This window comes from Paenibacillus campi (genome assembly GCF_034659835.1).
GTDB lineage: Bacteria > Bacillota > Bacilli > Paenibacillales > Paenibacillaceae > Saccharibacillus > Saccharibacillus campi.
Genome location: NZ_JAXSQZ010000001.1, coordinates 1,153,429 through 1,352,249 on the forward strand (window position 1 = coordinate 1,153,429; position 198,821 = coordinate 1,352,249).

Sequence of the window (198,821 nt, forward strand, 5' to 3'; positions counted from 1 at the left end):
GTGTCGAATGACTGGAAACATTACTATTACAATAATTGGTATGTGATGGCAATGATGCTCGGTGACAGTGTGGACAATCTAACCTTGTTAAGCCGCACTACAGCTGCAATCGATGAACAACGCGCTAATGCTGTGCTCGGCTTGCTTGTGCGTTATGCCGGTCATGATGTGATCGAAAAAGCATTGCAATTTTTACTATCCAGTAGCCATTTGCAAGCGCCATCCACCAAACCGAAGCATCAAGGCGATGTGGTAGCACGGCTGGATCATTCCATTCAACTGCTGCTGTTAATACGTTATTACAGCAATCAAGACGAGGCATACATAACTACATTAATCGATAAGCTGCCCCCATTGCTGCAAGCGGTGCTGACAGAGGATCATGACCGGGTAGAACAGCAATTAGACCAAACGTTACGACTGCTTTTATTGACGACGACGCAAAACAAGGACAATGCTAGCGAGCTTGATCTGCAAGACGAATGGTTGCAAGCAAGACGTGTAGCGATTTGGCAGCAGACGTTTCCCGGCGAATCGTTCGACAGTGCTATTGGAAGCATGAGTCGTGAGGAGCGGTACAGTGAGCTTGCTTATGTAAATACAGCATTTTTCTATTTGCTTAAAGTGTACGGTGGCAAGTCACAGCTACTTGCACAATCGAATCGTACGGTCACCGCGATTTTACATGCGATTCGCGCCTTGCATGAATCGTTGCCGCTTGAACTTCGCGAGCTGTTAACCCAGCTCGAAGCACGCAATACGAGCGCTGATGTTGCGCTGGAAGGAATTGTGCCGCTTGATGAACCTTATGAGCTGTTGGAGCTGATTCGATCGCAATTCAGCCGATATGTAGTGTGGGGAGCGATTCGAACGGCAATTACAACTCAGCCAGAGCGTGCACGACGCGCGTATGACATTAGCAGCAGTTCATTTGCAAAAGTATTGATCGTCAAAGTACTCATGGAAGCAGGAGAGATGGAGTCGGATCAAGCGCTGCTGGAACAGTTTGTGTTAGATGCGCTGGAAGACAAATACGAAAGCAATGGCGGTGCGCGCAAGCTGGCTAAATATTTACGCGGCGAATTTAGACTTGACAGCATGCATAGAGATGAACAAGTACGGCTAATGTGGTCGGGTAAAAACAATGATCCAAAGCTATTCAAAATGATGTACGTGCTCTCATATTTGCCGGTTCAATCCGAGCTGATGCGTCGCCTGCTTATGCTAGTAACACAGTCGGATTTATTTACGATCAATGCGCTGTCGAATTTGTATCGGTCACCGTTTTTTAAAGGTAGCCAAGTGCTGGAGCATTATACAAATGACGATGAGATCAATCTGGACAACTTGCTAAGCGCAATGCTGCAACTGCAAGGTCATCTCGAATACCAATACATTTCCATTCCAGAGCCGGAATATAGCGAGATCGTACGTAGTAATATCGATAAAACGTTAGCACAGTACACCAAGTTGCCACTTGATGGACGTACAGTCGTCATGGAAACATTATTATACGAACCGTTGCCATATGAACGATTAGCTCACGTGCTCCGGCTCGGTCTGAGTGACAGCTCTAAACGGATTAGCAATTTTGCACGTGCACAATTTGTCCGTCTGGCAAATGCGGAGCTATACAAACACGTATATTTACACGAAAAGAAAGCAGGCATCAAAGAATTGGTGCTTAATGCTATCCGCAGTTTGCCGGATGCAAGTGCAATTTTTAACGATTTACTGCAACAGGAGAAGTCTGACACCTTCTATGCATTGCTGGAAGTGTTAAGCGAAACGGCGAATCAACGCCCGGAAATTGCACATGCCGCACTAGCGGAGCGGGCGGATAGCAAAAAGCTGAACAGCATCGACTGGCTGCCGGTCGACAAGCTGCCTGAATTGACAAATATGGATGGCGAAAAGCTGGCGAACAATGCGAATCTTAAACGTTATTTGCTGCTGCAATCATTGGATCATAACAGCGCACCAAATGAACATTTGCGTGAGGTGGAGCAGTACGCTTCCCATGCATCGCTGGCTGATCTGTCGGCAGCACTCGTTGAGCTATGGCTACAACACGGCGCACCAGCCAAACAAAAATGGGTGCTGTACTTGGCAGTTATGTTTGGCGATCGCCGTTTGATCGATCTGCTTGGCGGTCAGATGAAGGAGTGGGCGGAAAACAGTCGTGGTGCGATTGCTGCCGAAGCGGTGCGTGTGCTTGCCTATTTATCTGATCCAGCCGCACTTATGGTCATTGACAAACTGTCTCGTACGATCAAAAATCGGCAGGTCAAAACTGCTGCGCTCGACTCGCTACAGCTTGCAGCCGAAAATATGAATTTGACGCCAGAGCAATTGGCAGATCGACTCGTTACTACGCTCGGACTGGATGAACAAGGAGAAATGACGCTTAGCTATGGGGAGCGTACATTTACCGTCAAAGTCGGTATGGACTTACAATTGCGTGTAATTAGTGCGGATACAGGCAAAACGGTGAAAAGTTTACCTGCTCCGACTGCAAAAGATGATGCCGAACTGGCGAAAGCGGCAAAGGCTACATTTAACCGGCTGAAAAAAGACTTGAAAACGATGGTCACTTTGCAATCCCAGCGGCTGGAAGAATCGTTATCGAAGCGCAGACTATGGACGGGTGAACAATGGAAAGCGCTGTTTGTGGGCAATATGATTATGCGTCAGTTTGCGATCGGTCTTATATGGGGAGTGTATGCGGCTGGACAGCTTACCGACACATTCCGTTACATGGAAGATGGAACGTTTAATACGGTAGATGAAGATGAGTATGAATGGACAGATGAGGTGGAGATCGGTCTTGTGCATCCGCTAGAGCTATCGTCAGCACAAATTGCGGCATGGAAACAACAGTTTGCCGATTATGAAGTAGTACAGCCGTTCAAGCAATTGGAACGCCAAACGTACGAGTTACAGGAAGAACAAACTAGCAGGCATGAATGGGAAGCAGTACCGCAAGGTGAATATTCGCCAACCGGTTTTCCGAATGCATTGGAACGCTATGGCTGGTATAAAGGACGCGCTGAAGATGGCGGCTTTTATCGTGAACTGTTCAAGCAATATGATGGCATCGTTGCCGAACTGCAATTTAGCGGTACGAGTATTACGTATTATAGTGAAATGGACGATATTACACTGGAAACGCTGCGGTTTATTCGTACATCTGGCAAAGGGGCATGGCATAAAGGGTATTCCAGCGATACAAGTATAGTTTTAAAAGATGTACCTGCACGTATGTTTAGTGAAACCGTATATGATATTTTGCGTGCAGCCGGGCAGGCGGATTGACGGACGCAGGGGGTGAACGAACCGATGGAGTCGTTTGCGAAGCGGCTGAATATTTTTATCAATAGCTGTACAGAAGATTATTTGATCCGTTATGCCAACAAAGGGCTGTATAATCGTGCCAACAAAGATATTGATAAAGGCACCATTGTACATTATGAATGGAGCGAACAGGCGTCGGTCATATGCACGCTCAGCGATGACCATATCGTTCAACTGTCCGACCGGATCGAACAATGTCATTGCAGCTGCCCTGCCGAGCAATTGTGCAAACATATTTTGATTGCTATTTTGTATGAACAGCGTCACCATTTGCTCGGTTCTGGTTCTGGTTCTGGTTCTGGTTCTGGTTCTGGTTCTGGTTCTGGTTCTGGTTCTGGTTCTGGTTCTGGTTCTGGTTCTGGTTCTGGTTCTGGTTCTGGTTCTGGTTCTGGTTCTCTTTGCGACCGTTTTGTCTGGATGACAGAGATGGAGCTGTCAGAGCTATTGCGCGGCTTTACCCAGTCACAGATTGCCGAAGCGGATTTTCGGCTCGGCTTGTCTGAACGAGTGGAAATTGTGTATGATACACTGTTGACCGTACGTTTATGTGATGCTGGTATCGACGTTTCCTTTCAAAGCGAATCTGCTGATGCTACAACTGCTCTTTGTTCGCTAAAAACAAAAGATGCGCCGCTATACCGACTTGAAGCACTGCTTCGTTATCGGAAACAGCAAGGGATTGATGATCAATTCGTATTGGAACAGCATATGTATACGTTGCCAGATTGTCCGCCAGTGCTGAATGAAGCAAAACAACTGTTTGGTGAATTGCTATTAATCGGGCTGGCAAGAGTGCCGCAGACGATTACCGCACGTCTTGAAACGCTGGCAATTGCAGCTCGCAGTGAAGGCATGCCTAATTTGGAGTTATTGCTGCGTAGTATTCAAGGCGAATTGGAGCTGTTTTTTGCCAGACATGTGCGTTTTCAAATTGCAGTGCTGCGAACGAGGCTGACCGAAGCCTATTTGACATTGGCAGCATGGCAGCAGCCGCTTGGTGCTGCCCAGCGCGCTCGTCTTGCAGGCAACTTTCGCACCAAATATTATCCTGTCTCCCGGCTCGAGCTATACGGGATCGGTGCGGAACCGTGGGAAACAAGCTCTGGCTATCGCGGCATTACGTGTTATTTATATTGCCCGTCAGATAGGCGTATTTACACATATAACGCTACCCGTCCTGTATATTATGAATCGACTAGCTTTAACTATAACGAGCAATATGAGCAGTCTGTGCCCTGGCGTCATGCGCTGACTTTGCAAACATTTAGCCGTGGACAATGGTCGTTTCGGATGGTCAAAATCAATCGTGATTATCGATTATCAACAGCCGAAGTGGGCGCTTTGGAACAGCAGCAGCGTCAGCCTGTAGAAATGCTTGATTTTGGCGAGTATGCGCCGGATACGGAACTGGCTGCTGCTTTATCGCTGAGCGTGCAGCCTTCTTTATTTGGCGAAAATGGCAGGCGGTTGCTAATGCTGTCGATCGCTCAAGTGCAGTCGGTGCAGTTTGATCGTTTATCGCAAACGACACGTATGACCGTGCAGACCGAAGCTGGGGAAGTGGTGGAATTGACATTGCTGGATCATCCGCAATGGCGCCAGCAACTGAAAAGATTAGAGCGGAGCGAGATCATGCGCCAACTCGTTCATTTTCGCGCACTAGTGCAAACGGATGGACGTTTATTATATCCGATTAGTTTTTTGCAGGCGGATCGACTGCTGAATTTGCTGCTAGATCAGTTGTAGGTTAGTTGCAGTTGCATAAACGTCTCCATGCAATGAGTCGTCAATGTACTGGCGACATCGTATCACAATATGTATAAGGTGGAAGGAGAGACGAGCGATGAATCCAGCCGCGCAATTGATGACAGAGCTTGCGACATGGATCGATAGTGTGCTGCTGCGCGGGCTGCGCCAGCTTCATTTGGACGATGTGCCAGCGCTGGAACGAATGGTTCAGTCTGCCGATGCGCTCGGTATGGATACACTAGTTGAACTGCTAACTAGGCAAATGGAACATATTCGCCAGTATGCACTACATCCAGCCGAGCCGGAACAATGGAGCGACAGCTTTTTCCGGTTAGCAGCTTATATCAAAATGGCTAGATTTTAAATGCACAGTTATGTTATACATTCATTCCTACTTCTGTTTCCAGGTAGACGCTTAGACAATGAACAGCAATAAACTCCTACTAAAAGAAAGCGTACCGTTTATAAAATACAGACAGCCGCGCGATAGGGCATACTAATATGCAACACAATAGAGCGGTAGCGTATAGTAACACTGTACAACCAAATGGTAGAAGCTACGACGATAAATCCGTAGCTTCTATATTGTTATAGTGTGATTGTTGGCAATACTAAACTGCATTTTGCACTAGTGTGATTATTGCCAATACTAAACTGCATTTTGCACAATATTTCCTTTGATCGTCAGTCGTAATAAGTCGGATAAATTGTTCCGCTGCATTTACATTAAGCAGCTTACATACTATGTCGAATTGGCTTCATCTTATGAAAAATATACTTGCAGTACCGCATGTTTTCTTGTTTTTATCGACGATCAACGTTTAGATTAAGCTGTCTTTTTATTCATCGTCATTATCAGCATGATTTGCTGCCTGATTGTGTCGATCTTGCTGCACGCTCGCGACGGTCTGCGCGCTCGCTGCCGCCGCATCGACTCCGTACCGGGCAAGCGCACGCACTGCGGTATCTTTCATCCGTTGCTTAAACTTATCCCCTTCGGTAATTTGCACACGTTTACCGAGAAAGCGCAGCCGATTAAGCACATATTCTCGTTCCCGATTAGTAAAGCGCACATGAATACAATATGTTTGTTGCTGTTCGTCAAAGCGTACACGTTTGTCAAAGCAGGAAAAGGCATGCAAAATACGGGTCAGCTCTTTATTGTAAATCGGCAGCACTTGTACGGTAATTTCATGGCGATCAGCCTGTATATACAGTTCCAGACGCTGGCAAATGGCATTATATGACTCCGCTGCAATCGCTTGCTCAGTCGCCGTATGAATATGAGCTAGACGCGTCGTCATAGGTGCCGAGCGATCCAAATTGAACCAGTGCACATACCATTCCTGCCTTGCCGCCGAATATTCCAGTCGCCACGGCACACCACATTCGGGAGCGACCAATTGCCCGTGTTTATTTTGCCGTTGCAGTACTACGGCTTGTTTGTTGCGTATGATCCGGCGCAGCGGATGCAGCATTGCCGGGAACTCGGTATGCTGGCTGGAAGCTGCTTTTTCCACGACCATTTCACGTACAGCTGGCAGATGATCCGGTTCCAGTTGCTGATGGAGCCACATTAATGTCGCTTTGTCAAATGCTAGCGCAGCCGCATCGGTAGCGAGCATCAGCTTTAGCCAGGAGCGTTCCTGCGTCGTTAACGTAAAAATTTGCCGTTCTTCTAGCCTTGCAGCGAGCTGATAACTGAATATTTTCTCAAATGGATTCATAATAATCGGTCAGCTCCTTCCATTCCTCAATCAACGATTGACGTAGCTCGGCAGGTTCCAACACTTCGCAAGACGAGCCAAAACTACGTAGCCACGGACGAATTTCGATCCAGCCGTTCACATCAATCTCAAATCGAAAGCTATGCTCATCCTCGTCTGTAATGATGCCCCATTGCCCTTGTAAACGAACCCGTTCACGAATAAAATCATGTTGTGTCACAGGTGGCTTGAAAAAGCGCGCTTTAACCTTCACCGTATCTCCGGTATCGATCAACCAGCTATGCCGAATCCGTCTGTCCACCTTAGCAAGCCGACTTGTAAATGTATCATCATCCACTGCCTGTTCTCCGGCAATATCGACGATTCCATCCATTCGAAACTTGGCAATTTTGCCGCTTGCCAGCGTGCCGATCAAATACCAGCGTCCATATTGATGATCGTAAATGATACGTGCTGGTAACATATGCTGACGTACCGGCGCCTGACCATTGCTAAATAGCGGATTCGTACTGCGCGCAGCATACGCCCGTTTACGGCTAGGCGAGTAATATTGAAACGATACATAACGTTGCTGCTCGATCATACTCAGCAATGCTGCCAAATGCGCTTCATCCAAAATGCGTGCTTCATAATGATAACGATAACTAAACGGCTCCAATAGCGCCTCATCCCATTGCTGCTCTGGCACGGCAGAGCGAAGCGCAATTTTCAAATTGTCGCGCAGCAAATAACCTTGTACCGAAGGAAGCCGTGTATGTGCCATCACATCGACAAATTCGTATAGATCAAGCAGTTCATTAGCGGACAATGGCTCGATCAGATCATGATTGAGCCGATAGCGATAAGGACGTCCGCCCGCTTCACGCCGTACAACGCCCATTTCTTCCAAATAACGAAGATCAGAGCGAATCGTTTTCTCATCCGGTGGTGCTGTCGTACAATCGGCAAGCTGCTCATCACATACATGCAGTAGTTCAGCAGCGGTATGCGCTTGCTGCTGCAATGCGGTCAGCAAAAGCGGCAGCCGCCGCGTCTCCGATTCTTTCATCGATTTGGCACGGAACAGAAACAGCAATATCGGCTCGGCAGAGTCTGCATACCGATAACCGAACAATTCGGTCAGATCATGTTCGCCATTCAGCTCTTTAAGCCGCCGAATCGTTTTATCAAATGTATGTACGGAAATGCCAAGTCGCCCGGCAAACTGCTGCCGATCAAACGCATCGCCAGTAAGCGCCAACAGACGCAAAAACTGGATTTCTTTATCAAAACTTTCTTTTGCCATCGGGAAATGCCTCCAATCATGCTGTAATGAGGGTGCCAACTTTTTGGTGGGGAGCATCTATGTGGGCACGGAATAAGGGAAAGCACTTCTGTCTCGCACAGAAAGCTACGCAGTAGGAGAGAATGTAAGTACCTATGCTTGAAATTCGCAAATATTAGAAATCCGTTCTTCCCTTTATTGTCTTACTTTTATTCCGAGCTGTTCACACGCTACGGTAGATTATTCTATTGTAGCATCAATCGATGCTGTCGCTAGCGTGTACGTCATTTCATTGGCACTAAGCTTTTTATCCATCAATCACCATTCGCCATACTTTTGCCCTGTTGCTGATCCGTCGGCTGTGAGAAGATAAGGTCAACCAAGCAGCAGTGCAGCAACGTACCACTTCACATATCCGAGGCGTCTGGGAGGGTTACTTCGAATCCTAATCGACAGGTCGCCGGTTCGAATCCGGTTTCCGCCGTTTATGGCGGAATAGCTCAGCGGTAGAGCGGTAAAAAACCTTCTCACCCTTTTCCTCGGATATGTGCTTTTATGAATAAATGGCGTATACAACAACTAGTACATTGACCGAGATGAATTGGAGTGTTGAAGCTGGCTCAAGCTATTATGGATGAGGATATTAGCACACAATCAAAGTTGAAATTTAACTTGGTCTGCATACTAACCGATCCCTAGCAACTGCTATAACTTTTTCTAAGACTGACAAAATATTAAGTTTATATCACGCTTTTAAAAATAATGTTTCCATATCCGAGGCGCCTGGGAGGGTTACTTCGACTGTTAATCGACCGGTCGCCGGTTCGAATCCGGCTTCTGCCGTTTATGGCAGAATAGCTCAGTGGTAGAGCGGTAAAAAACCTTCTCACCTTTTTCCTCGGATATGCTTTTAAGTACGATCAAGGAAATTGCATAGTTGTATGGTAGATAAGCAGAGTGCTGCATAGATTATAGCATCACAAGAGCATCACGATAGCTTTGGCTAGATGGACAATTAGCAATCTAACATAAGCAGGAATGCCCAATAGTATAGAGGAGTACAATACAGCTCTATTTTATATAATTAGTTCTTTTAACAATAGTTAAAAGCGTCAATAATTCTGCTTATCTGCCATACCACCATGCGTACTATGCGCAAATGATTCAACAGATAGTACAAATTTTAGGATAGAAAATTGCTTTTACCATAACACGATCTATTGATAGTCCATTAATGTATACCCCATCACTCGCCAAAAGGAGGAACAATGATGAGCCAAGCCAAAAAATTATTCGATTCCGCAGCAGCCACGACCTACAATCGTGAAGGGTTTCAAGCATACAATCGCAGTGTGGAGGAGGAGTATGTGCAGCTGCTGCTAACGAATACATTTGCTAATACATTTTATGCTGATCAGCAGCAGTTGATTGCCGAAGCGCGCAGCATGCATGAGCTAATGCTAGAGTTGGATGCGGAGTTTATGGCGCGTGCGTTAGTGTTTGCACGCAATAAAGGTTTTATGCGTTTGCAACCATTATATGGGCTGGCACTGCTATCCAAAGCGCGTCCCGATTTGTTTGCGGCTGTGTTTACACGGGTCGTGCGGATTCCGTCCGATTTGGCTGATTTTCTAACTATTTTGCGCGGGCTGGGACGTGGGCAGGGAGGACGTGCGGTTAAGCGGCAAGTGACGCGTTTTCTCGGCGGTGTGAGCGAATATTGGGCACTCAAATATAATGGTCGTGGACGTGGCTTTAGTTTGGGCGATGCGATCGCGACGGCACATCCAAAGCCGCACAATGAACAGCAGCGCGCATTGTATCGTTATTTATGCGGACAGGAAGCGGATTTGTCACAGCTACCGCAGCTTCACGCCTTGGAATGTTTTAAACGCGCAACAACCGATGATGAGCGCATCCGCTATATTCGCGCCGGCAAATTACCGTATGAAACAGTAACGAGTACCGTACAGCCAAGCAAACGACTATGGATCGAACTGATGCAGCAAATGCCTGCTTTTGCGCTGTTGCGACATCTGAACACACTCCATCGTCAAGGCGTATTTACAAGTTCAGGCACACATAAAGCACGTAAACTGAAAACAGAGCAACTGGACTATGTACGCCGTCGTCTGCATGATACCGAAGCGCTGCGTAAAGCGAAAATTTTGCCGTTTCGTTTTGCCCATGCTTATTACGAAGTTGAACTGCCAGAACTGCGCACTATTCTCGCGGAAGCGGTTGATCTGACCTTTCATAATGTGCCAAGTTTGCCTGGCAGAACGGCGATTTTTCTCGATATTTCCGGTTCGATGACCGGCGAATATTTGCAGACCGGTTCGATCTTTGCGCTGGCACTTTACAAAAAGACGAGTGGCAACTCATTGTTTTGGACATTTGATACACTCGTCCAAGATGTGCATCCATCGCGCGACGAAAGCATTATGAAGCAGGCGGAACGTATTCGGGCGCGCGGCGGCACCGATACAGGCGCTCCGGTACGTGAATTGATCCGTCAAAAATACAAAGTGGATCAGATCATTATGATTACCGATGAGCAGCAAAATACAGGCAGCCCTTTTTACCGGGAATTGCAAACGTATCGCCAGAGCGTAAACCGTGATGCAAAAGCATTTATTATCGATATCGCGCCTTATCGCAGCACGATGACACCGCCGGATGATTTGCGTACGTTTTACATTTATGGTTGGAGTGATACGGTGTTATCGTTTATTGCGCACACATCGAGAGGATTTGGCGGGATGGTGAACGCAGTGCAGCAGGTTGAATTGGAGTCGCAAGAGGAGCAGAATGATCATTAGATTGAGACAATGATCCGAGCAGACGAGGCATTTGTTGTTACCAAATCAGACCGATTGCAAGTTTTTGAGATGATTCAACAGAGCAGCGATGTTCTCCTGCTACGATTCCAGTATATTTTTCATAAAATATAGTCCATCAGACGCTGAATTTAAGCTGGTAAGCCTACTAGCAGCTTGTCTCAAATACATTTACAGTTTGTCGATCTAACCATTGCTTGGTACTGAATCGATTGAAGTACGTTTAAACACAATTTTCATTTGAGACAGCCTACTAGTAAAATCTGATTTTCAGCTCGTGTGCAGACCTATATGCAAAAAGATTGCACCCATGTTCATTCATGGGTGCGATCTTTGAGCTGTCATTAGCGAATTAAGAAGCTGTACCGGTTACATTGCTGCCGTTTTTCGTAATTTTGTACGTGACTGTCTCACCGCTCCAGAAGTAAAATTTCAGATTCACTACGCCATCTTGCGTATCATTAAATAGAGCAGGCTGTAGCTTGATCGAATTGCCGCTGTAGTTTGGACTGAATGTAGTTTCGAATTCTTTGTATGACGTCCAGTTTTGCGGCCCGGCATTACCACCGGTTGCATACGTAGCTTCCATTGTGGCAAGCTGATCGCCATTAAATACAGTTGGGATGTTAAACGAACTAGTCGTACCTTGTGTGTTGGATAGCTTTGGTGTTGTATACAGTACGATTTTAAATTTCCAGTCTGTACCTTGATTGAATTTGGCGGTGAGCGTAGCGGTTGTTCCGAGCTGTCCGGAAGCGATAAGTTTGGACAACTGGCTCGCTTTGATCGTCAGCATATTGCCATTGATCGTATAATCCGCTCCTTGTTGCAGCACTGTATTGCCGGCACGGAGGGAGACAAATTGAGTGCCATTCAGATTCAAATTGATCGTTTTATCTTGTACAGCAGCCCCCTTTTTCAAATAGATCAAATCGCTGTCAGCTGTAGCTGAACGTATGTTCCAGCTCGTTTTGATCAGGTTAAACAGTTCGGGATCAGACCATTGGAAGCTAGTGCGACCAAAGTGTTGTCCATTATCCCATAGCATAGTAGCGATTTTCTTTTGTTTTGTATAATAGCCGAGATATTCGAAAAATTTAAGTTTTTCGCCTTGTTCGATGACACCGGTACTTTTATCAAAGCCGAGCAGACCGTATTCACCGAGAATGACCGGAATACCGCGTGCTGTGAACGTGTTGTACGCATTATCAAATGTAGTCGTTATATCTTGCTGCACTTCGCTGTTAAATTTAGTGTAGCCAGCGATGTTCACGCTAAATGGCCAGAAACCATAATAATGTACCGTTGCAATCAAATTGCTGTCATTTAGCTTAGTGATCGTATTGTATAGCGCTGTCATCCGTGTCTGGGTAGGCGATCCTTCCAGTGTCGATAGCACGAGCGGACGAGTCGCATTTTGACCGCCAGAACTGCGCAGTATGTTATGGAATGACATATTCAATTCATCGAGCAGTTGTTGCTGTTTACCTTCATCGGTTGTACCACCTTCTGTAAAACGTGGCTCATTCACACTTTCAAACATCAATTTGTTCGATGTGTTTTTGAAACGGTTGGCGATTTGCGTCCAGACGGCATTGTAGCGTGCCAGTGTACGATCATGTTGTGGCTCCATTTTGCTAATCCAGACCCATGAATCATGGTGCACATTAATCATTACGTACAGATTTTCGTTAAGCGCCCAATTCACCACTTCTTCCACACGATTTAAATACGTAGCATCAATCGTATAGTTAGGAGCGGCGCCGATATGTGAGTCCCAGGTGACCGGAATGCGGATACTTTTATACCCTTGAGCTGCGATTTGTTTGATTAGCGATTCAGTAACACGCGGATTGCCCCAAGCGGTTTCATCGGCACCTACCGCATCAAGCGAGTTGCCAAGATTCCAACCCGGCTGCATCGCATCGACATAAGCTTGCATATTGGTAGTAGCAACAGCGGATGGCTGTGCTTCATCAGATGGTTCCAAACTTGCAGCTGAAACAAAAGCGGCAGGCAATAGCGATATGAACAAAGCGGTAGCCAGCGTCAAAGAAACCCAAGTACGATACGTGCGTTTAATCATCATATTCTCCTTTGGCAACTTTATTTTTTTGAAAGCGCTTTCTAATTTATAAAATATCATACTAATTTTTTAAATAAAACCCAAAAAATTACATATAAAATCATATGAAAATTAGTGATTTTCCATATAACGTACAAATGTATAATATATCGGAAATTGGAAAGTAGTAACTATACTCTGTGCGCAGATGATGCCAAGATGAAAAGTGTGAAATGGTCATATCGATAAAGCGGGAAGTGGATCACAGTTGCTATAAGAAAATAAAGTTTACAAAGAGGGACGATAGCGAATAGAGAAGGCGAGCGCCAAAGGAGAGCCAAACAAGCAAACCGCACCACAACTGAGCAGCATGCACAAAAGACGAGTTAAACAGAGTGGAACGATCAACTATGCGCATAACTGACGAAAAGCGATATCGTTTGCACAGTTTAGATGAAGATTGCGAAGTAATACGACTATGCATTACAAGCTTGCTTCCACATTACGGTGTCGCGCCCATGTGAAGCTGTATCACTGCATACGGGGCGCAGCAATATAACTTGTCACATGGGGCGATTCCATGAAGGTTGTAGATGCAATTGTATTCGTTTACAGCCTATTGCCCATAGAAGACTATAGAAACAGCACCATCAGTTCTTCATCATGATAAGCATCACCGATTTTGAGGGCGCGCCAGTCTTTACCGTACGTTTCAAAGCCGAGTGCCATATATAGACGCTTGGCTGGCTCATTATGCGCCATCACCGACAAGTACAGCTGTTCAATCCCGCCTAGCTCGCGCGCCAACCCGATCGCATGCTGCATCAGTTGGCGGCCTGTACCGGAGCCGCGATGTTCTGGACGCACATACATCGCCACAATGTTAGCACGATGCTTGAGCTTAGTTCTTCGTTCAGGGCTTAACGTCACCGCCCCGATCAATTGTTGATCCAGCCATGCCCCGATCGTAAATTTGTCGTCAGTGCTTAAACGATCGTTAAAACGCTCGATCGGCCATGCCAATTCTTCTTCATAACTGGAAGCAAACGCTTCCGGGTATTGCTCCAGTGCTTCTAACCGTAGCTGACGATATGCCTCGGCATGACTGGCATCCAATCGATGGATATTCATCATGAGCCTCCTTTAGGGCGCAAAAAAATAGAATTCGTAAACCAATCCCTCTTATTATAGCCTGAAAGATAGTGTGCTGTCTGCGTCAATTCTGCTCCATCATAACGAATTTTTGCGTCACACACAAAGAGCCACCGCCGATATAAAGCGGTGACTGTCAAACGAGTTCAGCAGAGGAATCTGTGTCTGCAATGCTGTATACGCAGCTAGTTTAGGCGCGCATGCAGCGAGCAGCACGATCGGTATAGGTTGACCTTGCCTAACGCTTAGCATACGTTTTACAGTTACGGATCGTGATCCGGTGTGATCGTTTATTGTGCACCCATCTACCGAGCAACAGCGTCTGCATCATTATTGAAAAATACCCGCTTTGTTCGAAGTTGCTTGAATGCCATTCGGATCGTTAACGACCGTCTTGCCAAATGAGGTCAAGCTGCCGTTTGGACCTGTCGCCAGATCGAGATAGCTTAGATCGTTATTGTTGCCGTACCACGACCAAGCGAGCCAGCCTACCCCTTTTTGCTGACCATAACGCATAATCGCCAATTCATCAACATCACCATTCGTATGCTGTCCGCCAAATTCACCGATAATAAGCGGCAATCCTTTGTTCAGCACGCCTTCCATATTGGCTTTGACGATCGCATCGGTGCCGCCCGCATATTCATACATATGGATGGAAAAGACGGTGTTTTTGAGCGAATCTGCCGCAAATACGTGTTGACCGTAATCGACGATCGATTGCGGATATTGCCCCCAGCCTGCCGCGTCAACGATCAATGTATTTTTAATACCGGCGTTGCGCAGTTTGGGGATCGCTTGTTTGTAACCGTCTGCCCATGCGCTGCCATTCCACGTGCCGTACCATTCATTAGCAATATTGACGATGACACGATCTTCTTTGCCGATTAATGCGTCCTTGATACTAATCCAGTAATTTACCGCAGCATCAAGTGCAGCCACATCATCTTTGCCTGTTGCATCATGCACTTCCAGTACAGCGATCATTTTGTTCTGATTCACGAGCGAAATGATATTTTTGACCGAATGGAGATCATCTTTTGTGTATTGTGTGCCATTGGACAGTACAATGCGTACCGTATTGGCACCTGTTTTGGCGATGGCAGGGATCGCAGCGGTCAGATCATTTTTGAACCAGGTGTGTGCATGATTTATACCGCGCATGACAAATGGTTTGCCAGTGGAATCGTACAATTTGGTGCCGCTTACGTAAAAGCCGGTCGCAGCCGCAGTTTCGCCTGCCAATCCAGTCAAACCGTACATAGCCAGCAGTGAGACGAGCGTGAACAGTATTGCTTTGCTCAGTAGCTTTTTCATACATTAGCCTCCGATTCGTCATTTATTTATTTTAACTTGTGCGAGTGTTGTATAGGCATGCAATAAACGTTTACCTTCGCAAAGCTAAATTATAGGGAAGAAGCGGGCATACTCGTTATCGTTATCGCTTGTACCGGATTGCTTTGCATATCACTTCTGCTCGGTGTTTTAGTGAATTTCAAACAGATAGTAGCCGTTTAGCGATTGCCATCTTATACGTTATTTAATAAAGCACAGAATATACATATCATGGCAGCGTAGACAATAGTAAAACGCAATAGCCAAAACTAGTTCATATTCATTCATAGCAACCTCAGTGACATAGGTTGAATGATTAATTTTTCTAAATAATTAAAATAAAAGAAAAATTATACAGTAAAATGCAAAAAAATATATTGCCATACTTTTAAATCAAACACTTTATACTCCATCTATAGGCTAATTCCTCCTGCCACGATCCGGCTGAACGTAGAGACAGCCGGATGGGCACAGAACAGATGGGCACACCATTTCAAATTAACATAGTAACTGACAATGCGTATTTTATAATGAGTCAAATGTTCACACATCGATTTGTTGACCGAGATCATCTGGCAGCTATTTTCGACTAAGGTAGCCAGCTGAATTTTGCTTGTAGCTCGGTGCTGCCAGCGTTTTGAGCGTTGCGTATTTTGGATACAGTGACACTACGACACTCATTTTCCGGGCACTATCGTACAGGCTAATCTATTTATTCAGCAGTCATTTCATCGATCCTCGTCATCATTTCAATGCAAAAGCGGCTATTATGATACGGGCATTTCCACAGTCCGGCAATTTCGCGTGTGCCAGGCTGTCCATCGTCTCCGACCGACCAAAACCACTCGCTACCTGGACGGGAATCGATCATATGTGTACGGGTATAGTTCCATAGCCCGGCAACCCGTTCCAGAAAACGATCATCACCGGTACGCTGATACGCATTGTAAAAGCCAACCATCGCTTCCGCCTGCACCCACCAAATGCGTGTCCGATCGATATGATCATGCTCCTGCTCATTGATGAGCGAACCATCCGGCTGTATCGCATATTCAGCTACACGATCGGCAAGTCCTTGTACCATATCGACATATTCGGACTGCTGACAAGCGAGCGCTTGCATCGCCTCATCGATCAGCCAACTTGCTTCGATATCATGACCAAATGACGTCAGATCAAGGAGCGACTGCCAGTTACGATCAAAAAATACATGCAAACGGCGTTGCTCCGTGTCATACATATGGTGCCTTAAAATGATAAGCAACCGTTCCAGCGCCGTCTTTACACGTTCGTTCTGCCATACACGATACAATGTTGTATACGCTTCCAAAACATGGATATGCGTATTCATCGTAATGTCTGCGATTACACCATTTTCGCTTAACATTTCATTCGGTTGCTGCTGCCACCAGCGATCAAATTCTTCACGATATGCGCCGATATCGGCATCATAACCGACGCTTTCGATCAGTTCGAACAATGCAATCGCCTGCTCTAGCGCCGCCGGTGTAGCGGTTGCGCGATAATATTCGCTCAATGCATAGACGGCAAACGCCTGATTGTACACATGTTTACGTGTATCGAGCGGCTTCCCCTTATGATCGACCGACCAGTAGATGCCTTGATGCTCAGCATCGGTCAGCGCACCGCTTAGAAAACGATAGGCATGATGTGCATGCTCGGCAAGCTGCGGATCACCGGTCATCCGGTAAGCAGCGGCAAACGACCATAACAATCGTGCCGTAGCGATCCCGCCTTTCGGCTCGTTATGTTTTCGTTCCAGTTCGTATGTTACTTCACCATAATAGCCTCCATATTGCTCATCTTTCAAATTCATCCAAAATGGAACGATATGCTGTAGCCATTCCGCTTTGATTTCGGCGCGTAATCGTGCGGTTGATATCGTTGTCACAGGCACACCCTCCTTCATCACTTTATCGATTACTTTATAAAGCAATATAATGACATCCTAACTACAATGTCAATTGCAAAATAGCGAATACATCATTTAACGCGCAAACACAAACGATGTAAACTGGAAATGAATGCGGATGAACGTAGCTATGCGATCTATACAAACTCTATTTTAACTTAATCGATTACGTTAAATTGAACAATCGCATTCAGGCTGGCGCGTTATAGGTAACCGCATGCGACCATGAGCTTTGCTTGTCATCGATTCAACTTGCCGTTCAACATACAATTAAATCACGTATATAACTGCTTATTTACTATAAAATACACATATAAATGCTTACTATAATGCTTACTATGACGAGATGATCAGGCATGGAGCAAGCTAATAAATTACAAATAAACCGTCTGCTTGCATACATAAACGTGGTAGAGACGCTAAATGGAGCGCTTCAATTTAAAAGTAGCTGTATTTTTATCGATGTCAGTATACGTAACAATACAGTCATATACGATTTGTATAGTTGAAGCGAAAAGGGTAGCTTTTACGCGATTTTCAATAAAATCATTGTTTGTTGCAATGAATGCAAAAGTCGCACAACGTGCATAATCGATATGAAAGCGCTGCTTCCTTGTTGCACAATTCTAGTAGACTGGCGGCTTAGCTCATTTGACATATTAGCTGTTTGACTGACACTGACGAAAGGAAGGGGATAAAGGTTTGAAGACGCTGTCTAGCCTGGATTTTAGGGCACTATTTTATAAGCGTACCGGTTCCATTTGTACATTTCAATTTATTCGTACTTGTCTTGTTTACACTATATCGATTCCATATTCACCCATATGATAAAACAAAAAAGAACAGGTTTCCCCTAATCGAAATGGCAATAAATTGGAATACAAACTACACTATCAAAGTTACCGCAATAAATTGTTAACATTGATGTAAACAAATATCACAAAATGGACATGGATTATTTGGTAGAAGCTGGTGTACACTATGCTCATACTTTTATTTATGAGGAGGAAAGAATATGGAAAACGCCAAGTTTGGTTCGCTGTTTTTAGAAATTTCCGTCCAGCGGATGTGTGAGCTGTATCGTCATAAATTTAGTGCAGCACTGGAACATTTGACCGCAGAGCAGTTATGGATACAACCGTATGACAATGCCAATACGACAGGCGGAATTGTGATGCATGTGATCGAGCATATTCACCGTAATGTGCTTCGTCTGAATGAACGCGAAAGCTTACTACCTTCTGGCTTTTCCAACTATTTCCCTGATACGTACGAATCTCCACAAGCGGTCATGGCGCAACTGGACGCTGAACTTGCTGCCTGGCGTGACACGATCACTCGATTGCTGGACAATCCGTCTACGATTCAGCCGGATCATCTGCACGATATTTATCATCTAGTTGAGCATACGAGCTATCATTTAGGTCAAATTCTCGATCGCACACGCGCTGCGACCGGAACGGAATTTAATTTTGCACAAAATGGTCTGAACGAACGTAATTTGCGCAGTCAAATCGAACACAATCGCCGGCGGCAGGAGTTTATCGCACGCAAACATACGCCACTTGCTTTGTCCACAGACGCATTATAAACGGAAGTGGCAATAGGGAAATGGACGATCCTTTGTTGATGCTTCCACAACGAAACGTATACTATCCAATGAATACGGAAGGAATGACGATGGATATAGCTGACGAGTATGATACAGACGAATATAATGAAAACGCTCTATAAAGCCTCAGCGCGCTCTGTGGAATGACAGCAGCAAACTGAGGCTTTGATTTGGATTGCAATCAAGTCGTACATACCGGATAATATATAAGGACAGTTTGTTATGTGTATTGGCGCTCTGACGCCAGTCTGATCATGATCGATTAGTTTACGATCACAACGCTGAAAGATGGAGAATATAATGTCTAAATTTAATGAACACAAACGCCATCTGTATACCCGACTAGCAATACGCGTCGTGTTAACGCTTGTCATTGCTTATACGGTGTTATTTGCCTTTTCCGCTTATTCGATCTGGACGTTTGGACAGAACAATCAGGTCGCTACAACCGATGCAGCGATTGTACTCGGCGCTGCTGTTACCGATAATCAGCCGTCACCGGTATTGCGCGAACGTATCCAGTATGCGGTCTGGTTGTATAAGCAAGGGCTGGTCGGCAAGCTTATTTGTACCGGAGGTGCGGATGAGGCGGGCAAGCTAAGCGAAGCCGAGGTGGCGCGTCAATATGCGATCGAGCAAGGTGTAAAACCAAGCGATATTTTCACCGATACGACTTCACGCTGGACGACGGAAAATATACAGCATACTGCCGAAATTGCCAGCCGTTATCATCTCAAAACATTCACTATCGTCAGCGATCCGCTTCATATGAAGCGAGCGATGTTAATTGCCGAGGTGAACGGGCTAAAGGCATATTCTTCACCAACAACGACTTCGGCATATACAAGTTTCCGTAGCCAAATTCCAATGTTGCTGCGCGAGACGCTTCTGTATACCGGTTATCTGATCACGATACCGTTTCGCTAATGATCGATACCGAACGATGCAGCTATACCGATCGATTAGGATATGTATTCGGCAATAGCGCTGATGTGTAGATGTACGAGTAGAGCATGTTGTATGGTATCGTAGGATAGCAGTAATCGATTTCATTTTGTGTAGAACCACCGAGTTAGAGCATAGACGCGACCTGTGTTGCTATTTTAATGCTGAGCTCTGTTAATGCTAAAATGGATGAGCGCGCGGCAATCAACCATCATATGAAAAGCACCTGCTGCTTATCGGAAACGCAACGTCAAACCGATCGGCAAGCGGTGCTTTTTGCTGTGGTACGGAATATGGGACGCAATAGCTGTTGTTTAGTTTGCTCATGCTTGTCTGAATCGTTGCTGTATGATTGATAATAGACGCAGACCGGGTAATAAATGCAGTCAGCTATCATTGTTTTGTATCCACAATGATACGATAAGATAAGAAACGAATGTACAAACAGGCACAGATGGAAAATGTACAATTGGCAATTTTTTGAGCTGATAGGGGAGAAAAATGACAAAGGAGGAGCACCAATATGCGATATGTACTGCTATTGATCTGGCTTGCTTTTATCGGCTATGCCGTATTTTTGACGCCGGGTACAGGGGAAGCTGATCCTTATTTGCGTTCGCTGTTAACTTTGCAAGCGGATGAGCCTTCGTTAATGGCGATGTTTACGCTGCTCGGTCTGTTTCCGTTAGCATATGCTTGTTTGTTGTTGCGTGGAGATAATCGGGGCATTCCGGCATGGCCGTTTGTGATCGGCTCGTTTGCGCTAGGAGCGTTTGCGTTGCTGCCGTATTTTATATTGACCGCTTCAGGTCGCTGGGCAGAGCATCATCATGATGTGCGTACAGCACCATCGATTCGCCGTAGTGCAGAGGGAGCGGCAACACATTGGATTTTACTGTTATTGACGGTCGGCGTGATCGCGTATGGCTGGATTGGTGGTGATCAGGCGGCGTATGCGCAAGCATTTAACAGTTCGTCATTTGTACATACGATGACGATTGATTTCGTCGTGCTAACGCTGTTGTCTGTTTATGCTATTAGCCGTGATGAACGAGCAATACGGCAGCCGGCAGGCATAATGTGGATCGGTCTGATTCCAGTCATCGGGCTGCTGCTGTATGTATGGCGTACACGGGAGTCGGTACGAATCTAAACGGTACGGTACAGCACTAGAGTTTGCGCATCATAGCAGCTCACTTTCATTCACAATTTATGTAGTTCATTTATGCTAAGCCGAACAGTAAGGGAGTCGATAAAGTGAATATTGTGCATCGTCAGCAAAGTCAATACGAGCACATTATCGTATATGAAACCGATCGCTTATACGCAGAAAAAGGGCATTTTCGCGTATTGCAGTTTGCTAATGCCGATGTGCAAGGGGCGCTCGATTTGAATGATCCGACGCGCATCGTATTTGAGTATCCACGGGCGATTATTCATTTGCTGGAGCAAAATGTGCCGCAGTTGCAGCATTTATTTATAATCGGTCAAGGGATCGGTACGTTGGGACGGTATTTTGCGGATCGCCAGGTGCAGATTGCGGAGCTGGATATAGCGGTAGCACAAGTTAGTGTGAGCTATTTTGGTTGTGATCCTGCATCGATTTTGATCGGTGATGGACGAGCGATCTTGGCGCAACAACCGGATGGCACCTATGATGGTATTGTGCTCGATGCCTTTAACGAAGCGGGTACACCTCCCCATCTTGTGTCATGGGAATGTTTGCATATGATGTCCGGCAAGCTACATCCACAAGGCTATCTCGTCATGAATCTGATCGGTCGCGGTTTGCACGACATTCGAACCCAGACGATTTATACGACATTGTGCGAAGTGTTCACACAAGTGCAATGTTTCCAATTGCCGGTGGAAAAAAATAGCGATGTGCGCAATCTAATTATGATTGCCGGGCAGCAGCCGATACGTTATCAATTGCGGCAGCTGGCACGGTTTACAGAGATTCAGCCGGATAGAGCGTATGTGCTGTATGATGAGTAGTGGGGAATCGATTTGGAAATGTTTGATCGTCATTTTGCTAATATAAAGCAGACTTATTCTCTCGATGAAGTAAAAAAGAATTGGGTCTTTAACTAACGATGTATACTGTTCGATTTTCAAATATAGTATTAAAAAAGTCAAAAAAATGGATCGCCATCAAGCTGCGCTCTTGATTGGTTGGATCGAAAAGAATGTAATGAATTGCCATAATCTGCGCGCTTACGGAAAGGCGTTGCCTGCCAATCATAAAGGCAAATGGTGCTATCGTATAGGTGCTTACCGCCTATTGGCGTTAATCGAAGATGGAGAAACTTTGATTACTATTATTGATGTTGGACACCGTCAAGATGGGTATGAATAAATATAGACCTATTCGAGTGATCGAATAGGTCTATTTTACGTATCGATAAGCAGAGCTAGATGATGTATAGTACATCTATTCATCACCAAACCGGAGTAGCATGTGGCAAGTCGCTACTCCGGTTTTGGTAATTGCCATTCTGTTTGTTCATTTTATGCCGAGTGTACACATAAATGCAGCAATAGTAATGCCATTCATCTGACCGCTGAGAACGTTAACGTTTCCTCGTTCTCACCGCAGCTTTATCCATACAACTTAAGCGTTCACTTCAACTTCTTGTCCAAGCTGACGACGGATATCGTGAGCGGCTTCGACCATCAGTTTCAGGGCAGCGACCGTCTCTGGATGTTGCCGTGTTTTCAAACCGCAATCCGGATTGATCCAGAACAATTTCGGATCAAGCACACGCAGTGCGCGCTCGATTAGCTGTACGATTTCTTCTTTGGCTGGTACGCGTGGACTATGGATATCGTACACGCCTAGACCGATTCCTTTATCATAACCATGCACTTCGAACGAAGAAATTAGCTCGCCGTGGCTGCGGGATGTTTCGATCGAGATGACGTCCGCATCCATCGCTTTGATCGCATCGATAATATCATGAAATTCCGAATAGCACATATGCGTATGAATTTGCGTCGTTTCTTTCACCGCAGCGGTGGAAAGACGGAACGAACCGACTGCCCATTCCAAATATTCCTGCCATTTGGAGCGTTTCAGTGGCAAGCCTTCACGCAGTGCTGGCTCATCGACTTGAATCATTTCGATACCGGCAGCTTCCAGTGCCAAAATTTCGTCGGAAATGGCGCGGGCAATTTGGTATGACACTTGACTGCGGGCAATGTCGTCACGTACGAACGACCAGTTTAAAATCGTTACCGGGCCTGTCAGCATGCCTTTAACCGGTTTGGACGTTAACGATTGCGCGTATTTCGTTTCTTTGACGGTCATTGGCTCTACAAAGCTTACGTTACCGTAAATAACCGGTGGTTTGACGCAACGGGAACCGTACGATTGTACCCAGCCATTTTTCGTAAAGGCAAAGCCATCCAGTTGTTCACCGAAAAATTCAACCATATCAGTACGCTCAAATTCACCGTGTACGAGCACATCAATGCCGAGTTCTTCTTGAATATTGATCCATTCGCGGATTTCATTTTCGATAAATTGCTCATATTGTTGACTTGTCCATTCGCCAGTACGCCACAGACGGCGAGCGCGACGTACTTCCACCGTTTGCGGGAAACTACCGATCGTTGTCGTTGGCAATACAGGTAGCTGCCATTTTTGTTCATGGATGCGGCGACGCTCCTCGAACGGTACATTACGGGTTGCCGAATGATCGGTATGTGGCTCCTGTGCTGTACGCCAGTCGGAGGAAGCGAGACTGGATACCGCTTTCCGGCTTTGTTCCAGCTCTTGTTGTACAGCCGCTCCACCTGCGTTGGCAGCACGTGCCAGCAATGCCAGCTCGTCCAGTTTTTCATCGGCAAATGCGAGTGCATCGCGCAATACTGGCTCTAGCGCGGTTTCATGTTTCGTTGTTACCGGAACGAGTTGCAGGCTGCAAGACGGTTGAAGCAGGATGCGGTCACGTGATACCGTTTGGGCAATCACATTGATTAGACCGAGCTTTTCTTCCAGATTGGAGCGCCAGATGTTACGTCCGTCGATCAGACCGACACCGATTACTTTATCTTCTGGAAAACCCCAATCGTCTAGCGAGTTCAAGTTTTGCTCCAAACCGTATACGAAGTCCAAACCGATACCTTGTACAGGCAAATCGATCAGCTTGCCAAAACCGTCCACACCTTCAAAATACGTTTGCACAAGCAGATTGCTTGAACCGGAAGCTTCATTCAGCTTCGTATACGCTTGTTGTACAAGTTCCCATTCTGCTGCCGATACGTCCAGTGCAAGTGAAGGCTCATCGATCTGAATCCAGTTTGCGCCTGCTTCGTTCAGTTCGCTTAGCACTTGTGCATACAATGGAACGAGTTTGTCGAGCCATGCTGCCAGCTCATTGCTTTCATAACCTCTGGACAGTTTCAGAAATGTAAATGGACCTACAATGACCGGTTTACCTTCGATACCAAGCTCTTGTTTAGCTTCCAGATACAATTTCAGGACACGGTTTTCGGTCAATTGCGGTGTCAAACCGTTCAGCTCAGGCACGATGTAATGGTAGTTGGTGTTAAACCATTTCACCATCGCACCTGCTGCCGCTTCTTTTGTACCGCGAGCGATGCCAAAATATTGCTCCAGTGTAACCTCTCCACCAGTGTAACCGAAACGGGAAGGTACAAGTCCGAATGTAACGGCAGTATCGAGTACATGGTCATAATACGAGAAGTCGCCAACCGGGATCAGGTCGATGCCTGCTTGTTGCTGCTTGCGCAGATGATCGAGGCGAAGTTGCTTCATCGTGGACAGGAATGTTTCTTTATCTGTTTTACCGCTCCAGTAGCTTTCCAGTGTTTTTTTCCATTCACGTTGTTCACCGAGGCGAGGGTATCCGAGGTTACTGCTAAGAACTGTTGGCATATTCATTTCCTCCTAAGTTTTGGACTGCGATGCAATCGCTTGAGTTGTTTATCATATTACATGATCTGGCGGAAATGTGGTTATACGTTTTGGCTATACCATTTAATGGTATTGAACAATACAGAGCGGAGCACTTGGAGAAAAGTCGATCGTAGCAGGCTTTTATCGATAGAGAGAAGCATACAAAACATATTTTCCAGCCTATACAGCCCGCAAGCAGCATCAATACTGTATTTTGGAAAAAGGTTCAAGGATGGTAAAATAGTAGCGTTCATGCCCTTTGTCCAGACGCGCATGCACTGCATGTTATAGCGATAGCATATAACAAACCGCCAATAACGCCATAAAATAACAACAGATCATACGGCAATCATTGGTCAAAGTATGTTCATACCGTCGCTACGTTGGGCAAAGGATGCATAGTCAAAAGGGGGATCATGATGGGGTTTATGTATTTTTTCTGGGGATTTTTGTGTCAATGGGCGCTCGGTTTTGTTACATCCGCGTTCAGCACGTCCGGCTTGGCTGGAAACTGGATTGATCAAGTGCCATTGCTTGTCGGTTATATGCTGCATTGGCTTGGCTTTATGAAGTTAAAGCCGTTAAATGCCGCTTTTGGCAAAGGAGCGCTCGGCGCGTTAGTGCTAATGTTGTTGTCGATTGTACAAATGTTGCTGCCGGCAAGCAGTGCGCTTACGAGTCAGCCGTGGTGGGGGAGTCTGCTGACCGTGATCGTTATTTTGCCGGAAATGTATATGATCTATTATTTATGCAAAGGCATTGGCGAGCTAGCTGAAACTCGGCATCTGTTCAAATTAAAACAAATAGCGACACGTCGCTGGCAGCTATTTATCTATTGTCAGGTGACGATTGCGCTTGCACTGTTGACTGGTCTGTTTGCTAACCCTGCCGAGCCCAATGCTTGGGGGATCGTATCGGGCATATTTAGTATCGTCTATATCGTTTTAAATCTGATCGTATACGTGTTATTGCTCACCTTTACATGGCGGACGCATAAAGAGATGGAGCTTGCACAAGCGAAAGTATGATGATGAGAATGGATGTAGATGGCAGGTACGTTGTATAGGGAAAGCGGTCGTCATGCTAGGAAGACAGATTAGCTTGTCTTACTTTCATATGTAGTGTGATCGTATGATTGCCTGTTTTGTATATATGGGTATCTTATGGTAGCTGTTGTTCGTTAACAGATTAAAGGCAATGCAAATCCAATTAGGAGGTTGATCTGTAATGACGAATGTACTTGTAATCGGCGGAACACGCTTTTTTGGCAAAAATTTGGTGGAACTGCTATTAGAGCGTGGCAATAAGGTCACATTGCTCACACGCGGACAGACGAGCGATCCGTTTGGCGATGGCATTCAGCGTCTAGTCGCTGATCGTACGGACGAAGCGGCGCTACGTCAAGCTGTAGGTGATAAGCATTATGATGTGGTGTTCGACAATATTTGTTATACACCGCAGGAGGCGCAAGCGGCATGCCGTATTTTTGGCGGTAAAACGGAGCGTTATATCGTTACGTCTTCACTGTCGGTCTATCCGTTTCAAAGTGAGCCATTGCATGAGCATGATGTGGATACACTGCATATGGCGATCAATGACGACCCGGAAGCGAGCTTTGATTATGCTGAGGGCAAACGTCAGGTTGAAGCGGTCTTTTTGCAGCAAACGCGTTTTGCGGCGGCAGCCGTGCGTTTTCCGATCGTACTTGGTCCGAATGATTATACAAAAAGACTGCATTTTCATGTAGGACGTGTACTGCGCGGTGAACCGATCATTATTCCGAATCCGGATGTGTGTATGAATTTTATTCATGAGGAAGAAGCGGCACGTTTTCTGTACTGGCTTGGTCTAGATCGTGAGTTGACCGGTGCGATTAATGCGCGTTCAGAGGAAGAAATTACACTGGTGGCGCTCATTAACGAGATCGAGCGTCAAACGGGCTGTCGTGCGATTGTGCAAAGCAAAGGGGAGGAAAGCAACCAATCTCCATTTGGCGTACCGGATTCATGGGTGATGGACACCTCGCTTGCATTTCGCGAAGGCTTTCGCTTTTACCGTCTGTCCGAGTGGCTGCCAGAATTGATCAGTTATGTGGCAGCAGAGGAAAAAGGAGAACAGTAGTCTGAAAACATGTGCAGTGCATGGTTTCCATTAAATGTATGTTATTCCTATTTTACAATCACTTTATGATAAGCCTATTTAAGTACATTCCAACTTGATTTTTAGCCGTTTATGAGCGATCTAGCTGTTATAAGCGATCTGATCGGCGGAAGATTGGATGATGATAGGATAGCCTGTTATAACGTTGTTTGCTGCCATTTCATAAAAGAGATTAACGAAAATACAGCTCTGTATTTATCGGTCAGTATGATGGCAATACAGTTGTGGAACCTATCACAAACGTACAATGCAACAAACAACAGATGTAAATGGAAAGAGGTAGGAATATAGGGCAGCAAGACGTAGAAAGAACTAAAGTAGAAAGCAGAAAAAAGAAGAAAGGACGGGATCGCTATGAATAAACCGGTTGTACGCAATGATCTATTTGCAGCGGATGTGCCATTGGTCGACGGTGTGATCGAGCATATCGTATCGCTGCCCAATGAGACAAAAGTATATTTTCGCACCGAACAAGGCGCTAAAGCGGTGTTCACATTTGAACAAACGATCGGTGTATGGGATCGCCGTGCAGCAGGGCAGGAGATCGGTGGGCTGTCTACATTGCCGGTAGCGATGGCGAATTTGTATTTGAGTGAATTGTTGCTAAATGATGTAGAATTTGGCGAATTGGACCAGCAAACACTGGACAGTATATCTGTATATTCATTCAACAATAGTTGGAGCGAAATGCCGATTTTGGAAATCGCTGCTGCCGAAATGTTAGTCGAACGAAGCGGATCATAAGCGCTATGTGAACGGTATTAGACAACGAATTCTATCATTTGGTTGAGACAGCCTACTATTATGACTTTATTTGCATCAAAAAGAAAATTCGAACTTTGTTAAACAAGTTTATAATTAAGCCTGGACTGATGTTCACATACCCCAAATTTAATTAAAATAGCGTACTATTCAGATTATAAACATGCGCAGACTCTATTACAGAGTCTGCTTTTTATTTTCATTTTGCTGCTTGATCAGTTCGGCACATATATAGCTATTGCAAGTTATACTACGAAGTTTAGTATAGCTCGGCAATGTTATGTATACTTAACCTGTTTTTCCTGCTGCTCTAGTGTAGAAATATACCACGTCTAACATGCCTTTTTATTACTCAATCACACCGACTCAGTTGCCAACATATGAAAAAAAGCGAGATATTGCGACCGTCTACATGTGCAATGCTATCGACCTAGTTGCCAATGTATAGGTGCCCATAAAACCGTTTGCCGAACGATGACCTGTTTGTTTTGGCTGTAATCCGGTTAAAGGATACCCAGACCCCTTGTTAGTTGTAAGCTTTTTGCCAGTTACAAGCATACAACCGACGATAATGAATCCAGTTTAATGCTAAGGGATACGCTAAGAGCATAGTTGGGATCATTAGTTTTAGATAGAAGTTCGTTAGCTACAGCAGATGGGTATGTATAGAAGCCTATTATACGTGGCAGTAGAGATGAAGGGTAGGTCGTGCATCAATATGTGCTTATTTTAAATACTGTTTATGTCAATCTTCCATCAACCTACGGCACATGCTGTTACAATTCATTGCAGCATGTACACCTCACTGCGATCTGATTCAAACGCGCACGATAACGCTAACAACCTATACGAGCGTATCCCGGCGCAAATTAAAGGAGGAATACGATATGACACTCGTACAATCGAAATTTGCCAAGTGGAGCAAACAATATATTGCAGGCGAATGGATCGAAGGTACTTCCGACAAAACGGTGAAAAACATAAATCCTTACAACGGCGAATTGCTCGTTGAGATGAAAGCTTCCAGTGAAGACGATCTCGACCGTGCTTATCGTAGCGCCGAAAAGGCAGGCAAAGAGTGGGCGAAAACACCGCTCGCTACGCGCGCGCAAGTGATGTACAAAGCAGTCGCCGGGCTGGATGAACGCAAAGCAGAAATCGTTGAGTTGCTCATCGCCGAATCCGGTAGCACCCGTATTAAAGCTGAACGTGAATGGGCGGCGGCACGGCGTGTCGTTGAAGAATCCGCCTCATTTCCGTATCGAATGAAAGGCGAGCTGATCGGCTCCGATATTCCTGGTAAAGAAAATCGCGTCGTACGTGAGCCCAAAGGTGTAATCGGCATGATCGGCCCGTGGAATTTTCCACTACATCTTTGTTTACGTTCGGTAGCGCCAGCGCTTGCACTCGGTAACGGGGTCGTCATCAAGCCTGCTTCTGATACGCCGATTACCGCTGGTTTGCTAATCGCTGATCTGTTTGAAAAGGCAGGTCTGCCGAAAGGGGTACTTAGCGTCGTGAGCGGCAGTGGCAGCGAGATTGGCGATGCGTTTGTCAAACATCCGATCCCAAAACTTGTTTCATTTACCGGGTCTACCGAAGTCGGACGCGGTATCGGCAAGCTGGCAGGCGAACATTTGAAAGATGTGGCGCTAGAGCTGGGCGGAGACAATGCGCTGATCGTGCTGGACGATGCCGATCTCGATCGTGCGGTAGAGGCGGCGGTATTCGGCAAGTTTTTCCATCAAGGACAAATTTGTATGGCGCTTAATCGCATCATTATCGATCAATCTATCTATGATGAATTTACCGCAAAATTTGTAGCCCGCGTGCAAAAGCTGCCTTATGGTGATCCGTCCCGTCAAGAAACATTCGTCGGCCCACTTATTCACGCCAAAGAAGTGGAGCGTCTGCTGGATGTGATCAAACAAGCACAAGAAGCTGGCGCAAAGCTGGAATATGGCGGCAAAGCGGAAGGTACGGTGCTGCAACCGACCGTACTAAGCGAAGTGAAGCCAGACAATGCTGCGGCACAAAATGAGTTATTCGGCCCAGTCGCATTGTTAATCCGAGCGCAAAATGAACAAGATGCATTACGCATTATGAACAGCAGTTGTTACGGGCTAAGCGGTTCAGTGTTCACTACGAATCTGGAACGCGGTTATCGTGTGGCACAGCAGATGGAAACAGGAATGATTCATGTGAACGATCAGTCGGTCAATGATGAAGCACATGTGATGTTTGGCGGCGAAAAGGCGTCCGGCGTCGGCAGATTTGGTGGCGAGTGGGCAATCGACAAATTTACGCGGACTCGCTGGATTAGCATCCAGCAACCGTATCGTGAATTTTTCTAACATTTCATTTATGTTATCTATATCACCTGTATCATCGATTTGATTTGCGTAATTGCCCTCTTGTACAAGCATAAATTAGGTCTGAAGTCAGCCATCATCGCGGCAAAAACAGGACTGAACTATCCGGCTGGAATATCCAAAAAATGGTTTAATCAATTGTTAAAAAGGTTATTAATGAATACCGGAAAGTACACAGTTTAATAACTGTCTATGCTACCGGAATCAAGCGTTTGGCGAAAGACAAAGGAGTGAACGGGCATGTCCATAGATCGTTTTATTTTGGAAAAATTAAGTCAACATGCTGACAAGCATACCCGCACCAATTTACTGCGTTTGTTTATTATTCGGATTCGCAGAGCGGAAAAGCTGGAAGCTGGCAGATCGCGACAACCCGTAAGCCAATAATCGCCCTTTTTATAAACGTACTACTAGATGATGTTTCCATCGAATATCGGAATTGCTGCCGTCTCGCTTTGTACGATGTCATCAGCAGCTTGAACGCATACAGTTCATACAATGATTGTATAAACAGTCCAGTCATAATAAATAACCGGCTTCCTCATGGAAACCGGTTATTTATTGTACTTGGACGTATAATAGTTCATCACTTGGCAAGCTCGCTATATGCCTCATCTTTGCAAGTAGAAGCAGGTTCTACCCAATCCTGAGACCAATCCTGAATGCCACGGATGACACTTTCAAGCGCAAGACCTTTTGAAGTCAATTCATATTCAATACGCACGGGAGTTTCCGGGTAAACATGACGAACAACCATGCCTTCATGTTCAAGGTCTTTAAGACGCTCTGACAGCAAGCGACCGCTTACAGGCAACGAGGACTGAATAGAGCAAAAGCGTTGCGGACCATTAAGCAATTGATAAATGATCAGACCGTTCCAGCGTTTGCTTAAAATTTGCATCCCTTTTTCAAATCGGGGACAAAGCATTGAAGTATCCATCTATATCACCTCTTTTGTAGGTCTATTATAACACACAATATACATTTGATACAGACTAACCTTTTAGATACGAGATAACTTTATATATATTTCTTTTAAAAAGCTATCCGATTACTTAAAGTAAAATTGCGTTCAATTCGTTTTGTTGAACTGATTTAACATCGAGTTTACGTCCACTTTAATAATTTGACATAAAAATACCGAACTCCTGCAATAATTAAAAAATTGCAGACGTTCGGCGGTATGATACTATGTAATGTTTGCTCCTGTAATTGGCTAGTGTCAGCAATAGCGAAGTTCAAAAACAGAAAGGGCCGTACGGAATCCAATTCCGTGTTCCAGGCCCGTCTATGCAACCATATATTTTGCTGTATATTCTCTCTGTGGTAGCTCAATAGAGCGAAAGTGCAAGCGTGTCACTCTCACGATACGTATGCAAAATAGCTTCAGAGCCGATCACTTCAATACTAATAACCGTGTCCAAGCAGTTTTTGATCATTTTTTTGCCATGTGTTATTTTATTCTCAAGGGTTCTGCGCAGTAATCTTAGCAACTTGGATACAGGCTGTGTATTGTCGGCGTTAAAGTAAACAGGAACCATTTTGTCCTCTAACAGAATTGTGGTCTTCACTATTAATCACCTCATTGATTATAATTGATTATTTAAAGTTAGAAGTTTAGCGGTTGAAAGCTTGTAAGTAGTGTGCAGTAAGTCGTTCCGCTCCGCTAACTTGACTTTATTGTAATCACCTTTCCTTAAAAAAAACTTAAAAGAACCTGATATTCACCTAAAACCTCAGACAATTCATAACATCGAGGCAGCAAATATTTAAACTGATGGTAGGCTTTATAACTTCAAATTAAGGGTAATAAGTAGATAAGTTTAAACGCAATGAGTAAAAAGTTGTTTATTGCACTGCTGCGTTAACATTTCACTACAGAAATATTTGAAAATAATTGACAAATTTAAGGCTATGGTGCTACATTTAAATAGGAAATAAGAACCATATAGGTATTAAAAATGAACATGAATACCCTTTTATATAGATATAAAAGCTCACATGTCAATATTGAAGGGAGAAGACCCGCGATATGTTTGCTCCAAACGCTTTTAACAGTAAAAAGCTGACTTTGAATGAAAAAGAGCTTTTTTTTCTGGCTGGTATGATGGGCTTTAATCGGGTAGCAGGCATCCGCGATCCTTTTCCGAATGATCGTATGGAAGAATGGATTCATGGTTGGAAGCAAGTTGGCGTATCGTTACTACAAAAAGGCTTTATTAGTGGGGACGCACTGGAACAACTGCTTGCGCATCCGCCGTTTGGACAAGAAAGCCCTGACGTGAATGTAGCTTATAAACGAGGTTGTTGCCTACGGTATAGTCATATTCCAGAAACAGGCGCGCTTGCTGTCAATGTGCATTATTATTTGAATGATGATGGAATTTTTGAAATTCGTCTCGCAGACGACATGTCAACCAAATATGAACTGACTCGGCTTGGCACATTGCAGCAGTCTTGTGATCATGTGCTAAGGCAGCTTCATTTGAATAGTTATGGGGCGGCAGATATGCCAGCATTAACGTTCCCACGACAATGGTTTGATGAACATGTGCATTTGCGGGATATGTTTTATTTGCCACAACTGGCGCACGAGCTTTTTGCGATGACTGGAGATGAAGAAGGGGCGCATCTGTTTGCTGGAGTAATTGCAGATAACCGGCTGTATGCGGAGCTGCAATTTTCGCATTTGGAGCCTTCTGGCTGGCAACGGCAAGGTGCTGTATTGCTTGCGGATCGCACAACAAACTGGATTGTGCGGCAGATGAGTCATCAGGAAGCGGATTGGGTTGTGGCGGTGCCGCTAGATAAAGACCATTTTCATACTATTTTGCTGGACTGGATTGAACAATCAAATGTCGCAACGTGAGTTGTTTATTGCGGCTAACGCGCACTCAAAGTGAATAGGTTATCATTGGAGCCAGATTGCTATATGCAGTCCGGCTTTTTTCGTCCAACAGCAGGCGTTTCAATAGAGCGTAATATACATTAATATGATTTCATAACAGGAGCATTTGGGTAATTCCTGTAGCAAGCTACCAGCTGTTTGGGCTACACTAATTATTCTAAAGGAGTGAATGAAGATGGAATCGACCACACAGGCAGAGCGTTTTGACGGTCAGGTTGCTCTCGTCACCGGAGCCGGTTCAGGCATCGGTCGTGCTACAGCACTTAAATTTGCCGAGCAGGGGGCGCGCGTCATTATTTGTGATCTGTCTCCTGAACGCGTTCACGAGACGGAAGCTGAAATTAACGAACAATATCCGGAGGCTGCCAAAGCATTTGTGACGAATATTACGGATGAAGAACAGGTAAAGCAGGCGGTACAGCAAGGAGCAGCCCATTTTGGCGGTTTGCATATCGTCTTTGCGAATGCCGGTATTAACGGAGCGGTAGCGCCGATCGATGAGATCAGTTACGAAGATTGGCAGCGCACGATCAATACGAATTTAGGCGGTACCTTTTTGACGGTTAAATATGCATTGCCGTTTTTGAAACAAAATGGTGGCAGCATCGTCATTACGAGCTCAATTAACGGCAATACGACATTTGCCAGCTTTGGCATGTCCGCTTATAGCACTTCCAAAGCAGGTCAAGTCGCTTTTGCGAAAATGGCGGCGCTCGAGCTGGCGCGCTCGCAAATACGCGTTAATGTCATTTGTCCGGGCGCAATTTCAACCAATATCGATCAAAGTACAGAACGCAATGAATCGGTAGAAAAAATTGCGATTCCGGTGGAATTTCCGCTCGGTAGACATCCACTGGCAGGTCAGTCTGGCACTGTAGAAAATGTCGCTAATCTGGTGACATTTTTATCTTCTAGTGAAGCATCTCATATTACCGGTGCGCAGATCGTAATTGATGGTGCGGAATCGCTGCTCTGTTAAGCGATTGTTTAAGGATAGCGGTGAACGGCATGATGTAGGGAGATGTGGGCGCGAAGCTGATTATTGTTCATACTTATGTAAAAGCTGCATCAAGCGCAGCAGTAATAGCTCGCTAAATGTACGTATCACGAGTACATTGTGTCCATTAAATTCATGGTGTGCCTATTTTATGATCGCTTCATCATCAATACGGTCAAATAGGTTCCAACGTGAGTTTTAAGTGAGACAATTTGCTAGAGGGCAGATGCAGTTGATTTTGTTACACATATTAAGCGCAACGTTTGTATGTCCCGAATTCGTATACGTTTGATGTACAGTTGTATGTTTGAGTATAGTTGTATGTGTAATACAGCCAACCAATGTATCACCAGGGTCGTATAGCTTTCATGCGACCCATAAGTGCTTGAGAAAGTTGCAGCTAGACGAGAGCGCTTAAGTCATGTATTGTTCAGGATAAATTTGAATACGCTTACAAATTATACAAGACGCTACTAGCCGCCTGTCTGATGATCGGTACAATTGATCATCAGGACAGGCGGTTATTTTATGGTATATTAAAAGGAATCATACTGGAATTATTGCTAACTTGAAGACGTGAAATAGTAACATGCTAAAGAGGTGAATGCGGATGCTGTCATGGCTTGCTGATCAGATGATTGAAGAAGCGATGAAACGCGGTGAATTTGATAATTTGCCGGGCAAAGGGAAGCCGCTCGATTTGGAAGACTTGTCCCATGTACCGGAGGAACTGCGTGCTGCTTATAAAATAATGAAAAATGCTAATATTATACCGGAGGAGTTGGCGCTCAGGCAGGAAATGCTCACACTTAGCGATCTTATTGCTGTTTGTCAGCATGATGATGAGCGGCTTCGTTTGCGCAAACAACTGGATGCAAAAACGCTGCGCCTCCATATGCTGACTGCGCAAGCGGATTGGAGCAACAATGCCGCTTACAGTCGATACGAAAGTAAAATTCGGCAGCGGCTTACTGGCTTGTAAAACGGCGCTGGCACGCTTTCAATTTAACGAGAAAGGAACTTTTTTTTGACTGATTATAAACAAGAGTTTATGGATGATGCTGAAGCCGAGCAAAATCAAGCTAAGCAGCATAAAACCGAGCAATATCAAGTTAAACAGCATAAAGCTGAACAACATCAAGCTAAACAACATCAAGTCGAACAATGTAAAGCTAAACAAGGCGATATCACACAGGCGCTGTCCTCGCTGCCACTGCCTGTGGATGAATTGATTCCGGCGTTAAAGCAGCATTTGCAGCAACAAGGGGTGGCAGTGCTGATCGCTGAACCTGGAGCCGGTAAAACGACGCGTATTCCGCTCGCTTTGCTGGAGCAGCCGTGGCTGGCTGGACGGCGTATCATTATGCTGGAACCGCGCCGCTTGGCGGCGATGTCGGCAGCACGGTATATGGCAGCAACGCTCGGTGAGCGGGTTGGGCAGACGGTCGGCTATCGGGTTGCACTTGATACACGGGTGAGTGCAGCGACACGAATTGAAGTGGTCACCGAAGGCATATTGACGCGTATGTTGCAGCATGATCCATCGTTGGAACAAGTGGGACTAGTTATTTTTGATGAATTTCATGAGCGTAATTTGCATGCTGATCTGGGGCTTGCTTGCGCATTGGATAGCAGGTCTCTTTTGCGTGCTGATTTGCGTTTGTTGGTCATGTCGGCAACGATGAAGCCGGAACCGGTGGCGCATTTGCTTGGCGAGGCACCTGTGCTACGTAGCGGGGGGCGGAGCTATCCGGTAGAAACGTATTATGAGCGCGGTGAATCGGCATTTACGCTATATCGCAAACGAGGAGCGCGGATGGAGCCAAAGCTAGTCAATGTCATTCATAGAGCATTGCGGGAGCATGATGGGGAGATGCTCGTATTTTTGCCGGGAATGCGTGAAATTCGGCGTCTAGAGCAAGAGCTAATAAATGGTAGTCAGCAGCTGCCGAGCGGCACGGATGTCGTTATATTGCACGGCGGTTTAAAAGCGGAGCAGCAAGATGCGGCAGTGCGACCGCGTACAGATGGGACGCGCCGGGTCATTCTATCCACTTCACTGGCAGAGTCTAGTGTGACGATTGACGGTGTATCGATTGTGGTCGATAGCGGGCTCATGCGTACGCGTGTGTTTGCGCCTGGAACCGGGATGGAGCGGATGGAGACGCGGCAGGTGAGTGTTGATGCGGCAGATCAGCGGCGCGGACGTGCGGGCAGGCAGCGTGCTGGCGTCTGTTATCGACTGTGGAGTGCGGAGGAGCATCGTATGTTGCCAAGCGAGCGCAAGCCGGAGATGCTACAAACCGATCTGGCGCCGCTTGTATTGGAGGTCGCCGCCTGGGGCAGTAATGTGCATCATATGGCATGGCTTACGCCGCCGCCTGAAGCAGCTTACAGTAGCGGTCAACGTTTGCTGCAACAGCTTGAAGCATTGGATGAGCAGCAGCGCATTACGGCACATGGACGGCGGATGAGCACACTCGGTGCACATCCGCGCCTTGCCCATATGATGATTAAAGCGGCAGCGCTCGGGTTACATACGGTAGCATGCGAGCTGGCTGCGTTATTACAGGAGCGGGATATTTTGCCGCCTACTGCCGGAATTGAGTTGTTGGAACGGGTACGTGCGCTGCACGGTCAGAGCAAACACCACGCCGATTTGGCAGCAGTAGAGCGGATTAGGCAGTGGACGAACCGGTTTGCACGTCAGTTAAGCGAGTTGGAGCGAACGGAAGATGCTACGCGAATGACTCAAGTTGCGGTTCAGCAGCAGGCGCCATCGATGGCAGCATCGTCTGTGAAGGCAGATTGGCATTCGGCAGAGCGCTCGCTTGGCGCTTTGCTATCGCTCGCTTATCCCGATCGGATCGCGCAAAATCGAGGGGATGGTCGCTTTCTGCTCCGGACTGGTCGTGGCGCGTTATTACCTGCCACTAGTAGCGATGGGCATCTACTTGCGACCGCACCGTATATCGTTGCGGCAGAGCTGGATGATAGCGGCAGCGATAGCCGTATTTTGCTGGCGGCAGCGCTCGCGGAAGATGTACTAAAGCAGCTGCATGCGGCGCAACTATCGGACGGCACCGAAGTGACGTATGATGAGGAACGCGAAGCGATTCGTGCGCAACAGGTGCAGCGACTTGGGGCGATCATCTTGCAGGCGGTCAATGATGCTGCACCGCCTGCCACAGCGATTCGGAGCGCATTGATTCATGCATTGCAACATCACGCGCGTGGACTCGACTGGCTGAACTGGAGCAAATCTGCTGTGCAGCTACGTGAACGAATGGCACTTATGCATAAGCTACAGCCAGAGCGCTATCCGGCGATGGATGATGCGGCATTGCTAGCGCAAGCAAATGAGTGGTTACTGCCATATATGGGCGATATTCGCCGCCTGTCAGAATTGCGGCGGCTGGCGGTATCCGAGTTGCTGCTTGGTATGCTCGATTGGCAGCAACGGCAGGAGATGGAGCAAACAGCGCCTACGCACATAACGGTACCAAGCGGCTCGCGGATTCCGATTAATTACAGCGATCCGGAGCAGCCATTTATCGCGGTACGATTGCAGGAGATGTTTGGTTGTACGTCCACACCATTGCTTGGCGGAAGGATGCCGCTAACTATTCAATTGTTGTCGCCGGCAAGCCGTCCGGTACAGGTGACCCGCGATTTGGCAAGCTTTTGGGCACATACTTATTTTGAAGTTAAAAAAGACCTGAAAGGACGTTATCCTAAACATCATTGGCCGGATAATCCGCTGCAAGCGCAAGCGACGAATCGTGCCAAACCACGGCAGAACTGACGGACAGATTGCCAATTGAGCTGAATCGATTGCTCGTAAGCAGACCAAGTTAAATTTAAATTTTATTTGTGTACTTACATCCTGATAAATAAAAGCTTGAGCCAGTTTCAAAATCAAAATTAATCTTGGTTAATTGGCGGGCTTGCCATTAGGAGTGTGATAGTATCAAAAAAAGATTTGGTGTGGGATCGTAAGCCGGTACGTTAACTTTATGCTATCTATAATGGTCAGCCAAATGATAACGATCGTTGATCTGTCCGCTCAAGTTTTGTTGATCGTTTAACGATGTGCGGATACGGGTAATATAGAAGAAGCCGGATAATCACGGCAGACAGATGAGTGAAAATGCGACAGGAGGCGATCAACATGACGGATAAAGACGAACAACACGTAAACAAAGACAATCAGCCGCATAATCATCGAACCGAGGATGATCCGAAACATTCGGAAACACGCAAAGATGTCAAGCCAAAGGACACCAATGAGGACAGTCAAGGCTCCGACAATAAAATCACTTCTTATTCGAATGGTGGGTACGGTGTATAAGCCTTCCTTCCAGCTACGATTATATACAATCATATATGGATGAGCGTACTCTTATTGGTGACATCAAGATGCATGATATCCCGCCATACTTGGGCAATTTGATAATAGTCCTTATGTGTGGCATTTGCAGACCCATTCTCGGTCGAATTATTTCCGAGAATGGGTTTTTCGTCATTATTAAACAAAATTCGACTTCGATTTAGCCGAATAATTAGCGATTCGGTCATAAATGCTCTATCCGTTTTATAGAATTGACGTTATACTGACAGTGAAAGGCTGAGTATCTTTCAAACTATAAATGGGAGGTAATTCTGATGCAAACGATGATGTCAACTGGCATGATGGACAATTATCAGCAACCTGGTCAAACGTCAGGCTCGCTCAAAGAAAAAAAGAAATCGCGCCGCAAATGGATGAAAAAGCTGCGTAATGAGCTGCGTATGCCAGGTGCTGCACCACAAACACCAGGTTCGATTCCCGCTCCCAAAATGCCTATTCCACAATCGGCTTCTGAGCCGGAATGGAGCAATCAGAGCGCACTTATTAGTAAATAATGCCGGAGCACAGCAGCATTGCGATTGCAAACGGAAGGATGACAGAACAGAAAGATGAGTTTAAAACAAAGACTTGGCGAGATCGAAATTTTGCGTGGCATGGCCTTTGCCGCCGTTGTGCTACAGCATTCGATCGCTCATTATTCTGTTGCCCCGCAACTGGCGATGGGCGATGGAGCAAGGCTTACACTTTTGCTAATAGCGGCCAAATTTGCGGTACCGGCCTTTATTTTCATTACGGGGCTGGTGCTTTTTTATAATTATGACGGTGAGCTAGCGTACGGCTCGTTTGTCCGCAAACGGTTTAACGATATCGTAGTGCCCTATTTGCTATGGACGCTGTTTTATACCGTACTGGCGGGCACATTTGCGCTGAAACCGATACAGGAATGGATACCGACGTTGCTGCGTTACGTATTTACCGGCAAGTCCAGCTATCATCTATGGTATATCGTGATGATTATTCCGATGTATTTGCTGTTTCCGTGGCTGCGCCAGTTTGTGCGCAAATTGTCGGCAATGATCCAGGGAAGCGGACGCCGGGCGTTATGGCTGATCATCGCGTTGACGGCGGTGTATGAAGTATTGTTGCTGCTGCTTCCGTCGCTGATGGGTGCGTTCGCTGCATGGCATATTCCAGTGCTGACGCCGTATTTTACGACGTATGCGGATCGCAATATCGTCTATTATTTGTATTATTTTGTGCTTGGCGCATTGGCGGGCTTACATATTAAGTTTTTCCTGGATGTGTTGCAGCGGATCAAATGGCTGGTGTTGCTTGTATGCGGGGTTTTTGCCGTGTATTATAGCGGGTTGGTGCTAGGCGGGTTTCCAGCGGAGACAGGTTTTGGACGTCGATTTATGACTGTAGTGTTGTTGCAGCCGTGGATGGCATTGTTTCTGGTGGCACTTGTGCTGCTGATGTACCAGCTTGCGCTCAGTATCGATCGTACGGCAACGGATCGCACTAAACGGTTTTGGTTAACGATTAGTCGTTATTCGTATGGCGGTTATTTGGCGCATGCGTATATGCTGCGGCTGACGTATATGCTGGACGACCGGTTGTTGGGCGGCTGGAATATGACGCTACGTACGGTGATCGTTTGGCTCATTGCGCTGGCGCTGTCGATTGCGCTGACGTATATGCTGTCCAAGTTACGGTTTGGCGTCTGGTTAACCGGTATTCCGGAGCGAAAAGCCCGCTAGGGCTTTTTTTGTTGTTAAAAACGGTGAAAATTTCATATAATAGAGAAGGGTTTCATTTGCCACAATGCAAAAAGGAGTGAGCAGGATGGCATTTATGATCGCACAGCGAGCGTTTATTAAGCTGTATTTGATTACGATGGTGGAAGAACACCGTGGTTATGGCTATGAGATGCTCGAAAATATGAAAGAGCGTTTTAAAGATTTTGGTTACTCACCACCGCAAAGTGAGATTTATCGTGCATTGCATGAATTGGTGCATGATGGTATTTTTTATCGCACGAAACAGTTAAAAGGCAATGATCCGAAAGTTGATTTTCAGGAGATTGTTATTTATCATTTTACAGATGATGGGCGCGACAAGGCGAAGCTATACAAAAAGCAGGTGAAAACCGATTTGGATCGCTGTATCGGCATGCTAACACGAGCGGAAACGGACAATTACAGGTAGGTCGTGTCATTTATTTGTACAAGCGAGGCTGTGCGGACGGCAGTACAGTAGCTTTACGCTAGGGTGTAGCTATTGTATGCTGTACGTTTGTCGGCGGGTGGTTTGTCGTCAGGTAGGCGAAGCGTATGTAGGCGCAAGTGCTGCTGGATAATGGGTTTAACAAGCGAAAAGTTCTGACTGACCTGCTCTCAATAGTGAAGACGAAGGGAGAGTGCCGCCATGACGGAGCGTAAATTGCAATGGGGAATTATTAGTACCGCTGAAATTGCTGTAAGCGTCATCATTCCGTCGATTCAGGAATCGGCGCGTAATGAAGTATTGGCAATTTCGAGTCGTAATGTGGAGCAGGCTGCCGAGGTGGCAAAACGCTGCGGTATTGCTCGTTTTTACGGCAGTTATGAGGAAATGCTGGCTGATCCGGATATCGATGCAGTTTATATTCCGCTGCCCAATCATCTGCACAAACAATGGACGATCAAGTCGGCACAAGCGGGCAAGCATGTGTTATGTGAAAAGCCAGCAGCACTTGAAGCGGCAGATGCTGCCGAAATGGTCGATATGTGCCGCAAGCAAGGTGTAATGTTCGCAGAAGGATTTATGTATCGGTATCATCCAAAACATGATCGGGTACGAGAAATTATTCACTCCGGCGAAATTGGCAGGCTGCGCAGTATGCACGGTCGTTTTACGTCCAACAATGCGGATGATTTGGACAATGTGCGTTATCGGCGTGAGATGGGCGGCGGCTCGTTGTATGATCTGGGCGTGTATCCGGTATCGGCGGCACGGATGTATTTTGGCGCAGAGCCGACGGCGGTAACGGTGCATGCGATGTTTTCCGCTAAGCATGATCATGTCGATATGATGGCATCGGGTTTACTGGAATTTTCAGATGGGCGCTCCGCTACTTTTGAATGTGGTATGTGGGCGTATCCGAGCTGTGCGCTAGAAATTATCGGCACTAAAGGACGCATTAAATTGCCGTATGCGTTTCGGCGCGACGATAGTGAAGATGAGCCACAAGTGACGGTATATACGGATGAAGGCAAGCGTGAGGAACATATTGAGCTTGCCAATCATTTTGCTTTGCAGGTGGATGCGTTTGCCGCTGCTGTGCTGGACGGAACGCCGTTGCCGTATAGTCCGGAGGATGCTATTCGCAATACGCGTGTCATTGCCGCATGTTTGGAATCGGCGCGCAAAGGTGAGAAAATTCGGATTGTGTGATGCCTGGGAGCGTTGTATGACACATATAGGGCTTCGTTATACTATATTTGATGTGGAGAAAAGGGGAATTGTGATGACTAATCATGCCAGTGCTTTTGAACAATCTTATCAGGGTGAGCCAGCGGTATGGCTGCGCTATCAAGAGCTTGAAGCTATCGTATTGCCTGGCGTCGGCGCCAATCTGATCGCTTATCGTGATCATGGAAACGGCTACCGTTTCTTGCGCGAGCCGCAGGAGGGAGAGATGGATGATTTCCGCGCCAGCCCAGGTACGCATGGCATACCGGTGCTGTTTCCACCAAACCGGTATGAAGACGGTACGTTTACATGGAACGGACGGACGTATACTTTTCCGATCAATGAACTAGCTACGAACAATCATTTACACGGATTTTTGCATACGATTGTGTGGGATGTGGACGGGTATGAAGCCAATACCAATGAAAGCCGTGTGGCGCTGAGCGTGACGATTGATGAATCGCATCCTGTGTATACCTATTGGCCGCATTCGTTTACGGTGCGCCTTGTGTACACATTGTCAGAGCGTGGTTTGCAGCAGCAAGTGAGCGTGCAAAATTTGGGCAATGATCCGATGCCGATGATGTTGGCATTCCATACGGCGCTTAATGCTCCATTTGCGCCGGACAGCACGGCAGACGATATGAGTTTTAAAGCGACATTTGGTCAGCGGCGGGCGATGAGTGAGCGGATGTTGCCAACCGGACAATTTCAGCCATTGTCGGACTGGGAAGAACAGTTGAAAACGACCGGTGCCAATCCATATACGGAAGCGATGGACAATCACTATACAGCAGTGCCGCAAAATGGGCGCAATATTGCTGAACTTGCCGATCAACGTCTTGGAATTAAGCTCGTTTATGATGCAGGTACTGGCTACAAGCACTGGATGATCTGGAACTGTGAATCGTCAGGCACATTCCTCTGTCCAGAGCCGCAAACGAATTTGGTGAATGCGCCTAATGTGGATTTGCCGGATGAGGAAAAAGGGTTTATTAGTTTGCAGCAGGGGGAAATTTGGGAAGAAACTTCCCGTCTGTATGTGGTGAATCATCTGTAAAAGTCTGTAAAAGAAAGTAGGCTGCATATCGATATTGTTGCTGCCTATGCAGGTGGAAAGAGCGCATATCCAACGTCTAAGCTGAAAAAGGGGAATCTCCGCTGAGAGGTTCCTCTTTTTCGGCTGTATTGTGTAGACTTAATGTGTGATCAAGCAGATCGACGTAACATACAAGCGGTGTGTATGTATTCATATGATCATTATTGTTCTTCTATAGAAGGAAAACGATTGGACAGAACCGTGATTGCAGTAATAGCGAAAAATTTTTTGTCATTATCCATAAAAAGCAGCTGGTGTCTATCAAATTAAGGGTACAATCAGATGAAGCGAGTCCAGTGTTTTTTTGTCGCTATCAATGCGCTGTTGTATATTCATATTGTCACAATTGGTGCTAGGGACGGTATTTGTGGCTAAATCGTAATTATTTTGGATAGACGCTTGACAATGCTGAGCGGGCAGGAGTAAAGTAAGTCAGGTGATATTCGTAATATTTACGAAGAAAAGAAAATGATCCGGAATGGACTGCAAAATGGGTGTTTTCCAACATACAACAAGAAGAACGCAGCAACAGGAAAGGAGTGCTTTACGTGTTACTGGCTTCCATGCAGGATGTCGTGTTTGGATATGATCGTGAACCGGTCGTGAATCGGTTATCGATGGACATATACAGCAATGAATTTATGGCATTAAGCGGGCCGAACGGTGCCGCCAAAACAACATCGCTCAAGCTGCTGCTCGGTATTTTAAAACCGTGGAGCGGGCATGTGCAAATTAATCGTAATGAAAATGGAGGCAAACCGGTGATCGGTTATGTGCCTCAGCAGGTTGCCTCTTTTAATAGTGGCTTCCCGAGCACCGTGTATGAGCTGGTGCGTTCCGGTTGCTCGATGCGGCTTGGCTTGTTCAAGCGCTTTGGCAGCAAGCAGGCGGCACTTGTGCAAAGTTCACTTGAAGCGGTAGGGATGTGGGAACTGCGCGATCGCAAAATTGGCGAGCTGTCCGGTGGGCAGAAGCAGCGTGTATGTATTGCGCGCGCACTCGCGCAGGAGCCGGATGTACTCATTTTGGATGAGCCGACAACCGGGATGGACTTGGAAAGTCGTAAAGGATTTTATGAATTGATGCGTCATCATGTGACGGCGCACGGACGAACCGTTGTGATGGTAACACACGGACTGGAAGAAGCGGAGCCTTATCTGGATCGCACAATTCGTCTGGAACGAGAGGAGGGTGGAGGATGGGCATGTTTGACTACGAGTTCATGCAGCGTGCATTTTGGGCCGGAGGCATGATCGCGGTTATCGCTCCATTGCTTGGTGTGTATCTCGTTTTGCGCAGACAAGTGCTGATGGCGGATACGCTATCGCACGTATCGTTGGCAGGTGTGGCGATCGGTGCGATTGCTGGCATTAACCCGTCTGTAGGCGGATTTATGGTGGCGGTGCTGGGAGCGCTCATCATTGAGCATATGCGCAAAAACTTTCGCGGTTATGGCGAGGTGTCGATTGCGGTCATTATGACCGGTGGTTTGGCGCTGGCGCTCGTGCTAATGAGTATGGATTCCGGTTTGACACGTAGTTTCAGCTCGTATCTGTTTGGCTCGATCGTTGCTGTCAGTACGGAGCAGCTATGGATTATTGGCGCTGTATTTGTGCTTGTAATTGGATACTGGGTCGTGATGCGGCGTCCATTGTACAATATTACGTTTGATGAGGAAACTGCACAAATTGGTGGCACACATGTGCGCTGGTTATCGCAAACATTCTCGGTATTGACCGGGATGACGGTAGCCGCAGCGATGCCGATTGTCGGCGTGCTGCTCGTTTCTGCTTTGATGGCATTGCCGGCAGCGCTGGCACTGCGTTTTGCACGCGGTTTTGCTTCAGCGCTAATTATGGCAGTGTTGATCGGTCTGATCGGTATGTTTGGCGGTCTGACCACTTCCTATTATGTGAACACACCTCCAGGGGCGACTGTTGCTCTGTTGTTGCTATCATTTCTGTTGATTGGATTAGGCATTCAGCGTGTTCTGAACCGTATGCGCCGGGGCAGTGATAAGTTGGCAGGGCCTGATCTCGATAGCCGCCGTTTCTGGCAGCGGCAAAGCGGTAATGCACAGCAGAGCAAAGTACAAACTGAGGTGCTTCATAAAAATTAAATACATGGGCAGGTCGCCAAGCGGCTTGTCCTCACTATTCTGATGGAGTGGGAAGGAGAATACATCATTATGAACAACAAACGCAATTGGTTAATGGTGCCTGCTGCAATGCTGCTAAGTTTGGGGGTTGTACTGGCTGGCTGTGGCAATAGCGGCAACAATCAGGCGGCAAGCCCATCGTCGGAAAGCACATCAGGTGCTGAAACGACCGGTACGGCAAAGCTGCACATTATGACGAGTTTTTATCCAATGGAAGAATTTACATCCAAAGTTGCCGGTAATTTGGCTGATGTTGAAGTGCTGATTCCACCGGGTACAGAGCCGCATGATTGGGAACCAACTCCACAGGATATCGCCAAAATGACACAAGCGAATATGATCGTCTATAACGGCGCTGGTATGGAAAGTTGGATCGATCAAGTGAAAGACTCGATCGGCAGCAATGGCCCTGTGTTCGTGGAAGCAAGTAAAGGTGTAAAAGTTTTGCCGGGAATTGAAGAAGAAGGCGAAGCGGCTGAACATAGTGATAGTGAAGAAGCAGCAGGTCATAGCGAAGAAGGGCATGATCATGGAGCGTACGATCCGCACGTATGGTTGTCGCCAGTACAGGCACAAACTGAAGTGAAAAATATCGAAGCCGCATTGATCCAGTTGGACCCGACTCATGCTGACCAATATAAACAAAACGCCGATGCATATATCAAGCAGTTGGAGCAACTCGCTGCCGATTACAAAGCGGGTCTGTCTAACACTAAACGCAAAGACTTTATTACCCAGCACGCTGCTTTTGCTTATATGGCGCGCGACTATGGCTTAACTCAGGTGCCGATTACCGGTCTGTCGCCAGAGCAAGAGCCAACTGCGGCACAGATGGCAAAAGTCGTTGATTTTGCTAAACAGCATCATGTAAAAACAATCTTTTTCGAAACGCTCGTATCGCCACAAATTGCGCAAACGATCGCTAATGAAGTAGGCGCCAAAACAGCGGTACTTAATCCGCTCGAAGGTTTGACCGATGCACAGGTGAAAGCGGGCGAAGATTATATTTCCGTCATGCGCGAAAATCTGGCTGCACTGGAAAAAGCGCTGAACGAGTAAACATTTTGTTAGTTCGTTAGATCGATGCGACAATCCGAAGCGTTGGATATGGCAAAGACTGTAAAACTAATCAAGCCGGATGGAGATGGACTGTATAACGGCTTGCGCTGACGGTGCGCGATATGAATCGAGACGAAGATTATACAACCGGCAAGTTTTCTCGAGGGAGAACTTGCCGGTTTTTTATTTATTAGGGTATATCTGCTACAGCCTACTCAATTGGCGTACACGCCCTCCTACGCTCCCAGTCATATTTCAAAAAAACGCAGAAAATAATGAAAAATTTACATAACGCATGTTTGACTTTGCAAAAAACGAGGTATAAAATAATGAAAAGAACTGATCGGTTCTGCTAGTACCGTTAAGTTTTTAGATAGAGATAACATACACATAACTATTACTTCATTTTGTAGGAGATGCCTCGGTATGGGAGATGATCGTAAAAAAGCGGTGTTAAAAGCGGGCGGGCAATTGTTTGCAGAGAAAGGATACTTCGCCACAACCGTGCAGGACATTGCCGAGCAGTGCAATATGTCCAAAGCATCCATTTATAAAATGTTCCAGTCCAAAGAGGACATTTTGCTGCAAATTATTCGTACGCTGCATGAAGAAATTGTAGGCTCGACCCGCTCGCTTCATTTTGATGATGAGGTGATACCGCGTGATCAGCTCGTGCAGAAATTATCCGTACAGTTGCAGTCGTTTGTCATGAAGTACGATTTTTTTGTGAATTTGAATCAAAATATGCCGTTGGAGCTTGGTTCGCAAATTCGCCAGGTGATGCTTGATTTCAAGCGTATGATGTTAAACTGGCAAAAGGAAGAACTGCTGCTTGCTTACGGCAGCCGAATTGAACCGATTATATGGGATTTGTCAGTGTGCATGCAGTCGATATCGAGAGAACTGCTTGTTCTGACTCGTCTGGATCAGAAGCTTACGCTGACAGAGCAGCATATTCAGTATATCGCTGAATTCATTGTCGATACAATTGAAGGGATCATCGACAAGCGGCTTGGACGCCCACCGGTCATTGATGAGGAAGCGGCAGAACGGATGAAGCTGTATGAACCCGATGCGAATCGGCGTTATTTTGGCGAAAGTGAATGGCGCAAAAGTGTGCGCGAACTGTTGCAGGCAGTCCATAAGCATAGCCCGGAGTCGGTTCGATCCGATCTGCTTGCAGCGGTAGAACGTCTGGATGCAGAGCGCCGTAAAAAAGCGCCGCAAACGTTTATGATGGATGCGTTAATTTCTTATTTAAAGCAGCGTGAAGAACTTCAGGCTGAGGTTGCCTACTTGCAACAGGTTTATTTTGCAAATTGGGAGGACGAGAAACATGGCTAATACAGTGGCAGAACCACAGCCTAAATTAAATGTTAAAGTGATTGTAGCGATTATGCTGGCAGGTGCCTTTGTCGCTTTTCTTAACCAGACATTGTTAGTTACTGCACTGCCGCATATTATGCGAGATTTAAACATTGGTGCAACGTCTGCACAATGGCTCACGACGATTTATATGCTCGTTAACGGGATTATGATTCCGATCACCGCTTATTTGATCGATAAATTTAATACACGCGCCTTATTTTTAACATCGATCGGTTTGTTTGCGCTCGGTACGCTCATTGCTGCTATTTCGCCGAGTTTTGGCATATTGCTCGTCGGGCGTGTCATTCAGGCGGCAGGTGCCGGTATCGTGATGCCGCTCATTCAAACGGTATTTCTGTTGATTTTCCCGAAAGAAAGCAGGGGAGCAGCAATGGGCATGATCGGTCTGGTCATTTCATTTGCTCCGGCGATCGGGCCGACATTATCCGGCTTTATTGTCGATACATTTTCGTGGCGTGATCTGTTTTATATCATTTTGCCGATTGCGGTTATCGACCTTGTGATTGCGTTTTTTGCATTAAAAAATGTCGGCAAACTGCGCGATCCGAAACTTGATATGGTATCAGTCGTATTATCGACCATCGGTTTTGGCGGTTTGCTGTACGGCTTTAGTACTGCCTCCAAAGGTTGGAATGATCCGACCGTGCTAATTACGGTTGCGGTCGGTGCGGTCAGCTTGCTGCTGTTTGTGCGCAGACAGTTTAAGTTGGAACAGCCGTTGCTTGAATTCCGTGTGTTTAAAAATCGGTTGTTTACGATTTCGATGATCATTACAGTCATTGTGTTTACAGCGATGATCGGCGCGTCGACATTGCTGCCGTTGTACATTCAAAATGCACGCCATCTATCCGCCGTGCAGTCCGGTTTAATCGTATTGCCAGGGGCGATTTTAATGGGCGTTATGTCGCCAATTACCGGTCGTATTTTCGATAAAATCGGTGCCAAAAAGCTTGGGGTAACCGGTCTGACATTGCTGCTACTTGGCACCGTTCCGTTCACATTGTTAAGCGATCAAACACCGATTTGGCAGATCGTCGCCATGTTTGCGCTGCGCATGCTCGGCTTGTCGATGGTAATGATGCCGGTCACGACAGCCGGTCTCAATCAGTTGCCCAACCATCTGTTATCACACGCAACGGCGATGAACAATACGCTGCGTCAAGTCGGCGGCTCGATCGGTACGGCGGTGCTAATTACCGTATTTACGAATGCCTCGGCAAGTGCGGCGATGTCCGGCAAAACAGCTGATCTATCGATGATCCACGGTACGAATATGGCGTTTACGGTCGCTTCGATTTTGTCGGTGGTCGCACTGTTTATGATGTTCTTCCTTAAGGAGCCACCACTTCGGAATCGCCAAGCTGCTACAGCAGATGTGAAGGCAGATGAAGGCAAACGAAATCAGTCGTCGCAACAAAACAAACCGGTATCGCAATCGTGATACCGGTTTTACTTTGCAGTGGTAGAGAATAGTAGCGACGATAAACGGCTAACCGTGACGAGATAAAAAAGTGAGCATAGACGCTGTATAGAGCGAATTGAGAACATATTGTTCATTTGCTAACAGAAAAACTTGCGCAAAATTAATTTGTTTACTATACTATACTTTGTTACTTATAATAATATCCTAGTAATAATATGCTGACAGCCGGTCAGATCATACATTACACACTATTATAGAGACAGGAGAGATTGACCATGAATCCGAAATATCAAGCTTTGTTCCAACCTTTTACGCTAAACGATGGCATCGAACTTAAAAACCGCCTCGTACTGGCGCCGATGACCCATTCTTCCTCCAATCCGGATGAAACAGTATCTGATGCGGAGCTGGAATATTATGCAAGTCGCAGCGCTGGTGTCGGTTTGTCGATTACAGCCGTTGCGCATGTAACGCCAAATGGTAAAGGTTTTGCCAATCAGTTCCGCGCTGTTGGTGAACAGTTCACACCAGGTCTAACCCGTCTGGCAAACACGCTCAAACAGAACGGTTCCAAAGCGGTCTTGCAAATTTTCCATGCCGGTCGTCTCGCACCAGCCGAGCTAGTTGATGGTGATGTCGTAGCACCGAGCGCTGTGCCAAGCGAGCGCGGTGATGGCGGTCAAGGCACAACTCCACGCGAATTAAGCGTACAAGAAATTGAAAGTATTATTAAAGATTTCGGTACGGCAACCGCCAATGCGATTGCGGCTGGTTTTGACGGCGTGGAAATTCACGGCGCAAACGGCTACTTGATTCAGCAATTTTTCTCCCCACATTCCAATCGTCGTACAGACGAATGGGGTGGCGATGTGCACGCACGTCTTGCGTTCCCACTCGCCGTCGTCGATGAAGTGCAACGCGTTGTGAAAGAGCAGGCAAAAGGGCCGTTTATCGTCGGCTATCGCTTCTCGCCGGAAGAACCGGAAACACCAGGCATTACGATGGCAGATACACTCGTATTGATCGATGCACTAGCTGACCAAAAATTGAGCTATTTGCACGTATCGCTCATGGAATACAATTCGGTACCGCGCCGTGGTGTGGAAGATACACGTTCCCGTCTCGAAATTATTCAAGAACGTGTTGGCAACAAAGTGCCTGTTATCGGTGTTGGTTCGGTCAAAACACCGGATGATGCAGCCGCTGTACTGGACACCGGTGCACCGCTCGTAGCGCTCGGTCGCCAATTGATCGTCGATCCACAATGGGTTGAAAAAGTAGCATCCGGTCGCGAGAGCGACATTTTATACACGATTAACAAAAATGATCAGCAAACGCTCGTTTTGCCTGATCCGCTATGGAATATGGTCATTAATATTCCGGGCTGGTTCCCTGTTGTTGAAACGGAACAAGTAACGAAATAATTCGCACTTTACCAAAATAACTCAATTTCTACCGAAATAACTCAATCTCAAACTAAATCAAGTGCATGAGCAGCGGAATACACGAGCCGATATGTTCTATCACTTAGGATCGTTCTGCAATCATGTTAATGCACTGTCTTGATTGCAAATTAAGTATGAACGCAATTCAATATGCTCATACTCAATTGATCATACAGTAGTCATCATAGATTAAGCTAAGACGAGGCAGTAAAGGCAATCAGAATTGCTGAAGTAAAAAATAGCCGCACAGTTGTCCAACACTGTACGGCTATTTTTATTACAGGTTGATTTTGCCAAGACGTGTCGACAGACTGCTCGATACGCTTAGTTGACATGAGATTACGCTATACAAGCGGTTCACTTTATTTTAAACAACTGTTTTACATAACAAAATGACGAGATAGTTCGTTTGAACACACTACGTAATAGATCGACCGCGCTAACTAAAATATAATGTCGCCTACATAGCAGCTTGTCTGAAGTACATTTACAGCATGTCGATCTAACCATCAACCATCGCTTGAGTATGAATAGGTTAAGGACATGTTCGAACACAACTTTCACTTGAGACAGCCTAATAACAGGCGTACGTTCAGGTGATAAACAATTTTTGGCAAATGAACGTATGGCAATCCAGCTCGATTGTATTCATAATCCAGTTTCGATCGTATCGCCCAATATTTCGCTTGATCAGCGATCATACGTATAGTATCTATACAACGTTGCCAAACATCACGCAAGCTTATTCTGATTCCGAATACGTCTGCCCGTTGGCATCCACATACACAGACTTAATCAGTGTGCGTTTGTACGGCTTGCCTGCTGCGGTCATACCGTTAATATCGGTCGTAATCACATAGTTGGAAGGAGTGCCTGCTGTTGGTGTCGGAACACTTGCTTCCATTTGTCCGGCGATGAGCGAGCGCTGCGCGGTAGACGGTGGCGCGATCTTTTTGCCATCGGCATCATAATAATCGACCGTATAGTTGGCAGTTGTGCGTTCAGAACGCAGCCCTTCGGTTTGCAGTTTCATATCCAGTGTGCCGTTGCCGGAAATGGAGGCGTGCAAGCTCGCATTGCTGGCGCTTGATCCGTACACAGCTGTCATCAAATAAGCACCGGAATGATTACCGACAGCACGCACTTGCCAATTGCCAACGGCTGGCTGTTCCAAACGAGCGATATGGTGATAGGCACCTTTAAACATATTATCATCCTGAGCGCTTTGCACCGTAATATGCTGACGTTTGCCATCCGGTGCGATCAATTGCAGTTCTCGCAGTGGCTTATTGCTAATCCAGTCCAGTGTGATCGATTGTACTCCATCTTCCACCGTCAACGCTTCGCTGGCTGTGCCGTTGGATTGACCGCCACGTACGTACAGATGACCGTTAGGCAGTGGAGCATCGGCAGTTGCATCGCTGCTGGAACTGCCGGAAGCAAGCGCTGTGGCGGTTGAATCGGTCGCGGTCGTCGGTTGATCTGTTGGTGTTTCATACACATTTCCGGCGACGGTCGAATCGCCGTACACATTGGTGCTAACTGAGTTTACAGTTGTACGGGATGCAGACAGCGATGAGGCTGCCGGTGCAGCGCTTGCCGCCGCTCCGCTCACCGTGCCGATATACGGTTGGAACAGATTGAACGTATACGAGCCAGTGCGCACGGTCGCATGATTCCACGGCCCGCTGCGAATGAGTGTAGCGCCAGGCAGGAGCGCACTTGCGGTCGTTACAACACCATCATTGCTGCCAAATACCGATAAATACGCGCCGCCAAATGTATAGGATGCTTTGTTAGAGCCAGACCATTTATTACCGCTTAGCGTATAAAATGGAACTTTGTTCACATCGGGGTCTTTGTCCATTTCGGAGCGAAAATATTGCATATACGCGGTTTGCAATGAGCTTGTACCTGGGTTTTGTGAACCGACCAGCTCGGCAAGCCAGCCTGCCCAACTGCTGTAGGCGAGGTCAGCCAACTCGGAACCGTGATGTGGTGTACTGAGCGTAATTACCCGGCTTACATAAGGATAGGCATTGTAGCGTACGAGTGCAGCCTGTGTATCGACGCCGCCTTTGCTGTGGGCGATAATGACGATTTTTTTGCCGCCATAGTGCTGGCTGATTTCTTTGATTTTGGCGGCAAGTAGTTCGCCATCTTTCCACATATCTTCCGGTGTGCCGGTAACATCGTACATGTTAATAAAGGCGGTCTGGTAGCCATTGTTGTAGGCATATTGATACATATCATTGTCTTCATACCAAATTTTTGCCTGACTGGTCAGTCCGTGTACGAATAAAAGCACCGGTTTATCAGGTGACAAATTTAGCGGTGTTTGCCCAGCCGCCCAACCGCCAGGTACCGCAGCAACAGTCGGATTAACCGGTGCCATATACGCGTGTTGTGGCAGTAGCGGTAGCGCGATACTAAGCGCGAGTACACCTGCTAGCCATTTGTGTCGTAACATCATCATGATCCTCCTCGATTATGTAATATATGGGAAACGATATTCTCCCTCACTGTATAGCAGCTGTATTAAATCTGTTACCTAAATTTGTGATCTCTATGTTTAACTGTACAAAATGAACGATAAAAATTTTAATGATGGCACTGTACACGATTTACGTACAGATGTGAGGTATTTTCGTGGCAATTGGGTATAATAAAAGTCGTGACTACATACATTACGGCATGCTCGTTATGTACCGCTCGGATTAAAGCTGGAAAGGTATGTAACAAAAAGTACAAGCATGCCGAGAAAAAGGGGTTAGACGATGAAAAATATGGAACTGTTGCGCAATCCAAAACAGCGTAAGTTGCTGTTTAGCGCAGGGTTTAGCTGGATGTTTGATGCGATGGAGGTCGGGATGATCTCCTTTATTGCGGCGGCACTGGCGAAAAGCTGGCAGCTTAGCCCACAGCAGATCGGTTATTTGACCAGCATCAATTCGGTCGGTATGGCGGTTGGGGCGATTGCTGCCGGTTATTTGGCAGATCGGTATGGACGCAAATCGATTTTGCTATGGACATTGCTTATTTTCTCGATTGCGAGCGGCTTGTCAGCGCTTGCGACCGGATTTGGCGTGCTGTTGTTGCTGCGTTTTATCGCTGGTTTCGGTCTGGGCGGCGAGTTGCCGGTCGCTTCGACGCTTGTATCGGAATCGGTCGCCGTAAAAGAACGCGGACGTGCGGTCGTGCTGTTGGAAAGCTTTTGGGCGTTTGGCTGGATTATTTCGGCGGTGGTGGCGTACTTTGTGATCGCGCGTTATGGCTGGCAATGGGGCTTTATAATCGGGGCGGTGCCAGCGCTGTATGCACTGTATTTACGCCGTGCAATCGACGATTCACCGCGTTATTTGAACCGAACAGCGGCAGAACGACCTTCATTTAGGCAAGGGTTGCAAGACATTTGGAGCAGTCAGCATCGGCGGGCGACGCTGATGGCATGGATTTTATGGTTTACAGTCGTGTTTTCATATTATGGTATGTTTTTGTGGTTGCCATCGGTGATGGGTTTAAAAGGGTTTACATTAATCAAAAGTTTTGAATATGTGCTCATTATGACGCTGGCGCAATTGCCGGGTTATTTTACAGCAGCGTATTTTATTGAAAAATTTGGACGTAAATTTGTGCTCGTTGTGTATTTGCTGCTAACGGCGGTAAGTGCAATTTGGTTTGGCTTTGCGACGAGTGAATTGTCGCTCATTTTGGCGGGCATGTGTTTGTCGTTTTTCAATCTCGGTGCATGGGGTGGATTGTATGCGTACACACCGGAATTGTATCCGACACGGGTACGTTCGACCGGAACGGGAATGGCGGCAGGTTTTGGACGAATCGGCGGTGTGATCGCGCCGTTTCTAGTCGGCATGCTCGTCGGTAACGGGGTGGCGGTAAGCAGCATTTTTATTCTGTTTTTCATCGCGATTGTGATCGGGGCGATGGTGGTATTATTCCTCGGTAAAGAAACAAAAGGGATCGAGCTGGAATAGTCAAGTTTCCTCGATCCATAAGCTGTTCGTTAGCGCGCTGAAACAAGCTGCGCTGGCGAGCAGTTTGTTTTATATAGCCTGTTTCATATGATCTTCATTCACAAATTGGACAAAAATAAGAAATCGTTCACTTTTTCGCCTGAAATTGTTTTATAATGAATCCATGCAGGTAAAAAAAGGTAATGTAACCGTTTGAATCGTCACTGTAGGCACAAACCTGTATCGTTATGATACAAAATGATGACGCTGGCTGACGAAGCGGTTGCAGACGCTGAACGATGCAGCGTGAAGCAGAGATTACCTTTGATCTGTACAAGTTAGACAGCATGGAGCCGACAAATTGGCGGCAACTATGTTGCCTTGTTTTTCCGCGTCACCCGGTGTGCACTGTTTCAGCAAATTTATACTTTCTTGAAGGGCGGAAGATTTTATGGCAGATGAGAACAAAAAGCAACCGCAATCGAATGATCAAGAAGAAAATGTAACGCTGACAAACCGACAGGGGCATCCTGTCACCGATAATCAGAATGTGAGAACGGTCGGCAATCGTGGACCGATTACGATGGAAAATTACAATTTCCTCGAAAAAATTACTCATTTTGACCGTGAACGTGTGCCTGAGCGTGTCGTGCATGCGCGTGGAGCAGGTGCACATGGCGTATTTGAAGCTTATGGCACGGTTGGTGATGAACCGGTCTCCAAATATACACGCGCCAAGCTGTTTCAGGAAAAGGGTAAACAGACACCGGTGTTTGTACGTTTTTCGACCGTTGTGCACGGTGGACATTCGCCGGAAACATTGCGCGATCCGCGCGGCTTTGCAACTAAATTTTATACCGAAGATGGAAACTGGGATTTGGTCGGCAACAACTTAAAAATTTTCTTTATTCGCGATCCGCTTAAATTCCCGGATATGGTACATGCGTTTAAGCCCGATCCGATTACGAATGTGCAGGATATGGAGCGTTTCTTTGATTTCATCGGCAACAGCCCGGAATCGACCCATATGATTACATTTCTGTTTTCACCGTGGGGCATTCCAGCCAATTACCGTGAAATGCAAGGCTCTGGCGTCAACACATACAAATGGGTGAATGAAGCCGGTGAAGCGGTATTGATCAAATACCACTGGGAACCGCTGCAAGGTATCCGCAATCTGTTGCAGGATGAAGCGAACCAAATTCAGGCGCTTGATTTCAACCATGCAACGATCGATCTGTACGATGCAATTCAGAACGGCGATTACCCGGAATGGGAATTGTGCGTGCAAATTATGGAAGACAGTTACCACCCTGAACTCGATTTCGATCCGCTCGATCCGACTAAACTGTGGCCAGAAGATAAATTTCCGTTCCTTAAAGTCGGCAAAATGACGCTGAATCGCAATCCAGAGGATTATTTTAACGAGGTAGAGCAGGTTGCTTTTGGTACTGGCGTACTCGTAGACGGATTGGACTTCTCGGACGATAAATTGCTGCAAGGACGTACATTCTCCTATTCCGACACCCAGCGTCACCGCGTTGGCTCGAATTATCAGCAGTTGCCGATCAATGCGCCGCATAGCCGTGTGGCGACAAACCATTCCGGCGGACAAATGCGCTATCATAGCGACCGTGCACCAGGTCAAAACCCGCATGTGAATTATGAGCCGTCTTCGCTCGGCGGTTTGAAAGAAGCGCCAAAGCCGGGTAAAGACCATGAGCCGGAATATTATGATGCACGTCTGATGCGTGAAAAGATCGACCGTCCGAACGATTTCGTACAGGCGGGCGAGACGTATCGTAATTTCGAAGATTGGGAACGCGACGAGCTGGTGAAAAATCTCGGTGGCAATCTCGCGCAGTGCAATGAAGACATTCGCGGGCTTGTGCTGGCAAATATCCAGCAGGCAGATGAGGAATACGGCCGTCGTGTACAAGAAGAAATCGACAAAGCGCTCGCTGATCCAACTATGGGCAAGCCGACACATCGCGCTCATGCTGCCGCGAAAAAGGCGGAACATACAGGGCATGATGCCAAGCCGTATTAAGTGTAAGTGAAGTAGTTGAGCTGGACGGATGCGCCGAGCCGGAGCAAGGCATTGGACGAGTAACCGTTCAGGCTGCTGTGTAGAATGATGTTATAAACGAACAAAAGATCAATCGACATCGTGTCGGTTGGTCTTTTTGTACGGTTTTGATGAGGCTGTTATGTGATCCTATTGCTGTTTAACTGAATCGACAATTCGTTTAAATATAAATTGAAGTGGATGCAAGTGTATAGGCAAGCTTATACGGCTAAGTCATTTTTATAAAGGCGGCGATCATGATGAAAATTATTATTACACAAGAAGAAGCGGTACAAAAAGGCGTTTGGAATGAAGTGATGCAAATGTTTGGCGTGCAAAATGAAGATGAGACGTATGCACAAGAGCAGTTTATTTTGACCGAGGAGCAGGCGAAGCAGTTGAAGTTGATCGCTTGAATAGGTTTGTGTAGTATGGGCATGTGATGAATTAAATTGACACAACCGAGTCGTATTATTCAGTTGCGAATCAGTTATCGCATCCCAATGCCATTTGAGATTGGTACGAGCTTGTAGCATTACTATATGCCAAGCTAACCGATAAAAAGGCAGTACCGATCATGATGATCGATACTGCCTGCTCTATGCGTGTATACTCATTTCGACAAGTTTGATCATTCAGCAATCGTGCAGCAGATGCCCAATTTTACTTGTCGGAATCTTGATGTTTATTATCTTTATCTTCATCACCAGCAGCAACCGGAGATGGCTTTGCTACCCAATCGTCTGCTTGTGTTTCAGGATTGGCGCCTTGTTCCTTTTTGCGTTTCTCCATCAGTGTATCCTCGGAATTCGGGTTTTCCATTTTGTTGTCTTCTGCCATGTTATTCTCCTCCTTATGATGTCTTAAGCTAATGGTGTATGGACTCTCCTTTACATTACCCGTTTGCTGGGAATGAAAACACGATGCTAGTATTACGCTATTTGTCCTAACCGAAATACAATTGCGCATCATATGGGAGCTATGCGTATTGTCGTATGATGGGGCTGAGCCGTAGGGGCACCTCCATGCAAACGAAACGTGCCCGAAAATTAATATCAAACAGATCGTGCAAAAGGGGTTGACATTTATCTCAAGGCTAAGTAATATTATCTCATAACCAAATATCTTTAAATTAAGATTTATTAAATAAGGCGAAGATGGACTTGAAATAGTTTACAGCTTCATAAACGACTGCATCATGTACGATCTACGATTTCAATCAAAGGGGAGCATAGTCATGAACAAACAAACGATGGGCATTCACCATATTACAGCCATTGTAGGGCATCCACAGGAAAATGTAGATTTTTACGCCGGTGTGCTAGGCTTACGGCTGGTGAAACAAACAGTTAACTTTGATGATCCTGGTACATACCATCTGTATTTTGGCGATGAGGGTGGCAAACCGGGAACGATCATTACCTTTTTTCCGTGGGCGGGAGCAACGCAAGGGGTGATCGGAGATGGACAGGTTGGGGTTACGTCTTATGTCGTACCGCAAGGAACTCTCGATTTCTGGGCAAAACGGTTAGAGCAGTTTGGCATTGCGTATCATACTCATGTACGGTTCGATGAAACGTATTTGGCATTTGACGATCCGCACGGTCTGCATCTGGAACTTGTTGCTCGTGGTGTGGCAGACCCGAATGGTTGGAGTTTTGGCGGTATAAATGCGGATGTGGCGATCAAAGGGTTTGGTGGTGCGACATTGTATTCCACGCAACCCGCACAGACGGCGCATTTGCTGGAACATGTGATGGGACTGGAACAAGTCGGTCAGGAAGGCGATTATATGCGCTACCATGCGTCCGCAACTATCGGCAATGTGATCGAGCTGAAAATGACGACCGGTGTGCATGGCGAAATGGGCGTCGGTACGGTGCATCATATCGCTTGGCGTGCTAGCGACGATCAAGATCAATTGGAATGGCAAGCGTACGTAGGCAATCACGGTTATGGCGTAACCGCTGTGCGTGATCGCAATTATTTTAACGCGATCTATTTTAGAGAGCATGGCGAAATATTGTTCGAAATTGCTACCGATCCTCCGGGCTTTGCCCATGATGAATCGTATGCAACGATGGGGCAGCAACTGATGCTGCCGGAGCAATATGAAGCACATCGCGCCAAATTGGAACAATTGTTATTGCCATTTGAAGTGCGTGAGCTGGATGAAGTGAAAGGATGAGCACGATGTGGACGAAGCTGGACAGCAAACGATAGCGTGGGAATAGGTAGCAATTGCTGTGCATGCATAAATAAAATATATAAATAACAATATAAGGAGTGTTTTAACATGGAAGATTTAGGGTTGTTTTTAATTCGGTTGATGATTGGTGTTGTGTTTGTATTTTATGGTACACAGAAATTGTTTGGTTGGTTTGGTGGTTATGGCATTAAAGGTACAGGTGGCTGGTTTGAATCGATCGGTATTAAGCCAGGTCATGTAGCGGCAACCATTAGTGGTATCGCCGAACTGTTAAGCGGTATTTTGTTCCTGCTCGGTCTGTGGTTGCCGCTGGCAGCCCTACTCGTTACGATCGTGATGCTTGGTGCGATTGCCAAAGTGCATGGTGCAAAAGGTTTTGCCAACGGTGGCGGCGGGTTTGAGTACAATCTGTTTCTGATCGTCGTAGCAATCGGTTTGGCGCTCATCGGTTCAGGTGCATGGGCAGTGCATTTTTAAGCAGTCCATGCGGAAATATGGCTAACCTATTGAGCAGAATCAAAAAGAAGCAAACATTTATTTTTGAAAAGATGTAGTTTGACAAGAAGTATAAAGTGAGACTTATATGTATAATTGGGAACATAGCTGGATCGCATCAGCCGCTATAAGGAAGTGATCGTCAAGCGCATCTGAACGATCGATGAGAAATCGCGCTGTCGTTAGTGTGTTGTCGTGGTGTGACGCGTCATGTATGTAAATTTTCATTCCAATTCCCCTGTTTGCGTAAAGCTCCACCTGTTGCTAACGATACATTGTGCAGCAGGTGGAGTTTTTGGCGTATTCTTTTACTTTAGTCCGTTTAAGCGTTATCAATATTGAATATATTTTTGTTTATTTCCGAATTATATATTTTCAAAATAAAACAGAAATGATATACTCCAGAAAAGCAAGCTGAATAGGCAATGAATGACAACTGGAAACTAGCAAGCGGTGAAACGCATCGTAACGATGTAACAGGCTGAACTGCTACTGGTAGACCAAACCAAGCGATGGAGGATGAAGGATGATACCAAATCAATGGAATGCGAGTCAGGCAGCAGCTTATGCGGAAGGTGTAGACCAGCTTGTATATCGCTCTAATCTGATCGGTTCAGATCGCCGGGTATGTAACTGGGGCGGTGGCAATACGTCAAGCAAGACGGTCGTGCAGGATTTTCGTGGACGTGATGTAGATGTGATGTTTGTTAAAGGTAGCGGTTCTGATCTGGCTTCGATGAAGGCACAGCACTTTACCGGGCTGCGGATGGATGATATTCGTCCATTGTTTCAGCGGGAGCAAATGTCGGATGAGGAGATGGTCGCTTATTTGGCTAATTGTATGATTGATCCAAAGGCACCTCGTCCGTCGATTGAAACGTTGCTGCATGCGTTTTTGCCGTTTCGTCATGTGGATCATACCCATCCGGATGCGATTATTAGTCTATGCTGCGCGGACAATGGCAAAGAGATCGCACAGCGGATTTTTGGTGATCGTTTTGTATGGGTACCGTATATTCGCCCTGGTTTTACATTATCCAAAATGATCGCTCAAGGCGTGCTTGATCATCCGAACGCTGAGCTCGTATTAATGGAAAAACATGGTCTGGTCACATGGGGCGATACGCCAGAGCAATGTTACGATAAAACGATTGAAATGATCAATTTGGCAGCACAGTATATTGCCGAGCATGCCAGCCAACAATTAACATTTGGTGGCGAAAAATTGCAAGCGCTACCATCGGAGCAACGACAACAGCTAGTGGCAGCGCTCATGCCCGCACTGCGTGGAGCGGTAAGCGATAGCAAGCGCATGATCTTAACGTTTGATGATGCCGATGATGTGCTCACATTTGTCAATGGACACGATTCGGCGGCATTATCGCAAGTGGGCGCAGCTTGCCCGGATCATCTTGTGCATACGAAGATGACACCATTATTTATCGATTGGACGCCAGCAGCGGATGATGTAGAAGGATTGAAACAGGCGGTACTGACCGGTGTGGAGCGGTATAAGGAGCAATATAAAGATTATTTTGAACGCAATCATAGCGAGGGCGATGTCATGTTTGAGCCGGCGCCACGTGTCATTCTAATTCCAGGTATCGGCATGATCAATACCGGCAAAAGTCATGCGATGTCGCTCGTAAGCGGAGCGCTGTATCACCGGGCGATTGCGGTTATGGGCGGTGCGACAGCTTTAGGACAATTCGTATCATTAAGTGAGGCGGAATCGTATCATGTGGAATATTGGCGGCTGGAGCTGTACAAGCTAACACTGGCACCGCCAGAGGCGGAATTTTCCCGTCAAATCGCCGTTATTACCGGCGGTGCAGGTGGCATCGGCAGTGCGACCGCACGTCGCCTTGTGAGTGAAGGTGCACATGTCGTGCTGGCTGATCTGAATGTGGAAGGTGCGCAGAAGGTAGCGGATGAACTGAATGCCAGCTTTGGTGCCGGACGCGCATTAGCAGTGCACATGGACGTCACGAATGAAGCGCTTGTCGAAGCCGCATTAGCGCATGTCTCGCTAGCATACGGTGGTGTCGATATTTTGATTAACAATGCCGGACTAGCAACTTCAAGTCCATTTGACGAAACATCGCTAAAAGAATGGGAGCTAAATATGAATGTACTGGGTACCGGCTATTTTCTGGTCGCCCGCGAAGCATTCAAACTGATGAAGCAACAGCAACTCGGCGGCAGCATGGTATTTATCGGCTCCAAAAACTCGATCTATGCCGGCAAAAATGTAACCGCCTACAGCTCTGCCAAAGCATTAGAAGCCCATCTGGCACGCTGCATTGCAGCCGAGGGCGGCGAACTGGGCATTCGGGTCAATACGATTTTGCCAGACGCCATCTTGCAAGGCTCAGCAATTTGGAACTCCAACTGGCGCAACGAACGCGCCGCCGCTTATGGCATCGAGCCCGATCAATTGGAAGATCATTATCGCAAACGGACAACATTGCTAGTGAACATTTACCCGGACGATATCGCCGAAGGCGTCGCTTACTTCGCCTCCTCCAAAGCGGCAAAAACGACCGGCTGTATGTTAACGATCGACGGCGGCGTTCCAGCAGCATTTACGCGCTAAAAAATAAATAAAAAGCATTGCACTAACAACATATACACTACGTACGTTAATTGCATGATGTTGACTACATGATCAAGAAACGGTGCACTTCCTTTTGCTAGCAAGCACAGCGATCTAATCTACAACTGAATTGTAATACATTTTCCATGTTGTAGATGTGTATATGAACAATCCATCGGTTGAAACGGTCACATTTCAAGTCAATTGAGCCGTTTGTACAGCAGTAGTCTAATGAACAAATGCATTGAACTACTTGCAAAGTAATTTGAAGACATGCCCTAATAAAAATTACGAAGCAACACACCATATTGCTTCCGTGTTTACGAGCTTCAAGCACTTGAATTTGCATTAAATGACTTGTCCTAATACGCCACAACCCCAAACGATCTGCTTAAGGAGGCATTATTATGACCGATAAAGCGTACGCCCTGTTTGAGGAACAGCAGCAAGCACGCGGCATAGACTTGAACAAAATTAAAGCACGGCTCAAAGCGCTGCAAATCGAGACCCCTTCATGGGGATATGGCGATTCCGGCACTCGTTTCAAAGTGTTTCAAAAGGAAGGTGTGCCGCGTAATCCATTCGAAAAGTTGGAAGATGCCGCACAGGTACACCGTGTGACCGGATTATGTCCATCGGTGGCGATTCATATTCCGTGGGATCAAGTGGACGATTATAGCAAGCTGCGTACGGCTGCGGAAAATCTGAATTTGAACATCGGCGCGATCAATCCGAATCTGTTTCAGGACGAGGATTACATGCTTGGTAGTGTGACGCATACGGATGCGGCTGTCCGGCGTAAAGCGACCGCGCATTTGCTGGAATGCGTCGATATTGCACGGGCGACCGGATCGCGCGACATCAGCCTCTGGTTTGCCGATGGTACTAATTATCCGGGACAAGGCAGCATTCGTCAGCGCAAACATTGGATGCTGGAAGCGCTGGCAGAGATGTATAGTGCATTATCGCCGGATATGCGCATGCTAATTGAATACAAGGCGTTTGAGCCGGCTTTTTATCATACCGATATTGCCGATTGGGGTATGGCGTACAATTTGGCGCTAAAGTTGGGTGAACAAGCGCAGGTGTTAGTCGATACCGGACACCATCTGCCTGGGGCAAATGTGGAGCATATCGTATCGTATTTGATCGATGAAGGACGGCTGGGCGGGTTTCATTTTAACAGCTATAAATATGCCGATGATGATCTGATTGTTGGTGCGATTAATCCGTATGAACTGTTTTTGATTTTTTATCAAATTTTGGAGGCGGCGGACAGTGGGGAACAGCGGCTGCTCGATGCGGTAAACGGGATTGCGTATATGATCGATCAGTCGCACAATATCGAGCAGAAAATTCCGGCGATGATCCGTTCGGTGCTTAATGTGCAAACCCAGTATGCCAAGGCGCTGCTTGTCGATCATCGTGAGGTAGCCGAGGCGCAGCAGCGCGGCGATGTGCTCGGTGCCGAGGATGCGGTCAGACGTGCGTTTGAATTTGATGTAACTCCATTATTGCAGGCGGTACGGGAAGAACAAGGTTTGCCGGTTGATCCGATGCGTGCGTATGTAGGTGATGCGTATGGACAACGCATTTTGGCGCGTGGCAAAGGTGGTGCAAGCTGGTGACGATTCTTGCGTATGATCTGGGCGCAGGCAGCGGCAGGGCGATTGTAGGCAGACTGACAGACAACCGGATCGTGACGCAGGAAATTCACCGTTTTGCGAATGAGCCGGTGAAAGTCGGTGCGCATCTGTACTGGGATATTTTACGGCTGTATCATGAGTTGCAGCATGGTCTGATCGTAGCCAAACAAGAACGGATGGTGCCGGACAGCATCGGCATCGACTCTTGGGCAGTTGATTTTGGCTTGATCGGACGTACTGGTGAATTGCTTGGCAATCCGTATCATTACCGTGATCCGCATACGGCTGGTATGATGGAGCAGCTGGTGGCGGAGCTGACGGCAGAGCGGATTTTTGCGGCGACCGGGATTCAATTTTTAAGTTTTAATACGCTGTATCAGCTTGCCGCGCTGCGGCGCGATGATTCGCCGCTGTTGAAAGAGGCGCAGCGTTTGCTCATGATTCCGGATTTGCTGCGTTATTTTATGACCGGCGAGATGATTAGCGAATTTACGAATGCGACGACGACACAGTTGTACAATGCGCGCCAGCAGGAATGGGAACGCAAGTTGTTGTCCCATATCGGCATCCCGTCATCATGGTTTGGCAAGCCGGTGCAGCCAGGTACACCAGCCGGACGGCTGCGTCCCGCACTTACAGATGCGCTTGGACTGCCTGCGATTGCGGTGACAGCGGTTGCTGAGCATGATACCGCTTCGGCTGTCGTGGCGGTGCCGGCATGGTCGGATTCGTTTGCTTATCTAAGCTGTGGCACATGGTCGCTAATGGGCACCGAGGTACCGGAACCGATCATTAATGAACAGGCGCTAGCGCTTAATTTTACCAATGAAGGCGGTGCATACGGCACGTATCGGCTGCTCAAAAATATTATGGGTTTGTGGATTTTCCAAGAATACAAACGGGAATGCGAGCGGGACGGGCATTATGCGTCTTATGCCGATTGGCTGTCAGGAACGGAGGCAGCATCGGCGTTTCAATGTTTTATCGATCCAGATGATCCGGTATTTCTGCATGCCGGTGATATGGCAGTACGGGTAGCAGACTATTGTCATCGCACGAATCAACCGCTGCCACAATCGCGTGGTGCGGTCGCACGCTGCATTTTTGAAAGTCTTGTATTCAAATATCGCTATGTGTTGGAGTTGACCGAACAATTGTCTGGCAAAACGTTTGATGGGCTGCATATGGTAGGCGGGGGGATTCAAAATCGACTGCTTTGCCAATGGACGGCAAACGCGATTGCCCGTCCGGTATGGGCAGGCCCAGCCGAAGCAAGCGCGATTGGTAATCTGGCGGTACAATGGATAGCACAAGGTACATTTAAAAACATGGCAGAAGCGCGTACGGTCATTCGCGACTCCTTCCCGGTGGAACTGTATGAGCCACAGGAGCGAGACATGTGGGAGCAGGCGTATGCACGGTTTTGCCAGTATGTGAACGTACCTGTACAATAACGAGTCGGAGTTGAGGATATGATGCTGGTGGCACAGCGATATGACAAAATTGTGAAGCTGGTCAATGAACACGGCAGTATGCGCGTCACCGAGCTGAGTGAACGTTGTCAAGTGACTGAAGAAACAATTCGCCGTGATCTGGATCGGCTGGAGCGGCAAGGTCTGCTCCGGCGTTCGCATGGCGGTGCGGTCAGCGTCCAAGGCGAGCAGCCGGAGACGCCATTTTCAGAACGCGAAATTATGCATGCCGAAGAAAAGCGTCGTATTGCGGAACAGGCGGTCAAACTGATCGAGCCGCATGATCGCATTTTGCTCGATGCAAGCACGACGGCATGGTATATGGCGGCATCGCTGCCGGATATTCCGCTGACCGTGTTGACCAATTCGATTCGCGTCGCAACCCAGCTTAGCAATCGGGAAAAGATCGAAGTCATCTCTACCGGTGGACAGCTTGTATCGCGCTCGCTCTCATTTGTCGGGCCGCTGGCGGAGCGTTCGCTGGAAACGTATTATGTGAACAAACTGTTTCTGTCCTGTCAGGGTGTACATCTAGAGCGCGGAGTGAGTGAATCAAGCGAGCTGCAAGGACGAGTGAAGCAGAAAATGGTCGGCATGGCAGATCAGATCATTTTACTCGCGGATGCAAGCAAATTTGGGGTACAGGCATTTGCACATGTAATGAATTTGAGCGAGGTCGATCAATTGATTACGGACAGCCGGATTGCAAGCGAAATGGTGGCACAGCTCAAAGAGCACAGTATAGATGTAACGATCGTCTAACGGAAATAACGCGAGTTGCAGCTGTGGATGATCGTATGCAAGCAGAGGCCTGTAATTGGAGACGAATGAGCGTGCACGAACTTGATATGGCGCTTAGCCTAAGCTTGAATGCCATTTGCCGAGTAAGCTGAAAGTACACATATCACATAGTTGCTCCACACAACTACTGGCTTAATAAACGATCCAACCATTTACTTGATGAGCAACAATGTGTAAATACAAACGACAATGACTAACGCGCTTAGAGTACGTTATAACATGCATCAGCAAAAAGCTGGTCGTCATCCGGCGGCAACGATGCGGACCACCGTCCATTCGATCAGGCAGTGCATCTTTGTCGCAGTCGATAGCCATCTTTTAACGATCCGGTAAAGGAGAGATGCAGCAATGAAAGTATCGCTATTTATTACTTGTCTAAGTGATGCGATCTATCCACAGGTCGGTGAGGCGATGGTGCGGCTGTTAGCGGCGCACGGGGTCAAGCTGGATTTTCCGACCGTACAAACCTGTTGCGGGCAGCCATCCTACAACAGTGGCTATTGGGAGGAAACACGTACCGCTGCCAAAACGATTTTGCAAGCGTTCCAACACAGTGACTTTGTCGTCTCGCCCTCCGGTTCATGCACGTATATGATTCATCATTATGCCGAGCTGTTTAAAGATGATCCCGTATGGTTGGAGCAGGCGCAGTCACTGGAAGCGAAAACGTATGAATTTACCCAATTTGTAGTGCAAGTGCTGGGCATTACTGATGTTGGCGCTCATTTTCCGCACCGGGTGACGTATCATCCATCTTGTCATGGCAGCCGTCTGCTCGGTGTGCGCGAGGAACCGATTGCATTGTTGTCGCATGTGCGTGGATTGGAGCTGGTGCCATTGCCATTTGCCGACGATTGTTGTGGATTTGGCGGTACTTTTGCCGTCAAAATGGCGGACATTTCCGGTTCAATGGTGACGGAAAAAGTCGATCATATTAAAGAAACCGAGGCGGAAGTGCTTGTCGGTTTGGATATGGCATGTTTGATGAATATCGCTGGTAATTTGCGCCATCGCGGCGAGCAGGTGCGGGTGATGCATTTGGCAGAGTTGTTGTATGAGGGGGTGGCGGTACGATGAATACGAGCGGGAACGTGTCCGACAGTGTGAAACAGCGTGCTGATATCGCCTTAAACAATGACTTTTTACGCAAAGCGGTTCGTTTTACGACCGAACGGCTGCGCAATGGCAAGCAAAACGCTGCCACTGAACACGGTAACTGGGAGGAATGGCGCGAGCGTGGCAGACAGATTCGTCTGCATACGATCGCACATCTTGATTATTATTTGAATCTGTTTGTGGACAATGCGCGCGCGAACGGTGTACATGTTCATTTTGCTCAAAATACAGCGGCTGCGACCGAGATCGTGATGACGATCGCCCGTCATAAAGCGGCAAAGTCGGTCGTCAAATCGAAGTCGATGGTGTCGGAGGAATTGCATATTAATCATGCGCTGGAACAAGCAGGCATCGAAGCGGTTGAAAGCGATCTCGGTGAATACATTATTCAGCTTGCCGGTGAAGGGCCATCCCATATCGTCATTCCTGCGATTCACAAAAACCGTTACCAGATTGCCGAGTTATTATCCGAGGATGCCGGAGAGGAACTGCCGCCGGATACGACCGTGCTGGCTGGTTATGTGCGGCGCAAGCTGCGTCAAAAGTTTCTCGATGCCGATATCGGTATGACCGGCTGCAATTTTGCGATTGCTGAAACCGGCTCAATGGTACTGTTTGAAAATGAAGGCAATGCCCGTATGGTCACGACCGTACCAAAAACGCAAATTACACTGATGGGCATGGAGCGCATTATTCCGTCATGGGCGGATTTGGAAGTGATGGCGACGCTATTGCCGCGTTCGGCAACCGGTCAGCGGCTGACGATGTACATGTCCGGTATTACCGGGCCTAAACGTCAACAAGATGGTGATGGGCCGGAAGAAATGCATATCGTTATCGTCGATAACGGTCGTTCTGAGCAGCTTGGTGATCCGGAATTTCAGGAGTTGCTCAATTGTATTCGCTGTGGTGCATGTCTGAATGTGTGCCCGGTATACAGGCAGATTGGTGGACATTCGTACGGAGGGACATATAGTGGCCCGATCGGCGCGGTATTAACACCAGCGCTCAACCGTAATGTGGCGGAATGGGATGATATCGCCAATGCATCCAGTTTGTGCGGAGCATGTTATGAAGCATGCCCAGTGAAAATTCCGCTGCATGATATGCTCGTCTATCTACGCCGCCGCAAGGTGGAGCGTGGACACGGAAACCGCTGGGAATCGCTTGGCATGAAAAGTTTTGCGGTCGTGATGGGCAATTCCAAACGTCTCGGTGCAGCGCTGAAAATAGGACGGTTGTTCCAGAAGCCGGTCGTTCATAATGGCACCATTTCATTAAAGATTGGCCCGCTCAAAGGCTGGAATACGTATCGGAATATGCCCCAGCTGGCAGAGCAACCATTTCGTGAGCGCTGGTCTGAATTAGAACAGCAGCTAGCGCAGGAACGGGTGACGATGGATGCAGCGCTGACAGAGCGGATGGAACAACTCGTTCAAGCGAGACAACGAAGCCAAAGAGGTGACTCCGATGAATCGTAATCCCCATTCATCTACCAACATATCGAACACATCAAAATGTAGCGATATCGAACCGCCAGTATCGTCTATTGTTACACATGCTACGCAAGGTGAAGACGTTCAGCTACCGTGGCTTGCGGAACTGGAACAACGTTCGCGGCGAGATCAGCAGACATTTATCGATCATATTTCATCCCGACTTGGACGTCCAGCAGCTAGCGAGCCACCGGCTCATCCATTTCGCGGTGCACCAACCCTATGGAATGAATGGAGCTGGAATGAGCGGGAACGTGTAGAGCGGTTTACGATTCATTTTCAAGAAGTTGGCGGTTATGTCGTAGCGGTTGACAGTCTGGAAGCAGCAGGTGAGTGGATCGTCCGTTATGCACAGGAATTGAAAGCACGTGAGATTGTACGCCAGCAGCAACCTGAGCTAGAACAGCTTCGTTTAGAGCAGCAACTGCCTGATGTGCATATCGCAGCCTGGAATGAAAATGAGCAGCTCGACTGGCGCGCGATAGCGGCAGGGGCGGATATCGGCATTGTAATGGCAGAAGGCGCAGCCGCTTATACCGGAACGGTAATGGTCACTTCATCTGCTGTACAGGGGCGAGCGGTCAGTCTGCTGCCGACGGTATGTATCGTATTATTGCCTAGAGAACGTCTATATACACGACTGGGCGAGCTGCTAATTCCACTAGATCAGCGCGGACGTGAACAATTGCCTGCTGGTATACATTTTATATCAGGGCCAAGCCGTTCATCAGATATCGAAAATGATCTGACGATCGGTGTGCATGGGCCTGGGATTATTTATACATTGTTGATCGGTTGAATAGGATAGTACAGTAATAGCTTGGTTAAGCAGTCGAAGTGAATATGGAATCAAATAAAAAGGTCATCCTGTGGAGGATGACCTTATGTATATGGGATTGTTTAAAAATGCACAACTCAAATGTTGATGAATCCATCATATTATCGAGCGACTATTTTGCCAATTGCTCTGTTTCTGTACCAGAATCATTGAACATTTGATCGATATACTGGCGTAACCGTACCTCATCCACACCAAGCACTGCCGCACCACGCACCGTTTTTGCTTCCAGCAACGAGTTAGGCGGAATTTGCACTTTCACTGTGCGATTCACATTCACATCTAGCCCAAGTCGTGACAGTTTGAGCATCGTAAACGTTGGCATATTTGTTTCAATATAAGGGGCGACACCGTTTAGAATGCCGGGCAGTTTGATCAGTGAGCTTGAACTTTGCAGTTTCGCCGCCAGTGCTGTTAGAAACTTACGCTGGCGCTCTGTACGTGTAAAATCCGATGTGGCATCATGACGGAAACGTACATATTGCAGCGCATGTGTACCATCGAGTGTTTGCAATCCTTTTTGGAGATCGATATCGTAGCGGTGTCCATCGCCGCCATCGGTATATTTCATATCTTTTTCCACATCGATCTCTACGCCGCCGACGGTATCAACTAGTGATTTAAAGCCTTCAAAATCGATTTTGACATAATGATCAATCGAAATGCCGAGCAGCTTACTGACCGTTTCCATCGCCAGCGGTGCACCGCCATACGAATAAGCGGCATTAATACGACTGTAACCGTGCCCTGGTATATCGACATACGTATCACGCAAAATAGACATTAGATACGTTCGCTTCGTAACCGGATCGATCGTAGCAACCATCATCGAATCGGAGCGCCCGTTGCTATCGGCATCCCGACTGTCTGTACCGAGCAATAACAAATGCACCGGTTGTGTACCATCCCATTCCGGAATGTCCGGCAACTCGCCACCTTTGCCTGCGCCAGATGGATCAACATCCGCATTGCTGCGCTCGGCTGTAGTGATCGATGAAGCAAAATGAGCGATAGAATAGGCGTAATAACTAGCTATACTACCACCTGCAAGCAAGATGATCAGCAAAAACCATTTCCATACTTTGAATGATTTTTTCAAAAAAACACTCCTTCCACTATTCGGTATGAGTTAAAATTCCAACCAACATACCGAATAGATTACAACGTATTCCGGTCATTCGACCTGTAGCAACCTTATAAATGATAGACAGAAAAGAACATAATGTCAATTTTATAACGTTTTAATAGCGATTTTGAAATTAAAAAATTAATTTTATTTGCGAAAAGATGTCATATATTCTGATTTGGTTACATTTACTATTTTAGTTCATAAGGGAGTCACTAAAATAGCAGAACAGGTTGCATCCAGCTACAATATGCTTTATACTGTATTAATAGTAATAATTACGATTAATCTAATAGAGAAATGGAGTGTTTATGTTTGGCTAAAAAATCAAAAGTTGTTCGCCAACGCCAGCGTGAGGCATTGGTTGCCAAATATGCGGCAAAACGTCGTCAATTGAAAGAAGCAGGGGATTACGAAGCGCTGAGCAAGCTGCCGCGTGATTCTTCACCTACTCGTTTGCACAATCGTTGTCAAGTAACCGGACGTCCGCATGGATATTTGAGCAAATTCAAAGTATCCCGGATCGTTTTCCGCGAACTTGCGTATCAAGGGCAAATTCCTGGTGTAAAAAAGGCGAGCTGGTAATTGTGACATGATGGTCGGATGATCATTTGCATGAGTGATTAGTAAAAAGCGGTCTGTTGCCTGTATCGGTCGGCAGACTGCTTTTTCGGCAAAAATTACTTGAAAGCGCTATAAATGATGCTATAATGATAGCAAATGATGGATTGTTACCGGAATGCCGGGCGAAACCTGATTTGGCAAAAGTTTGTACATTTGTGTACATGCTGTTGCTGGGTCAGGTTTTTTGTTTGTCAAGGTATTAGTAAAATGTATTTGTAACCGTTTGCAGATAGTGTATTGACCTCTTTACAGATTGAATTTAACTATGCTCATAACGACTACATTTTATAGCTATGAAAGGCGGAGAGAGGATGCAAACAACGAATACTCGATCGATCGTCGTAATGATTATGTTGCTATTGCTGTGCACATGGAGCATAAACGGTTTGGCTACGGCGGCAGGCAACAATGAGAACAGTAGTAAGGAAAGCAGCAAGAGCAGCAGTAGGGAGAGTGAACATAATATGGCAACTACATCAGCATACGCCTATCAGGCGAGCCTTACACAACCAACTTCACAAGCTATTTTTAACGGGATTAAGGCGGAATCTGCCTATACATGGACATGGCTTGGTATTCCTTATGCCAAACCTCCGGTCGGTGAGTTACGTTGGCGTGCTCCGCAAACACCGACAGCAACGCCAGCGCAGACGATCGCGGCGACTACGTTACCACAAATATGTACGCAACTTGTCAACGACAAAGTGGTAGGTAGCGAAGATTGCTTATATTTGAACATTTATCGTCCGGCAACAACGGAGGAATCATTGCCTGTACTTGTATTTTTGCATGGAGGCGGCAATGTAACTGGGAGCGGCGGTTCATTTGATGGAAGTGTGCTGGCGGCAAAAACGAATGCAGTAATTGTAACGATCAACTATCGTCTAGGACTGCTCGGCTGGATGCGTTCGCCAGCACTGCTTACCGGTAATGCTGCCGAAGATTCTGGGAATTTTGCGTTACTTGATCAGATACAAGCGCTAAAGTGGGTGCAGCAGCATATCGCCAGCTTTGGCGGTAATGCGGCAAATGTGACGCTTGGCGGACAATCGGCAGGTGCGCGCGATGTGCTTGCGTTAACCATTTCGCCGCTCGCAAAAGGATTGTTTGTCAAAGCGATGCCACTAAGCGGCGGGATGACTACTAGCTCACCGGCACAAGGTGAAGCGTATGATAACGAGAAGCTGGCGGCTGTACTAGTGAAAGCGGGTAAAGTACAGACGATAGCCGAAGGTGTTCGCTATTTAAAACAAACCTCTCCTACCGAGTTGGCACAAACATTGCGCAGCCTGGATAGCGGTCTGCTCGTGGAAGCGGTCGGTAAGGTCATGATCCGTATGTCTGAATTTCCGCATCTGTTTACCGATGGCACCGTGTTACCAGAGCAAGGCTTTAATATTATCGATCATGGACAATACAACCGTGTGCCGATGCTGATCGGCAGCATGCAGCATGAATTCAACGCTTTTGCTGCCTTTGATCCGATATTTTTTACCAGCTTTATGAAAAATGATTGGCAGCCAACACTGCAAAAACAGTTCTGGCAAGCGACCGCATACGGAAGCGAACTGTATTCTTCATTCAACGCTGATCAAGTCGCTGCCAAATACAGCCAAGACCCGCAAGCCCAAAATATGTATGCCTACCGGTTCGCGTGGGGATTGGATGGCGACGGCTTAAAAGTACCAGCCAAATATTTGGCGGCTACGCACGGTGTAGATTTGGACTTTTTGACCGGAGCGTTTGACAAAAGTGCCTTTGCCGCCTTATTCAAACATCAATTTTATACAGCAGCCAATGAAAAAGGTCGCCTTGCCCTGGCGGATCGTTATCGCGACTATGTGTCTAACTTTTTGCACGGACGCTCGATCCAATCCGGCGGGTTAATGCCGTGGAGCACATGGCAACAATCCGGCAAATTGATGAAGTTGGATGCGACCGCAACAACGGTATACACTGAAATGATCAAAGGCAAGCCGGATGCCGATGCGCTTAAAACACAAATTGAAGCTTCGCTCACACCACAAGCGAAAGCGGTCGTATGGGATAAAGTGCTAAATGGACGCTTTTTCTTTGATCCGCAGTATTGAGGCAAGTTTGCGATGAAGTAAGAAGTAAGAAGTAAGAAGCATGGGGAGCGAAGCGATCAACAACACTGCGCAATAGACATTGTAAGAAGTATGGAGTGGGAGATATAGGGGGTGTATGATCCAACTACGCGGGATCAAGCGAGGTGAACAGGGCGCGATCATCCATATGCATGACAGCAATAATTAGAGTAAAACTTGATGTGAGCAACTTTAGTACCAATGTTCAATAAACTATAAAACAGCAGCAGATGATCGTGTTCTTTTTCGATCATCTGCTGCTGTTATGTTGTCTCCCTTAAATTCATCATATAACGATCTCATGCTCACTTGATTATAAATACATTTAAATCGATACGTTCAAACCTGCTTTTTGATTGAAACAACGTACTACCCGCGTGCTGCTATTTTTCATGTATACGCCCTTACTAAGCTTTACTGCAATGATGAAGAAGAAGCACGGTTAGCTGATGTGTCGACTTTACGAATCGCTTTGTAATATTTGTTTTTATGGCTGACGATAATGCAATCACGTGTGCTGCGATTGCGGAATTTGTAAATCGGTGTGTCGACACTGAGCATATTGCTATCACCATTTTTATAAGAAGTATCAATCAGTGAGTTATCATCATCCACCTGATCAAAACTGCTAATATTACGTTCCACTTTACCTAGTTTTGGTCCAACTTTGATCGTGCTAACGGCTGGGTCCATCATAATCCGATACGTACCATTGCGAAAATGGATAATTGGATATTCCCATGCTGAGCTGGAAACGATCTGGCTTGTATGATTTTGTAAACCCGAACTGACCGCATCGATCGCTTGTTCCGCATACATAGGGACAGGAGCGGCGATAAAAGACGCCATAATCGGTGCAAACCAATACGCTTTCATAATTGTATGTCATACTCCTTTCGTACAGGCGAATGCCGGCTAATCACGCATAAACTGCATTCTATGTTATATCATAATATAAATGAGGCGGCGGTTTCAAAGGTAGGTTGCTGATTTGTATGATTTTAATTAAATATGTATTTTATACGGATTATATAGTAAAAACTGGAATTGTACAGCTTTTATTAAGGTTAGGCTAAGTTTTGAGCATGACTTTGAGAACTACATCGGTAGAAGTGGTTACTATAGAAATTGCGTTATTTTAAAAATAAATGGTAGCCTTCAAAATGGGCTATGCATAGAGTATATTGAAGCGATGCGACAAAGTGTATCCGTTTATATATAATAAACAGAGAGTAGCGTTTGGCGTGTATCCAAAATGAAGCAGGTGATTCGGTGGCTGTTAAAATAACATTAGAAAATTTTTTTGATATCGATTCAGAGGAGTTTGAGTTATCGTCGTTTATGGTGTTTTGCGGGGATAATAGCAGTGGCAAGACGCATTTGGTGAAGCTGTTGTCGACGGTGGATCATGTGTTGAGGGACACACAAGGAGCAAGCAAAGTTTTTTCGTTTCGATCGAGCATGTTTGAGTCTTCTGAATTACAGCTATTGCAGGAGTGCTTGCAATACGATTCTGAAAAACAACATGGAGAATTTTTAATACAAAATGATAAAAAAGAAAAAATTTATGACATGATTGAGAAGTATGTAGATACGCTTTTTCACGAGAACAAAGAAAAGATTTTTGTAAGTGCATTTCCTGATAGCATCATACAAAAATTGGGCAAGCTAAAGTTTCGTTTTACTGACAGACATGATATTCGTATTTTAATTAAAAGGTTGAATACGTTTGATCATGTAAGCATTGATGAAGAAATTCGTGTTCAATATCGTTTGGAGGTCAAGATCAACGACAATACATTGTTTGGAGCATTATCGTCTACTAAAGATGAGCCTGTAGCTGATATGTTGAAAAGGCTATTACCAGGTAATTTTATATTTATGACTCTACTTGCTTACAAAATTAATTTTCCTAGCGGTAGTGCTGATATGTTGTATCTGCCTGCTTCTAGAGAAGCATATACGCGAGATTACGATTATTTTCTATCTACGGGTGACCTTTTTTTAGAAAATGGGTTTGAAATAAAAGAAACTGAACTTTATGCAAATGATAGTAAAAGAAACAATCACAGCGATGATCCTTTTGTAGAGCGATATGTACAGCAGTTCATCTCATCTTTTAAATGGGACAAGAGCAATAACAATCAAAAAATAGTCGATTTTTTGGAAAATAATATTTTAAAAGCAAAAGTAATGTTCAATGAAGGCAAACTAAGATACAAATTAGAAAACGATCAAGAAATCTCGACCATTCAAGCATCATCAATGCAAAATGAATACTCTTTTTTTGCACGTTTAATTCAAACAGATCGCTATAAAAGTCTAGTGATCGAAGAACCCGAAGCCCACCTATCCTTACCGAACGCGATCCGCTTTACATTTGTACTGCTAGCGCTACATCAAAAGGGCTATAACATATGGATTACGACCCACAATACATTTATCGCAGATACGATTAATAATTTTATTTTGATGAGCAAGCTAGAACAGGAAAAACAACTCCAATTTTTAAAACAATTTCAGATCGATTCCATGCTCACACACATTGAGCCGCAAAGAGTCGATGAAATTAATGCATTATACATCAAAAAAGAAGGTATTCATTATTTAGAGAAAAATAATCAAGGGATTATTTTCAAACAATTCATTAAACAAATCAATCAATTTGTCGATTTGACAGCTGAACTTCAAAACGAATTTTGGGAAGATGATGATGAATAAACATCCGATGAATAGTGATCCATTATATTATCATTCCCGTTTTGACAAGAGATTACCTAAAGATGTGTTAAATGGTAATCTGCCAAAAATACAGCAACTTAATAGCATTCAACAACTACAACATATTGAAGTATGTCAAGACAATCAGCATCATAACATCGAAATCCCAATCGATTTGGCTAATTACATTAGTAAAAATTTTAATTTTGATGAATATATAGTGTATCAATATGGAAATAGCAGTCTAAAAAAAGAAGAAAGTTTATATCATACGATCAAAGGAGGAGATGATCGACAGAAAAAATGCGATCTATCGTATATTTTGATCAATAAACATACGTATGAAGCGACTTTTCTGCTGGGAGAGATCAAATATTGTTTAACAATCGAACAATTTTTTAAAGCAAGACGTCAAATCGTATCTACGTTAACAGATTTATTTATTATTTATTCCTTATTGCAAGTATTTCCATCCAATAGTGTACACGTAAAATGTATCCTTTTTACAAAGGATGACAATAGTATCCCTAAGTCCACACGTAACAAAAGTATCAATACAAGAATATACAAAGATGAGAAAGGGAATCCGATTCCTATCGATTTTGTTATTCATGAGTATACAAATAGAAAAATATTTTGCGGGATCGATCATCGCCGTGAAATGAACAATTTTGATGAAGCCATTATACATCAATTGTCTACCGTTAAAAGCATATTAAAGCCGTTAGATTTTCAAATTGAAGTGTTGCCCTAACAAGCGATTTATACAAAACATTTCAAATCCGTTCATTTACTTAAGCTAAATGGGTAATTCATTGTATACCCCATGTTTTCACTGTACATGTTCAGTGTTCCGACACGTTCATAAACACGACATAGCTCTTGATTCCGTAATGATTCCCATCGTATAGGAGTGATGAACCGTGACCCCAACAATGACAAACGCTTCACGTAAAGCTAAAGCAGAGCAATGGAGACAAGTACTGAGCGAATTATATAACAAATTCCAACAGCATGGACAGCAAGCGGTAGACAGCTTTGACGAAGAAGATATCCATCAAGCGCGCGTCAATTGCCGTAAGCTAATGACATTGCTGCGTATTCTCGATCCAGACGATACAACCGAATTGCTCCCGCTGTTCAAAAAAGCGCAAAAACGGCTTGGCAAAGTGCGTGACGAAGACGTATTGATCGATGCGTTTAAACAACGCCGTAAACAAGCAAAACAGCAGCAACATGCTCATCTTGTCCAATTGCTCAAAGCGGTAATCAACGAGCAAAAAGACCATCGCCGTGTTTATCGCGAGCAGCTCGTAAGCAAACTGCCCAAATTACAAGGCAAAAAGCTACGTCGCAAATGGGAGCCTTTTTTAGAGCAGCAACTACCGCAACTTGTCGCTATTGCTGATGTGAACCGGCTTATGCGTGAATTGGAAATCGCCTATGAGCAAAAAAAGCAGCATTATCGCCATAGCGCTAAACAGCAAGGGTTGGAAGCGGACGATACGCTGGCTGCGCTCCATCAAGTACGGATTGCCGCCAAAGAGCTGCGCTATACGGCTGAAGCGGCAAGCTTTGCGCTTAACGCCAAATTCCGCGAACATGAAAACGTGTACAAAAATATCCAAAAACAGCTCGGTCATATTAACGACCGCCATGTCTGGATTGAAGCGCTGGAAGAACTGAAACCGGAGCGCGTAAAATTTGATGAACAGGTGAGAGACGAGCTGATCGGTGAGCTACGACACGAAATGAACATAGCTATTCACGAAAATGAGCGAGTGATTTAGCTTCCTTGCCACATAGGGATCACTTTTATGCTACATTTGGGTAATATGTAGATACTGACACTTCAGTCCTACTACACATCATTCTAGCAAAAGGAGCGATTATCATGTCCAAACATAAAAATTGGGTGCTGGCTGCTGGCGATTCGATTCATTTAAAGGATATCGATCCGAAACATACAGGCAAGTATAAAAACAAAGCCGATATCGAACCGGAAAAAGCCCAGCTAGCGGCAATTTTCGAGGATTTGCAGCCTAAGCTGTTTGCCAGCAAAAAGCATGCGGTATTGTTCGTCTTTCAGGGCATGGATTGCAGCGGTAAAGACGGTGTAATTAACAAAGTATTTAGCATTTCGAACCCAGCTGGTATTCACACGTACAGCTTTAAAGCGCCCACATCAGAGGAGCTAAGCCATGATTATTTGTGGCGTGCCCACCAACATGTGCCAGCACATGGGTATATCGCTACATTTAATCGGTCATATTATGAAGATGTGCTCATTACGCGGGTGCACGGTCAAGTAAGCGACGAGCAGGCGCATACGCGTTTCCGGCAAATTAACGATTTTGAACGAATGCTAGAGGAAAATGGGGTACGGGTCGTTAAAATATTTTTGCATATTTCCAAACGGTTCCAGTTGGAAAAGCTAATCGATCGTGTGGAAAAGCCGCATAAAAACTGGAAGTTCGATGAAGGCGATTTACAGGAACGCCAGTATTGGGATCAATACCAGCAATGTTATGAAGACCTGTTCAAACATTGCGCAACCGAGCAGCATCCGTGGCATATCGTGCCTGCCGATCATCGCTGGTATCGTGATCTGGCAGTGTTGCAGATTGTAACGGAAACGCTGGCAGAAATGAATCTATCTTATCCCGATCCGATTCCAGAGCTGCAAGAACATTTGCCAGCTATGGTTGCTGAACTGGAAAAGTTGAAGAAAAAATAACTTCTGTACCGGGGCGATATGGTATAGTATCGACCTGGAAACGAAAAGACCTTTGCTCGCAGTGATATCGAGTAAAGGTCTTTGTTTAAAGCGATCATAACTGTATATAGTAGCTTGCGCATATGGATGTAGGTGGAGTTAGGGCTAGCGTTTGCTGCTTTCGCACTTGGTTGTGCTACTCCGATTCGTTCACGCTTGGCTTCCGCTGCAAAATGCGCCACACCGTTTATTTTGCTGACAGCTTGTACGTAGCACGTTCTGTATTCAAATGCACGTTTGCATCATCGATTTGGTCGATGCGCAAATCATGTGTAATAATTTCATACGTATCGCCAGGCACAGGCACGGTTTCGCCATCGTCATTTTGTGTATGACCTTCACCGCGCAGCAGCAGTGCACTTTCCAAATAATCATCGATCTCATTATCTTGGCTACGCTCATCTACGCCAGACAATGTAAAATGTACCGTATCGGTATCGTCTAACTCCTGTTTTTCGATAATTAGCGTCGTTCCAATATAGCGGTGTAGCCATTCCTGTACTTGTTGGATATCGTTTTGTTCCGTCATTGTGATCAGTCCTTTGTTATAAATTCGTGGAGCTTATAGGGTACAGTTTACTCATCAAGCATAGGCGCTTTGCCCTCTAGCCTTCTTTTACCCGATCGCTTGCTTTCATAATCGGATCACCTAAGTATAGTATTTAAATTATTTAAAGTACAAACGAAACGAATATACATGGTACAATGAAAGATGGCTCAATTGTATATATCTTATGTTTACGTAGCGAGATCATCTTTTACGTACGTATTCAGAGATCGGATCACCACCAAAGATGCGCTAGATGTATAAAATAACATCGCGATCAATACATAATTAATATACATTTGTAGGTCTTTTACCGCATTTACAGTTATGACGTTCTCGTGCATAATTTTGTATACAAGCCAGTTTACAGCGGACATGTCTGTATGACGTTTAAACGTATAACGTACAGCATAACCTTGTTAATTTGGCTTTTTTGCCTGTGTTCTCCAATCAGGTTTATAAAAGATAGCTCATTTTCAGATGTGCGACAACTGGGGAATTGTGGAATAATGCCCGTATTGCGGAGAAGCTGGACAATGAACTTGGTGCTTTAAGCACATTGTCTTTTTGAAAAGATGCGGCTTAGTGAGCATTTATGTTAAGATGTGATTCACTTGTTGTCCAGGGCGGTATATTCGATAGACTTCGATATTGTTCCCGACGAGCCTGTCTGCACACTGCCTAATGGCATATTGATATAGATACGAATAGGCATATTACTTCTTTACGCTATAGAAGTCCACAAGCACTGCTTATATACAGACAGATAGAGCATCTCTGCGTGAGCTAGAGAATAGGAGGGGTAAGGATGAATAGCAATCACAATCATGGCGGGAATGTCCACGGACGCGCGTACAATATCGTTGCGCTGCATATGATGGAATGGAACCCGATGAAGTTGCGGGAATGGTGTTTACCTCAGGAATATAACATCGAGATTGAACATATTATTAATATATTGCCTCATGTCCAATCTTCGGATGAACTAGGACAGCAGCTTTATTGGATTATGCAAAAATATTTTGGAGCTTATGCGAAGTGTACGGATCGCGAATGTTACGATGTAGCGGAGCGTATGTATACCGATTTGCAAGCCGTACCCGAGCAGGCGCGTCCGCTCGCTTCTTTTCACATGTGTGACGACCGGATCGTATTTGGTATCCGCGAAGGCAGTTTGTATCGCCGTTTCAACACTTCCGATTAAGTAAATACAATGTATAACGTAAACGATGCAGCTTGTGACTGGGCTGCATTTTTGCTGTGTCATCCAATAATGGCATAGTGAACAGTTTCGAATAGCACGAGTTTGCATTAAAATATAGATCGTTTTCCGAATGTTGCTGAAAAAAATTGTAAATCGGTTTTTACAGCCCATTTTCATAACTATCATCGTAAAAGTTCGTGAAAATATACAAAAGATCGCTTTGCGATAGTTTCCGACCTGCTTTTCAAACAAAAAAACGAACATTAATATATATTAACTATTGACCATTCGTATATTATTCGTTAATATACGATATGTAGCTCGCTGTTAGACCGTTTGAACGATGCGCTATTACAATAATAAGCGTACATTAAATAGTTTGAATATCATTAATATTCGTATATCCTCGAAAATAAGGTTCGAGGGTTTCTACAAGGAACCGCAAATTCCTGGCTACGGATAGGATGCTTTGGCATACCTGTTCGCTGGCTGGGAATTTTTTGTTGTCTTGTCGATCAAGGTTCTGTTTTGTTATGCCCGCCTTTGCCGGTTTGAAATAGGATGGATATACAGAACGAACATATGGATCGGTTGGAACCGTAGCCGCCAGTAAGCAGATGCATGCTACGATAATGAATACAGGTGGGGGATACGATATGATGAATAAATATGATTGCATCGTTGTAGGAGCAGGGCCAGCAGGCATTTTTGCTTGTTATGAGCTGACACGCATTGCGCCGGATTGGAAAGTGCTGTTGATTGATAAAGGGCATACTATTTACAATCGGAATTGTCCGATTATGCAGGAGAAAATTCAATTTTGTCCGCCACCAGCAGGTAAAAAGGATTTTGCCGGCTGTTTGCCAGCGTGCTCGGTAACAGCAGGTTTTGGTGGAGCGGGTGCTTACAGTGACGGTAAATTTAATATTACGACCGAATTTGGCGGCTGGTTGACCGATTATTTGCCAGGTTCGCGTGTAGAAGATTTAATTCGTTATGTCGATAGCATTAATTTGGAGCATGGGGCAACCGAAAGCATTACCGATCCGACTACCGATGTAATTCGTGAAATTGAACAACGTGGCTATGCGTCCGGTCTGAAGCTGCTGCGCGCTGAAGTGCGCCATTTGGGAACCGAGCAAAATTTGGAAATTTTAAAATCGATTTATGAGTATTTAAACACACGGATCGATATGGTGTATAAAGCTGAAGTGGAAGATATTATAACCGTCAAAGAAGACGGCAAGCACCGGATTACAGGCATTGTGACGAAAAAGGGCGACACGTATGAGTCCGACAATGTGATGATCGCGCCGGGACGTGACGGTTCGGCATGGCTGACCGATATTTTGAAAAAACGTCGGCTGAAAATGTACAACAATCAGGTCGATGTCGGTGTACGTGTGGAAACATCGGATGTAGTCATGCAGGAGATTAATAAGCATCTGTATGAAGGCAAATTTATTTTTAACACCTCTGTTGGCACACGGGTGCGCACATTTTGCAGCAATCCGTCCGGTCATGTGGTGGTGGAAAACCATAGCGGTGTGATGGCGGCGAATGGGCACTCATTTAAAGACCCGGCACTCGGTTCGCGTAATACGAACTTTGCGCTACTCGTGTCGCACAAATTTACCGAGCCATTTGACAAGCCAAACGAATATGCGCGCGAAATTTGCCGTCGTGCTAATGATTTATCGAGCGGCGGCGTCATTGTGCAGAAGTTTGGCGATATTTTGCGCGGACGCCGTTCGACGACTGATCGGATCAAAGAAGGCTTTTTGGAGCCGACATTGAAGGAAGCGGTGCCTGGCGATCTTGGACTCGTACTGCCTTACAATACGATGAAAAGTTTGATCGAAATGGTGCAGGCATTGGAAGGTGTCACACCGGGCATCGCATCTGAGCATACATTATTTTATGGGGTAGAAGCGAAATTTTACTCGGCACGCCCGAAACTGAGCGAAAATCTCGAAACCGAGATCGACGGATTGTACTGCGGCGGCGACGGTGCAGGCGTAACACGCGGACTCGCGCAAGCAGGCGCGGCTGGCGTATGGATTGCACGCAGCATGCATACACGCAAAGGCAGCCATAGCCGTGTACCGGCGACAGTAGTTTGAGTTGGTGTGTACGTTTAGATGAAATGAGTCATTATTCCATAAAAATATATCCAAACGTATTCACGATTAAGCGATTATAAGAGGAACGTATCGTAAATTAAAGCGAGACAAGATAGGATATGAACGAAATAGCTTCCATTACTATTAGCGGTCGCAGATTCGTTTCATACACATGAGTGGAAATGTTTGCCATTGTACGGGTTGAGCTTGTTCCTGTCAGCTCGACCATTGGATAGTGGTGCAGTCCATTAACGAACAGAATAAAATCTCTATCATCCAAACCGGCTTTTGCGTAAAAGAAAAGCCGGTTTTTGGCGAGCACAATCGATCACCTTAACGAACGGTGTATCAAAGTTGACACCGTATTCATTTATCGCCTATAGTTGGGTTAAAACTTACTTTTCGTAAGTTTTATCATCGTTGTTTTCACGATCTATAATGAGAACACGAGCAGCGGAGGGCGATAACACTGCTGGGCACAGGCAAGCAAGATGATGCGACGATTGGAGAGGGCATGTTATGAAGATGATCATTTTCGGAGCTACTGGTAAAACAGGTCGTGAACTGCTGCTACAAGGATTGGAGCAAGGGCATGAGGTGACTGCTTTTGTACGCAATCCGGACAAGCTGAATATGGAACATCCGCTCTTATATGTCGTGCAAGGCGATGTCACAAGCTATGATGATGTGAATGCGGCATTGGCGGCAAAGCATTATGATACCGTATTTTCTGCATTAGGTGCCAAAACTCCGTTTCAACGCAATCTCCGTCTAGTGGAAGCGGTGCGTCATATTACACGTGCAGCAGCCGAACAGCAGGCAGGCAAAATCGTGCATATTTCATTTGTCGGCACGAGAAAAGATGCAGGCAAGCTTGGCTGGTTATACCGTTTGGTGACTCCATTATTGATGCGAAATTTGCTTGCCGATCATCGGGATAAAGAGAAGATTATCGCTGCCGGTGCAGCGAATTGGGTACTTGTACAGCCACCGTTATTAACGAATGGAGAACGCACAGGCAGCTATTATTACGAAACGGCGATTCGCCAGCTGCCTACTAGCAAAAAGAAGCTGTCACGAGCGAATTTGGCGGAATTTATGCTTAAACAAGCACAGCAATCCGAGCATGATCGCAAAGCGGTTATGGTGAGTGAATAAAATAAATACAACCGAAAAGAGCGGCTAATCATCGGCATAAACTGACCTGTAAATGCAACAAAGGCAGATCGATCCGAAATCAGCGGCTCTTTGCGTATAGACGACGGTTTAGACGGTACCTTCGATCCAATCGAACATACGCGCAATGGCTTGCCTATGTACATGCTCTGGCATATGGTGCCCGTACTGCTCATACCAGTGTACAGTAAATGGCTTATGCAGTTGTTCCAGCCGCTCGCGCATCAGCTTACCGTGACCGGAATCAACTTGCCTATCTTGTTCGCCATGAATGATCAGCACCGGACAGTCGAGCTGCGGTGCAAGCGCCACCGGTGATCGCGCTGCATAACGTTCCGGGTATTTACCGGTGGAACCGCCGATTACACGTTTAAGCATCCGGCGCAAATCGATACGTTCCGCATATGTCAGCGCCAAATCCGCAACACCGCCCCATAATACGAGCCGATATATCCCTTGCCCATTATCGCTATGCCGCCATGTTGCTGCCGCCAGCGTAGCATTCACCGAGCCGCGTGAGAAGCCCATCAAACTGATGCGCGCTGCATTCACATACGGTAGCGTACTAAGCCAATCCAGCGCAGACCGCACATCTTGCGCATCTGCACCGCCAAACTGATCCCAGCCTTCGCCGCCTTCTGCTCCCCGATAACAAGGCGCAAACACCAACTGACCATGCTGGGCAAAACGCTCCAACCATGTCGCCCGCACACTGCCAACCCGTCCAATCCCACCTCGGCAATATACAAATACCGATAAATGCTGTCCTTGCACATCCTCATGCGGATGACGTAGCGGACAGGCGATTTCTTCCACTTCCAGATCATTTCTACCATAAAATCGTCGCAACGAAAGCTCCAACGCCTCCTTGGCGACGTTCATGCCATAAGGTAGCGCTACATATCCTTTTACTTTATACGTATCCGATACATAACTGACACGATAAATCATACCTTCATCTCCCATCTTGTCGAAGCATATGCTGTCTTGGGTATTATTTCATACATAAACATTCGCGTCGATGGGGAAACGGGGGGAGGAGCTATATTTAATAGCCTATTTATATTAGTGAATTTATGTTGAATGTTTAAATAAATAGAAAATTTAAAATTTTTCTCTCAAGTGTGTTAGTGAATAAATTAAATATGATAAGAGCTAAGTTTAAATTAAATATCCTTTTGAGTTTAAGAAAAAGAAAAGATAATTCTGTAAAGTAGATAGGATAATATAAAAACTGCTCTTGTTTGATCTTAAACATGTAGTAAAAAATTTTCACTCCCTATAAAATAAAAAAAGAATTCGGTGAAGATTTATATAGTGAAAATACATAAAGGAGAGTGCATATGTTTTTAGATTTATGGCGCTTTTTAAAGAAATACTGGATTTTTTTGATGATTGGAACCTTATTTATCTTGGTGTTGGTTATTTGTGAATATATATTTATTGTCAAAGATTATAATTGGGTAAAAAAAGCAGTGGAAATTTATAAAAAAAGTGGGAAAGTGTATTTTAGTTGTTTCTTTTTGCTTATGAGTGGGTATTTGGTGTCTTCTGTATATAAGTTTCACAAAAACCCAGAAAACTTTACAGACGATTTATGGAAATATAGAAAAATATTATACACATTATTTATTGTTTTTGTTGGATTGGGAATTATTTGCGGATATATTGATTATAAAAATTGGCATGTTCTCTTGCAATTAGTAGCATTCGTCATATTCGCAGATTTAGGGGTTTTCCAGACTCCTAATATTACAAAAATATGGAATGCTGAATTCCAGCAACGAACAAAAATCGAGAAAGTAATTGAGGTGAATACCGATTTCATTCAATCCACTTCCATAAAACTTCAAGTATTTTCAGAGGTTATCACACAAACAGAGGCGTATTTCGAACCTAAAGGGCTACGCCCTCAAAACTGGAATGACTATCAAAGAGAATTGAAGCAATATTTACATTTATATACAGGAAAATTTAGATTTAAATTAGAACTATTTCATTTCAAATCTGAATTAGAAGATGATGTGACAAAGGAAAATATTGACAAAGCTCTAAGCAAGCTTGAAACGCTATTTTTATATGAAATTGACGATACACCTGGAAAAGAGAATGCTCCAAGTCAAAGAATGCAATTTGTAAATGAATTTCTAGTTGGTAAAGGCGTAGTTGTTGATCAAAAAAAGCTTATTATTGTGCCGATTTTCGGAGGGAAAAGCGCTTTGCTTGGAGTCCGGGCAAGTGAAGGCTCATCCGTTGATGACGTAGATATCAACAATATTATCAATCTCGTACGTATCTTTCATTGGTACATGACTTAGTTCTGTGATATAATTTTTGTAATATGAAACCAAGGAGGAGATTATAGTGGTTAAAGTTGCAAATCGTGTAGAAGGAAAAAAAGCTCCACGTCCTCATGGTGCACAGAAAGAATCGGCTAAAGTCACACGGGACATGAAAGTATCGATTGCGGACGGGTTTAAGGATATACGAGAGATGAATAAGAAACTATTAAACAGTTTAAAATCCTAAGATCGAATTTAATATAGACAGGAGAGGGCGAGAAACCTTCTTCTGTTTTTTTATAAAGCGGACTATGTCTACATATCATGGATAAAGTAGAAAGTCGGAAGCGTAATATTATGGTGTTGGTAAAAAGGAAAAAATGCTCAAAAATATACTATACAAACAACCCTGATTGGCATTGGAAATTACAATTAAACAAAATGTACTAGGGCGTGTCTTCAAATCGTCAACGTCGTCATTTCATCGGTCGATATGGTCACGTTTTAAATGAATGAAGCTAGCTGGATGTACAGCAATAGTCTAATAAAAACAAACCACGTCGAGCTACCTGTAAAGCAGTTTAAAGACACGCCCTAGTAATGAAAAACGAGTATACTGGCTACATAAACTGGATGAATAATTCGAAGACCTTGTGGCAATCCGCAAGGTCTTTTTTTAACTCTTGCTTATCGATCATATCAACAATAACGTAAAACGACACACCCTAGTTCGACACATTCACCAACAATCGCTACAATTAAAACAATCAACAGATCACAACATGGAGGTGATAGTGATGAACAATGCGCGTTGGAAGTTGTATCCGTTAGGTGATGCCGCCGTGCTAATTGAATTTGGGCAGCGGATTGGCTTAGATGTGTTGGCATATGTGCAGCAGGCATTACGATCATTGGAACAAGAGCGCATTACGGGTGTAGTGGAATATGTGCCATCATATACAACGTTAACGGTATATTATGATATGGAGCAGTGGCTGGATCGTAACGACTCGGCAGTAACGCCATATGAAGCGATCTGCACGTTGTTGCAAACACGGTTGTCCGCATTATTTCAGCGACAGTTTGCGGATGCTGCATCGCCACCACCATTGTTCCGTATTCCGGTCTGTTATGGTGGACAGTATGGGCCTGATTTGGCAGAAGTTGCTGCGTATCATCGTCTATCGACAGCAGAAGTAGTTCGTTTACATAGCAGTGTTGATTATACGATTTATGCGCTCGGTTTTGCACCTGGTTTTCCGTATTTAGGTGGGATGCCGGAGTCCATTGCGGTACCACGGCGCAATACGCCTAGACTGCGCATACCGGCTGGTTCGGTCGGTATTGCCGGTATGCAGACGGGCATTTATCCATTGGAGACGCCGGGCGGTTGGCAGTTGATTGGACGAACGCCGGTGCGTCTGTTTCGACCGGAGCAAGAGCCGCCGGTATGGTTGGAGAGCGGTGGGAAAGTGCAGTTTTATGCGATTACGCCTGCTGAATATGCGCAATGGCAGCTAAAAGAAGCGACAACTAGTACGGACAGAGATAGATACAAAGACTAATCGGTTGCTATGATGTGAACCATTTTGAAATTTGATGTTTATCCTATGCTAATATCGTTATCGTTCAGTAATTGAACTAGCTTTAAACTTCAAATGAACCTTATAAATAAATCTCGGTCGATCTGCTACACCGTCTCCATTCAAAATCAGGTTTGCACGTATTTAAACGTGCTTATAATCAAGTGATAATGAGAGGGATGTATGATGGATTAAAATGAGACAGACAATGTACTACGTCGATGAGCACTTTAAATATATTTTAATATTGTAAAGGTTTCCGCTATGAATAAACATACCTAGCCAATTTAACATCAAGATTGAAAGCATTTAAGCTTAAAAGCAGTCAATGTGCTACAACCAAACGGCAAAACAAAGTGGCGAAAGGAGTATAGCGCAATATGAGCATACAAATCGAAAAGCCGGGCATGCTGTCCACGGTGCAGGATATGGGTAGAATAGGTTATGCACGTTATGGCATTAGCACAACCGGAGCGATGGACACGCTCGCCCATATGTTGGCGAATTGGCTGGTTGGCAATGATGAAGCGGCGGCTACGCTGGAAATTACGTGGTCTGGATTTGCTGCCACTGTGCTAGAAGATAGCTGGATTGCGATTACAGGCGGTGATCTGGAACCGATGTTGGATGAGTTGCCATTGCCGATGTGGAGACCTGTATATGTGCGCAAAGGGAGCCGAATTGCTTTCCGCCAGGCGATTAATGGTTGTCGCGCGTATATCGCGATTGCGGGCGGCTGGTATGTAAAAGCGGTGCTGAATAGCTATAGCACCTATTTAAAAGCAGGTATTGGCGGATTGGACGGTCGTGCCCTGCAAGCGGGAGATATGTTGTATAGTCGCGTCCATATTAGCATAATGGAGACGGTTAATACGATCGCTGTCTGTAATACTAAAGCTCCTATCCATAGTCAGGATCATACGATTAACCCGATCCAAACGGTCGATGGGATGATCGCAGACGAGCATGGCAGAAATACAAACACAAACACAAACACAAACACAAACACAAACACAAACACAATTACAAAGGCAATGATGCTAATCGATGCAGACAGCCAGACTTTGCCAAACGATCAGCCGTCATCTGCAATAGGAGTAGTTCTGTCCAAGGCTACGCATGCTATAAATTCTGCACCATGCAAACCTGTACGTTGGAGGATCAGTTCTCATATGCTGCCACATTATCATTATGAAGTGACGATTCGTATCGTTACCGGACGGCAATGGGATGATTTTGATGAGCATGCGCAGCGGCATTTGTTGGAACAGCCTTATCGTGTAAGCCCGCAGTCGGATCGGATGGGTTATCGTCTGACAGGTGCAGCATTACCGCTTAAACAGCCTGGTCAATATTTATCCGAAGCAGTTGCTCATGGGACGATACAGGTTCCGCCAGATGGACAGCCGATTATGTTGCTGGCAGATCGGCAAACACTCGGCGGTTATGCCAAAATTGCGCAGGTGATTAGCCTTGATCTGCCACTGCTAGCACAGCTTGCGCCCGGCGCAACGGTGCGTTTTCGACTGATGGAGCTTGCAGAGGCGCAGCGATTATATGTGGAATGGAGACAGGAGCTAAAGCTACTCCAGCGAATGATACAGCTTCGGCTTCCAGCGCTTGGTTTGCCTGTCATGGGGGAGAAGGATAAAGATATCGGGATATAGCAGGACAGTGATGCGTTCGGATAAGATTTGCACAGGCGTGCCAGTATGCTGATCGCTTCAAATATATAATAGTTTGACCAAGGAGTGTACACATCTATGCGTTCGATCGATATCAATTGCGATATGGGAGAAAGTTTTGGCATTTATCAGCTTGGACAAGATGACGAGCTAATGGCACAGGTGACGTCAGCCAATATTGCATGCGGTTTTCATGCTGGTGATCCGTCTGTAATGCGCAAGTCGGTACAGGCGGCGTTGCGGCATGATGTAGCAATTGGTGCGCATCCGGGTTTTGCCGATTTGGCTGGATTTGGACGGAGACAGATCGTATTGTCACCAGACGAAGTGCGTGACTTAATTACGTATCAAATGGGTGCATTGCAGGCATTTGTGCAGCAGGAAGGCGGCAAATTACATCATGTGAAGCCGCATGGTGCGCTGTACAATATGGCGGCTGTGTCTGCGCCGCTTGCGGAGGCGATTGCAGGGGCGATTGCCGATCTGGATCAATCGCTTATTTTATACGGATTGTCTGGGAGTGAACTTATTCGTGCTGGACATGCAGCAGGTTTGAAAGTAGCAAGCGAAGTATTTGCTGACCGTACTTACCAAGCAGACGGTACATTAACACCCCGAACTCATGCGAATGCCTTATTACAAAATGCTGATCAAGCTGCCGCACAAATCATCCATATGCTACATACGCGTACTGTACGTGCAATTGATGGTACGTTCGTTGCGATCGAAGCGGATACCGTCTGTATTCATGGAGATGGTGCATATGCTGTAGATTTTGCGCGTGAGCTTAAGGCATGTTTATTTGCCGAAGGAATTGCGTTGGCGGCGATCTGAGGCAGATGCTAAGTGCAGTGGGCTCGCTGGATGTATAGTGATTGGATACTATGCTATACAATGACTATAAAACAGGAGTGCATGGTGCGCAGAGATCAATATCTAAACCTAGACATTACAATATAATGCAGGTTACGTACGGATTACCAAATTACACACTGAGCGCTTACTTTTACGACCAAGGCAGGTGTCCGATTCGCTTGCTCTATTGCACATTTAGTCTGAGCTAGTGCCTTGACCAAGTTAAATGTTGGATTTAAATCCGCTGCATATCCTTATTTATAAAGGGAATCTGTACAGCATCAAACTATGTATTTAAAATGGTCATAGTACTAGTCGTGATGAAATTTATGAACATCAGCTCTTTTCAGACGGAGAGCCAAGCTACCGAAAAGATTAAGTTGGTCAGCTCAATCGTAATTTGACCGAGATTAATCTGAGTGTTGAAGCTAGAGCAAACTTTTATTTATCAAAATGTCAGTACACAATCAAAGTTGAAATTTAACTTGGTCTGCGTACTAGCACTCTCGCGCAACAACAGAAAAGAGGCAGGAAGATGAACGACCGTATCGATTTCAGTACGAACCAACATACAGCCAATAGCGTACTGTACATGCCAGTGCCACCCGATTACATATATACCTATGCATGCCATGAAGATGAGCAGGAGCTATGTTTACTTGAGCTTCGCCGTTTACTAATGAACGATCCAACTTCGCGTTATGTGCGCAGTCCGATCTGTATTGCGCCGGAGCGCAGTCCATTTATCCATCAACGCCTTGATATTTGGATCACCACCGATACGTTGGAGGAATTGGAGCAGCATGTACGTGAACTACAATTAGCAGAACGTAACACAGTCGCAGGTATAGAGATTGAACGAGCTCTGGCAGCAAAGTCCATAGCAGAACGTCGTGTACAATTAGCAGTAAACGTAGCTGCTCTTACATTTAAGCTTGTCTGCCTTGAGGGCGATCGGTCATTGAGCTATGAGGAGAAACGAAGTTTGGAGCGCCGTATCGGTATGAATGTACGCGCTAAAGCGCAGATGAAGCAGCCGGATGTATGGCTAGGCATGATCTACGTTGATGGACAATGGTTATTTGGGCAGCTATGGCAAGGTGAATCGGTATGGCTTCAGCATAATGATAAGCCGCACCATTATTCTACTGCGCTGAGTACGCGTGTTGCTCGTGCCGTCGTTAATATCGCAATGCCGCAAATTGAAAAACGTACGCTACTTGATCCATGCTGTGGAATTGGCACCGTACTGATCGAAGCATTGTCGATGGGCATTAACGTCACCGGCTCCGATCTCAATCCGCTCGCTGTGCAAGGAGCGCGCGCCAATTTGCTATTTTATGGGATGCCGGACATTGTACGTATCGCTGATCTACGGCAGCTGGATGGCATGTATGATGCTGTTATTCTCGATCTGCCCTACAATTTATGTTCGGTGCTGGAAGCAGCAGCACGGCTGGACATGCTGCGAGCGACCACCAGACTGGCTCGGTTACAAGTAATTATTTCGACCGAGCCGCTAGAGCATTCATTGGCGGCAGCCGGGCTTATGTTGAGCGAAGTTTGTCGTTTGCGTAAAGGGCGATTTACCCGGTATGTATGGCTGTGTATGGTGGAGTGAATAGATGCGTTCACTTTCCAATGTAAAATATCAATTGCAAGGGAGCAAATCCAGTAGAATGACGGCGTTAAATGCGCAGTTTAATGTGGTATAAGCTTAAAGAAGTTCATGGGGGATACACGCATATGTGCATATGATGGAGTTGATCGGACAGCATATTAGGCTGGTCAACCCACTAGAGCGTGTACGCAAACTCGTAGGTTGCGAGCTACACTTTGCTGCGGGAAGGAATAAGGACGGACTTTAGTGTTTGCGGTTTCCAAACACGAGGTGCAATGAAATGATGTTTTTGCAAAGCAAAATAACCGACCTCTTTTGAGCACGGGAATCCACCTTCTCTCTTTATTCGTAGATTCCAGTACGAGATGGGAGTCCAACCCCTTATGGTATATGGGAGCGCAGCCAGATTCAAATGCTGCAAGAAGCAGAAATCCATAGTGACCATGTGCAATTTTCTACACTTTCTCCGATTCTTATCGAAAATAAGCAAGGCGAACCTGTTCATCCGCATCAAATTGAATATGTACAAGAATTTGGTTATTATGCCGCATTACGCATTCGTGAATTGGCTGGACGTGAACCCTATCGTCCGATTACTATCCAACCATTAAACATGAAACGGGTAGTCATCAAAGAAACTAATTCGACCTTTCGTCAATTAAATACAGCACAAAAGCAACTCCATTTCACTGCCTATCGGGGGCAGTTTATGTTGAAAGGGCATACCAGTTTTCCGTCTAATATGCGACCGGATGCGTGAGGTTTATATGCACGTAGTGGATTTTAAAGGGCAGTACGAATAACCCTAAACTATAGATAATTAAGGGTTTCATATGCACAAAATAAGTTCTAAAACCATCACCATAACACCCGTAACCTGCAATATTGCTATTTATAAATATATAACACGTTCCAAAACATCCAACTAAGCCATCCAATAACCCCCCACTCTATGCGCTACAATGAGATGTCAACCCCAACCCTTCCATAGCAAGCTATAAGTAAAATGATAAAATATTTGCCCGACAGAAAAAGTGTCACATCAGCCGATGCTATACAGACTATTGATCAACCCCAAACCCACTATTGCCCATGTACAACATTACATATATATTTTATTAAAATGACGATATTCCGCCTTAAATCGTCTAAAATAACGAAATTTAAGCTGAAATGTGAAACGTTATAGCAACCGATTCGTATGCAGTATTAAGCAACAAATTGTACATCACTATATACTATGCTGCATCTGTAGAATAGCGATCTTGATTTCAGTACTATGTATTTATCCCGACATCGCCATCATACAGATGCCTATTCTGAAATGGAGGGGTAGACAGATGGAGACGTTCGATAAACGTAATCTGTTTTTTAGCATCATTTTGCTGCTCGCAGCGTTTGTCTGGATTGGAGCGTATGCAAGTGAGGTTAAGCTAGAGCGCCAGGTGGAAGCGTATTTGTTAGACAGTCGGCAATATAATGCCGAGGATATTGATTATGTTAAAGCCAGCTTTGGCATCAATCCGTTGCTGGGCGTAGAAGTACATTTCACCGATGACCCGGAAGCGCGTTATTATTACACACGCAGTGCAGGCACGATTACCCAGTACAATGCCGAACCACGTGAAGGGATCGATCTGCACCATAGTTATGCGTATAAACATAAAGAGGAAGAAGTCGAAGCGCGAGAGCATGTGCCCGTGCAATTGGTTTTGAAATGAGTGCTAGTTTGCAAATAGAAGACGCGGATAGCAACCTATCTTCACAAACACAATCCCAACATCCTGCTGCCACAAAATATGAATGCCGTAAACTGCATGCGCTCCCATACGCACAGCTACTCGATCGCATCGCCAAGCTGCACGAATCTATATTTTCAGCCTCAGAAAACGATGGACTTATTGAGAAAATACATCGTAATGCCAGCATAACCAATATAAATGAGCTGCTCACCATCATCGCACTGGATGGCGAGCAAGTGATCGGTTACAAAATCGGCTATCCATTAATGGAAGATCAACATACGTTTTATAGCTGGCTTGGCGGTGTCGATGCTACCTATCGTCAGCAAGGTATTGCCTCGGTGCCAATGGACGCGCAACATGAATATTTACGCCAAGCCGGATATCGCAAAGTGCAAACGAAACCGATGAATCGCTGGCGCAATATGCTGCTCCTGAATATTCAGTATGGCTTTAATATTGTGCATACATTTACGGATGCACGAGGATTGTTTAAGATTGTGTTGGAGAAGGAATTGGTGTAGATATTGGGTGTATAGGGTAGTGGCGAACTGGAGCAGGATAAATACATTCCCTTTTTATCCATCATAATAGCAGGCAGATCAGCGCACACTGATCTGCTTTTTGCTGTTTCCATATCTACGTACTACTAGACAAACAAGAAGTCAATTGCAAAATAACAAAATAAATATACTTCATACACAACCTGGAAAAAAAGTATTTCCATAATAGTACAAAAGATGTATTATGAAGAAGATTAAGCAATATATTCACCTCTTATGACACCTGTCCATGTACCTATAAAATAAAATATATTCTCCGTTAGTATTCCAGAAGCACTGGAACAAAAGCAGTGGCAGCGCGGAATCGACGGCAACAAGGAGATATGACATATGGCGTATATGATTCCGGAAACGATTCCTAGTTCAGCCACGCAAGGAGAACGTATTTTATTCAACACTTTCCGCAAACATCTTCCCGACAACTATATCGTTTACTATGAACCCCATATTAATAACGGTCATCATCGCAAACCCGACTACGTTATTATCGGTCCTGATCTTGGTTTGCTCGTATTGGAAGTCAAAGATTACACCGAGAACACGTTGCACCAATTAAGTCCGGATGAATGGCAATTACATACACAAAAAGGCACCGGCAATTTGGAAACTGTCAAAAACCCGATTAACCAAGCGCGCAACTACGCCTTCCATATTCACAACAAACTAAAAAAAGACTGCAATCTGCTCCAGCAAGAAGGCATTTACGCAAACAATCTCAAATTTCGTTACGGGTATGGCGTTGTGTTCACTCGTATGAAAGAAGTGCATATGATTCGTAATGAAATTCATCGCTGTATCGATCTCAATCTAGTACTGACTCGTGAGCAGATCGATCCAGATGACGAGCAGTTTAACGCAGACTATCTGCTTGAGCGCATGAGTATGATGTTTCCGCTACCATTTCATCCACGTCAGTGGCTAAGTGAGGAAGATATGACCGCAATCCGGTATCATCTGTTTCCAGAAGTGCGTATCCGTGCCGAAATTAAACAGCTTAACTATTACCAGGATGATATACTACTGTCGCTACACCATATTCAGGCGATGGATTTGCATCAAGAGTCACTTGCTCGCCAACTGGGTGATCGTCATCGGCTTATACGCGGCGTTGCCGGAAGCGGTAAAACGCTTGTACTTGCCACACGCGCACGCACGCTTCTACGTGAGCATCCCGATTGGCGTATTCTCGTACTTTGTTATGGCAGTCCATTATCGTGTAATATCCGCAGCATGATTATGCACAAGCTGCGCGAACCGGAGGATTTATTTGAATGGTCGGCAATGGAGTCGCAAGGGGAAGCTGCACAGACAAATGATGCATGGTACGAACAACTGGAAATCGGCACCTTCCACGATTGGATGTACAAGCAATTTCCATTGAAATTCTCCAATAGTGAACAGGAAAACGAACGCCAACTCCAACAACTGCTTGATCAGCTAGAAAGCGGTGAGATGATTGCACCCCAGTACGATGCGATTCTGATCGACGAAGGTCAAGATTTGGAACCGCAATGGCTGGAACTGATTACAAAAGCGCTCAACCCGGACACGCAGTCACTGTTAATTGTAGAAGATAAAGCACAAAAAATTTTCCGCCGTAAAGTAAGTCTCTCCCGTAACACTGGACTTGATTTCCGTGGACGTTCCAAAATATTAAGTATTAACTATCGCAACACATCACAGATTGTTCATTTTGCTTGGGAATTTTATCGTTCCCATTCCAAACTAAAAGACAAATTCCAGCATACGACCACCACAGGCGATACCGTAGAAATCATCCCACCTCAAGGCACAAAACGCAAAGGCCCGGAACCACAGATGCGTCATTGTACTTCGATCGCAGATGAAATGCAGTGGGTCACTGAGCAAATCGAATATTTGCAGCGGGAGAAAAAGGTAGATTATGCCGATATAGCGATTTTGTATCGGGTGAAAGGAAGTTACCAAAACACCTATATTATCGATGCGATTCGGCACGGTTTGCAGCAAAGTGCCATTCCATTTAACTGGTTCGCTGAAAATAAGAGGACAAAAGATAATTTTGATCGTTACGAAGCGACAGTGAAAATTTCTACGATTGATAGTGCAAAGGGAATGGATTTCCGGGCGGTGTTTATCGTGAATGTAGACGGTATGCCAAGAGCGAAGGCAAAGGAGGAGGAATGGGATGAGGAAGTGTCGCGGTTTTATATTGGGATGACGAGGGCGATGGAGTATTTGTATTTGAGTTATAGCAAGGTGGAAGGGTTTGCGAAGTGGGTAGAGGTGAAGGCGCATCTGGCTGTGGATAAGCTACCTTATACAAGGGGGAAATATAAATGATTACTGAAATTCATCTAAAAAATAGAGCTTCTTATAATAATAATGGCGCAAAATTAACTGATTTGAAAGCTGTCAACTTCATTTATGGATCAAATGGCAGCGGAAAAACTACAATTTCTAATGTTATTAGAAATCAACACAATCTTGGTGATTGTAAAATAAATTGGAAAGATAATACAACTATTAAAACATTAGTATATAATCGTGATTTTGTTGAAGAAAACTTTAAAGAACAAACATTAATTAAAGGTATTTTTACACTGGGGAAAGAATCGATTGATACAAAGCAAGCCATTCATTTAAAACAAACACAGTTAACAAAAACTACGGAGGGAATTAATAGATTGAAGGTACAATTAAATGAACAAAGAAAAGAAGTTGAAGGGCTTGAGGAGAATTTTGAAGAAAATTGTTGGAGATTAAAAACTACCTATAGTGAATTTTTCTCAGAAGCTTTTACCGGTTACCGTAATTCAAAAAAAAATTTTAAAAGTAAATTAATAAATGAATTAAACAATTCGCAAGATTTAAAGAGCTTAGAAGAATTAAAGAGTTTATCTTCGAAAATTTATACGGAAAATAAAACCATGTATAATGTTTTGCAAAAAATAGAAATTAAAGAAATAAGTTCTCTTATTTCAGATGTAATTTGGAAGACCTCGATTGTAGGCAAAACGGGGATAGATATAGCGCAATTAATTGAACGTTTCAATCTAAGTGACTGGGTGAAAAAAGGACATAATTATTTAAAGGAGACTGAGGATATTTGTCCATTTTGTCAGCAAACAATTGCACAAAATTTTAAATCTAACTTAGAAAATTATTTTGATCAAACTTACGAAATTAACATTCGAAAACTTCAAAATATCTCTGGGAATTATAATTCTTTGATTACTCAGCTTTTAGCTAGTATCGACGTACTTATAAGTAACGAGTGTGAATATATTCCTAGGCATGATTTAAATTTGAGAAAAGAAGTATTAGAAAAAATGCAGAATTTAAACCAAGATAAGATATTACAAAAAATTAATGAACCCAGTATTATTATACAATTAGATTATTTTGATGAGGAATTAAATAATATTAATCACATTATTGAACAATGTAATATAGAGATTATTTCTCATAACTCCATAGTAGCTAATATTTCTTCTGAAAAAAGCGATTTGAATGCTAAAATTTGGAGATACATTGTTAATGAGAATAGTTTAACTTACAGACAGTATAAAGAGGACTATGATAAAAAAGATAAGATTATTAAAAATATGGAGCTTAAAATTAAACAATATAATGATAAAGTAAAAGAATTACAAAGTGAAATTGAATCTTTAGAACAAACAATAATTAGCACTTCTACTTCAGTTTATGAAATGAATAATTTGTTAAAAGGATTTAATTTTACAAATTTTCAGTTTGCAGAAACACAAGATAAAGGTAGCTATTCTATTATAAGAAGTAATGGAGAAAATGCGGAAAAAACACTTAGTGAAGGGGAAAAAACGTTCGTTACGTTCTTATACTTCATTAGCTTGTTAAAAGGAAGTACCGAGAGAGGTTTAATCACTGAAAATAAGATCGTTGTTATTGATGATCCTATTTCAAGTTTAGATAGTAATATCTTATTCATAATAAGTAATTTAATAAGAAGAATGATCGAGGATATGCGTACTAAAAACAGCGATATCCAGCAGATATTTATTCTAACTCATAATATTTATTTTCATAAAGAAATTAGTTTCAAAAAAGCGAAAACTGCTCTAAAAGACGAAACTTTCTGGGTGGTTCGAAAAATAGATAATAATTCAGAAGTAGAATTTTATTCAGAAAATCCTATCAAAAATTCTTATGAATTGTTGTGGCAAGAAGTCAAACATGCTTCGCAACGTTCATCGACTACAATACAGAATTTAATAAGAAAAATAATTGAAAATTATTTTAAAGTTTATGGCAACTATTCTGAAGATGATATCATAAAATATTTTGAGGAAGAAGATAAGGTTATTTGCAAAACCTTACTATCGTGGGTAAATGATGGTTCGCATTTTACCAATGATGATCTTTATATAGAATGTACTAGTGACACAGTTAGTAAATATCTTATAATCTTTGAAGCTATTTTTGAGAAAACGGGCCATCATGCTCACTATAAAATGATGATGGGAGAGGAATAAAAAACAATAAGAAGCTTCTTTTTTAAAGAAGCTTCTTATTAGGCTGTCGAGACCCCCAATTTTTCGTAAATACCAAAAGCAGAGTTAAATGTAGTCAAATAATGTATTTCTGATAGCCGTTTAAATCGATTTTTCCTGAAAAAGATGACTACCTTATAAAAATCGGATGCCTTAGCTGCATCCGATTTTTATTTCCCCTAATCTCTTACTTCGTGCATTGTATAAGATGCTACTTCAACCCCCAAATTTGCATTCCCCCCCAAAACCATGCTATATTCTGACTACAGAACCAATTTAGTTTTTTAGTCAAAAATAAAAACATCCTTACAACGACTCACCCCACCATTTTTTTAAACAAAGCTAACTCGCTGTGCACTACCTAATGCTAATGCAATGCCCCTATTTATTCCGCATCAGCACACAATAAATCCACACAGCACGACAACTAGGAGGGAATGCGATGAACGAGCTATGGTTGGATGATGAACCGATCAAGTTATCCTTTATGCTAGATCATTTGTTACTGGAGGAGGAACGTACGATGAGTTATGCAACCGATGAGCGTTATCGGAAAATTATTGAGTCTGCCCGTGATATTTTTTCCAAGTTTGGGTATAAGGGCACGACGGTAGATCGTATTGCCAAAAATGCCGGGATTGGTAAAGGGACGATCTATCTGTTTTTTGAGACAAAAGAAGATATTTTGAATGCGATTTTGGATGTGTCGCTGACTGAGATGGTGCGGCAGGCGGAAGAAATTATTAATAGCGAAGGTGATATTAAAGATCGGATGTATCGGGCGATTTATACGTGCATTAGTTTCCGGGGGTATCATACGATCGCGGATCGTTTGGCTGAGGAATTGCAGGAGTTTGGTACAGTCGCTTCGCAAAATGCGCTTTGCCATATCGATTCTGTTGTGAATACGGCGGTTTGTCGTTTGTTGGAACAGGCTGTTGCGCAAAAGCTGATTTTGCCGATTGCGAATGTGCAGCTGACCGCGCTTGTATTGATCCATATGTATGATGCGATGACCGTGCACTGGGAAAAGGATCACGAACCGCTTAGCAATGATGAAGTGTTCGAGATGCTGCATAAATTCCTCACTTGAGACGATGGATAGTAGCAAGTAGATTAAGAAAAAGAGGGTACCCTACTATCCGAAAACGATTACGAACAGACAAATAAACCATATGGGTCTACCCGGTGGAAACGGGGCTATGGAATGGAGGAGCAAGACGATGGTCAAAAAAATACAGCCTGTGCTGGCTGCTGGATTGGTATTGCTACTATTGCTGGCAGGCTGTTCAAGCGAACCGGCACAGTCGACCGAACCGATCGCCAGCCCGGTTACCGTGTCTAAAGTGCAGAAAGTGCCTTTGAATGCAGTATACAATCTATCCGGTACATTGACTGCGGTACAGCAATCGCCAGTGGCATTCGAACTCGGTGGTACGGTCGATCGTATCGGTGTTAATATCGGAGATGCGGTTAACAAAGGACAATCGCTTGCTAGTTTAGACGGCGCCGATTTGCAGCTCAAAGTAAAAGAAGCACAGGAAGCGGTGCAGCAAGCGAATGCTGGTTTGACGGCAGCCAATGCTTCGTTGAGCAATGCGAGTGCTGTGCGTTCGGCAGCGCAGGCGGGAGTGTCTGCAGCTGAAGCGCAAGTGGAAGGTGCGCAGGCGAAGCAGCAGGGCGTATTAGACGGGGCGCGTGAGCAAGAGAAGCAGCAAGCACGTAATGCGGTAAGCAAGGCACAAGCGGCATATGAGCAGGCAAAAGCGGCTGCCGAGCGTGCGAATGCGCTATTTCAAAATGGATTGCTGACCAAGCAGGACAATGAGCAGGCACAAACTGCTTTTGCAACCGCGCAGGATGCGCTGAATGATGCACAGCAGCAGCTTTCACTCACACTGGCAGGAGCGAGCAACTCGGATCGCGCTAGCGCTGCCTCGGCGGTCAAGCAGGCGCAAGTTGGCGTACAGTCGGCGCAGGCGCAAGTGTCGCAAGCGAATGCAGGCATCGAGCAGGCGCAGGCAAGTGTGCAGCAAGCGCAAGCATCGTATGACCAGGCGAATGTTTCGCTGGCACAAGCGAAGCTGGCATTGTCCAAATCGCAGCTTACATCCCAAGTGAGCGGTGTTGTGCTGGAAAAAGATATTTCGGTCGGTCAGACGGTTGCAGCAGGCACGACCGCGTTTACGATCGGTCAAATCAATCAGCTAAAAGTATTGCTGCCTGTACCGGATGAGCAAATTGCGCAGTGGAAAGTCGGTCAGCAGGTCAGCCTGAGTTTGTATGATGAGCAGCGTACCGGACGGGTTACGAATATTTATCCGCAGACGAATGACAATACCGGTACGATTAGTGTAGAAGTACAGCTTAGCAATCCGAAGCTTGATTGGAAGCCTGGGCAGGTCGTCAAAGCATCGCGTGATGTACAATCGCAAACAGGTATTATGGTGCCTGTCGAAGCGGTCGTTAGCATGGACGATGCGCCATATGTGTATCGGAGTGTAAATGGCAAAGCGGTACGTACGCCGGTGAAAACAGGTCAGTTGATGAACAACAAGCTAATCATCACCGCAGGTTTAAAAGTAGGTGATACGATCGTTACCTCTGGTGCGGATCGATTGATGGATGGTGAGAGCATTGCGGCACAGTCGGCACAGTCTGCCAGCAGCACCAAAGCGACCGGTGGATCGCAGGAGGGCAGTGCGCAATGATTCCATATTTGGTGAAAAAAAGTAAAATTACGCTGCTCTTTTTTGCGCTGCTGATTGGGATTGGAGCATTTAGTGGCTTCCAGCTACCGAAGCAGTTAATGCCGGACATTATTGTAAAACAGGCGACGGTGACGACCGTCTATGCCGGAGCGACGCCTGAACTGGTGGAGACGACGGTAACGAGGGTATTGGAATCGAAGATCAAGGAAGTTTCCAATCTGAAGACGGTTAACTCGGTTTCCATGTCCGGTGTATCGGTCATTACGCTGGAAACACAGCCAACCGCTGATGCGCCAACCGTATGGAGCGAGCTGCGCAAAAAGGTCGAAGACGCCAAAGCCGATTTGCCGGATGGCGCGGACGCACCGGTCATTAACGATAATTTGACCAAAGCGTTTGTACAGTCGTTTGCGATCTATGGCGATAGCGCTCAAAATTTGTGGAAATTGCAAGACTTGATGACCAACTGGCGCGATCAGCTACGATCGGTGCCGGGTGTGACCGATGTGACGATTACCGGCTTGCCCAAGCAGCAAGTACGGATTGAAGCAAATATGTCCAAATTGCAGCAATATGGCATCCCGTGGGAAGCGATTCTGAATGCGGTACAAAAGGAAAACAACCGCGTACCGACCGGCACGCTAGATTATGAAAAGCGCAGTTACCAGCTTACCGTACCTGCCGATCATCATGCATCCAGCTTGGAAAAGGTCGTCGTGTTCAAATCGAAAAATGGCACACCTGTCTATCTAAAGGATGTTGCCAGCGTACAGATGGCGAACGAAAAAGTGGAATACAACAGTTATTATAACGGGCAACCTTCGATCTCGGTGCAGATTAACAGTGAAGTCGGTTCGGACGTACCGACGATGTATGAGCGTGTTAATGCCAAGATGGATGAGCTGAAAACAACATTGCCGTCCAATTTAAAAATCGAATCGCTATTTGCACAAAAAAACGAAACGGATCGTATTTTCCACAATTTGTTCGTTGAAATGTTAATTGCGATTGCGGTCGTCATTATCGTATGTATGCTCGGTCTGAATTTGCTTACTTCGTCTTTTGTGGCGCTGGCTATTCCGATCTCGATTGCGATTGCGCTGATGTTTCTGCCAGGCATGGATATTACGCTTAACCAGATTACCGTAGTTGGTCTCATCATCGTACTCGGCATACTTGTCGATGACGCGGTCGTGGTGAATGATAATATTGAACGCAGGCTGTCAGTGCTGCGTGAGCGTCCATATGATGCGGCGATTAATGGGACGAAGGAAGTGTCGATCTCGATTTTGACCGCAACGTTAGCGACGATCGCTGCCTTTGCACCGCTGATGTTTCTAACCGGCGATGTGGGCGCATTTATTAAGCCGATTCCGGTTGTAATCTCACTGGCGATGCTCGCTTCGATGGCGATGTCGTTAACGATTATTCCCATTTTCCGTATTTGGTATGAGAAACGCAGAATTTTAAAAGGTAAAAAGCTGGCAACGAGCAAACCTGCCGGACTGCTCGGTAAACAGATTCAAGCGGTATCAGACAGTTATGCCCATCGTTTAATGCCCAAAGTGTTAAAACGTCCACTGCTAATTGCACTGGTCGGTCTAATTGTAAGCACATGTATTTATGGATTGACACTGTTTACGCCAGTACAGTTGTTTCCACGTTCGAGCAACCCGGAGCTGACGATCAAAATTACGATGCCAACCGGTACGTCGATTGAAGATACAGACGAAACGGTACGCCAAATTGCCAAATGGGCGCAAACACAGCCCGGCGTTGAGGCGGTATCATCGGCATCCGGTGGTACGGCATCGCCGCTTTTTTACAATATTACGAATATCGCTTCGTTTTCGACTAATCAAGGTGAAGTGCTGTTGAAAGGTGAGCTAGGCAAGCTCGACAGTACGGCTGCCGTAGCGAATTGGCCGCAGCAATTGAAGCGCATGTTTCCGCAAGTGACCACATCGGTGACACAAACCGAATTGGGCATTCCGGTCGGCAAGCCGGTTTCGATCCGGATTATCGGTACGGATTTGCAAGAGCTGCGTAAGCTGACCGATCAGGTGAAAGGTGTGATCGCATCTACCAACGGCACGACTAATATTAGCGACACGATGGGTGTGCAAGCTTATACGCTTGATTTTGAAGTGAATCGGGCAGCGATGGATCGTTACAATGTGACGTACGAGAATTTAACGCGTACGCTGCTGCTGACCGGTACAGGTGTTAAAGTGGGTGAATTTGATAATGGACGCGATCTGGTCGATATTAAAATTTATATGCAAGACGCATCAGCGACCGATCCGGCGATTTTGTTTCAGCAGGTCAATGTGACGAATTCGGACAATGTACAAATTCCGTTGACCCAGCTCGTTACGATTCATCCGGCATTCTCGATTAAACAGATTAATCATTACAATCTGGCACGTTCCAATACGATTGAAGCGGATGTGAACGGACGTACGGCGACCGAAGTGATGCAGGATATTAATGTCGGAATGAACCAAATCCATTTCCCGCCAGGTTATTCATGGGAAATCGGTGGTGAGACATCGAAGCAAAGTGATATTTTCGTCGATTTGGCGAAGCTGTTTGCGGTTGTGGTCGTGTTGATCTTTATTTTGATCGCGATGCAGTTTTATTCGCTCTGGATTCCGTTGATCGTGATGACAACCGTTTATTTAGCGGCAGCGGGCGGGGTACTTGGTTTATTTATTAGCCAGACACCGATTGGGTTTATGTCGATTATGGGTGTGATTGCGCTAGCTGGCATTGTCGTGCGTAACGGTATCGTATTGATTGAGTTTATCGAAGACGCGCGGCATGAAGGATTGGACATGAAAGACGCGATTATTCAAGCAGCGTCGGCACGTTTCCGTCCGATTTTGCTCACTTCGTTGGCGGCAATTGTCGCTTTGCTGCCGATGGCAACGGTCGGTGAGCAATTGTTCCGTCCACTGGCGATTGCGATCGTATTCGGATTAGTGTTCTCTACGCTGCTGACACTGTTTGTTGTACCTGCACTATATATGGTGCTGGCTCGTTACAACGACAAGCGCAAAGCTCGTAAAGCTGAGCAGGAAGCACGGTTGGAGCAAAAGTTGAATGAATGGTAATTTGACAATTCGCAAGGATATGTTCACACAATAAAGCAAGCAGCTCCTGTGCTCCAAAAGCCTGTTGAGGCAGTGAGCGAACAGGGGCTGCTTTTGTATCTGAAATGGTCAAAGTACTGCATGCTCGGCATTGATCGGTATTGCTATTTCATATTAATACCGATCAATGCGGTCACCACACCGTTATCCTCCGTATACAATGACAGACGACGGCTATCCGGGCTCCAACGAATCGAGCTATTATACGCTTGAAATTGGGTCGTAATCGGGGTCGTTGTGCCGGTACTGCGGTTGAAAATGTACAATCCTTTCATGCCTTGCTGACTTTCCTGATAAATGGAAAAGGCGATCATATTACCGTCCGGTGACCATGCCGGGCGACCGAGCAATGTACCTTCAGCGACTGTACCGACTGTTTTGCCGTTTGCATCAATGACGATTAGTTTGCTTGGCTCGGATTGCTTGTGTCCGACCTGTTGAATGACGATCGACTGCCCATCCGGAGCTACGTTAAAGTCCCATACATCGGTTGCAATCAGTGTCGCTTGCACGTCCCCTTGTTGCACCCGATTCAAAGCCGAGCCGCCGACAAAATAAATCGTTTGTCCGACTTGCTGTACGAGCATAATAGAATCTTTTGTGTTGGCTCCTTGTAGCGGTAGCAGTGTTTGCTGACCTTGCAAATCGATTTTTTGCAGCCCGGTGTCCGGTGTGCCGCTAATTAAATGCGTATCGTCTGCCCAGTGCATTTCATTGATCATATCGAGCTTGCCTATATTGTTAATTATGCCGGAAGTCGTATCGAGAATATGCCCGGTAATCGTATAGCGATCATTCGGTACGCCTTCCGTAAAAAAAACATACCGTCCATCCGGCGAAGTTTCCGCGAGCAATTGCACGCCTTGGCGTCCCGGTGTTAGCTCACGCTCGGCACCTGTTGCTGCATTGTGTACGATGAGGCGCGTATTTCGTTCGATGATGATCTCATCAGCGGTTAGCCATGTGCGCCCGTATACATGCTCAAGTCGATCAAGTGAAGACAGGCTGATGGAAGTTTGGGCGGGGACAGTGGCGTTATGATCAATAACTGTCAGCTTCGGTTCGCTGCTGCAGCCCGTCAGCAGCATAATGAGCAATAATGAACTGCCTACGAGTAGCCACCAATAACGTAAATTATACTGTGCAGCGGTAAAAGTGAATGATGAACGCGCACAATAGAACGAATTCAACAAATACGATCTGGATGAACGAGATCGGTAAGCGATACGAATCAACCCCTAACTATCCAAATAATCTTGATCCAAGGCAGCTTAATGTGTTAGCTATCGTCGATTTTGTGTGTATAAATAACTTATCATGTATACATCTCAAATCGATGTACAATTGTATCTAACTTGTAAACGTTACACACCGTTATTCACATGTAATTAATAATATTACAACTAACAGTATGAAATTAGCGACTAATTACGTATAATAGAACAGGTTAATTCAGAATATCGTTATCCAAGCGTGCAAAAGTCTGTTTATGATAGGATCACCAGGAAGTTCCATATGCCACACATATCGCCTTGCTCCAGATTATTGACTTGTCTCAAGAAGATGTAAGGTTGCGTCCATCTGAACCGTGCTTGAACCGTGCAGCATTCAGACGAACGCAATCCCTGAATAAATTTGAGACAAGCTACTATGCTGCATTTGCGAAGCGTGTTTCATTATAGCGCCTGGACTAACGAATCGCTGTAGCAGTTGGATCATCATCAGCGCTAGCTGATACGATCTGGTACAAAGGAGCGGACACGATGCCGATACAATGTGGAGGTGAACAACATGAACGATAAGATTACAGAGAGACGGCGGCTACGGCTACAGCTTCTCTATGATTTGTATAATTATCATTTTGGACCGGAAGACCGTTCATTTCAGCTGCCTGGACCGAAAAAAAATGTAGGGCCGCTAACGGATAAAGAAACCCGCTTAGCTTATGATTATTTACACAAAAAAAGTCTAATCGATCTCAAAGACGTAGTAGGGTATATTCATTTCGTCATTACTCCACAAGGAATCGATCTGATTGAAGATATGATTATGAACGAGACGTCTGATGAAACGTAATTACAGCTGTGCATGTGGGCAGTTTATCGAAAGTGCTGACTCGAAGCCAGTTATGAAAAAGGACTTTATTGCCGCAGTACAGAGCAATAAAGTCCTTTTCTATTGTCGTAATGGCATATCCAGTACAAACACATTGCCTAGCTCATCGGACGCTTCGATATACAGATTGCCATTCATACGCTGTGCAAGGCGCCTTGCGAGCGGCAAGCCAAGCCCTGTACCGCCGCCTGTACGTGAACGATCGTGACGAAGTGTAGTGTACGGTTCGAATACAAGCTCCTGCTGGTCAACGGGAATAATCGGGCCGGAGCTACCGATTCGAATATGTACTCGCTCATCATCCAGATGACTTTGTACCGTAATCCAGCCTTGTTGCGGCACATTGTATTTGACCGCATTATCAAGCAAATTAAGCAAAATATGCATCAGATGTTTTGGATCGGCAAGCAGTTCCACCGGTTGATCGAGCGTAACATCGAGACGTATGCCTGCATTTGTTGCTTTGCCACGTGTGCGTGTAGCAGCTTCTTCGATCAATTCATTCAGCTGCACTTGCTGCGGATGCAATTCAAAATCATATTTATCGAGCAGTGACAAACGGATCGAATCTTCAATCAGTTCAATGAGCCGGCGAATCTCGGATGAAATGCTCGTGCTCGCTTCGCGAACCAATTCGGGATCATCGCCATACATGCCGAGCAGATCGGCATACGATTGGATCGAGGTGGCAGGCGTTTTAAGCTCATGACTAATGTTGCCGATAAATGTTTTTTGCAGCTGCTCTAATGCAGACAACTTGGCTACCGCTTGCTGAAGTTGCTGTTTTTCCTGTTCAAGCAAATTCATGCTCCGCTCGATCATACCGCCCATTTCCGCAATGCTATCACCCAGTTCACCGAGTTCATCGGATCGTGTTAGCAGGGCGTGTCGTTCATCTGGATAATGACCGCGTGCAATCGCACGCGCCTCGGTCATTAGCGTATGAATATCACGTGTCTGGCGATGAATGTACAGCCAGCCAATTAAAAAGCTGCTCGCTAGCACCGCAGCACCCGTCCATAGGCACAACATGAGCATATTGCGGTAAAATTGCTGTTGCTCAGCAATTGACAGATGGAGTTGCAATACGCCGAGCAATTGATCAGCACTATAGATTGGCGTTAAATAAAGCACATTGGAACCTTCGGTAATATAAGCGGTTTGCCCTTGCAGTGCATACCGCATCGCTGGACTAACATCACTACGGCGAGCTAGCGGTAATGAGTCTCCGCGCAGCTCGCCGCTCCGATCGTACACGATCACTCTCATATTGCTAGAAGCACCCAGATCGACCGCCAGCTCGGCAGCCCGTCTTTGCATAAACAGCACAGGATCAAGTCGCTCGCCGCTTAAATACGCCTGCTGAATGCGCATTTGCATGAGCTCGCTTTGCCGTAACAGAAGCTGCTCGGTCTGCTGCTGCTGGTTGCTGCGAATGCCTGACAAGACGAGCAAACTGAGCACAGTCACCGTAAACAACAACAACGCTCCTAATAGCAACGGGAATTTCCAGCGTAAGCCAAGGCGCGGATGAAGCAGCGAACCGGGCTTCATGCTTGCGGCTCCGAACGATAACCGATACCGTAGACGGTTTGCAGTAGCGATTGATGAGGAGTAAGTTTTTTGCGTAAGCGCTGAATATGAATATCGACTGTACGTGTCTCGCCCGCATAATCTATGCCCCATACGAGTTCCAATAGTTCATCCCGTGTGTATACACGCCCCGGATGGGTAACAAGCAGCAATAACAGATCGAATTCTTTGGGCGTTAATTCTAGCGACTGCTCGTTAATTCGTGCTTCACGACTGGCAGGTTGCACAGTGAGCGAACCGAGTATGCGCGGCTCATGGAGTGGGGGCGGTGCATTTTCACGCTCGACGCGGCGCGCCAGTGCCTTAATCCGGGCAATCAGCTCACGAATATCAAATGGCTTAGCGACATAATCATCGGCACCAAGCTCCAAACCGAGCACACGGTCGATCACATCATCACGTGCCGTCAAGAGCACGATACCTAATCCGCGCCGCTGTTCCAAGCGGCGGCATACTTCATAGCCATCCATTTCCGGCATCATCACATCAAGCACAAGCACATCCGGGCGAAATTGTTCCACATATGCGAGCGCTTCTTTGCCATCTGTCGCTGTCTCCACTGTAAAATGCTCGCGTTTGAGCGCATAAGCAATCGAGTTGCGAATGGACGCTTCATCATCCGCAATTAGCACGCGTGTGGACATGGACAGTCTCCTTTCAAACGATCAATCGGTAATGGTATCATTGTAATACTCAATAATATCTTTGCGTCGGATAATGCCCAGAAATAAGCCTTCATTATCGGTAACCGGCACAAAGTTTTGATCGGCGGCACGATTTAGCATATCCTCCATGTTGGCGGTGATGACGACACTTTCGTTATGTACACGGCGCTGAAGATCGCTAAGCGGTACGTGCCGCATCGCTTCAAAGTCGAGATTGAACGAATTTTTCAGCTTCCATAGCAGATCGCCTTCGGATAATGTACCGATATATTTGCCTTGCTCATCAATAATCGGAATGGCTGAATAGGGATGGCGTTCCAGTTGCTCCAATGCTTCCAGCATCGATGCTGTAGACGACACGTAAGTCACCTGCTCCTTAGGCAGAAGAAAATGTGAGATTTGCACAATTGCCACTCCTTTACATCATATGTTATCAATAATATTTCCATTAAAACATATTTTGAATCGCATGTGTAAAGGTTTACAGCATTGTAGCCACAAAACAGACGATTTTAGACGGTATCAATATCAGCGAAAAAGGCGGTAAACGGCAAGTGTAAAGTGAAAGTAGCGGTTACATAAAATAGGGTGGATACTTAGCCTGTTAGCTATGTAATGTGCAAATGTTGAACGTTCTTATAGATGAAGAAGGAGTGCAAGCGATGAAAACAAAACAGCAATTCATAGACGCCATTGTAGCGCAGCTTCGAAAGACCGAGCTATATAACGAAACACTGATCGAGTGGGTGGAAGCGGCATTGGATGAATCATGGCATGGCGATTTGGAACCGCAAATTGCGATTGAACCAGATGGCTACAGATTGCTACTGTATGAGCGCGGCGTAGAAATGATCAATAACAAAATCGGCGCAGAGCGTGAACAGGATGCGATGTACTGGATACTGGACGACCGCATTCAACGTGCCGCTTATGTTGAATTGCTGCGCCGACACGGTATAGAGCCAGGCAAAGCGCATTTGCAACTAACTGCAGCAGTGCAAGCGGAATGGACGACATTGATTCAAACTGCTTTTGCGGCGATTGGCGGTGTGTATGAACAAATGTATCGCAGTGGACGCCGCAGCGAGCTGGAGCAAATGTGAACTGATTCGTAGGATCGATAAGATAGGAAATAATGGCGCAAGTTTATTTTACGAGCAGCTTCGTTTCAGCGAGAAGGTGCTATTCATTGCTATGAATAGTGCCTTTTTTGCATACAGACATTGATTTATGGCGCAGTATAGCCGATATAGGAATCATACTTAAGTACCCAATATAGGAATTATCTCCCTTGCGAGCGAATTGAATTAAATTATATTCTTTAATTGGAAAAATATATTTTAAATGGTTTATTTATATTAATATAATGAATAATATCGGCAAATGTCACAGGAGGGGATGCCCATATGGAAAAAGTGAATGAACAGGTACATGCACAAGTAAATGTCCAAGTTACGGATGAATTGGTCGTGCGTGCTCTGCAGGAAAATCTGGCAATTATTCGATTTGATCAAGAGCATCGAATCGCTTATGTAAACGATATTTTTGCACGGGTTGTCGGTTATTGCGCCGATGAGATGGTTGGCATGCATCACCGTGATCTCTGCTTTCCTGAATTTTCGAATAGTGCGGACTATATAGCATTTTGGGATAATTTGTTTACCGGGATTACGTTTCACGATAAAATTTTGCGGCGCAATGCAAACGGCGATGAAGTGTGGCTGGAAGCGACCTATATGCCGGTATGGGATCAAGCGCGTCGGCGTGTTATTAGCGTTACGAAGGTGGCGACCGATATTACCGAGCGTCATCATCATCTGACCCATGTAGTAGACGATTTGCAACATACCGCCCAAATGCTGCATCAACGATCTTCGGACGGTATGCTGCATAGCGAGGAGTTGCTCGTCAGTATGGAACAGATCGCACAAGTATCGTCAGCGAATGCAGACACGATTTATCGTTTGCAAGAGCAGGCGTACGAGATTCAAGATGTGGTGAAAACGATCCGCAAAATATCGTCGCAAACGCAAATGTTGGCGCTGAATGCAGCCATTGAAGCTGCCCGCGCTGGCGAATTTGGTCGCGGCTTTAACGTGGTCGCTCAGGAAGTCGGCAAGTTGTCCAATATGGTGCAAGAAGCGATCAATCAGGTCAAATGTAGCGTCGATGCAATGGACGGCGAAGTTCGCAAAATTTCCGGTACAACGACCGAGGTCGAGCACAGTCTTAAGCGTGGGCAGGAGCGAATGCAGACGGCGATGGAATCGTTTAACGCGATTTTTGTATCGGCTAATGAATTGAATGTGCAGGCGCAGCGGGTGGCGCATGAGATTTGAGGCTTGAATTTGAGGTCTTTAAGCAAGGTTAGATGCTTAAAGACCTTTTTTCTGCTGTAGTTATTTGATTAAAATAATGTATAAATGAATGCCTGCAACAATGATATGAATTAGCGCTATAAAGAGATGTATATGTATAGAACTACCATTTTGATAGGCACTCAGATCAACATACTTGCATTATATAAGTAAGATAATCTTACACAGAAAATATATTTTTAGTTATTTTCATTGTGAAAATCGTCAAATGTTATTGACGATCACTTGTCTACGTTATATGCTACTTATGAAATCGCAATCAATCCCATAGTAGCCGTAGAACGGCGTGTTACCAGTAATGGGCATGAGCCAACAACGGAGTGTAGTGATGACATACGTATGTCGTATGTTCTGCCTCTTTTGTCTGTGCTCTTATTTGCGTTTTGGCGGCATGTTCACGTTAAACAGAGCAAGGATAAGCAAGATGCGGTGTCTGCAGCGCCTCGTTATTGTTATACTTCTCGTTTGGCATACCCTGCTTCCTGGCAGCAAAATGAGGCGTATAGTCAACTATTACAACTTCATACAGAGGAATTATTTCCGCATCGTTTAACCGCTATGTTGTCAGTTCAAATCAAAAGATATGGGGGTAAACATATTGAAAAAAAACTGGTTAATACTTATGATCGTGTTGCTTGTCGTTTCGTCAATGTCTCCTGTAGCTGCCGCACAATTTCAGCAACAAGCTGGTAACTCAAAATCGTCATCTAACAGCGAACAAATAAGTGTACAGCAATATACTAAAAATGGAACATCTGTCTGGAAACTGCAAAAAGGTACGCGCTTGTATCTGCTTCAGGATGGGAATCAAGCGCTTGATCCTGATCTAGTAAGTGTCGTAAAGCTGGTCGATTCAGAGCTGGCTGCCAAAGGCTTACCTTCTGCCGAACCGTTGCCGATTCAGACTGGAGACGCTTCACTGGCTGAAGCTGGCGATATATTGATCCGTCTCGGTCAGTTATCCGAAACGTCCAATTCGGAGGCGTACAAGCTGGAAATTGCGGATCAGATTAAGCTGACCGCACCGACCGTGCGTGGCATTCTATATGGATTGCGTACGATCGAGCAGCAATTGCTTGTGTCTGGTGATCTGCAATATGGTACGATTATCGATTATCCGACATTGGCAGAGCGTAGCTATCATATCGATATGGCGCGCAAATTTTATACTAAAGACTGGCTGATTCAACAAGTGAAAGAATCGTCCTGGCTCAAGATTAATACGCTCGAACTGCATTTTTCCGAAAGTGAAGGCTTCCGCTTGGAGAGCAAGGTGCATCCGGAAGTGATGTCACCGCAATATATTACGCAGGCAGAAATGAAAGAGGTTTTGGCGGTTGCCAAACAATATCAAGTAGACATTATTCCTTCTCTGGATAGTCCGGGTCATTTGCAATATGCGCTGCGTAATCATCCCGAATGGAAGCTCAAAGATGGCAATGGAAATGCCTGCGGCGATAACGACGGTGTATGTAAAGGCGCGCTTGATATTACAAACGCTGATGCCAAAAAATACATTTTTGATCTGTTAGATGAGTATGCTGTACTGTTTAAAGGCAGCAAATATTTTAATATTGGCGGCGATGAATTTATCGATTTTAGCCAGTTCGCTAAATTTCCAGAATTGCAAAACTATGCGCGCAATGTGCTTGGTATTCCCAACGGCACAGGGATCGATACATTTATCGACTATACGAATCAAGTTGCCGAGCATATGGAGAAAAAAGGCTTTATTGCCCGCGTCTGGAACGATGGTTATTTCCGTTCTGATCAAACAGAACATGTTCAACTGAAAAAGTCGATCCAGATCGATTACTGGACGAAATGGGATACTCATATGGCACCGGTGCAAAAATTTATCGATGAAGGGTTCAAGGTTGTTAATTTTAACGATGCGTACTTCTATTATGTGCTTGGCCAAAATGCAGGTTATAAATACCCAACCGGTTCCAACATTTATAATAACTGGCATCCGGGCTTGTTCCCGAATATTAGCTCGTCCATAAAGCAAGAATATAATCCACCGTATCCAGATGCGATCCTGGGCGCTTCGTTTGCGATCTGGAGCGATACACCAGGAGCGCAAAGTCAAGAGCAAGTAAGTGCAGGCATTTATGAACCACTGCGCGCAATGGCGGAGAAATCATGGATTGGCGAAAAGCGTTATAGTGATTATGCTGCGTTCAAAAGCGTATTTACCAAAATCGGTGAGGTGCCAGGATATGACAGTGCACTACCGACAGCGAGCGATATCGTAGCCGCTAACAGTGTAGGTATCATTTATATCCATGCTGTCGATGATGCAGGAGTATCACTGTATGATAGTCGAATGTTCGGTACGCTCGGTTCTGCTTATACGTTAACACCGGATACATTATACGGATACCGTTTGCATAGTCTTCCTGCCAATGCAAGCGGTACGTTTAACTCTACAAGTGTAACAATAAACCTTGTCTATGATTTGAAAACGGACAAATCGGCTTTGCAACAGGCATATACCCAATCCGCCACTTATCGTGCTGCCGATTATATTGCCGTCTCCTACACACCGTATGCGCAGCAACTTCAGCAGGCTAAAACCGTGCTGGACAATGCGCGCGCGATTCAGACAACGATCGATAGTACGCTAGGCGATGTCAAACAGGCGCAAAGTCAATTGATTGCGATATCCAAAATGCAATTGTACGTACTGATTCAGTTTCCACAAGCTCAAAATAATGCTACATCGTCATCGTATGCCACTTATTTGGCAGCGCTTGAGCAAGCGAAGCCGCTTCTGACTGATGCGACCGCTTCCACACAGGATGTTGCCGTGGCAGTGAATCGCATTACCACGGCGCTGCAACATGTAAAATCACTTGGTTTCACTGTCACGATGAACGATAATCCGTATCTGGATTTCAGTCAAGCAGTAGACGGTAATTCCAATACGTATGCAGCCAATTGGGACGCACAGCAAGTGGGCGATACGATCGTATTTAATTTCGACAAACCGGTGAATCTGGCTAGCTTTACAATTCAATATGTTACGGATTTCAACTATGGCAGAATCAAACAAGCCGATTTCCAGATTGCCCAGCTGGTGGGAGGTTCGCTACAATGGAAAACGGTCGGTACGCTTGACAATTCAGCGCCAACGATCACGCTCGCAATGAACGAAAATGATGTGCAGCAGGCACGAATCGTGTATACTGCCGATACGAATGATAGCGGTGAAGGTACGCTCATTAGCGAGCTGTCGTTCGGTTACAATGCGAATCCAGGCGATTGTGGCATTCAGCAATTGCGCTCGATTGATACACAATCAAACAGCGTCCATTTGCAATGGAATCCGGTTAGTGGAGCTTCTGCTTATCTCGTTTATGTTAATGACGATGCACAGCCGATTTATCGTGGCAGCGATCCATCTTTTGTGCATAGCAATTTGCAGCCGAATACGGTCTATACGTACCGGGTAATGTATGTGAGCGGGGGAGTTACAAGCATTCCTTATTTTGTACAAATTCAGACATTACCGGTATCGGGCAATAGTGATACACAGCTATCTGCTTTGCGTATTGATCAAGGGCAATTGTCACCGACATTTGCTCCATCTATTACCGATTATGCGGTGCAGGTAGCTGACGATGTGTATACATTTGATTTTACTGTCACTAAGACTAATCCGCTGCAACAATTGACAGTGACAGGTGCCACCTACGGACCAAGTGTGACCGCCGACAGTTACAGTTATACAGTCGATATGACCGATCCGCAACGAGCGGTGACGATTGCAGTTCAGTCGTCAACAGGTACAACAGGTACAACAGGTAAATATACGTTGCGAATTGCACGCGGCAATACGCCATAATATCGTTATGAAATAGCGAATTCTTCCTCCGCTTGCGGTCGGGAGAATTCGTTTTTTCTTTTGTTGTTTATTCGGGTATATTATCAATACTAATTACAAGGAGGAATTCATCATGCGCGAATTTATCGAAGGCGAACATAAACATACGAATCACTTAATCCATGAAAAATCCCCTTATTTGTTGCAACATGCTCATAATCCGGTCAATTGGATGGCATGGGGCACAGAAGCCTTTACGAAAGCAAAGCGGGAGGGCAAGCCGGTGTTCCTGTCTGTCGGCTATTCCTAGTGAGGCTTATATCTACATGCCATTGGTGTCATGTGATGGAGCGGGAAAGTTTTGAAGATGAAGACGTGGCGGCGCTGCTGAACGAGCATTTTGTGCCAGTTAAGGTTGATCGAGAGGAGCGGCCGGATATTGATCATTTGTATATGGCGTATTGTCAGGCGCTCACCGGGCAGGGAGGTTGGCCGCTGACGGTATTGCTTACACCGGAGCAGAAGCCTTTTTATGCGGGCACTTATTTTCCAAAGCAGACCAAATACGGACGGATCGGCATGATTGACATGCTAGGACAAATTCATAATAAATGGACGCATGAGCGGGAACGGATCGTGGAAGCTGGTGATGCGATCGTACAGCGGATGAATGAGTTTAAAGCGGAAGGCGAGCCAGGCGGTTTTGATGAATCGATCGTGCACCGCGCGTATCAGACGTTAGCAAGTTCGTTTGATGAGCACTATGGCGGCTTTGGCGCAGCGCCGAAATTTCCGACACCGCATCATTTGATGTTTTTATCGGCATATGCTTACACTTATGATCAACCGCAGGCGCTGGATATGGTGCGGACGACGCTGGAGCGCATGTATCGCGGTGGTATGTATGACCATATTGGGTTTGGATTTGCTCGCTATTCAACCGATGAGCAGTGGTTAGTACCGCATTTTGAGAAAATGTTATATGATAACGCATTGCTGGCGATCGCGTATGTGGATGCGTACAGCCTGACCGAAGATGAGCAATATGCGCGGATTGCAGAATCGATTTTTACGTATGTGCTGCGTGATATGACGTCGCCAGAAGGGGCTTTTTATTCGGCAGAGGATGCTGATTCCGAAGGGGTGGAAGGCAAATTTTATTTGTTTGATCGGTATGAGATTGAAGATGTGCTTGGGTTGGAGGCGATGCATACCTATTGTAATGTGTATGATATTACGCCGGAAGGGAATTTTGAAGGGGAAAATATACCGAATCTGATCGCTCGTACGATTGCGGAGATTGCTGAGGAACGCGATCTGAACGAACTTGCTTTGCGTACTGATTTGGAGGAGTATCGGCAGAAGCTGTTTGATTACCGGGAGCAACGAGTGCATCCGTTTAAAGATGATAAAGTGCTCGTCTCATGGAACGGGATGATGATTGCTGCGCTCGCGCATGCAGGCAAAAGGCTGCAACAGCCACAATATACACAAGCTGCCGAGCGTGCCGTTGATTTTATTTGGCAAACGATGTTTCGTCAAGACGGACGGCTAATGTCTCGCTACCGTGATGGGCATGTGGCATTTCCAGCGTATGTGGATGATTATGCCTATCTCATGTGGGGATTGCTGGAGCTATACGAAGCGACCGGAAATTCGCTCTATCTTGAGCATGCAACCGCATTAAAAGCGCAATTGCTAGCATTGTTTTGGGATGATGAGCAGCACGGTTTTTATTTTAGCGGTGCTGAAGGTGATCCGTTGATTAGCCGCACCAAAGAAATTTACGATGGCGCGATCCCTTCCGGCAACTCGGTTGCTGCCTGGGTATTGGCACGACTGGCGGCGATGACTAACGATGACGAGCTACGAGCATATGCCGAGCGTATATTGGATGCTTTTATAGGGACGGTGCAACAATATCCGGCAGGCTACTCGATGCTAATGTTAGCAGGCATGCAACTGTTGAATGGCACGGAGGAGATCGTAGTCACCGGCAAAGCGGAAGATATCGGGTATCAGCAAATGTTAGCTGAAGTGCAAAAAACGTATCGCCCGTTTGCCGCACTGTTGTTCAATGAAAGTGGAGCAGCAGGCGAACCGATACGGAATTTGCTGCCACATTTACATGATAAGCTGTCTAACGGCGATGCGATGACGTATATATGTGAAGGTTTTGTCTGCCATGCACCGCTGACAACGATGGAAGCGGTGACCGAAGCATTGCAGCCGAGGCGCAATTAAGCGAAAGTCAAAACAAACGTAAACAGCGCATTGCTAAATAGGGCAACATCTCGCTAAAATGTTAAAATCGTATCCAGTAAATCAGCGTTTTTGTGCAGTTATATCGTTTACAATAAGAGCAAGCAGGCGAGCATACTATACAGCTCGTCTACTTGCTATGTTATAACACACATATTCCTAAATTTAAGTCATGTTGCTATTACATAATAGGTGTTAAAAGTCGAAAAATATAATATAACGATTGCGGAGGAGTGTCTAATGAGCAGCATACTGATCGTTGATGATTCCCGACTGAATGTTGCCTATCTGCAAAATGTGTTGCATGCTGCGGGTTACGAAAATATTTGCCTGGCTTATTCGGCGTTGGAAGCGTTTCAACAGCTTGGCTTGGAGCCGGAGCGGCAGCCCCAACAGCGCGCTAATATTGACCTTGTGCTGCTTGATATTGTAATGCCCGATATCGATGGGATTGAAGCATGTCGGACGATTAAAAATACAGATATGTATCAAGATTTGCCGATTATTTTTCTGACTGCCGATCGCGCTCATTTTGAAGAAGCATTTGGTGCAGGCGGGATGGATTTTATTGAAAAAGGCGGGCCGGATTATGAGCTGCTTGCCCGTGTACAATCCGCATTACGTTTAAAAAAGGAAATGGACACCCGTAAAAACTGGGAGGCAAAAGTGCAAAAAGATTTGCAGCTTGCCAAACATTTGCAGCGCAGTGTACTGCATCCGCCGCTTGAGGAGCCGGGCATTCGCATTCATAGCCGCTATATGCAATCGGCTGAAGTGTCTGGTGATATGTTTTATTGGAAAATGTTTCCGAATCGCAAATGTGGCGTGCTGCTGATCGATGTGTCCGGACACGGTATATCGGCTGCATTAATTAGCATGTCGATTCGCTCGCTGCTGGACAGTATCGTAGGCTTGTATCGCAAGCCACGCGATGTTTGCGCAGAGCTGAATCGGCAGATGCGCTTGCTATTTGGCAAAACGCGGCGCTCGGCTTATTTTACAGCTATTTATATGTTGATTGATCTGGAGCAGCGTGAGCTTGAATATGTAAATGCCGGGCATCCGCCAGGGCTTTTGCTCAAGCAACATGCGGAGCCTATTAAATTAAAAGGCACTACCGTTCCTATCGGCATTAAGCCGGATATGAAGCTTGATACGGTAAAACTGTCCTATGATGCGCCATGCCGGATTGTGCTGTATACGGATGGATTGGTAGAGCGCCCAGGCATGTCGATCCAGTTCGGGATCGATCGGCTGGAAGAATATGCGGATAGTTTGCATTATGTTGACAATGATGCATTTGTGGATAAGCTGGAACGTTTGAATCGTAATCGAGAGGATGATATTTGCATTCTGTCGATACAATTGGATTAAGGCACGATCGAGAATGGGGGAGAGATCAATGGAACGAAGTGTAATCTCCAGAGGCAAGACCGTTGAACAAGCGATCGACCGTGCCTTGACGCTACTGGAAGCGAGCAAGCAGCAAGTTAGCATCGAGGTCATCGATGAGGAAAATAAAGGTCTGCTCGGATTCAATGTTCGACCGGCTGTTGTAAAAGTAACATTAATGCCGGAGCAACAACAATTTTTGCCGGGACACCAAGCTTCGGATCAATTGCAGCAAGTTGCACAGCGCTCATCAACGGCGCAGGGGATTGCGGAGCGCGAGGTTGTGACAGACAATCAATCGTATCGTCAGCCATTATCGGTATTGGAAACAGAGCAAACAGCAGTATCGATAACGGATGATGTACGATCATATGCTGACATTCCATCCGCTGAAGCTGTACGTAACGGTCAAATTTGGATCGAAGGCGGAGAGGTGCGGGTGCGCACATTTCCTGGCGGTGCATTGCCAAAGTTGGACGCCTTCAAAAGCGGAGATGTACTGATTAACGGTGAGCCGCTTATGGCAGGGCTAACGGCTGAAATTAATGAGCAGGATCGCATCGAAATTATGCTGACAGAGGAGCTGCGTGAACCGATCTGGCAAGTGCAGATCGATGCCAAAGCGATGACGGTGAGCTTGCACGTGGAGCCAGGCAGTCATATCCAGCGTTATTTGCTGGATACCGAGCCAGAAGCGAGATTAATGCTGCGTGTCGGTCAGCGCCGCGAGATTGTGCCAATTGAGTCGGCACGCGTGCTGGAACAGTTGCAAACGCTTGGTGTCGTACATGGTATCGATCGACAAGCGCTTGAACAAACTTGCCGCGTATGTGAAGCTGGTGAATACACGATCGCCAAAGGGACAGAGCCGATTCCCGGCGCTGACGCCATGTTCGAACTGCATGCGGATACCGAAGCGAAGAAGGTACAGCCGAAGCTGCGTCATGACGGCACGATCGATTATCGGGAGACACGCGAATTTCCTTCTGTCGGTGAAGGAGAGCTGATCGGAGTCATACGTCCCGCCAAGCCGGGGCAGGCTGGCATCGATGTGTATGGGCGGCAGATTGCCGCGCCTGCGGTACGCCAAATGCAAATTTTGGCGGGCAAAGATGTGAAGTTATCCGAAGATGGTTTGCAGGCGATTGCCGGGCGTGCCGGTATGCCGACACAGGTGAAGCAAGGTTATAATATTAAACTTTCCATCGTGCCAAAGCTGATGCAGAGCGGCGATATTAATCTGTCGACCGGTAATATTCATTTTCTCGGTGATGTGGAAATTAGCGGTGCGGTGCAGGATACGATGAAGGTCGAAGCCGAAGGCAATATTCATATTCGCGGTAATATTAATATGGCGAATATTGTGGCAGGACAATCGTTGATCGTGAACGCGAATGTGATTAGCAGTCACGTTATCGTGGGACAAATATATCTGTTTTACGGACAGATCGCCCCATTGTTGCAAACGGTGGCAGAACAATCCGAGTTGCTCAAAGCTGCGATTCGGCAAGTGAGCAGTGCGTCTGCTTTTAAGCATGATGATATGAATGAATACGGGCTTGCTCCGCTGTTCAAAGTGTTGTTTCAAGGGCGGTTTCGCGGCATGTATGATATGCTGCAATATATAATCAAGCTGCGAGAGCAATATGGAGTGTTGCCGGGCGATGACTGGAAACGTTATTATGAACAATTGCAGCGTGGATTTTTGACGGATGATTCCAGTCACTTTCGTACAGCTGACGATTTAGAAGGTTTTATTCGACGTACTCGTTATTTGTATTCCGTTGTCGTTGTGCCGGCGATGGAGCAAATTTTTGCCCGGCTTCATCATGTGCAAAACAGTCATATTCGCTGCGGCGGCAATCTGATCATTGAGAAAGGCTGTTATAATGCGCATCTGTATTGTGAAGGGCATCTGCAAGCGGACGGCAATTTGCGTGGCGGTACGTATTATGCGGTAAGTGGGATGACGGTTCAGGAAGCCGGTTCGCCGGGAACCGGCAGTACATCGCTACGTGTAGGCGAGAAAGCGGTCATCCGCGCCAAAAAGATTTTGGCAGGAACGACGATTCAAGTTGGCGAAAGGATACACCAGTTTACGAAAGATATGGAACATGTGGAAGTGAGCATAAACAGCAATAACGAATTTGTATGGCATGGGGAGTGAAAACGATGTTCTCATATCAATTGCAAGAACAGGATGGACAAATTACCGTTTTTTGTGATGGTGATATCGATATTGATGCCGGAGATACGATTGAAGAACAATTGGAACCGGCTTTGCAAACGCAGGAGCAAGTCGTATTAAATTTGGGACAGGTGCATTTTGTCGATTCATCAGGCATTGGCTTATTAATCAGGCTGGTACAAGGATTACAGGAGCAGGAGCGGATCGTAACGCTGGAGCATATCCAGCCTGAAGTGATGGAAGTGTTTGAATTGTTGCAGCTTGATGAGATTTTGGGCAAGGACGTTTTTCGTTAGGTGAATGAGAAGAACATTTATACGATTCCGCTCGGTATTATAGGTTTAGCCAGCCTAGTGTATATGTTTGCGCATCTGAGCAGTATGATCTGGATCGCACTGCCGATGCTGTTGTTTATTATTGTGCTGGATTTGTTCCCCGTTCGGCTTTTGAGTGGTGAGGAGTATAGTGCAAGTGTGGCGGGATTTCTTATTTTACTGCTTGGTTATGGTCTGATTTATGCGTTGATTGGGGTGACGCTCAGTAATGTAGTTACTCATCTGCGCAAAGCGGGTTTTCGCTGGCGACAAATTCACGGCTTTCGAGTGCTGTCGACGCAGGGGAAATATACAATTTGCCTGTTAGCTGCCTCTGTAGCAATGGAGCAGATGAAAGGAATCGTCAGCCTGCCGCTATCGTTGTATGTGCAAGCTGCAGTTGGTGCATTGTTGTTCAGCGGTCTGTATATGGTGCTGGCGGTGATTGTGTCACGTAGCATCGGTCATGTACGTTTGCTAGGTAGCTTGCCTACCAGACTGAAGGAATTGGCGGTGCCGGTGCTGCTCTGTACGGTGATCGTACCGCATTTTTTGAAATATTTGGCGCTCGGTTATATGGCGTATGAAACGCTGTATACGATGCTGTTTCTGCTGTTAATTATTTTTTTCTCACATGGGTATATCGAGCAAGTACGTCTGCGCCGACAAGGGATGGAGGAGTTTATCCGTCTCGGTGAGCTGCGCATCGCTAATCGGGAAGGGCATGGACGTAATGTTGGCATTATTTGCGAGCATGTGTTGGAATTGTTTAACTATCCGAAAAAGCGTCGTGCCGAACTGATCAATATTGCGGCACTGCACGATATCGGCAAAATGCTGCTACCGCTGGAAGTGTTGACCAAACGAGGTGCATTATCACTCAGCGAGCAGCATGAATATGAATCCCATACGCTCAAAGGGGCACAAATTGTCGGCAATATTACCGGTGATCGCCATGCCGCTGCATGGATCAAACATCATCATGAACGGTTTGACGGCAAAGGCTTTCCTGATCGGTTAAAAGGCAATCTGATTCCGTACGAATCGAGAATTATTTGTCTGTGCAATCTGCTTGAATATTTAATTCGTCAATATTCGCAAAATGAAGAAGTGATGGATCAGTTGCAGCGGATGTCAGGCAAACAATTGGACCCGCAACTCGTATGGCGTATTCATGCTGGAACGATCGCTTGGCTGCGTCAATATGTGATTCACGATGAACCGTTAGTAGCGACAGACCTTGCTTCAGTCGTGCATCATGATCATGACAAATCGGTGCAGCAGCTTGCCAGCATAACAGGTGGCACAAAGCTGTTGAAATATGGTGCTGATGGCAGATTGCATGGAGCCGGGTTGCCGGATGTACCGGTTGGTATCGTTAGCGATGCCGAGGTGCTGGCAGAACGTGCCTTGCTCGTTGCTGAAAGCTTTTATGAGGTGCTTGCTAGTGAAGGCAAAACGTATGAAGCGTACTTTTATCCTGAATCGGATCGCATCAACGTCGTATTGACCGACATTACACCTGCACTGCAATACAGAGAAGACCTGCACTACAATACACTTCGTTCATACCGAGAAGTCATTCGTACGTTATCGCACAGCAAGATCGATATTTGCCTGCAACCGCAAGAGATTGAGCGTGAATTAGGTATGCGGCTAGATGGCATGGAAGTGTGTACGCGTGGAGATGTATCGTCCAGCCGTAACTTGGTGATGGAGCATGTGCCAGAGTGGTATCGTCAGCAATATCCGAAAAAGCTAATGAGCATCAAATTGGCGGTATCGGAAGGTGTGACCAATCTGATCAAACATGCCGAGCAAGGTAAAATTGGCGTCTATCAGCAATCAAACCGCTTGCAGGTATACATTACCGATCATGGTTCAGGCATTCCACTGCATGAGCTGCCCAAGACGATTCTCGTCTCCGGTTATAGTAGCAAAAGTTCGCTTGGCAAAGGTTTTGCAGTTATGTATATGTCTGCCGACCGAATTATGCTGCATACGAGTTCGGACGGAACGGCGATTTTGCTTGAGTTTATGATGGTAGCTGAAGAAACCGGCTGACTAATCCGTAAAGGAGAAAGCAGCCGGTTTTTGTCGTGTAGATGTACAACAGTAACTTAATTGCTATTACATATTGGATTGTTTTTGACGAAAAATAAGTATACCCTTTATCCGCAGGAGGCACACACAGATGAGCAACATACTAATCGTTGATGATTCCAGATTGAATCTGGCTTTTATGGAAAATATATTGAAATCCGCCGGTTATGAGGAAGTATGGACGGCAAGCTCGGCTGAAGAAGCGTATGAGCGTCTCGCCATGTCGGGCGAACAAATCCCGCGTAAAGCTGTCGCGGTCGATTTGATTTTACTCGATATTGTCATGCCGGAAATCGATGGCATTGAGGCTTGCCGACGGATCAAAAGTGTACCGGTGTATCAAGATGTGCCGATCATTTTTTTGACTGCTGATCGGGCGCATTTTAAGGAAGCATTTAACGTAGGTGGCATGGATTTTATCGAAAAAGGTGGCCCAGATTATGAGCTGCTGGCACGCGTACAATCCGCATTACGTCTGAAAAAAGAAATGGATGCACGCAAAGAATGGGAAAGCCGGGTAAGCAAAGATTTACAACTGGCGCGCCATCTGCAAAATAGCGTCATGACGCCACCATTGACCGAACCTGGCATTAGTATCCGCAGCAGTTATATGCAGTCTTCGGATGTGTCGGGTGATATGTTTTATTGGAAAGCATTTAACGATCATCAATATGGCATCTTATTGATCGATGTTTCACTAAGCGGCATCCCGGCAGCACTCATCAGTATGTCGATTCGTTCATTGCTGGATGGCATCGTCGGCATTTATCGCCGACCGAAAGAAGTATGTGCCGAACTCAATCGGCAAATGCGCACATTGTTTGGTAAAATGCGGCGCGCGATTTATTTTACAGCAATTTATGTAATGGTCGATACGCACAAACAGCAACTTGAATATTTTAATGCGGGTCATACACAAGGGCTGCTGCTGACAGACGGTGAAGCTGCACAACGCCTTAGCGTCACGACAGAGCCAATCGGGATGAAGCAAGATATGAAGACCGATATTCATGTGATCGATTATAAAGGGGATGCACGGATCGTATTGTATACGAATGGCTTGATCACACGCCCGGGTACGAATCCGAAAACAGTCATTCAGGAGCTAGAGCAATATGCACAAAGCTTATTGTACTTGGATAATGATGCCTTTTTAAGCAAACTTGCCCGGCTGAATCGGCAGCACGAGGATGTGTGTATTATTTCGATTGATCTAAGCCAGTCGCAAGCTGAAGCATAGTATAATAAAAAGAACGCCAATATACGTTGCCTGGAACGGTTCCTCTAATGTTAAGACAACGAGCTAAACACCTGCAATAAGCGAAATCCTTTGATAACACAAGGAATTCATAGTGCAGGTGTTTGCCAGTTGTCGCAGGATGAGGATAGTTCCTTTTGGCGTACAATGGTGTTATTTTTACTATGACATTCGCTTACTGCTGTTTACAATTGCTGATACGTGATACGTGATACGTGATACGTGATACGTGATACGTGATACGTGATACATGATACGTCGTCATCGGTATATGGTCTGAAAAGTATAGTCGATATACGAATCATCGTCATATCGCTATTTTCGCAAACAAGCATCATTTCATCGAAACGTTATTTGTGCCTAATTAAGCGAGCACTTCCTTGTTAGAGCCAGATGGGGCAATAGCGGCATGGTTTGGCGCCGTCGCTTGAATACCAAGCAACTCCTGCTGCTCCTGTACACTCCCTTGCCGTAGTGGTAATACATCCTCATACTCAAACGTATTCGTAACGATAATCGGCGTCACGGTGGCACAGCCAGCATTACGAATTTGCTCCAAATCCATTTCCAGCAGCAATTGACCAGCAGTCACGCGATTCCCTTCTTGTACATGTAGCGTAAATGGTTTGCCTTCCAGCTTCACCGTATCGATCCCAACATGGATTAAAATTTCCGCGCCATGATCGGATACGATCGCCAGCGCATGTTTTTTCTTAAACGCAACGGTAATCGTCCCGTCAAATGGAGCAACTACCCGTCCGGCAGTAGGTTCGATCGCGATCCCTTTGCCCATCGCTTCAGAGGCAAAGGCTGGATCAGGTACTTCGGTTAGCGGTACGATATGTCCAGCAATCGGGCTAAGCACTTTCTCATCGATTTGACCGGTAGTGCCGCTTGTCGGTGTAACCGGTGCTGCGGATGGCGCTTCTTCTTCAACCGGGTCTTTAAAGCCAAGTACATAAGCGAGTGTAGCCGAGATTAGAAACGATGCGGTAATCCCGATTAGCAAGCCTGGAAAACCTTGACCGCCCGGTCCATAGAAAATAGGCAATGTGAGCAGTCCTGGTGCACCGGAAGCAAACGCTTCTGTACCGGCTTGACCGATAATCGCACCACCGACACCACCGCCGATAATGCCAGCGATAAATGGACGCTTGAGCGGCAATGTTACCCCATATACGGCAGGCTCGGTAATTCCGAACAAAGCGGATAATGTGGCGGAACCGGCGAGTGTTTTCAGCTTTTTGTTTTTCGTACGTAGCATGACACCTAATGCGGCTCCTGTCTGGGCAAATACCGAAGCAGCAGCGGCAGGTTTGATACCATCGCGTCCGTGTACAGCGATATTGTTAATAAATACAGGCACTAAACCCCAATGTACGCCGAAAATGACGAACAACTGCCAGCACGCACCCATAATCGCACCAGCAATCAACGGGCTAAAGCCAAACGCTGCGATCAAGCCGGTAGCAATCGCATTGCCGACATACACACCAAATGGGCCAAATACGATCAATGTTAACGGTACCATCACGACGAGCGAGATAAGCGGCGTAACGAAATTTTTAACGCTTTCATGAATGTAGCGATTGCACAGCTTTTCCAGCTTACTCATCACAATAACGGCGATAATAATCGGAATTACGGTGGACGAATAACTCATCATAATGACCGGAATGCCGAAAAACACCGTTTCCGTGCTTGTCGTTTTTAACTCAATGATCGAAGGATAGACGAGCGCACCGGCAATCGTTAGTGCGGTAAATGTATTGCCGCCAAATTTACGTGCCGTTGTTACCGCCAACAGCAGTGGCAAGAAGTAAAACAGACTGTCCGCTGTTGCCATCAAAATTGTGTATGTCGTTTCTTTTGTGCTAAGCCAGCCTACATTGCTGGCGATTAGCAGCAACCCTTTCAAAATACCCGCACCTGCCATCACACCGAGCAGTGGGGCGAAAATGCTGGAAATGACATCAATGATGGCACCAAAGCCTTTTTTGGCAGTAGTGGATGTTGTATCTTTTTTCGTATCGTCCAAAATAGTCGACACCTGACCGATCGCAGCATACACTTCAGGCACCGTATTGCCGATGACGACCTGAAATTGCCCGCCGCTTTCCTTAACGGTAATAATGCCATCCATATGTTCCAGCTTCGTTTTATCCGCCTTAGACTGATCTTTTAACGTAAAACGAAGCCTTGTCGCACAGTGTACAAGCGAGGCAACATTTTGTTCTCCACCTACGCCTTGCACGATCTCTTTTGCCAATTTTTCATAACTCATCAGGGACACCTCCAATTTTTGGCAAACAAAAAACCCGAGCCATGACAAACGGAGGACAAAAAAGAACACAATGGTCCTTGCCGTTTCTCATGACTCAGGTTTTGCCTGCATAACCAGTAACAATCCGAGTCCGGTTATATGCGGTTGTTACATTTACAATATAACGCTTTCATTCATTTGTCAATGCATACATTTGCATGGTGATGATTTACATTTACTTCATGTTCAGTCTACATAGAAGATGACAAAAGACGGGACAGCATGGAGGAGATGCCGCTTATTTCCTTTATCTGCGACTGACGATTCGTTCAATATGAACGGTCAAATAAAGCATTTCTTCATTCGTCAGCTCATGCCCATGTTCCTTTTTCACAAACAGGCGTATTTTATCTGTACAAGCGGCAGCATCGCGATGCTGTTCCCTAATCATCGTATACAAATGATCATAATTACTGTCATAGTGCGTACCATGCACAATACGCTGGGCAAAAAATTTAAGATGCGTAATAAAGCGAAAATAGCTAAGCGAGTCTTCTTCAAACTCGGTTTTAAAATGATATTTTACAATATTAATAATACTGTGCATAAATTTAGTAATGTTCAGCGTCGTGCCAACTTCTTCGTTCATTTCGGCATTGACGATATGGATCGCAATAAAAGCTGCTTCATCTTCAGGCAGCATGATGCCCATATGTCCGTGAATTTGCTCTAACATACGTAGTCCGATTGCAAATTCTTCGCGATATAACTGCTTGATCTCCCAGAGCAATGCGTTTTTGATTTCCAGTCCTTTTTGATGACGCTCAATCGCAAAATTGATATGATCGGTCAATGAAACGTAAATGTTTTCGTTCAATGTTTTGCTAAGTGTTTGATGGCTATACGCGATAATTTCCTCAACGATGACGATCAGATCGAGCGGCACTTCACGCAGCAACATTTTGAAATTGTCGGACGCTTTTTTATTTTTGAGCGCAAATACTTTTTGAATTTTGTGCTGTTCTACTTCTTCGCCGGGCTTTTTTTTAAAGGCGATTCCGCGCCCCATTACAACTAGCTCGGTGCCATCTGCTTGGTACACACTAATCACATTGTTGTTGATCACTTTAGCAATTTTCATCTAAACCCCCCCCCCCCCCCGCTCTCAATACCTTCATACGAATCGCTATCATGGAACAGGTCTACGAAAGATAGTGCCGATCTATATTGTCTATGTATCGTATAAGGCAACTTTCTTAACATAACAAAAAACCTGAAGCACGACAAAACAGAAGGAGCGGACTTCGCTTTCCTCGCTTTGGCGGCTTAGGTTTTGCCTGTAGACCAGTAACAATCCTAATCCAATATGGATGCCGTTAATAAGGCGTATAACTTACTCAAGTGTAGCTGTAACAATGTACGCTGTCAACGCTTTCAATGCGTAAATAAGTAATGTTAAGGCAGGATCACCGTCATCTTTGATGTTGGTACATATGCAAAAAGAGCGGACACAGACAATGAAAATTATACCTGTGTCCGCCCTTTTATTGAGTAGCTTAATAACGTATAAATACAGTGACTCCGAGGACGACAATTACGAAACAGTGCAAAACAGTGCGAAATAGTCGCATAGAACGATCACTATTACTTTGACCGAGATGGATGTTAATTTTGAAGCTTGCTCCAGCTTTAGTTATAAGGATGTAAACACACAATCAAAGTTTAAATTTAACTTGGTCTGCGTATTATTATAGATGTATACATGCCTATTGAAATTGTGGCCTATGTGCTGTGCAGAATTGTAGAAGATCACTTGTCCAATAGTGACCGTCACCCCATACTTACAGCCCTAAATCCGCTCCACGACTGGCGATCACTCGCTTGTACCAGTCAAAACTTTGCTTTTTCTCACGTTTTAAGGAGCCGTTCCCTTCATTATCGCGATCTACATAAATATAACCGTAACGTTTGCGCATTTCACCAGAGGAAGCACTAACAATATCGATCGGTCCCCAGCTAGTATAGCCGATAATATTTACACCATCTTGAATCGCTTCGCCCATCTCGGCAATATGGCGCTGCAAATAGTCGATTCGGTAATCGTCGGCAACAGTGCCATCTGCCGCTAGTTCGTCATTGGCACCAAGACCATTTTCCACGACAAACAGCGGTTTTTGATAGCGATCATGCAGCTGATTGGCGGTAATGCGGAAACCTTTCGGATCGATCGTCCAGCCCCATTCCGATTTAGCAAGATATGGATTTGCGACCGAACCAAACACATTTCCAGACGTCATATTTTGGGTCACTTCAGGATCGGTACTTGTCGTACGGCTGGAATAGTAGCTAAAGCCGATATAATCAACCGTATGATCTTTTAAAATTTGCTCGTCACCCGGTTCCATCGCAATTTGCAAGCCATGATCGCGGAAAAAGCGTTTCGCATAACCCGGATATTCGCCGCGTGATTGTACATCGATAAAAAAGTACGATTCGCGATCTTTTTCCATACCTTGATACACATCTTCCGGATTACATGTATATGGATAAAAGCTGCCAGCAGCAAGCATACAGCCGATTATTGCATTCGGAATCAACTCATGGCAAGCTTTCACAGCAAGTGCGCTTGCCACCAGTTGATGATGGGCAGCTTGATACTGAATCTGTTTCACATTGTCACCTTCGCGGAAGGTCAGACCAGCTCCAAGAAACGGCAAATGCAGCAACATATTGATCTCGTTAAATGTCATCCAGTATTTCACTTTATGTTTGTAACGCTCTAGCACCGTGCGCGCATACAGCTCAAACAGATCGACCAGCTTGCGGCTACGCCAGCTACCATATTTCTCGATCAATACAACCGGCACATCAAAATGCGCTAATGTTACAACAGGCTCAATGCCATAGTGGAGCAGCTTATCAAACAGATCATCATAAAATTGCAAACCTTGCTCATTCGGCTGTGTATCTTCACCGGTAGGGAAAATGCGTGCCCATGAGATCGATATACGCAGCGCCTTAAAGCCCATTTCCGCAAATAAGGCGATATCTTCCGGATAACGATGGTAGAAATCAATTGCTTCATGCGAAGGATAAAATTCATGTGCAAGCGGTGTTAGCGAAGGGACGTAGCCTTTCATGATGTTGCGACGATTTTCGCCAGTTGGTAGCAGATCGACAAGAGTCAACCCTTTGCCGTCTTCGAGATACGCACCTTCAGCCTGATTGGCAGCAATGGCGCCACCCCACAAAAAGTGCTCTGGAAATGTAAAATTAGACATAGTAAAACTCCTTTCGCAGCATAATTGAGAATATGAACCGAACAGGGAGGATGTACAGAAAAAAAGAAAACCTGAACGAAGCCTGGCGTATCGATACATACGCTCAGGTTCGTTCAGGTTATGCCCCGCAGGTAACATTCCGGAAATGAATATAGTTGTCATTACAACTCTAGCAAGCAATGAACACGCTGTCAACTGCGAGGCTGCAAAAATCCCCCTCCGATTATACAGCATCAAAGGGGGAAGATATTTCATACATAACATTAATCGCGGATGATCGCTTGAATTTCTTCTTCGTCATCATTAACGATCAGTTCCACTTGATCACGGAATACTCTCGCATTGTATTCAGAGAACAGATAGCGCAGAATCGCTTCGTAAAGATTACTTTCGATCAGGTACTGGCTGCGTCCCAGTGCCCACACCTCAGCAGTAAAACTTGTATCTTCATCCCAGGCGAGCTGAACCGTTACATCGGTAGGCTTGATGCCTTTACGCTCTGCGATGTTCAGACAAACTGCATTAATAATCTCGTCCATACTTAGTGTCATAGCCATTAGCGTCTGTCATAAGGGTCAGCTGGTTTTTTACGCTGACGAATCATACGATAAATGCCGCGAGCTGCAATAAAGAGTACAAAAATAGCGAGCAGGTTAACGATCAATCCAAGGAAATCGCCCATAAAGCCCATATTAGCGAACATGCCGCCAAACATCATCCCTGCCAAACCACCGACCATCAGACCGGTGAAAAAGCTGCCGCCGCTGAAAAATCCGCGTTTACCGGTCGTTGCATTGGCGCCTGTGCCAGTATTCGAACGATTTGTACTGTTGACGCTACCGTTCGTACTGTCAGAACGTTTAGGTGTAGTTGTATACGATTTGGGCTGTGACTTAAAGCCACCGCCACGTCTTGCATCGGCATCACTGGCAAACGCACCAAGTGAAGCGAAAAATACAGTAAATGCCATGAAGACCATAAGCACTTTTTTCATAATGTGTAAGTTCCCCCTGTGTAGGTTGATTTAGTATTTGGATACGTATTCTATACAGGTGATACGGATGACCATCCGCTTGGTTTCAAAAATTTTAAATAAAATGCAATTAATAGATAATAATCCTATGAAGTGACAATGACATCAATGATCGGATTAACGATGTTGTGGCTCGGAAGGCACTTCAGGAATTGCTGCATTTTTCAACATATCAATGACCCATGTCGTCCATTCCATATTAGAGCGAGCTGTACCAAGCGCTTTATGACGCAAAATGTACAATCCAAAATCAGGTGAGCCAAAATGATGGCTCTCATCCGCCATCTTATGAATCGCTTGCTCAAAATAATGAATTTGCTCTTGATAAAAAATAGAGCGTTTACGGAACAGCGCAATTGCCGTATCACGATCGGTAATCCACAGACAAAACGCTTTCAAAACGAGTTCATCACGGGAGACAGGTTCGCCAGCAGGCAACTGCATCCATTCTTGAAGCTTTTGCTCACCAAGCGGTGTGATCGCATAAATCTTTTTGTCCGGTTTATCGGTTTGTTTTACCCATTCTGCAGTCAGTAACTGTTGCTCCTCCATACGGGACAGTAATGGGTAAATTTGACTATGCTTAGCTTGCCAGAACGGTTGAATTCTAAGCATAAGGTCATAGCCTGAAGAACGATTACGGGCAAGCAATGCAAGTAAACCATAAGATAATGTATTCATAAGGCAGTCTCTCCTATCTTCGAGCAGCAAATCAGCCGATTTAAAATAAAGTGTACACTACAACTGTATGCTTTCGCAATAAACCATCACGTAAAAAACGTAAAACCATACAGTAACGAGGTGAATTTAGACATAAAATTTTCATAAATGAATAGGATGCGAACACGGATGACAACGGTCAAGCTAGCCCAAATGAGCAGCAATGGATCAACAATTCCGCAATTCAACACGTAAAATGTGTATTGTAGCAGCACACAAGGATCGGCCAATCCGCTGCATAGTATGGTGAAACATCGTGCTTGTTGTACGGATATGCAAATGTTCGCTAAACATTGTTGTCCATTACAAAGATAGCATGCGCTTATGTACCGTACGTATGAGCAGGCAAAAGGATTCAAAAAAGTTATTATTTTTTTAGATATTTTTTATGTATATTTTGATAATGGGCGGAAGTCCTGTATAACAGAGCGATTTGGCGTTCACACGCTTCATTTCATTTGAAACGTTAACAGGTTCGACCACTAGCTAAAATGGAGGATGACGATTCGAAGATACCATTTGAAGACACTAATGAAGGCACTAATTTAGAGGCGCAAATAAAATATAAACCCAAAATAAAAGGACACAAACGCAATGTTTGTGTCCTGGTGGCATGCCTCCCGCATCGTTGGCATACACGGTGCCAATCATGCGCTTTGCTCCACTAAACGGAAGAATTTTGGTGTTCGTAACCGTTAACGAGCAATTCCAATTGACCTGTCGAGGGATCAATGATCATGCCGTGCACGGGTACATGGGGGGGAAGTAATGGATGATTCTTAATCATATCCACGCTTTTCATTACCCCGTTCTTTTCACTGCCAAACCCTTGCAACCAATTTTTCAAATCTATTCCAGAATGTTCTAATGTTGCTAAAACTTCCTGCGATATACCACGTTCTTTAATTTCGTTAATCATATGATCGGCATTGAGTGCCGCCATACCGCAGCCATAATGACCGCAAATAATAACTTCTTCCGCTTGCAGCTCATACAAGGCAACCAATATGCTGCGCATTACACTACCATAAGGATGAGAAATGACCGCGCCTGCATTTTTAATGATTTTGGCATCGCCGTTACGCAGGTTCATTGCACGCGGCAACAGCTCGGTTAGCCGTGTGTCCATACAGGTCACAACAACCAGCTTTTTATCAGGAAATGCGCTGGAACGATACGGTTCATAGGCTTTAGAAGAAACAAATTGTTCATTGTGCTCAAGAATGGAATGAATGGAATCCATAAGTTCTCCTCCTAATCGATGCCAAATGGCACCATGAATTTAAATTCATTTTCGTGAATAATTATTCACTGTAGTTACAATTAGCATGGCGTCTGTCAGACACAAATTCCAGATAATAAAATAATACATTTTTCACTAAATTGCAAACCAAATGTTGGAATTTATTAAATTACGATAGCACAACAATACCGATAGCAGCTGCTGGAATTCGCCATGCAGTAACAGGTTGTCAGGCGCCGATCAGTGAAGCTGTTATGATGTAACATTGATTATAAAGCTTGAAAAACGTATCATCAAGCAGTAAGATGTTTTACTTTCTCCGCTGTCGTTAATGTTTGCAATCGCTTTATGATGCTGATGAACAGTAAGCAGCGTCGTTTAACGTACAGTGGAAATAGATATACTCATTTTAAGAGCCGAAGGAGATCATATGATGGAACAAAATGTACAGCAAGTAGTGAACTCATTCAAGCAGCTCGTACATAAGATGACGAGTTATTACGAAGCGCTCGGTCTGCTTGGCTGGGATTTACGCACAGGTGCACCGCGTAAAGGGGCAGAACTGCGCGCGGAAACGATCGGTATTTTGGCAACAGAGGCGTTTAAGTTGTCCATTTCCGACGAGATGGGCGAGTATGTGGAATTTCTGTCGCGTCCGGAAGTGTCCGCTCAGCTTAGCGATGTGGAGCGGCGTTCGGTAAAAGAATGCAAAGACGAATATGAGCGCAGTCTCAAAATTCCACCAGAGCGGTTTCAAAAATATTCCAGCCTGACGACTCATGCGCAGACGGTATGGGAAGAAGCAAAGCATAATAATGATTTTGTCGGTTTTGAGCCATTGCTCCGTGAAATTGTGGACATGAAGCGCGAATTTATCGATTATTGGGGTGTAAAAGATACGCGTTATGATACGCTGCTTGATATGTATGAGCCGGATATGACAGTAGTGAAGCTGGATGCGGTTTTTGATCGTCTTAAAGCGCGTCTTGTGCCGCTATTGCAACGCATCCAGCAATCCGGTTACACCCCGCCACATGATTTCCTAAAGCAAAACTATGATTTGCAAAAGCAAGAGGAGATCGGTCTGTTTCTGCTCCAACAAATGGGTTATGACTTTGATGCTGGGCGTCTTGATGAGAGTGAGCATCCATTTGCGACCGGGCTGAATCCAGGCGATGTGCGCATTACGACTCATTATTACCCTGACGATCTGCTAAGTGCAATTTTCAGCTCGCTACATGAAGGTGGACATGCATTGTATGAGCAAAACATTTCCACTGATCTTGTCGGAACAGGCCTTGCTACCGGTACATCGATGGGTATCCATGAATCACAATCCCGTTTCTGGGAAAATATCGTCGGTCGCAGCCGTGTGTTCTGGGATTGCTATTATGATCGTTTGCAGCTATTGTTTCCAGAGCAACTTGGAGCGGTGAGCAAGGAGCAATTTTACGAAGCAGCGAACCGTGTGGAAAATTCCTTAATTCGGATCGAAGCGGATGAACTGACATACAATTTGCACATTATTATTCGTTATGAAATCGAAAAGATGCTGTTTAACGATCATTTGGCAGTTGCCGATTTGCCGCAAGTGTGGAATGCCAAATACAAACAATACTTAGGTATCGAGCCACCAACCGACGCGCTTGGTGTATTGCAAGATGTGCATTGGTCAGGCGGGGATTTTGGTTATTTTGCTTCATATTCGCTCGGCAATATGTATGCTGCACAAATGACGAACACGATGCGTGAGCAACTGCCGCAGTTTGAACAGTGGATCGCTGCTGGCAATTTGTTGCCGATCAAGGAATGGTTAACCGACAAAATCTATCGTTTTGGCAAAAGCAAAACGCCGTCTGAGCTTATTATGGATATTACGGGCGAACAATTGAACCCGGATTATTTGGCGGATTATTTGGAAGCGAAGTATACGGAAATTTATAAGCTGTAACTGGATTTATTAGCGATTGTAATTTGCTGTAATAAGCGATAGCTAAAAGCCTATCTCACGACTGTAATGTCGTATGATCCGCTCCTTACCGATGGTGGAGAGACGTTCTTGGATACGATAGAACGTCAACACTTGAGGGCGGAATGGATCATACTGCTGCATCATCGTGCAGATGGGCTTTTATATTTAAATAATGGGTAGATGGGTGTAACGTTTAAATTGAGATAAGTTATTCATATGTCAATACATCCATCTCCGACACACTTCCTAACACAACTCAAAATTCCCGCGTACGCTCAAATACGTCAATCGATGCTTGTAGATCAATGTCCATCGTATCTGTTGTACGTAAAGCTAATTGTTGTTGTAGCTGATGCAATAATTCCAGTAGCGCTGCACGTATTTGCTCACGTTCAATCGTATCGATAAAGGCGGATCGGGCATCCATTTGGTTAAACGTCTCGGTATACGTTTCGATCAACGTTACTAGCTGGGCAGTCATCACATTGCTGTCATTTATTTGCTGGCTCCAAGCGCGTATTTGTTTCAGGCATTGTTTGTACAAAATAGCGGCTTTTTTGGCGACTGCTGGTTGGATATGATCCCGTCCATCCCAGTCGCGAAAAGGATTATGCAAGTTCTCGGCAAGCCATTCCGGTTTGCGCGGTTGACTAATGTCCAGATCGATCGAGCTGGGCGAACGTTGTTGGTAGCGATTTTTAATCGCTTTGGCGGCTTCAGCAGGTAAGCTTGTTAGCCAGAGTGTTTGCAATTGTGGTATTTGCTCAGGAACCGGAAAATCTGCACTCGTAAAGCCAAATAGATCGCATATTGTCAAACAGTGCAATGATGTTAGCTGCACAAGCGATGGTAGTCCGGATATCGTGCCTGGCTTGCCCCATAGTCTTAATTGTTGTAGCTCGGTGTAAGTAGTAGCTACATCATGCAAATCGATGTTTTTAATACGATGAATATGTAAAGCATTCAGTTGATCGATTCCTGTTAGCGGAGGAAGCGTTGCTTTTACACTTAATGTGAGACCGCGTCCAGATTGCTTGGCATCGATATGTAATGTAGTTGCATTGTTATCGCTATCCGTAAGGCTTACAAACTCCATCGCACGGTTGAGCGTTAATTGGTTCAATCCGCCTTGATGTAATACGAGACGAGTCAGATGAGTTTGATTTAAATCGAGTGTCGTTATGTCATGGTTTGCGATATGAAGTTCATTTACAAATGGAGCTTTCTGCAAAAAAGGAAGGATTGCTGGTGTGAAATAATCCATTTCAATCTGGGTAAGACAATACAGCTGTTCGAGTGCCGCCAGCTCTGCGGCAGATTCAGGATTGAAGTTGCGCAGTGTGGAACTGTTCTTTTTGATCATTTGATGACCGATCTGAATTTCTCCCTGATCGCTGCAAGCTTGTTTGAAGCGTAGTCGAACTTGTTCATCAATCGTTTCCCAGCGGCGTTGTTCATACAAACTATTGCCTATATCCCAGTTCGTATCATACGTTTGGCACGGTTCAGTAACGAGTGGAGGGATATTGCCAATTAGAATCGATTGCACCGGTACAGCTGCTTCTACAAAACGATGATCCAGTTTATTATGCCAAAAATAAAAACTGAGCACGAGCGGCTGTAGATGAGCCAATTCATCCGGTTGCAAAATATGATCACCAGACCAATCCAGTTGTACAATCGACACTAATGATTGCGAATGTTTCCCGTCCGTTTGTTGCAAGGACGTCACTTGACAGGCAGCATACTGCTGTAATGGCTCGCAATAGGCGCAATAAATATCTCCTACAGTTGGAGTTAAAATCATAATGTGCTCCTTCCGATTCTTCAAAGTGATTGACCGCTTAATGTGACTGTCATAGCGACTTGGACATGTATACGACATTCCTGTATGGGTGCCACTGCTCATACCGAAATTAGTTTACCCGATGTTGCACGAGGAGTGACACGTAGTGAGGAAAGGGGCTATGGATGAAGGAGCTTGCAATCCACACTCCTGCACGAGGAGTGACGCAACTTCCGCTGTCACCGCAAGTGTAAGCGATCCACTTTCAATCCACACTTCTGCCACGTAAACGTGATTATACTATAGCCGAATGGAAACAATTCGAATGAGATGAACGGTTATAAATGGACGTGTATATGTAAATTATAAAGATGTTGTAGGCACCATACAATAATGTGTATCATGGCGCGCCGATCAAGTTTGTAAGTCATGATACGAATTGGGCACCAACCTGTACAAACGCTGTCCCAGCAAAAACATTTGTGCACACGTTCTAACAACCTCCTGCTTTCTCCAAAGTTGGCAAACAATATACGGACAGTCTGAAATTTTCTTGTTTAATCTATTTCTTACTTAATATATATAATAGAAGCAATGCAAACAGACGGATTGAACGATAACTATAAGATGGGGAATTATGCCAATAATTCCTGTGCTACACATAGAGGAACACGCCTATGTTTATACATTAGGAAATTAGCACAACATATAAACATTGTGACATAGCAAGCAATAGCTAATGTAACGCACGAATATTAACAGCGATAGCCTGCCAGCTAAAGCTTCTATATAAATAGAATAATTGGAAGCTAACAAAGTTAATATGTTGAACGTCTTAAAGTGGCATATCCGGTAGTAATGCAGATTTTGACAATGGTTACGGGTGCTGAGTGCTTGTTTTTGCGCTTATTTTCACATTGTCGAATAGTTGAAAATAAAGTAGGATAAAAACGATATATCATTTGATTCGGCTATCACGTATTTCAGACGATAACGGACTTAAATGATTGTATAAAGACGATATGACAGAAGATTAGTAAGGAGAGAAAAACAAATGGGTTTTCGCGTGATCAAGACCGCTATTGCTGCTCTGCTGGCTGTAGTTGTAGCCAGTACACTTGGGGTGCCGAGCGCAATGTCGGCGGCATTGCTCGCTATTTTGGGAGTGGATGTGACACGCAAACGTAGCTTGATGACGATTTCGGCGCGTTTTTTTGCGTCATTAATCGGGATGGTATGCGCGTTTGCCTTGTTTTCTTTGTTTGGATTTGAACACTGGGTATTTGCGTTGTATATTTTGATCGCTTTTCCAATCATTACGCGTGCAGGTTTTAGCGGAGGGATTGTCACGAGTTCGGTCGTCGTCGTCCATATTTACAATGGCGGCTTGCTGACGATGCATGCGATGCTAGTTGAAGTGGCATTGCTGCTAATCGGTCTCGGTTCTGCAGCGATCGTCAATTTGGCGTATATGCCAAACCCACATCTTAGGCTGCATGCGATCCGCTTGGAAATCAATCATCTGTTGTCCAGAATGTTCGCGCAAATTGCCCGTACGCTGGAAGAACCTGGCTATGTATGGGACGGTAAGGAAGTGATTGAAGCGGGCAAAAAGGTCGAACAAGGGCTTGTTGCCGCCAAACGTGAACTGGAAAATCAGTTCCTGCGTCCGGATGAATCGTGGATCGTCTATTTTTATATGCGCAAACAGCATTTGGATTCGATTCAAAACATGATGCAGCTCGTTTCCCAGTTGTATCGTAAAATGCCGCAGGCGGAACAAGTAGCAGGAATTTTCGAGCAGCTTGCCGAAGATGTAAAGACACCGCATTATACAGGCAAGACGGAAGCATTGCTCGTTCGTTTTCAGGAGCAATTCAGCAAGATGGACCTTCCGGTAACGAGAGAGGATTTTGAAGTGCATTCAGCCATTTTGCAGCTTTGCCGTGAGTTAGAGCAATATTTGAAAATTTCAAAACGAGATAAAGCAAGAAATCCCTTGCTAACTCAGGATAATAAGGTAAAATAAGGATAAGCCTATAGGCGTTAGCTATCACCTCTATAACAGTTGGTGATAGCTTTTTTGTTAAAAACTTTTGTCCAAATTGAAAAAAAGATAAATTTTATTGACCTATGGAAGATTATGAATATAAAATGATAACAATCTTATGAACTAAGTTTACATGGCGTTAAAGTTTGAGATGAGGGGGCAACCAGAATTTTGAACACAGAACCGGTATTGCAAATCAAAGGTCTGACGGTGTCTTTTCGAATCAAGGATCAGTATTACCCCGCTGTAGACCAATTTGATTTAACGATCAATAAGAATGAAGTTTTGGCTATCGTGGGGGAATCGGGCTGCGGTAAAAGTGCGCTGGCACTTTCTCTTACACGGCTACATGATAGCAAAAACACAAACATTGAAGGAGAGCTGATCTTCAAAGGACAGGACTTAAACAAACTGTCCCCCGGACAAATGAACAAAATTCGCGGTTCCGAGATCGGTATGATCTTTCAGGACCCACTCACTGCGCTTAATCCGCTAATGACGATCGGCAGACAGATCGAAGAAAATCTGGATTACCATACATCGTTATCGAAGAAGGAAAAGACAGAGCGTATTTACGAATTACTCGAACATGTTAACATTGTTGACCCGAAACGTGTGTACGAACAATATCCGCATGAGTTATCTGGTGGTATGCGGCAACGTGTGATGATCGCGATTGCGATCGCTTGCCGTCCATCTTTAATTATTGCGGATGAGCCGACAACGGCGCTAGATGTGACGATTCAGTCGCAAATTTTGGACCTACTCAAACAGCTTCAGTCTGAAACGGAAGCGGGCATCGTATTGATCACGCATGATCTCGGTGTCGTTGCCGAAATGGCGGATCGCGTCGTCGTTATGTATGCAGGCGAAGTCGTCGAAATTGCCAGTGTAAATGAATTATTTAACAATCCGCTTCATCCGTATACCCGCTCATTACTTGCTTCGATGCCGGCAGCCAATGCCGAGCAGGATCAACTGCATGTGATCCAGGGACGTGTCCCTTCCTTGCAAAATATTCCGCGTGGCACATGCCGCTTCTCCGAGCGCATTCCGTGGATACCGCAAACGGCGCATGCTGAGCAGCCAACATTGAATGAAGTTGGTGCAGAGCATTGGGTGCGCTGCACCTGTTATCAGCATTTTCATTTTGAAGGTGAAGGAAAGGAGCACGTACTGGATGGCATTGCTGGAGCTAACTAACCTCAAAGTACATTATCCGATTCGTGGCGGCTTTTTCCAGCGTGTAATCGATCATGTCAAGGCAGTCGATGGACTGTCGATCAGCATTGAGCCAGGCACCACATACGGTCTGGTAGGTGAATCCGGCTGTGGCAAAACAACGACCGGTCGCGCCATTATCGGCTTGAATAAAATTACGGACGGTACCGTCACCTTTGAAGGTCAAGATTTAACGCGTATGGCGCACAAAAATCAACATCCTTTGCGCCGCGATATTCAGATGATCTTTCAAGACCCGTATTCTTCGCTCAATGGGAGAAAGCGTGTTATCGATATTATTGCCGAACCGCTGCGCAATTTTGAAAAATTAAGCCCGGATCAAGAACGTCGTCGCATTCAAAATTTACTGGAACGTGTCGGTCTGAACCCGGAAGCGGCTTTCAAATATCCGCATGAATTTTCCGGCGGTCAGCGTCAACGGATCGGGATTGCTCGTGCATTGACACTGAATCCGAAGCTAATCATTGCCGATGAACCGGTATCCGCACTCGATGTATCGGTACAAGCGCAAGTATTGAATTTTATGAAAGAAATTCAAAAGGAATTTAAGCTGACCTATCTGTTCATCAGTCATGATCTTGGCATCGTTCGCCATATGTGCGATCAGATTGGCATTATGTATCGCGGACGATTGGTAGAGCAGGGCAGCACGGAAGATATTTATGAACGTCCTGAGCATGTGTATACTCGCCGCCTCATTTCGGCGATCCCGAATATCGATCCGGGTCAACGTCAGGAGAGTGCACGGTTGCGTCGCGAAATTATGGCTTCCTATCAAGATGATCTTAAACAACTACTTGACGCAGAAGGGAAACCGGTTGCACTGAAAAACATCAGTTCATCACATCAGGTAGCACTACCGTAACGTAAGGGGGAACTAATAATGTGGAAATTTACGCTTCGCCGTATTCTGATCATGATTCCCCAGCTGTTTGTGCTCAGTGTACTGGTGTTTTTTGTGGCAAAAGCAATGCCTGGGGACGCGTTAACTGGTCTGATTCAGGGAAACCCGAATTTAAGCCCACAGATGATTGCCGAACAGCGTGAGCGTCTGGGATTGAATGATCCGGTTATGGTGCAATATGCACGTTGGGTCGGCAATTTGTTTCATGGTAATCTAGGGATTTCGTATGTGCATAAAGTGGATGTTACGTATTTGATCGGCAGTCGTTTGGAAAATACATTTTATCTTGGCGTAGCCATTTTGATTTTGACGTATGTGATCTCGATTCCGCTTGGCATTCTTAGCGGACGTTATCAGAACAGTTTATTGGATAAAACGATTACCGGTTATACGTATTTAAGCTTTGCGACACCATTATTTATTTTTGCTCTTGTCGTTGTATTCGTGTTTGGTTTTCAGCTTGGCTGGTTTCCGACAAGCGGTAGTGTCGATGCTGGTGTACAGCCAGGCACATGGGACTATTATATGAATCGTCTGTATCACTTGATTTTGCCCGCTTTTGCCGGAGCGTTTGTGAGTACGACAGCAACGATCCAGTATTTGCGTAATGAAGTGATCGATACCCGATTAAAAGATTTTGTCAAAACGGCACGTTCCAAAGGGGTACCGGAATCGAAAGTGTATTCCCGTCATATTTTGCGTAATTCACTGTTGCCAATCGCCGCTTTTCTCGGTTATGATCTGACAGCAGTATTGGCGGGCAATCTGTTTATCGAATCGATTTTTGGTTATCCTGGGCTTGGTCAGCTTTTCTTGCAATCCATCACACAGCGTGATTTCTCTGTTGTTACAGCGCTCGTTATGATCTCCGGTCTGCTTGCCCTTGTCGGTACATTGCTGTCGGATATTATTTTGAGCTGGGTCGATCCGCGTATTCGGATTAGCTAAACGCGGGGATTGCCATATCCGGAAGTGGATTCCGGTATCTGAATATGAACGGAGGAAGAGACTGAGTATGGGAATGCGTGCAGAAACATTTGCTCCTGCGGAAACGATTCAAAAGTCACCATCCAGTTGGTCGATTCTGGGCAGGGAACTAATTAAAGATAAGCTGGCAATGATTTCGTTGGTCTTTTTGGTACTGTTTTTAATCGGCATTTATGGTTCCACCTTTTTGATTAACCAGGATGCTGTAACGACAGTTGATTTGATGGCGATTAAAGCACCGCCAAGTGCGCAGCACTGGCTCGGTACCGACCTTGCTGGTCGTGATATTTTTGGTCAGGTTGTACTCGGTGCGCGTAACTCGTTTACGATTGCTTTTATGATTACGTTGTTTACGGCGATAATCGGTTTGACGATTGGATTGATTGCCGGCTTTTTTGGCGGCTTGATCGATAATATCATTATGCGTTTTATTGATTTTATTCTGGTATTGCCGTTTCTGATGCTTGTAATCGTATTTGTAACCGTGGTGCCAAAGTATAATGTATGGTCGTTTATCGGCATCATGACCGCATTTTTATGGGTCGGCAAAGCTAGGCTCATTCGCGCTAAAGTGCTTGCAGAGCGTGAGCTGGATTATGTACAAGCTTCCAAAACGCTCGGCACGCCCAATTGGAAAATTATCACACTTGGCATTTTGCCAAATTTAAGCTCCATCGTGATCGTCAATATGACGCTCAATTTGGCTGGCAATATCGGGATTGAGACCGGTTTATCGTATCTCGGTTTCGGTTTGCCGGACGGTACACCAAGTTTGGGGACGATTGTCAGCAATGCGACAGACCCGAATATTTTACAAAATTATTGGTGGATGTGGTTACCAGCATCGCTGCTGATTTTAGTTCTTATTCTGGCGATTAACTTTATCGGTCAAGCGTTAAAACGCGCGACAGACGCCAGACAGCGGTTGGGATAATAAATGTTAAGGCATGGTTATCAAAAAGGAGGATGGTTTATGATGGGAAGTAAAAAGAGAAGCCTTAAAACAGTATCCATTTTATTGATTGCGCTTGTGCTGGTGTTATCAGCATGCAGCAAAAGCACACCAGCAACCGACACAGCAACAACATCACAAACGAGTCAGGCAGCAAAAGACACAGGCGCATTTCCGAAAAAAGTAACAAATACGAGCGCTGCAATTCAAGGTGGTACGATGACGTATGGTCTCGTATCGGATACACCGTTTGAAGGTATTTTAAACCCTATTTTTTATCAGGGAAATCCTGACTATGAAGTTATCCAGTTTTTTTATTCTCCACTATTTAATCTGGATGCAAATTTTAATATTAAAGACGGCGGTGCAGCTACGCTTAGCTTCTCGTCAGACAACAAAACAGCAACTGTTAAAATCGACGATAAGTTGAATTGGACAGATGGAAATCCAGTTACAGCGGAAGATTATGCGTTTGCCTTTGAAGTTATCGGTAGCCCTGACTATGATGGTGTGCGTTACGACTCCAGCTTTACAAATATCGTTGGTATGGCTGATTACCATGCCAAAAAATCAAAAACAATTTCTGGTATTAAAATTGTAAATGATAAGGAAGTACAAATTACGTTTATTAATCCCGATCCAAGTGTTAAAGCCGGACTTTGGGCATATCCATTAGAGAAAAAAGTATTTGGTAGCATTCCAGTGGCGAAAATGTCATCTTCCGATCCTGTTCGTAAAAATCCAATCGGTTATGGTCCATTTAAAATCCAATCGATGGTTACAGGCGAATCCGTTCAATTTGTAGCGAATAAAGATTATTTTCATGGTGCACCGAAGTTAGATGGTATCAATCTGAAAGTTGTTAACCCAAATGTTGTTGTTGAATCGCTTCGTTCTGGTGCTGTAGATATGCTTGATTTTCCAACAAGCTACTATGACGAGAAAACATTGCCCAAAAATATTGAAATGCTCGGCAGACAAGATTTGGCTTATTCTTATGTAGGTTTCAAGTTAGGGAAATGGGACAAATCTAAAGGCGAAAATGTAATGAATCCAGACGCGAAAATGGCGAATAAAGCACTCCGCCAGGCGATGGGATATGCGATGAACAATGCACAGGTTGCTGCACAGCTATACCACGGACTACGTACAGCTGCATCGACACTCATTATTCCGGCATTTTCTGAATATCACGATGCAAGCATTCAAGGATATACTTACGATCCAGAAAAAGCAAAACAATTGCTGGATCAAGCAGGTTATGTAGATAAAGATGGCGATGGTTTCCGCGAAGATCCAAAGGGTAACAAGCTCGTTATTAACTTTGCGTCCATGAGTGGTGATAGCGTTGCGGAGCCATTAGCACAGTTCTATATTCAAAACTGGAAAGATATTGGTCTGAATGTACAACTATTGGATGGCCGTCTGCAAGAATTTAACTCTTTTTATGATCGCATTGGTAACGATGATCCGAGTATTGATATTTACCAAGCAGCATGGGGAACAGGTACAGATGTGAATCCGGCAGGTTTGTATGGCCGTACAGCACAGTTTGACTATTCCCGTTATACAAGCGATGAGAACGATAAATTGTTAAAAGAAGGCGTATCTGAGAAAGCGTTCGATGATTCTTATCGTAAAGATGTATATAATCAATGGCAGCAACTGATGGTTAATGATGCACCGGTTATTCCGACGCTGTATCGTTATCAATTGACTGCTGTTAACAAACGTATTAAAAATTTGGATATCACATATGGTAGCGGCTATGATGGTGATGGATGGGCTGATATTGAGCTTACTGCCGACAAACCTGTTACACAATAAAGAATTGCGTTAGAGAAAGCATGGATTGTATTTGATAAATCGATTTGTCAGGACTAGAAGGCATATGCTTTCTAGTCCTTTATGTGCTAAAAGCGTAGAATGCGTCTTTTAAGTTGATGTTTGCAAATCAAAAAGACTCGTCCACATTTTGCAGACGAGTCTTCATATAGTTATTTACCATTGAGTGTAAGTAAACGTAATGATCAACAATATTATGTTAATCCATTAACTCCCGCACGGAACAATTTCACCATTTTTGTCAGCATAAGAACCGTAGCAACCTTGAGGTGTAATGGTTCCAGCAGAAGCTATTGGGGTTACGGCAGTAGCAAGAGCAGCAACGACAGTCAAAGAGGCAAAGAACAGTTTTAATTTTTTCATCTTAATCTCTCCTTGAATATAATTTTACTCCTTAAATAAATTTTAAGAAGTATGGATTTATTTTAAATTGAGTTTCCAAAAAAATCAACTTGTAGAAATCATCTCAATTTTGATTAACTTTATGGATAAATTGAACAACGTTAGACAAGCATAGAAGTTTTTAAACAGTTTCGTTATAATGAATAAACGAACATGCATTTGCATTATGCATATGATTTCTACACTATATATCATATGCATACGCAATTTTTTCATAAAGAAATACAATGTTTGTCTGGAGGGGCATAATGAGTCAATATACACCGATGATGCAGCAGTATCTCGATATAAAAAAGCAAGCGCAGGATGCGTTCCTATTTTTCCGACTGGGGGATTTTTACGAGCTGTTTTTTGATGATGCGGTGCTTGCAGCCAAGGAACTGGAAATTACACTGACCGGTAAAAATGGGGGCCCGCCGGAGCGGATTCCGATGTGCGGAGTGCCGTATCATTCGGCGGAAGGCTATATTCACCGTTTAATTGAAAAAGGTTATAAAGTAGCGATTTGCGAACAGGTCGAAGACCCGGCTACCGCTAAAGGGATTGTAAAACGCGAAATTATTCGCGTCGTTACACCGGGCACGATGATGGAAAGCAAAGCGCTTAGCGATAAAGCGAACAATTATATGATCTGTGTGACTGAACTGGACGGCAAAATGGCGCTGGCAGCATGTGATCTATCGACAGGCGAGCTGCATGTAACATCCTCGCCAGCCTCCCAAGAGTGGCTGCGCGATGAACTTGGACTGTATGAGCCGTCTGAAATTATCGGGCAGGTGGAACTGGTAGATGAGGCGTATCGTCAGGCAGCGCAGTTTGGACGCAAAATTTTGTACACACCGTGGGAAAAGCAGCGTGAACAACTGGCACGGCAGCAGTTTGGCGAAGCGGCATGGGCACGGCTGGATGAGGAGCGTCAAGCATGTGTGGCGCTGTTAATCGCCTATTTAAGCGAAACGCAAAAGCGCTCGCTGGGGCAACTTACTGCTATTAATGCGTATGAGCCGGAAAATTATATGATTTTGGACCCGTTTACCCGTCGTAATCTGGAACTGGTTGAAACGGTAAGGGAGCGTTCGCGCAAAGGCACATTGTTATGGCTGCTTGATCGAACCGAGACGCCGATGGGCGGACGAATGCTGCGCCGGTGGATCGATAAGCCGCTGCTGTCCAAACGGCTCGTAGAAGAACGGCTGGAAGCGGTGGACAAACTGCATCAAGGACTGATTTTGCGGGAGGACTTAAAAGGACAGCTCAAAGGCATTTATGATTTAGAACGTCTAGTAGGACGGATGGCGTTTGGCACAGCCAATGGGCGCGATATGCTGGCGCTGCGTGATTCACTGCTGCGTATTCCCGAACTGCGGCTGCTGTGCGCAGATTCACCATCGTCCACATTAGGACAAATTGCCGCGCAACTGGATGAATGCTCTGATCTGGCGCAAGCGATTAGCAGTGCGATTGTAGATGATCCACCGATCTCAGTACGCGAAGGCAATTTGATTCGCAAAGGTTATCATGCGCATTTAGATGAACTGCGCGAAGCGAGTGTAAATGGCAAACGCTGGATTGCCGAGCTTGAAGCTGCCGAACGTGAAGCGACGGGCATTCGTTCGCTCAAGATCGGTTACAATAAAGTATTTGGCTATTATATTGAGGTGACCCGTTCCAATCTGGCGCAATTGCCAGAGGGACGTTATGAGCGCAAGCAGACGCTTGCCAACGCCGAACGCTATGTAACGCCTGAACTGAAAGAAAAAGAAGCGCTTATTCTCGAAGCGCAGGAAAAAATGGTCGATATCGAATACGAGCTGTTTAGCGAGCTGCGCAACCGCATTTCTGCGCAGGTGGCGCGTTTGAAGTTGCTGGCGGAAAAGGTTGCCGAAATCGATGTGTATCAATCATTTGCGACCGTTAGCGCCGAACGTGGTTTTGTCAAGCCGTCGCTAAGCGAGCAGTATGATCTGCGCATTCGCGACGGGCGTCATCCGGTCGTGGAAGCGGTGATGAACAATACGAATTTCATTTCCAATAGTACCGATATTACCGAAACGGGCGCCAATATTTTGCTCATTACCGGGCCGAATATGGCAGGTAAAAGCACGTATATGCGTCAGGTGGCATTACTGTCGATTATGGCGCAGATCGGTTGTTTTGTGCCGGCAGGTGCAGCGGAAATTCCGATGGTCGATCGTATTTTCACACGTATTGGAGCAGCGGATGATCTGATTGGCGGACAAAGCACATTTATGGTCGAGATGGCGGACATTCAGGTGATGACCGAACGGGCGACCCGGCGCAGTCTCATTATTATCGATGAGTTGGGACGCGGAACGTCCACTAGTGAAGGCATGGCGATCGCGCAAGCGGTCATTGAATATGTGCATCATGAGATCGGTTGTAAAGCGCTCGTATCCACGCATTTTCATGAACTTGCTCATTTGGAGGAAACGTTGGAGCATTTAAGCAACTTCTCGATGGCTGTGCGTGAGAGCGGTGATAAAGTACACTTTTTGCGCAAGCTGGTGCCAGGCGCGGCAAGCAGCAGTTACGGCATTTATTGCGCACAGCTTGCCGGTCTGCCGGGCAGCATCATTAGCCGTGCGAATGTGTTGCTGGAGCGAATGGAGCAGGCGGCGACAACGACGGTCGTCGCGGAGAGCGATACAACGATCGTAACGACTTTGCAGGGGAAAGAGCGAAGTTTAAACGGTGCTATCGATGTGCGTGAAGATACGGCTAATTATGAGCGTGTAACAGCAAGCAGGGAGCAAGTGGCTGTGCTCGATATGCCGGAAACGCCATATAATGACCAGGTAGCCGAATCCGTAGCGGAGCGTACAATTGTGCAACATGAACAATCCGCCATGCAAGTGGAGCAGCAAACGGCACAACAGCAACAGCAGGAAATTGTACAATTGTCTATTTTTGGCGAGGAAGATGTCAAGCCAGCACGGGTCAAAGAAGACCCGCTGACGAAGCAGATTATTAGTCAGATTCAAGGTGCTGATCTGATGAATATGACACCACTGCAAGCGATGCAGTTGTTAAATGAGCTGAAAATGAAAACGATGCGTGCTTGAGTGAATTTTATATAATAAATGATCATCATAAAATGAAAAGTAAGCAATGTCATAAAGCGATAAACATATAGCGATCATTTTTTAACCAAGTGTGGAGCTGGTTTATCATTATTGTAATTGGTGTAATTGTTTCGTTAATCGTTATAACCGTTTTGTTTTTGGGAAGAAAGGAGGAACAAAGATGGGGAATATTCGTGTTTTGGATGAACATATCGCCAATCAGATTGCGGCAGGTGAAGTGGTGGAACGTCCGGCTTCTGTTGTGAAGGAGCTGGTCGAAAATGCGATTGATGCCCAAGCGACTCGGATTGATGTGTATATCGCGGAAGGCGGTTTGGAATCGATCCGTGTACAGGACAATGGGCTGGGGATTGCTGCCGAAGATTGTGAGACGGCTTTTTATCGTCATGCGACAAGCAAGCTGGCGGATGATCGCGATCTGTATCAAATTACGAGTCTCGGTTTTCGCGGCGAAGCGTTGCCCAGTATTGCGGCGGTGTCCAAAGTGGAACTGCTCACTAGCGCAACGGATGATGGAGCTGGGCGACGGCTTGTCATCGAAGGCGGTACGCTCAAAAGCAATGAAGATGATGCGGCACCGCGCGGTACCGATTTTCGTGTGAATGCCCTATTTTACAACACACCGGCACGGCTAAAATATATGAAAACCGTTCAGACCGAGCTTGGTCATATTTCCGACATGATGTACCGTATTTCGCTCGCACATCCGGAAATTGCGTTTACGCTGCGCCATAACAATAATATGCTGCTACAAACGCCTGGAAGCGGGGATATGTTACAGGTGATTGCCGCTGTATACGGCACATCGGCAGCGAAGATGGTATTGCCGATCAATAGTGACAGTCTTGATTATCGTATCGACGGCTTTATCGGGCGTCCGGAAATTGCACGTGCGAACCGGAATGCGATGTCGGTAATCGTGAATGGTCGTTATGTGAAAAATTATGCGGTCAATCAGGCGATTTTGCGTGCTTATCATACGTTGTTGCCGATTAACCGCTACCCGCTAACCGTGTTACGGCTGCAAATGCATCCGTCTTTGGTGGATGTCAATGTGCATCCGGCGAAGATGGAAGTGCGTTTCAGCAAAGAGCCGGAGCTGATGCAATTTGTGGAGGAAGCGGTACGGCAAGCGTTGCGCAAAGAAATTTTGATTCCGCATGTGACCAAGCAAACGGTCAAGCGTGGTAATAGCGAGTCGATTATTCAGGAACAGTTTAATTTTACACGTCCAACGCCACAACAGGATAGCTATGCGGCACATGATCTGTTCTCACCTAGTGGTGAGGGCAAGCGGTCTGTGCGTGCTGCTGAGCATAGCCATATGGCGGCTGATGAGATCGGTGAATTGGATGCGCCTTATGTACCGCCACTGCGAGATGAGGACATCCCGCCGGCAGATCATGAGCACGTTGCTAACGGTACGGTGGATGGATTGCTAGCCACAACAGTTGCTGGACAACTGCCACAGCCGCAGACGAATGAGCAATCGAGTCAAGCAAGTTTGACAACGGGAGAGCAGTCTGCTGTTGCTCCACAACCTACACAGTCAGCAACAGCTAGAGAAGCAGAAGTCGGGCAGTCGTTGCCGGAAGTTTCTGCTGCTCAACCTGTGCACAACGGTGATGAACAGCGAATGGGGCAACGACCGACAAACGCAGGGCAGCAGTCCGCGACTGGTGGACAGCCAGTTTCTGCTGCACAGACAGCAGCACAAGCAGCAGGTAATATCTCGCACACTGCGCCTGCCGTTGATCCGTTATCGATAGCATCGACGGCTGCCAAACTGCCATTCGATGCACGAACGACTACAGCACCAGCTAATACGGGGCAGGTCAGTACAAACGCTTCAACTCCTATTCCGGCTTCATCCAGCATTCGTGAACGTCATGCTGCTTATGCGCCGGATAAACGCTCATCTGTGCCACCAGCACGTCCAGCGCAGCGCCCAGGTGCCAATCGCACTATACCAGCCGAACTGCTATATGGCACCGCAACCGAGCCGGATGTGCCGGAGTTTCCGCAAATGACTTTGATCGGTCAGCACCACGGCACGTATTTAATCGCGCAAAATGAGGAAGGTTTATTTCTAATTGATCAGCATGCCGCACATGAACGGGTCAATTATGAATTTTATTACGAAAAATTCGGTCAGCCTGAATCGGTGTCACAGGAGTTGTTGCTGCCGATTACACTTGAATTTACACGCGCCGAAGCGGATAAATTGAAAGATCGGCTGCATTGGTTTGAGCGGGTGGGCGTCTATTTGGAGCATTTTGGCGGTCAGACGTTTCGCGTGTGCGCGTATCCGTACTGGTTTCCAAAAGGGGAAGAACAGCGCGTCATTGAGGAGATGGCGGAATGGGTACTTAGCGAACGTAAGATCGATCTTGCTAAGCTGCGTGAGCAAGCATCCACACTTTGTTCATGCAAAGCATCCATCAAGGCGAATCAGCGCTTGACTGAAGCGGAAGCGCAGATGCTCATTCAGCGTTTGTCCGCTTGCCGTCAACCGTATACGTGTCCGCATGGACGCCCGATTGTGGTGTCCTTCTCCAGCTATGATCTGGAAAAGCTGTTTAAACGGGTGATGTAAGCGAAGTCGTTCGTTGCTGTCGATCGTGATCGTACCGAGCTGCTGCGCTACTCATCGTCATAAGAATGGAGAATGAAACTATGTTGATAACTACAGGCGATGAGCCTTCGGTAGCCACGCTAGAGCGTGCCCACAAGCTGGCGAAGGAGTTCACTGTACGTTTCGTCCCACGCAGAGGACGATCGGTGACGCGTCTTGCCGCCGAGCATGGCAATGTACCGGTAATGGTCATTGTCGAAAATGAAGTACGGCTTGTACAGCCGGGGGAAAAGGCGATGTTTTTTCATCCCAGTATGGCATTTGTACGCGCTAAACGTCTGCTGAAAGGCGAAGAAGACGTGATGGTCAGTACGGCAATGTTGGAGCCTGGCGATCATATACTTGACTGCACGGCAGGATTAGGGGCGGATTCGCTTGTGTTTGCATTGGCGACTGGGTCTAATGGCTTAGTCACTTCGCTGGAAAGCTCTTTGCCACTATCGATGTTGTTAACGGAAGGGTTGCGAAGCCATAAAACAGGTCTACAGCCTTTTGATGAAGCGATGCAGCGTATCCAAGTAGTCAATGAGAATCATACCGCTTATCTAAGCCGTTTGCCGGATAAAAGTATGGATATCGTTTATTTTGATCCGATGTTTCGTGAGGCGGTGCATGAATCGTCAGCGATTGCGCCATTGCGCAATTTTGCCAATGACGGTGCACTTGCGCCCGCAGCGATCGCTGATGCTGTGCGCGTAGCACGCAAAGCGGTATTGCTGAAGGAAAAATGGGATAGCCCTGAATACGAACGGCTCGGATTTCAGCGTATCCGCCGTAAAAAGTCGAAAATAGAATATGGAGTGATTTACCCATGAATACCGCGTTTGGGCCAACAGGTCACACAACAGACAAGCCCAAGCTGCTTGTATTAATCGGGCCGACCGCTGTCGGCAAAACAGCGATCAGCATCGAAATAGCCAAACGTTTTGGTGCGGAAATTATTTCCGGTGATTCTATGCAAGTGTACCGTGGTATGGATATCGGTACAGCCAAAATCAAGTCGGATGAAATGCAAGGCATCCCTCACCATTTGATCGATATTCACGATCCGAGCGAAGCGTTCTCGGTTGCCGAGTTTCAGCAGCGCTGTCGGGAGCTTATTCCGGACATTAGCAACCGTAATAAGCTGCCGTTTATCGTTGGTGGCACCGGTTTGTATGTGGAGTCAGTCAGCTATGAATTTCAGTTTAGCGAGAGCGGTGCAGATGAGGAGTTTCGGCGCCAACAGAGCGAATATGCAGAGCAGTATGGAGCACAAGCGCTGCATGATCGCCTTGCCGCCATCGATCCGCAAACCGCAGGCAGACTGCATCCAAATGACCAGAGACGCATTATCCGCGCACTGGAAGTGCATCATTTAACCGGAGTAAAGCTGTCTGACCAGCTTGCCGGTCAAACCCGCACTTCACCATACGAATTGTGTATCGTCGGTTTGACAATGGATAGGGAAATGCTATATAAACGTATTGAAGCACGGATTGATCAGATGCTGGAAGAAGGTTTGCTGGATGAGGTGCAGCATCTGCTGAATCAGGGATATACCCCCGGAATGGTAGCGATGCAAGGGCTCGGTTACAAAGAGATTGCTGCCTATCTGACTGGTGGCACAAGCCTAAAAGAAGCGGTCGTTTTGCTCAAGCGCGATACGAGGCGTTTTGCCAAACGGCAGTTGTCGTGGTTCCGTCATATGCATGATATTCACTGGGTGGATGTGACTGATGTGGCAAATAAAGAAGAACATATCGATAAAGTATATGACATTGTAGCAGGAACTTTGTACCGTGACAGGGAATATACTTCAACAACCTAAATCGCATCCAGCGCCAACAGGGATCATCTTTTTTATCCAATTGAGCATTATGTAATGCTGAATTAATAATCATGTGGGGGTACGGTCAATGAATAAGTCAATTAACATTCAGGATACTTTTTTAAATCAATTGCGCAAGGAAAATATTCCAGTGACAGTATACCTCGTAAATGGATTCCAGATTCGTGGCACAATTAAAGCATTTGACAACTTCACCATCATGGTAGACAGTGATGGTCGTCAGCAAATGATCTATAAACATGCCGTATCGACGTTTACTCCGTCCCGCAACGTATCCCTTATGCAGGATAATCAGAGCGAGACGAATTGAAACATTTGTGCTTTGCCTATCGTTTAATGTAGAGACAGAATTGGACAACCCCTTCTCAGGGTTGTTCTTTTCTTTCGCTTATCGATTCAGCATGTTAGCGACGAAATGCATTACATGGTTTACCGAAAGGGAGTCAGAATAAACAATGCCAAGACAGCAACTATCCCGCAGTGACAAAAGCCAGCCAAGTCGTCCAACAACACGCCCGGCGCGCCCGAACCGTACAAGTTCATCAGGCTCCGGCGGCGGTAATGGTGGGGGAAATGGCAGCAAGAACAAAAAGAAACGGATAACGGGCAAGCGAGTGTTTTGGACGTTATTCGCTGTGACTGCAATGGGAATATTTTGTGCGCTTGCCGCCTACCTGTTCATTATGGTCAGCGGGGAAAAGATTTATGAAGCAAACATCAACAAACTCGCCATAAGCGAACCGACAAAAGTATATGATCGTAACGGTACACTTATTTTGCAACGTAGTGTACGTACGGGCGATCCGGTTAAATATCAGGATATTCCGAAGGAAGTCATCGAAGCGTTTGTCGCGACTGAAGATCGACGGTTTTTTGAGCACCAGGGTGTTGATTTATGGTCAATTGGACGTGCAGCTGTACGTGACGTGATCGCTCGCTCGGCTGTAGAGGGCGGAAGTACGATTACCCAGCAGCTGGCGAAAAACGTATTTTTGAACACGGACAAAACGTTTTTCCGTAAAGCGACCGAAGTGTCGATCGCACTGGCGATTGAACGCAAAATGACAAAAGATGAGATTATTACGACGTATTTGAACCGGATTTATTTTGGCTCTGGGGCGTATGGCATTAAAGAAGCGGCAGAAACGTATTTTGGCATTAGCGATTTGAGTCAGCTTAAGCTGTGGCAGATTGCTACGCTGGCAGGCTTACCTAAAGCGCCGTCACGTTACAGCCCGCTTAGCAATCCAGACTTGTCGCAGCAACGGCGTGCGGTCGTATTGCAGCTTATGCAAGAGCAAGGTTACATTACAGCAGCGCAAGAGAAGGAAGCGGAAAGTGTCGTCTACAATTACCAGCCGCCGAAAAAGGAATCCCAGTTTGACGCCTTTATCGAATATGCGATGCAGGAGGCGGAGGACGAAACCGGCTTGAGTGCGGATGATCTAAACCGTGGTGGCTACAACATTTACACGACGATGGATGCCAAAGCACAAAAAACGCTTGAAGATGCATTTAACAATGACAAGTTGTTTGAAAAAAGCCCGGACGATGTGAAAGTGCAGGGCTCGATGGTGATCGTAAATAATGATACTGGCGGCATTGTCGCCTTGCTTGGCGGACGCGACTACAAAGCGGGCAATTTCAGCCGTGTCACAAGTTATCGTCAACCAGGCTCTGCATTTAAGCCGATCATTTCCTATGCTCCGGCATTGCAAAGTGGCGAGTATAACACCAATTCGATGCTAAATAATGAAAAGCAATGTTTTAATAACTACTGTCCTAAAAATCTAGAAGGTGGATATTCCCAATCGATCTCGATGACAGCTGCATTGGAAGATTCGATCAATATTCCGGCAGTATGGTTGCTCAATCAGATTGGGATCGATACAGGCATTAAATATGCCAATTCGGTAGGCTTTAATCTGACTTCAGCCGATCATAACTTGGCGATCGCGCTCGGCGGATTGAGCAAAGGGACGAATACGCTGCAAATGGCACAAGCGTATCGCGTGTTTGCTGATGGCGGTACGTATATGCCTGCCTATGCGGTGAAAAGCGTCACCGATAGCACCGGCGCTGAAATTTACAAAAACAATATGAATTCTACGCGTGTGCTGGACAAACAAGTGACCGACGAAATGACGCAAATGTTGGAAAATGTCGTACAAAACGGTACTGGTAAACGAGCGCAAATCGATCGCCCGGTAGCCGGTAAAACCGGTACGACCCAGCACGGTATTCCGGGGCTGCGTAGCAGTGCAAACCGTGATATATGGTTTGCAGGTTATACGAAAGAGTGGACAGCAGCAGTCTGGATGGGATACGATCAGCCAAATCGTACGCATCTGCTCAAAGATGGCAGCGGACGTGCTGCAGCGATGTTTGCAGCCGTAATGGGTCCTGCATTACAAGGATATCCGGTGCAAAACTTTGATGCTCCACCTGCACAAGCAGCACCGCCGCCGGTAGAGGAAGCACCAGAACAAGAACAGCCGCAGGCACCGGCGACCGTAACCGGTTTGAACGCTTCATATGATCAAGCAAAACAGGCGGTTAATCTGTCATGGAAAGCTGTGAACGGCGCAACCGGTTATACCGTATATCGTAAAGAAAGTTCGGCAAACGAGTTTACCGCTATTTCAAATGGTGCGCCTGGCACTTCAGCGACCGATACTGCGGTCACACCGGGTGCAACGTATCAATATTATGTAACAGCAGTTACAGCGGACGGTGCTCAATCTGATGCATCCAATACGGTTAGTGTTACGATTGAGCAAGCCAGTCCGGAGCAATCGGACAATCCAGGTAATGTCGTTCCGCCTGGAGGCGAGCCATCAACTCCACCTACCGGTGAGGAAAATGGCGCAGGTTCGGAAAATGGTCCAGGCAACGGGCCGGGTAATGGCAATCCAGGTAATGGAAAAGGCAATGGCGGCTCTGCTCCTGGGCCGGGTGATGGTTCAGCCAATAACGGAGGCGGGCCGACCGATGGTAGTCAAAACGGTACTAACGGCAGTGGGCAAACAGATAATAATGCAACGCCTGGAACGACTGCACCAGGCACGACGACCCCACCAGCTGACAGTGCTGATAATACGACAACGTCACCGGATGGTGCGACAACAGCGCCACCGTCCACACCATAAGCTGATCCATAGCCTGTTAAGCCTCCAATCGATGCGATTGGAGGCTTTTTTACGGGAATTTTTTGAGCGAACGATGCAAATATGCTATTCTGAAGTTACTTTGTAGGAAAGGGACGCTTCCATGAAACGTAAATTTGCAGATCGAGCGAACTGGCGGCGTGTCATTCAACGCAGTTATACTCGCCGCTATGTCAACAACAGTATTTTTACAGGATATGTGACACTGTACCATATGAACCGACTACGCGAGCCATTATACAAAATTTACGGAGGCCGGAGATTTTGCATTGCTGCTGCCGAATATTCATGGATGCAGTATTACCCGGAAAATGCGAACTATGTAGTCACAGCTATGTTTGATGATCGACAGGAGATTATCGAATGGTATATTGATATTTGTAAAACACAGGGAATAACCGATCAGGGTGTACCGTGGTTTGACGATCTGTATCTTGATATCGTCGTGATGAAGGATGGACAGATTTTCCTGCTCGATGAAGATGAGCTGGACGATGCTTTACGGCGCCGTGTCATTACGCAGCAGGATTATCAATTGGCACATGCAACCGCACGCCGACTGCTAAAGCAGATCGATGCGCATGCCTTTCCACTGTTTCCGCTCTCGCTTAAACATCGCCGCAGCTTGTTTGGACGTGAGCATCATTCGTAGGCATAAGTGGAGCAAGTATCGTTACCGTGCGCAAGCAGTTTCCTGTTCGCCAGGTGATCCATCTTCCAAACCGTACCCTGAACTACCCCGAACATGAAGGAGAATGCCTATGAAACAGGTAACACATAATACAGAAACCGAGCAACAAGCAAGAGCCGTACTTGTCAGTCTAATTACGCAGATGGATAAGCGTAACGGAACGAATACGGAAGGATCGATTCAGGAGCTGGTTAGCCTTGCCGAAACGGCTGGTGTAGAAGTGCTAGAACAGATGACCCAGAACCGCGAAACACCAGATACACGTTGGTTTATTGGCAAAGGTAAAGTGGAAGAACTTCGCATCATGCTGGAAGCATTAGGTGCAAATACAGTTATTTTTGATCAGGAGTTGTCCGGTGCGCAAGTACGCAATTTGGAAGAACATCTGGATGCCAAAATTATCGACCGCACCCAATTAATTTTGGACATTTTTGCACAGCGTGCCAAAACGCGTGAAGGTATTTTGCAGGTGGAATTAGCACAGTATAGCTATTTGCTACCACGTCTATCCGGGCAAGGCAAAAACCTGTCCCGTCTCGGTGGCGGCATCGGTACACGCGGACCGGGTGAAACGAAGCTCGAAACCGACCGTCGCCATATCCGTACCCGTATCACCGATCTGAAACGTCAGCTTGAGGAAGTGATGCGTCACCGTACATTGTATCGGGAACGGCGCAAAAAGTCTGGCGTTGTACAAGTGGCGTTAGTCGGCTATACAAATGCCGGCAAATCGACATTGCTCAAGCAATTGACCGATGCCGATGTTTATATTCAAGATCAATTGTTCGCTACGCTTGATCCGACTTCACGTACATTAGAATTGCCGGGCGGCAAAGAAATTGTGCTGACCGATACGGTCGGTTTTATTCAAAATTTACCGCATGATCTAGTAGCGGCGTTCCGAGCGACTTTGGAGGAAGTGAATGAAGCTGATCTGATCTTACATGTCGTTGACGCTGCATCCGAGCGCCGTGATGAGCAGATGAAAGTGGTAGACGAGATTTTGCAAGAGCTTGGTTCCGGCAGCAAGGAGCAGATTGTGTTGTATAACAAAATCGATCTGTGCACACCGACGCAACTGGAAATGTTGCCAGCGGATCGTCATCATTTGCGTGTAAGTGCATATAACGCATCCGATCTGGAGCAGATTAGGCAGCTCATTCAGGAGCAGCTTGCTGGAGGACAGCGTACGTACCGTATTCCGGCGGATCGCGGCGATCTAATCTCACAGCTGTACAGCTTTAGCAGTGTCATCGAGCAAGAGTATGAAGATAACGATGCTATTTTTACGGTAGAGCTGAACAAAACGGATTATGAGAAGTTTGGTTATCGTTTGCAAGATTATGAAGTGCGTAGCTGAGCATACGCCAATTTGGGTTAGACACATGTCATAGTGAACTCGAGCGAAGCGATAATCGATAGGACAGCATAGGTACAAAGTTAAGCCGCTTCGAGTAATGGATGTATATATTCATCACATTATGATGGATAAAGTGACAAAATTACGACAATCCGTATAAATAATTGCTTCATCCTATCGTAGCGTGTAAAATATGAAGCGCGATAAAGTAAGCTATTGACCAAATATAATGAAATTCAATAGCAACTTGGTACGGATTACGCTAATATGCTATCTTTAATGTTATGAATCTGTCTACAATCATTACAGCGTTCCAGCTAGGAATGGACGTTGCGGAAGATTAGAATAAATCTGTATAACTTATAAACATTATTCCGAAAGCGTATTAATGAAGGAACAGATAGATCAAATGAGCCCGCCCAATCGATTTCGGGGCGGGCTATCATTGTGGGGAGAGACGAGTATGCCTGTGTTTAATGAGAAAATAACCGCCTGGTCTGCCAGTGCAGATCAGCTGATTGATAAAGCTGTCCGTAATTTGGATACGATTGTGGACACAAATCAATGGAAAGTGATTGAAGCTTTTCAGAAGCATAAAGTAAGCGATTATCATTTTGCTGGCTCGACAGGTTATGCGTACAATGACCGTGGACGCGAAGTGTTGGAGCAGGTGTATGCTGATGTGTTTGGTGCGGAAGCAGCGCTTGTGCGTCCGCATTTTGCTTCCGGTACACATACGATTGCAACTGCATTATTCGGCGTGCTGCGTCCGGGCGATGAGCTGCTGTACATTACCGGACGTCCTTATGATACATTGCATAAAGTGATCGGCAAGCCTGGCGATGGCAAAGGATCGCTGGCGGACTTTGGGATCGGTTATCAGGAAGCCGCGCTGAACGAGCATGGACAAGTCGATTGGGATGAAGTGGAGCGACTGTTAAATGATCGTACACGAGTGATCGGAATTCAGCGTTCACGTGGTTATGACTGGCGCGCTTCGTTTACGATTGCCGATATTGAGACGATGGTTCAGCGTATTCGTTCGTATCGCAAAGATGTAGTCATTTTCGTCGACAATTGTTATGGCGAATTTACCGAGACGTTAGAACCGACACAAGTAGGTGTCGATCTGATGGCAGGCTCATTGATCAAAAATCCAGGCGGTGGTATTGCTGAAACAGGTGGCTACATTTGCGGCAAACACAGCTATGTAGAACTCGCTGCTTATCGTCTGACTGCGCCTGGCATCGGCGGTGAAGTGGGCGCGATGTTGGGGACGACGCGCGGCATTTATCAAGGCTTGTATATGGCACCAACGATCGTCGGTCAAGCGCTCAAAGGCAGTATTTACGCAGCGGCGATGTTTGAGCTTGCCGGCTTTAACAGCAAGCCAGGCTGGAGTGAACAGCGTACCGATCTGATTCAGGCGATTTCATTTACACAAGAACAGCAACTCATTGCATTTGTACAGGGCATTCAGCGCGCTGCCGCCGTTGATAGTCATGTAGTGCCAGAACCGTGGGATATGCCAGGGTATGAACATCCGGTCATTATGGCTGCCGGTACATTTATCCAGGGCGGAAGTTTGGAGCTATCTGCGGATGCGCCGATTCGTGAGCCGTATATCGGTTATATGCAGGGCGGGCTTACGTACTCACATGTTAAACTGGGTGTGCTGATGGCATTGCAAACGATGCTAGAACGCGATTTGTTATAAGCTGACGCTGCATACGATCTACAACAAAGTACAACGTCCGGATGACAGCTTCATTGTTGTCCGGATATTGATATGGCGATACAAATGAAGGACGGCGTACAAAAGCCCGCCTGATAAGCTGTTAAAATAGCATATTTGGAAATTTTATTTATCGATTATAGGCGTATGTATGTTTCCACAGCCAATTTCGATTAGCGTGTAACTGCTGTAGTCACTTGATTGTTAATATGGGTAAATAGTTACTCATTTTGACTCGCTTATAGGTATTTTATATAAGTTCATTAATTATTTCTATAAGTAGTAAACTATCAAAATCAGCGCCATTAGCTAGCCTATAATAAAATGTGAATAGGTGTAATTAAGCTTTAATAGTTATACTATAGCCGACACGCATCCAGCTTGTAATTTCGACGAATCGTTTGCTTTAAGTGGCATAAACAGATTAAGCGAATAACATGTTCATTTTACTTTCATCGTAGATGAAGCGCTTGTTTGAGGCGTAATTAAAAGCAATATAATATATAGTCGATCAATGTGTATAAGCTGCTTTCATCGTAACCGTACAATCAGTTGCCAGTGTTCATTACGCATTCGTGTAAACTGTAACAACGCAGTGAGAGTGTTCGTTGTGCTATAGAGGACAATTATGCAGCCAATGTAACATAGATAGATGCAATTTCAACAAAATTGGATTAACTTGACGAATATTTGGCTCATATAAGAAAACGGCTACGTCGTTTGGGAGCTGCTGCTGCACAAACCTGGCAATCTTGCAGAAGCGTTGTAACATAAATAGATAGATTCGCTGTCCCGGCGTGCATTTTGAATCCACCTGATGTTATAATAAATCTGTGAAAAAGAGAGCTTACGGAAACAAAACAAAAATTTAGTCTTTTCATTGTTAATCATATGTTAACGTGATATAAAATTATTGTGAGTTAAGTTAACATGTTATTGACGTCTTATATCAGGATATGTACAATAGAAGCAAGAGAACACAATGCTAAAATGCCAATTGGAAGGTTGATGAATACATGGGTGATGAAATTCGCAGAAATATGGCGCTGTTCCCAATCGGAATCGTGATGAAACTTACCGATCTGTCCGCGCGTCAGATTCGTTATTATGAACAACATAATTTAATCGTGCCGGCACGTACGTCGGGTAATCAACGTTTGTTTTCGTTTAATGATGTAGAACGCTTGTTGGAAATTAAAGCGTTAATCGAGAAAGGGGTAAATATCGCCGGCATCAAACAGGTGATGAACCCGGTTTCCAAAGAATCTGAGGAAGCTACTGTGATTACGGCAGATACGGAAGAACGTCGTAGGGAATTGTCAGATTCGCAACTTCATCGTATGCTTAAACAGCAGCTGGTCACTGGTAAACGTCCGGGCCAGGTGTCTCTTATCCAAGGGGAGTTATCCCGATTCTTCAACAAAAAATAAACAGACCACAGAGGAGAGGGTAGCGTGAGTTTTACGAAGGAAGATATTTTACGTATTGCCAAAGAAGAAAATGTACGTTTTATTCGCTTGCAGTTTACCGATTTGCTCGGTGCGATCAAAAACGTGGAAATCCCAGTTAGTCAATTAGGTAAAGCGCTCGACAATAAAATGATGTTTGACGGCTCCTCCATCGAAGGTTATGTACGGATTGAGGAATCCGATATGTATCTGTACCCTGATCTGGACACATGGGTTATTTTCCCGTGGGTAACAGATATCCGTGTTGCGCGTCTCATTTGTGATGTGTACATGCCGGATGGTACGCCATTTGCCGGTGATCCACGCGGCATTTTGAAGCGTAATCTGAAGGAAGCAGAAGCGATGGGCTTTACTGAAATGATGGTCGGACCTGAGCCGGAGTTTTTCCTGTTCCGTACCGATGCCAACGGTAATCCGACGGAAGAACTGAACGATCAGGGCGGATATTTCGATCTGGCTCCAACCGATCTCGGTGAAAACTGTCGTCGTGATATCGTTATTACGCTGGAAGAAATGGGCTTTGAGATCGAAGCTTCTCACCACGAAGTGGCACCAGGTCAGCATGAGATCGATTTTAAATATGCAAACGCTTTGCAAGCTGCCGATCAAATTCAGACGTTCAAGCTCGTCGTGCGTACGATTGCGCGTCAGCACGGTCTGCATGCAACATTTATGCCAAAGCCGCTGTTTGGTATGAACGGCTCTGGTATGCATTGCCATCAGTCTTTGTTCAAAGACGGTACCAATGCGTTTTATGATGAAAGCGATGAAATCGGTCTAAGCGAAATTGCAAGGTACTATATGGCGGGTATTTTGAAACACGCCCGTTCGATGGCAGCGGTAACAAACCCAACCGTAAACTCGTACAAACGCCTTGTACCAGGTTATGAAGCACCTGTATATGTAGCATGGTCTGCAAGTAATCGTAGCCCAATGGTTCGTATCCCGGCTTCCCGTGGTCTGAGCACACGGATCGAGTTGCGTAACCCTGATCCAACAGCTAATCCTTATCTGGCACTGGCTGTAATGCTAAGAGCAGGTCTTGACGGCATCGATCGTCAACTGAATTTGCCAAAGCCAATCGACCGCAACATCTACATAATGACCGAAGATGAGCGAATCGATGAAGGCATCCCAAGCCTTCCAGGCGATCTGAAAGAAGCGCTGCATGAGCTGCTGCGCGATGATACGATGATCACCGCACTCGGTGAGCACGCCACTGCGCATTTTTATGAGCTGAAAGAGATTGAATGGGATATGTACAGAACTCAAGTTCACCAATGGGAACGCGATCAGTATATGACGTTGTATTAATAACTAAACCTCTTGCGCCGCTTATGGCGTAAGGGGTTTTTCTTTTGAAAATAAACGCAAATGAATCGCTGACCATCGCTGACCTCCTAATTTGAATTCCGAATAAATCATCCACAAGTCGGTAATGTACACCCAACCTACGATTTTCTAAGTTTACCTATCTATGGGAAATAAATACTATTTTAGTACAAGGCAAATTGTTATGTACGTCTTGCAGATGTTGACCAACATCTATTTGAAAGCGTTATCTTTTTTTGCTTCATTGCATATTACTCCCATTATAAGTGTGAAAGGTGATGACGAATGAAAAAAATGGCAGTCCTGTTAAGCGGGGCATTATTGTTTGGACTAGCTCCAGCTTTATTGGCTCCAACTTCAGTCTCCGCAGCATCTACAGTACCATTTACGGTGGATGTATCAAATACGTATCGACCTGTAACTCATGTGGCTTCCGGTTCCCTGTACGGATTAGCGGAAGAAGGCAGACCTGCCGAAGATTTAATTGGCCCGACTAAGCCGAAAATGTTTACCCAGATGGCACCGGGAGGGCAGCAGCTTCCGAATGGTGAAACCAAACCGGTTGGTGATGCGCTAAAAGTAGCGCCAATCGCCAACCGCAATGGTGCAGAAGTGACGATTCGTATGCCGGACATTTATCCGGATTTTCCGTACAAATGGGTCAGCTGGGATGACTGGTATGCCAAAGTCGATCAAATCGTCAAGGCGCGTCTTGATTCTGGGGCGGATAATATTTATGGCTATGAAATATGGAACGAGCCGGACGGAACATGGAATACACAGGCAGCAGGTTCATTTAACGAAGGCTGGGAAAAAACATACAATCGTATTAAACAACAAGACCCTACAACGAAAATAATTGGTCCGAGCATTACCCATTACAATGAAGGATGGCTACGAGATTTTCTGACGTATGCGCGCGATCATCATGTGCTGCCGGATATCATTTCGTGGCATGAGTTGGGCGCTCCGGAAGGATATTATGTGGACAGTCCAGCACCTGGTTACATTTCCGATCATATCGCTGCTTATCTTGCATTGGAAAAGGAATTGGGCATCAGTCCGCGACCAATCAGCATTAACGAATATGGCGTTATCTCAGAAGAAGGAGTACCTGGCAGTATGACACGTTATATTGCCCAATTTGAACGCTCTGGTGTGGACACTGCCAATCTGGCATTTTGGTTCCGTCCGGGTCGATTGAGTAATCTGATTACCGCCAGCGGTGAGAAAAATGGCGGTTGGTGGCTATACAAATGGTATGGTGATATGTCCGGTCAAATGGTTATGACTACTCCGCCTAACCCAAAAGCACTTGATTTGGACGGTATTGCGAGTGTGAATGACAGCAAGCAACAAGTCGATGTTGTAATTGGCGGCGGTACAGGCAATCATAATGTTGTCGTAAAAGGGTTGGATACACTGACCGCGTTCTCTGATATAGCGAATGTGAAGCTGGAAAGTACGCCGTGGTATGGTGTCGATACAGCGGTTAGCGCGCCAACAACGGTGTTCACAGGCAATTTTGCAATTCAAAATGGTCAAATCGTCATTCCGGTGACAGATATGAAAGCCTCTTACGGCTATCGTCTGACCGTTACAGCGGGAGCACAAAGCGATATTACACGTTATGAAGCGGAAAAAGCGAATGTGAATCATGCGAATGTGTTAAGCAGTACGCATGCCTCAAGCAACGGTTATGTCGGTCGGATCGATGATCCAGACAGCTATGTTGAATTTACAGTTAATGCGCCAGCAGATGGCAATTATAATTTGACCGTAGGCTATGCGAATGGAGGTTCAAGCACATCGCAGCAAGCGCTGAGCGTAAATGGAGCGGCGGCAACAACGCTGAGCTATCCAGCGACAGGTGGCTGGCTGGACTCCGCGGATGGTTCATCGGTACAACAGCAAGTCGCTTTGAAACAAGGTAGCAATACGATTCGTTTGACCAAAGCAGGTTCGGGTTATGCTGAACTTGATTACATCCAATTGCAACAGCTTGGCAGCTTTGATCAAAGAGTGGAAGCGGAAGATGCACAGGTGCAAAATGCCCGTATCGTCAATAGTTCATTTGCTTCCAATGATCGGTTTGTTGGGAACATCGACAACAGCGATAGCGCCGTGACATTTAAGGTGAATGTACCGGCAGCAGGTACGTACAAAATGGATATCGGTTACGCTAATGGTACAGACAGTACGTCTACACACACATTGACGATTAATGGTCAGTCTCAAACTGCGATTTCGTATCCGACAACCGGTGGCTGGACAGCAAATGTACCTAATTTTGGTACGCGCCAAATTGTCACGGTATCGGTTAATCTAAAGCAAGGAGACAATATAATCGGATTCGGTAAAGGCAATGGATATGCGGAGCTAGATTATATTGAGGTTTATTAACAATGCGAGCATAAATTGATGCAAGCTTACACGGTATAATGAATCTCTATATCGACGACTAGCTTGTCGCACTTTTATTTGCTCTCATCATAGTAATTCCGTAGTCAAATAGCTAGAAGTTTCTCGTCTACGTGTTGGACGATGACTTCTGGCTATTTGACTAGGAATAGAATAAACAAGTAGATGAGCGTCAACAAAAGTTATAACGCATTCCATCAGGTTTGAAGTTAGCAATCTTAGGCATGTTCAGATGATAGTAAATGTTTAAACGTTTACTTAGCTCCATACAAAAAAATGCAAAAATGCTTAACTATACGCTTTTTTTAATATATTTAACAAATATGAACACGTTTAGCAGATATATTTTGTTGAATATTCAATTTTGCTCATTGTCTCAGTAAAATTGCAACATACATAGCATTATCATCAGCAAGAGCCAATATAGCTATAAACAAGTAATAATAAACGCTACGTCTCGATAAACAACGTTATTTTATAGTTCAAAAGTCGGTAATTTGCACCCAAACTACGCTTTTTGGAGTTTACCTGACAGTGGAAAATCAATAACCTAGTAGTACAAGGTGAGTACGCATTTAAGCCTTGTAGGTGTTGGCTAGCAACCCTATGAAAGCGTTATCTTTTATTGCTTAACTGCTTGTAATCGACCCTATGAATGCGAAAGGTGATGACCAATGAAAAAAATGGCAGCTTTGTTAAGTGGTGCATTATTACTCGGGATGGTACCCGCTCTGTTCGCTCCTGCTCCTGTATCGGCAGCGACTCCATCGCCGTTTACGGTGGATGTATCTAATCTGTATCGACCTGTAACCCATGTCGCTTCTGGTTCCCTGTATGGATTAGCGGAAGAAGGCAGACCAGCGGACGATCTGATCGCACCGACCAAGCCTAAAATGTTCACCCAGATGGCACCGGATGGGCAACAGCTTCCAAACGGCGAAACCAAACCGATCGGTGATGCATTGAAAGTAGCCCCCATCGCCAAACGCAATGGCGCAGAAGTGACGATTCGCATGCCAGACATTTATCCTGATTTCCCATACAAATGGGTAAGTTGGGATGACTGGAATGCTAAAGTAGACAAAATGGTAAAAGCACGCCTTGATTCGGGCGCAGACAATATTTATGCTTATGAAATTTGGAATGAACCGAATTGGACATGGGATACGAATAAAGCCGGTTCATTTAACGAAGGTTGGACAAAAACATACAAGCGCATTCGCGCACTTGATCCGAATACCAAAACGATGGGTCCAAGCATTTCGGGATACGATTCCAATTACATTAGAAGCTTCCTAACTTATGCACGAGACAACAATGCGTTGCCTGATATTATTTCATGGCATGAATTGGACGGTCCAAAGCCGATTGCCTCCCATATAGCGGATTATCGTGCAATCGAAAAAGACTTGGGCATTAGCCCACGCCCAATCAGTATTAATGAATACAGCACACCTGCTGAACAAGCAGTGCCAGGCGATATGTCACAATATATTGCGCAATTTGAACGCTCCGGTGTTGATACTGCCGATATTGCGTTTTGGTTCCGTCCTGGTCGTCTGAGCAATCTGATTACCGCCAACGGTGAGAAAAACGGTGGCTGGTGGTTTTACAAATGGTATGGCGATATGAACGGTCAGATGGCAATGACTACACCAGGCAATAGTAACCTGGACGGCATTGCAAGTGTAAATGATGACAAAAATCAAGTGTACACTATATTTGGCGGCGGAAACGGCAATCAAAACATCGTAGTCAAAGGATTGGATTCGTTGTCCGGTTTCTCCGGCACAGCTAGCGTGAAGCTGGAAAGCACGCCGTGGTATGGTGTCGATACAGCGGTAAGCGCGCCAACAACGGTGTTTACAGGCAATTTTGCAATTCAAAATGGTCAAATCGTCATTCCGGTGACGGATATGAAAGCCTCTTACGGCTATCGTCTGACCGTTACACCAGGAGCACAAAGCGATATTACACGTTATGAAGCGGAAAAAGCGAATGTGAATCATGCGAATGTGTTAAGCAGTACACATGCCTCAAGCAACGGTTATGTCGGTCGGATCGATGATCCAGACAGCTATGTTGAATTTACAGTTAATGCGCCAGCAGATGGCAATTATAATTTGACCGTAGGCTATGCGAATGGAGGTTCAAGCACATCGCAGCAAGCGCTAAGTGTAAATGGAGCAGCGGCAACAACGCTGAGCTATCCAGCGACAGGCGGCTGGCTGGACTCCGCAGACGGTTCATCGGTGCAACAACAAGTCGCTTTGAAACAAGGTAGCAATACGATTCGCTTGACCAAAGCAGGTTCGGGTTATGCTGAACTTGATTACATCCAATTGCAACAGCTTGGCAGCTTTGATCAAAGAGTGGAAGCGGAAGATTCGCAAATCAATGGTGCGCGCGTTGTTAATGGGTCGTATGCTTCCAATGGTCAGTTTGTCGGCAATATCGACAACAGTGATAGTTCTGTCACATTCACGGTGAATGCACCAGCGGCAGGTACGTACAAAATGGACATTGGCTATGCCAATGGTACAGACAGTACGTCTACACACACATTGACAATTAACGGTCAGTCTCAAGATGCGGTCTCCTATCCAAAAACAGGTGGCTGGACAGCAGCCGTACCTAACTTTGGTACCCGTCAAATTGTCACGGTATCGGTTAATTTGAAGCAAGGGGAAAATACAATCGTATTAGGTAAAGGCAACGGTTATGCGGAGCTGGATTATATTGAGGTTTATGAATAATCGGGCAACTCGACTATGTGAACTTGAATGGTGTGCTTACATTGCTGACTTTCAGAGCTTGCAGTAAATTTAAAATCAATCGCGATCAAACAAAACCGATAACATTATAATGGCAATTAAATAACCCAACAGCCCGAAGTGAACCGTCTGCTGCACAGACTGGAAGCTTCGGGCTATTGGTATGCTGTTCTATAACGAATCATTCAACGATGTTTGCGTTAAAGTGTATTCGGAAATCGGTTGTATGTGATACATCATTGGCGAAAGTAATGAGCAAACAACGAGCTGTGGTGATTGAACTATAGTGATAATGCGCAAGGAAGACAACAGCAGATGCACCGTCGTCGATCATCCAACTGCCTGTGGTAATAATGAGCTATAGTGATGATGTCCATATTCGTACGTCTTGATTTCTATCTTCGGATAACGACCATTATGGTTTACGCAAGTGCGGAGGCAACGGAATGTCCGGGTCAACGCTCTCATTGTTCAGATAGGTGTTCGTATACGTATCGCGAAACTGCGTTGGTGTCATGCCGATATAACTTTTAAACAGTTTCATCAAATATTTTTCATCGCGAAAATGCAGATCATACGCGATCTCTTTGATCGATTGATTAGTCGTACATAACCGTTCCTTTACTAAGCTCAATTTAAGCGTGTTAATATAACGAATCGTGCTCATCCCGAGGTTTTTTTTGAATAAACGGGTCAAATGATCAGCATTAAAACTAAAAGTGTCTGCGACCTTTTGCACAGTCAGATCGTGGTAAATGTTCACCCTAATCCATTCGAGAATTTGCATAAACTTCTGGTTATGCTCTTTATTTAGCAATTGTTGCTGCAAAATCTGCTGTATATATTTATCCGTCAATTCAATCATTAACTCGGTTACCAAATAATCGACAGCATACGGGCTGTAATAGGACGTATGAGAAATGTCTAAAATTTGCTTCATCAGCATAACCGGCTTATCTAAATACGTTAACGAGAAAAAGTTCGGCAAACAAACATAAGCACCGAGCGTATTGGCGAACTCTCGCTCTGTATAAGTTAGCAGCAAATTCGTAAACGTATCGGTCGACTCGAGCAACACATCTTGACGCGGAATAAAGTGAAGCCAGAAAAAGCTTACCCCGTTAACTGAAGGAGCATAACCGATATACTCCACCCCAGGTCCGATCAATACAATATCTCCATGCTTGATTTCGTAACGATCATCCCCTACTTGTAAATAGACCGTTTCTTTTAAGCCGATAATAAGCTCATAGTCTTGTTCCAATTTCATTCGTTTATGTTTCCATCCGTCCTCGCCTACAAATTGACCACATTTGTAATAAGCGAGCGGACGCTCAATGTTGATCTTCGATACGGATTCCATAGTAAATCACAGTCACTCCCTGCTACGATATCATTTTTGGTTACAAAAAGTCGGTTTTGTTTACTTATAATGGCAAAAAAGAAGCGGATACGTTGTTATTGTCGTTATTATACCACGAATTGGCACGGTTTCACGTCATTTTAAATTATAATAAATATCGGAAATGTACACCTATCCTACGAAAACTTAAGTTTATCAACCGTTCGAAAGCGCTTACGATAAAGACAACGGCAGTGCCAATCCGGTACATCCGCTTTTAGCTTAACGTTATTCGTAAACAGGAGGGTACACCTATGGAACAATCATCTAATTCCTCACATGAGCAACATCCGTCTTTGCAAACCGAGAAAGTTCCGTTTCATCGCCGCATCAGTTATGCGCTCACCGATACGAGCGGCAACCTGCTGTACAGTATTATTGGTGCCTATTTGCTCTATTTTTACACGGATGTGTTCGGACTATCTGTAGGTGTAGCGGGCACATTACTATTGTTAACACGGTTGCTTGATGCGGTGGATGCGCCGATGTGGGGCATCATCGTGGATCATACGAAATCCAAATATGGGCAAAGTCGACCTTATTTTCTTTGGTTATGCGTACCGTTTGCGACGTTTATGGTGCTGACATTTACGACGCCGAATTTGGATGGAACGTGGAAAATCGTGTATGCCAGTTTGACGTATATATTGGCTGGAATCGCTTATACAGGGATTTCGACACCGATTACCGCCATTTTGCCAAACTTAAGCCGCAATACGAATGAGCGGGTCGTACTCAATTCATTCCGTATGGTAGGCGGTAATATCGGTAACTTTGTCGCCGTCACCTTTACATTGCCACTGGTCGCTTTGTTTGGCGGCGGTAATGAGCAGAAAGGCTTTTTCTGGACATTGTGTCTGTTTGGGATCATTTCGGTCATTATGTTTCTGATCGCATTTGCGAACTTGAAGGAAATCAATATCGAAAAAATCAAAACGATTCCGGTACGTGACAGTATGAAGGCATTATCCGGCAATTGGCCGTGGATTTTACTCGTTATTGCCAATTTGCTGTTCTGGGTTGCCTTAACGATCCGTACGTCAACACTCGTTTATTATTTTGAATATGATCTGAACAAAATGGATTTGGTGCCGCTTATTAATGGTATTTCGGTTATTCAAGTACTCGGTATGATGTCGATTCCGTGGATTGTCAAATATACAAGCAAACAGATGACGATGATTCTCGGTTTTGTACTGGCAGCGATTGGACAAGTTATTTTGTTCAGCGCAGGCATGCATCTGCCACTACTGATCGTTGGTTGGTGCATTGGTTGTATCGGTTCGGGGATTGCTTGTTCGATGCCGTTTGCGATGTTGTCCGATGCGGTCGATTATGGCGAATGGAAATCCGGTTTGCGAGCAAGTGGGATGTTGACAGCAATCGGCAGCGCATTTTGTATTAAAGCAGGTTCAGGGCTAGGTGGTTTTATCCCGACTCGATTTATGGAATCGTTCGGTTATGTGCCTAATGTTGTCCAAAGCGCTCAATCGATTGCCGGTATTCGCTTCGTATTTGTATGGCTGCCAGCGATTGTGTTTTTACTCGGAATTATCCCGATGTTGTTTTACCGTCGATTTGAGAAAAATGAAAGTAATATTCGCAAACAACTGCATCAGCGTGAAGTGAGTACACAGTCTTAAATCCGTTTGGCATATAGGTTATACATTAAATGAAAAACAGGGGGAATCACGACTATGTCGCTACAGTTCAAATCGTTTCATATTACCGATCCATTCTGGTCCAATTATCGTGAATTGGTACGCACTGAGATGATTCCGTATCAATGGGAAGTGCTAAATGATCGCGCCGATATTGTCATTGAAAAAGAGCGCAATGATGAAAGCATTCCGTCAGAAAAAAGTCATGCGATCGAAAATTTTAAAATCGCAGCAGGACTTAAACAAGGTCATCATTATGGCTGGGTATTTCAAGACAGTGATGTGTATAAGTGGCTGGAAGCGGTCGCGTATTCGTTATCTTTTCACCCGGATGCTCATTTGCAGCAATTGGCGGATGGTGTGATCGATTTGATTGCGCTAGCGCAGGAGCAGGACGGTTATTTGAACACGTATTTTTCGATTGAAGAACCGGAACGCCGGTTTAAAAAGTTGGCGGAAAGTCATGAATTGTACTGTGCCGGTCATTTTATTGAAGCAGCTGTCGCTTATTATGAATCGACATACAATGAAAAAGCACTGACGATCGCTTGTCGGCTGGCGGATTGTATCGATGCTAACTTTGGTACAGAAGCAGGCAAAATTCATGGCTATGATGGGCATGAGGAGATCGAGCTTGCATTGACCCGGCTTTACAATTTGACAGGGGAGCAGCGTTATTTGGATTTGAGTTTGTATTTTTTATATGAACGTGGTACGGATCGCACTTTTTTCGCTAGACAGCGTGCTGAAGATAAAGGCACGAAACCGGTCATCGAGGGGATGAGTCATCGTGAGCTTAAGTATTATCAAGCTCATCTGCCCGTACTGGAACAAAATACAGCAGAAGGACATGCCGTACGGCTTGTATATTTATGTGCGGCGATGGCGGATGCGGCGTATCTCGCTAACGATGAAGCGATGCTAGCAGCATGTCGCCGTCTATGGAACAATATCGTCAGCAAACGGATGTACATTACAGGTGGAATCGGCTCTACCGTAGATGGTGAAGCATTTACAAGCGATTATGATCTGCCTAATGATACGATGTATTGTGAAACTTGCGCTTCGATCGGTTTAATTTTCTTTGCCTTTAATATGTTAAAAAATGAAGCCAAAGCGCAATATGCGGATGTATTGGAACGAGCGCTTTACAATACTGCGATTGGCGGGATGGCGCTAGACGGCAAACATTTCTTTTACGTCAACCCGTTAGAAGTGCGTCCAGAAAACAGTCTTAACGACCCAGGCAAAAGCCATGTTAAAGTGACACGACCAGCGTGGTTTGGCTGTGCTTGCTGTCCGCCCAATCTGGCGCGTCTGCTCACTTCGTTGCATAAATATGTGTATACCGTTCATCCACAGCAACGTACGATTTATACGAATCTGTATGTTACCGGCACCGCTGAATTTCATATTGATGGTCAATCATTCCAGCTTCAGCAGACAAGTGAGCTGCCGTGGGAAGGGGAAGCGACCGTGCAAGTCATTACCGACCAGCCATTAACGTTTACGCTGGCGCTGCGCATTCCTTATTGGTCTGGGCAACCTGTACTAACCGTAAATGGAGAAAAGGTGGTGCTCAAGCTGCAAGACGGTTTTGCTTTAGTAGAGCGTCATTGGCAAAATGGTGATCAAATTACGCTGACATTGCCGATGGACATTCGCCAGTATAGTGCGCATCCACTCGTACGCAGTGATGTGGGCAAGCTGGCGATTGGGCGTGGCCCGCTCATTTATTGTGCGGAGGAGGAGGACAATGGTACTTATTTGCATCTCATTCGAATTCATCCAGATCGGCAGGCAACGTATCGGTTCGAGCCGGAATTACTCGGTGGTGTAGGCACGATTGAATTGGAAGCCGAGCGACAGCATATAGGGGCGGAGTGGGAGCATGTACTGTATCAACCGGCAGCTACCGCAACCTATGCTCCGCACACATTAAAGTTAATTCCATATTATAGCTGGGCTAACCGTACACCCGGAGAAATGCAGGTTTGGCTGCATAAAGTGTGAATCCGAAGCAAAGGAGAATGAAGGATGAAAAATAAAGTGAAAATTAATCCCGAAGCTTTTGCGCATAGTGTGATTTCAAGTTATTCCTCAGATAAGGACAACAGTGAAGCCATCGCCAAAGATCATCTGGTACTGTATTTAAACGCTTATTTTTTGGCGGAAAAGTTCAATTTAATGGAGGAGCGACTTGCCGAAAAAGCGGATAGTAGAGATTTTAAGGAATTGATGGCAAAGTTGTTGGAAGCGAAGCTGTTTTGATCGCTAGCTAATGAGTTAGTGGAGCAAACTGTGAATGAATAGAGTGAATTGTACTATTCGTAGAGCGGAATATTTTAAAATCAAGCACAAAACACAAAAAAGACTCTCACATCATGCGAGAGTCTTTTTTATTGCTGTCTTATTTTACTAATCATAAGCAAAATATTAGTGCAGATTACGGAACAGACCGACAACTTTGCCGAGAATTGTCACACGAGTGAGACGTAATGGCTCATAACGTGGATTTTCTGGTTGCAGGCGAATATGGTCTTTTTCCTTGTAGAACGTTTTCACTGTAGCTTCATCGTCTTCGGTCATCGCGACAACGATATCGCCATTGTTGGCGGTCTGTTGTTGACGAACGATCACGAAGTCGCCATTATGAATGCCTGCTTCAACCATACTGTCACCGACAACGGAGAGCATAAACACTTGATTATCACCGGTAAACTGCTGTGGCAATGGAAAATAATCTTCGATATGCTCAGTCGCAGTAATCGGTACACCGGCAGTAACTTTACCGATGATCGGTACGCGGGATACGGTCTGTGCAAACAGCAGATTGCTTTCCGATTCCTCCTGACCGAGCAGCTCAATCGCGCGCGGCTTCGTCGGGTCACGGCGAATCAATCCTTTTTTCTCAAGGCGGTCCAGGTGTCCGTGAACCGTCGAGCTGGAAGCAAGGCCTACTGCTTCGCCAATCTCACGAACTGATGGCGGATAGCCTTTCAATTTCACTTCATTCCGGATAAATTCCAGAATCGCCTGCTGGCGGTTAGATATTTTGGACATACTGTATCAACCCCAATACTAGTAACGTTTGGGAAAAGTATAACACAGAACTTCCGTTCGTACAAACATAAGTTCTAAAAGTAAGTTAGAATATCATAAACAAAGCGATTCGTCTACGTCCGGTTGCTATAACGGCGGTATGACGCGGTTTGTGCCTGTCTAACTTACAATCTGAAAACATTTCCTAAAAAAGCGAACAAAAGTTCGAAAAAAGCTATTGATCAAAACATATGTTCGTGTTATATTTTTTTTAGGAAACAAGAACAAACGTTTGGAGTGTGAAGCACATGCTTAAATATACTACATATAAAAGTATCCACAAATCGAACTCAACCGACGATAACTCAGCTAAAGATCATCATACTGTTTCTGCAGCAGACACATCTGCTCAGCCGGCTGCCCATTCCGTGCAACATGCGCCCATCCATTCTACATCTGACATGCAATCGATTCATAAGACAGAAGCTGGATTAAGCGAACAACCCGCTGTGACAGAATGGGTATATGTGGACGATCTCAAGTCAGCCGCCGCGAACCCCAAGTCTGCTGCCAATCGTGCACGACGTTCATTAAGTCGCAAAACATTGGATTTGATTCAGATGACTGCACGCAAAACGCTTGGCAAAAAATCAACACGTCGCTCCCCAAAACGCAAATCCGGTTGGAACTCTAGCGGTCGTTTAATGGTATGTCTTTTGTTTGCTAGCGTGTTATTATATGGAAGCTTTCAGCATTTGGTCATTGCAGACGAGTCAGTAGCGATGAAACAACATGTGATTGTAAATGAAGGCGATAGCTTATGGGCAATTGCTTCCCAGTACAAAGCACCAGGCGAAGATATTCGGGATTATATTGCCGAAATACGTGATGAGAACCATTTAAATACGAGCGATATTCGTAGTGGAGATGTGCTTGTCATTCCGCATCGTTAACTGCACGTATAGTTGGCATTTTTGGAGTGTGTTACATGGTGGATACAATCTGTAATGAGCATCTTATTTTACAGCTGATACGGTACAATGAATTGTATATGCAATTAACATATTTGCTGATCGGTAGCTGTAATCGATTTTGCTGATAGATAGTTGTAATCGATACGACTACTTCAATCTATCTTGTTTGAGGGATTTGAACATAAATGAACATATGACTAACATGTATTCACCCTATGATCTAACCGGGTCTCCTCCGGATTTATATATTGTTCTCTCGTTTGCTTGTCAGGTGCGAATAGCCTTGACAAGCTTTTTTTTACATGTCAAAGTTAGAAAAGATAGATTTGGGAGGGTAGTTATGGACATCGACGTAATCATTGCAAGAATTAATGAATTAGCACGCAAAAAAAAGGATATTGGGCTTACCGCTGAAGAAGTGGTCGAGCGCGATGAACTTCGTACCGTTTATCTCGGAAATATTCGCCGCAATTTCCGTCAGCAACTCGAAACGATCGAATGGGTCGAAGATGCTGAAAACGAAAAAAAAGGCAATGCATAAATAGCTATGCTGTATGTACAGCTTTTGGTTATGTGCAGTCTCATCTCATGATCATCGACGCAATAACCATACAGGGATGTCGTTACTGATCAATGATCAGCATTCGACATCCTGTTTTGTTATAACAGACTTACATTATGGATTATAGGGGGAAAAGCGATGTCCCGTTCTTGGGAGAGGCAAGTGAAACGTAATACAAAGCAATTAAATGTCCGCCGCAAAAAGGCAGGTCAGGACAGCCTTGGAGTTAGCAAAACAAACTCCGAATTTACCGTGTACAAAGGACGCAATATTGTATTCCCGGCAACACTAGTGCTACTTGGTGTTGTATACGGTGTCATGGGGATGATGTATCCGGCTGCATCGACAAGTATCGTATTGTTTGTCGTCACCGTACTGTTGTATGTATTCCTCGGTGTCATTTTGTTCTTGCGTCGTCCGTATCTTAAAGTAGGTAAAGACTCGCTAATTACGACCAAGTTTAATCGTGATCGCATTTTGACGGCTGCCAATGTGAAAAAGATTCGTTTGCAAAAAGGTTATGTCGTCATTGAGCACAGCACCAAAGGCGGAGCATGGCTGTTCGCACGTACGTTAAATCGCTATGACACAGATGCGATGGCTGAGCATCTGCGTAAATTTGCGGCTACGCATCAAATTACGGTGGAAGATAAGCTGTAATAATATAGATGCATATTCATAGTTGCAGCAAGCGCCATACCTATCTAATGAAGTCACAACAATAGTATATACGTTATAGCTTTTTTGAAGGCATGTGTTTCTACTTCGTAACCATGCCTTTTTCATAATATGCTTAAACAATAACCGGGAGGGTTTTGACTTGAGTATTAAAGCTGTTTTATTTGATCTGGATGATACGTTGTTGTGGGATGAGAGAAGTATTGAAGAAGCTTTTCATTATACATGCCTAACTGCGGCTAACGCGGAAGGCATTGATGCTGCCGAATTGGAAAAGTCGGTACGCCGTGAAGCACGCGCGTTGTATGAATCGTATGAGACATTTCCGTTTACGCAAATGATTGGCATTAATCCATTTGAAGGATTGTGGGCACAGTTTACGGCAGGGGAACAACCGGAATTTCGCAAGTTAGAACAAATTGCGCCTGTTTATCGTAAACAAGCATGGAATAATGGCTTGCAAGCGCTCGGAATCGATAATGAGCCATTAGCTGCTGAGCTTGCTGAGCAATTTGTACGCGAACGCCGCAATCGTCCGCATTTTTATGAAGAAACATTGCAAATTCTCGGTGAGCTAAAAGGCAAAGTGAAACTGCTGTTGCTAACGAATGGCTGCCCGGCACTTCAGCAGGAGAAGCTGGACGGTGTGCCGGAGCTCGCCCCTTATTTTGATCACATTGTGATCTCCGGTGCATTCGGTCGCGGTAAACCTGATCCGTCCATTTTCCGGCATGCCTTGGAACTATTGGATGTGCAGCCAGCGCAGGCGCTCATGGTTGGCGACAAGCTGACGACCGATATTAAAGGCGCACTAGCAACAGGCATCACTTCCGTATGGCTGAATCGTAATGGCAAAACTAATGACAGCGAGATCAAACCGGCGCATGAAATTAAACATTTGAGCGAACTACACGGTATTGCTGCTGGAATTGCTTAAATTTGCAGTGATTGTAAACATAGCCAGCTGAGTGCCCGATCGGAACGATTCGATTGGGGTGCTCGGCTGGCTATTGTTTTGAGTGTGAGGGATGGCTGTATACGAACGTAAAAGATGTCATATTCAACTAGGGCGTGTCTTCAAACTGCTTTACAGATCGTTCGATACGGGTAATTTGCGTCAGAGTAAGCTGTATAGGTTCTTATTTCTAACCTTTGTGGACAATAAAATAAGACGTAGCATCGTTTGAAGACACCATCTAGTACGTTGACCAAGTTCAATGTTAATTTTGATCGTGTACTGAAATGCATGATCCATGCGATCTTAAAACAGATTCAACACTTAAATTAATCTCGGTTAACGTACTAGTAGCTTGTCTCAGGAAGATGTAAGGTTACGTCCATCTGAACCCTGCTTGAATCGTGCAGGATTCAGACGAACGCAATCCCTGGATAAATTTGAGACAAGCTACTAGGTACATTACTTATGTGCAGAATTAAACGATGTATAGTTAAAGGGTTATGACAAAAACCTACTGCCTGTTCTCATTCCGAACAGGCAGTAGGTTTTTGTCATAGAATAATATAGTTGTAAGATGAACATCATTGTGTAATGTGTAGCGCCTCATGTACAAGTGTAGCTATCTAGCCAAACTTACGCTTTTTGGAAAGAGGAATCTGCGAATGGGTGAGCTACCCAACCATCGGTTTCGACAAACAGGCGTACAGCAACGATTTTGCGGTTTTCGACCAGTGTGAAAAAGTGTGGTGTATTTTCCGGTACGGAAATGACATCGCCTGGTTCAAGCTCAACATCGAAATAACCGTGCTCTGGACTTTTAATAATGAAAATACCGTTGCCCGATACGATCGCACGAATCTCATCTTCTGTATGCGTATGAATTTCTTCAAACTTTGCCAGCTTGGCTTCCAGATCAGGAGTTGCTTCCGACAGGGTAATCACGTCCCACGTCCGGTAGCCACGGCGTGCCGCCAAATCTTGAATTTCCGGCTCAAATGTATCCAGTATAGCTTGTTTTTGCTCATCATTCAGCGTGAAATTGTTGCTTAGCTCGCTGGATAGTTTGGACACATCCCATTTTTCATACACAACCTCATGTTTATTCAAAAACTCCAGCACATGATCATCACCGGAAATGCGCTCATTTGTATTTCTAATTCTGATTTCAGCCATCGGATTACCCTTCTTTCCTTGTTTTTAGAAGTATTATAAAAGATATGTCTACTATTGTCGATACTTTCACCAAAAACTCATGTTGTCTATTTTAGGAAAATTGAAGGGGGGATACACAAACAGACCAATGCTTTAATTTGCATATTTATGCGGAATTATAACATGAATATGTGATCTAGTTCCATATAATCTCTACAATCATTACAACAAGACTATATCGCTGGCAAAAAGCTTAAATATGTATTGTTTTGGGGACATACGCCAAAAGCGGTCGGCAGCATCGATCAAAGTTGTTTTAGTCAGTGGTGGAACAGTCCATTTACGATTAACAGTGTCACTTATTCCTGTACCGAACAATATATGATGGCGGAAAAAGCACGGTTGTTTGGCGATATGGACATGCTGGCGAATATTATGGCAGTATGGCAGCCAGGCATCCGAAGCAGATGAAAATGTTTGGGCGTTCTGTGCGCCATTTTGACGATCAACGATGGCAAGTGCAAAGTTAGGAGATCGTGAAGCAAGGCAATATAGCGAAATTCCAGCAAAATGAACAATTGAGACAATATTTATGTTATACAAGCAAACGAATATTAGTAGAAGCGAGCCCACAACATAAAATCTGGGGCATTGGACTGGCAAAAGATGATCCAGATGCCGAGCGTCCGCTCAATTGGAAAGGCAGGAATTGGCTCGGTTTTGCATTGATGGAAGTTCGGGATATGCTGCTTGCAGAGCAGGAGTGAGAGTGGGATGAGTTTGTCAATGTAGAGGTGCCAATTTGCGCTTTTGGTTGAGATGGGCATAGTGCTACAGTATGTGCAGAAACAGCGAATAAGCGAATAATTTTGCTTAAAGCATGCGAATCGGAGTTGGCTTATCGTTTGACTGTAACAGGAGGATGGATTGGCAAACATTCCTAAAAAGCGCGAACCCTAAGCTCACATGAAATCCCTAGGAGGTTCGCGCTCCTTGCTGGGCAAGGGATTTCGGCGTTTTTGTTGTTTTTTGGACAGTTTTAAAGTAGTCTGAAAGAGAGGTTCGCGGAAATCACCTGTTTTTCCCTTGTGGGATAAGGGCTGAGAAGGCGGGCAGTCACTCCTCGTGCAGGAGTGTGGATTGAAATAGGAAAGGTCGCAAAATGAGCCCCCGCCATTTGCGCGTCACTCCTCGTGCAGGAGTGTGGATTGAAATTTACCATCCGCGTCTACGTCGATGACGTAATTAGAGTCACTCCTCGTGCAGGAGTGTGGATTGAAATCATTAGCACACCGGCGCTTTACAAGTGGATACAAAGTCACTCCTCGTGCAGGAGTGTGGATTGAAATCAGCAACTCATCTCGAATCAAACGAATCTCATCGAGCAGTCACTCCTCGTGCAGGAGTGTGGATTGAAATAACTTGCCCGACTTGCAATATCGCTGGATCGTTCGCGTCACTCCTCGTGCAGGAGTGTGGATTGAAATAATAATGTCATGTTGTTGAACTCTCCTTTTCTTGTCACTCCTCGTGCAGGAGTGTGGATTGAAATATACCGACGTTGGTTTTTATCCCTCGCCGCTTCGGCGTCACTCCTCGTGCAGGAGTGTGGATTGAAATGTATTAGTTTGACTAAAGTCAGTAATGGTCAAAGATGTCACTCCTCGTGCAGGAGTGTGGATTGAAATATATTCAATCCAAATCATTTTTAACTCCTTAAATTGTCACTCCTCGTGCAGGAGTGTGGATTGAAATACTGGATCAGCACCACATTGTACAATATATGCACGTCACTCCTCGTGCAGGAGTGTGGATTGAAATAAGTCGACGCGATAACGAAAGTGTTGAACGTGTTGAGTCACTCCTCGTGCAGGAGTGTGGATTGAAATGCCTCTGCCCCTGCAATAGGTACGTAGTCGGAGGCGCGTCACTCCTCGTGCAGGAGTGTGGATTGAAATTTTCCCGTAAGCGCTCTACCAGCTTGCCGCCTTCGGTCACTCCTCGTGCAGGAGTGTGGATTGAAATTTATAAATGCATTGTTTGTATTATGTGAAAACGGTCACTCCTCGTGCAGGAGTGTGGATTGAAATCGAATACTAGGGTTAGGGGGTAATGTAAAAACCCGTCACTCCTCGTGCAGGAGTGTGGATTGAAATCGAATACTAGGGTTAGGGGGTAATGTAAAAACCCGTCACTCCTCGTGCAGGAGTGTGGATTGAAATTTGTGTAAATACATATAATCAATTAGCTCGTTTTAAGTCACTCCTCGTGCAGGAGTGTGGATTGAAATGCAAACGCATTGCGGGCTGCGGCAGGCATGCCGCGTCACTCCTCGTGCAGGAGTGTGGCTTGAAATTAAGCAGTGAATACGCTGTTGGTTTCCAAGCCCAATTGGTCACTCCTCGTGCAGGAGTGTGGATTGAAATTTTATATATGTACATGATGCTGAACGCGCAAGCAAATACATATGATGCGACGTGCACTTCACTGCGGGAAGGAAATAAGGGGAAAGGTTTACGTTCTGTAAACACGAGGTGCAATGAAAAGTGGTTTTTGCAAAGCAAAATACCTTACCTCGTTTAAGCGCGGGAATCTACAAGTTACTCCTATTCCGTAGATTCCTGTGCGAGACGGGAGTCCGTCCCCTTATTCCGTACCGCAGTGGTGGATGCCGCAGCAAAAACAGCTGGCATGCCTCTCCAATCTCTCCATATTTTTAGCGATGTGTTCGGTGGTGGATGCCGCAGCAAAAACAGCTGGCGTGCCTCTCCAATCTCTCCATATTTTGGCGATGTGTTCGGTACTTGCTGCCTTAACAAAAACAGCTTACCTGCACGTCCTAAAGCGCCCCCCTACTAGCCCAGCAACAAACACTTCCTCCCAATTCCCCCTATACCAAGCGACCATTCCCCACTACAATCCTCCTCACAACAAAGGAATCCCTTTTGACAAATACATTTACATGATATGATAAAGGATATTATCATTTTGCATAATCTTGCATAGAAACAAGCTGTCTGAACGAGCAAATACGCACGATTTCGTTTCAGATACGCGTTTCTATCTTTATTTAATAGTATCTTTATTGGCATTAACGATAATGAAACAAAGCAATAAACAGCATAATTTGCTCGCTGGGCGTAGTGTTGTGATGCATAGAGAGAAGGTTGTTGAACGATGGAATTGTATTTTCTTGGAACTAATGCCGGTGTGCCCACATTGCAGCGTAATGTGACGTCGATCGGTTTGCGTTTGTATGAGGAGCGTAAGGCGCTGTGGATGTTTGATTGTGGCGAAGGCACACAGCATCAGGTGTTGCGTTCCCAGTTGAAGCTAAGCAAGCTGGAAAAGATTTTTATTACGCATTTGCATGGTGATCATCTGTTTGGCTTGCCGGGTTTGCTGTCCAGTCGCTCTAATCAAGGTGGATTATTGCCATTGACGGTGTATGGGCCGCCTGGAGTGAAGCGATTTATAGAGATGGCGCTAGAGTTAAGTCAATCGCGGGTGGAGTACGAGTTGGTGGTGGTGGAGCATGAAGGTGGCATCGTATTTGAAGATGACACATTCCGCGTCGAGGCGGCGCTGCTGGAACATCGGATTGACAGTTATGGCTATCGGATTGTGGAGAAGGATCGTCCAGGGCAGCTTAATTTTGAGTTGTTGAAGCAATATGGTATTCAGCCGGGGCCAATTTATGGCGAATTAAAAAATGGCGGCAGTGTGCAGCTTCAGAATGGTGAGATGCTGCATTCCCATCAAGTCGTAGGCGAGCCGAAAAAAGGGAAAATTGTCACGATTCTCGGTGATACGCGTCCTTGTGCGAATGTGCAGTTACTTGCACAAGGAGCCGATTTGTTAGTGCATGAAGCGACCTTTCTGCATGATATGAAAGAGACGGCACGCCAATATTACCATAGTACCGCTTACCAGGCGGCAGTGGCTGCACATGATGCCGGTGTGCAGCAATTGATTTTGACGCATTTTAGCTCGCGTTACAAAGATGAGCAGCAGCTTCAACAATTGCTGGCAGAAGCAAAAACGGTATTTCCACATACAGAACTGGCGATCGAGCATCAATTATTTCCGGTGCAATAATAGGGCAGGATAGGATCAATATCGTGCGAAGTTGCGGTAAGGTAAGCAAATCGTTTGCCTTATGCCGCAACTTTTTTTACAATGAAGATTGTGAGTAATAGAGAGGATGGCTAATGGAATGGCAAATGGAAAAGGATTACTGATTGATCTGGACGGCACATTATATCATGGTAACCGTGTCATTCCGGGGGCAGCCGATTGGATCAAGCATCTGCAGCAGGCAGGCACGCCGTATTTGTTTGTGACTAACAATTCGTCCCGTACGCCGGAAGGCGTTGCTGCTCATATGCGCGAACTGGGCATTGATGCTACAGCAGAGCAAGTTTGTACATCAGCACTTGCCGCTGCTGCCTATATTGCCAAACAAAAGCCGGGCGCCACTGTGCATGTGATCGGTGAACCTGGACTGCTATCGGCTGTAACCGATGCCGGATTAAGCGTAAGTGCAAATAAGCCTGATTATGTGCTGCAAGGGATCGATCGTTCCTTTACATATGACAAGCTGACGATAGCGCTGCGTTTGATCAGTGAAGGGGCTATATTTGTGCTGACTAATCCGGATTTGCAGCTGCCGTCGCATGATGGACTGCTGCCTGGAGCGGGCACACTCGGTGCTGCAATTTCGGCGGCGACCGCAGTGGAACCGATCATTATCGGCAAACCTTCCTCGATTCTAATGGAGTATGCGTTGGAGCAAATCGGTCTACCGGCAGAAGATACGATCGTCATCGGTGACAATATGCTCACTGATATCGCTGCTGGTGTCGCAGCAGGTTGCCAAACGATTCTCGTGATGACCGGTGTCACGACAGAGCATAATTTGTCACAGCATGAAGCACGCACCGGCGTGCGCGCAGATCGCCTATGTCGTACACTGGACGAAATTGATCCAGCCCGGCTTGATTCGGTATAGTCTCTGTATGTAATGGACAACGATACGATATCTATGTTGGTCTGCATATCATATATGTGGCATAGGCGTTCATAAGATGCCAACTACTACGGCGGATAGGTATAAAAGAAAAGTAGTGCTAGGGCATAGCTTCCACTGTTTCCATACTATTCGATACTATTGGTTCGTGTAAGATTGAGCTGTCTAGGCAGCTTATTTTTTGAATAGTCTGTATATTATTTGGATCGGTCTTAGTTGGATGTCTCAATTAAAATCAGCTTCGAACGCACTTTATCGTGTTTATGATGAAACGATCATAACATAAGCTTACCGTGAATTTAATTGAGATGAGTACTTGGTATGATGTATGCTGACTCTACCATGTTTGACAGCGAACAAAGTTTATATCAGTATCAAACCAATCACACTGTTTTTATTAGTTTTTATTAATAGAGAAAGAAGGACAACATTATGCCTGAATTGCCAGAACTTGAAAATTATAAAAGCCAGTTAACCCGTTATATTTTGAATACATCGATTGAAAAGCTGGTGCTGCATCGTGCTCGGATTGCGAATGTGGAGGCTGATCCGGTTAACTTGATGTTAAGCGGCAACCGGATCGCTTTTATCGAGCGCCGGGGCAAATATTTGAATTTGCATCTGCATAGTGGTCATCGTTTGCTGATTGGCATCGTTGCAGGTAGCTCGCTTTATTATGGTCTGCGTGAGCAAAATGTCGATCGCAAATGCGATGTCGAGCTACAATTTGAAGATGGTAGCTCGCTGTATTATACAGCAGGGCGTCAGGGCATTTTCCATTATTGTTCAGCACGGGAAGCACAGGAGTATTTTGCCGGTCTCGGTTTGGAAGCGACCGATCGCAAGTTGACACGTGAGCAATTCGTCAAACTGTTCAAAGGACGTCGTAGTGCGCTCAAAACAGCGCTAACGAATCAGTCACTCATCGCCGGTATCGGTAGTTATTATGCGGATGAAATCGCCTTTACCGCAGGTATTTTGCCTTCTGCCAAAGTGCAGGAGCTGGATGAGGAGGCGCTTGGCAAGCTGTATGATGCGATGTGCAATGTGCTGGAAGAAGCGATCCAGGCAGGTGGCAATATGGAAGGACAGCCTTTGACGGCAAATGATTCGTTAACCGGCGGTTTTCACGCTTTACGTCGTGTGTATGAGCGTGAAGGAGAGCCATCGGTGCTTTCAGCGAATGATAAAGTAGTCAAAACCGAAGTGGCTGGTAAAAAAGCGTATTATTGCCCGGCTTCACAGTTTGAAAGCTAAGCGGTAACAGGAGGAGATCGCTATGATTCATCTGTATCTGGATGATTACCGTCCATGTCCAACAGGCTTTGCGCTCGCTAGAGATGGCGAGGAATGTCTGATGATGTTACGCGAATGTGAAGTGGATATTTTATCGCTTGATCATGAGCTTGGCTGGGGGCAAATGGACGGTACGGACGTAGTGAAAGCGATGATCTATGAAGGGCTGTATGCGCGGGAAATTTATTTGCATACGTCCAGTATATATGGTCGGAAGCGGATGTATGAGCTGCTCTATCAGGCGAAGCCGGAACATGTTATTTTGCATAATGGGCCGATGTCTGAGGAACGTTTGCAGCAAATTGCACGCGCAGCCGATCAATAAAGAAGCAGCTCGCTTGGATAGGAGGCATGAGCATGATACAGGAACTGAATGAGGCGCAAGCATTGCAACTGGCTGAGCAGTCGGGGGAACCGGCAGTACTGTATGCATACACACCGCTGTGCGGAACATGCAAAATGGGTAGACGGATGCTGGAAGCGGCATTGCCATTGCTGCCAGAGCACAATGTGTATGCGCTCAATATTAATTTTGCGCCACGTTTTGTGCAGGAGTTGCAGCTGACCAGTGTTCCTTGCCTGATCGTATTTGAAGCATGGCGCGAACGCAAGCCGCGTCTGTTGTATCGGCTCGAATCGGTACAGCGTATGATCGGACATATACGTGATACAGCGGTATAAATGACTGGAGGCTAAAGATTATTTCATGAACGAACAGGAAACGATTCAACCGGCGGAATCACGCTGGATCGGTACAGCCAATCACGGCTTTGCCGCTTATGCACAGGAAGAATTAAAACGGGCATTTGGCTCGGTCAAAAGCTCGGTGTTAGTGCCGGGAGAAGTGCTATTGCTAACATTGCCTGCGGAAGCGGAGCAGGTGATTCAGCGCTTGCAAACACAGCCGCTAATGTTTTTGCGTCATATGCAGCCAGTGCGTTACGATATTGTGCTGGAACAGCTTGCAGAGGGAGAGCAGCCGCTGCATACATTGGCGGCATTGCTGCTGAAACGTGAGGAGCTGTACGGCAAGCCGCTGGCGCTGCAAGTGCGCAAAACCGCTGATGCGGATACAGGTGATAGCAATGCGTCCGAGCTGCGCCATCAATTGGAGGAGCAGTTAGCTGAGCTGCAAGCAGAGTTTACGGTGCAACAACCGGAGCTGATCGTATCGGTATTTTGGACTGCTGATCGTTTGTATGGAGGTATCTCCGCACCTGAGCATAATGTGTCGGATTGGAATGGCGGGGCGATTCGCTTTCAGCGTGAGGAAGGCCAAATTTCGCGTGCCAAGTTTAAGTTGCTGGAAGCGGAAAAGGTGTTCGGAATCGACTTTACCGCTTTTCAGCGGGCGCTGGACGTCGGGGCAGCACCAGGGGGGTGGACATCGTTTTTGTTGGAGCGCGGTCTGCATGTGACTGCTGTTGATCCTGCCAAAATGCATCCAAGCTTGCAAAACCATCCGCAGCTCAAAACCGTACGACGTAATGCGGCGGACGTCAAGTTTAGTGCAGGTGAATTTGATCTGCTCGTCTGCGATATGAGCTGGAGTCCGAAGCTGACCGCACGGCTTGTGATCGATTTGCTGGATGCGGTACAGCCGGGTGGCACGGTCATCGTGACCGTCAAGCTTATGCACAAAAAACCGCTTGCCGTCATCCGTGAAGTGATGGAATCGTTTGAGCAAGCGCGTTTGCAAATTCAGCGTGCCAAACAATTGTTTCACAACCGTGATGAAATTACGTTGTATATGGTAAGATATTAATATGTAGTTGCTGTATATCTTGAAAAAGGATGTGCGTGATGCAAAATACTATTTATCGTTATTTGCCGGATGTGGAACATTTTATTGAGCTGGTTCGTGCCCTGCCTGAAGCTGAAGTGGAGTTTAAACCATCGGAGACCGCGTGGAGTGTGCATGAGATTGTCGTGCATTTGTTAGATACGGAAATCGTATTGCAGCAGCGACTCAAAGCGGTACTAGCGGAGGAACGTCCACCGTTGATCGCGTTTGATCAGGATGCATGGGCGCGCAGATTAAATTATGGGCAGCTCGATTTGGAACATCATTTGCAGGCACTGCTTGCAATGCGACGCGCGTTTGCACCGGTGCTGGAAACGGTGACCGAAGAAGATGGGCAGCGTATCGGTGTGCATAATGAAGATGGTGAGATTACAGCGCGCATGTTGATCGACAAGTTGTGTATTACGCATCTGGAAGCGCATGTTAAACAAGTACAGCGCAATCGTGACGCTTTTGCTGCACAGAAGAAGTAAAGGGCAATGAGGTGAAAAGGAAAGTGGGCAGTCTGTGCGTGTGTATAGTTTCGGACTGCTTGATAGACGGTTTACGGTCGTTCGTTTTCATTAGACGACGCTCGTTATCCGTTTTATTTCATTTGAATGCTGTCCTATTTGTTCGATGAAATGCTGAAGTTGATCGTTTAAACATATCGCTTCGTAAGAGTCTCGGCAGTGAGGTGATGCACAGCAATGGTATAGTTTGATACAAAGAATGAACGTGCATCGTTGTGCTTATGTACGTAAATGCAAGATGCACAACAGTCTTTACTTTGCTGACTGTATCTTTTATAATTCGTGTATATTCATACGAACGGACAGGGAAAGCATCCCGTCCGCATAACAGGGCTATTACAGCTCTGCATGCGGACGGGATGCTTTCTTTTTTTGTTCAGATAGGAGCGATAGAAAGAAATATAGCTATGGTATCAAAGCAGATCAAAGCGACTAACACAGGCAATAGGCAGCGCGATCTCATAGGGCAGAATGATTGCGCATGCTGTGCCGCCAAGCTGGACGTGCTCGGTGTAGCAGTTTGGTACGTTGCTGTTCCGTTTAGTCAGGTGAGGTGTTGATTTTGCAAAACAACTCTCGAAATCGAAAGGGGCAAATACGATGGCGTTTCCAACAACTTTACATGAAGGCATGATTTTGGATGATCGATATCGGATTATACGCAGACTGGGACGCGGCGGGATGAGTCAGGTTTATTTGGCTTATGATTTGAAGCTGCCGGGCAAGGAATGGGCGATTAAGGAAACGATATCCGTTTCATCTACGTATCGGGAGGCGGAAGCGGAGGCAGCGATGTTGATTACGCTGAGCCATCCTTTTTTGCCGCGTATTGTAGATGTTATTACGAGCGATGATTATACCTATATGGTGATGGATTATATTCGCGGAGAGACGCTGGAAGAAAAGTTTCGCACACAGCCTGAACAGATTGATGTACCGTTCATTTTACGTTGTGGTGATCAGCTGCTTCGTGTGCTTGAATATTTGCATCAGCATGAGCCGCCGATCATTTTTCGTGATCTAAAGCCGTCGAATGTAATGATTACGCCAGAAGGCGATGTGCGTTTGATCGATTTTGGTATTGCCCGTACATTTAAGCCGCAGGAAAGTCATGATACGGTTAAGCTAGGTACGGTTGGCTTTGCCGCACCAGAGCAGTATGGCGGCGGACAGACCGATCATCGTGCCGATCTGTACGGGCTTGGCGCATTGTTACTTTATCTTGCTACTGGCGGTATGTACAGTGAATGGTTACACGGAATGGAGGAGCTGGTGCGCAACGATATGCCGACCGCTGCGGTGCAGATGTTGCAGCGTTTATTACAACTTGATCCGGCTCATCGCTTCCAGTCAGCAAGTGAAGCAAGGCAGGCGCTTCAAATTAAATCGGTGCAGCGTTCGCATGTACAAGATACTTCGTTAACGCCGCTCGTACAGTGGAACAAAACGACACAAGTGATTGCATTGATAGGTGCTACCGCAGGTGTAGGCACAACGCATGCGGCGATTATGGTCGCTCATTATTTGGCGCGTAGGCAGCACTCGGTCGCACTGGTAGAAATGAATGGGGCACCAGGTGCATTTGCCCGTATTCAGCAGGTGGCGGTATCCGGGTTGAACGAGCAACAGCGCATGCGGCAAGCGCGGCAGTTTGAGCTGGAGAATGTGCATTACTGGCGTGAATCTGCGCGTGCGGAAGTCGTATCGTTGTTAGGCGGAAGTTACCAGTTTATCGTACTTGATCTTGGTATGTACAAACACAATGATCGACTGGAAGAATTTTTGCGTGCCGATTTGCCGATCGTTGTTGGCTCGGGAGCGGAATGGCGCTATCAGGACATGATCGAATTGACGAACGAGCTAAAGCAATATTCCCATGAAAAGTGGCATTATTGCTTGCCGCTTGCTCATGAAGCAGCAGTACGCAGATTGCGTAAAGAGCTTGCCACCGAGCAAGTGTATGCATTGCCGTGTCAGCCAGACCCGTTTGATGAACATGAAGATACCGACATATTGCTCGCGATACTGTTGCAGCGCTATTTACCGCTTGTGCACAAAAAGCGTAAATTCCGGTTTGGTCTGCAATTGTTTTGATTCCGGCACACAAACTTTAATTGCGACTGAGACGTTAGACATAGAATAGGGCATTCTAACTCAAAGCGTGCAATAATTTATCGGGAATGATTTGCGTCTGAAGGGCTATAGAGGCAGTAAAGACTCGTCCTTTTATCCCTTTGAAGCTGAAGGCGATATGGTATAAGCTTAATGAGTAGGCTACTTGTAGTGAACAGTAACACTACATACGGTTGAAAGTAGCAATAAAGTGCGATGATGAATACGATGTCGATTTGTTTGTACAGTCAGTTAAACAGTGAGGAAGCGGTGTGTAGCCAGGATTGCACAATAGCCTGATAAGGACGATCATTTTTGGATACGGTAGCTTATCGGTATGCCAAAGGGGGAGCGGATATGACAACGGTTATGTTTTGGAGTCCTGATGCCGGTCATGGTAAAACCTCATCACATACAGCAATCACAGCCATCACGGCGGCTTTACAATACAGAGCGCGCTTATTGCTCTGTCACAATGGTCACAGAGGGCATGGTGTGGAATCTGCGTGTGCAGAGGACTTGGCGGAGCAGGCGGCTGAAGTCTGGATGGACGGGCCGGGCATTGATCGCCTGCATTATTTGCAGCAGTCCGGCATTTTGAATGATCATAATGTGTCCGATTATATGGTGCCGCTTATTCGCGGCAGACTGGATATGCTGTCCGGCACTCGTTATGATGAGCAGTCTTGCAGCCCTACGAGCAGTTTCTGGCGCGCATTGTTAACTTCAGCAGGTCAAGCATACGATCTTGTGCTGCTTGATGCCGGATCAGGGGAAGACAAGCTGCCATTGTTAAAGCTGGCTGATCTGGTCGTCGTGAATCTAAGTCAGCATATGGAGCAATTACACCATTTCTTTTCCCACTCTGTATATGCAAAATGGGCGGCAAATTGCGCCTGGATTCCGGTGTTAGGGGCTTACCGAGCGGAAAGTAAACTCAATCAAACCCATATTGCCCGCACATTCGGCTTAAAGCGTCCGCTCTATACGATTCGCGACTGCCAACCATTTCACGATGCCTGGAATTCACGGCGTCTGTTGTCATTTATGCGATATCGGCTGATGCTGGATTGGCCGGAGCAGCAGTCCGGTGAATTTTTTCGCCAATCGTTTGAGCTGACGACTGCGGTGCTTGAGGAGCTTGAACGACTGGAACCGACCAAAAAGCCGCCGTGGGGTGCCAGCGGTGATCGAATCGGCATGCAGCGGCTGCGCTACAGTGATCGGATGCCACAAGCGGTAGCTTATCCGTATATGAATAGTGTACAAACATAAATAGTTTGGCGTTACGATTTATTGCTTGCAGGCACAACTTATGAATGACGTGGAAGCAGTTGCTTTATCCGTTTCATTTTGCTAAGATGGGGATGCTTAATCAAGTAGCGTTATATTTTATATTCATTGCACTGGGGGAGCCTTGCGGGGCTGAGATGACAGGATGCTGTCGAACCCTTTGTACCTGATCTGGATTATACCAGCGTAGGGAAGTGGAAGAAGCACACCTCCATTTACGTATGTTCCGTAGGTTGATCGATTTGAATTTATGCTGTTTTGGATCGGCGTAGTTCGAACTGGAAGTTACCGTTACAGCTATAGTCATTTATTACCTTATAACTATACGGTGCACAATACGGATAACGATTCATACGTAAACGAGAATGACTTCGTTCATCATTTGGCACAGCATATGTATGCTTGCTGGGTGTAGAATATGTTTATGCGTGATAAGACGATAAACAACCACTTTCCTGACGCGGAAGGTGGTTTTTTTGCGTATTTGTCGCTACGACAAGCTGCATAATCGCTTGCGCGAACGAGTAAGCTGACCGCACTACATGTGGAGTTTACTATCATCTAGCCTAGAGCAGTTCATCGTGTGATGTACGTATCTGTTCAGACGATGGAGTCGGTTAGACAGCATATGTAAGATGGTCAAGCTATTCGTATGTTTTATGTGCGCGTAGTTTTAACTGTAATGCAGCGAAGTGTTAATACGAATACGTTGAACAACATCGATTTAGCAACAGGTACATAGGAGCATCGACACAGACGAAGTGGAAGGGGGAACATACGTTAATGCAAATGCATCTGGTTACACCGGAACAGATCGAGGCAGAGCGAATCATAAACATTGCTAGTTGTATGTATTCGGATGTCACTGCTATTCATATTCGCCAAAAAAGCTTGCTTGCGCATCAGATCGAGCTGCTCGCTCGCCAATTGCTGCATAGCGGTATTCCTGCTTCCAAGCTCGTATTAAACGAGCATTATACGCTAGCAGCCCAAATGGAGCTGGGCGGAACCCATTTGCCAGAACATGTACCGCTCGCACTTGATCGTGCACAATTTGGGTTGCGAATCGGACGTTCTGTGCACAGTCTGGAAGCAGCGCTTGCGGCAGAACGTGAAGGTTGTGACTATGTGTTTTTCGGACATGTGTATGCAACGACATGTAAACTAGGCATCGCTGCACGTGGGCTCGTAATACTGGAGCAATTATGCGACAAGCTGAGGATTCCTGTCATTGCGATCGGCGGCATCAAGCCAGAGCATGTAGGTGAGCTGCAACGGGCGGGCGCATCGGGAATCGCGGTGATGTCCGGTATTTTTGCAGCGGAGCAACCGCAGCGGCAGCTTGAACGGTATCGGGAGCAGCTTGCTCGTTATGCTGTATCTACTACCGAGTAGAGACATCAAATCCAAACAGGAAGTGACGGGATATGAAAAGTAATGGGCATTACGATGTAATCGTCGTCGGCGGAGGGGTGATCGGAGCAAGCATTGCTTTTGAACTGGCGGGAAAAGGTGCTACGGTGGCATTGATCGAAAAGCATCAGCCTGCATCCGGTGCATCAGGTGCAGCCGGTGGTATGCTGGCGGCTAGCTCGGAGCATTTTGCCGCACCAGAGCTATATCAGCTTGCGCTACAAAGCCGTGCGCTATACCCTACGTTGAGCGAGCGATTGCAAGCTTTGACCGGTATCGATGTCGGTTTGCGTACGGAAGGCTTTCTGTTGCCGATCCATCGCCATACGAATGCAGACTGGACAAAAGACAGTCACCATATTGCCGAAGCACATGCCAAAGGGATGGAATGGTGGGACAATACGCGGCTGGCGATCGAGGAACCGTATGTACATGCCGAAGATGGAATGTTATACAATGCTGCCGAGCCGCAGCTTGTGCCCACACTGCTCAATGAAGCGTATGTAGCTGCATTTGCGCGGCTTGGCGGTGTGTTTTACCGTGACCATGAAGTGATTCGCCTACTGCGCGAGCCGGATGGTCGGGGCGCTGTGCAAGGAGTGCTCACCGAACAGCGCCTAATGTATGCCGATCAGGTTGTGCTTGCGTCCGGTCTCGGTACAGCGCGTTTGTTGACTGGGGAAGGATGGCGTTTGCCTTTTTTACCAGTCAAAGGGGAACTGCTGGAAATTCGTACACCGTTGCCGTGGTTGCAGCATACGATTTTTGGCGAAACGGTCTATATTATACCGAAACATCCGCATCGTATCTGGATTGGAGCGACTAGCAAGCCCGGACAATATGACACAACCGTCGAAGCAGGGGCGATAGTCGAACTGTTAATGAAAGCGCAGCGCTATATTCCGATGCTGGCAAAAGGCGAACTCGTTCGCTGCTGGGCAGGTGTTCGTCCAGGCACACCGGATGAGTTGCCATACATCGGTGCAGTGGACGAGCTGCCAGGGCTGTGGATCGCTGCCGGGCATTATCGCAACGGGATTTTACTGTCAGCAGGTACCGCCAAGCTGATGAGTGAGGCGATTGCGCAAGGAAATGCAGCGCTAATCCCGCCTGCTTTCCGTCCGGAACGAGCGCTTGTTCCGTTGCCGCCAGCGGCATATGCGTATCATCATACCGGTATAACATCAGGTCATAGCATAGGGGAGTTGGAATGATGAAGTTAATCATCAATGGAACCGACCGTTCGTTCACTACGCGGCTGCAAACAGTAGCCGAGCTGCTACACGAGCTGAAACTGGGCAGCAAAATCGTCATTGTCGAGCATAACGAACAAATTTTGCAAAAGCATGAGCACGAGCAGGCGATGCTGCAATCGGGCGATCGTTTGGAAATTGTACATTTTGTAGGAGGTGGCTGAATATGTTAACGATCGGACAACATCAGATGACATCACGCCTGTTGCTTGGTACAGGCAAATTTACCGACCTGGACGTGCAAGCGCGTGCAGTTGAAGCATCAGCAACCGAAGTGTTGACGTTTGCGGTACGGCGTTTAAATCTCGATCATCCGGATGAGCCTAACTTTCTAGAACGGCTTAATTTACAAAAATACAAGCTGCTGCCTAACACAGCTGGCGCGCATACGGCACAAGAAGCGGTACGTATCGCACGTCTCGCCAGAGCATCCGGATTATGTGATATGATAAAGGTCGAAGTGATCGGACAGGATCAGCTCATTTTGCCTGATCCGCTAGAAACGTACAAAGCGTGCGAAACGTTGCTGGCGGACGGCTTTACAGTGCTGCCTTACATTTCCGATGACTATATGCTGGCAAAAAGGCTGCAACAACTCGGCGTACATGCTGTTATGCCAGGCGCCTCACCAATCGGTTCAGGTCGCGGCATTTTGAATCCGTCTGCATTGGAATGGATTATCGGTGATGCAGAGGTACCCGTCATTGTAGATGCCGGCATTCGATCTCCGGTCGATGCTGCGTATGCGATGCAGCTTGGTGCCGATGCTGTGCTGCTGAACACAGCGGTATCCGGTGCCGATGATCCTGTCCGGATGGCAACTGCGATGAAGCTTGCGGTTGAAGCGGGGCGCCTCGGCAGAGAAGCGGGCATGATCCCGATCAGGCAGTACGCGGTGGCGAGCAGCCCTGCAGAAGGGATGATTACGACTTGATTCGCAACGATGACGGGCAGACGGACAATATGTCCGATGTGCCCAACGATACAGAGCAACAGGTGCAAAACGAACTGATAGCTACGCAGCAGACAGGTTCCTTTCCTTTAAATGATCAGCAGCAACAAGCAGCAAACACTACTGCGCAACATGATGACGATACCGAAGCAGAGACTGCTGTCCCTGTAAAAGACGCACTTGGTAGTCAGGCTGTGCAAGAGTATACGGATACCGAGGTGAACGAAGCAATTTCTGTCGCTAATCCGGCAACTACAACCGCAATCGATGCAGCGCATATATACACCAAAACAGCAACTTCCGCCGCTGCAACTGCTTCTGCTGATTCGCATCGTCGTTATTCGCGCCAGGAACTGTTTGCTCCGCTTGGAACGAGCGGTCAAGAGCAGCTTGGACGCGCCTCGGTGCTCATTATCGGCGCAGGTGCACTCGGTTCCAGCTCGGCAGAGACGCTTGTGCGTGCAGGGGTTGGACATGTGATTATCGTTGATCGTGATTATGTGGAATGGAGCAATTTGCAGCGCCAGCAGCTGTTTACCGAGCAGGACGCTGCTGAACGTGTGCCCAAAGCGATTGCCGCTCAAAAGCGCCTACAGCAAATCAACTCGACGGTACAGATTGAAGCGCATATCGCGGATGTGACCGCCGCTGAGTTGGAACAATTGATTCAAGGCGTCGATTTGATTATGGATGCTACTGATAATTTTGAAACGCGTCTGCTCATTAATGATATGGCGCAAAAATATCGTATTCCGTGGATTTATGGCGGTTGTGTCGGCAGTTATGGCATTACGTTTACGATCGTTCCGGGTGTGACGCCATGTTTGCAATGTTTGATGGAAACGGCGCCACTTGGCGGCGATACTTGCGATACATCCGGCATTATTCCGCCGGCTGTCCAGATGGTTGTTGCTCATCAGACGACCGAAGCGATCAAGCTGCTGAGTGGACAGCGGGCGCAGTTGCGCGGTACGTTGTTATCGTTTGATCTATGGCGTAATGAACAAGTATCGATCAAAATGAACAGCGCTCGTCGTTCGAATTGCCCTTCATGCGGACAGCAGCCGACCTATCCTCATTTAAGCCGGGATGGACAGAGCAAGTCGGACGTATTATGCGGTAGAGATACAGTACAGATTCGTCCGGCACAGCGCCAACAGCTTGATTTACAGCATACAGCTGACCGATTGAAACGGCTCGGACAATATGAGATTACGGCTAATCCGTTTCTGTTGTCGATGACGTTGGAGCAGGGGCGACGAATGGTTGTGTTTCAGGATGGACGTGTTATGATTCATGGTACGAAGGATGTAGCGGAGGCGCGCACGATTTATCATCGTTATTTTGGTTAAACTGGGCTTGATTGTCGGTACGAAACAGATGTATTTTCAAAAGATACAAAAAAAGTTTGTGCCATAACAGATCGTTGTAAATGCCATTTTGAAAAACAGTGGAATAACGACAAAAAAACGATGTAAGCTCATCTTGCTTACATCGTTTTTTCATATTCTTTTTCGGTAATTCAATGTGGGCGAATGCCATGATCAAAGACGATCCATATGCAGCAAATAACGAACAAACTCTTTGTTTTAAGCGAAAATGTACGGGAATAATAAAGGTCATCATTCGCTGTACACAACGTAGTATGTTGATCGTAATTTACGTAAGGCTAGCTAAGTGTAAGGCAGTTCATCTACTTGTGTGAACAGGTTAACGTCTACTACCAGCTAACATTCGTCCCTACCAGACCGGCACAAAGATCAGTCTCAATCCCGACTTTGCACAATGAGCAACAATCCGCCTTCGATCGATACCGTCCCTTGCGGTTCCGCCAGGTGATTGCTAATGCCGCGAGATTGTCCCATACGAAGCGTTGCATTTTCAAGCGGATACTGAAATCCGGTCAGATGGATGCCGGTAACTTCCGAGGTGATTGGCAATAGTGAAATATAAGGATAACCTTGATTGTGAATAACCGACGTTGTAGATGTCAGCGAAATATAATTGTTCATATCTTGAATGACACAGTGAACTTGATGCTGCAAGGCGCGAATAAGTAATTGTACATTGGCGATCGAATGGTCAAACCGTGAACCAAGCGCGCCAAAAATAACAATCTCGTTAATTTGTCGCTCCATCGCCGCTTCAAAAGCCGCTTCCGTATCGGTAACGTCTTTGTCTACTGGATCATACACGATCAGCTCGCCGGCGTGCTGACGAATTTGCTCCAACTCGGTTTCCTGATCTTGAAGGGAGTCAAAGTCTCCAATTGCAAGCTGCGGATTCACGCCATGCTGAATCAAAAACAATGCGCCGCGATCGGCACCGATTACCAGATCATCCTCGCGAATTTCCAGCAAAAAATCAGGATGTAACAGACCGCCTGAAAAAATAAGAGCTCTTTTTGCAGCCATGAAATTCCCTTCTTTCTCTCTATAAAATAAGCCGACTTTCGGCATAAATCGAACGTGTTCCATCTTCCGTTCTATTCGTAACTGTAAAAGGAAATTTACAGTTGCGCAACTTTTACTTGCGCCGATACAATAGAGGATGGGAGTTGCAGACTGCTTTTCATCCGTATGTAGCGGTCATGTGATGCAATAAACGGTATATCCAACTTAAATTGTAAGCGTAAACATAGGGAGTGCCGTTTGAATCCCGGCATTTAAATGTAATAAGTTATGAACAAACGATCACAGACATAGCTACACTGTGGCAACAATCGATAGGAGATCGACCGTTTACAGTCGTTATAATCGCGATCACGCAGCTTATTTTACAAGGCACACTAACTAATCGAACAGAGCTAAGACAAACGATGCATGCTTATAATGCCTAGCAGCAATCTTGCCTTGCTCCTATTCGATTGTGTATGCTTGTCTATTACGATTGCTGTTGCTGTGCATTAATGTTGGACCGAATGATCACATCGCTCCGTTCAATGCGGCAACCTATAGTTTTGTCAGGCAGATGCCGATGTTGCAGGGGGCGGCTACAGCTCCGCTCAAACTTCCTGCAAAAAATATTTGAGCGCAGCAGGCAGTTCTTTTTGCCAGAAGCCCCATAAGTGCTTGCCATCCTTTTCGGCATAACGAACAGTCGCGCCGCGCGCTAATAACAAATCGCGTGTGTCACGATTAAGCTGTACAAAATCATATACGCCTGTATCGCTCTCAAAGTCCGTCTCTTGCAATCCGACGATCATGTACACATCGAGTGCGGACAAATCCGCTTCCGCAGCAATCAGCTGTTGACTTTGCTCATAATAAGCGCCGGACAGGCTAATGATGCGGCGGAACAGTTCCGGATAGCGAAGTGCGATATGCACCGACACACTTCCGCCTAAGGAGTCGCCTGCCAGTACGCGCTCATCAGCGGAGCGGCGTACCGGATACTTTGCTTCAATATAAGGAATGATCTCCTCGGCAAAACAAGCGGTATACGCTGCAAAACGATTGCCGAATGGCGCGTATTCTTGAGTGCGGATTTTGGTGTTCACTTCCACACCAACGACGATAAACGGCTCGATATTTTCATCCAAAATCAATTGGTTGGCATAGGTGGCAATCCGACCAAAGTTGAAAAACTCCTCACCATCTTGGCAGTAAATGACCGGATAGCTTAGCAGTTCGTTATAACCGGGAGGTAAATAAATGCGAAGTGTGCGCGTTTCGCCCAAATGGCGGCTGTCAATTTGCTCTTTTAAGATTGTTCGTTTCAGATAGCGTGAATCTGTCATGGTGGTCACCTTTTTCTATCGTAATTTTTGCAATGGGCTTGGTGATGCGTTAAGATGAAGTCGTGCGATTTTCACGACATGTATTCAAATTTGATGCAACTGTTATATTATTAAAATACATCTGTTATACATACAATAGTCGCTGCTACTAGTTAATTTCAATGTATCCTTTGACGAACTGAGTAGAACAGGTGTATAATAATTCTATAACAGCGGAACATGATATTCAAATTTTTTATTGAGGTGAATAAAATGAGCAAGGTTCCATATGAAGTTTATACGGAAGAAGTGGAAGCACTTTCCGTTCTCTCCCCAGAAGGTAAAATTGTCAACCCTGACAAAGTACCTGATCTGACTGATGATCAATTGAAAGAAATTATGTACCGTATGGTATTTACACGTACTTGGGATGACCGTGCAGTAAACTTAGGTCGTCAAGGTCGTCTTGGTTTCTATGCACCGGTATCCGGTCAAGAAGCGACGATGGTTGGTAGCGTATACGCACTGGAAAAAGAAGATTTCGTATGTCCGGGTTACCGTGATATGCCACAGCTCGTTTGGCATGGTCTGCCACTGTATCAAGCATTCCTGTATTCCCGTGGTCATCAAGAAGGCGGTCGCATCCCTGAAGGTGTGAACGTACTGATGCCACAGATTATCATCGGTGCACAAATTTTGCACGCGATGGGTATCGCTATGGGCTTCAAACTGAAAAAACAAAAACAAGTCGCGATCGCATACACCGGTGACGGTGGTTCTTCCGAAGGCGATTTCTACGAAGGTTTGAACTATGCAGGTGCTTACAAGCTGCCAGTTATCTTCTTCGTACAAAACAACGGCTATGCGATCACAACTCCATTTGCCAAACAAACGGCTGCACTATCGATCGCTCACAAAGCGGTTTCCGCTGGTATTACTGGCGTGCAAATCGACGGTATGGATGTGTTCGCGGTTATTACTGCTGTTCGTGAAGCGGCAGAGCGTGCACGCAATGGCGAAGGCGCGACACTGATCGAAGCTTTGACTTACCGTTTCCGTCCGCACTCCATGTCTGACGATACGAGCAAATATCGTACTAAAGACGAAGAAGGTATCTGGAGCGAGAAAGACCCTATCGCTCGTCTGGCAAAATATTTGGCTGAAAAAGGCCTGTGGACAGATGAAGATACAGAGCGCGTAAGAGAAGAAGCAAAAGCGAAAGTAAACGAAGAAATCAAAAAAGCCGAAAAAACAGAGAAAATGACTGTAAACGGCTTGATCGACAGCATGTTTGAAACTACACCTCACGATCTGGAAGCACAAAAAGCAGACTTCCAATAAACTCGATATAGCGCCCGTTTAGGGCGCTGAGGTTTCGATATTTTCGGTAGTACGAAGCAGCACATCCTTGAGGCGT

General features: G+C 45.6%; 154 protein-coding genes, 1 tRNA gene, 1 CRISPR repeat array and 2 riboswitches (1 of these 158 running past the window's edge). Of the genes, 121 read left to right on the plus strand and 34 right to left on the minus strand.

Going from position 1 to position 198,821, the window contains the following annotated elements:
* The 3 genes from U1I11_RS04625 to U1I11_RS04635 form a co-directional block, all read left to right on the plus strand.
* Positions 1–3,315: the 3' portion of a DUF4132 domain-containing protein gene (locus U1I11_RS04625; protein WP_322904196.1), read on the plus strand. 246 nt of this gene lie to the left of the window's left edge; the window shows 3,315 of its 3,561 coding nt (coding positions 247–3,561); the start codon falls outside the window, past its left edge; its stop codon occupies positions 3,313–3,315.
* A gap of 24 nt (positions 3,316–3,339) precedes the next feature.
* The gene (locus U1I11_RS04630; protein WP_322904198.1) at positions 3,340–5,100 is read left to right on the plus strand and encodes an SWIM zinc finger family protein; all 1,761 of its coding nucleotides are present in this window, start codon (positions 3,340–3,342) and stop codon (positions 5,098–5,100) included.
* A 97-nt stretch (positions 5,101–5,197) separates the two neighbouring features.
* On the plus strand, positions 5,198–5,467 hold the full coding sequence (locus tag U1I11_RS04635; protein ID WP_322904200.1) for a hypothetical protein: 270 nt from the start codon (positions 5,198–5,200) through the stop codon (positions 5,465–5,467).
* Between the two features lie 475 nt (positions 5,468–5,942).
* On the opposite strand, the gene U1I11_RS04640 is transcribed toward U1I11_RS04635, so the two are convergent.
* The gene (locus U1I11_RS04640; RefSeq protein WP_322904202.1) at positions 5,943–6,830 is read right to left on the minus strand and encodes a WYL domain-containing protein; all 888 of its coding nucleotides are present in this window, start codon (positions 6,828–6,830) and stop codon (positions 5,943–5,945) included.
* Positions 6,817–8,115, minus strand: coding sequence for a helix-turn-helix transcriptional regulator (locus U1I11_RS04645; RefSeq protein WP_322904204.1), 1,299 nt, complete (start codon positions 8,113–8,115; stop codon positions 6,817–6,819). Before U1I11_RS04645 ends, U1I11_RS04640 begins: the two co-directional genes overlap by 14 nt.
* Before the next feature lie 398 nt (positions 8,116–8,513).
* On the opposite strand from U1I11_RS04645, the gene U1I11_RS04650 reads away from it, so the two are divergent.
* Positions 8,514–8,578 (plus strand) — tRNA-OTHER (locus U1I11_RS04650).
* A 787-nt stretch (positions 8,579–9,365) separates the two neighbouring features.
* Positions 9,366–10,916: a TROVE domain-containing protein gene (locus tag U1I11_RS04655; RefSeq protein WP_322904514.1), complete on the plus strand. Its 1,551-nt coding sequence runs from the start codon at positions 9,366–9,368 to the stop codon at positions 10,914–10,916.
* A gap of 370 nt (positions 10,917–11,286) precedes the next feature.
* On the opposite strand, the gene U1I11_RS04660 is transcribed toward U1I11_RS04655, so the two are convergent.
* The 4 genes from U1I11_RS04660 to U1I11_RS04675 all read right to left on the minus strand — a co-directional run bounded on the left by U1I11_RS04660 (position 11,287) and on the right by U1I11_RS04675 (position 17,323).
* Positions 11,287–13,020, minus strand: coding sequence for a cellulase family glycosylhydrolase (locus U1I11_RS04660; RefSeq protein ID WP_322904516.1), 1,734 nt, complete (start codon positions 13,018–13,020; stop codon positions 11,287–11,289).
* Positions 13,021–13,632: 612 nt separating this feature from the next.
* On the minus strand, positions 13,633–14,133 hold the full coding sequence (locus U1I11_RS04665) for a GNAT family N-acetyltransferase (protein WP_322904206.1): 501 nt from the start codon (positions 14,131–14,133) through the stop codon (positions 13,633–13,635).
* Positions 14,134–14,481: 348 nt separating this feature from the next.
* Positions 14,482–15,468 (minus strand): glycoside hydrolase family 5 protein, encoded by a 987-nt coding sequence (locus tag U1I11_RS04670; RefSeq protein ID WP_322904208.1) that lies wholly within the window; start codon positions 15,466–15,468, stop codon positions 14,482–14,484.
* Positions 15,469–16,198: 730 nt separating this feature from the next.
* Positions 16,199–17,323 carry an AGE family epimerase/isomerase gene (locus U1I11_RS04675; protein ID WP_322904518.1) on the minus strand — a complete coding sequence of 375 codons (1,125 nt, stop codon included), beginning with the start codon at positions 17,321–17,323 and terminating at the stop codon, positions 16,199–16,201.
* Between the two features lie 1,111 nt (positions 17,324–18,434).
* Between U1I11_RS04675 and U1I11_RS04680 the strand changes: the two genes are divergently transcribed.
* The 5 genes from U1I11_RS04680 to U1I11_RS04700 all read left to right on the plus strand — a co-directional run bounded on the left by U1I11_RS04680 (position 18,435) and on the right by U1I11_RS04700 (position 22,335).
* Entirely contained in the window at positions 18,435–19,010 is a 576-nt protein-coding gene (locus tag U1I11_RS04680; protein ID WP_322904209.1) for a DinB family protein, read from the plus strand.
* A gap of 321 nt (positions 19,011–19,331) precedes the next feature.
* The gene (locus U1I11_RS04685) at positions 19,332–19,958 is read left to right on the plus strand and encodes a YdcF family protein (protein ID WP_322904211.1); all 627 of its coding nucleotides are present in this window, start codon (positions 19,332–19,334) and stop codon (positions 19,956–19,958) included.
* Positions 19,959–20,499: 541 nt separating this feature from the next.
* Complete coding sequence (locus tag U1I11_RS04690) at positions 20,500–21,129, plus strand: hypothetical protein (RefSeq protein ID WP_322904213.1); 630 nt, start codon at positions 20,500–20,502, stop codon at positions 21,127–21,129.
* 104 nt (positions 21,130–21,233) lie between these two features.
* Complete coding sequence (locus U1I11_RS04695) at positions 21,234–21,974, plus strand: spermidine synthase (protein WP_322904215.1); 741 nt, start codon at positions 21,234–21,236, stop codon at positions 21,972–21,974.
* 127 nt (positions 21,975–22,101) lie between these two features.
* Positions 22,102–22,335: a type II toxin-antitoxin system RelE family toxin gene (locus U1I11_RS04700; RefSeq protein WP_322904520.1), complete on the plus strand. Its 234-nt coding sequence runs from the start codon at positions 22,102–22,104 to the stop codon at positions 22,333–22,335.
* Positions 22,336–22,590: 255 nt separating this feature from the next.
* Here U1I11_RS04700 and metE read toward each other — a convergent pair whose 3' ends face one another.
* Entirely contained in the window at positions 22,591–24,879 is a 2,289-nt protein-coding gene (gene metE, locus U1I11_RS04705) for a 5-methyltetrahydropteroyltriglutamate--homocysteine S-methyltransferase (protein ID WP_322904217.1), read from the minus strand.
* 437 nt (positions 24,880–25,316) lie between these two features.
* On the opposite strand from metE, the gene U1I11_RS04710 reads away from it, so the two are divergent.
* From U1I11_RS04710 to U1I11_RS04730, 5 genes are all read left to right on the plus strand, one after another.
* Complete coding sequence (locus tag U1I11_RS04710; protein ID WP_322904219.1) at positions 25,317–25,928, plus strand: hypothetical protein; 612 nt, start codon at positions 25,317–25,319, stop codon at positions 25,926–25,928.
* A gap of 199 nt (positions 25,929–26,127) precedes the next feature.
* Complete coding sequence (locus U1I11_RS04715) at positions 26,128–27,021, plus strand: NAD-dependent epimerase/dehydratase family protein (RefSeq protein WP_322904221.1); 894 nt, start codon at positions 26,128–26,130, stop codon at positions 27,019–27,021.
* A gap of 393 nt (positions 27,022–27,414) precedes the next feature.
* Positions 27,415–27,804, plus strand: a complete 390-nt coding sequence (locus tag U1I11_RS04720; RefSeq protein WP_322904222.1) for a hypothetical protein — start codon at positions 27,415–27,417, stop codon at positions 27,802–27,804.
* Positions 27,805–28,709: 905 nt separating this feature from the next.
* Entirely contained in the window at positions 28,710–30,176 is a 1,467-nt protein-coding gene (locus U1I11_RS04725) for an aldehyde dehydrogenase family protein (protein WP_322904224.1), read from the plus strand.
* Between the two features lie 258 nt (positions 30,177–30,434).
* Entirely contained in the window at positions 30,435–30,581 is a 147-nt protein-coding gene (locus U1I11_RS04730) for a hypothetical protein (RefSeq protein ID WP_322904226.1), read from the plus strand.
* Between the two features lie 199 nt (positions 30,582–30,780).
* Here U1I11_RS04730 and U1I11_RS04735 read toward each other — a convergent pair whose 3' ends face one another.
* Together U1I11_RS04735 and U1I11_RS04740 are read right to left on the minus strand one after the other, a co-directional pair.
* Entirely contained in the window at positions 30,781–31,134 is a 354-nt protein-coding gene (locus tag U1I11_RS04735; RefSeq protein WP_322904228.1) for a winged helix-turn-helix transcriptional regulator, read from the minus strand.
* Between the two features lie 391 nt (positions 31,135–31,525).
* Positions 31,526–31,765, minus strand: coding sequence for a hypothetical protein (locus tag U1I11_RS04740; protein ID WP_322904230.1), 240 nt, complete (start codon positions 31,763–31,765; stop codon positions 31,526–31,528).
* A gap of 461 nt (positions 31,766–32,226) precedes the next feature.
* Here U1I11_RS04740 and U1I11_RS04745 point away from each other — a divergent pair, with 461 nt between their 5' ends.
* The 16 genes from U1I11_RS04745 (at position 32,227) to U1I11_RS04820 (ending at position 50,455) form a co-directional block, all read left to right on the plus strand.
* Positions 32,227–33,063, plus strand: coding sequence for a hypothetical protein (locus U1I11_RS04745; RefSeq protein WP_322904232.1), 837 nt, complete (start codon positions 32,227–32,229; stop codon positions 33,061–33,063).
* Positions 33,064–33,277: 214 nt separating this feature from the next.
* The gene (locus U1I11_RS04750) at positions 33,278–34,081 is read left to right on the plus strand and encodes an SDR family oxidoreductase (protein WP_322904235.1); all 804 of its coding nucleotides are present in this window, start codon (positions 33,278–33,280) and stop codon (positions 34,079–34,081) included.
* 622 nt (positions 34,082–34,703) lie between these two features.
* Positions 34,704–35,081, plus strand: coding sequence for a DnaJ family domain-containing protein (locus U1I11_RS04755; RefSeq protein WP_322904236.1), 378 nt, complete (start codon positions 34,704–34,706; stop codon positions 35,079–35,081).
* A 216-nt stretch (positions 35,082–35,297) separates the two neighbouring features.
* Complete coding sequence (gene hrpB / locus U1I11_RS04760) at positions 35,298–37,904, plus strand: ATP-dependent helicase HrpB (protein ID WP_322904521.1); 2,607 nt, start codon at positions 35,298–35,300, stop codon at positions 37,902–37,904.
* A 366-nt stretch (positions 37,905–38,270) separates the two neighbouring features.
* A complete protein-coding gene (locus U1I11_RS04765; RefSeq protein WP_322904238.1) occupies positions 38,271–38,450 on the plus strand; it encodes a hypothetical protein in 180 nt (59 codons plus the stop codon).
* A 314-nt stretch (positions 38,451–38,764) separates the two neighbouring features.
* A complete protein-coding gene (locus U1I11_RS04770; RefSeq protein WP_322904243.1) occupies positions 38,765–39,004 on the plus strand; it encodes a hypothetical protein in 240 nt (79 codons plus the stop codon).
* Positions 39,005–39,058: 54 nt separating this feature from the next.
* Positions 39,059–40,210, plus strand: coding sequence for an acyltransferase (locus U1I11_RS04775; RefSeq protein WP_322904244.1), 1,152 nt, complete (start codon positions 39,059–39,061; stop codon positions 40,208–40,210).
* Between the two features lie 85 nt (positions 40,211–40,295).
* Positions 40,296–40,658 carry a replication termination protein gene (locus tag U1I11_RS04780; protein WP_322904245.1) on the plus strand — a complete coding sequence of 121 codons (363 nt, stop codon included), beginning with the start codon at positions 40,296–40,298 and terminating at the stop codon, positions 40,656–40,658.
* Between the two features lie 219 nt (positions 40,659–40,877).
* Entirely contained in the window at positions 40,878–41,885 is a 1,008-nt protein-coding gene (locus tag U1I11_RS04785) for a Gfo/Idh/MocA family protein (protein WP_322904246.1), read from the plus strand.
* Positions 41,886–41,958: 73 nt separating this feature from the next.
* Positions 41,959–42,963, plus strand: coding sequence for an aldose 1-epimerase (locus U1I11_RS04790; protein ID WP_322904247.1), 1,005 nt, complete (start codon positions 41,959–41,961; stop codon positions 42,961–42,963).
* A 587-nt stretch (positions 42,964–43,550) separates the two neighbouring features.
* Positions 43,551–44,255, plus strand: a complete 705-nt coding sequence (locus U1I11_RS04795) for a metal ABC transporter ATP-binding protein (RefSeq protein ID WP_322904248.1) — start codon at positions 43,551–43,553, stop codon at positions 44,253–44,255.
* Positions 44,201–45,121 (plus strand): metal ABC transporter permease, encoded by a 921-nt coding sequence (locus U1I11_RS04800; RefSeq protein WP_322904250.1) that lies wholly within the window; start codon positions 44,201–44,203, stop codon positions 45,119–45,121. The genes U1I11_RS04795 and U1I11_RS04800 overlap by 55 nt, the downstream gene beginning before the upstream one ends.
* Before the next feature lie 69 nt (positions 45,122–45,190).
* On the plus strand, positions 45,191–46,219 hold the full coding sequence (locus U1I11_RS04805) for a metal ABC transporter substrate-binding protein (RefSeq protein ID WP_322904252.1): 1,029 nt from the start codon (positions 45,191–45,193) through the stop codon (positions 46,217–46,219).
* Between the two features lie 426 nt (positions 46,220–46,645).
* A complete protein-coding gene (locus tag U1I11_RS04810) occupies positions 46,646–47,563 on the plus strand; it encodes a TetR/AcrR family transcriptional regulator (RefSeq protein WP_322904253.1) in 918 nt (305 codons plus the stop codon).
* Positions 47,556–49,049 (plus strand): MDR family MFS transporter, encoded by a 1,494-nt coding sequence (locus U1I11_RS04815; protein ID WP_322904254.1) that lies wholly within the window; start codon positions 47,556–47,558, stop codon positions 49,047–49,049. Before U1I11_RS04810 ends, U1I11_RS04815 begins: the two co-directional genes overlap by 8 nt.
* Before the next feature lie 257 nt (positions 49,050–49,306).
* Positions 49,307–50,455: an NADH-dependent flavin oxidoreductase gene (locus U1I11_RS04820; RefSeq protein ID WP_322904255.1), complete on the plus strand. Its 1,149-nt coding sequence runs from the start codon at positions 49,307–49,309 to the stop codon at positions 50,453–50,455.
* A gap of 763 nt (positions 50,456–51,218) precedes the next feature.
* Here the strand turns inward: U1I11_RS04820 and U1I11_RS04825 are convergent.
* A complete protein-coding gene (locus tag U1I11_RS04825; protein ID WP_322904257.1) occupies positions 51,219–52,952 on the minus strand; it encodes an alpha/beta fold hydrolase in 1,734 nt (577 codons plus the stop codon).
* A 301-nt stretch (positions 52,953–53,253) separates the two neighbouring features.
* Here U1I11_RS04825 and U1I11_RS04830 point away from each other — a divergent pair, with 301 nt between their 5' ends.
* From U1I11_RS04830 to U1I11_RS04840, 3 genes are all read left to right on the plus strand, one after another.
* Complete coding sequence (locus U1I11_RS04830) at positions 53,254–54,468, plus strand: MFS transporter (RefSeq protein WP_322904258.1); 1,215 nt, start codon at positions 53,254–53,256, stop codon at positions 54,466–54,468.
* Between the two features lie 430 nt (positions 54,469–54,898).
* Entirely contained in the window at positions 54,899–56,497 is a 1,599-nt protein-coding gene (locus U1I11_RS04835; RefSeq protein ID WP_322904259.1) for a catalase, read from the plus strand.
* 275 nt (positions 56,498–56,772) lie between these two features.
* The gene (locus U1I11_RS04840; protein ID WP_322904539.1) at positions 56,773–56,931 is read left to right on the plus strand and encodes a hypothetical protein; all 159 of its coding nucleotides are present in this window, start codon (positions 56,773–56,775) and stop codon (positions 56,929–56,931) included.
* A 247-nt stretch (positions 56,932–57,178) separates the two neighbouring features.
* Here the strand turns inward: U1I11_RS04840 and U1I11_RS04845 are convergent, their stop codons facing one another.
* Positions 57,179–57,355, minus strand: a complete 177-nt coding sequence (locus U1I11_RS04845) for a hypothetical protein (protein ID WP_322904260.1) — start codon at positions 57,353–57,355, stop codon at positions 57,179–57,181.
* A 397-nt stretch (positions 57,356–57,752) separates the two neighbouring features.
* Between U1I11_RS04845 and U1I11_RS04850 the strand changes: the two genes are divergently transcribed.
* The 9 genes from U1I11_RS04850 to U1I11_RS04890 all read left to right on the plus strand — a co-directional run bounded on the left by U1I11_RS04850 (position 57,753) and on the right by U1I11_RS04890 (position 69,145).
* Positions 57,753–58,703, plus strand: coding sequence for a ring-cleaving dioxygenase (locus U1I11_RS04850; RefSeq protein ID WP_322904261.1), 951 nt, complete (start codon positions 57,753–57,755; stop codon positions 58,701–58,703).
* A 108-nt stretch (positions 58,704–58,811) separates the two neighbouring features.
* Positions 58,812–59,201, plus strand: coding sequence for a DoxX family protein (locus U1I11_RS04855; RefSeq protein ID WP_322904262.1), 390 nt, complete (start codon positions 58,812–58,814; stop codon positions 59,199–59,201).
* A gap of 544 nt (positions 59,202–59,745) precedes the next feature.
* Positions 59,746–61,815, plus strand: a complete 2,070-nt coding sequence (locus U1I11_RS04860; RefSeq protein ID WP_322904263.1) for a bifunctional aldolase/short-chain dehydrogenase — start codon at positions 59,746–59,748, stop codon at positions 61,813–61,815.
* Between the two features lie 407 nt (positions 61,816–62,222).
* Entirely contained in the window at positions 62,223–63,443 is a 1,221-nt protein-coding gene (rhaI, locus tag U1I11_RS04865; protein ID WP_322904264.1) for an L-rhamnose isomerase, read from the plus strand.
* A complete protein-coding gene (locus U1I11_RS04870; protein ID WP_322904265.1) occupies positions 63,440–64,915 on the plus strand; it encodes a rhamnulokinase in 1,476 nt (491 codons plus the stop codon). The genes rhaI and U1I11_RS04870 overlap by 4 nt, the downstream gene beginning before the upstream one ends.
* Positions 64,916–64,936: 21 nt before the next feature.
* Positions 64,937–65,695, plus strand: coding sequence for a DeoR/GlpR family DNA-binding transcription regulator (locus U1I11_RS04875; protein WP_322904523.1), 759 nt, complete (start codon positions 64,937–64,939; stop codon positions 65,693–65,695).
* Positions 65,696–66,082: 387 nt separating this feature from the next.
* On the plus strand, positions 66,083–66,811 hold the full coding sequence (locus U1I11_RS04880) for a (Fe-S)-binding protein (protein WP_322904266.1): 729 nt from the start codon (positions 66,083–66,085) through the stop codon (positions 66,809–66,811).
* Positions 66,808–68,331 carry a LutB/LldF family L-lactate oxidation iron-sulfur protein gene (locus tag U1I11_RS04885; RefSeq protein ID WP_322904267.1) on the plus strand — a complete coding sequence of 508 codons (1,524 nt, stop codon included), beginning with the start codon at positions 66,808–66,810 and terminating at the stop codon, positions 68,329–68,331. The genes U1I11_RS04880 and U1I11_RS04885 overlap by 4 nt, the downstream gene beginning before the upstream one ends.
* Positions 68,321–69,145 (plus strand): LutC/YkgG family protein, encoded by an 825-nt coding sequence (locus U1I11_RS04890; protein WP_322904268.1) that lies wholly within the window; start codon positions 68,321–68,323, stop codon positions 69,143–69,145. The genes U1I11_RS04885 and U1I11_RS04890 overlap by 11 nt, the downstream gene beginning before the upstream one ends.
* Positions 69,146–69,296: 151 nt before the next feature.
* On the opposite strand, the gene U1I11_RS04895 is transcribed toward U1I11_RS04890, so the two are convergent.
* A complete protein-coding gene (locus U1I11_RS04895) occupies positions 69,297–70,283 on the minus strand; it encodes an LCP family protein (protein ID WP_416235441.1) in 987 nt (328 codons plus the stop codon).
* Between the two features lie 342 nt (positions 70,284–70,625).
* Here U1I11_RS04895 and rpsN point away from each other — a divergent pair, with 342 nt between their 5' ends.
* Positions 70,626–70,895: a 30S ribosomal protein S14 gene (gene rpsN, locus U1I11_RS04900; protein WP_322904269.1), complete on the plus strand. Its 270-nt coding sequence runs from the start codon at positions 70,626–70,628 to the stop codon at positions 70,893–70,895.
* Positions 70,896–71,245: 350 nt separating this feature from the next.
* Positions 71,246–73,024, plus strand: a complete 1,779-nt coding sequence (locus U1I11_RS04905) for a carboxylesterase family protein (protein ID WP_322904270.1) — start codon at positions 71,246–71,248, stop codon at positions 73,022–73,024.
* Between the two features lie 432 nt (positions 73,025–73,456).
* On the opposite strand, the gene U1I11_RS04910 is transcribed toward U1I11_RS04905, so the two are convergent.
* Entirely contained in the window at positions 73,457–73,918 is a 462-nt protein-coding gene (locus tag U1I11_RS04910; RefSeq protein WP_322904271.1) for a hypothetical protein, read from the minus strand.
* 396 nt (positions 73,919–74,314) lie between these two features.
* On the opposite strand from U1I11_RS04910, the gene U1I11_RS04915 reads away from it, so the two are divergent.
* The 4 genes from U1I11_RS04915 to U1I11_RS04930 all read left to right on the plus strand — a co-directional run bounded on the left by U1I11_RS04915 (position 74,315) and on the right by U1I11_RS04930 (position 78,500).
* On the plus strand, positions 74,315–75,763 hold the full coding sequence (locus U1I11_RS04915; RefSeq protein WP_322904272.1) for a hypothetical protein: 1,449 nt from the start codon (positions 74,315–74,317) through the stop codon (positions 75,761–75,763).
* On the plus strand, positions 75,756–76,517 hold the full coding sequence (locus U1I11_RS04920) for a hypothetical protein (RefSeq protein WP_322904274.1): 762 nt from the start codon (positions 75,756–75,758) through the stop codon (positions 76,515–76,517). The genes U1I11_RS04915 and U1I11_RS04920 overlap by 8 nt, the downstream gene beginning before the upstream one ends.
* A gap of 169 nt (positions 76,518–76,686) precedes the next feature.
* Positions 76,687–77,553, plus strand: coding sequence for a CHAD domain-containing protein (locus U1I11_RS04925; protein WP_322904275.1), 867 nt, complete (start codon positions 76,687–76,689; stop codon positions 77,551–77,553).
* Positions 77,554–77,657: 104 nt separating this feature from the next.
* Positions 77,658–78,500 (plus strand): PPK2 family polyphosphate kinase, encoded by an 843-nt coding sequence (locus U1I11_RS04930; protein WP_322904276.1) that lies wholly within the window; start codon positions 77,658–77,660, stop codon positions 78,498–78,500.
* A 226-nt stretch (positions 78,501–78,726) separates the two neighbouring features.
* Here U1I11_RS04930 and ymzB read toward each other — a convergent pair whose 3' ends face one another.
* Positions 78,727–79,068: a protein YmzB gene (gene ymzB, locus U1I11_RS04935; RefSeq protein WP_322904277.1), complete on the minus strand. Its 342-nt coding sequence runs from the start codon at positions 79,066–79,068 to the stop codon at positions 78,727–78,729.
* A gap of 826 nt (positions 79,069–79,894) precedes the next feature.
* Here ymzB and U1I11_RS04940 point away from each other — a divergent pair.
* The 3 genes from U1I11_RS04940 (at position 79,895) to U1I11_RS04950 (ending at position 83,571) form a co-directional block, all read left to right on the plus strand.
* On the plus strand, positions 79,895–80,290 hold the full coding sequence (locus U1I11_RS04940; protein WP_322904279.1) for a hypothetical protein: 396 nt from the start codon (positions 79,895–79,897) through the stop codon (positions 80,288–80,290).
* A 376-nt stretch (positions 80,291–80,666) separates the two neighbouring features.
* Positions 80,667–80,766, plus strand: a riboswitch (purine riboswitch).
* Between the two features lie 183 nt (positions 80,767–80,949).
* Complete coding sequence (locus U1I11_RS04945) at positions 80,950–82,413, plus strand: NAD(P)/FAD-dependent oxidoreductase (protein ID WP_322904527.1); 1,464 nt, start codon at positions 80,950–80,952, stop codon at positions 82,411–82,413.
* A gap of 519 nt (positions 82,414–82,932) precedes the next feature.
* Positions 82,933–83,571 (plus strand): NAD(P)-dependent oxidoreductase, encoded by a 639-nt coding sequence (locus U1I11_RS04950; protein WP_322904280.1) that lies wholly within the window; start codon positions 82,933–82,935, stop codon positions 83,569–83,571.
* Between the two features lie 108 nt (positions 83,572–83,679).
* Here U1I11_RS04950 and U1I11_RS04955 read toward each other — a convergent pair whose 3' ends face one another.
* Entirely contained in the window at positions 83,680–84,540 is an 861-nt protein-coding gene (locus U1I11_RS04955) for an alpha/beta hydrolase family protein (RefSeq protein WP_322904281.1), read from the minus strand.
* A gap of 392 nt (positions 84,541–84,932) precedes the next feature.
* Between U1I11_RS04955 and U1I11_RS04960 the strand changes: the two genes are divergently transcribed.
* From U1I11_RS04960 to U1I11_RS05025, 14 genes are all read left to right on the plus strand, one after another.
* Positions 84,933–85,907: a type II toxin-antitoxin system SpoIISA family toxin gene (locus tag U1I11_RS04960; protein WP_322904282.1), complete on the plus strand. Its 975-nt coding sequence runs from the start codon at positions 84,933–84,935 to the stop codon at positions 85,905–85,907.
* Positions 85,908–85,953: 46 nt separating this feature from the next.
* Positions 85,954–86,118, plus strand: a complete 165-nt coding sequence (locus tag U1I11_RS04965; protein ID WP_322904283.1) for a hypothetical protein — start codon at positions 85,954–85,956, stop codon at positions 86,116–86,118.
* A 550-nt stretch (positions 86,119–86,668) separates the two neighbouring features.
* Positions 86,669–87,436, plus strand: a complete 768-nt coding sequence (gene pxpB / locus U1I11_RS04970) for a 5-oxoprolinase subunit PxpB (protein ID WP_322904284.1) — start codon at positions 86,669–86,671, stop codon at positions 87,434–87,436.
* A 398-nt stretch (positions 87,437–87,834) separates the two neighbouring features.
* The gene (locus tag U1I11_RS04975) at positions 87,835–89,121 is read left to right on the plus strand and encodes a 5-oxoprolinase subunit C family protein (RefSeq protein ID WP_322904285.1); all 1,287 of its coding nucleotides are present in this window, start codon (positions 87,835–87,837) and stop codon (positions 89,119–89,121) included.
* A 96-nt stretch (positions 89,122–89,217) separates the two neighbouring features.
* A complete protein-coding gene (locus tag U1I11_RS04980) occupies positions 89,218–89,973 on the plus strand; it encodes a LamB/YcsF family protein (protein ID WP_322904286.1) in 756 nt (251 codons plus the stop codon).
* 556 nt (positions 89,974–90,529) lie between these two features.
* Positions 90,530–91,615 (plus strand): TRM11 family SAM-dependent methyltransferase, encoded by a 1,086-nt coding sequence (locus tag U1I11_RS04985; RefSeq protein WP_322904288.1) that lies wholly within the window; start codon positions 90,530–90,532, stop codon positions 91,613–91,615.
* 412 nt (positions 91,616–92,027) lie between these two features.
* Complete coding sequence (locus U1I11_RS04990; protein ID WP_322904289.1) at positions 92,028–92,375, plus strand: CRISPR-associated endoribonuclease Cas6; 348 nt, start codon at positions 92,028–92,030, stop codon at positions 92,373–92,375.
* Positions 92,376–92,955: 580 nt separating this feature from the next.
* Positions 92,956–93,336 carry a hypothetical protein gene (locus tag U1I11_RS04995; RefSeq protein WP_322904291.1) on the plus strand — a complete coding sequence of 127 codons (381 nt, stop codon included), beginning with the start codon at positions 92,956–92,958 and terminating at the stop codon, positions 93,334–93,336.
* Between the two features lie 8 nt (positions 93,337–93,344).
* Complete coding sequence (locus tag U1I11_RS05000; RefSeq protein ID WP_322904292.1) at positions 93,345–93,881, plus strand: GNAT family N-acetyltransferase; 537 nt, start codon at positions 93,345–93,347, stop codon at positions 93,879–93,881.
* Positions 93,882–94,250: 369 nt separating this feature from the next.
* Positions 94,251–96,242, plus strand: a complete 1,992-nt coding sequence (locus U1I11_RS05005) for a 3'-5' exonuclease (protein WP_322904294.1) — start codon at positions 94,251–94,253, stop codon at positions 96,240–96,242.
* A complete protein-coding gene (locus U1I11_RS05010; protein ID WP_322904296.1) occupies positions 96,239–98,413 on the plus strand; it encodes an AAA family ATPase in 2,175 nt (724 codons plus the stop codon). The genes U1I11_RS05005 and U1I11_RS05010 overlap by 4 nt, the downstream gene beginning before the upstream one ends.
* Positions 98,414–98,873: 460 nt before the next feature.
* Complete coding sequence (locus tag U1I11_RS05015; protein ID WP_322904299.1) at positions 98,874–99,524, plus strand: TetR/AcrR family transcriptional regulator; 651 nt, start codon at positions 98,874–98,876, stop codon at positions 99,522–99,524.
* Positions 99,525–99,654: 130 nt separating this feature from the next.
* Entirely contained in the window at positions 99,655–101,142 is a 1,488-nt protein-coding gene (locus U1I11_RS05020; protein ID WP_322904301.1) for an efflux RND transporter periplasmic adaptor subunit, read from the plus strand.
* Positions 101,139–104,258, plus strand: coding sequence for an efflux RND transporter permease subunit (locus tag U1I11_RS05025; RefSeq protein ID WP_322904303.1), 3,120 nt, complete (start codon positions 101,139–101,141; stop codon positions 104,256–104,258). The genes U1I11_RS05020 and U1I11_RS05025 overlap by 4 nt, the downstream gene beginning before the upstream one ends.
* Positions 104,259–104,401: 143 nt before the next feature.
* Here the strand turns inward: U1I11_RS05025 and U1I11_RS05030 are convergent, their stop codons facing one another.
* Positions 104,402–105,487: a WD40 repeat domain-containing protein gene (locus U1I11_RS05030; RefSeq protein ID WP_322904304.1), complete on the minus strand. Its 1,086-nt coding sequence runs from the start codon at positions 105,485–105,487 to the stop codon at positions 104,402–104,404.
* Positions 105,488–106,088: 601 nt separating this feature from the next.
* Here U1I11_RS05030 and U1I11_RS05035 point away from each other — a divergent pair.
* Positions 106,089–106,373, plus strand: a complete 285-nt coding sequence (locus tag U1I11_RS05035) for a hypothetical protein (RefSeq protein ID WP_322904306.1) — start codon at positions 106,089–106,091, stop codon at positions 106,371–106,373.
* A 99-nt stretch (positions 106,374–106,472) separates the two neighbouring features.
* Here U1I11_RS05035 and U1I11_RS05040 read toward each other — a convergent pair whose 3' ends face one another.
* From U1I11_RS05040 to U1I11_RS05050, 3 genes are read right to left on the minus strand one after another with little or no spacing between them, the layout of a single operon-like run.
* Positions 106,473–107,966 carry a sensor histidine kinase gene (locus tag U1I11_RS05040; RefSeq protein WP_322904308.1) on the minus strand — a complete coding sequence of 498 codons (1,494 nt, stop codon included), beginning with the start codon at positions 107,964–107,966 and terminating at the stop codon, positions 106,473–106,475.
* Positions 107,963–108,649 (minus strand): response regulator transcription factor, encoded by a 687-nt coding sequence (locus U1I11_RS05045; RefSeq protein ID WP_322904310.1) that lies wholly within the window; start codon positions 108,647–108,649, stop codon positions 107,963–107,965. The genes U1I11_RS05040 and U1I11_RS05045 overlap by 4 nt, the downstream gene beginning before the upstream one ends.
* A 21-nt stretch (positions 108,650–108,670) precedes the next feature.
* Entirely contained in the window at positions 108,671–109,075 is a 405-nt protein-coding gene (locus tag U1I11_RS05050) for a CBS domain-containing protein (protein ID WP_322904311.1), read from the minus strand.
* A gap of 257 nt (positions 109,076–109,332) precedes the next feature.
* Between U1I11_RS05050 and U1I11_RS05055 the strand changes: the two genes are divergently transcribed.
* The 10 genes from U1I11_RS05055 to U1I11_RS05100 all read left to right on the plus strand — a co-directional run bounded on the left by U1I11_RS05055 (position 109,333) and on the right by U1I11_RS05100 (position 124,376).
* Positions 109,333–109,773, plus strand: coding sequence for an Imm63 family immunity protein (locus tag U1I11_RS05055; RefSeq protein ID WP_322904312.1), 441 nt, complete (start codon positions 109,333–109,335; stop codon positions 109,771–109,773).
* A gap of 303 nt (positions 109,774–110,076) precedes the next feature.
* Positions 110,077–111,009, plus strand: coding sequence for a methyl-accepting chemotaxis protein (locus U1I11_RS05060; RefSeq protein WP_322904313.1), 933 nt, complete (start codon positions 110,077–110,079; stop codon positions 111,007–111,009).
* A gap of 637 nt (positions 111,010–111,646) precedes the next feature.
* Positions 111,647–114,898: a family 20 glycosylhydrolase gene (locus U1I11_RS05065; protein ID WP_322904314.1), complete on the plus strand. Its 3,252-nt coding sequence runs from the start codon at positions 111,647–111,649 to the stop codon at positions 114,896–114,898.
* Between the two features lie 112 nt (positions 114,899–115,010).
* Positions 115,011–115,187 (plus strand): DUF255 domain-containing protein, encoded by a 177-nt coding sequence (locus tag U1I11_RS05070; protein WP_322904315.1) that lies wholly within the window; start codon positions 115,011–115,013, stop codon positions 115,185–115,187.
* Between the two features lie 35 nt (positions 115,188–115,222).
* Positions 115,223–117,121 (plus strand): thioredoxin domain-containing protein, encoded by a 1,899-nt coding sequence (locus U1I11_RS05075; RefSeq protein WP_322904317.1) that lies wholly within the window; start codon positions 115,223–115,225, stop codon positions 117,119–117,121.
* A gap of 258 nt (positions 117,122–117,379) precedes the next feature.
* Entirely contained in the window at positions 117,380–118,513 is a 1,134-nt protein-coding gene (locus tag U1I11_RS05080; RefSeq protein WP_322904318.1) for a PP2C family protein-serine/threonine phosphatase, read from the plus strand.
* Positions 118,514–118,541: 28 nt separating this feature from the next.
* Entirely contained in the window at positions 118,542–120,698 is a 2,157-nt protein-coding gene (locus U1I11_RS05085) for a FapA family protein (protein WP_322904319.1), read from the plus strand.
* A 5-nt stretch (positions 120,699–120,703) separates the two neighbouring features.
* On the plus strand, positions 120,704–121,015 hold the full coding sequence (locus U1I11_RS05090; RefSeq protein ID WP_322904321.1) for an STAS domain-containing protein: 312 nt from the start codon (positions 120,704–120,706) through the stop codon (positions 121,013–121,015).
* Positions 121,016–123,097 carry an HD domain-containing phosphohydrolase gene (locus tag U1I11_RS05095; protein WP_322904323.1) on the plus strand — a complete coding sequence of 694 codons (2,082 nt, stop codon included), beginning with the start codon at positions 121,016–121,018 and terminating at the stop codon, positions 123,095–123,097.
* A gap of 130 nt (positions 123,098–123,227) precedes the next feature.
* The gene (locus U1I11_RS05100) at positions 123,228–124,376 is read left to right on the plus strand and encodes a PP2C family protein-serine/threonine phosphatase (protein WP_322904325.1); all 1,149 of its coding nucleotides are present in this window, start codon (positions 123,228–123,230) and stop codon (positions 124,374–124,376) included.
* A gap of 382 nt (positions 124,377–124,758) precedes the next feature.
* On the opposite strand, the gene U1I11_RS05105 is transcribed toward U1I11_RS05100, so the two are convergent.
* The 7 genes from U1I11_RS05105 to U1I11_RS05135 form a co-directional block, all read right to left on the minus strand.
* Positions 124,759–126,678, minus strand: coding sequence for a beta-glucoside-specific PTS transporter subunit IIABC (locus tag U1I11_RS05105; RefSeq protein ID WP_322904327.1), 1,920 nt, complete (start codon positions 126,676–126,678; stop codon positions 124,759–124,761).
* A gap of 286 nt (positions 126,679–126,964) precedes the next feature.
* Positions 126,965–127,798 (minus strand): BglG family transcription antiterminator LicT, encoded by an 834-nt coding sequence (gene licT / locus U1I11_RS05110; protein ID WP_322904329.1) that lies wholly within the window; start codon positions 127,796–127,798, stop codon positions 126,965–126,967.
* 700 nt (positions 127,799–128,498) lie between these two features.
* Complete coding sequence (locus tag U1I11_RS05115) at positions 128,499–129,938, minus strand: 6-phospho-beta-glucosidase (RefSeq protein WP_322904331.1); 1,440 nt, start codon at positions 129,936–129,938, stop codon at positions 128,499–128,501.
* A gap of 263 nt (positions 129,939–130,201) precedes the next feature.
* Complete coding sequence (locus U1I11_RS05120) at positions 130,202–130,489, minus strand: YxcD family protein (protein WP_322904529.1); 288 nt, start codon at positions 130,487–130,489, stop codon at positions 130,202–130,204.
* A 5-nt stretch (positions 130,490–130,494) separates the two neighbouring features.
* Complete coding sequence (locus U1I11_RS05125) at positions 130,495–130,932, minus strand: hypothetical protein (protein WP_322904333.1); 438 nt, start codon at positions 130,930–130,932, stop codon at positions 130,495–130,497.
* Between the two features lie 156 nt (positions 130,933–131,088).
* Positions 131,089–131,652, minus strand: a complete 564-nt coding sequence (locus tag U1I11_RS05130; protein ID WP_322904335.1) for a PadR family transcriptional regulator — start codon at positions 131,650–131,652, stop codon at positions 131,089–131,091.
* Between the two features lie 703 nt (positions 131,653–132,355).
* Positions 132,356–132,934: a beta-class carbonic anhydrase gene (locus U1I11_RS05135; RefSeq protein ID WP_322904337.1), complete on the minus strand. Its 579-nt coding sequence runs from the start codon at positions 132,932–132,934 to the stop codon at positions 132,356–132,358.
* 433 nt (positions 132,935–133,367) lie between these two features.
* On the opposite strand from U1I11_RS05135, the gene U1I11_RS05140 reads away from it, so the two are divergent.
* Complete coding sequence (locus tag U1I11_RS05140; protein WP_322904531.1) at positions 133,368–134,885, plus strand: carboxypeptidase M32; 1,518 nt, start codon at positions 133,368–133,370, stop codon at positions 134,883–134,885.
* 277 nt (positions 134,886–135,162) lie between these two features.
* Here the strand turns inward: U1I11_RS05140 and U1I11_RS05145 are convergent, their stop codons facing one another.
* Entirely contained in the window at positions 135,163–136,713 is a 1,551-nt protein-coding gene (locus U1I11_RS05145) for a hypothetical protein (RefSeq protein WP_322904338.1), read from the minus strand.
* Between the two features lie 1,033 nt (positions 136,714–137,746).
* Between U1I11_RS05145 and U1I11_RS05150 the strand changes: the two genes are divergently transcribed.
* From U1I11_RS05150 to opp4A, 6 genes are all read left to right on the plus strand, one after another.
* The gene (locus U1I11_RS05150; RefSeq protein ID WP_322904339.1) at positions 137,747–138,721 is read left to right on the plus strand and encodes an aromatic acid exporter family protein; all 975 of its coding nucleotides are present in this window, start codon (positions 137,747–137,749) and stop codon (positions 138,719–138,721) included.
* 192 nt (positions 138,722–138,913) lie between these two features.
* Positions 138,914–139,945, plus strand: a complete 1,032-nt coding sequence (locus U1I11_RS05155) for an ABC transporter ATP-binding protein (RefSeq protein WP_322904341.1) — start codon at positions 138,914–138,916, stop codon at positions 139,943–139,945.
* Positions 139,923–140,849: an ABC transporter ATP-binding protein gene (locus tag U1I11_RS05160; RefSeq protein WP_322904343.1), complete on the plus strand. Its 927-nt coding sequence runs from the start codon at positions 139,923–139,925 to the stop codon at positions 140,847–140,849. Before U1I11_RS05155 ends, U1I11_RS05160 begins: the two co-directional genes overlap by 23 nt.
* 18 nt (positions 140,850–140,867) lie before the next feature.
* Positions 140,868–141,836, plus strand: coding sequence for an oligopeptide ABC transporter permease (gene opp4B / locus U1I11_RS05165; RefSeq protein WP_322904344.1), 969 nt, complete (start codon positions 140,868–140,870; stop codon positions 141,834–141,836).
* 67 nt (positions 141,837–141,903) lie between these two features.
* Complete coding sequence (locus tag U1I11_RS05170) at positions 141,904–142,809, plus strand: ABC transporter permease (protein ID WP_416235584.1); 906 nt, start codon at positions 141,904–141,906, stop codon at positions 142,807–142,809.
* Between the two features lie 39 nt (positions 142,810–142,848).
* On the plus strand, positions 142,849–144,654 hold the full coding sequence (gene opp4A, locus U1I11_RS05175) for an oligopeptide ABC transporter substrate-binding protein (protein WP_322904345.1): 1,806 nt from the start codon (positions 142,849–142,851) through the stop codon (positions 144,652–144,654).
* A gap of 225 nt (positions 144,655–144,879) precedes the next feature.
* Here opp4A and U1I11_RS05180 read toward each other — a convergent pair whose 3' ends face one another.
* Positions 144,880–145,035, minus strand: a complete 156-nt coding sequence (locus U1I11_RS05180) for a hypothetical protein (RefSeq protein WP_322904346.1) — start codon at positions 145,033–145,035, stop codon at positions 144,880–144,882.
* A 287-nt stretch (positions 145,036–145,322) separates the two neighbouring features.
* Here U1I11_RS05180 and mutS point away from each other — a divergent pair, with 287 nt between their 5' ends.
* The 13 genes from mutS (at position 145,323) to U1I11_RS05245 (ending at position 167,575) form a co-directional block, all read left to right on the plus strand.
* The gene (gene mutS, locus U1I11_RS05185; RefSeq protein ID WP_322904348.1) at positions 145,323–148,157 is read left to right on the plus strand and encodes a DNA mismatch repair protein MutS; all 2,835 of its coding nucleotides are present in this window, start codon (positions 145,323–145,325) and stop codon (positions 148,155–148,157) included.
* Positions 148,158–148,338: 181 nt separating this feature from the next.
* Positions 148,339–150,774, plus strand: a complete 2,436-nt coding sequence (mutL, locus tag U1I11_RS05190) for a DNA mismatch repair endonuclease MutL (protein WP_322904349.1) — start codon at positions 148,339–148,341, stop codon at positions 150,772–150,774.
* A gap of 80 nt (positions 150,775–150,854) precedes the next feature.
* Positions 150,855–151,628, plus strand: a complete 774-nt coding sequence (locus U1I11_RS05195) for a class I SAM-dependent methyltransferase (protein WP_322904350.1) — start codon at positions 150,855–150,857, stop codon at positions 151,626–151,628.
* Complete coding sequence (gene miaA, locus U1I11_RS05200; RefSeq protein WP_322904351.1) at positions 151,625–152,623, plus strand: tRNA (adenosine(37)-N6)-dimethylallyltransferase MiaA; 999 nt, start codon at positions 151,625–151,627, stop codon at positions 152,621–152,623. The genes U1I11_RS05195 and miaA overlap by 4 nt, the downstream gene beginning before the upstream one ends.
* A gap of 88 nt (positions 152,624–152,711) precedes the next feature.
* Complete coding sequence (gene hfq / locus U1I11_RS05205) at positions 152,712–152,954, plus strand: RNA chaperone Hfq (RefSeq protein ID WP_322904353.1); 243 nt, start codon at positions 152,712–152,714, stop codon at positions 152,952–152,954.
* Between the two features lie 145 nt (positions 152,955–153,099).
* Entirely contained in the window at positions 153,100–155,793 is a 2,694-nt protein-coding gene (locus U1I11_RS05210) for a PBP1A family penicillin-binding protein (protein ID WP_322904355.1), read from the plus strand.
* A 121-nt stretch (positions 155,794–155,914) separates the two neighbouring features.
* Entirely contained in the window at positions 155,915–156,463 is a 549-nt protein-coding gene (locus U1I11_RS05215) for a ribonuclease FAU-1 family protein (protein ID WP_322904356.1), read from the plus strand.
* A gap of 109 nt (positions 156,464–156,572) precedes the next feature.
* Entirely contained in the window at positions 156,573–157,862 is a 1,290-nt protein-coding gene (gene hflX / locus U1I11_RS05220; protein WP_322904358.1) for a GTPase HflX, read from the plus strand.
* Positions 157,863–158,325: 463 nt separating this feature from the next.
* Entirely contained in the window at positions 158,326–159,579 is a 1,254-nt protein-coding gene (locus tag U1I11_RS05225; protein ID WP_322904359.1) for a methionine gamma-lyase family protein, read from the plus strand.
* A 1,034-nt stretch (positions 159,580–160,613) separates the two neighbouring features.
* Positions 160,614–161,027, plus strand: coding sequence for a MerR family transcriptional regulator (locus U1I11_RS05230; RefSeq protein ID WP_017812459.1), 414 nt, complete (start codon positions 160,614–160,616; stop codon positions 161,025–161,027).
* A gap of 24 nt (positions 161,028–161,051) precedes the next feature.
* The gene (gene glnA / locus U1I11_RS05235) at positions 161,052–162,380 is read left to right on the plus strand and encodes a type I glutamate--ammonia ligase (protein WP_322904362.1); all 1,329 of its coding nucleotides are present in this window, start codon (positions 161,052–161,054) and stop codon (positions 162,378–162,380) included.
* 303 nt (positions 162,381–162,683) lie between these two features.
* Positions 162,684–164,801 (plus strand): CBM35 domain-containing protein, encoded by a 2,118-nt coding sequence (locus U1I11_RS05240; protein WP_322904363.1) that lies wholly within the window; start codon positions 162,684–162,686, stop codon positions 164,799–164,801.
* Between the two features lie 692 nt (positions 164,802–165,493).
* On the plus strand, positions 165,494–167,575 hold the full coding sequence (locus tag U1I11_RS05245; protein ID WP_322904365.1) for a CBM35 domain-containing protein: 2,082 nt from the start codon (positions 165,494–165,496) through the stop codon (positions 167,573–167,575).
* A 433-nt stretch (positions 167,576–168,008) separates the two neighbouring features.
* Here U1I11_RS05245 and U1I11_RS05250 read toward each other — a convergent pair whose 3' ends face one another.
* Positions 168,009–168,956, minus strand: a complete 948-nt coding sequence (locus U1I11_RS05250) for an AraC family transcriptional regulator (RefSeq protein WP_322904367.1) — start codon at positions 168,954–168,956, stop codon at positions 168,009–168,011.
* 293 nt (positions 168,957–169,249) lie between these two features.
* Here U1I11_RS05250 and U1I11_RS05255 point away from each other — a divergent pair, with 293 nt between their 5' ends.
* The 3 genes from U1I11_RS05255 to U1I11_RS05265 are packed head-to-tail and all read left to right on the plus strand — an operon-like array spanning position 169,250 to position 172,927.
* Positions 169,250–170,638 (plus strand): MFS transporter, encoded by a 1,389-nt coding sequence (locus tag U1I11_RS05255; RefSeq protein ID WP_322904369.1) that lies wholly within the window; start codon positions 169,250–169,252, stop codon positions 170,636–170,638.
* 54 nt (positions 170,639–170,692) lie between these two features.
* Positions 170,693–172,669 (plus strand): glycoside hydrolase family 127 protein, encoded by a 1,977-nt coding sequence (locus U1I11_RS05260; RefSeq protein ID WP_322904371.1) that lies wholly within the window; start codon positions 170,693–170,695, stop codon positions 172,667–172,669.
* A gap of 24 nt (positions 172,670–172,693) precedes the next feature.
* The gene (locus U1I11_RS05265; protein ID WP_322904373.1) at positions 172,694–172,927 is read left to right on the plus strand and encodes a hypothetical protein; all 234 of its coding nucleotides are present in this window, start codon (positions 172,694–172,696) and stop codon (positions 172,925–172,927) included.
* Positions 172,928–173,092: 165 nt separating this feature from the next.
* Here the strand turns inward: U1I11_RS05265 and lexA are convergent, their stop codons facing one another.
* Positions 173,093–173,719 (minus strand): transcriptional repressor LexA, encoded by a 627-nt coding sequence (gene lexA / locus U1I11_RS05270; RefSeq protein WP_322904375.1) that lies wholly within the window; start codon positions 173,717–173,719, stop codon positions 173,093–173,095.
* A gap of 287 nt (positions 173,720–174,006) precedes the next feature.
* On the opposite strand from lexA, the gene U1I11_RS05275 reads away from it, so the two are divergent.
* The 4 genes from U1I11_RS05275 (at position 174,007) to U1I11_RS05290 (ending at position 176,849) form a co-directional block, all read left to right on the plus strand.
* The gene (locus tag U1I11_RS05275) at positions 174,007–174,651 is read left to right on the plus strand and encodes a LysM peptidoglycan-binding domain-containing protein (RefSeq protein WP_322904377.1); all 645 of its coding nucleotides are present in this window, start codon (positions 174,007–174,009) and stop codon (positions 174,649–174,651) included.
* A 361-nt stretch (positions 174,652–175,012) separates the two neighbouring features.
* The gene (locus U1I11_RS05280) at positions 175,013–175,213 is read left to right on the plus strand and encodes a DUF896 domain-containing protein (RefSeq protein WP_322904379.1); all 201 of its coding nucleotides are present in this window, start codon (positions 175,013–175,015) and stop codon (positions 175,211–175,213) included.
* Positions 175,214–175,372: 159 nt separating this feature from the next.
* Positions 175,373–175,894 carry a methyltransferase gene (locus U1I11_RS05285; RefSeq protein WP_322904381.1) on the plus strand — a complete coding sequence of 174 codons (522 nt, stop codon included), beginning with the start codon at positions 175,373–175,375 and terminating at the stop codon, positions 175,892–175,894.
* A gap of 160 nt (positions 175,895–176,054) precedes the next feature.
* The gene (locus U1I11_RS05290) at positions 176,055–176,849 is read left to right on the plus strand and encodes an HAD family hydrolase (RefSeq protein ID WP_322904382.1); all 795 of its coding nucleotides are present in this window, start codon (positions 176,055–176,057) and stop codon (positions 176,847–176,849) included.
* A 654-nt stretch (positions 176,850–177,503) separates the two neighbouring features.
* Here U1I11_RS05290 and U1I11_RS05295 read toward each other — a convergent pair.
* The gene (locus U1I11_RS05295; RefSeq protein ID WP_322904384.1) at positions 177,504–178,043 is read right to left on the minus strand and encodes a cupin domain-containing protein; all 540 of its coding nucleotides are present in this window, start codon (positions 178,041–178,043) and stop codon (positions 177,504–177,506) included.
* A gap of 243 nt (positions 178,044–178,286) precedes the next feature.
* On the opposite strand from U1I11_RS05295, the gene U1I11_RS21635 reads away from it, so the two are divergent.
* Both U1I11_RS21635 and U1I11_RS21640 read left to right on the plus strand, forming a co-directional pair.
* Positions 178,287–178,493, plus strand: a complete 207-nt coding sequence (locus U1I11_RS21635; protein ID WP_416235585.1) for an NADAR family protein — start codon at positions 178,287–178,289, stop codon at positions 178,491–178,493.
* A gap of 65 nt (positions 178,494–178,558) precedes the next feature.
* A complete protein-coding gene (locus U1I11_RS21640) occupies positions 178,559–178,789 on the plus strand; it encodes an NADAR domain-containing protein (RefSeq protein ID WP_416235586.1) in 231 nt (76 codons plus the stop codon).
* A gap of 348 nt (positions 178,790–179,137) precedes the next feature.
* A CRISPR array of direct repeats spans positions 179,138–180,448; the repeat unit is 32 nt; unit sequence GTCACTCCTCGTGCAGGAGTGTGGATTGAAAT.
* A gap of 180 nt (positions 180,449–180,628) precedes the next feature.
* On the opposite strand, the gene U1I11_RS05305 is transcribed toward U1I11_RS21640, so the two are convergent.
* Positions 180,629–180,841 carry a hypothetical protein gene (locus U1I11_RS05305; protein ID WP_322904386.1) on the minus strand — a complete coding sequence of 71 codons (213 nt, stop codon included), beginning with the start codon at positions 180,839–180,841 and terminating at the stop codon, positions 180,629–180,631.
* A 358-nt stretch (positions 180,842–181,199) separates the two neighbouring features.
* Here U1I11_RS05305 and rnz point away from each other — a divergent pair, with 358 nt between their 5' ends.
* The 14 genes from rnz (at position 181,200) to U1I11_RS05375 (ending at position 195,038) form a co-directional block, all read left to right on the plus strand.
* Positions 181,200–182,120, plus strand: a complete 921-nt coding sequence (gene rnz / locus U1I11_RS05310) for a ribonuclease Z (RefSeq protein ID WP_322904388.1) — start codon at positions 181,200–181,202, stop codon at positions 182,118–182,120.
* Between the two features lie 118 nt (positions 182,121–182,238).
* A complete protein-coding gene (locus U1I11_RS05315; protein WP_322904390.1) occupies positions 182,239–183,033 on the plus strand; it encodes a TIGR01457 family HAD-type hydrolase in 795 nt (264 codons plus the stop codon).
* A 450-nt stretch (positions 183,034–183,483) separates the two neighbouring features.
* Entirely contained in the window at positions 183,484–184,308 is an 825-nt protein-coding gene (locus U1I11_RS05320) for an Fpg/Nei family DNA glycosylase (RefSeq protein ID WP_322904392.1), read from the plus strand.
* Positions 184,309–184,330: 22 nt separating this feature from the next.
* Positions 184,331–184,672 carry a cyclic-phosphate processing receiver domain-containing protein gene (locus tag U1I11_RS05325; protein ID WP_322904393.1) on the plus strand — a complete coding sequence of 114 codons (342 nt, stop codon included), beginning with the start codon at positions 184,331–184,333 and terminating at the stop codon, positions 184,670–184,672.
* A gap of 32 nt (positions 184,673–184,704) precedes the next feature.
* A complete protein-coding gene (locus U1I11_RS05330; RefSeq protein WP_322904395.1) occupies positions 184,705–185,028 on the plus strand; it encodes a thioredoxin family protein in 324 nt (107 codons plus the stop codon).
* A gap of 25 nt (positions 185,029–185,053) precedes the next feature.
* On the plus strand, positions 185,054–186,112 hold the full coding sequence (locus tag U1I11_RS05335; protein WP_322904397.1) for an SAM-dependent methyltransferase: 1,059 nt from the start codon (positions 185,054–185,056) through the stop codon (positions 186,110–186,112).
* Positions 186,113–186,150: 38 nt separating this feature from the next.
* Positions 186,151–186,624 (plus strand): DinB family protein, encoded by a 474-nt coding sequence (locus U1I11_RS05340; RefSeq protein WP_322904399.1) that lies wholly within the window; start codon positions 186,151–186,153, stop codon positions 186,622–186,624.
* Positions 186,625–187,263: 639 nt separating this feature from the next.
* Positions 187,264–188,757: a serine/threonine protein kinase gene (locus tag U1I11_RS05345; protein WP_322904401.1), complete on the plus strand. Its 1,494-nt coding sequence runs from the start codon at positions 187,264–187,266 to the stop codon at positions 188,755–188,757.
* Between the two features lie 333 nt (positions 188,758–189,090).
* Positions 189,091–190,050: a hypothetical protein gene (locus U1I11_RS05350; RefSeq protein WP_322904402.1), complete on the plus strand. Its 960-nt coding sequence runs from the start codon at positions 189,091–189,093 to the stop codon at positions 190,048–190,050.
* 123 nt (positions 190,051–190,173) lie between these two features.
* A riboswitch (TPP riboswitch) is annotated at positions 190,174–190,278 on the plus strand.
* A 573-nt stretch (positions 190,279–190,851) separates the two neighbouring features.
* Entirely contained in the window at positions 190,852–191,463 is a 612-nt protein-coding gene (locus tag U1I11_RS05355) for a thiamine phosphate synthase (protein ID WP_322904404.1), read from the plus strand.
* A 32-nt stretch (positions 191,464–191,495) separates the two neighbouring features.
* Entirely contained in the window at positions 191,496–192,695 is a 1,200-nt protein-coding gene (gene thiO, locus U1I11_RS05360) for a glycine oxidase ThiO (RefSeq protein WP_322904405.1), read from the plus strand.
* Positions 192,695–192,898 (plus strand): sulfur carrier protein ThiS, encoded by a 204-nt coding sequence (thiS, locus tag U1I11_RS05365; protein ID WP_322904535.1) that lies wholly within the window; start codon positions 192,695–192,697, stop codon positions 192,896–192,898. The genes thiO and thiS overlap by 1 nt, the downstream gene beginning before the upstream one ends.
* Positions 192,899–192,900: 2 nt before the next feature.
* Entirely contained in the window at positions 192,901–193,668 is a 768-nt protein-coding gene (locus U1I11_RS05370; RefSeq protein ID WP_322904407.1) for a thiazole synthase, read from the plus strand.
* A gap of 296 nt (positions 193,669–193,964) precedes the next feature.
* On the plus strand, positions 193,965–195,038 hold the full coding sequence (locus tag U1I11_RS05375) for a thiazole biosynthesis adenylyltransferase ThiF (RefSeq protein ID WP_322904537.1): 1,074 nt from the start codon (positions 193,965–193,967) through the stop codon (positions 195,036–195,038).
* A gap of 414 nt (positions 195,039–195,452) precedes the next feature.
* Here U1I11_RS05375 and U1I11_RS05380 read toward each other — a convergent pair whose 3' ends face one another.
* Both U1I11_RS05380 and U1I11_RS05385 read right to left on the minus strand, forming a co-directional pair.
* A complete protein-coding gene (locus U1I11_RS05380) occupies positions 195,453–196,100 on the minus strand; it encodes a thiamine diphosphokinase (RefSeq protein WP_322904409.1) in 648 nt (215 codons plus the stop codon).
* A 590-nt stretch (positions 196,101–196,690) separates the two neighbouring features.
* The gene (locus U1I11_RS05385) at positions 196,691–197,425 is read right to left on the minus strand and encodes an alpha/beta hydrolase (RefSeq protein WP_322904411.1); all 735 of its coding nucleotides are present in this window, start codon (positions 197,423–197,425) and stop codon (positions 196,691–196,693) included.
* A 252-nt stretch (positions 197,426–197,677) separates the two neighbouring features.
* Between U1I11_RS05385 and pdhA the strand changes: the two genes are divergently transcribed.
* Positions 197,678–198,745, plus strand: coding sequence for a pyruvate dehydrogenase (acetyl-transferring) E1 component subunit alpha (gene pdhA / locus U1I11_RS05390; protein WP_322904413.1), 1,068 nt, complete (start codon positions 197,678–197,680; stop codon positions 198,743–198,745).
* Positions 198,746–198,821 lie beyond the last annotated feature (76 nt).

What these genes read in the sequence shown, in the direction of transcription:
- U1I11_RS04910 (WP_322904271.1), bottom strand. Translation starts at nt 73,918, where the DNA reads ATGAAAGCGTATTGGTTTGCACCGATTATGGCGTCTTTTATCGCCGCT.
- U1I11_RS05210 (WP_322904355.1), top strand. Translation starts at nt 153,100, where the DNA reads ATGCCAAGACAGCAACTATCCCGCAGTGACAAAAGCCAGCCAAGTCGT.
- U1I11_RS04805 (WP_322904252.1), top strand. Translation starts at nt 45,191, where the DNA reads ATGAACAACAAACGCAATTGGTTAATGGTGCCTGCTGCAATGCTGCTA.
- U1I11_RS05145 (WP_322904338.1), bottom strand. Translation starts at nt 136,713, where the DNA reads ATGATTTTAACTCCAACTGTAGGAGATATTTATTGCGCCTATTGCGAG.
- U1I11_RS05090 (WP_322904321.1), top strand. Translation starts at nt 120,704, where the DNA reads ATGTTCTCATATCAATTGCAAGAACAGGATGGACAAATTACCGTTTTT.
- U1I11_RS04815 (WP_322904254.1), top strand. Translation starts at nt 47,556, where the DNA reads ATGGCTAATACAGTGGCAGAACCACAGCCTAAATTAAATGTTAAAGTG.
- U1I11_RS05340 (WP_322904399.1), top strand. Translation starts at nt 186,151, where the DNA reads ATGCAAAATACTATTTATCGTTATTTGCCGGATGTGGAACATTTTATT.
- U1I11_RS04630 (WP_322904198.1), top strand. Translation starts at nt 3,340, where the DNA reads ATGGAGTCGTTTGCGAAGCGGCTGAATATTTTTATCAATAGCTGTACA.
- U1I11_RS04850 (WP_322904261.1), top strand. Translation starts at nt 57,753, where the DNA reads ATGAACAAACAAACGATGGGCATTCACCATATTACAGCCATTGTAGGG.
- U1I11_RS04670 (WP_322904208.1), bottom strand. Translation starts at nt 15,468, where the DNA reads ATGAAAAAGCTACTGAGCAAAGCAATACTGTTCACGCTCGTCTCACTG.
- U1I11_RS05075 (WP_322904317.1), top strand. Translation starts at nt 115,223, where the DNA reads ATGGAGCGGGAAAGTTTTGAAGATGAAGACGTGGCGGCGCTGCTGAAC.
- U1I11_RS04685 (WP_322904211.1), top strand. Translation starts at nt 19,332, where the DNA reads ATGTCTAAATTTAATGAACACAAACGCCATCTGTATACCCGACTAGCA.
- U1I11_RS05280 (WP_322904379.1), top strand. Translation starts at nt 175,013, where the DNA reads ATGGACATCGACGTAATCATTGCAAGAATTAATGAATTAGCACGCAAA.
- U1I11_RS04960 (WP_322904282.1), top strand. Translation starts at nt 84,933, where the DNA reads ATGTTTTTAGATTTATGGCGCTTTTTAAAGAAATACTGGATTTTTTTG.
- U1I11_RS05015 (WP_322904299.1), top strand. Translation starts at nt 98,874, where the DNA reads ATGAACGAGCTATGGTTGGATGATGAACCGATCAAGTTATCCTTTATG.
- U1I11_RS05080 (WP_322904318.1), top strand. Translation starts at nt 117,380, where the DNA reads ATGAGCAGCATACTGATCGTTGATGATTCCCGACTGAATGTTGCCTAT.
- rhaI (WP_322904264.1), top strand. Translation starts at nt 62,223, where the DNA reads ATGACCGATAAAGCGTACGCCCTGTTTGAGGAACAGCAGCAAGCACGC.
- U1I11_RS05005 (WP_322904294.1), top strand. Translation starts at nt 94,251, where the DNA reads ATGGCGTATATGATTCCGGAAACGATTCCTAGTTCAGCCACGCAAGGA.
- U1I11_RS05275 (WP_322904377.1), top strand. Translation starts at nt 174,007, where the DNA reads ATGCTTAAATATACTACATATAAAAGTATCCACAAATCGAACTCAACC.
- U1I11_RS05125 (WP_322904333.1), bottom strand. Translation starts at nt 130,932, where the DNA reads ATGAAAAAAGTGCTTATGGTCTTCATGGCATTTACTGTATTTTTCGCT.
- U1I11_RS05035 (WP_322904306.1), top strand. Translation starts at nt 106,089, where the DNA reads ATGAACGATAAGATTACAGAGAGACGGCGGCTACGGCTACAGCTTCTC.
- U1I11_RS05355 (WP_322904404.1), top strand. Translation starts at nt 190,852, where the DNA reads ATGCAAATGCATCTGGTTACACCGGAACAGATCGAGGCAGAGCGAATC.
- U1I11_RS05020 (WP_322904301.1), top strand. Translation starts at nt 99,655, where the DNA reads ATGGTCAAAAAAATACAGCCTGTGCTGGCTGCTGGATTGGTATTGCTA.
- U1I11_RS04750 (WP_322904235.1), top strand. Translation starts at nt 33,278, where the DNA reads ATGGAATCGACCACACAGGCAGAGCGTTTTGACGGTCAGGTTGCTCTC.
- U1I11_RS04830 (WP_322904258.1), top strand. Translation starts at nt 53,254, where the DNA reads ATGAAAAATATGGAACTGTTGCGCAATCCAAAACAGCGTAAGTTGCTG.
- U1I11_RS05195 (WP_322904350.1), top strand. Translation starts at nt 150,855, where the DNA reads ATGTTGATAACTACAGGCGATGAGCCTTCGGTAGCCACGCTAGAGCGT.
- U1I11_RS04840 (WP_322904539.1), top strand. Translation starts at nt 56,773, where the DNA reads ATGATGAAAATTATTATTACACAAGAAGAAGCGGTACAAAAAGGCGTT.
- U1I11_RS04780 (WP_322904245.1), top strand. Translation starts at nt 40,296, where the DNA reads ATGGCATTTATGATCGCACAGCGAGCGTTTATTAAGCTGTATTTGATT.
- U1I11_RS05060 (WP_322904313.1), top strand. Translation starts at nt 110,077, where the DNA reads ATGGAAAAAGTGAATGAACAGGTACATGCACAAGTAAATGTCCAAGTT.
- U1I11_RS04905 (WP_322904270.1), top strand. Translation starts at nt 71,246, where the DNA reads ATGCAAACAACGAATACTCGATCGATCGTCGTAATGATTATGTTGCTA.
- U1I11_RS04745 (WP_322904232.1), top strand. Translation starts at nt 32,227, where the DNA reads ATGTTTGCTCCAAACGCTTTTAACAGTAAAAAGCTGACTTTGAATGAA.
- U1I11_RS05025 (WP_322904303.1), top strand. Translation starts at nt 101,139, where the DNA reads ATGATTCCATATTTGGTGAAAAAAAGTAAAATTACGCTGCTCTTTTTT.
- U1I11_RS04725 (WP_322904224.1), top strand. Translation starts at nt 28,710, where the DNA reads ATGACACTCGTACAATCGAAATTTGCCAAGTGGAGCAAACAATATATT.
- U1I11_RS05260 (WP_322904371.1), top strand. Translation starts at nt 170,693, where the DNA reads ATGTCGCTACAGTTCAAATCGTTTCATATTACCGATCCATTCTGGTCC.
- U1I11_RS04945 (WP_322904527.1), top strand. Translation starts at nt 80,950, where the DNA reads ATGAATAAATATGATTGCATCGTTGTAGGAGCAGGGCCAGCAGGCATT.
- U1I11_RS05215 (WP_322904356.1), top strand. Translation starts at nt 155,915, where the DNA reads ATGAAACGTAAATTTGCAGATCGAGCGAACTGGCGGCGTGTCATTCAA.
- U1I11_RS05085 (WP_322904319.1), top strand. Translation starts at nt 118,542, where the DNA reads ATGGAACGAAGTGTAATCTCCAGAGGCAAGACCGTTGAACAAGCGATC.
- thiS (WP_322904535.1), top strand. Translation starts at nt 192,695, where the DNA reads ATGAAGTTAATCATCAATGGAACCGACCGTTCGTTCACTACGCGGCTG.
- U1I11_RS05370 (WP_322904407.1), top strand. Translation starts at nt 192,901, where the DNA reads ATGTTAACGATCGGACAACATCAGATGACATCACGCCTGTTGCTTGGT.
- U1I11_RS05255 (WP_322904369.1), top strand. Translation starts at nt 169,250, where the DNA reads ATGGAACAATCATCTAATTCCTCACATGAGCAACATCCGTCTTTGCAA.
- U1I11_RS05160 (WP_322904343.1), top strand. Translation starts at nt 139,923, where the DNA reads ATGGCATTGCTGGAGCTAACTAACCTCAAAGTACATTATCCGATTCGT.
- U1I11_RS04800 (WP_322904250.1), top strand. Translation starts at nt 44,201, where the DNA reads ATGGGCATGTTTGACTACGAGTTCATGCAGCGTGCATTTTGGGCCGGA.
- U1I11_RS04690 (WP_322904213.1), top strand. Translation starts at nt 20,500, where the DNA reads ATGCGATATGTACTGCTATTGATCTGGCTTGCTTTTATCGGCTATGCC.
- U1I11_RS04715 (WP_322904221.1), top strand. Translation starts at nt 26,128, where the DNA reads ATGACGAATGTACTTGTAATCGGCGGAACACGCTTTTTTGGCAAAAAT.
- U1I11_RS04790 (WP_322904247.1), top strand. Translation starts at nt 41,959, where the DNA reads ATGACTAATCATGCCAGTGCTTTTGAACAATCTTATCAGGGTGAGCCA.
- U1I11_RS04755 (WP_322904236.1), top strand. Translation starts at nt 34,704, where the DNA reads ATGCGGATGCTGTCATGGCTTGCTGATCAGATGATTGAAGAAGCGATG.
- U1I11_RS04645 (WP_322904204.1), bottom strand. Translation starts at nt 8,115, where the DNA reads ATGGCAAAAGAAAGTTTTGATAAAGAAATCCAGTTTTTGCGTCTGTTG.
- U1I11_RS05130 (WP_322904335.1), bottom strand. Translation starts at nt 131,652, where the DNA reads ATGAATACATTATCTTATGGTTTACTTGCATTGCTTGCCCGTAATCGT.
- U1I11_RS04710 (WP_322904219.1), top strand. Translation starts at nt 25,317, where the DNA reads ATGATGGGGTTTATGTATTTTTTCTGGGGATTTTTGTGTCAATGGGCG.
- U1I11_RS04765 (WP_322904238.1), top strand. Translation starts at nt 38,271, where the DNA reads ATGACGGATAAAGACGAACAACACGTAAACAAAGACAATCAGCCGCAT.
- U1I11_RS05140 (WP_322904531.1), top strand. Translation starts at nt 133,368, where the DNA reads ATGGAACAAAATGTACAGCAAGTAGTGAACTCATTCAAGCAGCTCGTA.
- U1I11_RS04640 (WP_322904202.1), bottom strand. Translation starts at nt 6,830, where the DNA reads ATGAATCCATTTGAGAAAATATTCAGTTATCAGCTCGCTGCAAGGCTA.
- pxpB (WP_322904284.1), top strand. Translation starts at nt 86,669, where the DNA reads ATGAACAATGCGCGTTGGAAGTTGTATCCGTTAGGTGATGCCGCCGTG.
- U1I11_RS04975 (WP_322904285.1), top strand. Translation starts at nt 87,835, where the DNA reads ATGAGCATACAAATCGAAAAGCCGGGCATGCTGTCCACGGTGCAGGAT.
- U1I11_RS05135 (WP_322904337.1), bottom strand. Translation starts at nt 132,934, where the DNA reads ATGGATTCCATTCATTCCATTCTTGAGCACAATGAACAATTTGTTTCT.
- U1I11_RS04785 (WP_322904246.1), top strand. Translation starts at nt 40,878, where the DNA reads ATGACGGAGCGTAAATTGCAATGGGGAATTATTAGTACCGCTGAAATT.
- U1I11_RS04985 (WP_322904288.1), top strand. Translation starts at nt 90,530, where the DNA reads ATGAACGACCGTATCGATTTCAGTACGAACCAACATACAGCCAATAGC.
- U1I11_RS04875 (WP_322904523.1), top strand. Translation starts at nt 64,937, where the DNA reads ATGCTGGTGGCACAGCGATATGACAAAATTGTGAAGCTGGTCAATGAA.
- U1I11_RS05380 (WP_322904409.1), bottom strand. Translation starts at nt 196,100, where the DNA reads ATGGCTGCAAAAAGAGCTCTTATTTTTTCAGGCGGTCTGTTACATCCT.
- licT (WP_322904329.1), bottom strand. Translation starts at nt 127,798, where the DNA reads ATGAAAATTGCTAAAGTGATCAACAACAATGTGATTAGTGTGTACCAA.
- U1I11_RS04825 (WP_322904257.1), bottom strand. Translation starts at nt 52,952, where the DNA reads ATGATGATGTTACGACACAAATGGCTAGCAGGTGTACTCGCGCTTAGT.
- U1I11_RS05040 (WP_322904308.1), bottom strand. Translation starts at nt 107,966, where the DNA reads ATGAAGCCCGGTTCGCTGCTTCATCCGCGCCTTGGCTTACGCTGGAAA.
- U1I11_RS05055 (WP_322904312.1), top strand. Translation starts at nt 109,333, where the DNA reads ATGAAAACAAAACAGCAATTCATAGACGCCATTGTAGCGCAGCTTCGA.
- U1I11_RS04735 (WP_322904228.1), bottom strand. Translation starts at nt 31,134, where the DNA reads ATGGATACTTCAATGCTTTGTCCCCGATTTGAAAAAGGGATGCAAATT.
- U1I11_RS05225 (WP_322904359.1), top strand. Translation starts at nt 158,326, where the DNA reads ATGCCTGTGTTTAATGAGAAAATAACCGCCTGGTCTGCCAGTGCAGAT.
- U1I11_RS05345 (WP_322904401.1), top strand. Translation starts at nt 187,264, where the DNA reads ATGGCGTTTCCAACAACTTTACATGAAGGCATGATTTTGGATGATCGA.
- U1I11_RS05330 (WP_322904395.1), top strand. Translation starts at nt 184,705, where the DNA reads ATGATACAGGAACTGAATGAGGCGCAAGCATTGCAACTGGCTGAGCAG.
- U1I11_RS05285 (WP_322904381.1), top strand. Translation starts at nt 175,373, where the DNA reads ATGTCCCGTTCTTGGGAGAGGCAAGTGAAACGTAATACAAAGCAATTA.
- U1I11_RS05120 (WP_322904529.1), bottom strand. Translation starts at nt 130,489, where the DNA reads ATGACACTAAGTATGGACGAGATTATTAATGCAGTTTGTCTGAACATC.
- U1I11_RS04820 (WP_322904255.1), top strand. Translation starts at nt 49,307, where the DNA reads ATGAATCCGAAATATCAAGCTTTGTTCCAACCTTTTACGCTAAACGAT.
- U1I11_RS04855 (WP_322904262.1), top strand. Translation starts at nt 58,812, where the DNA reads ATGGAAGATTTAGGGTTGTTTTTAATTCGGTTGATGATTGGTGTTGTG.
- U1I11_RS04680 (WP_322904209.1), top strand. Translation starts at nt 18,435, where the DNA reads ATGGAAAACGCCAAGTTTGGTTCGCTGTTTTTAGAAATTTCCGTCCAG.
- U1I11_RS04835 (WP_322904259.1), top strand. Translation starts at nt 54,899, where the DNA reads ATGGCAGATGAGAACAAAAAGCAACCGCAATCGAATGATCAAGAAGAA.
- U1I11_RS04950 (WP_322904280.1), top strand. Translation starts at nt 82,933, where the DNA reads ATGAAGATGATCATTTTCGGAGCTACTGGTAAAACAGGTCGTGAACTG.
- U1I11_RS04770 (WP_322904243.1), top strand. Translation starts at nt 38,765, where the DNA reads ATGCAAACGATGATGTCAACTGGCATGATGGACAATTATCAGCAACCT.
- U1I11_RS05240 (WP_322904363.1), top strand. Translation starts at nt 162,684, where the DNA reads ATGAAAAAAATGGCAGTCCTGTTAAGCGGGGCATTATTGTTTGGACTA.
- U1I11_RS04955 (WP_322904281.1), bottom strand. Translation starts at nt 84,540, where the DNA reads ATGATTTATCGTGTCAGTTATGTATCGGATACGTATAAAGTAAAAGGA.
- U1I11_RS04635 (WP_322904200.1), top strand. Translation starts at nt 5,198, where the DNA reads ATGAATCCAGCCGCGCAATTGATGACAGAGCTTGCGACATGGATCGAT.
- U1I11_RS05150 (WP_322904339.1), top strand. Translation starts at nt 137,747, where the DNA reads ATGGGTTTTCGCGTGATCAAGACCGCTATTGCTGCTCTGCTGGCTGTA.
- U1I11_RS05385 (WP_322904411.1), bottom strand. Translation starts at nt 197,425, where the DNA reads ATGACAGATTCACGCTATCTGAAACGAACAATCTTAAAAGAGCAAATT.
- pdhA (WP_322904413.1), top strand. Translation starts at nt 197,678, where the DNA reads ATGAGCAAGGTTCCATATGAAGTTTATACGGAAGAAGTGGAAGCACTT.
- U1I11_RS05180 (WP_322904346.1), bottom strand. Translation starts at nt 145,035, where the DNA reads ATGAAAAAATTAAAACTGTTCTTTGCCTCTTTGACTGTCGTTGCTGCT.
- U1I11_RS04810 (WP_322904253.1), top strand. Translation starts at nt 46,646, where the DNA reads ATGGGAGATGATCGTAAAAAAGCGGTGTTAAAAGCGGGCGGGCAATTG.
- U1I11_RS04660 (WP_322904516.1), bottom strand. Translation starts at nt 13,020, where the DNA reads ATGATTAAACGCACGTATCGTACTTGGGTTTCTTTGACGCTGGCTACC.
- U1I11_RS04980 (WP_322904286.1), top strand. Translation starts at nt 89,218, where the DNA reads ATGCGTTCGATCGATATCAATTGCGATATGGGAGAAAGTTTTGGCATT.
- miaA (WP_322904351.1), top strand. Translation starts at nt 151,625, where the DNA reads ATGAATACCGCGTTTGGGCCAACAGGTCACACAACAGACAAGCCCAAG.
- U1I11_RS04990 (WP_322904289.1), top strand. Translation starts at nt 92,028, where the DNA reads ATGCTGCAAGAAGCAGAAATCCATAGTGACCATGTGCAATTTTCTACA.
- U1I11_RS05100 (WP_322904325.1), top strand. Translation starts at nt 123,228, where the DNA reads ATGAGCAACATACTAATCGTTGATGATTCCAGATTGAATCTGGCTTTT.
- U1I11_RS04995 (WP_322904291.1), top strand. Translation starts at nt 92,956, where the DNA reads ATGGAGACGTTCGATAAACGTAATCTGTTTTTTAGCATCATTTTGCTG.
- U1I11_RS04675 (WP_322904518.1), bottom strand. Translation starts at nt 17,323, where the DNA reads ATGAATTTGAAAGATGAGCAATATGGAGGCTATTATGGTGAAGTAACA.
- U1I11_RS05295 (WP_322904384.1), bottom strand. Translation starts at nt 178,043, where the DNA reads ATGGCTGAAATCAGAATTAGAAATACAAATGAGCGCATTTCCGGTGAT.
- U1I11_RS04730 (WP_322904226.1), top strand. Translation starts at nt 30,435, where the DNA reads ATGTCCATAGATCGTTTTATTTTGGAAAAATTAAGTCAACATGCTGAC.
- hflX (WP_322904358.1), top strand. Translation starts at nt 156,573, where the DNA reads ATGAAACAGGTAACACATAATACAGAAACCGAGCAACAAGCAAGAGCC.
- U1I11_RS04940 (WP_322904279.1), top strand. Translation starts at nt 79,895, where the DNA reads ATGAATAGCAATCACAATCATGGCGGGAATGTCCACGGACGCGCGTAC.
- thiO (WP_322904405.1), top strand. Translation starts at nt 191,496, where the DNA reads ATGAAAAGTAATGGGCATTACGATGTAATCGTCGTCGGCGGAGGGGTG.
- U1I11_RS04930 (WP_322904276.1), top strand. Translation starts at nt 77,658, where the DNA reads ATGTCCAAACATAAAAATTGGGTGCTGGCTGCTGGCGATTCGATTCAT.
- U1I11_RS04860 (WP_322904263.1), top strand. Translation starts at nt 59,746, where the DNA reads ATGATACCAAATCAATGGAATGCGAGTCAGGCAGCAGCTTATGCGGAA.
- U1I11_RS05115 (WP_322904331.1), bottom strand. Translation starts at nt 129,938, where the DNA reads ATGTCTAATTTTACATTTCCAGAGCACTTTTTGTGGGGTGGCGCCATT.
- U1I11_RS05045 (WP_322904310.1), bottom strand. Translation starts at nt 108,649, where the DNA reads ATGTCCACACGCGTGCTAATTGCGGATGATGAAGCGTCCATTCGCAAC.
- U1I11_RS05070 (WP_322904315.1), top strand. Translation starts at nt 115,011, where the DNA reads ATGCGCGAATTTATCGAAGGCGAACATAAACATACGAATCACTTAATC.
- U1I11_RS04775 (WP_322904244.1), top strand. Translation starts at nt 39,059, where the DNA reads ATGAGTTTAAAACAAAGACTTGGCGAGATCGAAATTTTGCGTGGCATG.
- U1I11_RS05315 (WP_322904390.1), top strand. Translation starts at nt 182,239, where the DNA reads ATGGCAAATGGAAAAGGATTACTGATTGATCTGGACGGCACATTATAT.
- U1I11_RS04720 (WP_322904222.1), top strand. Translation starts at nt 27,415, where the DNA reads ATGAATAAACCGGTTGTACGCAATGATCTATTTGCAGCGGATGTGCCA.
- U1I11_RS04655 (WP_322904514.1), top strand. Translation starts at nt 9,366, where the DNA reads ATGAGCCAAGCCAAAAAATTATTCGATTCCGCAGCAGCCACGACCTAC.
- U1I11_RS05320 (WP_322904392.1), top strand. Translation starts at nt 183,484, where the DNA reads ATGCCTGAATTGCCAGAACTTGAAAATTATAAAAGCCAGTTAACCCGT.
- U1I11_RS05250 (WP_322904367.1), bottom strand. Translation starts at nt 168,956, where the DNA reads ATGGAATCCGTATCGAAGATCAACATTGAGCGTCCGCTCGCTTATTAC.
- U1I11_RS05335 (WP_322904397.1), top strand. Translation starts at nt 185,054, where the DNA reads ATGAACGAACAGGAAACGATTCAACCGGCGGAATCACGCTGGATCGGT.
- U1I11_RS04890 (WP_322904268.1), top strand. Translation starts at nt 68,321, where the DNA reads ATGAATCGTAATCCCCATTCATCTACCAACATATCGAACACATCAAAA.
- U1I11_RS04845 (WP_322904260.1), bottom strand. Translation starts at nt 57,355, where the DNA reads ATGGCAGAAGACAACAAAATGGAAAACCCGAATTCCGAGGATACACTG.
- U1I11_RS05245 (WP_322904365.1), top strand. Translation starts at nt 165,494, where the DNA reads ATGAAAAAAATGGCAGCTTTGTTAAGTGGTGCATTATTACTCGGGATG.
- lexA (WP_322904375.1), bottom strand. Translation starts at nt 173,719, where the DNA reads ATGTCCAAAATATCTAACCGCCAGCAGGCGATTCTGGAATTTATCCGG.
- U1I11_RS04920 (WP_322904274.1), top strand. Translation starts at nt 75,756, where the DNA reads ATGAATAAACATCCGATGAATAGTGATCCATTATATTATCATTCCCGT.
- metE (WP_322904217.1), bottom strand. Translation starts at nt 24,879, where the DNA reads ATGCCAACAGTTCTTAGCAGTAACCTCGGATACCCTCGCCTCGGTGAA.
- rnz (WP_322904388.1), top strand. Translation starts at nt 181,200, where the DNA reads ATGGAATTGTATTTTCTTGGAACTAATGCCGGTGTGCCCACATTGCAG.
- U1I11_RS05170 (WP_416235584.1), top strand. Translation starts at nt 141,904, where the DNA reads ATGGGAATGCGTGCAGAAACATTTGCTCCTGCGGAAACGATTCAAAAG.
- U1I11_RS05105 (WP_322904327.1), bottom strand. Translation starts at nt 126,678, where the DNA reads ATGAGTTATGAAAAATTGGCAAAAGAGATCGTGCAAGGCGTAGGTGGA.
- ymzB (WP_322904277.1), bottom strand. Translation starts at nt 79,068, where the DNA reads ATGACGGAACAAAACGATATCCAACAAGTACAGGAATGGCTACACCGC.
- U1I11_RS05265 (WP_322904373.1), top strand. Translation starts at nt 172,694, where the DNA reads ATGAAAAATAAAGTGAAAATTAATCCCGAAGCTTTTGCGCATAGTGTG.
- mutL (WP_322904349.1), top strand. Translation starts at nt 148,339, where the DNA reads ATGGGGAATATTCGTGTTTTGGATGAACATATCGCCAATCAGATTGCG.
- U1I11_RS05230 (WP_017812459.1), top strand. Translation starts at nt 160,614, where the DNA reads ATGGGTGATGAAATTCGCAGAAATATGGCGCTGTTCCCAATCGGAATC.
- U1I11_RS04885 (WP_322904267.1), top strand. Translation starts at nt 66,808, where the DNA reads ATGAATACGAGCGGGAACGTGTCCGACAGTGTGAAACAGCGTGCTGAT.
- U1I11_RS05325 (WP_322904393.1), top strand. Translation starts at nt 184,331, where the DNA reads ATGATTCATCTGTATCTGGATGATTACCGTCCATGTCCAACAGGCTTT.
- U1I11_RS04665 (WP_322904206.1), bottom strand. Translation starts at nt 14,133, where the DNA reads ATGATGAATATCCATCGATTGGATGCCAGTCATGCCGAGGCATATCGT.
- U1I11_RS05010 (WP_322904296.1), top strand. Translation starts at nt 96,239, where the DNA reads ATGATTACTGAAATTCATCTAAAAAATAGAGCTTCTTATAATAATAAT.
- hfq (WP_322904353.1), top strand. Translation starts at nt 152,712, where the DNA reads ATGAATAAGTCAATTAACATTCAGGATACTTTTTTAAATCAATTGCGC.
- opp4A (WP_322904345.1), top strand. Translation starts at nt 142,849, where the DNA reads ATGATGGGAAGTAAAAAGAGAAGCCTTAAAACAGTATCCATTTTATTG.
- opp4B (WP_322904344.1), top strand. Translation starts at nt 140,868, where the DNA reads ATGTGGAAATTTACGCTTCGCCGTATTCTGATCATGATTCCCCAGCTG.
- U1I11_RS04880 (WP_322904266.1), top strand. Translation starts at nt 66,083, where the DNA reads ATGAAAGTATCGCTATTTATTACTTGTCTAAGTGATGCGATCTATCCA.
- mutS (WP_322904348.1), top strand. Translation starts at nt 145,323, where the DNA reads ATGAGTCAATATACACCGATGATGCAGCAGTATCTCGATATAAAAAAG.